At 59.9% G+C, this 224,716-nt stretch carries 216 protein-coding genes, 5 tRNA genes and 1 riboswitch (2 of these 222 only partly in view); of the genes, 112 read left to right on the top strand and 109 right to left on the bottom strand.

Going from position 1 to position 224,716, the window contains the following annotated elements; all coding sequences use genetic code 11:
* Window positions 1-416, bottom strand: the beginning of a protein-coding gene (locus FGF54_RS08070) for a TerC family protein (protein ID WP_142779390.1). It extends 568 nt beyond the left edge of the window; only the first 416 of its 984 coding nucleotides appear in the window; it begins with the start codon at window positions 414-416; the stop codon falls past the left edge of the window.
* Between the two features lie 452 nt (window positions 417-868).
* On the opposite strand from FGF54_RS08070, the gene rpsD reads away from it, so the two are divergent.
* The 5 genes from rpsD (at window position 869) to FGF54_RS08045 (ending at window position 5,186) form a co-directional block, all read left to right on the top strand.
* Window positions 869-1,486 (top strand): 30S ribosomal protein S4, encoded by a 618-nt coding sequence (gene rpsD / locus FGF54_RS08065; protein ID WP_003520423.1) that lies wholly within the window; start codon window positions 869-871, stop codon window positions 1,484-1,486.
* A 68-nt stretch (window positions 1,487-1,554) separates the two neighbouring features.
* Window positions 1,555-2,484, top strand: coding sequence for a glutaminase (locus FGF54_RS08060; protein ID WP_003520424.1), 930 nt, complete (start codon window positions 1,555-1,557; stop codon window positions 2,482-2,484).
* Between the two features lie 61 nt (window positions 2,485-2,545).
* A complete protein-coding gene (ttcA, locus tag FGF54_RS08055) occupies window positions 2,546-3,487 on the top strand; it encodes a tRNA 2-thiocytidine(32) synthetase TtcA (RefSeq protein ID WP_168208034.1) in 942 nt (313 codons plus the stop codon).
* A gap of 16 nt (window positions 3,488-3,503) precedes the next feature.
* Window positions 3,504-4,331, top strand: coding sequence for an inositol monophosphatase family protein (locus FGF54_RS08050; RefSeq protein WP_035263086.1), 828 nt, complete (start codon window positions 3,504-3,506; stop codon window positions 4,329-4,331).
* A gap of 30 nt (window positions 4,332-4,361) precedes the next feature.
* The gene (locus FGF54_RS08045) at window positions 4,362-5,186 is read left to right on the top strand and encodes an inositol monophosphatase family protein (RefSeq protein ID WP_142779389.1); all 825 of its coding nucleotides are present in this window, start codon (window positions 4,362-4,364) and stop codon (window positions 5,184-5,186) included.
* A gap of 229 nt (window positions 5,187-5,415) precedes the next feature.
* Here FGF54_RS08045 and FGF54_RS08040 read toward each other — a convergent pair whose 3' ends face one another.
* The 4 genes from FGF54_RS08040 to FGF54_RS08025 all read right to left on the bottom strand — a co-directional run bounded on the left by FGF54_RS08040 (window position 5,416) and on the right by FGF54_RS08025 (window position 7,911).
* Window positions 5,416-6,624, bottom strand: a complete 1,209-nt coding sequence (locus FGF54_RS08040; RefSeq protein ID WP_142780179.1) for a multidrug effflux MFS transporter — start codon at window positions 6,622-6,624, stop codon at window positions 5,416-5,418.
* 137 nt (window positions 6,625-6,761) lie between these two features.
* Window positions 6,762-7,097, bottom strand: a complete 336-nt coding sequence (gene grxD, locus FGF54_RS08035; RefSeq protein WP_003520429.1) for a Grx4 family monothiol glutaredoxin — start codon at window positions 7,095-7,097, stop codon at window positions 6,762-6,764.
* A 137-nt stretch (window positions 7,098-7,234) separates the two neighbouring features.
* The gene (locus FGF54_RS08030; protein ID WP_142779388.1) at window positions 7,235-7,666 is read right to left on the bottom strand and encodes a hypothetical protein; all 432 of its coding nucleotides are present in this window, start codon (window positions 7,664-7,666) and stop codon (window positions 7,235-7,237) included.
* The gene (locus FGF54_RS08025) at window positions 7,663-7,911 is read right to left on the bottom strand and encodes a hypothetical protein (RefSeq protein WP_142779387.1); all 249 of its coding nucleotides are present in this window, start codon (window positions 7,909-7,911) and stop codon (window positions 7,663-7,665) included. The genes FGF54_RS08030 and FGF54_RS08025 overlap by 4 nt, the downstream gene beginning before the upstream one ends.
* Before the next feature lie 211 nt (window positions 7,912-8,122).
* On the opposite strand from FGF54_RS08025, the gene FGF54_RS08020 reads away from it, so the two are divergent.
* Window positions 8,123-9,271: a hypothetical protein gene (locus FGF54_RS08020; RefSeq protein ID WP_142779386.1), complete on the top strand. Its 1,149-nt coding sequence runs from the start codon at window positions 8,123-8,125 to the stop codon at window positions 9,269-9,271.
* 141 nt (window positions 9,272-9,412) lie between these two features.
* Here the strand turns inward: FGF54_RS08020 and FGF54_RS08015 are convergent, their stop codons facing one another.
* From FGF54_RS08015 to FGF54_RS08005, 3 genes are all read right to left on the bottom strand, one after another.
* A complete protein-coding gene (locus FGF54_RS08015; RefSeq protein ID WP_003507909.1) occupies window positions 9,413-9,646 on the bottom strand; it encodes a BolA/IbaG family iron-sulfur metabolism protein in 234 nt (77 codons plus the stop codon).
* A gap of 16 nt (window positions 9,647-9,662) precedes the next feature.
* The gene (gene purL / locus FGF54_RS08010; protein ID WP_142779385.1) at window positions 9,663-11,897 is read right to left on the bottom strand and encodes a phosphoribosylformylglycinamidine synthase subunit PurL; all 2,235 of its coding nucleotides are present in this window, start codon (window positions 11,895-11,897) and stop codon (window positions 9,663-9,665) included.
* 154 nt (window positions 11,898-12,051) lie between these two features.
* Window positions 12,052-13,470: a PLP-dependent aminotransferase family protein gene (locus FGF54_RS08005; protein WP_142779384.1), complete on the bottom strand. Its 1,419-nt coding sequence runs from the start codon at window positions 13,468-13,470 to the stop codon at window positions 12,052-12,054.
* 93 nt (window positions 13,471-13,563) lie between these two features.
* On the opposite strand from FGF54_RS08005, the gene FGF54_RS08000 reads away from it, so the two are divergent.
* A complete protein-coding gene (locus FGF54_RS08000; protein WP_142779383.1) occupies window positions 13,564-13,869 on the top strand; it encodes a DUF1127 domain-containing protein in 306 nt (101 codons plus the stop codon).
* 450 nt (window positions 13,870-14,319) lie between these two features.
* Here FGF54_RS08000 and FGF54_RS07995 read toward each other — a convergent pair whose 3' ends face one another.
* The 14 genes from FGF54_RS07995 to FGF54_RS07930 all read right to left on the bottom strand — a co-directional run bounded on the left by FGF54_RS07995 (window position 14,320) and on the right by FGF54_RS07930 (window position 26,958).
* Window positions 14,320-14,724 carry a hypothetical protein gene (locus tag FGF54_RS07995; protein WP_065655218.1) on the bottom strand — a complete coding sequence of 135 codons (405 nt, stop codon included), beginning with the start codon at window positions 14,722-14,724 and terminating at the stop codon, window positions 14,320-14,322.
* Between the two features lie 79 nt (window positions 14,725-14,803).
* The gene (gene purQ, locus FGF54_RS07990; protein ID WP_137410602.1) at window positions 14,804-15,475 is read right to left on the bottom strand and encodes a phosphoribosylformylglycinamidine synthase subunit PurQ; all 672 of its coding nucleotides are present in this window, start codon (window positions 15,473-15,475) and stop codon (window positions 14,804-14,806) included.
* Between the two features lie 19 nt (window positions 15,476-15,494).
* Window positions 15,495-15,737 (bottom strand): phosphoribosylformylglycinamidine synthase subunit PurS, encoded by a 243-nt coding sequence (gene purS / locus FGF54_RS07985; RefSeq protein ID WP_003507918.1) that lies wholly within the window; start codon window positions 15,735-15,737, stop codon window positions 15,495-15,497.
* 56 nt (window positions 15,738-15,793) lie between these two features.
* Window positions 15,794-16,558, bottom strand: coding sequence for a phosphoribosylaminoimidazolesuccinocarboxamide synthase (purC, locus tag FGF54_RS07980; protein ID WP_003520440.1), 765 nt, complete (start codon window positions 16,556-16,558; stop codon window positions 15,794-15,796).
* Between the two features lie 203 nt (window positions 16,559-16,761).
* Window positions 16,762-17,325 carry an alpha/beta hydrolase gene (locus FGF54_RS07975; protein ID WP_080816746.1) on the bottom strand — a complete coding sequence of 188 codons (564 nt, stop codon included), beginning with the start codon at window positions 17,323-17,325 and terminating at the stop codon, window positions 16,762-16,764.
* 81 nt (window positions 17,326-17,406) lie between these two features.
* Window positions 17,407-18,714 (bottom strand): adenylosuccinate lyase, encoded by a 1,308-nt coding sequence (gene purB, locus FGF54_RS07970; RefSeq protein ID WP_020810926.1) that lies wholly within the window; start codon window positions 18,712-18,714, stop codon window positions 17,407-17,409.
* Between the two features lie 60 nt (window positions 18,715-18,774).
* Window positions 18,775-19,302 (bottom strand): hypothetical protein, encoded by a 528-nt coding sequence (locus FGF54_RS07965; protein WP_078052783.1) that lies wholly within the window; start codon window positions 19,300-19,302, stop codon window positions 18,775-18,777.
* A gap of 44 nt (window positions 19,303-19,346) precedes the next feature.
* The gene (gene rpe, locus FGF54_RS07960; protein ID WP_003520447.1) at window positions 19,347-20,024 is read right to left on the bottom strand and encodes a ribulose-phosphate 3-epimerase; all 678 of its coding nucleotides are present in this window, start codon (window positions 20,022-20,024) and stop codon (window positions 19,347-19,349) included.
* A gap of 132 nt (window positions 20,025-20,156) precedes the next feature.
* Entirely contained in the window at window positions 20,157-21,338 is a 1,182-nt protein-coding gene (locus FGF54_RS07955; RefSeq protein WP_168208033.1) for a branched-chain amino acid ABC transporter substrate-binding protein, read from the bottom strand.
* Window positions 21,339-22,110: 772 nt separating this feature from the next.
* Entirely contained in the window at window positions 22,111-22,536 is a 426-nt protein-coding gene (locus tag FGF54_RS07950; protein ID WP_059760349.1) for an NUDIX domain-containing protein, read from the bottom strand.
* 8 nt (window positions 22,537-22,544) lie between these two features.
* Window positions 22,545-24,041 carry a DEAD/DEAH box helicase gene (locus FGF54_RS07945; RefSeq protein ID WP_003520451.1) on the bottom strand — a complete coding sequence of 499 codons (1,497 nt, stop codon included), beginning with the start codon at window positions 24,039-24,041 and terminating at the stop codon, window positions 22,545-22,547.
* A 219-nt stretch (window positions 24,042-24,260) separates the two neighbouring features.
* Window positions 24,261-25,559 carry a M23 family metallopeptidase gene (locus tag FGF54_RS07940; RefSeq protein ID WP_142779382.1) on the bottom strand — a complete coding sequence of 433 codons (1,299 nt, stop codon included), beginning with the start codon at window positions 25,557-25,559 and terminating at the stop codon, window positions 24,261-24,263.
* Between the two features lie 92 nt (window positions 25,560-25,651).
* Window positions 25,652-26,476 carry a ferritin-like domain-containing protein gene (locus FGF54_RS07935; RefSeq protein WP_003522668.1) on the bottom strand — a complete coding sequence of 275 codons (825 nt, stop codon included), beginning with the start codon at window positions 26,474-26,476 and terminating at the stop codon, window positions 25,652-25,654.
* 14 nt (window positions 26,477-26,490) lie between these two features.
* On the bottom strand, window positions 26,491-26,958 hold the full coding sequence (locus FGF54_RS07930; protein ID WP_020810868.1) for a peroxiredoxin: 468 nt from the start codon (window positions 26,956-26,958) through the stop codon (window positions 26,491-26,493).
* A 233-nt stretch (window positions 26,959-27,191) separates the two neighbouring features.
* Between FGF54_RS07930 and FGF54_RS07925 the strand changes: the two genes are divergently transcribed.
* Window positions 27,192-30,575, top strand: coding sequence for a DUF3971 domain-containing protein (locus FGF54_RS07925; RefSeq protein ID WP_142779381.1), 3,384 nt, complete (start codon window positions 27,192-27,194; stop codon window positions 30,573-30,575).
* Between the two features lie 239 nt (window positions 30,576-30,814).
* Here FGF54_RS07925 and tyrS read toward each other — a convergent pair whose 3' ends face one another.
* Entirely contained in the window at window positions 30,815-32,068 is a 1,254-nt protein-coding gene (gene tyrS, locus FGF54_RS07920; RefSeq protein WP_059760342.1) for a tyrosine--tRNA ligase, read from the bottom strand.
* A gap of 148 nt (window positions 32,069-32,216) precedes the next feature.
* Between tyrS and FGF54_RS07915 the strand changes: the two genes are divergently transcribed.
* Window positions 32,217-33,341 (top strand): anhydro-N-acetylmuramic acid kinase, encoded by a 1,125-nt coding sequence (locus tag FGF54_RS07915; RefSeq protein ID WP_142779380.1) that lies wholly within the window; start codon window positions 32,217-32,219, stop codon window positions 33,339-33,341.
* A 239-nt stretch (window positions 33,342-33,580) separates the two neighbouring features.
* Here the strand turns inward: FGF54_RS07915 and FGF54_RS07905 are convergent, their stop codons facing one another.
* Window positions 33,581-34,258, bottom strand: coding sequence for an alpha/beta hydrolase (locus tag FGF54_RS07905; RefSeq protein WP_035263309.1), 678 nt, complete (start codon window positions 34,256-34,258; stop codon window positions 33,581-33,583).
* Window positions 34,259-34,469: 211 nt separating this feature from the next.
* Between FGF54_RS07905 and FGF54_RS07900 the strand changes: the two genes are divergently transcribed.
* The 7 genes from FGF54_RS07900 to sufA all read left to right on the top strand — a co-directional run bounded on the left by FGF54_RS07900 (window position 34,470) and on the right by sufA (window position 41,590).
* On the top strand, window positions 34,470-35,639 hold the full coding sequence (locus tag FGF54_RS07900) for a cysteine desulfurase family protein (protein WP_142779379.1): 1,170 nt from the start codon (window positions 34,470-34,472) through the stop codon (window positions 35,637-35,639).
* Window positions 35,640-35,836: 197 nt separating this feature from the next.
* Entirely contained in the window at window positions 35,837-37,306 is a 1,470-nt protein-coding gene (gene sufB, locus FGF54_RS07895) for a Fe-S cluster assembly protein SufB (RefSeq protein WP_003522660.1), read from the top strand.
* 72 nt (window positions 37,307-37,378) lie between these two features.
* Window positions 37,379-38,134 carry a Fe-S cluster assembly ATPase SufC gene (gene sufC / locus FGF54_RS07890; protein WP_003522658.1) on the top strand — a complete coding sequence of 252 codons (756 nt, stop codon included), beginning with the start codon at window positions 37,379-37,381 and terminating at the stop codon, window positions 38,132-38,134.
* Between the two features lie 23 nt (window positions 38,135-38,157).
* A complete protein-coding gene (sufD, locus tag FGF54_RS07885; RefSeq protein WP_142779378.1) occupies window positions 38,158-39,429 on the top strand; it encodes a Fe-S cluster assembly protein SufD in 1,272 nt (423 codons plus the stop codon).
* A complete protein-coding gene (locus tag FGF54_RS07880) occupies window positions 39,422-40,672 on the top strand; it encodes a cysteine desulfurase (RefSeq protein WP_142779377.1) in 1,251 nt (416 codons plus the stop codon). The genes sufD and FGF54_RS07880 overlap by 8 nt, the downstream gene beginning before the upstream one ends.
* Before the next feature lie 38 nt (window positions 40,673-40,710).
* Window positions 40,711-41,094 (top strand): SUF system Fe-S cluster assembly protein, encoded by a 384-nt coding sequence (locus FGF54_RS07875; RefSeq protein WP_003522655.1) that lies wholly within the window; start codon window positions 40,711-40,713, stop codon window positions 41,092-41,094.
* A 106-nt stretch (window positions 41,095-41,200) separates the two neighbouring features.
* Window positions 41,201-41,590 carry a Fe-S cluster assembly scaffold SufA gene (gene sufA / locus FGF54_RS07870; RefSeq protein ID WP_003495415.1) on the top strand — a complete coding sequence of 130 codons (390 nt, stop codon included), beginning with the start codon at window positions 41,201-41,203 and terminating at the stop codon, window positions 41,588-41,590.
* Between the two features lie 20 nt (window positions 41,591-41,610).
* On the opposite strand, the gene FGF54_RS07865 is transcribed toward sufA, so the two are convergent.
* Window positions 41,611-41,892, bottom strand: a complete 282-nt coding sequence (locus tag FGF54_RS07865) for a hypothetical protein (RefSeq protein WP_142779376.1) — start codon at window positions 41,890-41,892, stop codon at window positions 41,611-41,613.
* Window positions 41,893-42,067: 175 nt separating this feature from the next.
* On the opposite strand from FGF54_RS07865, the gene FGF54_RS07860 reads away from it, so the two are divergent.
* Both FGF54_RS07860 and FGF54_RS07855 read left to right on the top strand, forming a co-directional pair.
* Window positions 42,068-42,301, top strand: a complete 234-nt coding sequence (locus FGF54_RS07860; protein ID WP_142779375.1) for a hypothetical protein — start codon at window positions 42,068-42,070, stop codon at window positions 42,299-42,301.
* Window positions 42,270-42,797, top strand: coding sequence for a DUF6714 family protein (locus tag FGF54_RS07855; RefSeq protein WP_142779374.1), 528 nt, complete (start codon window positions 42,270-42,272; stop codon window positions 42,795-42,797). Before FGF54_RS07860 ends, FGF54_RS07855 begins: the two co-directional genes overlap by 32 nt.
* A 68-nt stretch (window positions 42,798-42,865) precedes the next feature.
* On the opposite strand, the gene FGF54_RS07850 is transcribed toward FGF54_RS07855, so the two are convergent.
* Genes FGF54_RS07850 through FGF54_RS07840 form a run of 3 tightly spaced genes read right to left on the bottom strand, consistent with a single transcriptional unit; the run spans window position 42,866 to window position 46,099 of the window.
* A complete protein-coding gene (locus tag FGF54_RS07850) occupies window positions 42,866-44,074 on the bottom strand; it encodes an ABC transporter permease (RefSeq protein WP_020809905.1) in 1,209 nt (402 codons plus the stop codon).
* Window positions 44,064-44,783 (bottom strand): ABC transporter ATP-binding protein, encoded by a 720-nt coding sequence (locus tag FGF54_RS07845; protein ID WP_142779373.1) that lies wholly within the window; start codon window positions 44,781-44,783, stop codon window positions 44,064-44,066. Before FGF54_RS07845 ends, FGF54_RS07850 begins: the two co-directional genes overlap by 11 nt.
* A gap of 14 nt (window positions 44,784-44,797) precedes the next feature.
* On the bottom strand, window positions 44,798-46,099 hold the full coding sequence (locus FGF54_RS07840; protein ID WP_142779372.1) for an efflux RND transporter periplasmic adaptor subunit: 1,302 nt from the start codon (window positions 46,097-46,099) through the stop codon (window positions 44,798-44,800).
* A gap of 237 nt (window positions 46,100-46,336) precedes the next feature.
* Here FGF54_RS07840 and FGF54_RS07835 point away from each other — a divergent pair, with 237 nt between their 5' ends.
* Window positions 46,337-46,492: a hypothetical protein gene (locus FGF54_RS07835; protein WP_142779371.1), complete on the top strand. Its 156-nt coding sequence runs from the start codon at window positions 46,337-46,339 to the stop codon at window positions 46,490-46,492.
* A 366-nt stretch (window positions 46,493-46,858) separates the two neighbouring features.
* On the top strand, window positions 46,859-47,320 hold the full coding sequence (locus FGF54_RS07830; protein WP_246666935.1) for a hypothetical protein: 462 nt from the start codon (window positions 46,859-46,861) through the stop codon (window positions 47,318-47,320).
* Window positions 47,321-47,596: 276 nt separating this feature from the next.
* Here the strand turns inward: FGF54_RS07830 and FGF54_RS07825 are convergent, their stop codons facing one another.
* From FGF54_RS07825 to FGF54_RS07810, 5 genes are read right to left on the bottom strand one after another with little or no spacing between them, the layout of a single operon-like run.
* Complete coding sequence (locus FGF54_RS07825; protein WP_142779369.1) at window positions 47,597-49,441, bottom strand: TniQ family protein; 1,845 nt, start codon at window positions 49,439-49,441, stop codon at window positions 47,597-47,599.
* On the bottom strand, window positions 49,441-50,430 hold the full coding sequence (locus FGF54_RS07820; RefSeq protein WP_142779368.1) for an ATP-binding protein: 990 nt from the start codon (window positions 50,428-50,430) through the stop codon (window positions 49,441-49,443). The genes FGF54_RS07825 and FGF54_RS07820 overlap by 1 nt, the downstream gene beginning before the upstream one ends.
* Before the next feature lie 2 nt (window positions 50,431-50,432).
* Entirely contained in the window at window positions 50,433-51,725 is a 1,293-nt protein-coding gene (locus FGF54_RS27500) for a Mu transposase C-terminal domain-containing protein (RefSeq protein ID WP_246666934.1), read from the bottom strand.
* Entirely contained in the window at window positions 51,722-52,657 is a 936-nt protein-coding gene (locus tag FGF54_RS27495) for a hypothetical protein (protein WP_246666933.1), read from the bottom strand. The genes FGF54_RS27500 and FGF54_RS27495 overlap by 4 nt, the downstream gene beginning before the upstream one ends.
* 47 nt (window positions 52,658-52,704) lie before the next feature.
* A complete protein-coding gene (locus FGF54_RS07810) occupies window positions 52,705-53,310 on the bottom strand; it encodes a hypothetical protein (protein WP_246666932.1) in 606 nt (201 codons plus the stop codon).
* A gap of 648 nt (window positions 53,311-53,958) precedes the next feature.
* On the opposite strand from FGF54_RS07810, the gene FGF54_RS07805 reads away from it, so the two are divergent.
* The 5 genes from FGF54_RS07805 to FGF54_RS07785 all read left to right on the top strand — a co-directional run bounded on the left by FGF54_RS07805 (window position 53,959) and on the right by FGF54_RS07785 (window position 59,794).
* Window positions 53,959-54,915 (top strand): ABC-three component system protein, encoded by a 957-nt coding sequence (locus FGF54_RS07805; RefSeq protein WP_142779366.1) that lies wholly within the window; start codon window positions 53,959-53,961, stop codon window positions 54,913-54,915.
* Window positions 54,899-55,150 (top strand): ABC-three component system middle component 6, encoded by a 252-nt coding sequence (locus FGF54_RS07800; protein ID WP_142779365.1) that lies wholly within the window; start codon window positions 54,899-54,901, stop codon window positions 55,148-55,150. The genes FGF54_RS07805 and FGF54_RS07800 overlap by 17 nt, the downstream gene beginning before the upstream one ends.
* Entirely contained in the window at window positions 55,147-56,907 is a 1,761-nt protein-coding gene (locus FGF54_RS07795) for a DUF2326 domain-containing protein (RefSeq protein ID WP_246666931.1), read from the top strand. Before FGF54_RS07800 ends, FGF54_RS07795 begins: the two co-directional genes overlap by 4 nt.
* Before the next feature lie 251 nt (window positions 56,908-57,158).
* Window positions 57,159-57,776 carry a hypothetical protein gene (locus tag FGF54_RS07790; RefSeq protein WP_142779364.1) on the top strand — a complete coding sequence of 206 codons (618 nt, stop codon included), beginning with the start codon at window positions 57,159-57,161 and terminating at the stop codon, window positions 57,774-57,776.
* A 44-nt stretch (window positions 57,777-57,820) separates the two neighbouring features.
* A complete protein-coding gene (locus FGF54_RS07785) occupies window positions 57,821-59,794 on the top strand; it encodes an AAA family ATPase (RefSeq protein ID WP_142779363.1) in 1,974 nt (657 codons plus the stop codon).
* Here the strand turns inward: FGF54_RS07785 and FGF54_RS07780 are convergent.
* The gene (locus FGF54_RS07780) at window positions 59,750-60,325 is read right to left on the bottom strand and encodes a type II toxin-antitoxin system VapC family toxin (RefSeq protein WP_142779362.1); all 576 of its coding nucleotides are present in this window, start codon (window positions 60,323-60,325) and stop codon (window positions 59,750-59,752) included. The genes FGF54_RS07785 and FGF54_RS07780 overlap by 45 nt on opposite strands.
* Window positions 60,326-60,765: 440 nt before the next feature.
* On the opposite strand from FGF54_RS07780, the gene FGF54_RS07775 reads away from it, so the two are divergent.
* Entirely contained in the window at window positions 60,766-61,674 is a 909-nt protein-coding gene (locus FGF54_RS07775; RefSeq protein ID WP_142779361.1) for a three-Cys-motif partner protein TcmP, read from the top strand.
* Here the strand turns inward: FGF54_RS07775 and FGF54_RS07770 are convergent.
* Window positions 61,635-62,384, bottom strand: a complete 750-nt coding sequence (locus tag FGF54_RS07770) for a DUF5131 family protein (RefSeq protein WP_142779360.1) — start codon at window positions 62,382-62,384, stop codon at window positions 61,635-61,637. The genes FGF54_RS07775 and FGF54_RS07770 overlap by 40 nt on opposite strands.
* A gap of 414 nt (window positions 62,385-62,798) precedes the next feature.
* Here FGF54_RS07770 and FGF54_RS07765 point away from each other — a divergent pair, with 414 nt between their 5' ends.
* Together FGF54_RS07765 and FGF54_RS07760 are read left to right on the top strand one after the other, a co-directional pair.
* Entirely contained in the window at window positions 62,799-64,334 is a 1,536-nt protein-coding gene (locus FGF54_RS07765) for an AAA family ATPase (RefSeq protein WP_210247412.1), read from the top strand.
* A 53-nt stretch (window positions 64,335-64,387) separates the two neighbouring features.
* A complete protein-coding gene (locus FGF54_RS07760; RefSeq protein ID WP_142779359.1) occupies window positions 64,388-65,212 on the top strand; it encodes an HNH endonuclease in 825 nt (274 codons plus the stop codon).
* A gap of 456 nt (window positions 65,213-65,668) precedes the next feature.
* Here the strand turns inward: FGF54_RS07760 and FGF54_RS07755 are convergent.
* Window positions 65,669-65,745 (bottom strand) — tRNA-Arg (locus tag FGF54_RS07755).
* A 48-nt stretch (window positions 65,746-65,793) separates the two neighbouring features.
* Complete coding sequence (locus FGF54_RS07750; RefSeq protein ID WP_003507982.1) at window positions 65,794-66,099, bottom strand: ETC complex I subunit; 306 nt, start codon at window positions 66,097-66,099, stop codon at window positions 65,794-65,796.
* Between the two features lie 266 nt (window positions 66,100-66,365).
* Here FGF54_RS07750 and FGF54_RS07745 point away from each other — a divergent pair.
* Window positions 66,366-66,442: transfer RNA gene (locus FGF54_RS07745), tRNA-Pro, on the top strand.
* A 53-nt stretch (window positions 66,443-66,495) separates the two neighbouring features.
* Here FGF54_RS07745 and FGF54_RS07740 read toward each other — a convergent pair.
* Together FGF54_RS07740 and FGF54_RS07730 are read right to left on the bottom strand one after the other, a co-directional pair.
* Window positions 66,496-67,638 (bottom strand): ceramide glucosyltransferase, encoded by a 1,143-nt coding sequence (locus FGF54_RS07740; RefSeq protein ID WP_142779358.1) that lies wholly within the window; start codon window positions 67,636-67,638, stop codon window positions 66,496-66,498.
* 213 nt (window positions 67,639-67,851) lie between these two features.
* Window positions 67,852-68,121 carry a DUF982 domain-containing protein gene (locus FGF54_RS07730; protein ID WP_035262940.1) on the bottom strand — a complete coding sequence of 90 codons (270 nt, stop codon included), beginning with the start codon at window positions 68,119-68,121 and terminating at the stop codon, window positions 67,852-67,854.
* A 213-nt stretch (window positions 68,122-68,334) separates the two neighbouring features.
* On the opposite strand from FGF54_RS07730, the gene FGF54_RS07725 reads away from it, so the two are divergent.
* On the top strand, window positions 68,335-68,583 hold the full coding sequence (locus tag FGF54_RS07725) for a BON domain-containing protein (protein ID WP_003522642.1): 249 nt from the start codon (window positions 68,335-68,337) through the stop codon (window positions 68,581-68,583).
* 60 nt (window positions 68,584-68,643) lie between these two features.
* On the opposite strand, the gene FGF54_RS07720 is transcribed toward FGF54_RS07725, so the two are convergent.
* On the bottom strand, window positions 68,644-69,126 hold the full coding sequence (locus tag FGF54_RS07720; protein WP_003522641.1) for a DUF192 domain-containing protein: 483 nt from the start codon (window positions 69,124-69,126) through the stop codon (window positions 68,644-68,646).
* Window positions 69,126-69,704, bottom strand: a complete 579-nt coding sequence (locus FGF54_RS07715; RefSeq protein ID WP_004442353.1) for a cold-shock protein — start codon at window positions 69,702-69,704, stop codon at window positions 69,126-69,128. Before FGF54_RS07715 ends, FGF54_RS07720 begins: the two co-directional genes overlap by 1 nt.
* Window positions 69,705-69,896: 192 nt before the next feature.
* Between FGF54_RS07715 and FGF54_RS07710 the strand changes: the two genes are divergently transcribed.
* On the top strand, window positions 69,897-70,337 hold the full coding sequence (locus FGF54_RS07710; RefSeq protein ID WP_059760310.1) for a VOC family protein: 441 nt from the start codon (window positions 69,897-69,899) through the stop codon (window positions 70,335-70,337).
* Between the two features lie 156 nt (window positions 70,338-70,493).
* Window positions 70,494-71,768 carry a YcbK family protein gene (locus tag FGF54_RS07700; protein ID WP_168208032.1) on the top strand — a complete coding sequence of 425 codons (1,275 nt, stop codon included), beginning with the start codon at window positions 70,494-70,496 and terminating at the stop codon, window positions 71,766-71,768.
* Between the two features lie 284 nt (window positions 71,769-72,052).
* On the opposite strand, the gene FGF54_RS07695 is transcribed toward FGF54_RS07700, so the two are convergent.
* Window positions 72,053-72,128 (bottom strand) — tRNA-Lys (locus FGF54_RS07695).
* A 282-nt stretch (window positions 72,129-72,410) separates the two neighbouring features.
* Between FGF54_RS07695 and FGF54_RS07690 the strand changes: the two genes are divergently transcribed.
* A complete protein-coding gene (locus FGF54_RS07690; protein ID WP_003523449.1) occupies window positions 72,411-73,157 on the top strand; it encodes a cytochrome c biogenesis CcdA family protein in 747 nt (248 codons plus the stop codon).
* Between the two features lie 34 nt (window positions 73,158-73,191).
* Window positions 73,192-74,130, top strand: coding sequence for an AEC family transporter (locus tag FGF54_RS07685; protein WP_065655176.1), 939 nt, complete (start codon window positions 73,192-73,194; stop codon window positions 74,128-74,130).
* On the opposite strand, the gene FGF54_RS07680 is transcribed toward FGF54_RS07685, so the two are convergent.
* Window positions 74,114-75,322, bottom strand: coding sequence for a UbiH/UbiF family hydroxylase (locus tag FGF54_RS07680; RefSeq protein WP_142779356.1), 1,209 nt, complete (start codon window positions 75,320-75,322; stop codon window positions 74,114-74,116). The genes FGF54_RS07685 and FGF54_RS07680 overlap by 17 nt on opposite strands.
* A 209-nt stretch (window positions 75,323-75,531) precedes the next feature.
* On the opposite strand from FGF54_RS07680, the gene pcsA reads away from it, so the two are divergent.
* The 12 genes from pcsA (at window position 75,532) to FGF54_RS07620 (ending at window position 87,431) form a co-directional block, all read left to right on the top strand.
* Complete coding sequence (pcsA, locus tag FGF54_RS07675; protein WP_035263562.1) at window positions 75,532-76,257, top strand: phosphatidylcholine synthase; 726 nt, start codon at window positions 75,532-75,534, stop codon at window positions 76,255-76,257.
* Between the two features lie 211 nt (window positions 76,258-76,468).
* A complete protein-coding gene (locus tag FGF54_RS07670; protein ID WP_020810305.1) occupies window positions 76,469-78,025 on the top strand; it encodes an ABC transporter ATP-binding protein in 1,557 nt (518 codons plus the stop codon).
* On the top strand, window positions 78,015-79,106 hold the full coding sequence (locus FGF54_RS07665) for an ABC transporter permease (protein ID WP_137453092.1): 1,092 nt from the start codon (window positions 78,015-78,017) through the stop codon (window positions 79,104-79,106). The genes FGF54_RS07670 and FGF54_RS07665 overlap by 11 nt, the downstream gene beginning before the upstream one ends.
* Window positions 79,106-80,026, top strand: coding sequence for an ABC transporter permease (locus FGF54_RS07660; RefSeq protein ID WP_003523440.1), 921 nt, complete (start codon window positions 79,106-79,108; stop codon window positions 80,024-80,026). Before FGF54_RS07665 ends, FGF54_RS07660 begins: the two co-directional genes overlap by 1 nt.
* 35 nt (window positions 80,027-80,061) lie before the next feature.
* Window positions 80,062-81,135, top strand: a complete 1,074-nt coding sequence (locus FGF54_RS07655) for a BMP family ABC transporter substrate-binding protein (RefSeq protein WP_003523439.1) — start codon at window positions 80,062-80,064, stop codon at window positions 81,133-81,135.
* A 211-nt stretch (window positions 81,136-81,346) separates the two neighbouring features.
* The gene (locus FGF54_RS07650; protein WP_031233913.1) at window positions 81,347-82,084 is read left to right on the top strand and encodes a FadR/GntR family transcriptional regulator; all 738 of its coding nucleotides are present in this window, start codon (window positions 81,347-81,349) and stop codon (window positions 82,082-82,084) included.
* A 223-nt stretch (window positions 82,085-82,307) separates the two neighbouring features.
* The gene (gene glmU / locus FGF54_RS07645) at window positions 82,308-83,669 is read left to right on the top strand and encodes a bifunctional UDP-N-acetylglucosamine diphosphorylase/glucosamine-1-phosphate N-acetyltransferase GlmU (protein ID WP_142779355.1); all 1,362 of its coding nucleotides are present in this window, start codon (window positions 82,308-82,310) and stop codon (window positions 83,667-83,669) included.
* A gap of 102 nt (window positions 83,670-83,771) precedes the next feature.
* The gene (glmS, locus tag FGF54_RS07640; protein WP_142779354.1) at window positions 83,772-85,598 is read left to right on the top strand and encodes a glutamine--fructose-6-phosphate transaminase (isomerizing); all 1,827 of its coding nucleotides are present in this window, start codon (window positions 83,772-83,774) and stop codon (window positions 85,596-85,598) included.
* The gene (locus FGF54_RS07635; protein ID WP_142779353.1) at window positions 85,595-86,098 is read left to right on the top strand and encodes a GNAT family N-acetyltransferase; all 504 of its coding nucleotides are present in this window, start codon (window positions 85,595-85,597) and stop codon (window positions 86,096-86,098) included. Before glmS ends, FGF54_RS07635 begins: the two co-directional genes overlap by 4 nt.
* A 13-nt stretch (window positions 86,099-86,111) precedes the next feature.
* Window positions 86,112-86,780 (top strand): DUF502 domain-containing protein, encoded by a 669-nt coding sequence (locus FGF54_RS07630; RefSeq protein WP_020012801.1) that lies wholly within the window; start codon window positions 86,112-86,114, stop codon window positions 86,778-86,780.
* 118 nt (window positions 86,781-86,898) lie between these two features.
* Window positions 86,899-87,144, top strand: a complete 246-nt coding sequence (locus FGF54_RS07625) for a CopG family ribbon-helix-helix protein (RefSeq protein WP_125146564.1) — start codon at window positions 86,899-86,901, stop codon at window positions 87,142-87,144.
* A complete protein-coding gene (locus FGF54_RS07620) occupies window positions 87,141-87,431 on the top strand; it encodes a type II toxin-antitoxin system RelE/ParE family toxin (RefSeq protein WP_142779352.1) in 291 nt (96 codons plus the stop codon). The genes FGF54_RS07625 and FGF54_RS07620 overlap by 4 nt, the downstream gene beginning before the upstream one ends.
* Before the next feature lie 24 nt (window positions 87,432-87,455).
* Here the strand turns inward: FGF54_RS07620 and FGF54_RS07615 are convergent, their stop codons facing one another.
* Complete coding sequence (locus FGF54_RS07615) at window positions 87,456-87,728, bottom strand: hypothetical protein (protein WP_142779351.1); 273 nt, start codon at window positions 87,726-87,728, stop codon at window positions 87,456-87,458.
* 12 nt (window positions 87,729-87,740) lie between these two features.
* Window positions 87,741-89,846 (bottom strand): ATP-dependent DNA helicase RecG, encoded by a 2,106-nt coding sequence (gene recG, locus FGF54_RS07610; RefSeq protein WP_142779350.1) that lies wholly within the window; start codon window positions 89,844-89,846, stop codon window positions 87,741-87,743.
* A gap of 189 nt (window positions 89,847-90,035) precedes the next feature.
* Between recG and FGF54_RS07605 the strand changes: the two genes are divergently transcribed.
* The 3 genes from FGF54_RS07605 to FGF54_RS07590 all read left to right on the top strand — a co-directional run bounded on the left by FGF54_RS07605 (window position 90,036) and on the right by FGF54_RS07590 (window position 94,587).
* Window positions 90,036-90,347 (top strand): succinate dehydrogenase assembly factor 2, encoded by a 312-nt coding sequence (locus tag FGF54_RS07605; protein ID WP_065115898.1) that lies wholly within the window; start codon window positions 90,036-90,038, stop codon window positions 90,345-90,347.
* Window positions 90,348-90,351: 4 nt separating this feature from the next.
* Window positions 90,352-93,849, top strand: a complete 3,498-nt coding sequence (gene mfd / locus FGF54_RS07600) for a transcription-repair coupling factor (protein ID WP_142779349.1) — start codon at window positions 90,352-90,354, stop codon at window positions 93,847-93,849.
* Between the two features lie 393 nt (window positions 93,850-94,242).
* Window positions 94,243-94,587 carry a hypothetical protein gene (locus tag FGF54_RS07590; protein ID WP_065660851.1) on the top strand — a complete coding sequence of 115 codons (345 nt, stop codon included), beginning with the start codon at window positions 94,243-94,245 and terminating at the stop codon, window positions 94,585-94,587.
* Between the two features lie 58 nt (window positions 94,588-94,645).
* Here FGF54_RS07590 and FGF54_RS07585 read toward each other — a convergent pair whose 3' ends face one another.
* From FGF54_RS07585 to FGF54_RS07575, 3 genes are read right to left on the bottom strand one after another with little or no spacing between them, the layout of a single operon-like run.
* Entirely contained in the window at window positions 94,646-95,578 is a 933-nt protein-coding gene (locus FGF54_RS07585) for a DMT family transporter (protein ID WP_142779347.1), read from the bottom strand.
* Window positions 95,579-95,629: 51 nt separating this feature from the next.
* Window positions 95,630-96,298, bottom strand: coding sequence for a DsbA family oxidoreductase (locus tag FGF54_RS07580; RefSeq protein ID WP_142779346.1), 669 nt, complete (start codon window positions 96,296-96,298; stop codon window positions 95,630-95,632).
* Between the two features lie 45 nt (window positions 96,299-96,343).
* Complete coding sequence (locus FGF54_RS07575; protein WP_142779345.1) at window positions 96,344-98,191, bottom strand: extracellular solute-binding protein; 1,848 nt, start codon at window positions 98,189-98,191, stop codon at window positions 96,344-96,346.
* A 307-nt stretch (window positions 98,192-98,498) separates the two neighbouring features.
* Between FGF54_RS07575 and FGF54_RS07570 the strand changes: the two genes are divergently transcribed.
* On the top strand, window positions 98,499-99,155 hold the full coding sequence (locus FGF54_RS07570) for an invasion associated locus B family protein (RefSeq protein ID WP_003523420.1): 657 nt from the start codon (window positions 98,499-98,501) through the stop codon (window positions 99,153-99,155).
* Between the two features lie 92 nt (window positions 99,156-99,247).
* Here the strand turns inward: FGF54_RS07570 and hspQ are convergent, their stop codons facing one another.
* The 4 genes from hspQ to FGF54_RS07550 all read right to left on the bottom strand — a co-directional run bounded on the left by hspQ (window position 99,248) and on the right by FGF54_RS07550 (window position 102,501).
* The gene (hspQ, locus tag FGF54_RS07565) at window positions 99,248-99,577 is read right to left on the bottom strand and encodes a heat shock protein HspQ (RefSeq protein ID WP_003523419.1); all 330 of its coding nucleotides are present in this window, start codon (window positions 99,575-99,577) and stop codon (window positions 99,248-99,250) included.
* 88 nt (window positions 99,578-99,665) lie between these two features.
* The gene (locus FGF54_RS07560) at window positions 99,666-100,586 is read right to left on the bottom strand and encodes a DMT family transporter (protein WP_142779344.1); all 921 of its coding nucleotides are present in this window, start codon (window positions 100,584-100,586) and stop codon (window positions 99,666-99,668) included.
* Between the two features lie 95 nt (window positions 100,587-100,681).
* Complete coding sequence (gene glnA, locus FGF54_RS07555) at window positions 100,682-102,091, bottom strand: type I glutamate--ammonia ligase (RefSeq protein WP_003523416.1); 1,410 nt, start codon at window positions 102,089-102,091, stop codon at window positions 100,682-100,684.
* 71 nt (window positions 102,092-102,162) lie between these two features.
* Window positions 102,163-102,501, bottom strand: coding sequence for a P-II family nitrogen regulator (locus tag FGF54_RS07550; protein ID WP_003515720.1), 339 nt, complete (start codon window positions 102,499-102,501; stop codon window positions 102,163-102,165).
* A 358-nt stretch (window positions 102,502-102,859) separates the two neighbouring features.
* Between FGF54_RS07550 and FGF54_RS07540 the strand changes: the two genes are divergently transcribed.
* Window positions 102,860-104,332, top strand: a complete 1,473-nt coding sequence (locus tag FGF54_RS07540) for an NAD(P)H-hydrate dehydratase (protein WP_142779342.1) — start codon at window positions 102,860-102,862, stop codon at window positions 104,330-104,332.
* Window positions 104,333-104,592: 260 nt separating this feature from the next.
* On the opposite strand, the gene FGF54_RS07535 is transcribed toward FGF54_RS07540, so the two are convergent.
* Together FGF54_RS07535 and FGF54_RS07530 are read right to left on the bottom strand one after the other, a co-directional pair.
* Window positions 104,593-105,633 (bottom strand): GlxA family transcriptional regulator, encoded by a 1,041-nt coding sequence (locus FGF54_RS07535; RefSeq protein WP_003523414.1) that lies wholly within the window; start codon window positions 105,631-105,633, stop codon window positions 104,593-104,595.
* A 271-nt stretch (window positions 105,634-105,904) separates the two neighbouring features.
* On the bottom strand, window positions 105,905-106,123 hold the full coding sequence (locus FGF54_RS07530; RefSeq protein WP_059760262.1) for a hypothetical protein: 219 nt from the start codon (window positions 106,121-106,123) through the stop codon (window positions 105,905-105,907).
* A 126-nt stretch (window positions 106,124-106,249) separates the two neighbouring features.
* Between FGF54_RS07530 and FGF54_RS07525 the strand changes: the two genes are divergently transcribed.
* Window positions 106,250-107,188, top strand: coding sequence for a LysR family transcriptional regulator (locus FGF54_RS07525; protein WP_020810641.1), 939 nt, complete (start codon window positions 106,250-106,252; stop codon window positions 107,186-107,188).
* A 54-nt stretch (window positions 107,189-107,242) separates the two neighbouring features.
* Here FGF54_RS07525 and FGF54_RS07520 read toward each other — a convergent pair whose 3' ends face one another.
* Together FGF54_RS07520 and FGF54_RS07515 are read right to left on the bottom strand one after the other, a co-directional pair.
* The gene (locus tag FGF54_RS07520) at window positions 107,243-108,163 is read right to left on the bottom strand and encodes a methylenetetrahydrofolate reductase (RefSeq protein ID WP_142779341.1); all 921 of its coding nucleotides are present in this window, start codon (window positions 108,161-108,163) and stop codon (window positions 107,243-107,245) included.
* A 90-nt stretch (window positions 108,164-108,253) separates the two neighbouring features.
* Window positions 108,254-109,030 (bottom strand): formyl transferase, encoded by a 777-nt coding sequence (locus FGF54_RS07515; protein WP_142780175.1) that lies wholly within the window; start codon window positions 109,028-109,030, stop codon window positions 108,254-108,256.
* 192 nt (window positions 109,031-109,222) lie between these two features.
* Between FGF54_RS07515 and FGF54_RS07510 the strand changes: the two genes are divergently transcribed.
* Window positions 109,223-109,384 (top strand): entericidin A/B family lipoprotein, encoded by a 162-nt coding sequence (locus FGF54_RS07510; protein WP_004442283.1) that lies wholly within the window; start codon window positions 109,223-109,225, stop codon window positions 109,382-109,384.
* A 106-nt stretch (window positions 109,385-109,490) separates the two neighbouring features.
* Window positions 109,491-110,255 (top strand): phosphodiester glycosidase family protein, encoded by a 765-nt coding sequence (locus FGF54_RS07505; protein WP_142779340.1) that lies wholly within the window; start codon window positions 109,491-109,493, stop codon window positions 110,253-110,255.
* A gap of 9 nt (window positions 110,256-110,264) precedes the next feature.
* Here FGF54_RS07505 and FGF54_RS07500 read toward each other — a convergent pair whose 3' ends face one another.
* Together FGF54_RS07500 and FGF54_RS27180 are read right to left on the bottom strand one after the other, a co-directional pair.
* Entirely contained in the window at window positions 110,265-110,615 is a 351-nt protein-coding gene (locus tag FGF54_RS07500; protein ID WP_142779339.1) for a hypothetical protein, read from the bottom strand.
* Between the two features lie 391 nt (window positions 110,616-111,006).
* Window positions 111,007-111,273 (bottom strand): hypothetical protein, encoded by a 267-nt coding sequence (locus FGF54_RS27180; protein WP_162935857.1) that lies wholly within the window; start codon window positions 111,271-111,273, stop codon window positions 111,007-111,009.
* On the opposite strand from FGF54_RS27180, the gene FGF54_RS07490 reads away from it, so the two are divergent.
* Window positions 111,272-112,675 carry an L-serine ammonia-lyase gene (locus FGF54_RS07490; protein ID WP_142779338.1) on the top strand — a complete coding sequence of 468 codons (1,404 nt, stop codon included), beginning with the start codon at window positions 111,272-111,274 and terminating at the stop codon, window positions 112,673-112,675. The two genes, FGF54_RS27180 and FGF54_RS07490, sit on opposite strands and share 2 nt — an antisense overlap.
* A gap of 65 nt (window positions 112,676-112,740) precedes the next feature.
* Window positions 112,741-113,175: a DUF1489 family protein gene (locus tag FGF54_RS07485; protein WP_142779337.1), complete on the top strand. Its 435-nt coding sequence runs from the start codon at window positions 112,741-112,743 to the stop codon at window positions 113,173-113,175.
* Between the two features lie 82 nt (window positions 113,176-113,257).
* On the opposite strand, the gene FGF54_RS07480 is transcribed toward FGF54_RS07485, so the two are convergent.
* From FGF54_RS07480 to FGF54_RS07465, 3 genes are all read right to left on the bottom strand, one after another.
* Window positions 113,258-113,866, bottom strand: a complete 609-nt coding sequence (locus tag FGF54_RS07480; protein WP_035260634.1) for a transglutaminase-like cysteine peptidase — start codon at window positions 113,864-113,866, stop codon at window positions 113,258-113,260.
* Between the two features lie 714 nt (window positions 113,867-114,580).
* Complete coding sequence (locus tag FGF54_RS07470; protein WP_003508056.1) at window positions 114,581-115,198, bottom strand: PilZ domain-containing protein; 618 nt, start codon at window positions 115,196-115,198, stop codon at window positions 114,581-114,583.
* A 183-nt stretch (window positions 115,199-115,381) separates the two neighbouring features.
* Window positions 115,382-115,939 carry a PAS domain-containing protein gene (locus FGF54_RS07465; RefSeq protein ID WP_003523401.1) on the bottom strand — a complete coding sequence of 186 codons (558 nt, stop codon included), beginning with the start codon at window positions 115,937-115,939 and terminating at the stop codon, window positions 115,382-115,384.
* A gap of 354 nt (window positions 115,940-116,293) precedes the next feature.
* Here FGF54_RS07465 and FGF54_RS07460 point away from each other — a divergent pair, with 354 nt between their 5' ends.
* A complete protein-coding gene (locus FGF54_RS07460) occupies window positions 116,294-117,031 on the top strand; it encodes a rhomboid family intramembrane serine protease (protein ID WP_142779336.1) in 738 nt (245 codons plus the stop codon).
* Between the two features lie 154 nt (window positions 117,032-117,185).
* Window positions 117,186-117,620, top strand: coding sequence for a CBS domain-containing protein (locus FGF54_RS07455; protein ID WP_065655148.1), 435 nt, complete (start codon window positions 117,186-117,188; stop codon window positions 117,618-117,620).
* A 52-nt stretch (window positions 117,621-117,672) separates the two neighbouring features.
* Here FGF54_RS07455 and FGF54_RS07450 read toward each other — a convergent pair whose 3' ends face one another.
* From FGF54_RS07450 to folE, 4 genes are all read right to left on the bottom strand, one after another.
* The gene (locus tag FGF54_RS07450; RefSeq protein WP_142779335.1) at window positions 117,673-118,002 is read right to left on the bottom strand and encodes a hypothetical protein; all 330 of its coding nucleotides are present in this window, start codon (window positions 118,000-118,002) and stop codon (window positions 117,673-117,675) included.
* Window positions 118,003-118,056: 54 nt separating this feature from the next.
* The gene (locus FGF54_RS07445) at window positions 118,057-118,998 is read right to left on the bottom strand and encodes a patatin-like phospholipase family protein (RefSeq protein ID WP_142779334.1); all 942 of its coding nucleotides are present in this window, start codon (window positions 118,996-118,998) and stop codon (window positions 118,057-118,059) included.
* Between the two features lie 94 nt (window positions 118,999-119,092).
* Window positions 119,093-119,545 carry a phosphoribosyl-AMP cyclohydrolase gene (hisI, locus tag FGF54_RS07440; protein WP_142779333.1) on the bottom strand — a complete coding sequence of 151 codons (453 nt, stop codon included), beginning with the start codon at window positions 119,543-119,545 and terminating at the stop codon, window positions 119,093-119,095.
* 126 nt (window positions 119,546-119,671) lie between these two features.
* A complete protein-coding gene (gene folE, locus FGF54_RS07435) occupies window positions 119,672-120,298 on the bottom strand; it encodes a GTP cyclohydrolase I FolE (protein WP_003495569.1) in 627 nt (208 codons plus the stop codon).
* Between the two features lie 282 nt (window positions 120,299-120,580).
* Here folE and FGF54_RS07430 point away from each other — a divergent pair, with 282 nt between their 5' ends.
* From FGF54_RS07430 to thrS, 4 genes are all read left to right on the top strand, one after another.
* Window positions 120,581-121,027 carry an iron-sulfur cluster assembly scaffold protein gene (locus FGF54_RS07430; RefSeq protein ID WP_003523393.1) on the top strand — a complete coding sequence of 149 codons (447 nt, stop codon included), beginning with the start codon at window positions 120,581-120,583 and terminating at the stop codon, window positions 121,025-121,027.
* A gap of 3 nt (window positions 121,028-121,030) precedes the next feature.
* A complete protein-coding gene (gene yidD, locus FGF54_RS07425; RefSeq protein WP_003523392.1) occupies window positions 121,031-121,390 on the top strand; it encodes a membrane protein insertion efficiency factor YidD in 360 nt (119 codons plus the stop codon).
* Window positions 121,387-121,911, top strand: a complete 525-nt coding sequence (locus FGF54_RS07420; RefSeq protein WP_142779332.1) for a DUF1697 domain-containing protein — start codon at window positions 121,387-121,389, stop codon at window positions 121,909-121,911. Before yidD ends, FGF54_RS07420 begins: the two co-directional genes overlap by 4 nt.
* A 125-nt stretch (window positions 121,912-122,036) precedes the next feature.
* A complete protein-coding gene (gene thrS / locus FGF54_RS07415) occupies window positions 122,037-124,040 on the top strand; it encodes a threonine--tRNA ligase (protein WP_142779331.1) in 2,004 nt (667 codons plus the stop codon).
* A gap of 240 nt (window positions 124,041-124,280) precedes the next feature.
* Here thrS and FGF54_RS07410 read toward each other — a convergent pair whose 3' ends face one another.
* On the bottom strand, window positions 124,281-125,261 hold the full coding sequence (locus FGF54_RS07410) for a hypothetical protein (RefSeq protein WP_080851763.1): 981 nt from the start codon (window positions 125,259-125,261) through the stop codon (window positions 124,281-124,283).
* 110 nt (window positions 125,262-125,371) lie between these two features.
* Here FGF54_RS07410 and FGF54_RS07405 point away from each other — a divergent pair, with 110 nt between their 5' ends.
* The 3 genes from FGF54_RS07405 to FGF54_RS07395 all read left to right on the top strand — a co-directional run bounded on the left by FGF54_RS07405 (window position 125,372) and on the right by FGF54_RS07395 (window position 127,830).
* On the top strand, window positions 125,372-125,953 hold the full coding sequence (locus FGF54_RS07405) for a nitroreductase (RefSeq protein WP_059760236.1): 582 nt from the start codon (window positions 125,372-125,374) through the stop codon (window positions 125,951-125,953).
* Window positions 125,953-126,570, top strand: coding sequence for a flavin reductase family protein (locus FGF54_RS07400; protein WP_065655140.1), 618 nt, complete (start codon window positions 125,953-125,955; stop codon window positions 126,568-126,570). The genes FGF54_RS07405 and FGF54_RS07400 overlap by 1 nt, the downstream gene beginning before the upstream one ends.
* A 69-nt stretch (window positions 126,571-126,639) precedes the next feature.
* Window positions 126,640-127,830 carry a DUF2336 domain-containing protein gene (locus tag FGF54_RS07395; RefSeq protein ID WP_142779330.1) on the top strand — a complete coding sequence of 397 codons (1,191 nt, stop codon included), beginning with the start codon at window positions 126,640-126,642 and terminating at the stop codon, window positions 127,828-127,830.
* A gap of 167 nt (window positions 127,831-127,997) precedes the next feature.
* Here FGF54_RS07395 and FGF54_RS07385 read toward each other — a convergent pair whose 3' ends face one another.
* Complete coding sequence (locus FGF54_RS07385) at window positions 127,998-128,417, bottom strand: hypothetical protein (protein ID WP_142779328.1); 420 nt, start codon at window positions 128,415-128,417, stop codon at window positions 127,998-128,000.
* Between the two features lie 106 nt (window positions 128,418-128,523).
* Between FGF54_RS07385 and FGF54_RS07380 the strand changes: the two genes are divergently transcribed.
* Window positions 128,524-128,979, top strand: coding sequence for a GNAT family N-acetyltransferase (locus tag FGF54_RS07380; protein ID WP_020808948.1), 456 nt, complete (start codon window positions 128,524-128,526; stop codon window positions 128,977-128,979).
* A gap of 181 nt (window positions 128,980-129,160) precedes the next feature.
* On the opposite strand, the gene FGF54_RS07375 is transcribed toward FGF54_RS07380, so the two are convergent.
* Complete coding sequence (locus FGF54_RS07375; RefSeq protein ID WP_065656017.1) at window positions 129,161-130,399, bottom strand: AI-2E family transporter; 1,239 nt, start codon at window positions 130,397-130,399, stop codon at window positions 129,161-129,163.
* Window positions 130,400-130,628: 229 nt separating this feature from the next.
* Between FGF54_RS07375 and FGF54_RS07370 the strand changes: the two genes are divergently transcribed.
* Window positions 130,629-132,362 carry an ABC transporter ATP-binding protein gene (locus tag FGF54_RS07370; protein WP_142779327.1) on the top strand — a complete coding sequence of 578 codons (1,734 nt, stop codon included), beginning with the start codon at window positions 130,629-130,631 and terminating at the stop codon, window positions 132,360-132,362.
* Between the two features lie 24 nt (window positions 132,363-132,386).
* Here FGF54_RS07370 and FGF54_RS07365 read toward each other — a convergent pair whose 3' ends face one another.
* The gene (locus FGF54_RS07365; protein WP_003523379.1) at window positions 132,387-132,614 is read right to left on the bottom strand and encodes a hypothetical protein; all 228 of its coding nucleotides are present in this window, start codon (window positions 132,612-132,614) and stop codon (window positions 132,387-132,389) included.
* Window positions 132,615-132,748: 134 nt separating this feature from the next.
* A complete protein-coding gene (locus FGF54_RS07360; protein WP_142779326.1) occupies window positions 132,749-133,114 on the bottom strand; it encodes a VOC family protein in 366 nt (121 codons plus the stop codon).
* A 320-nt stretch (window positions 133,115-133,434) separates the two neighbouring features.
* Here FGF54_RS07360 and FGF54_RS07355 point away from each other — a divergent pair, with 320 nt between their 5' ends.
* On the top strand, window positions 133,435-134,760 hold the full coding sequence (locus FGF54_RS07355; protein ID WP_142779325.1) for an Nramp family divalent metal transporter: 1,326 nt from the start codon (window positions 133,435-133,437) through the stop codon (window positions 134,758-134,760).
* A gap of 6 nt (window positions 134,761-134,766) precedes the next feature.
* On the opposite strand, the gene FGF54_RS07350 is transcribed toward FGF54_RS07355, so the two are convergent.
* From FGF54_RS07350 to FGF54_RS07315, 7 genes are all read right to left on the bottom strand, one after another.
* Window positions 134,767-135,099: a DNA-binding transcriptional regulator gene (locus FGF54_RS07350; protein ID WP_020808952.1), complete on the bottom strand. Its 333-nt coding sequence runs from the start codon at window positions 135,097-135,099 to the stop codon at window positions 134,767-134,769.
* Window positions 135,089-135,367: a BrnT family toxin gene (locus tag FGF54_RS07345; RefSeq protein ID WP_142779324.1), complete on the bottom strand. Its 279-nt coding sequence runs from the start codon at window positions 135,365-135,367 to the stop codon at window positions 135,089-135,091. The genes FGF54_RS07350 and FGF54_RS07345 overlap by 11 nt, the downstream gene beginning before the upstream one ends.
* A 114-nt stretch (window positions 135,368-135,481) precedes the next feature.
* Window positions 135,482-139,300 (bottom strand): vitamin B12-dependent ribonucleotide reductase, encoded by a 3,819-nt coding sequence (locus FGF54_RS07340; RefSeq protein WP_142779323.1) that lies wholly within the window; start codon window positions 139,298-139,300, stop codon window positions 135,482-135,484.
* Window positions 139,290-139,421: a hypothetical protein gene (locus tag FGF54_RS27720; RefSeq protein ID WP_256366669.1), complete on the bottom strand. Its 132-nt coding sequence runs from the start codon at window positions 139,419-139,421 to the stop codon at window positions 139,290-139,292. Before FGF54_RS27720 ends, FGF54_RS07340 begins: the two co-directional genes overlap by 11 nt.
* Before the next feature lie 554 nt (window positions 139,422-139,975).
* Window positions 139,976-140,473, bottom strand: a complete 498-nt coding sequence (gene gpt, locus FGF54_RS07325; protein ID WP_003523375.1) for a xanthine phosphoribosyltransferase — start codon at window positions 140,471-140,473, stop codon at window positions 139,976-139,978.
* 110 nt (window positions 140,474-140,583) lie between these two features.
* Window positions 140,584-141,429 carry a universal stress protein gene (locus tag FGF54_RS07320; RefSeq protein WP_142779320.1) on the bottom strand — a complete coding sequence of 282 codons (846 nt, stop codon included), beginning with the start codon at window positions 141,427-141,429 and terminating at the stop codon, window positions 140,584-140,586.
* A 221-nt stretch (window positions 141,430-141,650) separates the two neighbouring features.
* Window positions 141,651-142,442 carry a competence/damage-inducible protein A gene (locus tag FGF54_RS07315; RefSeq protein WP_003523372.1) on the bottom strand — a complete coding sequence of 264 codons (792 nt, stop codon included), beginning with the start codon at window positions 142,440-142,442 and terminating at the stop codon, window positions 141,651-141,653.
* Between the two features lie 278 nt (window positions 142,443-142,720).
* Here FGF54_RS07315 and wrbA point away from each other — a divergent pair, with 278 nt between their 5' ends.
* Window positions 142,721-143,320 carry an NAD(P)H:quinone oxidoreductase type IV gene (gene wrbA, locus FGF54_RS07310; protein ID WP_003509751.1) on the top strand — a complete coding sequence of 200 codons (600 nt, stop codon included), beginning with the start codon at window positions 142,721-142,723 and terminating at the stop codon, window positions 143,318-143,320.
* Between the two features lie 512 nt (window positions 143,321-143,832).
* Here wrbA and FGF54_RS07300 read toward each other — a convergent pair.
* Both FGF54_RS07300 and FGF54_RS07295 read right to left on the bottom strand, forming a co-directional pair.
* Window positions 143,833-144,078: a DUF982 domain-containing protein gene (locus tag FGF54_RS07300; RefSeq protein WP_003523370.1), complete on the bottom strand. Its 246-nt coding sequence runs from the start codon at window positions 144,076-144,078 to the stop codon at window positions 143,833-143,835.
* Between the two features lie 94 nt (window positions 144,079-144,172).
* Window positions 144,173-144,478, bottom strand: coding sequence for a hypothetical protein (locus FGF54_RS07295; RefSeq protein WP_142779319.1), 306 nt, complete (start codon window positions 144,476-144,478; stop codon window positions 144,173-144,175).
* A 707-nt stretch (window positions 144,479-145,185) separates the two neighbouring features.
* Here FGF54_RS07295 and FGF54_RS07285 point away from each other — a divergent pair.
* From FGF54_RS07285 to exoR, 9 genes are all read left to right on the top strand, one after another.
* Window positions 145,186-145,338, top strand: coding sequence for a DUF3309 family protein (locus FGF54_RS07285; RefSeq protein WP_003495626.1), 153 nt, complete (start codon window positions 145,186-145,188; stop codon window positions 145,336-145,338).
* Between the two features lie 239 nt (window positions 145,339-145,577).
* Window positions 145,578-145,651, top strand: a tRNA-Cys gene (locus FGF54_RS07280).
* Between the two features lie 179 nt (window positions 145,652-145,830).
* Window positions 145,831-146,583 (top strand): DUF3800 domain-containing protein, encoded by a 753-nt coding sequence (locus FGF54_RS07275; protein ID WP_142779318.1) that lies wholly within the window; start codon window positions 145,831-145,833, stop codon window positions 146,581-146,583.
* Between the two features lie 371 nt (window positions 146,584-146,954).
* A complete protein-coding gene (locus FGF54_RS07270; RefSeq protein ID WP_035263968.1) occupies window positions 146,955-147,626 on the top strand; it encodes a protein-L-isoaspartate O-methyltransferase in 672 nt (223 codons plus the stop codon).
* Window positions 147,627-148,016: 390 nt separating this feature from the next.
* Window positions 148,017-149,024 carry a cell division protein PopZ gene (popZ, locus tag FGF54_RS07265; RefSeq protein WP_142779317.1) on the top strand — a complete coding sequence of 336 codons (1,008 nt, stop codon included), beginning with the start codon at window positions 148,017-148,019 and terminating at the stop codon, window positions 149,022-149,024.
* A 219-nt stretch (window positions 149,025-149,243) separates the two neighbouring features.
* Window positions 149,244-152,087 carry a valine--tRNA ligase gene (locus FGF54_RS07260; protein ID WP_142779316.1) on the top strand — a complete coding sequence of 948 codons (2,844 nt, stop codon included), beginning with the start codon at window positions 149,244-149,246 and terminating at the stop codon, window positions 152,085-152,087.
* Window positions 152,088-152,548: 461 nt separating this feature from the next.
* Window positions 152,549-153,838: an outer membrane protein transport protein gene (locus tag FGF54_RS07255; protein ID WP_035263977.1), complete on the top strand. Its 1,290-nt coding sequence runs from the start codon at window positions 152,549-152,551 to the stop codon at window positions 153,836-153,838.
* 268 nt (window positions 153,839-154,106) lie between these two features.
* Window positions 154,107-154,409 (top strand): hypothetical protein, encoded by a 303-nt coding sequence (locus tag FGF54_RS07250; RefSeq protein WP_223215637.1) that lies wholly within the window; start codon window positions 154,107-154,109, stop codon window positions 154,407-154,409.
* Window positions 154,403-155,197, top strand: coding sequence for an exopolysaccharide production regulator ExoR (exoR, locus tag FGF54_RS07245; RefSeq protein ID WP_142779315.1), 795 nt, complete (start codon window positions 154,403-154,405; stop codon window positions 155,195-155,197). The genes FGF54_RS07250 and exoR overlap by 7 nt, the downstream gene beginning before the upstream one ends.
* Before the next feature lie 42 nt (window positions 155,198-155,239).
* Here the strand turns inward: exoR and xth are convergent, their stop codons facing one another.
* Both xth and erpA read right to left on the bottom strand, forming a co-directional pair.
* Entirely contained in the window at window positions 155,240-156,037 is a 798-nt protein-coding gene (gene xth, locus FGF54_RS07240; RefSeq protein ID WP_142779314.1) for an exodeoxyribonuclease III, read from the bottom strand.
* Window positions 156,038-156,348: 311 nt separating this feature from the next.
* The gene (erpA, locus tag FGF54_RS07230; RefSeq protein WP_020811519.1) at window positions 156,349-156,681 is read right to left on the bottom strand and encodes an iron-sulfur cluster insertion protein ErpA; all 333 of its coding nucleotides are present in this window, start codon (window positions 156,679-156,681) and stop codon (window positions 156,349-156,351) included.
* 215 nt (window positions 156,682-156,896) lie between these two features.
* Here erpA and FGF54_RS07225 point away from each other — a divergent pair, with 215 nt between their 5' ends.
* The 13 genes from FGF54_RS07225 (at window position 156,897) to FGF54_RS07165 (ending at window position 172,928) form a co-directional block, all read left to right on the top strand.
* Window positions 156,897-158,114 carry a deoxyguanosinetriphosphate triphosphohydrolase gene (locus FGF54_RS07225; RefSeq protein WP_031234129.1) on the top strand — a complete coding sequence of 406 codons (1,218 nt, stop codon included), beginning with the start codon at window positions 156,897-156,899 and terminating at the stop codon, window positions 158,112-158,114.
* Window positions 158,115-158,189: 75 nt separating this feature from the next.
* Window positions 158,190-159,947 (top strand): arginine--tRNA ligase, encoded by a 1,758-nt coding sequence (gene argS / locus FGF54_RS07220; protein ID WP_003522720.1) that lies wholly within the window; start codon window positions 158,190-158,192, stop codon window positions 159,945-159,947.
* 66 nt (window positions 159,948-160,013) lie between these two features.
* Window positions 160,014-163,043 (top strand): SPOR domain-containing protein, encoded by a 3,030-nt coding sequence (locus FGF54_RS07215; protein ID WP_142779312.1) that lies wholly within the window; start codon window positions 160,014-160,016, stop codon window positions 163,041-163,043.
* 254 nt (window positions 163,044-163,297) lie between these two features.
* The gene (gene nagZ / locus FGF54_RS07210; RefSeq protein WP_142779311.1) at window positions 163,298-164,314 is read left to right on the top strand and encodes a beta-N-acetylhexosaminidase; all 1,017 of its coding nucleotides are present in this window, start codon (window positions 163,298-163,300) and stop codon (window positions 164,312-164,314) included.
* Between the two features lie 58 nt (window positions 164,315-164,372).
* A complete protein-coding gene (locus FGF54_RS07205) occupies window positions 164,373-165,221 on the top strand; it encodes a ScpA family protein (RefSeq protein ID WP_003522723.1) in 849 nt (282 codons plus the stop codon).
* Complete coding sequence (gene scpB / locus FGF54_RS07200; RefSeq protein WP_142779310.1) at window positions 165,211-165,945, top strand: SMC-Scp complex subunit ScpB; 735 nt, start codon at window positions 165,211-165,213, stop codon at window positions 165,943-165,945. Before FGF54_RS07205 ends, scpB begins: the two co-directional genes overlap by 11 nt.
* A 128-nt stretch (window positions 165,946-166,073) precedes the next feature.
* Complete coding sequence (locus FGF54_RS07195) at window positions 166,074-166,280, top strand: twin-arginine translocase TatA/TatE family subunit (protein WP_003509722.1); 207 nt, start codon at window positions 166,074-166,076, stop codon at window positions 166,278-166,280.
* A 157-nt stretch (window positions 166,281-166,437) separates the two neighbouring features.
* The gene (tatB, locus tag FGF54_RS07190) at window positions 166,438-167,205 is read left to right on the top strand and encodes a Sec-independent protein translocase protein TatB (RefSeq protein WP_142779309.1); all 768 of its coding nucleotides are present in this window, start codon (window positions 166,438-166,440) and stop codon (window positions 167,203-167,205) included.
* Entirely contained in the window at window positions 167,202-168,005 is an 804-nt protein-coding gene (gene tatC, locus FGF54_RS07185) for a twin-arginine translocase subunit TatC (RefSeq protein ID WP_003522727.1), read from the top strand. The genes tatB and tatC overlap by 4 nt, the downstream gene beginning before the upstream one ends.
* Window positions 168,006-168,106: 101 nt before the next feature.
* The gene (gene serS / locus FGF54_RS07180) at window positions 168,107-169,390 is read left to right on the top strand and encodes a serine--tRNA ligase (protein ID WP_059760200.1); all 1,284 of its coding nucleotides are present in this window, start codon (window positions 168,107-168,109) and stop codon (window positions 169,388-169,390) included.
* 206 nt (window positions 169,391-169,596) lie between these two features.
* Entirely contained in the window at window positions 169,597-170,367 is a 771-nt protein-coding gene (surE, locus tag FGF54_RS07175) for a 5'/3'-nucleotidase SurE (RefSeq protein WP_003522730.1), read from the top strand.
* Window positions 170,364-171,017: a protein-L-isoaspartate(D-aspartate) O-methyltransferase gene (locus FGF54_RS07170; protein ID WP_003522731.1), complete on the top strand. Its 654-nt coding sequence runs from the start codon at window positions 170,364-170,366 to the stop codon at window positions 171,015-171,017. The genes surE and FGF54_RS07170 overlap by 4 nt, the downstream gene beginning before the upstream one ends.
* Before the next feature lie 345 nt (window positions 171,018-171,362).
* Window positions 171,363-172,928: a LysM peptidoglycan-binding domain-containing M23 family metallopeptidase gene (locus tag FGF54_RS07165; RefSeq protein WP_168208031.1), complete on the top strand. Its 1,566-nt coding sequence runs from the start codon at window positions 171,363-171,365 to the stop codon at window positions 172,926-172,928.
* A gap of 294 nt (window positions 172,929-173,222) precedes the next feature.
* Here the strand turns inward: FGF54_RS07165 and mobB are convergent, their stop codons facing one another.
* From mobB to moaA, 5 genes are all read right to left on the bottom strand, one after another.
* On the bottom strand, window positions 173,223-173,738 hold the full coding sequence (gene mobB, locus FGF54_RS07155; RefSeq protein WP_078053078.1) for a molybdopterin-guanine dinucleotide biosynthesis protein B: 516 nt from the start codon (window positions 173,736-173,738) through the stop codon (window positions 173,223-173,225).
* Window positions 173,735-174,361 (bottom strand): molybdenum cofactor guanylyltransferase MobA, encoded by a 627-nt coding sequence (mobA, locus tag FGF54_RS07150; protein ID WP_142779306.1) that lies wholly within the window; start codon window positions 174,359-174,361, stop codon window positions 173,735-173,737. Before mobA ends, mobB begins: the two co-directional genes overlap by 4 nt.
* On the bottom strand, window positions 174,358-175,557 hold the full coding sequence (locus FGF54_RS07145; RefSeq protein WP_020809125.1) for a multidrug effflux MFS transporter: 1,200 nt from the start codon (window positions 175,555-175,557) through the stop codon (window positions 174,358-174,360). Before FGF54_RS07145 ends, mobA begins: the two co-directional genes overlap by 4 nt.
* Window position 175,558: 1 nt before the next feature.
* Window positions 175,559-176,527 (bottom strand): DMT family transporter, encoded by a 969-nt coding sequence (locus FGF54_RS07140; protein WP_142779305.1) that lies wholly within the window; start codon window positions 176,525-176,527, stop codon window positions 175,559-175,561.
* Window positions 176,528-176,687: 160 nt separating this feature from the next.
* The gene (moaA, locus tag FGF54_RS07135; RefSeq protein WP_142779304.1) at window positions 176,688-177,737 is read right to left on the bottom strand and encodes a GTP 3',8-cyclase MoaA; all 1,050 of its coding nucleotides are present in this window, start codon (window positions 177,735-177,737) and stop codon (window positions 176,688-176,690) included.
* 132 nt (window positions 177,738-177,869) lie between these two features.
* Here moaA and FGF54_RS07130 point away from each other — a divergent pair, with 132 nt between their 5' ends.
* The 3 genes from FGF54_RS07130 to FGF54_RS07120 all read left to right on the top strand — a co-directional run bounded on the left by FGF54_RS07130 (window position 177,870) and on the right by FGF54_RS07120 (window position 180,991).
* Window positions 177,870-178,238: a gamma-butyrobetaine hydroxylase-like domain-containing protein gene (locus FGF54_RS07130; RefSeq protein WP_142779303.1), complete on the top strand. Its 369-nt coding sequence runs from the start codon at window positions 177,870-177,872 to the stop codon at window positions 178,236-178,238.
* Between the two features lie 278 nt (window positions 178,239-178,516).
* Window positions 178,517-180,328 carry a monovalent cation:proton antiporter-2 (CPA2) family protein gene (locus tag FGF54_RS07125; protein ID WP_142779302.1) on the top strand — a complete coding sequence of 604 codons (1,812 nt, stop codon included), beginning with the start codon at window positions 178,517-178,519 and terminating at the stop codon, window positions 180,326-180,328.
* A gap of 54 nt (window positions 180,329-180,382) precedes the next feature.
* Window positions 180,383-180,991, top strand: coding sequence for a pyridoxamine 5'-phosphate oxidase family protein (locus tag FGF54_RS07120; protein WP_080816895.1), 609 nt, complete (start codon window positions 180,383-180,385; stop codon window positions 180,989-180,991).
* Window positions 180,992-181,217: 226 nt separating this feature from the next.
* Here FGF54_RS07120 and FGF54_RS07115 read toward each other — a convergent pair whose 3' ends face one another.
* The 8 genes from FGF54_RS07115 to FGF54_RS07080 all read right to left on the bottom strand — a co-directional run bounded on the left by FGF54_RS07115 (window position 181,218) and on the right by FGF54_RS07080 (window position 188,895).
* Window positions 181,218-182,288, bottom strand: coding sequence for a GGDEF domain-containing protein (locus FGF54_RS07115; RefSeq protein WP_020809132.1), 1,071 nt, complete (start codon window positions 182,286-182,288; stop codon window positions 181,218-181,220).
* A 511-nt stretch (window positions 182,289-182,799) separates the two neighbouring features.
* Window positions 182,800-184,017: a gephyrin-like molybdotransferase Glp gene (glp, locus tag FGF54_RS07110; protein ID WP_142779301.1), complete on the bottom strand. Its 1,218-nt coding sequence runs from the start codon at window positions 184,015-184,017 to the stop codon at window positions 182,800-182,802.
* Window positions 184,018-184,509: a cyclic pyranopterin monophosphate synthase MoaC gene (gene moaC / locus FGF54_RS07105; RefSeq protein WP_142779300.1), complete on the bottom strand. Its 492-nt coding sequence runs from the start codon at window positions 184,507-184,509 to the stop codon at window positions 184,018-184,020.
* Between the two features lie 7 nt (window positions 184,510-184,516).
* Window positions 184,517-185,332: an indole-3-glycerol phosphate synthase TrpC gene (trpC, locus tag FGF54_RS07100; protein WP_142779299.1), complete on the bottom strand. Its 816-nt coding sequence runs from the start codon at window positions 185,330-185,332 to the stop codon at window positions 184,517-184,519.
* A 10-nt stretch (window positions 185,333-185,342) separates the two neighbouring features.
* On the bottom strand, window positions 185,343-186,362 hold the full coding sequence (gene trpD, locus FGF54_RS07095; protein ID WP_142779298.1) for an anthranilate phosphoribosyltransferase: 1,020 nt from the start codon (window positions 186,360-186,362) through the stop codon (window positions 185,343-185,345).
* A 16-nt stretch (window positions 186,363-186,378) separates the two neighbouring features.
* Window positions 186,379-188,238: a peptidylprolyl isomerase gene (locus FGF54_RS07090; protein ID WP_246666971.1), complete on the bottom strand. Its 1,860-nt coding sequence runs from the start codon at window positions 188,236-188,238 to the stop codon at window positions 186,379-186,381.
* 302 nt (window positions 188,239-188,540) lie between these two features.
* Window positions 188,541-188,675 (bottom strand): hypothetical protein, encoded by a 135-nt coding sequence (locus FGF54_RS27715; RefSeq protein ID WP_003522748.1) that lies wholly within the window; start codon window positions 188,673-188,675, stop codon window positions 188,541-188,543.
* 40 nt (window positions 188,676-188,715) lie between these two features.
* Complete coding sequence (locus FGF54_RS07080; RefSeq protein WP_003522749.1) at window positions 188,716-188,895, bottom strand: hypothetical protein; 180 nt, start codon at window positions 188,893-188,895, stop codon at window positions 188,716-188,718.
* A 436-nt stretch (window positions 188,896-189,331) separates the two neighbouring features.
* On the opposite strand from FGF54_RS07080, the gene coaD reads away from it, so the two are divergent.
* From coaD to FGF54_RS07045, 6 genes are all read left to right on the top strand, one after another.
* A complete protein-coding gene (gene coaD / locus FGF54_RS07070; RefSeq protein WP_020810243.1) occupies window positions 189,332-189,826 on the top strand; it encodes a pantetheine-phosphate adenylyltransferase in 495 nt (164 codons plus the stop codon).
* A gap of 29 nt (window positions 189,827-189,855) precedes the next feature.
* Window positions 189,856-190,425 (top strand): peptidylprolyl isomerase, encoded by a 570-nt coding sequence (locus FGF54_RS07065; RefSeq protein ID WP_142779296.1) that lies wholly within the window; start codon window positions 189,856-189,858, stop codon window positions 190,423-190,425.
* Window positions 190,426-190,462: 37 nt separating this feature from the next.
* Window positions 190,463-190,972 (top strand): peptidylprolyl isomerase, encoded by a 510-nt coding sequence (locus tag FGF54_RS07060; RefSeq protein WP_020810245.1) that lies wholly within the window; start codon window positions 190,463-190,465, stop codon window positions 190,970-190,972.
* A 316-nt stretch (window positions 190,973-191,288) separates the two neighbouring features.
* A complete protein-coding gene (gene queA / locus FGF54_RS07055; RefSeq protein ID WP_142779295.1) occupies window positions 191,289-192,371 on the top strand; it encodes a tRNA preQ1(34) S-adenosylmethionine ribosyltransferase-isomerase QueA in 1,083 nt (360 codons plus the stop codon).
* Window positions 192,371-193,501, top strand: coding sequence for a tRNA guanosine(34) transglycosylase Tgt (gene tgt / locus FGF54_RS07050; protein ID WP_080856425.1), 1,131 nt, complete (start codon window positions 192,371-192,373; stop codon window positions 193,499-193,501). Before queA ends, tgt begins: the two co-directional genes overlap by 1 nt.
* 37 nt (window positions 193,502-193,538) lie before the next feature.
* Window positions 193,539-194,696, top strand: a complete 1,158-nt coding sequence (locus FGF54_RS07045; RefSeq protein ID WP_142779294.1) for an aminodeoxychorismate synthase component I — start codon at window positions 193,539-193,541, stop codon at window positions 194,694-194,696.
* 119 nt (window positions 194,697-194,815) lie between these two features.
* On the opposite strand, the gene FGF54_RS07040 is transcribed toward FGF54_RS07045, so the two are convergent.
* From FGF54_RS07040 to FGF54_RS07020, 5 genes are all read right to left on the bottom strand, one after another.
* Window positions 194,816-196,093 (bottom strand): type III PLP-dependent enzyme, encoded by a 1,278-nt coding sequence (locus FGF54_RS07040; protein WP_168208030.1) that lies wholly within the window; start codon window positions 196,091-196,093, stop codon window positions 194,816-194,818.
* Window positions 196,077-197,609 carry an AMP-binding protein gene (locus tag FGF54_RS07035; protein WP_142779293.1) on the bottom strand — a complete coding sequence of 511 codons (1,533 nt, stop codon included), beginning with the start codon at window positions 197,607-197,609 and terminating at the stop codon, window positions 196,077-196,079. Before FGF54_RS07035 ends, FGF54_RS07040 begins: the two co-directional genes overlap by 17 nt.
* Window positions 197,606-197,869 carry an acyl carrier protein gene (locus FGF54_RS07030; RefSeq protein WP_020810249.1) on the bottom strand — a complete coding sequence of 88 codons (264 nt, stop codon included), beginning with the start codon at window positions 197,867-197,869 and terminating at the stop codon, window positions 197,606-197,608. The genes FGF54_RS07035 and FGF54_RS07030 overlap by 4 nt, the downstream gene beginning before the upstream one ends.
* A 105-nt stretch (window positions 197,870-197,974) precedes the next feature.
* Window positions 197,975-198,715 carry a hypothetical protein gene (locus tag FGF54_RS07025; protein WP_168208029.1) on the bottom strand — a complete coding sequence of 247 codons (741 nt, stop codon included), beginning with the start codon at window positions 198,713-198,715 and terminating at the stop codon, window positions 197,975-197,977.
* Window positions 198,716-199,002: 287 nt separating this feature from the next.
* Complete coding sequence (locus FGF54_RS07020) at window positions 199,003-200,130, bottom strand: S-(hydroxymethyl)glutathione dehydrogenase/class III alcohol dehydrogenase (RefSeq protein ID WP_003525152.1); 1,128 nt, start codon at window positions 200,128-200,130, stop codon at window positions 199,003-199,005.
* 332 nt (window positions 200,131-200,462) lie between these two features.
* Here FGF54_RS07020 and FGF54_RS27490 point away from each other — a divergent pair, with 332 nt between their 5' ends.
* Genes FGF54_RS27490 through FGF54_RS07005 form a run of 4 tightly spaced genes read left to right on the top strand, consistent with a single transcriptional unit; the run spans window position 200,463 to window position 202,941 of the window.
* Complete coding sequence (locus tag FGF54_RS27490; protein WP_246666970.1) at window positions 200,463-200,699, top strand: hypothetical protein; 237 nt, start codon at window positions 200,463-200,465, stop codon at window positions 200,697-200,699.
* Complete coding sequence (locus FGF54_RS07015) at window positions 200,647-201,774, top strand: pilus assembly protein (RefSeq protein ID WP_246666969.1); 1,128 nt, start codon at window positions 200,647-200,649, stop codon at window positions 201,772-201,774. The genes FGF54_RS27490 and FGF54_RS07015 overlap by 53 nt, the downstream gene beginning before the upstream one ends.
* A gap of 1 nt (window position 201,775) precedes the next feature.
* On the top strand, window positions 201,776-202,342 hold the full coding sequence (locus tag FGF54_RS07010; RefSeq protein ID WP_142780173.1) for a TadE/TadG family type IV pilus assembly protein: 567 nt from the start codon (window positions 201,776-201,778) through the stop codon (window positions 202,340-202,342).
* Window positions 202,339-202,941, top strand: coding sequence for a TadE/TadG family type IV pilus assembly protein (locus FGF54_RS07005; protein ID WP_142779290.1), 603 nt, complete (start codon window positions 202,339-202,341; stop codon window positions 202,939-202,941). Before FGF54_RS07010 ends, FGF54_RS07005 begins: the two co-directional genes overlap by 4 nt.
* Window positions 202,942-202,947: 6 nt before the next feature.
* Here FGF54_RS07005 and trmFO read toward each other — a convergent pair whose 3' ends face one another.
* The 3 genes from trmFO to FGF54_RS06990 all read right to left on the bottom strand — a co-directional run bounded on the left by trmFO (window position 202,948) and on the right by FGF54_RS06990 (window position 205,767).
* Window positions 202,948-204,390: a methylenetetrahydrofolate--tRNA-(uracil(54)-C(5))-methyltransferase (FADH(2)-oxidizing) TrmFO gene (gene trmFO, locus FGF54_RS07000; RefSeq protein WP_168208028.1), complete on the bottom strand. Its 1,443-nt coding sequence runs from the start codon at window positions 204,388-204,390 to the stop codon at window positions 202,948-202,950.
* 606 nt (window positions 204,391-204,996) lie between these two features.
* A complete protein-coding gene (locus tag FGF54_RS06995) occupies window positions 204,997-205,140 on the bottom strand; it encodes a DUF1127 domain-containing protein (protein ID WP_003495735.1) in 144 nt (47 codons plus the stop codon).
* 480 nt (window positions 205,141-205,620) lie between these two features.
* Entirely contained in the window at window positions 205,621-205,767 is a 147-nt protein-coding gene (locus FGF54_RS06990; protein ID WP_004433052.1) for a DUF1127 domain-containing protein, read from the bottom strand.
* Window positions 205,768-206,431: 664 nt separating this feature from the next.
* Here FGF54_RS06990 and FGF54_RS06980 point away from each other — a divergent pair.
* The 4 genes from FGF54_RS06980 to FGF54_RS06965 all read left to right on the top strand — a co-directional run bounded on the left by FGF54_RS06980 (window position 206,432) and on the right by FGF54_RS06965 (window position 209,887).
* Window positions 206,432-206,514 (top strand) — tRNA-Leu (locus FGF54_RS06980).
* A gap of 239 nt (window positions 206,515-206,753) precedes the next feature.
* Window positions 206,754-208,232, top strand: a complete 1,479-nt coding sequence (tig, locus tag FGF54_RS06975) for a trigger factor (protein WP_142779288.1) — start codon at window positions 206,754-206,756, stop codon at window positions 208,230-208,232.
* Between the two features lie 213 nt (window positions 208,233-208,445).
* Window positions 208,446-208,973 (top strand): AAA family ATPase, encoded by a 528-nt coding sequence (locus FGF54_RS06970; protein ID WP_142779287.1) that lies wholly within the window; start codon window positions 208,446-208,448, stop codon window positions 208,971-208,973.
* Between the two features lie 263 nt (window positions 208,974-209,236).
* Window positions 209,237-209,887, top strand: coding sequence for a hypothetical protein (locus FGF54_RS06965; RefSeq protein ID WP_142779286.1), 651 nt, complete (start codon window positions 209,237-209,239; stop codon window positions 209,885-209,887).
* Window positions 209,888-210,133: 246 nt separating this feature from the next.
* On the opposite strand, the gene sthA is transcribed toward FGF54_RS06965, so the two are convergent.
* The 3 genes from sthA to FGF54_RS06950 all read right to left on the bottom strand — a co-directional run bounded on the left by sthA (window position 210,134) and on the right by FGF54_RS06950 (window position 214,881).
* Entirely contained in the window at window positions 210,134-211,537 is a 1,404-nt protein-coding gene (sthA, locus tag FGF54_RS06960; protein WP_142779285.1) for a Si-specific NAD(P)(+) transhydrogenase, read from the bottom strand.
* A gap of 753 nt (window positions 211,538-212,290) precedes the next feature.
* The gene (locus FGF54_RS06955) at window positions 212,291-212,824 is read right to left on the bottom strand and encodes a DUF1003 domain-containing protein (protein ID WP_142779284.1); all 534 of its coding nucleotides are present in this window, start codon (window positions 212,822-212,824) and stop codon (window positions 212,291-212,293) included.
* 116 nt (window positions 212,825-212,940) lie between these two features.
* Entirely contained in the window at window positions 212,941-214,881 is a 1,941-nt protein-coding gene (locus tag FGF54_RS06950; protein ID WP_168208027.1) for an LTA synthase family protein, read from the bottom strand.
* 222 nt (window positions 214,882-215,103) lie between these two features.
* On the opposite strand from FGF54_RS06950, the gene FGF54_RS06945 reads away from it, so the two are divergent.
* Window positions 215,104-216,783 carry an NAD+ synthase gene (locus tag FGF54_RS06945; protein ID WP_142779283.1) on the top strand — a complete coding sequence of 560 codons (1,680 nt, stop codon included), beginning with the start codon at window positions 215,104-215,106 and terminating at the stop codon, window positions 216,781-216,783.
* 253 nt (window positions 216,784-217,036) lie between these two features.
* On the opposite strand, the gene FGF54_RS06940 is transcribed toward FGF54_RS06945, so the two are convergent.
* Window positions 217,037-217,414, bottom strand: coding sequence for a glyoxalase superfamily protein (locus FGF54_RS06940; protein ID WP_142779282.1), 378 nt, complete (start codon window positions 217,412-217,414; stop codon window positions 217,037-217,039).
* 188 nt (window positions 217,415-217,602) lie between these two features.
* On the opposite strand from FGF54_RS06940, the gene FGF54_RS06935 reads away from it, so the two are divergent.
* Window positions 217,603-218,433, top strand: coding sequence for a TolB family protein (locus FGF54_RS06935; protein ID WP_142779281.1), 831 nt, complete (start codon window positions 217,603-217,605; stop codon window positions 218,431-218,433).
* 64 nt (window positions 218,434-218,497) lie between these two features.
* A riboswitch (cobalamin riboswitch) is annotated at window positions 218,498-218,679 on the top strand.
* A gap of 76 nt (window positions 218,680-218,755) precedes the next feature.
* Window positions 218,756-219,472 (top strand): 5,6-dimethylbenzimidazole synthase, encoded by a 717-nt coding sequence (gene bluB / locus FGF54_RS06930; RefSeq protein ID WP_059760139.1) that lies wholly within the window; start codon window positions 218,756-218,758, stop codon window positions 219,470-219,472.
* Between the two features lie 205 nt (window positions 219,473-219,677).
* On the opposite strand, the gene FGF54_RS06925 is transcribed toward bluB, so the two are convergent.
* Both FGF54_RS06925 and FGF54_RS06920 read right to left on the bottom strand, forming a co-directional pair.
* On the bottom strand, window positions 219,678-220,793 hold the full coding sequence (locus FGF54_RS06925) for a DUF2865 domain-containing protein (protein WP_168208026.1): 1,116 nt from the start codon (window positions 220,791-220,793) through the stop codon (window positions 219,678-219,680).
* Window positions 220,794-220,929: 136 nt separating this feature from the next.
* Entirely contained in the window at window positions 220,930-223,245 is a 2,316-nt protein-coding gene (locus FGF54_RS06920; protein ID WP_078053050.1) for an NADP-dependent malic enzyme, read from the bottom strand.
* A 228-nt stretch (window positions 223,246-223,473) separates the two neighbouring features.
* Between FGF54_RS06920 and FGF54_RS06915 the strand changes: the two genes are divergently transcribed.
* Window positions 223,474-224,313 carry a UDP-2,3-diacylglucosamine diphosphatase gene (locus FGF54_RS06915; protein ID WP_168208025.1) on the top strand — a complete coding sequence of 280 codons (840 nt, stop codon included), beginning with the start codon at window positions 223,474-223,476 and terminating at the stop codon, window positions 224,311-224,313.
* Between the two features lie 288 nt (window positions 224,314-224,601).
* Here the strand turns inward: FGF54_RS06915 and dgcA are convergent, their stop codons facing one another.
* Window positions 224,602-224,716, bottom strand: partial view of an N-acetyl-D-Glu racemase DgcA gene (gene dgcA, locus FGF54_RS06910; RefSeq protein ID WP_142779279.1) — the 3' end only. 869 nt of this gene lie beyond the right edge of the window; 115 of the gene's 984 nt are visible here — the last part of the coding sequence; its start codon lies beyond the right edge, outside the window; its stop codon occupies window positions 224,602-224,604.

Here is a 224,716-nt window from a genome sequence, read left to right as displayed (position 1 = left end):
CAGTGGAAGTTTTCGACGATGGCCGCGCCGCCGGCGATCATGATGCCGCGCAGGACGATGACGCCGAGGATGCCCCAGAGCAGCACGCGGTGCTGATATTGGCGGGGAATGGCGAAATAGGAGAAGATCATGGCGATGATGAAGATATTATCCATCGCCAGGCTTTTTTCGACCACGAAGCCGGTGACATATTCCATCGCCGACTGTTCGCCGGACTGATACCAGATCCAGCCGCCGAAGGCCAAGCCGATGGCGATATAAAAGCCGGACATCAGCAGGCTTTCACGAACGCCGATTTCCTTGGAGTTCTTGTGCAGCACGCCGAGATCGAGCGCGAGCAGGCCAAGGACGAGAGAAATGAAGACAGCCCACATCCATGTGGGGGTGCCGAGAAAATCCGTCAGGAGAAATTCCATCAGTCAACCTTTAGCCGGACGAGGTTGGCTTTGCGGATGGGGAACGTGCGTGAAGAATATACGTGGGCCCCAACCTAAAGAAACTCGACATCACGTGTTGTCCGGTAACACGCCAGAGGGGCCCGAGTTCTGATCACGATGGAGAGATAGGGGAGCCTTCAGGCTTTTCAAGGGCAGGATCGAGAAAAAAAGCGGCAGGCGTTGTTTGACAAATTTGTAAAACGTGTTTAGAAGCCGCCCCAACGCCGGGCAGTGATGTCCGGTGTGTTTTGTTGACTGCCTTGCAGTGTAATAGCTGACGTTCGGCGGTCAATATCACCGACATGTCCCGTGGTTTCTCCATTTGCATGTGAGAAGCCTGTCAGAGGCCCTGAAACGGGCTTCAGAGGAGGGCGTGTTTCCTTGAACCGGTTTGGCAACAGACCGGCATAACCTTTTGAGAAGGAAATACGATGAGCAAGCGCGAATCGGCTAAGTATAAAATTGACCGCCGCATGGGCGAAAACATCTGGGGCCGTCCGAAGTCCCCGGTAAACCGCCGCGAATACGGCCCGGGCCAGCACGGCCAGCGCCGCAAGGGCAAGATGAGCGACTTCGGCACGCAGCTGCGCGCCAAGCAGAAGCTCAAGGGCTACTACGGCGAACTGCGCGAAAAGCAGTTCCGCGCAACCTTCGACGAAGCAAACCGTCGCAAGGGTGACACTTCCGAAAACCTCATCGGCCTGCTCGAGTCGCGTCTGGATGCCATCGTCTACCGCGCCAAGTTCGTTCCGACCGTTTTCGCTTCGCGCCAGTTCATCAACCATGGCCACGTCACGGTTAACGGCGTTCGCGTCAACATCGGTTCTTACCGCTGCAAGCCGGGCGACGTTATCGAAGTTCGCCAGAAGTCCAAGCAGCTCGTAACCGTTCTGGAAGCCGTTCAGCTCGCTGAGCGCGACGTTCCGGACTACATCGAAGTTGACCACAACAAGATGGTTGCCACCTACGCTCGCGTTCCGGCTCTCTCCGACGTTCCGTACCCGGTCGTCATGGAACCGCATCTGGTCGTCGAATTCTACTCGCGTTAATCGACGCGTTTCAGTATTCAGGAAGCCGCCCTTCGGGGCGGCTTTTTTGTTTGCGGGGAAGGCTTTGCATGCAGGACATTCAGGCGATCGTCGATTCCATTTACGACAGCATGGCGCCGAGGCTCGGCGAGGGGAAGGTTGCGGATTACATTCCCGAACTTGCCAAGGTCGATCCCAACCAGTTCGGCATCGCCATCACCACTGTCGACGGAACCACCTATACGGCCGGCAATGCGCTCACGCCATTTTCGATCCAGAGCATCTCCAAGGTCTTCATGCTGACGCTGGCGCTTGGCAAGGCGGGGGAAACGGTGTGGAACCGGGTTGGGCGCGAACCTTCAGGGTCTTCCTTCAACTCCATCGTCCAGCTGGAGCATGAGCACGGAATCCCGCGCAATCCTTTCGTCAATGCCGGTGCTATCGTCGTGACCGATATCGTGCTTGCCGGCCACCAGCCGCGTGAGGCTATCGGCGAGCTTCTGCGTTTCGTGCGTTACCTCGCCGATGACGATACAATCAGCATTGACGACACCGTGGCGAAATCCGAGCAGGCGACGGGGTTCCGCAATTTCGCGCTTGCCAATTTCATGCGGTCCTTCGGCAATCTGCACCACCCCGTGGAATATACGCTCGGCGTTTATTTCCACCAGTGCGCGCTTTCCATGACCTGCGCTCAGCTTTCCCGCGCTGGCCTTTTCCTCGCCAATCGCGGCCGTAACCCGCTGACGGGGCATACGGTCGTGTCGGACCGGCGGGCGCGGCGTATCAATGCGCTGATGCTGACCTGCGGCCATTATGACGGATCGGGCGATTTCGCCTATCATGTCGGCCTGCCGGGCAAGAGCGGTGTGGGCGGCGGCATCATGGCGGTGGCGCCGGGTAACGCGTCCATCGCCGTCTGGTCGCCGGGTCTCAACAAGGTCGGCAACTCGGCGCTCGGGTCACAGGCGCTGGAAATGCTGGCGACGAAAACAGGCTGGTCCGTATTCGGGGCTTGATATTGCCGGCGGATGGGGGCATTGCCTGCATTAAGAACGGCAGTCGTGCCGGAGCGAGCTGATGATGAACATTCTCACCAAGATCGATGATTTTGCAGATCAGGCCGGGGCCGACCAGATCGGGGTGGATCAGGACGCGTCCGAGGAAAACGGCAGCTCGCATCCCCTGTTCGACAATGCGCCACGGTCGGTTTCCTTCAACAAGCTGCGCAAGCGGCTGTTGCGCAATGTGCGCCAGGCCTTCACCGATTTCGGTATGCTGAAAGGCCAGAAGCGCTGGCTGGTCGGCCTTTCCGGCGGCAAGGACAGCTATGGGCTGCTGGCTCTGCTGCTCGATCTTAAATGGCGCGGCCTTTTGCCGGTGGAACTGGTTGCCTGCAATCTGGATCAGGGCCAGCCGAATTTTCCAAAGCACGTGTTGCCGGAGTATCTGGCGAAGATCGGCGTGCCCCATCGCATCGAATATCGCGACACCTATTCCGTGGTGAAGGAAAAGGTGCCGTTCGGCGGCACTTACTGTTCGCTCTGTTCGCGGCTCAGGCGTGGCAATCTCTACCGTATCGCGCGGGAGGAGGGTTGCGACGCCCTGCTGCTCGGCCATCACCGCGAGGATATTCTCGAGACCTTTTTCATGAACTTCTTCCATGGCGGCCGGCTGGCCGGTATGCCGGCGAAGCTTTTGAATGATGAGGGTGACCTGATGGTCATGCGCCCGCTTGCCTATTGCGCCGAGGAAGATATGGCGAAATTCGCGGCGGCGATGGAATTCCCGATCATTCCCTGCGATCTCTGCGGCTCGCAGGACGGGCTTCAGCGCAATGCGATGAAGGAGATGCTGGCCGACATAGAAAGGCGTATGCCCGGCCGCAAGGATGTGATGCTGAGGGCGCTTGCCCATGTCAATCCGTCGCATCTGCTCGATCCGAAGCTTTTTGATTTTTCGGCGCTTTCTGTCACCGGGGCGTCACCTGAAGAGCGTAGGGAGGCCAACTCCCCCTTATGAAGAAGTGCCCCGCCCGATGACACTTTCCGACAAAGATATCGACTTCCTCGTTTCCACCGTTGCCGCTGCCGGCGCGAATGAAATTCTTCCCCGCTTCCGAAACCTGAGCGCCGGTGCGATCTCCGAAAAGACCTCGGCCGTCGATCTGGTCACCGAGGCCGATGTTCTGGCGGAAAAGGCGATAACAGCTGCTCTCCTTCAGCGATTTCCGAAGGCCCATATCGTTGGCGAAGAGGCCTATGAGGCGGACCAATCCGTCATTCCCGCACTTGCCGATGCGCCGCTTGCCTTCGTGATCGACCCCATCGACGGCACTTTCAATTACGCTTCCGGTTTTCCCGCTTTCGGCACGCTGCTTGCGGTCACCGTCAAGGGCGAGACGGTGGCGGGCATCATCCACGATCCGGTGATGGGCGATACCATCGTTGCCCTGAAAGGCGAGGGCGCGTTTCTCAACCGCAGGAACGGTTCGCAGGCGAAGCTCAGGGTTGCCGATCCCGCGCCATTATCCGACATGGTCGGCATCTTTTCCTGGGGCCACAGCCATCAGGATCGCCGGCCGGTGATTGCCGCCAATATGGCGAAGATCAAGATGGCGCTGTCGCTCAACTGCTCGGCACATGAATATTGGCTCGCCTCGGCCGGCAAGCTGCATTTCATCGGCCATGAAAAGCTGATGCCGTGGGATCATCTCGCCGGCGTGCTCATTCATCAGGAGGCGGGTGGTTACACGGCCCGTTTCGACAATACGCCCTATCGGCCGGGGCAGACGGAGGGCGGCATCCTGTCCGCTCCCGACAAGGAAAGCTGGAAGATGCTGCGACGGGAAATCGTCGCTTTATAGTCGTTACGCTCAGAAAGAAGGATATCGCCCATGGCTCTCGAACTCGACATCGCCTCTCTTGCCAATGCGCTTCAGGAGGCGGCGGCAGTGGAAATCCTGCCGCGGTTCCGCAATCTGGGCGAGGGCGATGTGCGGATCAAGACCGAGGCGATCGATCTCGTCACCGAGGCCGACGAGGCCGCCGAGCGGCTGATCCGCGCCCGTGTGCAGGAAATCATGCCTGATGCACTGTTCATCGGCGAAGAGGCGGTGGCGGCGGATGCCTCGCTGCTCGGCAAGCTTGCCGATGCCGATCTTGCCGTGGTGGTCGATCCCATCGACGGCACCTATAATTTCGCTTCCGGCCTGCCGCTTTTCGGCGTGATGATGAGCGTCATCTCCAAGGGCGAGACCGTTGCCGGCCTGATCTTCGATCCGATGGGCAATGACTGGGCGATTGCCGAAAAGGGTTCCGGCGCGTGGCTTTGCAGCGCCGACGGTTCGCAGACGCAGATGTCGGTCGTGCCGGCCCCGGAATTGTCGCAGATGGTCGGCATCGCCAATACCGGCTATTTCGACGTGGAGACACGGCGCAAGATCCTGACGAACCTCGCCGATGTGCGGCTCTTCACCAGCTATCGCTGCGCGGCGCATGAATATCGCCTGTTCTGCGGCGGCCACATGCATTTCCTGATGTATAACAAGCTGATGCCCTGGGACCATCTGGCCGGCACGCTGCTGTCGCAGGAAGCGGGCGCCTATGCGGCACGTCTCGACGGCTCGCCCTATCTGCCGAGCCATTTGGATGGAGGGCTGCTGCTCGCGCCGGATCAGGAGACGTGGGAACTGCTGCGGGAGAAGATTTTTACGGTTTGAGGTGGTGTTGTGTAAGGGACAGGGCGGAAAGGCTTTTGCCCGTCATGCCGGGCTTGATCCGGCATCCAGTAGCCGCGCGTCTGCGTGGCGGAAGACTCTTCTCAGCCCAAAGACTTGGGCTGGCTGGAGCCCGGATCAAGTCCGGGGTGACGAAATGCGTATGACGTGAACCAATCAATAAAAAGGGCGCGGAACAGAATTCCGCGCCCTTTCATTTTTCCATCGTCCCTCAGCGGGTCGGCTTGTTATGCGCCTGAAACAGCACGCCCTTTTCGCCGATCAGCACGAAGATGAGGCCGACGATGGAGACGGCGAAGAAGCCCGCCACCATGGGCAGCGCCGTGCCGTCGAAAGACTGGCCGATGGCCGCGCCGATCAGCGAGCCGCCGACGGTTCCCATGAAGCCCATGACGGACGATGCGGTGCCGGCGACGTGGCCGAGCGGCTCCATGGCCAGCGAGTTGAAGTTCGAACCGATCCAGCCGAACTGGAACATGGCGAGCGCAAAGAACACGATGAAGATGGCGAAGGGCATCGGTTCCGGCCCCAGCACCTGCACCAGCAGCCAGACGAAGGTGATGGCGATGAAACCAAGCAGCGAGCCGTGCGACAGCTTGCGCATGCCGAACCGGCCGACAAGCCTTGCATTGACGAAGGACGAGAAGGCCATGAACAGCGCCACGCCCGCAAAGGCCGCCGCAAACCATGCGCCGAGCCCGTAAATGCCCTTATAGACCTGTTCGACCGAGTTGATGAAGCCGAACAGGGCCCCGAAGATGAAGGTGCTGGAGAGCGTATAGCAGAGCGCGATACGGTTGGTGAGCACGATCTTGAAACCGCCGAGGATGGAGCTTGCGGTCAAGGGGCGGATATCGTCCGGATGCAGGGTTTCGGGCAGGCGGAAATACATCCAGGCCGTTACCACGGCGGCAATGGCGGCCATGAAAGCGAAGATCAGGTGCCAGTCACCGAAAAACAGCACGATCTGGCCGGTGCCGGGCGCAATGACCGGCACGACCATGAAGACCATCATGATCAGCGACATGACTTCCGCCATCTGCCGTCCGCCATAGATATCGCGCACGATGGAGACCGTGATGACACGCGTGGCCGCAGAACCGATGCCCTGAATGAAGCGCAGCGCCAGCAGCCCTGAGAAGGACGGTACGAAGACCACGGCGATGGCTGAAACGATGTAGATGGCAAGCCCGACGAACATCGGCTTGCGGCGTCCGAAACGGTCCGAAATCGGTCCGTACAGAAGCTGGGCGATGCCGAAGCCGAGAAGATAGGCGGAAATCACATATTGGCGGTGGTTTTCGTTCTCGACGCCCAGAGAGGCGCCGATTTCCTGAAGACCGGGCAGCATGATGTCGATTGCGAGCGCGTTCAGCGCCATCAGCATCGCGGCAAGCGCGATGAATTCCGTGCGCCCCATCGAGCCTGCGCGCGAAGCGGTGGATTGTGAAAGATTTGTCACAGGATTGCCCCAAAAAGAACGGCAAAGGCGTTGCATGAAGCAACGCCTGGCATAAATTTCTGACAATCAGGGTGGGCCGGATGAACCGGCCGAAATCAGGCCGCGCCGCGGACGCTGATACCCTGTTCTTGGAAGTGGTTTTGAAGTTCGCCGGACTGGAACATCTCTCTTACGATGTCACAGCCGCCGACGAATTCGCCCTTGACGTAGAGCTGCGGGATGGTCGGCCAGTTGGAGTAGTCCTTGATGCCCTGGCGGATATCTGCATCGGCAAGCACGTTGATGCCCTTGTAGTCGACGCCGAGATAATCGAGGATCTGTACCACCTGGCCGGAAAAACCGCACTGCGGAAATTGCGGGGTGCCCTTCATGAAAAGAACGATATCGTTGCTCTTCACTTCGCTGTCGATCATGTCGTGAATGCCGCTCATAGGCTTATTCCTTTCACATGCGGTTCAAGGCCGCTGCTTTCTGTTTGTTCCTAGATAACATGTCGTGGCGCGATTTCCACCCGGAAAGCGTAAAAAACTGCGGGTGTGGCATCGCTGATTGCGGGTCGAAACTCCGGCTACCAGCGCGTCGTTCTCTTCGGGTAAGAAAAGTCGAGAACGATTTTTCCTATCCGCTCCCACCGTCTGAAGACTGATTGTATCAATACACCTGTTTCGCCTTCCCAAATATCGAATTCGCGAGTGTTATCGAACGTTATGGCTCGCCTGCCGCTCGGCAACGAGCAATCGTCCTCACAGTCAATCTCCATTTCGCTATAGAAACTGTTCACTTCAATATCGAGAATTAACTTTGGACTTTTCTGGTCCACCAGGCGGCAGGTGTTGCCGGTTTTGCAGAAGGCTGTGCCGGATATCCGATCAGCACCATCAAGCTCCACGACGAAGCCGATCTTGATCTCTTTGCTGCTCTTAACCTCTGCGGCACCTTGTAACGGCCCCGAAATCGCCAGTAGTAAAAAGGCGGGAAGCAGGGGGAGGCGATACATCATCGATATCGTTGTCTGCTGCGGGCAGCGGCTGTGCGCCTTTTGCTCACCTGCTTCTTGGCTGGCTTGGGTTTGACGGCGGCGTTGATCGCGGCTTCCAGAACCGAGCCGACGATGCCGCCGGCAAGCGAGCCGATGCTTTTCGTCCGGCGCGCGCGGCGCGTCTTGCGGATACCGGTCTTGGTGAGGATTTCAGACAGCGCGCCCTTGACGACGCCGTTGAGTACTTGATCGACGATGCCAGACAAATTTCCCTCACCGATAAATAAATCACATTTCCGTCGCGATTTTTACTATACGTGCATCGCCCGCTGTATCAAGCGATCCTTTCGGGTGTCTCTAGCGCGGTTTTGCTTTTCTCCGAAACGCAAAAGCGCACTATCTCTTTGTTTTTACGCATTGTCTTAACGTAAAAGCGATTGCGCTTTTACTGGAAATGCTCCGGCCGAAGGTTCATGCATGCCAGCCGTCAAGTCACGACTTGTTCTTTATTTCCCCGGTTTCGATCCGCTCGATGCGGCCGCCCATCATCTGCGTTACCAGCGGGCGGCGGCGCTGGCCGGCAAGACATGGGATGTCGATTATGCCGTGGGGCCGCTGGAGAATGCGCCCGGGGGCGAGGTTTTCACGGTTGAGGCCTCGGCGGGCGACTGGCGGACGCGCTCCGACATTTTCGTTTACGACCATAATGCGGTGATATCGCAATTGCGGGATGCGCCCGTCTGGCGGCAGATCTGGCTCGGTTTCAAGGCCGGAGCCGGCATCATCGCCGAGGGCGGCGCGGCGCGTTACTTCCGCCACGCCTGGCGTTTTGGCCTGTTCTTCATCTTTCCGTTCCTGCTGATGCTTGTCGGCGGTGCGCTTGCGGCGGCTATTGCCCTGTCGCCCTTAATTTTCGCCTTACCTCTCTGGCTCTTGGCGATCAGCCTTCCCGTCGCCGCGCTGTTTTTCGTGAAGGCCTTCCTGCCGTTTGCGGAGCGGTTTCACACCCTGCATCTTTATGCCGACTGGCGGTTCGCGCTCGCGGTCGGCCGCGATGAGCCGCTTGCCCGTGACTGGATCGAGGAGAGGGCAGCACTCGTTCTGACGGCGCTGGAGCAGCCCGCGGACGAGGTTCTGGTGGTGTCCCACAGCATGGGCGCCAGCCTTGCGCTCGCCGTGATCGGCCGTGTGCTGGAACTGAAGCCGGATGCGCTGGATGGCCGGAAACTGTCCTTTGCGACCTTGGGCGGCGCGGCGCTGCAATGTGCGTTCCTGTCGAGCGCCGACCGGCTTCGCCAAAGCGTCGGTTCGATTGCTCGTCACCCGGAGGTGACATGGTTCGATATCCAATGCCTGACCGATCCGATTCATCTTTACCGGTGCAATACCGTGGGCCTGACCGGTCACAGGGATGCGCCGCAGCCGAAGATCGTACCGATCCGTTTCAAGCATTCGCTCTCGCCGGATCGTTATAAGAAGAACAAGCGCAACTTCCTGCGCATGCACCGGCAATATGTGCTGGGGCCGGACCGCAGATCCGGTTACGATTTTACCCTGCTGACGGCGGGGCCTTTGCCTGCCGCCTCCTTCGCCGCTCTGGATTCGCAGACGCCGCCCGCCTTGTAAGCGGCACCAACCCATTCGGCCGGACATGAAAAAGGCCCGCGTGAGAGTATCACGCGGGCCTTGATTTATTCCGTAGGTTTCACGCTCTGCCGCAGGCGGGACAGAGACGGTCTGTTGCCGGAACCGCTTTCACGGGCGCAATCATTCGGGAGCCGAGGTCTGCAGGGCAAGGGCATGCAGCACGCCGCCCATATTGCCCTTCAGCGCGTCATAGACCATCTGGTGCTGTTGCACGCGGGTCTTGCCCTTGAATGCTTCCGCAACGACTTCCGCCGCGTAATGATCGCCATCACCGGCCAGATCGCGGATCGTGACCTTTGCCCCGGGAATTCCCGCCTTAATCATGTCTTCAATGTCGCCGGGTTTCATGGGCATGGTGTTTCTCCTTAATTCATTCTGCGGCGAGCAAAGTTTCGCCGTCCATGAATTGAGGGAACCACGATTCATAGGCCAAGTGCAATTCTTTAATCTCGACAGCCCGCGCCGTGCCCAGCTTTACGGTGGAACCGCCGGTAACGCCGATGACCGGGCAGGAAACGCCCGCCGCCTTCGCCGCTGTCTGCACCTCATCGAGATCGGCCTTTTTGACCGTCAGAACGTAACGGCCCTGATCTTCGCCATAGAAGGTGAGGACCGGGTTGTGGCCTTCGACCGCGTCGATGGTCGCGCCGATGCCCGACGAAATCGCCATTTCGGCGACTGCAAGTGCCAGACCACCCGAGGAGCAATCGTGAACGGCGGTGGCAAGACCGTCGGTGATGAGGCTGCGGACGAAATCGCCGTTGTTCTTTTCAGCGGCCAGATCGACATGCGGCGCCGGGCCATCGATGCGGCCATGAATGTCACGCATGTAAACCGACTGGGCGATATGCGTGCCGAGGCCGGCAGGGGCGCCGACGAGCAGCACCACTTCGTCAGCGGCGGCGAAACGGATGCGCGCCATGCGGCCCCAGTCCTTCAGCAGGCCAACGCCGCCGATGGTGGGGGTGGGCAGGATCGCCTGACCGTTGGTCTCGTTATAGAGCGAGACGTTGCCGGAAACGATGGGGAATTCCAGCACGCGGCAGGCTTCGCCGATGCCCTTGATGGCATGGACCAGCTGGCTCATGATCTCGGGCTTTTCCGGGTTGCCGAAATTGAGGTTGTCGGTGGCCGCCAGCGGCAGAGCGCCGGTTGCGGTGATGTTGCGCCAGCATTCGGCCACGGCCTGCTTGCCGCCTTCGAAGGGATCGGCCTCGACATAACGCGGTGTGACGTCGGAGGAGAAGGCGAGCGCCTTTTTGTCATGGCCTTCGACGCGCACCACGCCGGCATCGCCGCCGGGAAGCTGCAGCGAATTGCCCTGGATCAGCGTGTCATACTGTTCGTAGACCCAGCGGCGCGAGGAATTGTTGGCCGAACCGACCAGCGATACCAGCGCATCGGCGATATCGGCGGCGGGCACGTCGTTTTCCGAAAGCGGTGCCGGCACCTTGGCGGGTGTCCATGGGCGGTCATATTCGGGAGCCTGATCGCCCAGTTCCTTGATCGGCAGGTTGGCGACTTCCTCGCCATTGTGCAGCACGCGGAAGCGCAGGTCGTCGGTGGTCTTGCCGACAATCGCAAAATCCAGACCCCACTTGACGAAGATCGCCTTGGCGACTTCTTCCTTGGAGGGCTCGAGAACCATGAGCATGCGCTCCTGGCTTTCCGAGAGCATCATTTCGTAAGCCGTCATGCGCTCTTCGCGCACCGGTACGGCGTTCAAGTCAAGCTCGATGCCGAGATCGCCCTTGGCGCCCATTTCAACTGCCGAGCAGGTGAGGCCGGCCGCACCCATGTCCTGAATGGCTATGACCGCGCCGGTCTTCATCAGCTCAAGGCAGGCTTCCAGCAGGCACTTTTCGGTGAAGGGGTCGCCGACCTGAACGGTCGGGCGCTTTTCTTCGATGGATTCGTCAAATTCGGCGGACGCCATGGTCGCGCCGCCGACGCCGTCGCGGCCGGTCTTCGCACCGAGATAAACGACCGGCAGGCCGACGCCCTTGGCTTCGGACAGGAAGATCGCGTTGGACTTGGCAAGACCGGCGGCAAAGGCGTTAACGAGGATGTTGCCGTTATAACGCGGATCGAATTCCACTTCGCCGCCGACGGTCGGCACGCCGAAGGAATTGCCGTAACCGCCGACACCGGCGACGACGCCGGCCACGAGGTGACGGGTCTTCGGATGGTCAGGCGCACCGAAGCGCAGGGCGTTCATCGCGGCGATCGGGCGGGCGCCCATGGTGAAGACGTCGCGCAGGATGCCGCCGACGCCGGTTGCCGCACCCTGATAGGGCTCGATATAGGACGGGTGGTTGTGGCTCTCCATCTTGAAGACGACGCAGTCGCCATCGTCGATATCGACCACGCCGGCGTTCTCGCCGGGACCCTGAATGACGCGCGGACCCTTGGTCGGCAGGGTCTTCAGCCACTTCTTTGAGGACTTGTAGGAGCAGTGCTCGTTCCACATGGCCGAGAAGATGCCAAGCTCGGTAAAGCTCGGCTCCCGTCCGATCAGGTCGAGGATACGCTGGTATTCGTCGGGCTTCAGCCCGTGGGATGCAACGAGTTCCGGGGTGATCTTGATGGAGTTTGGAATCGACATAGGTCTCACGCGGTTCGAGCCGAGGAAAGTTTCCGGTTCTTTAGCGCAAGAGGCTCCATGGCGCGACAGGAAAATGCGCCGCTTTGCCGGCTAATTGGCGGTTTATGCGGTTATTCACCCGTTGCGGGCGGTGCCCGCAACGCTGCGACCCGTATCACGCCACGCTTTCATAGCCGGCGGAGCCGTTATCCAGCAGGTGGCGGAGGATGCCGAAGGCATGGGTCAGTTCCTCGCGGGTGGAAGGCCCGGAAAAGCTGATGCGGACGCGGTGGAAAACCTTGTCCGTCCGTCCGGCCTTGAACTCGTCCTCGTCGTCGATCAGCACGCCTTCCTTCATCGCCGCATTGCGGAAGGTGCCGGAAAGCCATGGTTCGGGCAGTCTCAGCCACAGGAAGGCGATGTCGGGCAGCGAATTGAAGTCCAGCCCGGTAAAGACGCGCCGGGCAATCGCCTCGCGCTCATTCAGTTCGGCGATGCAATCCTTGCGGATATCGTGGGCGTCGCCGCTATTGACGAGGCGCGCATTCAGTTCGGCCAGCATGAAGGGCAGGCCGCCCGTCATCATCGAGTGGGAAATACGGATGCGCGAGGAATATTGCGCGGGGCAGGCGACCCAGCCGCCGCGCACGCCGGCGGCGACGGATTTCGACAGGCCGCCGACGACGAAGGTAATGTCGGGCGCAAATTCGGCGATCAGCGGGATCGCATCGCGCGTCATCGCGCCATAAAGATTGTCCTCGACGATCCACACACCGTAGCGACGGGCGATATCGGCAATCGCGCGGCGTCGCTCTTCCGGCAGGGTGGCGCAGGTCGGGTTCTGGCCGGCCGACATCAGGAAGATCATCTTGGGATGCTGCTGGGCGCAGACGCGTTCGAAATCGTCAGGGACAATGCCGTTCTCATCCGCTTCCACCAGCGTCACCCGCCGGCCTGCAAGGGCGGCGCTGCGGCTGATGTGGGAATAGGTGACGGGTTCGAAGACGATGCGGTCGCCCGGCGCGGTCATCGCGGACATCACGCTCATCACCGCAGCATGGGCGCCAAGCGTCGAAACGATGTTTTCCGGCTTCGGCGACCAGCCGTTCTGGGAAAGCCAGCGAACGCCCGCCATGCACCAGTTGTCGGGAAAAGAGCGGGCATAGTTGGTAATGTCCTGGGGATGCTCTCTGGTCACCGCCTCGATGTGCCTGGCGATCAGCACGCTCTGGCCGACATCCGGCGCAGCGGTGGTGTTCAACCGGAATTCGGCGCTGGTGTCGACGGCATGGCGCGTGCTGCCGAAGGCGGCCGTTGCCGACTCCATGGGCAATGACGGGGCAGGGGTCTTGCGCTCATTGACATAGGTGCCGCGTCCGACCTCACCGCTGACGAGCCCGCGCTCGTGGATGAGCGCATAGGCCCGGCTGATTGTGCCGATTGTCACACCGAGATCGTAAGCAAGATTGCGCTGCGGCGGCAGTTTCGAGCCGGCCTGTAGGGTGCCGTCGGAAATCGCGCCTTCGATACTGTCGGCGAGGCGCAGGTAAATCGGGCCGTCGCCCTCGGTAATGTCGGGAAGCCAATTTGTCATGGTGACAATTTATGCATTGTATCTGTCCTGAAGTCAATTGTATTTATTGTCTGCATTGAATGAGGCTAAACGCACGGAGACAATAGGTGCAATATGCGCAAGATGGATCAATACCTTTCGACAGCGGATACACTCTATCCTGATGGCTACGAACGGGAACGCGTGTTCCGCGATGCCGGCGACATGGTCGCACCGGCGCCCTTTCCGGCCAAGATCGCCCGCACGCTTATTGGTCGCCTGATTGCGGGCGTATCCTCATGGCAGCGGAAACGTCAGGGGCGCTTCGCCCTGCGGGAGCTTTCGGACGATCTGCTAGACGATATCGGCGTTACGCGGGATGAAGCCTTGAGGGAGGCGGCAAAATCCCGGCTCTTCTCCTGGCCGCCGCGGCCCCTTTGATTTTTTGTCGGAGAGCGGCGCCTTCTTTCCCCGGCGCCAAGCAGCCATTCGGCAACCCGCCACGCCAATCCCAACTGGCGCTGGCGGGTTTTTTAAATGGCTATCACGGTAAACGACACAATGTGGTTCCTGTATCACTGCACGCCCATTTCCGTCATTCCGGCCTCGAGCCGGAATCCAGCCGACGCGTGTCCACGCGGCGAAAAGACTCCTTTCAGCCCAAAGACTTGGGCTGGCTGGATTCCGGCTCGAGGCCGGAATGACGGATGTGGGGAACATTGCAAACCACGGCAAACGCCGCAGCTGCCGCATCAAATTACATTTCTGTCGTGTACCATGATTGGCTATACGCGGGTATTCCGGCAACCGGTAAAAACAATTTCCCGTCATCCTCGGGACAGCAGTGTGACAAGACCGAGGATGACGTCTTTGATGTAGACGTATGCTAGATCAGCAGCCTTTGCCGCCGTTCGCCCAGCGCTTGACGTCGGTTGCGATGCGGCCGGAAAGGGCTTCGTTCATCACGGGGCCGAAAGCATCGAGCTTTGCCGGGTTGCCTTCTGCCTGAACCACCAGCATGGGGCGCGATTCCGGGCTGTTGCGCGGCACGAGCAGGATGCGCGGACGGCCGGAGAAGGAGTTGAGTTCCGGCGCCAGGCGATAGGCCTTGAACGCCGCGTCGCCCGATTTGAACCAGCAGGCATTCGCGCCAAGCGCGATCCGTTCCATGGTCGGCAGGGCCGCGCGGGAGACGGAGGAGGAAGGCTGCGGTTTCGGCTGGCAGGCAGCGAGTGCGGCGGCAGCGAGGATCAGTCCGGTGGCTTTATAGGCATCGTATCGAAGAATGCGGGGCATCAGGTCATCCAGAAGAAGAGCCGAAACATAGCCGGAAGCCGGCATCAAAAAAGGCGGGCTTGAAACCCGCCTTGGTCTATCAGGCTGCGATGACGCCAAGCGCCGAAGCGAAGAGGCCGCGGCCGTCATTGCCGCCATGGGCGGCTTCGATCAGGTTTTCCGGGTGTGGCATCATGCCGAGAACGTTGCCCTTGGTGTTGATGACGCCTGCAATGTCGTTCAGCGAGCCGTTGGGATTGGTGCCCTCGGCATAACGGAACACCACCTGGCCGTTGCCTTCAACCGACTTCAGCTCATCCGCATCAAGGAAGTAGTTGCCGTCGTGATGGGCGACGGGGCAGCGCAGGATCTGGCCCTTGTCGTAAGCGCGGGTGAAGTCCGTGTCGTTATTGGCGACTTCGAGCTTCACTTCGCGGCAGACGAATTTCAGCGAGGCGTTGCGCATCAGCGCGCCCGGCAGCATGCCCGCCTCGACCAGAATCTGGAAGCCGTTGCAGACGCCGAGAACCTTGACGCCCTTTTCGGCCTTTTCGCGAATGGCCTGCATGACCGGCATGCGGGCGGCGATGGCGCCGCAGCGCAGATAGTCGCCATAGGAGAAGCCGCCGGGAATGACGATCAGATCGACATCGGGAATGTCCGTTTCCGTCTGCCAGATGGTGACGGGCGCCTGACCGGAGATTTTCGTCAGAGCCGCGATCATGTCGCGGTCGCGGTTGAGGCCGGGAAGTTGGACGACAGCGGATTTCATGGACGGCGGCTCCTGGGCTTCAGAGGATGGCGATTGCGTAGTTTTCGATGACCGTGTTGGCCAGCAGCTTTTCGCACATTGCCTTCAGGTCGGTCTCGGCCTTGGCCTTGTCGGCGCCTTCCAGCTCCAGGTCGAAGACCTTGCCCTGACGGACATGGCCGACGCCACCGAAACCGAGGCTGCCGAGCGCGCCTTCGATTGCCTTGCCCTGCGGATCGAGAACGCCGTTCTTCAGCGTAACAGTCACCCGTGCCTTGATCACCTGATCTTCTCCTGATTTTACCCTTGCGGTGTCGATATTATTTCACGAGGCCGATATTACTTCACGAGGACAGGGCCGGTGCCGCGGATCGGTTCGTTTTCATTGATGATGCCGAGACGGCGCGCGACTTCGGAATAGGCTTCGAGAAGCCCACCCATGTCGCGGCGGAACAGGTCCTTGTCCATCTTTTTCTGAGTTTCGATGTCCCACAGGCGGCAGCTATCGGGCGAAATCTCGTCGGCGAGGATGATGCGCATCATGTCGCCTTCGAAAAGGCGGCCGCATTCGATCTTGAAATCGACGAGCTGGATGCCGACACCGAGGAACAGGCCGGACAGGAAGTCGTTGACGCGGATGGCGAGCGCCATGATGTCGTCAAGCTCGGCGGGGTTGGCCCAGCCGAAAGCCGTGATGTGCTCTTCGGAGACCATCGGGTCTTCCAGCTCATCCGACTTGTAATAGAATTCGATGATGGAGCGCGGCAGAACCACGCCTTCTTCGATGCCGAGGCGCTTCGACAGCGAGCCGGCAGCGACATTGCGCACGACGACTTCGAGCGGGATCATCTCCACTTCCTTGATCAACTGCTCGCGCATGTTGAGGCGGCGGATGAAGTGCGTGGGAATGCCGATCTTGTTCAGATGCGTGAAGACGTATTCGCAGATACGGTTGTTCAGCACGCCCTTGCCGTCAATGACTTCATGCTTCTTCTTGTTGAAGGCGGTCGCATCGTCCTTGAAGAACTGGATAAGCGTGCCTGGCTCCGGACCCTCGTAGAGGATCTTGGCCTTGCCTTCGTAAATACGGCGGCGACGGTTCATAATTGCAGGTCTCTTGGTTGACGCCGATTCTGGTGGCGTTGCGTTTGGTCTTTGAAGCGGTCCCATAAAGGAAAAGAGTGCATTCTACAATGCGGCTCGCATATTTCCCTTCAATTCTTGTGACAGGCTGGCGAAACCGCTGGGCCCTGAAATGAGGCTTCCGGGGCCGATCGAAGGGGAGGCGGTCCGCAGGGCCGGCGCCGTTAGGGCTCGACAGCCTTCAGGCGGCTCAAAAACTGCGCGAAGACCATACCGCCTTCCGGCCACGGACCATGGCCTGACTCGGTGTTGATATGGCCGGACATGCCGGCGTCGATCAAAAGCGAGCCCCAGGCGGCGGCAATGTCATCGGCATGTTCATAAGAGCCGAAAGGATCGTTGCGGCTGGCGATGGTGATCGCCGGGAAAGGTAGCGGATCGCGCGGGTAAGGCCCGAACGTCATCAGATGCTTCGGCCGGATATCGGGATTGGCGACATCGGGCGGCGCGACGAGCAGCGCGCCGGACACCTTCTTGCCGATTTCCGGCAAGGCATGGATGACGGTCGGCACACCGAGCGAATGGGCGACGAGGACGATGGGTCTGGTGGAGGCATTGACCTCTTCCACCAGCCGGGCGACCCAGTCTTCCTTCACGGGTTTGGACCATTCGGCCTGCTCGACGCGGCGGGCGGTGGAAAGCTTGCGCTCCCAGCGGCTCTGCCAGTGGTCGGGGCCGGAATTGGTATAACCGGGGACGATCAGGATATCTGCTTCTGAAACTTTCATGCGCCCATATCTGTGTTGTGATGCCGCCGCGATCAAGGTCGCGGCGGCATTAACTTCAAGGTCTCAAACTCAGTTCAAGTCTCAGGCGTTTCCGAAGACGCGGGTGAAGATCGTGTCGACATGCTTGGTGTGGTAGCCGAGGTCGAACTTTTCGCGGATCACCTCTTCGGGAAGTGCGGCGCGCACTTCCTCGTCACCCAGCAGCTCCTCAAGGAAATCGGCGCCCTGTTCCCAGACCTTCATGGCGTTGCGCTGTACCAGACGGTAGGCGTCTTCACGCGATACGCCGGCCTGCGTCAGCGCCAGGAGAACGCGCTGCGAATGCACGAGGCCGCGGAACTTGTTCATGTTCTTCAGCATGTTGTCCGGATAGATCACGAGCTTTTCGATGACACCGGCCAGGCGGTTCAGCGCGAAATCGAGAGTGACAGTGGTATCGGGACCGATGGCGCGCTCGACGGAGGAGTGGCTGATATCGCGCTCGTGCCACAGCGCCACGTTTTCCATGGCCGGAACCACCGACATGCGCACCAGACGGGCAAGGCCGGTCAGGTTTTCGGTCAGAACCGGGTTGCGCTTGTGCGGCATGGCGGACGAGCCCTTCTGGCCCGGCGAGAAGAATTCTTCCGCTTCCAGAACCTCGGTGCGCTGCATGTGGCGGATTTCGATGGCGACGTTTTCAATCGACGAGGCGATGACGCCGAGGGTTGCGAAGAACATGGCGTGGCGGTCACGCGGGATGACCTGCGTGGAGACCGGCTCGGGGATGAGACCGAGCTTGGCACAGACATGTTCTTCGACGCGCGGGTCGATATTGGCGAAGGTGCCGACGGCGCCGGAGATCGCACCCGTGGCGATTTCCGCACGGGCATTAACGAGGCGCTCACGGTTGCGGTGCATCTCGGCATAGAAGCGGGCAAAGGTCAGGCCCATGGTGGTCGGCTCGGCATGGATGCCGTGGCTGCGGCCGATGCGCACCGTGTTCTTGTGTTCGAAGGCGCGGGTCTTCAGCGCCGCCAGCACCCGGTCCATGTCGGCGAGCAGCAAATCGGCGGCGCGTACGAGCTGGATGTTGAGCGTGGTATCGAGCACGTCCGACGAGGTCATGCCCTGATGCACGAAACGGCTGTCGGGACCGACAAATTCGGCAAGATGGGTGAGGAAGGCGATGACGTCATGCTTGGTGACGGCTTCGATCTCATCGATGCGGGCGACGTCGAAGGTGGCGCTGCCGCCCTTTTCCCAGATGGTCTGGGCAGCGGACTTCGGGATAACGCCGAGTTCGGCAAGTGCGTCACAGGCATATGCCTCGATCTCGAACCAGATGCGGAACTTTGTTTCCGGCGACCAGATGGCGACCATTTCCGGCCGGGAATAACGAGGGATCATGGCAATGACTTTCTTTGTGGAGGAAATTTGCTGCCCGTTTAGCAAAGTGTTCCGGTAATCTCAATCTATCAAGCTACATGCCTCTGTTGCTCGTTGCGCACGTCGGCAGAGGATCGCGCCCGCAGGCAGGAGCGGAACGATGGCAAAGGGAAAATATAAGCCAGGGCCGAGAATGCAGAACTGGTAAATCGCGCCGAGCGATGTGAAGAGCTGCTGGAAAAACCAGATGCGGGAGAATGCCGGCGCGTGCCATTGCGCATAAAAAATACGGTATTCGAAAGCGAAAAACGCCGCCGCAACTGCCAGCGTGAAAAAAGCGATGGCAAGACAGGCCGCCACGAAACGCAGCGGCAGGGCGGCTGAAGCAGGGAGAAGGTGCAGCGCCGCCATGGCCAGCAGCCAGCCGAAGAGGCCGCCCGCGAAGAAAAGCATGATTATGTCGGCGGCATGGTCGGTTTCCAGCCGGTTCCTGACATAGAGGCCGATAGCGGCGGCGGCGCTGGAACAGACGGCCCAGACAAGCGCGCCGAGCAGCGGAAACAGCGCTGCCGAAGCCGTGTCACGGAAACCCCGCCTGTCGCTTTCCATGCCGATCCCCCAACGCCTTGCCGTGCGCCCTTCGGCGGCGGCGGTTATGTCCGCGCGGCTTCCGCTGCGTGGCGCAGTTGCGCGACCGTCTTGCGGTAGTCGGCGACGCCGTCGCCCTTGAAGATGGCCGAGCCGGCCACCAGCGCATTTGCACCGGCGGCAACGATCGCGCCTGCGGTTTCCGCCGTCACGCCGCCATCCACTTCGAGTTCGATCGGCCGGTCGCCGATCATGGCCTTTGCCGCGCGGATCTTGTCCAGCATGGCCGGAATGAACTTCTGCCCGCCAAAACCGGGGTTGACGCTCATGATCAGGACGAGGTCGACATCATCAAGAACGTTTTCGATGACCGAAAGCGGTGTTGCGGGGTTGAGCGTCACGCCGGCCTTTCTGCCGAGCCCGCGGATCGTCTGCAGCGAGCGGTGCAGGTGAGGCCCGGCTTCGGCATGCACGGTGATGCTGTCGCAGCCCGCCTTGGCGAAGGCTTCGAGGTACGGGTCGACGGGTGCGATCATCAGATGGCAGTCGAAGAAGGCCATGCTGTGCGGCCGCAGCGCCTTGATGACATCCGGCCCGAAGGAGATGTTGGGGACGAAATGGCCATCCATCACATCGAGATGAATCCAGTCCGCGCCCGCTTCCGTGACATCGGCGACTTCCTGTCCGAGCTTGGCGAAATCGGCAGCCAGAATGGACGGGGCTATGCGGATGGGCAGGGACATGGGGCAAACTCCTCTCGACGCGTTGCGTAAGCTGCCTTTAACACCAAGTATCGGGGTTTGAAACGGCTGGCGGCGCGGTTGCGGACGGTTTTCAGCTACGTTTCCTCGAATTTTCGGCGGCGCGGGTTTCGCCTATTGTCTTTCGGCCTTGTCCGCCGGTTCGAAGCGCTGGCCGTTCCACCGCTGCAGGCGATAGGGATTGTCCGAAAGGTCATGCGTCGGGCTGAAGCCGAGGTCGCCGAGCACGGTTTTGAAAACGGTGCCGCCCGCCAGTATCTCCGGCGCGGGTTTCGACTGCGCCTGCGTGGCTTCCGCAAGGGCGGCGGTAAGTTCCGCCGCCGCATAGGCCGGCAGGACGTAACCTTCCGGCTCGATGCCGGCGCCGCGCAGTTCGCCAGCAACCGCCTGGGCCGATGGCAGGGTATCATAGGCCGGGCGGGTGACCGCCAGCACATTCGCGGCCAAGGGGACCGGATTGTTGGCCGCATTCATGGCATCGCCGCCCATGACGGTGAGGGGAATGTTCTCCGACCCGGCATCTCTGGCAATGATGGCGACGTCGTTGCGTTCCGCGCCCACGAAGACATGGGAAATGCCGGTGCGCGCCAGCCGGCGCACCAGCGCCACCTGCTGTTCCTGGTTGGGACGCATCGTATCGGCAAGGGTGGGCTTCAGGCCGTTTTCCTCGAGCGACGAGCGGATGCGGTCGACCAGTTCGCGGCTGTAGATCGTGCCGTCATCCACAAGTCCGATGGAATGTCCCTTCCAGTCGCGCAGGATGATCTCCGCGATCCTGTCCGATTCGGCCCTGTCTGACGGGGCGAGGCGAAAGAGCGGCCAGCCGTATTTCAGGGCGTCTTCCATCAGGATCGGCGCGCGGCTGGAAAGCGTGATGGCGGGAATGGCGGCCGCTTTCAGCGGCGGCAGGACATCCTGAAGCGTTTCGGTGCACAAGAAACCGATTGCGGCGCTGACCTTGGCGGCCACGAGGCCATCAGCAATGGCGCCGCCGCTGCCATCTTCGCAGCTTTCATGGATTTCGACGACATCCAGCCCGAGCTTCGCCGCCGCCGCCTTCGCACCCTGCCGTACCTGCTGCCCCAGAAGTTCGTAAGGGCCGCTCTGGGGCGCAACGATGCCAATCGATGCCGCGCTTGCTGAGCCCGCAAGGGCAAAACCGGCGATGATCGTTAGCAGGCGAAGTGAAAGCATGATGTGATAGAAATCCTGTTGTCCCGGCTTGATGTTTATCGGCAACAACCGGTTTTCCAAAGGAAAAATCGCCGATGTTCCATCATATTCGCATATCGCCATCCGCGGGACGGCGGATTTGCTCTGAAGTTGTCCGATTCGAGAGGGCGGGTCGTCGTCGCAGCTTGTAGTTGTTGCTGTTCGATATAATTGCGCACCATGTTTTTATTGAAGGATTATTTTTGCCGACGAGCAATTCGCTCCCGCGCCGGATGGGTGGGGAAGTATTTCACATCATTGTCGCGGCGGGCGTTACTTCATAAATCCATTACATGTGGCGCGTATAAGCACAGTTTAGAAAAAGTCGGTCTGCGATTCTGCTTTTTAAAGTGCAGCACAAAAAGATGCACATTTTATTTTCATATTTGTAATTTATTGATATATAACGTAAATATATAAACCTTCCCATCGTTCACCTCTTTTTCGCCATGTTTTTTTCGCATTTGCGAGAAGATTTGCTTGACGGAAAGTAAATGATTAGCTTAGATGTAACTGTTTCAGGGGACGACTGAAATTGGCTGTAATAGGCCTCGGAAAGTGTTCCGAATATAAGCACTGCCAGACTATATTGGGTTTCATATTCTATTTTTTTCATTACGTATAAACCGCTTCGGGAAACTGGGGCGGTTTTTTACGTGGAGCTAATTTAAGCAATTTAAAATTGAATTAGGAAACTCCTGCGCAAAGACGTTCTTTCATTTTTGAATTTATGGAAAAGATATCGCGCGGAGGGAGCGAGGCCGGCTCCGACGTACACATCAACATAACTGCTTGAAAATGCCCGTTGACGGCCATTATCGCCCGCGAGCGAGTTCGGTCGGGCGCCTGTGCGGCTTTATTTCAGGGCGGCCAGAGCGTCCCTGGCAAAGGCGGAGATGGGTTCGGGAAGCTTATCCGGATCGAACCAGCCGATGGCGGAAAGCTTGTCGGGTTCGGTCAGTGCCGGCTCACCCTGCGCATCGCGGGTGACGAAGATCAGCGAAACCCAATGGTGGCGATCTTCCGTATCGATGAATTCGCTATGGCAGAGAAATTCGACGGTGCCGATCTTGAGCCCGGTTTCCTCTTCGGCCTCGCGGCGTGCTGCGGCGAGGGAAGTTTCAAGGTGATCGACCTTGCCGCCCGGAATGCTCCAGTATCCGGCTTCCGGCGCCTTCAGGCGCCGGCATAAAAGCACGCGGCCATCACGCATGATGGCGAGGCCGACGCCGACACCCGGAAAATCGAGACCTGGCCTGGCGGTCGGCGTCACGCTGTCCATTCCCGCGGTCAGGCCTTGGCGTTGGCCACGATCAGCATGAAAGCGGGGATGTCGTCGCCGAAACCAACCGGTGTCGGGCCATCGTCGTGGTCGCGATAATGGCGGCGGCGGTCGCGGTTGTCGTCATTGGCGTGCAGCGGATTGCGGCTGTTGCGGTCGGAATTGCGCGGGGTCTTTTCCTGCTTGCGTTCTGCTTTCACCTTGTCGTCTCCATGAGCCGCGATGTCCGTGTCCGCAGCGGATTGTGCACCCTGATTGATGTTTTCGACCGGCGCTGCGTCGCGACGGTTGCGGTCGCGGCCCCTGCCGCCCCGTTCCTTGCCCCGGCGGCCGGAATTGCTTTCAAAGCTTTCCATCGGCGCGGGAAGGGTGGAGAGGTCACCGTTCTGCCACTCGATCTTTTCGCCGATCAGCTTTTCGATCGCGTCGAGATACTTCGTGTCGCTTCTGGTGACGATGGTGAAGGCCTTGCCCGAGCGGCCGGCACGACCGGTACGGCCGATGCGGTGGACATAGTCTTCCGAATGAATGGGAATATCGAAGTTGAAGACGTGGCTGACATCGGGGATGTCCAGGCCGCGTGCGGCAACGTCGGAGGCGACGAGCAGCTTCAGATTGCCGTCCTTGAAGTTCTGCAGCATCGTGGTGCGCGAACGCTGGTCCATGTCGCCATGCAGCGCGCCGACGGAAAAACCGTGACGGTCGAGCGAGCGGAACAGGTCTGCCACATCCTTCTTGCGGTTGCAGAAGATGATGGCGTTCTTCAGTTCGGCTTCTTCGGCGCGGACGAGATCGCGCAGCACGGCGCGCTTTTCATAGTCCTTGTTGTGCGCGGCGACGATGCGCTGGGCAACGGTCTTTGCCGTGGAGGAGGGCTTGGCGACCTCGACACGGACGGGGTTCTGCAGGAACCGGTCGGCCAGCTTCTGGATTTCAGGCGGCATGGTGGCCGAGAAGAACAGCGTCTGCCGGGTAAACGGGATCATCTTGGCGATGCGCTCGATATCGGGAATGAAGCCCATGTCCAGCATACGGTCGGCTTCGTCGATGACGAGGATTTCCACGCCGGTCATCAAAAGCTTGCCGCGCTCGCAATGGTCGAGAAGGCGGCCGGGGGTGCAGATCAGCACATCGGCGCCGCGCTCAAGCTTGCGGTCCTGGTCTTCGAAGGAAACGCCGCCGATGAGAAGGGCGACGTTCAGCTTGTGATTCTTGCCGTATTTCTCGAAGTTCTCCGCCACCTGCGCTGCCAGCTCACGGGTTGGCTCGAGGATCAGCGTGCGCGGCATTCTGGCGCGGGCGCGGCCCTTTTCGAGCAGGGTGAGCATCGGCAGAACGAAGGACGCGGTTTTGCCCGTGCCGGTCTGTGCGATACCGCAGATATCACGCTTTTCCAGCGCCGGCGGAATGGCGCCAGCCTGAATGGGTGTCGGCGTCGTGTAGCCGGCATCTGCAATAGCGGAAAGAACTTTTTGGCTCAGGCCAAGATCAGAGAATGTTGTCAAAGGAAGAACTTTTTCCGTTCTGGTTCGGTAAGAACACCTGCGTGCCGCGACGGCACTTGCAAAGACTTGGCGCGGGGATATGCCCAAATTGCCGGAAAGTCAAGGAAACAACGGGAAAAGCGCGCGAAACAGCGGGGTTCGGGCGGGGCATCTGGGCCTTTGGTGCAAATTTCAGCGATTTATCGTAAAAAGCGCAAAAAAAGCATTAAAATCGGGCTGCTATTTTAAATAGGTTTTGAGTTCCGTTCCGGCGATCAGGAACCGCATCGGATCGACCGGCGTATCGTTGCGGCGCACCTCGTAATGCACATGCGGACCGGTGGAGCGACCGGTGCTGCCGGCGCGGCCGATGACGTCGCCGGCCTCGACCCTGTCGCCGGCTTTCACCAGAATGGCGGAGAGATGCCCGAATCGCGTCGACACGCCCTGGCCGTGATCGATCTCGACCATATTGCCGTAGCCGCCGGAATTTTCCGCGACCGTCACCTTGCCCGCGCCGGTGGATTTGACGTCAGCCCCGGTTTCGGCGCGAAAATCGATGCCGGTATGAAGGGCCGGGCGGCCGAGAAACGGATCCATCCGGTTGCCGAATCGGCTGGTGATCGCCCGACCGGGGGCCGGGTTGCCGAAGGGCAGGTTGGTCGCGGTTTCCTTGACGATGTCGAGCCGGTTCAGCGCATTGTCGAGATTGGTGAGCGACAGGTTGAAAGGATCGGTGTCACCGCGCTGGGGATCGGCATAGGGGCCGCCTATGTCGTCGTTGCCGTTCTCTTCGATTTTCAGGCCCGCCTGCCGGATGATGTCCTGCATCGCATTCGCCTTGTCCTCGGCGTCGCTGGTCAGTCTGGCGATGCGCGATATCTGCTGGCGTTCGATATCCTTCAGCGACAGGGTCACCTTGGAAAACACCCGGTCGGCCCGGTCGGATGGCGTTTCGCCGGCTTCGGGTACATAGGCGGCGCGTCTGTCCGATGTGGCGGGCTTTTCCGCCTGCGGCTTGCGTGGCGTCATCAGCTTTTCAATGGCCGAAAGGCCGCCGGAGAGGTCGGCGCGTTTTTCCGGCGCCATGGCGTTCGAAAGAGACGAGGGCCCGGCCGGGGAGGCGGCGATGCCGGAGTTCTCGGCGCGCTCCAGCAATTCGCTCATACGGCCGTGCCGCGAAGTCAGCGCCGCCTGCTGTTCCAGCAGCTTTTCCACTTTCTTTTCAACGACCTGCTGATCGAGCAACTGCCGGGAGGTGACACGGTCCACCTGGGCTCTCAGCGCTGCGATGCGGTCTTCATAGTCGTTCTGCATGCGGGTCTGGCGGGCCATGGTCGCGCCGATCAGGTCGTCACGCAAAATGAGATAGCCTGTGGCTCCGAGATAACCGAGCGAGAAAAGGCCGATCGTGCAGCCGGCAAGCGCCGCCATCCACGGACGGATGGTCATGTGCCGCACCCTGTCGCCGCGCGCGAGAATGAGCACGTGCGGCTCACGCTTTTTGCCGAATACCCGGTTTTCCGCCGTATCAGTCACAATCTCTCTCCGGACTGGCCGATTTCTTAAGGGAAATCATAATTCGTTAAGGTTAACGAAGTTTTGCCGGAGAGGCCTTTCGGCGGTGTCGGCTATTGGCTGACGGATGTGAGCGAGCGATAAAAGGAAGGCGTCAGGCCGGCCTCGGCGCGGGCAATGTCGTTGAAGGGCGGTTTCAAAGGGCCGCGGAAATTGGCGCGCACCAGTTGCCTGAAGGTTGCGGCCGGGTCCTTCTTTTCACGCGCGCACAGGAACCGGAACCATTTCGCGCCGATGGCGACATGGCCCTTTTCGTCATTATAGATGACATCGAGAACGGCAGCGCTTTCAAGATCGCCGGTCTCGCGCATCTTCGCCTGCAGGGAAGGGGTGACGTCCAGTCCGCGCGCTTCCAGGATGAGCGGGACGACTGCGAGCCGTGCGGTGAGATCGTTGCGGGTGGAATGCGCGGCCTGCCAGAGCCCGTCATGGGCCGGCAGATCGCCATAGTCCGCGCCGAGGCTTCTCAGCCTGTCCCGCACCAGCCGGAAATGTTTCGCCTCCTCGAAGGCGACCTGCATCCAGCCATCGAAAAAGGAATGCGGCACCGGCTCGCTGGCATAACGGGCGACGATATCGAGCGCGAGATCGACGGCGTTGAGTTCGATATGGGCTATGGCGTGCAGCAGCGCGATGCGGCCCTTGATGCTGTGTAGGGAGCGGCGTTCCACGGCGGTCGGCGGCACGAGTTCCGGCTTCTCGGGCCTGCCCGGCCGCTCAGGCAGCGGTGGGTCGAGCGGCGAGCGCAGCGACAGGCGGCGCTCGAACCAGCGTGTCGCCGTTTCCTGCGCGAGCGCGGTCTTTCTGTCGAGATCGGCGCTCACGATGGCATCCGTCGCGCCGCCTCGCAGCGAGATGATTTTGAACGGGGGCGTCACGACGGGTTGGTCCCTCAGAGCTTCTTCACAGCCTCGAGAACGGCCTGGGCATGGCCCGCGACCTTCACCTTGTTCCAGATTTCCGCGATTTTTCCATCCGGGGCCACGAGGACGGTCGTGCGTTCGACGCCCATGTATTTTTTTCCATACATGCTTTTTTCCTTCCAGACGCCATAGGCTTCCAGAACCTTCCTCTCCTCGTCGGAAGCGAGCATGACGGAAAGCGAATGTTTTGCCGCAAACTTGTCGTGGCTTTTAACGCTGTCGGGCGAAATGCCGATGACGACGGCGTTGGCTGCCTCGAATTCGCCGCCCAGCGCGCTGAAGTCGATGGCTTCTGCGGTGCAGCCGGAAGTATCGTCCTTCGGATAGAAATAGAGGATGACGGCCTTGCCTTGCAGTTTGGACAATGTCACCGTCCCTTCACCGTTGCGGGGCAAAGTAAAATCGGGAGCCGGGCCGCCAATCGTCAAGTCTGTCATAATCTACCTTTCTTTCGCCGGGATGTTGAGGAAAAGTCGCCACATTCGATATATAGCGAAACCGCGCGTCGTCCAGATCACTATTTAGATTTCAGGTCGAACGATCTTAAATCTCAATCGTTATCCGGGCTAAAGAATTAAAGCGGGATTCCGGACGAAAACCGCTTACACTTTTCGCCATCCCGCTTCGGTGTTGCGGCGAAACAAAGCTATTCAAGGGCAAACACGGGCGTATGGCTGAAGTCAGGGGTGAAAAGGTCAAGTTCGGCAGACGCGATATCATTGCGCTGCACGATCTTCCTTCGGCGCAGGCCGAAGATCCCATCATCGTGCATTGCCCGGCACCGCGCTCCATGGTGCGTGCCTTCATCAAGATTTTCGCAGCGCTTTTCGTGCTGGCCTTCCTGTCCATTGGCGGCATCATTCTTTCCGTCGAGACAGGATCGATCGACGCGACGCTTTCCAGCCAGGCGCAGCAGGCGCTGGAAAGGGCGCTCGGCCCCCATTACAGCGCGCGGATCGGTTCTTCGGCGATCAGGTTTTCCACCGGGCTGCGCCTTGCGCTGGTGGCGGAGGACGTGGATATCATCGAGAAGGAATCCGGCCAGCATATGAGCCGGGCGCGGGCAATCGGCATGGCGCTCGATCCGCTTGCGCTTCTTACCGGCCGCGTCTCGGTGGAGAGCCTCGAGGCCGACGGGATGGAGCTCGATACGGCGCTTTTGCCCAAGGGTAACGGGTTCGATCTCGCCAGCGTCAAGCTCGACGCCGTGCCGCAGCAATTGCAGGAGGCCTTCGGGCAGCTGGACAAGCTCGCTCAGGCTTTTCTGAGCAGCGGAACCGAGGAAATCGATATTTCCAGCGTTTCGGTTCACCTGCCGCCTGGAGAGTTGGGCAAGCCGCGCACCGTCGAAGTGCGTGAACTGTCGCTGACGCCCGATCAGCAGGGCGGATATTCGCTCGATGGAGAAACGCTGTTTAACGGTGAAATTGCCAGCGTGTCGCTGCAGACTTCGGGATCGGGTGGCCGGATAGACGGTTTTGAAGCCCGCATCGACGGTTTCGATATCGGCCCGTTTCTTGAGAAATACGATCCCGACGGAAATCTCCATGAAGGCCTGAACGTCAAGACGGGTATCAATATTGTCGCTCGGCGCGCCATGGAAGGGCAGGAGCCACAGCTGGAGATTGCGCTCGGCCTCGGCAATGGAACGCTGATGATCGGCGGTGAGTCCCAGACCTTTACGGCTGGCAACGTCCATGCACGTTATGACTTTGCCAAAAGCACCCTTGTCATCGACAATTCGCGGCTGGAGCTCGGGCGGACAATTCTTCCGGTCGCCGGTGAAATCAGCGATACGGAAGAAGGTTTCGGCCTTTCGCTGCGGATCGACAACGCCGTTGCTTCGTCCGAAGCTTCGGGCGAGGCCCCGGTTCCTTTCAGCCTGAAGGCCGACGGGCATTTTACGGCGGCGACGAAGCAGCTCGACGTTCCCTCGCTTTATGTGACAGGCCCGCTCGGAGACATGGCGGGATCGCTGAAAATCCGGTTCGGCCAGGGGTCGCCGGAAATCAGCTTCGGCGGGCAGATTCCGAAGATGGAGGCCACGGCGGTCAAGCAGCTCTGGCCGTTCTGGATGGCGCACAAGCCGCGCGACTGGGTGGTGTCCAATCTCTACGGCGGCACCGTCACCAATGGCTCAATCGCGATCTTCATCCCGCAGGGACGGATGTGCGGCCCCGGCTGCCCGCTGGTGCTCGGCGAAAGCGAAATGCAGATCCGTTTCGATATCGACGATACGCGTCTCAATACCACCGGCGACATTCCGCCGTTGCGCGATGTCGACGCGCATTTCGATCTCGTCGGCGGCAAGATGGCCGTCGATATCAAGCGGGGGACATCCTATTTCCCGTCGAACCGGTCGCTTGCGCTGGAAAACAGCCGTTTTCTCATTTCCGCTGTTTACGACAAGCCGCTGCTCGGAAATCTCGAACTGAACGTTTCGGGCTCGGCCGATGCCGTGGCCGAGCTTGCGGCGCTCAAACCCATCAATGCGCTCAAGAATACGCAGTTCAAGCCGGAGGATTTCACCGGCGATGTCAAGGCCCATGCTAACCTGACCGTTGGCCTGCTTTCCAGCCATAACCCGCCTCCGCCGGTGTGGACGGCCGATCTCGATCTGAAGAACCTGTCCCTGACCAAGCCCTTTGCGGGCCACAAGGTAACTGCGCTCGACGGTTTCATGACGCTGGACGACCGCCAGCTCAAACTGGAGGGCAGGGGCCGCGTGGACGACGTCCCGATGGACATCGTGATGACGGAGCCGGTGAGTAAGAACAGCGATATCGCGCCGACGCTGTCGCTGAAGGCAAGCCTGAACGAAACGCAGGTTGCCAAGCTCGCTCCGGAACTTTCCACGGTCCTCGGCGGCACGACGGTGATTGAAATCGACGGCGCCGACCCGAAACGCCAGGATATCCGGCTCGATCTGACCAAGGCGTCGATCATTCTGCCGGGGCTCGGCTGGAGCAAGGGTATCGGCATTCCCGCCAGCGCCACCTTCACCATGGAAATGGGAGACGGGCGCACGACGATCAGCGACTTCTCGCTCGACGGCGACGGCTTCGGCGCTGCCGGCGATATCGCCTTCAGCAAGAACGGGCTGATTTCAGCCGATCTCAGCCGCGTGCAGCTTTCGCCCTCCGATAATTACGCCGTTTCGGTCGCCGCTTCGAAGAACGGCTATATCATCAACGCATCGGGGAAATCCGCCGATGTCAGGCCTTTCCTCTCGAAGCTTCGCAGCTCTTCCGGCAGCGGCGACGGCACGTCGCGTTCGCAGCCATCCCTTGCCATCAAGACGCAATTCGACAAGGTCTATGGGTTCAACGATGAAATCCTTGCCAATGTCAGTTCCGATGTCAGCGTGCGGGACGGCAAGGTCCGCTCGATCGATTTCCGAGGCGTCACCGGTAACGGCCAGGCGGTGGTGGCGCAGACCGTCAATCGCGGGGCGACGGGAACCGTGACGCTGACCAGCAGCGACGCGGGGTCGCTCGCCCGTTTCGCCAATATCTACAGCCGTATTCGCGGCGGCCTTCTCAACCTCGCACTGACGACCTCCAATGGCAGCGACTGGAGCGGATCGCTCGACCTGCGCAATTTTGCCGTCGTCAACGAAGCCAAGCTGCAGGACATCGTCGCCACGCCGACGGGTGAGGATGGCAGGAGCCTCAACAATGCGGTGCGCCGCAATATCGATGTCAGCTCGGAAAAATTCCAGCGCGGCTTTGCCCGGCTGGTTTATGTCAACGGTTCGGTGGCGGTGGAAAACGGCGTCGTGCGCGGCGAGCAGATCGGCGCGACCTTCCAGGGGCTGCTGAAGGACCAGAGCGGCCGCATGGACATGACCGGCACCTTCATGCCCGCCTATGGCCTGAACCGGCTGTTCGGCGAGCTGCCCTTCATCGGCATCTTCCTCGGCAACGGCCGCGACCGGGGCTTGCTCGGCATTACCTTCAAGCTCTCCGGCCAGACGGACCAGCCGAAGCTGACGATCAATCCGCTGTCGTTGATCGCGCCGGGCGTCTTCCGGCAGATTTTCGAATTTCAGTGAATGGAGCGTCGCAAAGCTTGGCGCAAGCGGCTGTTTGGCGAGAACGGGTGCACCCGCACTCCGTCACCCCGGACCTGATCCGGGGTCCAGTGCGATCAAGTCCTTGATCGCGCGCGAGCCCTTTTACGGCGCAGACGCGCCGTGGCTGGATGCCGGATCTAGTCCGGCATGACGGAAGTGGGGGTATCGGCGCATCGAGGACCGCTTTCGCAGTCCTCGACACGATGTTTTTGTAAGTCTTACGCCGGGCGAACCAGAACGTGCTTCTTCTTGCCGACCGACAACTTGATGACGCCGTCGCCGGTGATTTCACCGGAACCGACCGTCTGGCGCTCATCCGAAACGCCGATGTCGTTGATCTTTACCGCACCGCCCTGAACGTGGCGGCGGGCCTCGCCGTTCGAGCCGGCGAGACCGGCACGGACGATGAGCGAGAGAACGCCGAGGCCGGCATCGAGTTCGGATGTCGGAACCTCGATGGAGGGCAGGTTTTCGGCGAGCGCACCTTCTTCGAAAGTCTTGCGCGCCGTCTCGGCCGCTTCTTCCGCAGCCGCGCGGCCATGCAGGATCGCGGTCACTTCGGTTGCGAGGATTTTCTTCGCCTCGTTGATCTCCGATCCGCCAAGGGCGGCGATACGGGCGATCTCATCCATCGGCAGCGTGGTGAAGAGTTTCGCAAAGCGAACGACGTCCGCATCTTCCGTGTTGCGCCAGTATTGCCAGAAATCATAGACCGGCAGCAGGTCCTTGTTCAGCCATACTGCGCCGGAAGCTGACTTGCCCATTTTCGCACCGGAAGAGGTGGTGAGCAGCGGCGAGGTCAGCGCGTAGAGCTGCGGCGTCCCCATGCGGTGACCGAGATCGATGCCGTTGATGATGTTGCCCCACTGGTCGGAACCGCCCATCTGCAGGCGGCAGCCGGTGCGCTGGTTCAGCTCCACGAAATCGTAGGCCTGCAGGATCATGTAGTTGAATTCGAGGAAGGACAGTGACTGCTCGCGGTCGAGGCGCGTTTTCACGCTGTCGAAAGACAGCATGCGGTTGACCGAGAAATGGCGGCCGACATCGCGCAGGAATTCGAGGTAGTTCAGCCCGCGCAGCCAGTCGGCATTGTTGATCATCAGCGCCGGATTGTTGGCGCGGTCGTAATCGAGGTAGTTGGCGAAGACATGCTTGAGCGAGGTGATGTTGTCCTCGATCATGTCGATCGTCATCAGCTTGCGGGCCTCTTCCTTGAAGGAGGGATCGCCGACCATGCCGGTGCCGCCGCCCATCAGCGAGATCGGCTGGTGGCCGGTCTTCTGCATCCAGTGCAGCATCATGATCTGGGTGAGATGGCCGACATGCAAACTCGAGGCCGTCGGGTCATAGCCGATATAGGCGGTCACGGTTTCCTTGGCGAACAGTTCGTCGAGACCTGCCTCATCGGAGATCTGGTGAATGAAGCCGCGCTCATCGAGCGTGCGGAGGAAATCGGACTTGAACCTGGACATAACCTTTTACTTTCTGGTTTGATCTTTGCGGCCATCGAAAACCAATGACCGTCGCGGCTTTATCATTGTTTTTTGAAATGTGCACCCGTTTCGGCCATGAATGTCGGGATTCACTTCATGATGATTCGTGATTGCAGGGGAGCGGCAGGTGGGCGAGGTCAAAACGGCAATCGGGCTGATGAGCGGCACATCGATGGACGGCATCGATATCGCCCTTTTGCGCACGGATGGCGAAAGCGTGGTGCGGCATGGGCCGAGCGGATATTTCCCCTATGATCCGGGCCTGCGCGCCATCTGGCAGAAGGCATTGGTCACGGCCAAAGCCATTCGGGAACGACACGAACGTCCCGGCGACCTAGTGGAGGCCGAGCGCAAGCTGACGCTTGCCCATGCGGCGGCGGTCAAATCCTTCCTCCATCGTCACCGGCTCCAGCCCGGCGATATCGATGTGATCGGTTTTCATGGCCAGACGGTGCTGCACCGGCCGGATGAGGCGCTGACCGTGCAGATCGGCGACGGCGCGCTTCTGGCCTCCGAAACCGGCATCGATGTGGTTTACGACATGCGCGCCAATGACATGGTGCATGGCGGGCAGGGTGCGCCGCTCATTCCCGCCTATCACATGGCGCTTTCCGCCAATCTGCCTGATGGGTTCGAAACACCGGCCGTCTTCGTCAATATCGGCGGCATCTCCAATCTCACCTATATCGGTGAGGCGGGGCGGCTTGCCGCTTTCGACAGCGGGCCGGGCAATATGCTGATCGACCAGTGGATCGAGGCGCATACGGGGAAAGCCTTCGACAAGGGCGGTCGGACGGCGGCTGGCGGCAGCGTCGTCGCGTCGCTGGTGGCGCGTTATATGGAAAGCCCGTTTTTTTCAGCCAATATCCGCCGGTCGCTGGACCGCAGCGATTTCGTGCCGCCGAAAAAAGGGGAAGTCTCGCTGGCGGATGGGGCGCGGACGCTGGCGCATCTGACGGGGGCGGCGATTCTGAAGTCGGCGAGCTATTTGCCCGAAGCGGCGAAGACCTATGTCGTTTGTGGCGGCGGTCGATTGAACCCGGTGATAATGGCGGAGTTTGCGGACCTTGCAGGAAAGTCGGGTGCGCGGGTGATTGCGGCGGAAGAGGCGGGCTTCGATGGCGGGGCGATGGAGGCGGAGGCCTGGGCCTATCTGGCGGTGCGTTCGCTGAAGGGTTTGCCGCTGACCTATCCCGGGACGACGGGGGTGAAGGAGCCGGTGACGGGTGGGGTTTTGGTGCGATCACGTTAGACGGCGGAGGGTGCGGTTTACCCCCCTCTGCCCTGCCGGGCATCTCCCCCTCAAGGGGGGAGATCGAATCGGGGCGACCTATCGGCCACCTTGAACGTAGCAGTTCGGGCGAGGAGCAGGCGTCTAGCTGATCTCCCCCCCTTGAGGGGGAGATGCCCGGCAGGGCAGAGGGGGGGTAAACCGCACCCGCCGGCGATCATTGTAGAAAAATCGAGCCGCCCGCCAAGAGGCGCAGCCAATCACCGAATGCGCTTGGCCGCCGGTTCCGGCACCAGTTCGCCGTTGAGGCGGCGGTCGAGATAGTCCTCGCATTCGCCCATCAGGTCGTCCACCTTGCCGTTGAAGAAGTGGTTGGCGCCGGGAACGGTGCGGTGGGTGATGAGGATGCCCTTCTGGGTCTTCAGCTTCTCCACCAGGCCGTTCACATCCTTCTCAGGCGCGACCTTGTCGGAATCGCCGTTGATGATGAGGCCCGACGACGGGCAGGGGGCGAGGAAGGAGAAGTCGTAGGTATTGGGCTGCGGCGCAATCGACATGAAGCCTTCGATTTCCGGGCGGCGCATCAGAAGCTGCATGCCGATCCAGGCGCCGAAGGAGTAACCCGCGACCCAGCAGCTTTTCGAATCGGGATGCAGGCTCTGCACCCAGTCGAGCGCGGAAGCGGCATCGGAAAGCTCCCCGGCGCCATGGTCGAATTCGCCCTGGCTGCGGCCAATGGAGCGGAAATTGAACCGGAGCGTCGTGAAGCCGCGCTTCTGGAAAAGATAAAAGAGCTGATAGACGATCTGGTTGTTCATCGTGCCGCCAAACTGTGGGTGCGGATGAAGGATGATCGCGATCGGCGCGCTCTTTTCCTTGGAGGGTTGATAACGGCCTTCGAGGCGACCCGCAGGGCCGTTAAAGATGACTTCGGGCATTGGTACTCCGGTCGTGTTTTTTCATTCTCCAACCGCATTCTTCCGATGAGAAGACTTGACGAACTGTGTCATCTTTTCTAGAACGCAGTTTAGAATAATTCGAAACTTTGCGTGTGCTTAAGCACTCGGGTGGTGTCATAAGACAAGCGCAACTGTAATTTCAAGAAAAATGCGTTTTTGCGCATTGAAGATTGGATAAAGCCTCATCGCCATGACTGGTTTGACGCGCACATATATGGACTGGAACGCCACGGCGCCGCTTTTGCCCGCCGTGCGCGATGTTCTCGTCTCCGCGCTCGATCTTGCCGGCAATCCGTCTTCCGTACACCGGGAAGGGCGTGCCGCCCGCGCCGCCGTTGAGGGCGCCCGCCGCGAGGTTGCGGCACTTGTTGGCGCTGAGGCTGCCCACGTCACCTTTACCAGCGGCGCGACGGAAGCCGCCAATCTGGTGCTGACACCGGATTTCAGGATGGGGCGCGCTCCCGTGCGCTATGGCCATCTTTATGTTTCAGCCATCGAGCATCCTGCCTTTCGCGAAGGCGGACGGTTCGGCAAGGCTGACGTTACGGAAATTCCCGTTACGTCAATGGGCGTCATCGATCTTGCGGCACTTCAGACGCTTCTGTCTTCGCATGATGCTTCCGTCGGCCTACCGATGGTTGCCTGCATGCTGGTGAACAATGAGACCGGCATCCTCCAGCCGGTGGCGGAAGCGGCGCGGCTTGTGCATGCGGCAGGCGGATTGATGGTGGTCGACGCCGTGCAGGCGGCAGGTCGTGTCCCGCTCGATATCAATGCGCTCGATGCCGATTTCCTTGTTGTCTCCTCCCACAAGCTCGGTGGCCCCAAGGGTGCTGGCGCGCTGGTCTCGCGCGGCGAGGTGATGATGCCGAAGCCGCTGATCCACGGCGGCGGGCAGGAAAAGGGGCATCGTTCCGGCACGGAAAATACCCTGTCGGTTATCGGTTTCGGTGCTGCTGCCGCTGTTGCTGCCAGGAATTTCGAGATTGAAGCGGCGCGTCTTGCCGCTCTGCGGGCGCGGCTGGAAGACGGCATGCGGGCGAGCGCCCCGGATGTGATCATCCACGGCGAGGACGTTGCCCGCGTCGGTAATACCACGTTTTTCACCCTGCCGGGCCTGAAGGCGGAAACGGGGCAGATCGCTTTCGATATCGAAGGCATTGCGCTGTCGGCCGGTTCGGCCTGCTCATCCGGCAAGGTGGGGGAAAGCCATGTGCTGACGGCTATGGGGCGTGATCCCAAGCTCGGCGCACTCAGGATTTCCCTTGGCCATGCGACGGACGAAGCGGATATTGAACGGACGCTTGCGGCGTTTGCGAAAATTGCCGGGCGGCGCAGGCTTTCCGGTCAGGCCGCTTAAAATGCGGCAAAGAATTGCGGAATAGCAATTTTCCGCTTGCCGGGATGTGTGAAAAGCGCCATCCCGCACTTACATGGGTATAAGCTCCGCCCCGCTTAACGGCGCGGTGATATTGCCCGAAGATGGATAAGGCGGATTTCCGCCTTGATACGTTGACAAGCCACCGGACCTTGGCTCCGGCGAGATTGGAGAACGACATGGCAGCGGTTCAGGAAACGATCGATCAGGTCCGCCAGATCGATGTGGACCAGTATAAATATGGCTTCGAAACCAATATCGAAGTCGACAAGGCCCCCAAGGGCCTTTCGGAAGAGGTGATCCGTTTCATCTCAGCCAAGAAGCAGGAGCCGGAATGGATGCTGGAATGGCGTCTTGAGGCTTACAAGCGCTGGCTGACGATGGAAGAGCCGACCTGGGCGCGCGTCAGCTACCCCAAGATCGACTTCAACGATCTCTATTATTATGCCGCGCCGAAGACCGCGCCCGGCCCGAAGTCGCTCGATGAAGTCGACCCGGAGCTTTTGAAGGTCTATGAGAAGCTCGGCATTCCGCTGAAGGAACAGGAAATCCTCGCCGGCGTCGAAAAGCGCCCGGTCGCCGTGGATGCCGTGTTCGACAGCGTCTCGGTCGTCACCACCTTCAAGGCGGAACTGGCGAAAGCCGGCGTCATCTTCATGTCGATTTCGGAAGCCGTGCGCGAGCATCCGGAACTGGTGAAGAAATATCTGGGCTCTGTCGTTCCGACGACGGACAATTTCTACGCGACGCTGAACTCGGCCGTCTTCACCGACGGTTCCTTCGTCTTCGTGCCGAAGGGCGTGCGGTGCCCGATGGAGCTTTCCACCTATTTCCGCATCAACGAGAAGAACACCGGCCAGTTCGAGCGCACGCTGATCATCGCCGAAGAGGGCGCCTACGTCTCCTATCTGGAAGGCTGCACCGCTCCCCAGCGCGACGAGAACCAGCTTCACGCCGCCGTTGTCGAACTGGTGGCGCTTGATGATGCCGAAATCAAATATTCCACCGTCCAGAACTGGTATCCGGGCGACAAGGAAGGCAAGGGCGGTATCTACAACTTCGTGACCAAGCGTGGCGATTGCCGCGGCAACCGTTCGAAGATTTCGTGGACGCAGGTGGAAACCGGCTCGGCGATTACCTGGAAATACCCGTCCTGCATTCTGCGCGGCGATGACAGCCGTGGCGAGTTCTATTCGATTGCGGTCTCCAACGGCCATCAGCAGATCGATAGCGGCACCAAGATGATCCATCTCGGCAAGAACACGTCGAGCCGCATCATCGCCAAGGGCATCGCCGCCGGCTTTTCGGAAAACGTCTATCGCGGCCAGGTTTCGGCCCACCGCAAGGCGACCAACACGCGCAACTTCACGCAGTGCGACTCGCTGCTGATCGGCGACAAGTGCGGCGCGCATACGGTGCCCTATATCGAGGCGAAGAACTCCTCCGCGCATTTCGAGCACGAGGCGACGACGTCGAAGATTTCCGAAGACCAGCTGTTCTATTGCCTGCAGCGCGGCATTCCCGAGGAAGCGGCGATCGCACTGATCGTCAACGGTTTCGTGAAGGAAGTCATTCAGGAGCTGCCGATGGAATTTGCCGTGGAAGCGCAGAAGCTGATCGGCATTTCGCTGGAAGGCTCGGTCGGCTGATCGTCACCCAAACACGCATTTGAGTGCGCGATGTTCGCGCACCTTCGCTCACACAATTCTTAGGATACATCCATGCTTGAAATCATCGACCTGCACGCAAAGATCGCCGATACCGAAACCGAGATCATCAAGGGTCTCAACCTGAAGGTTGCCGCTGGTGAGGTTGCGGCCATCATGGGGCCGAACGGTTCCGGCAAGTCGACGCTGTCCTACATCCTGTCGGGCCGCGAAGATTATGAAGTCACCTCCGGTGACATTCTCTATAACGGCGAAAGCATTCTGGAACTGGACGCCGCCGAGCGTGCCGCCAAGGGCATTTTCCTTGCCTTCCAGTACCCGGTCGAAATTCCCGGCGTTGCCACCATGCAGTTCCTGAAGGTCGCTATGAACGAGCAGCGCAAGGCGCGCGGCGAGTCCGAGTTGACGACGCCGGACTTCATCCGCCGCGTCAAGGAAGCGGCCGGCGATCTGAAGATCGACATGGAGATGCTGAAGCGTCCGCTGAACGTCGGCTTCTCCGGCGGTGAGAAGAAGCGCGCTGAAATCCTGCAGATGGCGCTTCTGGAGCCGAAGCTCTGCGTTCTCGACGAAACCGATAGCGGTCTCGACATCGACGCGCTGAAGATCGTGGCTGATGGCGTCAATGCGCTGAAGTCGCCAGATCGCGCCACCGTCGTCATCACCCACTATCAGCGCCTGCTCGATTACATCGTGCCTGACAGCGTTCACGTTCTCTACAAGGGCAAGATCATCCGCTCGGGTGACAAGGCGCTGGCGCTGGAACTGGAAAACAACGGTTACGCCGACATCATCGGTGAAGCGGCCTGATCGAAGGCCAGGAGGTGATGTCCATGAACATTCAAGCTACCAACCGGCTGACGCCAGCGGAAACCGCGCTGGTCGACGCTTACACCGCCAAGTTCAGCGAATTGCCGGGCGACGGCGCTGTTGTTGCCGCGCGTGACGTGCTGTTCGACGATCTGAAGACCGGCGGTCTTCCGACGCGCCGCATCGAGGCGTGGCACTATACCGATCTGAAAAGCCTGCTGCGCGCCGTTCCGGAAGACCGGCCCGCGCCTGTTATCGAGAAGCTGGCGCCGACGGTTGCCGGCTCGCTGGTTGCCTATCTGCAGCATGGCACGGCCGATATCGGCAAGATCGAGGACGTCCGTGTTTCGCGCTTTGCCGAAAGCCTGCTCGATGGTTCCGCTGCCGCTGGCCTTGCTGAAGCCAGCAAGGATGACGCGATTGGCCGCATCAATGGCAGCTTCGTGCGCGATGGTCTGGTGCTCGAGATCCCGGCCGATGCCGAGATCGAGAAGCCGATCGAATTGCAGGCGATCCATGGTGCAGGCCAGGTTCACAGCCGCTTCCCGGTCCGTTTCGGCAAGGGTTCCAAGGCGACCGTCATCGAGCGTCACCTTTCGGTGACTTCGGATGCGGCCTTCGTTTCTTCGGTCAGCGACATCGTTGTCGAGGATGGCGCGGAAGTGACCTGGATCATCCTGCAGCAACAGGGTGCGGCCGATATCCATCTTGGCCAGCTGCGCATGAAAATCGGCGCGGATGCCAAGATTCGCCTGTTCATTGTCAATGCCGGCGGCAAGCTGGTGCGTCAGGAACTGCGCATGGACGTGGAAGGTGAGGGCACTGACCTCATCGTTCGCGGCGTTAACCTTCTGGGCGGCGAAACCCATACCGACGTGACGATGGTTCTCGGCCACAACGTGCCGAACACGACCTCGACGGAAGTGTTCCGCAACGTGGTGTTCGACCGTGCAAAGGGCATTTTCCAGGGCATGATCCGGGTGGCGCCCGATGCCCAGAAGACCGATGCGAAGATGGCGTGCAATACGCTTCTGATGTCCGACGATGGCGAGTTCTCGGCAAAGCCCGAACTGGAAATCTTCGCCGATGACGTTCAGTGCGGCCATGGCGCGACGGTTGCCGATATCAGCGACAATCATCTCTATTACCTGATGGCGCGCGGCGTGCCGCGGGCGAAGGCACGGGCGATGCTCGTCAACGCCTTTGTCGCCGAGATCGTCGAGGAACTGGAAGAAGAAAATCTGGTAGAGGCGCTGGAGACGATCATCTCCGGCTGGCTGGAACATCATGCCTGAGAGCGAACGCGCCGCATTGGCGGCCCCTTATGACATCGAAGCCGTGCGCCGGGATTTCCCGATCCTGTCGCGCGAGGTCTATGGCAAGCCGCTGGTCTATTTCGACAACGGCGCGTCCGCTCAAAAACCGCAGGTGGTGATCGACGCCGTTTCGCATGCTTATGCGAACGAATATGCCAATGTGCATCGCGGCCTGCATTTCCTCTCCAATGCCGCAACCGACGCCTATGAGGCGGCGCGCGAAAAGGTGCGCCGTTTCCTGAATGCCGGTTCGGTGGACGAGATCGTCTTCACCAAATCCTCCACCGAGGCGATCAATACGGTTGCCTATGGTTACGGCATGCCCAAGATCGGCGAGGGCGACGAGATCGTCATTTCGATCATGGAGCATCATTCCAACATCGTGCCGTGGCACTTCATCCGCGAGCGGCAGGGTGCGAAGCTCGTCTGGGTACCTGTTGATGATGACGGCGCGTTCCACGTCGAGGCTTTCGAAAAGAGCCTGACGGAGCGCACCAAGCTTGTCGCCATCACCCATATGTCCAATGCGCTCGGCACCATCGTGCCGGTCAAGGAAATCTGCCGCATTGCGCATGAGCGCGGCATTCCGGTGTTGATCGATGGTTCGCAGGGCGCGGTTCACATGCCGGTCGATGTGCGCGATATCGATTGCGACTGGTATGTGATGACCGGTCACAAGCTTTACGGTCCCTCGGGCATCGGCGTGCTTTATGGCAAGGCTGACCGCTTGCGCGAGATGCGGCCGTTCCAGGGCGGCGGGGAGATGATCCTCGACGTTACCGAAGACAATGTGACCTATAACGAGCCACCGCACCGTTTCGAAGCCGGCACGCCGCCCATCGTGCAGGCCATTGGCCTCGGTTACGCGCTTGATTACATGGACAATCTCGGCCGTGCCGCGATTGCCGCGCATGAGGCCGATCTTGCCGCTTATGCCGCGGAGCGGTTGCGAGAGATCAATTCGCTGCGCATCATCGGCAATGCGCCTGACAAGGGCGGCATCTTCTCCTTCGAGCTTGAGGGCATTCACGCCCATGATGTCTCGATGGTAATCGACCGGCGCGGCGTTGCGGTACGTGCGGGCACCCATTGCGCCATGCCGCTCTTGAAACGCTTCGGCGTCACCTCCACATGCCGGGCATCGTTCGGCCTTTACAATACCCACGCCGAAGTAGACTCTCTTGTTGAAGCGCTGGAATATGCGCGCAAATTTTTCGCCTGATATCGGGATTCTAGAGATCAGGATTGAGGTTTAAGACCATGACTGCCGAAGCCACTGCAAAGACCCAGGATGCGACCGAAGCTCAGGAAAAGGTTTCGACCATTCCGCCGGATGAGCTGGCACGCCTCAGCGACGATGTGATTGCGGCGCTGAAGACCGTCTACGATCCGGAAATTCCGGCCGATATTTTCGAACTCGGTCTCGTCTACAAGATCGACATCGAGGATGACCGGATGGTCAAGATCGTCATGACGCTGACGGCGCCCGGTTGCCCGGTGGCCGGTGAAATGCCGGGCTGGGTGGAAAATGCCGTGGGCGCCGTCGAGGGTGTTTCCGGTGTCGTGGTCGAAATGACCTTCGACCCGCCGTGGACGCCGGACCGCATGTCGGAAGAAGCACAGGTCGCTGTCGGCTGGTATTGACGTGATTTTGACGGGTGTCATCCCTTGATGACACTCTCAGGCGCTATTAGATTGAAATCCATAAGCATCGAGCCTTGAACTCGATTGTCGAAGGAGAAATGAGCCCATGGGCTTTGCGATCATGACCATGACCGGGGCTGCTGCCTCCCGCGTTAAAGCAATCGTTGAAAATTCCGGACCGGATGCCAGGGGCGTGCGCGTCGGCATCAAGAAGGGCGGCTGCGCGGGCATGGAATATACCATCGACCTCGTGACCGAGCCGGATGCGAAGGACGATCTGGTCGAATTCGAAGGCGCAAAGGTCTGGGTTCAGCCTTCCGCCGTGCTTTATCTGCTCGGCACCCAGATGGATTTCGAAGTGACCAAGATGCGCTCCGGTTTCACCTTCAACAATCCGAACCAGACATCCGCCTGCGGCTGCGGTGAATCGGTTGAGCTGAAGCCGGCCGATCTGGCGGCGCTGGCGAAGCAGCGTGAGGCAGAGGCCAACGTTTGATTGGCCGCACTGCATTCCGGTCAGCGGGATGATTGCTGTTTCAGGGTATCGATAAAATCCGCCAGCGAATGAATCGATGGCGTCGTTATCAACAGCGGCTCGAGAGCCGCAGCGATCTTCCCGCAATCCTCCCCGGCAAGTGACCGAAGGCTTGAGCTGACTTTGTTATAGTCGGGCGTCCCGCGTGACGCGAGGGAGCGATTGATCACAAACAGCTCCGTCTGTCCGTCAATCCGTTCGACGAAGAGGGCGAGCGAACCGCCGTCTGCGGCAGCGGCGCTGTCCGATACCGATTTGAACATCCAAACTCCATCCGGTAAACTCGAGGGCGAGCCTATCCGATTGACGCCCTGACGCAAGATCAGCAAGGATATTGGATATTCTGCGAGGTTTGGCGGGAGGTGCGGAACCGCCTGCCGCCCATGCTGGAAGGCATTTCGGACCGCCGGCGGGATTGATCGTGGGGAGTGAACCGGCATGGACATCAGTAGCGCCTCGATTGATATCTGGACGATAGGGCTGATCGTCGCCAGCGTCGTGGCTGGCCTGACGCTGATTGCCGGTATTGTTTGCCTTGCGTTTTACTGGGAAGAGATAAAGGGATCTGCGGCATCCAGGGGTGACGCGTTGAATAGTCCCCCGCTCGAACGGACCGAGGGTGGAGACTGGCCGACAGTGCATGGTGACGGGAGTGGGGGAGCCCATCATTGAACAGGCAGACGATTTGATGAGGTCGCGACCCGATAATATTGCGAATGCGAAAGCCGCGGTGCGGGAGGCATTCGCGGGTGTTACCCTGGGTGGGGGCGTCGGCCTCGCCGAGGCGCAGGCGCTTGACGATTATGCGAGCCATGACGTCCGCGCCGCATGTCGTGCTGGCGATGAGAAGAATGATTGGGCCGCGATCCCGCTGAAGGACCTCAACAGACATTCCGGCAGCCCCGCCTTCCTTGATGCTGAAGGAATGCGATTTCATTTGCCCGCCTATATGATCGCCGATCTCGATGGCGACTACAGGCACGAATTCGCCACCTATCTGCGCGGATGCCAGGAGAAATTTTCCTTACTGACCCCTTTGCAACGGAATGCCGTGGAAATGTATCTCCGCGCCATCAGTGAGAAGGAAAACCTGCCGTCCTGTCAGGACGACATAGAGCGCGCGCTCGAAGAGTGGGTGGATAGTGCACGCTACCCGGTGAGCGATTAAAAGCGGATCGGGTCAATCCCCGGCAAGAGGTTGTTACATAACGCCGGTTGCGGTTTGAACGCCGGCTTTCATTCATGCCGCAAGGCTTCTATCGGGCTCAGGCTCGCCGCCCTCCGTGCCGGGAAATAGCCGAAAATCACCCCGATGGCCGCCGAAAAGGCGAAGGCGAGGAAGATGATCGACGGGCTGGTGACGAAGGGCACGTTGAGATAACCGACGACGGCATAAGCGAGGCCAAGGCCGGTGAGGATGCCGACAAGGCCGCCGAAGGCCGACAGCATGACGGCTTCCACCAGAAACTGCGTCAGCACCTGTTTTTCCAGTGCGCCGATGGCGAGACGAATGCCGATCTCGCGGGTGCGTTCCGTCACAGACACCAGCATGATGTTCATGATGCCGATACCGCCGACCAGCAGGCTGACGGCGGCGACGGCACCCAGAAGACCGGTGAGCAACGTCGTCGTGCCGGTCATGGCCGAGGCGATCTGCGTCATGTCGTTGACGGTGAAATCATCCTCGCGGCCGATGCCGATGCGGCGGCGTTCGCGCAGCAGGTTCTGCAGGTCACTTTGCACCTTGGCTGTCGAAACGCCATCCTGTGCAGAGACCATGATCGAGGAAATGGTGGTGGTGCCGCCGATGCGCCGCTGATGGATTTTCAGCGGCATGATGACCGTGTCATCCTGATCGTCGCCTAGGCCGGACTGGCCTTTCCTGCCCAGCACACCGATGACGGGGCAGGAGATGTTGCTGACGCGGATCGTCTGCCCCACCGGGTTTTCCGCGCCGAACAGTTCCTGCCGCACCGTTTCGCCGATGATGCAGCCGATCTGGCCGCCGCGATCTTCGGCGGGCTGGAAATCGCGACCGAGCGCGATGGTCCAGTCCTGCGCGATCAGATAGTCGTTGGTGGTGCCGATGACGCTTGTCTGGTGGTTCTTGCCGCCGAAAATGACGGTTGCGGCGGAGCTGCGGTTCTGCGGTGCGACGGCGCGGATGCCTGATATCTGGTTGCGGATGGCCTCGACATCGCGGTCATCGAAGCGCTTGGCTTCGGTGCTGGCCCTTCCGGGGCCGAACTGGCCGGGGCGAACGAACAGCATGTTGGTGCCGAGCCGCGAAAGCTCCGATTTCACCTGTTCGGTCGTGCCGTTGCCGATGGTGACCATGGCGATGACGGCGGCCACGCCGATGACGACGCCGAGCACGGTGAGGAAGGAGCGCAGGAGGTTGCGGCTGATGGCGCGCAGCGCAAGACGCGACGTTTCAAAGAACATCGGCGGTCTCCTTTTTGTCCGTCGCACTGTCGGAGGCGAGGTGGCCATCGACGAAACGCAGGAGGCGTCCGGCATGGGCGGCGATATCTTCTTCATGGGTGACCATGACCACCGTTATGCCCCTGTCGCGGTTGAGCGCGGTAATCAGTTCCATGATTTCGATGCTGGTCTTCGTATCGAGATTGCCGGTCGGCTCGTCGGCCAGAAGCAGGGCAGGGCGGGTGACGATGGCGCGGGCAATGGCCACGCGCTGCTGCTGGCCGCCGGAAAGCTCCTGCGTGGTGTGGTCCTCGCGGCCTTTCAGGCCCACCTGCGCCAGCGCCTCCATGGCGCGCGCCCGCCGTTCCGAGGCCTTCATGCCGCGATAGATCAGCGGCAGCTCGACATTTTCCACCGCCGAGGTACGCGAGAGAAGGTTGAAACCCTGAAACACGAAACCCAGCATGTGCCGGCGCAGCAGCGTCAGATGCTCATTATCGAAGCCGCTGGTCGGCACGCCCTGGAACAGATATTCGCCTGATGTCGGCACATCCAGACAGCCAATGATATTCATCGAGGTGGATTTGCCGGAGCCGGACGGCCCCATGATGGCGACGAATTCCTTCTCATGAATGGAGAGGCTGACGCCATCGAGCGCGCGGATGGTCGCTTCGCCGCGGCCATATTGCTTGACGACATCGCGGAATTCGATGAGCGGCGGCTTTTGCATGGGCTTGTCCTCCGTCAGCCGGCGTTGCGGGCCGTGGCGTCGGTAATCACCTGATCGTCGGCTTTCAACTCGCCCGATTTTACCACGGTATGCTGGCCGTCGGTGGAGCCGGTTTCGATGGCGACGGAGACTGGCGTGTTGTTGCGCAGCACCCAGACCGTTCTTTTGCCGGCCGCAGCCGCCTGACCGGCATCGCGGTTCTGCGAGCGGCCCATGCGGGGCGGGCGGAACAGGCTCATCAACCCGCCGCCACGGGAGGCGGATTCGCGCGGCGGCGTATAACGAAGCGCGGAATTCGGCACCAGCAGCGTATCCTTGATCTCTTCGACGATGATATTGGCGGTCGCCGTCATGCCGGGGCGCAGCAGCAGCTCTTCATTGTCGACGGTCAATATGCCTTTATAGGTGACCACATTCGACACGGTCTCGGAAGCGAAACGCACGGTCTCGATCTCGGCCGGGAAACTGCGGTCAGGATAGGCATCGACATTAAACGTGGCCTTCTGCCCTGTCTCGACCTTGCCGACATCGGCCTCATCCACGGACACCTGCAATTCCATATGGCGCAGATCGCCGGCGATGGTGAACAGCACCGGCGCATTGAGCGAGGAGGCGACGGTGGCGCCGGGATCGACGCTGCGGGTGAGGATGACGCCATCGATGGGCGAGACGATCTTGGCCTTGCCGAGATTGACCTCGGCAAGCCTCAGATCCGCTTCCGCCGAAAGCACGGTCGCCTCGTTGACTTCGAGCGTCGCGGCAGCCGCATCATGGGTGAACTGCGCGGCGTCCAGATCCTGCTGGCTGGAGACCCGGTTCTGCACCAGCGATTTCAGGCGCTCCATGGAGGTTTTGGCCGAACCGAGATCGGCGCGGGCCTTCAGCACATTGGCCTTGGCGGAGGCAAGCTTGGCGCGGGCGCTCTGCACATCGGCTTCGAGCTTGTTGGTATCCAGCTCCGCCAATACGTCTCCCGCCTTGACCGGGCTATTATAGGTGACGTTGACCTTGCGCACGGTGCCGGACAGTTCGCTCGATATATCGACCTGATCCGTCGGCTGAACCGAGCCGGTAGAGGTGACGATGACCGAGAGATCGCCCTGACGCGCCGCTTCCGTGGTATAGCTATAGGCGACACCTGCCGCACGTGACTGGTAATAATAACCGAGGCCCCCGCCAATCAGCACAATGGCTGCTGCGGCATAAAGATACCGACGCGACTTTTTCTTGCGGCCGTTTCTGTTCGTTCCCAGAATCTCGCGCAGATCGGGCTGGCTGTTTTCGGTATCGCTGCCACTCGTATTGGCGTCATTCATTCTCGTCACCCGCAAAGTTCAAAATACCACAGAGGGTTGTCACCGCTCTCCGGTTTGTCCGTCCATCTGTCGCCGTTGTATTCCTCTGATTGTGGGAAGTGACATAGCTTGCCCCAAGGGTGAAGTGAAAACTTGGTAATATTTATGATAGTTCTGGTCTGCTAGAGATAAATCCGGGAAGATCGATGCCATAAACGCGGCTGATCTCTCAGCAGCGATAGTCAGGACGAAGATAGAATGAACGACAATGTGGTGAAGTTCCGCAAACCGGTGCCGCCGAAAAAACCGCGCGAACCGCTGGGGCCGAAAGCGAAGAAGGCGCTGACGATTGTGGCCGTCATCGCGTTTTTCGTGGCGGTGTGGGGGTATTTCACGTTGATGGGGCAGGGGTAGGCACGTCTTTCGAGAGCGCATGAACCGCGAATCTGCACGACCGGAAGCGCAGTCACCTCCTGCATCTGGGCGCTTTGCGACAATTGATGCCGCCAGTTATCTTCGGTCATTGAATAGAGCCGCCTCAGCACGGTCATTTAATCTTGATCGATTCCACGGTATTGTTCGGCATAGCAGTAGCGCCACGGTCGGGGGAACAAAATGGGGCGGGCGGTTTGGGCTATCGCAGTGGGAGTTTTGGTAAGTCTCGGCGCGTTTATGGTGCTTAGCCTGTTAGGCGTTGGGGTTGGCTGGTGGTTCTTAGACGCAATTGCCCCAACCGTATCCGGTGTGACCAAAAACACGAATACGGGAGAATGGGGGCGAATGCTTCTCTTGCCGTTGTCCATGACCGTGGGCATCGTCTGCGGAGCTCTCGTCTTTGACCCAGGTATGTCTAGCAAGACAGAGGCGATCGTGGTTTCGATCGTGTTTTTTCTTCTCGTATCTGTCTCCGGAATAAACTTCTGGACGAATGACAGCCTGATAAACGTGAACGCTCAGTTGGTGATCGACGTTTTCTTGAGCATTTCTGCTCTGGCCGTCATCATCCTGCTGCTTCGGTGGGAACCAACGCGTCCGACGACGCTGGCTGTCCAGAGAGTTGCGCTATTTCTGATAACTGTCTTTGGGTTCGTCTTACCACTATTTTACGGAACAAGCCTGTTGCTGCAGGGAATGGGTTTCGAAGGTGAGCTGAAAACGATCTCCGATTTTATCGGCTTCATCTCCGCCGCATTGGGACTGGCTGTGGCAGCCGCGCCAAATCTGTTAGCGAAGCGTAGCTGATCCTCACCCTTGCGACAGGTGTCGGATCCCCTCATGAGGGGCTGATTGCAAACCGAATGAGTCCAGAGGTGCCAGACGCTAAGTTTTGGAGTCCTTGCTGATTACGCGGTCTTGGTTTGTCCATTTTGCAAATAGACCCATTGAATTCACATGGGAATTTTTTGACCTTCCAAACAGATGCGGGCATTCCGCTGCGTTTGATTTGGGCACATTTCCAGATAGGCCGCAAAAAAGCCCGCCGGAGCGGGCTTCAAAGCGTCAAAATGTAAAACTTCGCTAGAGACGAATGCCAGCCTGGATCAGGTCCGACCTTCTGTAGAAACGGGCGATGAATCCTTCGGGTTCGAAGATCGGCGAAAGGCCGGCGTCCTCCAATTCAACCTTGATTGCGGCCCTGTAACCTTGGCGAGATTTGGCGATCTCCGTCAGGGAAGCATGCGCCGCATGGAACTCTGCCAGGGACTGCCGCTCAATGAACTTCACAACATGCCCCGTTTCCCGGCGGACGGTCCGCTGACGGAGGTAACCACGCTTGATGAGGTCCGCGACCGTGATGGTCGTTGTGCCGAGCGCGAGTTCAGCCTCCTTGAGCCTCATTAGTTCGTCGTCGCCTCCCGCCAGGGGGGTGCCTTTTTTCTGCTCTTTTCGGGCCTCGGCAGACGCTGGGGTCGGTGAAGCAATATGGACCCGTTCGAAGATTGGTCCGTCGCCGGAAACGATGAACGCCTCGACACCTCCGTCCAAGACCATTTCCACAAGTCGGTTGAACGGCTGACGAAATGCAGGAGCCGCTGAAGCAAGCGGCACCAAACCCTCCGTGAATGGTACAACGGTCGATTTGCTCTCGAGAGATTGAACCAGAGCTTCCAACGCCCTCATCTCGATTCTTACGAAGGCTCGCTCGCCTTCGGCCCGCTTCTCGACTTGCGTGAGGACACCGACGCTCAAAAGCCCGTGTACCATTTCTTCGCTGACACCCAACACGTCTCCTGCCTCCCTGCTATTCAGCGTGTCGCGCGCCGCTTCCAGGATCGGCCGCAAGGCGGCAGCATCGAAGTATGTGGAGGCGTCAGAGAGGCCGTCACGAAAGTCAGGGTCGTTTGCCTTCATCAAGGCCCTGATCCGATCGTGGGTAAGACCGTACTCGGCGTGAGCAGAGCTCACACTGTGGAAGTGCCGCGTTTTGACGGGCTTGAAGATGGTCTGCCCCTCGCCGAACGGCATGTTGCGCTCGAGGATATCCTGCATGAGATCGATCACAGGCCCATACGCTTCCTTGACGAGGTTGCGGCGCAGCCACTTCACCATCGGCCCGAGAACCAACTCGACATACTGCGTTTTCGGGCGCTTATCATTGATGACTTTCCCGATGACGCGACGGATTTCACCTTCGCCCGCTACTGCGAGATTGAATCCCCATTCGCGAAGGTCGGTCTCGTCGTGCATCCACGCCTTGATGTCGTGAAGGACCAGGAAGTCACCGAGATATCGAGAGAGCTCGGCAGCGACGTGCGCGTCGAGCGCGTTGAGGAGGCCATCCCCGCCATCCAGGAATACCCGGTCTCGCAGATACGAATCCAGCCGAGGCTGGCGGCTCGGCACAGAACCCGCCGCGGCGTCCTCGATCAATCCGAGATTGGCATTCACGAACTGCGGGAAGTCGTGAACGTCGCCGGCGGCGTCCACTGCCACTTCCGTCAGTCGGCAGCCGTGAACCGAGCATCCTTCGATCCCGCGAATGGTCCACCACGCACGGCGATAGGCGCGGGACGCCAAACGTCCCTCCTCTCTTTTTCGGTCTTCCAGCACGCATTGGGCGCAGAAACGATGCCTTCGGCCCAGCCGCATGTCCTTGCTGAGGGTTGCGCAGCCCATCTGCCAGGTGCCGCCCGCCCCAGACGCCCTCGTCGCCAGTTTCCCTAGCGTAGCGACTGGCACCGCAGCCCACTCGTTGACCAGCGACAGGGCATCCGTCTCGCCATGAACGATGGCATTGGCCGTGGTACCCGTATGCGCGAGAAAGTCCCGCAGCGACGGGTATCCGTTGGCGGTAGCAAGACGAGCGACCAGATCGATCGCCGCCTCGTCGTCATGATGGAGAAGCGTTACGGGTAGAACCATTACTTGCCTCCCTTGCCAGCGGTAGCCAAGTCGGCCAGCGCGTTGCCGGGATCGATTTCGCTCCAGCGCGCGGCGGTGAACACGTTATCGCTCGGAAGGCAACCACTGTCACGCTGGTAGTTGTGGGCGAAGGCGCGGCGATCCACAGTACCCTTTCCCTTATGCATGACGAGGAAGCACGCCGCCTGAACTGCCTCGATGATCTTCCCGTAGCACCCGCTGTTGGCGGCGCACAGGCGGCCGAGGAAGTCGTCGGTGCGGAGCTCATCGGTTAGGTTAAGTCCGCACTTGCCTTCCACGATGTCGGCCAATACCTGCGCGATGCTGGCCTTGTCGCCGGGCAGGCTCAGAGGAATGAAGCGCATGACCATCGAACGGTTGGCCAACTGCTGATCCCCCGTAAGCAGTTCCGCGAGTTCCGGCATTCCGGAATAGATCGTGTGCAACGGCCAGTCCTCGATCTGCATCAGGCTCTTGAGGCGATCCTGGAGGTCGAGGATCGCGCGGCTGCTGCTGTGGCGCAGCAAGTGCTGGGCTTCGTCCACGTGAAGATAGATGATCCCGCGCTCGCGCAACTGGGCCTTCACGGTCGCGAAGAGCTGGCCCTCCGTCATCTTGGCCTTCGACGGCACTCCGATCGCATCCAGGATCGCCATGGCGAAGTCTTTCGTCGTGCACGGCTTCGGTGCCTCGATGCTCAGCAGCGGACGGACAGTCTCGCCGAACTCGTTCTTCCACGGTTGGAATTCGGGGATACGGCTGAAGTGATGGCGCAATGCGAAGGACTTACCGCTGCCCGAGGCCCCGATGAGGAACAACGCACGCCGGCGCGATCCCACGCCACGGCAGCAAGCCTCCACGTTCTCGACCAGGTCGCGCAGCATCGTTCCCAACCGCGTGTCGCGTGCGTGTTCGATGTAGCCGCTGTAGACTTCAGCCTTCTTGTCGGCGATCGCGTCGAAAGCGATGACGTTCGTAGCGTTTTCCATACTCAGTACTCCTCGTAGTAGTTGTCAGTGGTTTCGGTGGGTGTGGGCGTCTCGGTCGGCGTCTGGTCAACGGCGGCGGCACGCTTCTTCTTCCGCGCATCGCGTTCGCGTTCGACGTGGAATTCGGGGATCAGACGGGAATCGGATACCGATCCCTCGCGGAGAGGGTCCGCGGGAAGCGCGAAGGCTTGCGTCAGGGTCGGCGTGTCCGCCGCCTTCACGGCGACCCACGCGCCGAACAGTTCAGCCTCGAGGGCCTCATAGTGTTCGGCCGTCATGTTGCGCGGGGTAAGGTTCGCACGCAGCGCCGCTGCCCTGCCGCTCTCGGCGAGACGGTTGATGGTACGGTACATCGCCGCCAGACCTGCCTCCGCCTCCGCGGCGTGTTGCGTCCGCAGGTCAGCGCGGGCGACAATCCACTCGGCCAGCGTCAGGTTGCGCGCGATACCGACCTTGTTCTCGACGACGAACCAGCCCTTGTCGCCGCGAACCGCAATGTGTTCGAGGTTTTCGGGATCAACCTTGATCTCGAACTCCATCTGTCCGAACTTGGTGCGCTGACGATGCAGTTCCTCGTTGGCGTACGGGATGCCCATGAATGGGATGCCGTATTGTCCGATGCGGCGTTTGAACTTCGTACCGAAGACATGCAGCATGAATTCGGGGTCTTGGCTCGGGAACTCGATGTCATGTTCCTGGGTCGCCCTGACCCAGGCGTTATGCGGAGACGCCCCACCAAGGCCACTGTGCGGCTTGTTGTGGTAGATGTCGCAGATTGCCAGGGTGAAGAGCTGGATCATCTCGTCGACCTGCAGGCTGATCCGATGTTCCGGATTGTAGTCACCCTTCTCGGCGATCGACCCGAACGTTCTGCCGTCGAAGAACGACGCGATCAGCGGCCCGATGGAGTGGAACAGGCTCTCGATGAAGGGACGAGCTTTAGGATTGCCCGCCTGGGGCCGGTTAAAGGTGATCTTCGCCGCGCGCATGATGCCTTCGACAAGCGCGTTGGCGAATTCCTTGCCATTGTCGCTGAAGATGTTGCGCGGCTGGACCATTCCAATCCACGGCGTCTCCGCCCCGACGAAGTCAGAAATGTGCCGCTTCTCGGACATGATCATACGGATGGCCGCCGCTGCCGAAACGGCGTTCGGGTTGACGCTCGCCCTGAACGCAAGAATGTAGCGCGTGGCAACATCAATTGCCGCCACGAACCAGATGCGCTTACCGACCACCGCCTCTTTATACGATGGCGGAAGGATGTCCCACATCCCGGTTTCAACGAACAGGGTCATGAGATCGACGTTCCAGAAGTCGATCTCATGCGCTCGCCGACGAACAACGCGGGGATGCCTCCTCTCTTCGACATCCCGAAGCGCTTGAGCGCCGAGGCACGACCGTGGCGGCCGTCCCATTTGTCGAACTCGTCGAACTTGGAGATCATCGTCTCGAACTTGTGACGCGTGACCTTCAGGAGCGGTGTGGCGCGCTCTGCGTTCACCTTCTCCAGTGCGGCCAGATAGTCACGGTAGACCTTAGCCATCGTGGGCTTGCGGTCCGTCATGTAGTTGAGGGCTTGCTTGTGGGCGAATGCCGTTGAATCCGCGTCAACCTTGCGAAGGTGCAGGCCAGGACCATGATGGCGGTGGACGATCCCGAGGACTTCGCCGCCGCAGGCGTGATAACGCTTGTAGTCGCGCCGGAACGTCTTCACCGACGGCGTCGGAAAGGTCTTTACTTCGACCATCGCGTCGGCGCGGACGTCAGCGTCCTCGTCATCGAGACCTAGCATCTCGGCGATGATTTCCCTGCGCCAGGCTCTGAGCTTCGCCTCGAACTTCTCCTTCGACCATCGCGGCTTTTTGCCGAGCGTCAGCCATTCTGCATCGAAACGCTTGATGAGCTTCTCACGAAACAGCGCGAGATCGCGGCGCTTACCGACAACGTCTGAGAACGTGTTGTCGCCGAAAATCGCGCGCAGACGCTGGTTTTCAGGATCGTTGTAGCCATAGCGGATTTTGGCGGCTCCGCCGACGAGTTTCGAATAGACCTCGCCATGCACCAAGAAGCGTTCGTCGCTGGCGTTCGCCTCGTTGCTAAAGGTCCACCCCTCGGCGTCTCGTTTCTTGGGTTTCCAGTTGACGTCGCTTTCGGTGAAGCGGTCCGCATGGCGCATCCGGACGATGGCGTGGTGGAAGAGGCTCGGCTTGTGGAAGTCAGTCAGCATCGCAGGCTCCTTGTAGGGCGATCGGAAGTCGGGGTGATGGGTTGGGGTTATCGGCGGACCATCAGCATGGTCAGATCGTCGATCCGGCCGGGTGTCTCCGTCAGAAGGACACACTCATCGATCAGCAACAGGAGCGCCGTGCGACGAGCCGCCCGGTTCTCGCCCCCACGGAGAAGTTCACCGAAGCGAAAGGGGCCATGAAACTTCTGGACGGCTTCAAAAGCTCGGTCGTATTCGGCGTCGACACGCATTCGACGGGCGCGCAGGATGCGTTCGGCGTTTTCATAAGCACCGTATGTCGCCTCCCGTTCGGTCATGAGACGGATGTCGTGAACCGCGCCAGGCGTCGTCGAGCCGTTCCGGTTCTTCCGGAGGAAGCCTTCCGCCTTGATACGCTTCAGCAGGTCCGCCATTGCATCCGACTTGCGGGCGTGTTTCACCGCGACGGCTACAATCTCGCCGTCGTTGAAAACCACGCAGAAGTCACAGATATGCTCTCGCCACACTCCGTCGGCATCGCGATACAGCAGCACCGGGAATTGCGAGTAGATGGCCTTCACGTCCTTGCGGAGCTGGATGACCTTAGAAACCCGGCGCTCGAGGTCGCTCTCGTGATAGACGACCGTTTCCTTGAAGATTGAGAAACCGCGCAAAGTCTTGGCGTGCGTAGCCGGAGGCTTTCGCACGGCGCGTTCGGCTACCGGTTCGTTCCAGAACTTGGTTTCAGTCGTCGTTCCGACGATGATGCCGCGTTATACCAGAGTCCCCGGAATCGGACGTGCCGTTCTCCGCCTTGCGGTTGGCATAACTGAAGGTGCAAGGCTGGATTGGAGGCATGCTCAGGAAGCCGAGACCTGCCTTATGAAGCGCGATATGTTTGGAAACCTGACGTGCAAAATGCATGAAGCCCTCCTTAGGCTCGAACACGATGACGACATACGGTGCTTCCAGACGGGATGATCCGTCCGAATGATCACTTTGTTCGTATGCCTATCTCGTTCATGCCTGGCTCCTTAGGTCAGTTATTTCCCAATACCGATTTTTTCGGCGTTGCATAGAGTATCAGAGCCGGATTGGGGCATTTTGTGCCCCGGATTGGTGCACATCGTTGATCTTGGTTAATGGGAGCCTGCAAATCTCTTATAGGGACTTGTCGGCAACGTTCACCGATTTCCTCCGACAAGGCAGAAGCTGCCGCGTCCAGCTCTTATTCGACCTTGTTTCACCTCGATAACGATGTGCAAACCATTCCCTGACAACCTATGGTCACAGTTAGGGATGGCGATTCGGGGTCTTGGATTATGGAGGTAGATAAGGGCGGATACTGGGAATTCCTACTCGGTGCAAAGCTTAGGATGACCCACGGCGACGGATTTCAAGCGCTGTTCAATGATTTCATGCTACGAGTGCACGGGGATGGTTTCACCCCTGTCAAACCCCACGGCTCACAGGGTGACGGGGGCATGGACGGTGCACTCGGGAACGATGTATTCCAGTGTTATGGTGCTGAAAACGGTCATGTGATCAATGCCGCCCGGGTCTGCAAAAAAATGACCGCAGACTTCAATCGCGCGTGTGAGACCACGCCTTCGATGGAGAGATGGTTTTTCGCGCACAATCTGGTTGATGGCGTTTCTCGGCCGCTAGTAGACTCTCTTGAGCAGATCAAGACGCGTGCGGCAAAGATCAACGTTGAAGCCGGGTTCTTCGGCTTGCATAGCTTTCGGCAACTGCTGAAGAAAATGACCGAGGAGGATCGCGCTGCGGTTCTCGGTGTACGTGCTCAAGATGATTTGATGCTGGCCCGCCTTCCTGCTGCGGTTAACAACCTCATTTCGGCGTTGATGGAGGAAATCAAGCCGATTATGGAGACCTACACGAGTCGTTCCCGGGTGCCACGAGATAAGCTCACGCTGAACAACATCTCCAGACATTGGACGTATCAGTTTGAATATTTTCTGATGTTCTCCCCAATTTCGAGAGCGGTCATGCGTCGCCTCGGCGGAGAAAAGCAAAGTTTGTTGCTCCCTTCTTTTTTTCGTCTCCGGTACGAAGAATTGAAGCATGAGGGGATGACATCGAGTCAAATTCTAAACACGATGAAAGCATTGTTGGCCGGAAACGTCAGAAATCTCGACGACGATCTGAGGGAGTTTGCCGCTATGACAATTCTCGCGGACCTTTTTGAATCGTGCGTCATTTTTGAAGAAACTCGGCAGGAAGCCAATCAGGACGAAATTTATGATCTTGCCGACTAAATACCTTACCGCCGATCGCTCACTGATCGTTGTCGGAGCCGAGATCATCAAAGTCCTTACCGAAACGCCGCGATCAGTCAGTGAGGTTTGGGAACGCGTCACCGCGTCGAGAACACCTAATGCCGCGCCCCTGACGTATGATTGGTTTTTGCTCGCCATAACCCTCCTGTATGCTATCGGCACGCTCGATATGCGCAACGGACTTCTGGCGATTGTGTCCGGGGCCAAGCAATGATTATCGCTCTAGGCAGTTCGATCGAGGGGTTCAAAACTCTCAATTTTCACAAGGGCCTGAACATCCTCCTCGCCGAGCAGGAGACAAATTCGGAAGAGACTAAGACCCGCAACAGTTCGGGGAAATCCAGCGTCTTAGAACTGATCCATTTTCTCCTCGGCGGCTCAATCCGCAACTCCGTGGTCAAGGCCCAAGCACTGCACGAACACTCGTTCTGGGGCGAGTTTGACATCAATGGGATAACATTTCGCGTCGAACGGCGAGTTTCCGATCCCAAGAGCGTTCAGGTAGTTGCAAGTGACATGCGCGGTCTGGTCTACGAGGGCGATCTACTGGGTAATGCGACGGCAACAAATCAAGCATGGTGTGACTGGTTGGGTCATATCGTTTTCGGACTCCCCGCGAACACTGTCGGCACTCCTTTCAACCTGCCGCACGCCCCTACCTTCCGATCGATGTTTCCATACTTTGCCCGGCGTCGCGACGACATTGGCTTTCAATATCCCGAAAAATTCGCCGCCAAAAACCAGACCGATGGCAGTGCGCAGATTGCTCTCTCCTATCTACTCGGCCTGGATTGGCTTCTCGCCCGGGATTTTGAACTGGAGCGCGGGGAAAAGCGCGATCTGGCTGCTCAGAGGAAGAGGATAAAGGCGCGACGTTCCGAAAATTTGGACACGTCATCGGCAATCCAATCAGCGATGACACTTGCAGCGCACGAAGCCGAAGTCCAACGAGCGCGGATTGCCTCCTTCCAGGTTGCGGAACATTACGAGGAAATGATCGCGGAGGCATCGCAAGCCAAAAACTTGCTCGAAAAGCTTAGTGTCGAAGCTGCCTCGCTCAAGAGTTCGCTGGATTTTATCGAGGAGAGTCTTGAAGCGGAAAAACCCGGGGATGGCGAGGCAATCGCGGCGTTGTACCGAGCGGTAGGCACGGAACTGCCAGGTAGTGTGGTGAAGTCTTTCGAGGACATAGCCGACTTCCATCAGTCGGTGGCGGACAATCGGCGCTTCCACCTTTCCTCTCAGTTGGATGCGATCCGCCGCCGCATCTCCGCGGTAACGGTTGAGATGAATACTGCCCGTGCGCGCAGGGATGAAATCCTTCGCGACCTCAAGGGAAAGGGAGCGTTCAGCGATCTGGCTGCCATGCAGAAGGTAGCCGCCGAGAAGTCCGAAAAACATGCTCGGCTTCAGACCCAATACGAAGAGGCTCTTGAGGTCGAGGCGGGTCGCGCAGCAAGGAAAATCCAGGAGAGCAACCTTCTAGCCCGCCTGCAGAATGACCTGCGAACCCGTGAGGCGACCGTAAGCGCCATGGTGCTTGCCGTGATGGAAGCAAAGAAGGCTCTATACGCCGACAGAGGCGCGTCCTTTGAGGTTCAGGCTACTGTGAACGGGCCGCACTTCAGGGTGAATATCGACGGTTCCCGCAGTGGCGGTATCGCCAACATGGAAATCTTCTGCTTCGATTACGCGCTCTATAAACTGACAACGGCACGCCTCGGCGGTCCAGGCTTCCTCATCCACGACAGCCACCTCTTCGATCCTGTAGATAGTAGGCAGATCGCCACCGCCATCCAACTTGGGTCTGGTCTCGTTGACGATGTCGGTGGACAGTACATTGTTATGCTGAACACCGACATGTTTGATCGCCTGCCTTTCGACGATGACTTTGACGTAAAGTCAAAAATCATGAACGTTAGGCTGGATGATACTGATCGCGGCGGATTGTTCGGATTTCGGTTCAAATAGGTATGCCTCGTGTTCGGGGCAGGCACGCTTGTAAATGATTGCGTTTGGCCGGAGGCGTGAACCTTCTTCCCAAGAGCGACTAGGATATTGTTTGACATTTTCACCTAAGTCATTGTTAGAAGTTGACATTGCCAAATTTGTTCTCTAATTGTTCTCGCATGAAAAATCTTACCCGCCTCATACGAATAGGTTGATCTCCGCTTGCCGTGTTCCCCACGGCGACGATCAACCATTTTTGTCGAGGTCTCCGAATGGGTATCGCACAGCGCGCGAAGATGCTTCGCGCAAACCGTAATTCAGCTTCCATCCGAACATTCCATCCAGCGGCTACTGTCAAATGTGATGGTCCACCAGTCTTCCGATCACAGGCGGCGCGTGATGCTGCATGTCTGTTCGACTTCAACCCATCGATCACGTCATGGAACTGCATGCCGCTCTCGCTCGATTATGGTGTTGGTGTCCATGTCCCTGATTTTGGTATCCTAGACGATGATGGCGGGCGCTTGTTAGTCGATGCGTCCGACAGGGTGATGCCGGTCGACGTAGGCAGGATCGAGGCCGCAGCCCAAAATCATGGCGTCAGATATCGACGCCTGGTCACCGATGAAGTCTACGATGGTCCGCGTCTTCAGAATGCCAAAGACCTGCTTAGGTATGGCGGTACGGTTCTAGCGCTCGGTGACCGTTTGCGGTTACTCGCCGTCTTGGAAGAGCACGGCAATCTGACGATTGCCGAATGCCTGACAGTTTTTACCGAAACCAAGCCAGTTGCCGGACTGGCCCAGATGATCTTGCGCGGTTTCGTCGAAGTCGATCTCGATACGGAATTACTCGGCCCCGAGACAATGGTGCGGCGGATACGGACCTGACCGCCCGTAATCGTCATCATCATTCCCAGTGTTCCGAGGCATACATGCAGTCTTATAGCGATAACCTGATCGCCAATCGCGATCCGTTCCAGAGCTCGAAATACGAGCTTACCCTGCCGACTCATCTAGCCATCATCGCAATGTCGAGGTCGATCCGCCAGTTCCTGAAAAGGCGATCGTCGTTCGTGGCAGCTTTCGTCATGCCGCCGAAGGCAGACATCCATGCCCACAAGATGGCCGCCAAATGGTTGCTTGAGGGGACCGTTCCGGTTGGTGGCGAGCATGGCAACAACTACGTTCTCGTCATCGGCGAAGAGACTGAACTTGCCGACGATTTCCAGGCGTTCAGAAAACTGCGAGAGCTCAAGCGAGCGATCATTCTCCTTCAAGACGAAGACCTTCTGTCTGACGAGGTCCGCATCGTCGCTGATATCGTGGTCTCTTTGGCCCCACCGACTCCGAACGATTATCGGATCGCGGCGCAGCGGATGAGGCTCGGGACTATCACGAGTTCCGATGCCGATTTTTTGGCGAAGCAATCTCCCAAACGGGTCGAACTCGGTTGGCGGCGCGGACGATCCGTGGCTGCGAGCATCGGACGTCTCCGTCGGTATCCTCATATCGAGGAAGGAAAGCGTCCCTCTGACCCCTCGTCGACGGGGCCGACCTTGCACGACCTATCCGGATACGGTGAGGCTAAAGCCTGGGGCCTCGAACTTGCCGAAGACCTGGCCGCATGGAAAGCGGGTGACCTTGGGTGGGACGCCGTCGATCGCGGCGTCCTGCTTTCGGGTCCTCCGGGGTCGGGCAAGACGTCCTATGCGGCAGCTCTGGCAAGAACCTGTAACGTTCCCCTGATCCTCGGGTCGGCAGCTAGATGGCAGGCGACGGGTCACCTCGGCGATATGCTGAAGGCAATGCGCAAGGCATTTGCCGAGGCTGCGCGGCAGGCACCGTCGATCCTTCTGATTGATGAATTCGATAGTTTCACCAGCCGCGACGACAGAACAGGCAGTAGCAACGACAACTACCATCGACAGGTGATCAACGCCCTTCTGGAGCTTTTGGACGGCGCACAGTCACACGAGGGCGTTATCGTGATCGGTGCGACGAACAACCCGGAGATTATCGATCCGGCGCTTCTTCGGGCAGGCCGCCTGGAACGCCATTTCGCCATTCCTCTTCCGGATGAAGCGGCACGCAATGACATTTACCGTTTCTACCTCCGAGGAGACCTTGCCAACGAAGCGCTAGACGACGTGGTGTCGGCAAGCGACGGCTGGTCTGGTGCCGACATCGAACGGTGTGTCCGTGACGCCCGTCGCTACGCGCGACGCGCGAAACGACAGATGGTTCTTACTGATCTCATCGCGGCATTGCCGCCCGTTGTGCCGATCCCGATGGCGGTACTGCGCTGCGTCGCTGCCCACGAACTCGGACATGCTATTCTGGGTGTTCTTCTTGAGGCCGATCCGTTAGTGTCGGTCTCGATCGAGAAAGCCATTCAGACTGATAGCCGATCACGATCCCTGGGTTACACGGCGTTCGAGGAGCGGCTGTTCAGTCGAAAGACTTCGACGTATTTCCGAAACAAGATCGCCACGCTTCTGGGTGGTATCGCAGCCGAAGAAGTGTTGTTCGGGGAATTCGGTAGTGGTGCTGGTGGCGATCCATCGGCCGACCTCAATCGGGCAACTGATCTGGCGACGATGATGGAAACGAGGTGGGGTCTTGGGAAAACGCTGTCTGTCGAACCTGGCGACAGTCCACGTGAATTGTCGGCATTCCGTCACCGCCGGAAGGCTCTCAGCAAATCAGTCGAGGCAACATTGCAGGCGGAGTTTCGGCGGGCGAAATCCCTGCTCGAAGAACATAGGGATGCCCTTCTTAATCTTCATGCCGGTCTTTTGCGGGAGGGCAGTTTGGCCGCCGCGGTGGTCAGAGCTGCCGTAGAAAGGAGCGAGAGCTTCGGTCTACCTCATAAAGCCAAAACCGCTGGATACGAACTCGGGCAATGAAGGTGGCGTCATTCCGTAATCGTTGTTGGATATCACAGCGTGGCATGGAACGTGCCAATGAACTTCAACGGGGTGAAAAACGCCTGGCAACGGGAAGTACCTGTCGATCAGGATGAAATCTTTCACGTTGAACGACGCGATCGGCATCTGATGGGTGATCGACAGAGCCGCGAACAGGAGATCGTGTCCGATCTTATCCTTCTTCTGCTCTGGACTTGGCACATATAGATGTCGGAGGGGTCCGACGGTGGTCATTTCGGCATAGAGATTGGCGGCTTTAGCTGTGAGTTCGGCGAACTGGAAGTTCACGGAGAGGATGTCATCAATCCAGTTGTGGAGTCGTTGCGCTTTTTGTGGATCGTGCTTCAAGGCCAGATGGGCACCCCGCCTCAACTCTGCTATAGCGGGGAACGAGATGGCGAGTGAATCTGCTCCCATGGCTTTCATCCAGGCACGCAACCCTGGCGGAGGTCGTTGCAAACCGGCATTGCTCAGGATGTTCGTATCCAGCAAAAAAATGGGGCCTGCCATTTCGAAACCCTCGGACGTAAACAGAATCACCAAAGGTCGTAACCGGCATGTGCCGGTTTTCCGTAAACGTCGAAGTATAGAAGTCGTAATTCGAAAATTGGAGAGACGGTGACGATGTCACGAACCTGGACGATCGATGAAGCATCTGCCGACCTGCCGAGCCTTCTGGAAGCGGCACGCACGTCGTCGCAATACATCATTGTCCCCGATGGCAAGTTCGAGGTTTCGTTCAGACAAACAGGGCGGAAATCCCTAGACGATATCTTGGATAAGGAAGGGCCGTTGAAGTCACGGGATATCGACGGTCTATAGTACAGGATGACTATAGCGCCGTAATGGTGGGGTAGTCTCGTGAAGAGCTAGGTTCCGTCATCCTCTGAACATTGACTAAGCATGATCATTCGCGAAATCTATGTCTAATATCGCGAAGGTGATTCTTGATGTCGAGGAACGATTTGAGCGGAACTAAGCATTATTTTGGAAGTTCCGAGACAGAGCGGAAACTGGACTGTCTTCGGCGATATCTCGAAGCATATTCGATCGCTCTTCAAAACAAGAAATTTTATCGTCTCTATATCGATGCTTTTGCAGGTACTGGGAGCCGGACTGAAACACGAGCTGTTCTGCCGTTTATGGGTGATGGAGAGCCATCTGTTATCGAAGTCACGACCCCTGGAAGTGCCCGTATCGCCCTTGAGACAAAACCGGGATTCCACCATGTGGTCTTAATCGAGAAAGACCCCGTGAAAATTGATGCTCTCAATAGCGTGCTTAGTGAGTACCCGGGAAACAGGGCGTGGGTTCGAGCAGGAGACGCCAATCAAATTGTTCAGAGAATTTGTGGACGATTTCAAGACGAGAAGAGGCTCCGAGGTGTAATCTTTCTCGACCCTTACGGCATGGAAGTCGCTTGGGAAACAGTCGAAGCAATTGCGAACACGGAAGCGTTGGACTGTTGGTACTTTTTTCCGCTGTCGGGATTGTACCGCAATGCCCCTAAGGATGCCGACCGATTTGATGATGGAAAAATCACAGCTCTGAACCGCGTTTTTGGTACGGACGCCTGGCGAAAGGACTGGTATGAGGTCGGCCCTCAAACAGATATGTTCGGTAGACTCGATGAAAGACGAATTGTGACCGTGGATCGCATCGAGGAATGGGTGAGGCTTCGGCTGAAAAGCGTATTCAAGGGCGACGTTTTGAGGCCTATGCGTTTACACCATCCAAATGGTGCACCAATGGCGTCTCTTTTCTTCGCAATCTCCAACCCAAATAGGGCAGCGGTGAAATTGGCAACTGATATTGCGGCTCATATTCTAAAGCTGGGCATTTCATCCCAGGTTCGTTGACGGTAAATGCGACCAGCCGCCTTTTTATTTTTCCCGCCCCATTGTTTGAAGAAGAACGCGGTACTTGCTGCCCCGCACATGGAAAAAATTTCATCTATCCATTTCGGGTCCATAGGCCGCGCTTGGGGCCCGGATTCTCCACCGACAATAGCCCAGTGAATCCCCTGCAGGTCACCGCCGGATACTGATCCGATCAAGGGTTCAAAGGACACAAACTTAATACGGGCAGGCACTCGGCGGAGATCATCAATGCGGTGTAAAACTCGATTGTCTTCTACACTCGTACCAAGCCAGACGTTGGGGAGAACATCAAAATCCTCATTCAAAACGGCAGCCATTCGGTCTGGACGCTTCGTCAATATTTGGAAAGTGTGCCGCTTGGAACGCGCCATCGCATCCCAGACCTTACGAATGAAGGCGACTGGGACGTCCGGATGAAATAGATCAGACATTGAATTTACAAAAACATTGCGTGGGCGCGCCCAAGTCTCGGGTATCAAAAGAGCTGACTCATCCAGATACAAATCGCCTGTCCATTTCGCGCGACCGCCACTTTTGCGCGTTAGACCTTTGTACTTCTCCAGACCCATTGCCTCGAGACGAGCCGCCATTCGCATTGCGTAGCAGTTCGTACAGCCAGCACTCATGATCGAGCATCCAGCCACGGGATTCCAAGTTGCGTCAGTCCACTCGATTGATGTGTCGGCCATGCGCTCCATCCGATTTTGCGAAACTGTTTAAACTAAAGTGGTTGAGAGACAGTTTAGCAGCTTGGTAGCCATTATTCCCTGCAAAGCAGACAAGAAGATGTTCTGCCTCCAATAGACCGCTCGCTTTATCGACGGTGGGGATCCAAGACATTGGGCTGCCCTGAACGACGATGCTCGCCGATATTTTGTTAAGGTCATTGTCACCCAATTTCCAACAAATCACTTCGTCAATTCGACATTGTTCAAGCGTTCCGGTTTGCAACATTAGCAAGATACTAAGGCTTCAACGAAGCGATACCGGCCAAGTCTGTTGAGGTCGAATTCCGGTTCGAGAACCTTGAAATTTAGCGGTACTACCGACTTGGATTTGCCGCAGAGGTTGTGATACGAGTTACCTAAACAGGGGGGCGTACTGTGTATTTCACCGTAATCTCGAGAGCTTCAGACGTTCCATCTCAAGGTGTGAACCAAGCCTTCCTTCGAATTGATCATTGGAATGACTATAGTTTTGTAACGATGTTCGATGTCACGTTGTTTGACGAACACGGAATCGCGCATGAACTTGGTGCTGTAAAAATTGGATTTGCTGGACAGACGACCTCCCAAAGCACCTATAGTACACTTCCCTCGCAGTTCTCTTCCTTGAGTGAAGCATATTTCTCCCTTGGAACGGACGTCGAATACTACCGAGTGTTGAGCGAGAAGGTCTCAGATGTCTGTCGGACCGCTTATTTGAGTCAGCTCAACGACATCGCGCGCGATGATCAAGCTATGGCTAGAGCGGAGAAGGAGGAGGTATTAAGGGTATCGCTTCTTCGGTACACGGGCATATCTGCCGTCAACGCGCAGTTTAAGCGTGTGTTGCACGGACATGCGCCTCTAAGCAGTTTCGACTTCGTATACCAACGTCCGCAAACCGATAAGTACGCGGCGGTCAACATCGATTTCAAAGTACATGCGAATTCGAGACCTAGCACGAACATTCATGCCGTGATTGGCCGTAATGGGGTCGGGAAGACCACACTTCTAAACGACATGATAATCTCGATTATGGGCGGCCGTGGTGCGCTTGGTGGTTTCCGGCAAGCTGATCCCTTCGGGATGCACGACCCAATCGGTCGCGACTTCTTCTCAAATCTCGTTTCGGTGTCATTCAGCGCTTTCGACCCTTTTGAGCCACCTCAGGATCGTGAGAACACTGATCTGGGAACTCGATACTCCTACATCGGGTTAAAGGATCAGAAACGACCGGAGACGCTGAAGACCATTCCTGCGCTTCGGCTGGAGTGCCTAAAGTCGTTGGGGGAGTGCTTTGCCGATCCCAGAAAACGACAACGGTGGCTCGCGGCGATCTTGACCTTAGGGTCAGATGAAAATTTTGCTCAGATGGCTCTTTGGGAACTGACATCAATGCCCGACGGGCAATGGCAACTACAGGCGAATTGGTTCGTCGAGCGCATGAGCGCAGGCCATGCGATTGTGCTGCTCACGATCACAAAGCTCGTTGCTCGGGTGGACGAAAAAACCCTTGTTCTACTGGATGAGCCAGAAAGCCACCTCCATCCACCATTACTATCCGCGTTCACGCGAGCGCTCAGCGAGCTACTCCATAGCCGCAATGGAGTAGCCATAATAGCGACCCACTCCCCAGTGGTCCTACAGGAAGTGCCGAGTTCGTGCGTGACGATCATTACTCGCTCGCGCCTGTCTCTGTCCTCAATCCGTCCGCCAATAGAAACTTTCGGTGAAAACGTCGGAGTTTTGACGCGCGAGGTTTTTGGCCTCGAGGTCTCCAAATCCGGCTTTCACACAGTGCTTCAAGCGGAGGTCGACCGCGGGGAAAGTTATGAAGATGTTGTCGCGAACTATTCTGGTCAGCTCGGGATGGAAGCCAAGGGAATTTTGAGAGCGATGGAACTCAACGCCAAGGACGGCGAACGCCAGCAATGAGAAGGATAGCTGCACCTCACCATGTCGCCCTGGAGGTTTTCGAGTCTTGCATCGTGGAAGCTCGCGTCGCGGTAAACCAACAAAAGTACCGTGACAATCAGCAGCATATCGTTTCTGCGATTGGGGACTATGGAGCAGCTTCCCAAGCATTCACCTGGTGCGGATTGCCACGCGTGCCTCGCGGAAATGAAGGTCAAATTGTTGCGGGGACTCTCTCAAAGAAAGACATGACCGATCTGTACTCTATTGCGATGGTCTCGTCTTCCGGAGAAGCCCGACGAGTTTACGACGAGATCATGGTCCGGGCAAACGGCAGATGTCCATTTTGTGGGGGAATCGGCCAAACGTCTACCTTGGATCATTTTCTCCCTAAAGCCAATTTCCCGTTGTTCTCAGTACTTCCATCGAATTTGGTTCCATGCTGTAAAGACTGCAACACGGGCAAGAGCAGCTCATTCGGAACGCAGGCCCACGAGCAGCCGCTCCACCCCTATTTTGATGCTGCCAAATTTTTCGAGCAACGTTGGGTTCATGGACAGCTTCATAGAAGTGACCCTGTCTCTATATCGTATTTCGCAGCCCCGCCGGAGGACTGGACGCCTTTAGAACGGGCGAGAGCCTTCGCCCATTTCGTCGACTACAAGCTCGCTGGCCGATTTGGAATTCAAGCGGGAGCGGAACTCGCTAAAGTCGTTGATCAACGGAAACGAAGTCTCCGCCGCCTTCAGGCTGCGGATTTTCGGGACTACCTGATGGACGGAGCAACGACAAACTCTTCCGACCTCAATGGGTGGAACAGGACTCTATATGCCACGCTAGCAGCCACGGCGTGGTTCTGCGAAGCTGACTTCAATGACCCTTCATCTTATCTGCCTTGATACTGATCCAATGCAGTTGACGTGGTTCCCGCAAGGTAAGTCGGAATTCATGTGATGCCTAACCCGACGGGCTTATCTAGTGTCCGCGTTGTCCATTCTCACGTAGATATGGTCGCAGGTCAGGTTCGCGGTAAGAAAAATTCCGGTGAGAGTAGACCCATCTCGGGACCAGGTGCATGCTCTTTTTCCGAGGGTGGACAGAGCCACCGCGGGCCCAATGCCTCACCAAAGATAATACGTTTGGCCTGATAAAGCAGCAAGCTCGAGAGCGCCTGCATCTACATAAAGCAAAACGGTAACGACTGCTCAAGGCGGAATTATTCAGTCGGAAAATCTACGGGATTGAAAATGCCCAAATCAAACACAGCAAAACGCCCCGATCAGTCAGCGCAGGGACAAACCAAACCCGCGAAATCACTTGCGATAATCCGGACGTATCTGGCGTTGCAGAAAAGATGGCGACCCCTGCAGGACTCGAACCTGCGACCTACTGCTTAGAAGGCAGTTGCTCTATCCAGTTGAGCTAAGGGGCCGTCATGCCGGGCAATCGATACTCCGGCAAAAACTTTGATCGTCGTGTTTCAGTGCGTCCAGGGCTGGGTGCGGTTGAAACGGAAATTGTCGGTGTAGGAAACCACCTTGCGGGTCGCTTCCTTCGGCTGGATGACGCGGTATTCGATGCCCTTGCGCTGGGCATAGGCTTCGGCCTGTTCCTGCGTCTCGAATGTCAGCTTGAGCTGCTGCTTCATGTCGGAACTGGAGGTGTAGCCCATGATTGGATCGATCTTGCGCGGAACCTCGGCGTCGAATTCCAGAACCCAGACATTGGTTTTCGCCTTGCCGGATTGCATGGCGGTTTTTGCAGGGCGGTAAATCTTCGCAGACATGTCGAAACTGCTCCGGTTGGACAGCGGGGCGAAACGCCCCGAATTATTCATCACGTACCTGAATAGAATAACCAAATCGTGTCAGGAACGTTGAATTTGAAATGGACTGACTTCAGGTGAGAGTCAAGACGATTATCCCCTTGCCGTCCGATCGCGCGCTGCCGTTTCGAGGTTACGTTTTGCTCATCGGGGCCGTTGCTGAACAAAGATGAATTTCCCTGTTGCGGACTGCGGGTGAACCGTGTATTCCCCAGCCATCGCCTCGGCGGAGTGTAGCGCAGTCTGGTAGCGCATCTGGTTTGGGACCAGAGGGTCGGGAGTTCGAATCTCTCCACTCCGACCATTTTAAAGCAAAACATCAGCTTTCCGGCGTAACTTCTTCCAAATAGCCGTGATTTATTCCGCGGACGGACCGGCCAGGGTGCTCTCCGCCGTGCCGATCGTCATGACATTGCCGCGCCATGCCACCGCGCTGCCGATCCAGCTTCGCGCCCAGACGATGGGCATGATCACGTCCCGGGCGATCATTGCCGGCAGCGTATGGAGCGATATCGGCCAGCGGTTAAGGGCCGCGAGCGCAAGTTCCGGCACGTACATGAGGGCGAGGACGGCAAAGGCGGTTGCGGCGAGGTTTACATCCATCATGGCGGCGGCGGCGAGCGCAAAGAGAAGCGGGGGAAGCGCGCCGGTGAGGATTTCCGGCGCGAAATATTGCGGGAAGGTCACGCGTCGCAGCCGCGCCCAGCGGGTCTGGCGCGACCATATCTCGCCGGCATGGCGCTGGCCGAGCGGCTGTTCGAAGGGGGCGCAGACCAGATGCACCTTGCGGCCGGCGCTTCGCACCAGCTTCGTCGAGGCGGCGTCTTCTGCGATTTCAGCAGCCAGCGCGCGAATACCGCCATTGTCTTCCAGAAACGGCTTGTTCCACAACATCGACTTGCCCTGTGCGAAACCCATGCCGATGGCTTCCGCCGCATATTGCCAGCGGCCCTGCGAGCCGTTGAGGAAGGCGCATTCCACATGCGCCCAGAAACCCGTAGGCCGGGAGCCGAGCGGCGGCGAGCAGACGAGCCCGCTATCCTGCCGCCAGGCCGACATCATGGTCGCAATATAGGATTTCGGCATCAACACGTTCGAATCGGCCAGAATCACCCATTCATGCCGGGCGGCCCGCCAGCCCTTGACGCAATTGTTCAGTTTCGGATTGGCGCTGATGCGGTCATCGCCAATGAGCAATTGCATGGAAACCGAGGGGAAGGCGGCTTGCGCTTTGCGAACTTCCTCGATCACCGGATCGAATTCATCGGCGACGCAGAACAGCAACTCATAATCGGGCCAGTTGAGTTCGAAGGCGCGCGACAGCGTCAGGGGCGTGAAGTTCTCCACGCCGCGCAGCGGTACCACGAGCGAGACAGGCGGCTTTTGCCGGACGAGATCGTTTTCCGCGTCCCGTCTCGTCAGTCGCCAGCCGGCCAGAACGATGCCGAGAAGATTGAAGCCGAGGAGCAGAATTGCGCAAAGGGCAAAGACAGTTTCCATGCTGGCCAGTTCCACTCCCAAGCTTTTGGCGGTCTGCGCGCCAATCGATTCCATGGAATTCGTCTCTGCCGATTATAACGTTTGCGTGACAGTTACATGTCATCATCGGCCGGTGTGCAGGCTGCGCCGTGTATGGAAGCGTCGCAGAAGCCACGCGCAAAAGAAAAAGCCCTCCGCACGGAAGGGCCCAATCGTCATGACGGTCGATGAATTTTAGTGGACGTTCAGGATATGGGCATGACTGCTTGCGACGAGAAACGATTCCCGTGCTTTCTCGATGTCGCATCTGCCAGCGATGGCATCGAGGCAGTTCCTGCGCGCCTCTTCATATTCCGGCCCGTGTTCCTCGGGCCAACGGTACATCAGCATGTCCAGCGCCACCAGCGGGCTGTAGATTTCCACGGCGACGCACAGCGGCAGGTGGATCGCCACCGGCTTCATCCACGAGGCGTGGTGACACGGCTCCGTTCTGTTAATCAGCATGTCATTCTCCTCCCTGTTTTACCTGCCTTGAAGGTCTTTCATTCTCCCATGCGCGAAATGCCCGCCTCACGAAATGGTTCCCGATCACCTAAAATGTGATCGATCAGGGGGTTCCAATTTTCCAAGATGAATGGAAGATGAACAAATAGATGAACCGGAGATGAACAAAACCGCCCTCAGGGCGTTGTTATGTCCATAAGAAGGAGAACGCATATGTTCAATTTGTCAGGCATTCAGGAAAGCTTCTTCGGAGACCGCATGGCCGGCGTATGCCAGGCAATCACGTCGGCTCTGGCCTTCGAATCGGGTCTCGAGAAGTCGCGCATTTCCGCAACCGTCGAAAATGATGTGATCTATCTGGAAGGCACGGCCGATTCGGTCGAGGCGATCGACATTGCCATCAACCTTGCCGCTTCCATTTCCAATTGCCGGATTTTGAGCCATATCGAGCCGGTCTACTGAATATTGCGCCAGCCGGGCGAAAGCTCGTCCGGCTCATTCAGACGCAATAACGCGGCAACGTCATTTCCGGTTGCCGATTTGCGCGCTGCGAACCATATCGCCCGGCTTGATGCCATAGCGTTTCGCAGTGCCGCCATTCAGTTCAAGCACAAATTTTACTGGCCCGCGGGAGCTGATGATCGCTTCCGAATGCGGAACCGCGTTTTCGTGAATATGGGTAATACGGCCGTCACGGCCAATGAAAAGCATGTCGAGCGGAATAAGCGTGTTCCGCATCCACATGGCGACGTCACGCGGCTCACCGAAGTCGAACAGCATGCCGTTTTCAAGCGGCATGCTCTTGCGGAACATCAGGCCCTGTTCGCGCTGGGCGTTGTTCAGCGCCAGTTCGGCAGTGAAATCGTGGTTCTTTCCCCCGGCGGTTTCAATTTGCAGCGGTTCGGAGGTGAATGTCTGCTGTTGCTGGGCCTGGGCGGCGGCGGCCAGCGTGAAAAAAAGAAGCGCCATAACGGCGCTTTTCACCATATGGGGCAGGGCGGACATCAATGCGACATCCCGATGGAAACCGGGTTGTCGGGGTGGATTTCCGCCGCCATCAGGCCCTTGTCGCCATCGCCGTAACGCACCAGCACCACCTGGCCGGGGCGAAGCTCCGTCAGGCCGAAACGGCGCAGGGTTTCCATATGCACGAAAATGTCTTCCGTTCCTTCGCCGCGCGTCAGGAAGCCGAAACCCTTTGTGCGGTTGAACCATTTGACGATGGCGCGCTCAAGCCCGCTCGAAGGCGTTACCTGCACATGGGTGCGCACCGGCGGCAGCTGCGAGGGGTGAACGGCGGTCGACTGGTCCATGGACAGGATGCGGAATGCCTGGAAACCGCGGTCGCGCCGCTGGATGAGGGCGACGATGCGCGTACCTTCAAGAATTGTCTGGTAACCGTCGCGGCGCAGGCAGGAGACGTGCAGCAGCACATCCTGCGTGCCGTTGTCGGGCACGATGAAGCCGAAACCCTTGGCGACATCGAACCACTTCACGACGCCGGTAATTTCGGTCAGGTCCACGGCATCGCCCGAAAGGTCCTCGACATCGACTATCGTTTTCGATGACATCCTATCAGCCATATCCTGCCAACCCCTCGATTACGCGCCATACACCGGTCAACTGATTCCTGTGCGCCAGATTAACATCTTGGTAACGGTTTCACGCAAGCCCTAGTTTTTGATTTACGCAGCTGCTTTTATGTCGCCGTCCTTGTCCGGGGCTTGCCATCGTGCGTTTAACGGCTTCGGACCCGTGTAATGGAGAGGAAGAAAATGCGGTATCTGCACACAATGGTTCGCGTCAAAGACCTTGGCGAATCACTGAAATTCTATGGCGACCTGCTGGGTCTTGAGGAAATACGCCGAATCGAGAACGAAAAAGGCCGATTCACTCTGGTGTTTCTTGCGGCGCGTGATGACATTGCTGCGGCGAAGGAAAACAAGGCGCCGTGCCTCGAACTCACCTATAACTGGGATACCGAGGATTATACCGGCGGCCGCAACTTCGGCCATCTGGCTTACGAGGTCGACAATATCTACGATTTCTGTGCCCGGCTTCAGCAGAACGGCATCGTCATCAACCGGCCGCCGCGTGACGGACACATGGCCTTCGTGCGCTCGCCGGATGGTATTTCCTTCGAAATTCTGCAGAAGGGCGAAAGCCTCGCACCAGCCGAACCGTGGATATCTATGCAGAATACCGGTTCCTGGTAGGGATTTTCCGGTGAGCAGCGGCGTTTTCGGGTGCTCTTGCCTTGTCCCGAGGGGATGAGGCATAGTCCGCGAATCGAAACGGCCAGTCCCGTTTTGGGGAAGCACACGCGCCCGTTCCCGTGCTGCTGTTGGAAATGCAAGATACGGAGGCCACCCATGAAAACTGTCGAGAGCGCGAAAGGACGTCTGGTCCGTCAGCGTCTCGTCATCGCGGTTTCGCTGCTCGGGCTTTCCGGATGCGTTTCGGCGGTGACCGACGATGAGATGGCGGCGGCGACCAAAAAGCCGGAGATTTCCGCACAACAGAAGCCGCAGACCGCCGCTTCAACTGCTGCGGCTGGCGCGCAACAGGGACATTATGTGGATCCGGCCGTGGCATCGGCGGCCGGAGCGGCCGCGCCAGCCCAGCCGCAGGCATCGGGCGGCCCGGTGCAGGCCTATGGCACCGCTCCCGATATCGGCGGATTGACGACGCAGCCAACGGCGATCTCCGCAGGGACGACAAGCATTTATTCCACCGCATCCGCAGTAGCAGCGCCCGTCGGTGCCGCAGGGGCGCTGGGCACGGCCGCCGCTGCGGGCGCTTCTTCCCAGAGAATCGTTCCGGCCGTCAGCAGCGTCTATTCGGCGCCGGTGCAGGCGGCGCAGCCGCAACCGGTGGCAGCGCCGGCTCAGGTCCCGCCAGCCGCACAGGTGCCGGCGGAACAGCACAGCGAAAATCGTCAGCCGGTTCCCGTACCCGTGCCGCAATCGGCATCGGAACAGCTCGCGGCTGTTGCCGCGCAACCAGCCAAGGACGCCAGGGCGGCGGGCGAGGGGCAGGAAAGCGAGGGTAAGGGCGTAACGCTTGCGGCATTTTTCGCCGGTGCGGCCAAAAAGCGCCTGCCGAAAATGATTGAAAGCGGCACGGCCGGCAATACGCAGGTCGCCGCATTGCCCGGCGTTTCGGACGGGACGATGGGCATCGCCCTTTCCGGCCGCTCAATGATGTCCGACGAATTCGACGACGCCCATCTCGATGAAGAGGATGACCAGCCGACCGGCCTGATGAAGCTCGCGTCGCTCTCCGGCCTCACCCGCGTCGCTCCGAACGGGCTTTTCCTGCAGACGGACCGTGTCGAAGTCGGCTGTTTCAAGCCGGAACTGGTGCGGATGATCAAGGATGTGGAGCGCCACTATAACAGCCCGGCGATCGTCACCTCGGGCTATCGTCCGCCGAAGGGCATAAGGCAGGGCTCCAAGCACTACACCTGCGATGCCGCCGACATCCAGATCAAGGGCGTCTCCAAATGGGAGCTTGCCACCTATCTGCGTTCCCTGCCGGAACGCGGTGGCGTCGGCACCTATTGCCACACCGAATCGGTCCATATGGACACGGGCGAGCCAAGAGACTGGAACTGGCGCTGCCGCCGTACTGCCGCGCGCAAATGATCTCCTGATTGGATTTGCGGGAATATTAAATCCCATGATTTCCGGGGCTGAGACTTCGGCCTGAGGAACTATCCCGATCGATTGAAACGACTGCCCGGTCATGCCGGGATGCTGGCGCGTGAGCCGGTGATCCTTATCGCGACGGCTGTTCTAAAACCCGGGTTTGCGGCGGATATCGCTATTTTACCCTCGAGGACTGCGGGCGAATCTTTTCAATTCCTGCCGGAGTTCGGTCGCCTTCAGTGCTAACTCTTTGTGAAATATCAGAAAATTGTATTTGAAGGTGGTGAGAGCGCAGGGATTCGAACCCTGGACCTACTGATTAAAAGTCAGTTGCTCTACCGGCTGAGCTACGCTCTCCCGTGTCGGGGCTTGGCTGCCCTTCGGAAGTGCGCGGAACATAGGTAGAGCGATCCGTTCGGTCAACCCAAAAAAAGCGGTTTCGACAATCAATCCGGTTTTTTTTGTCGCACCCCCGAAAAGGTGATTGGAGAGAGGGGGCGGCTGGGGATAAAACCGGCTTAAGACATGTCGGACGAACGGGTGAAATCCTTTTGCAGCAATGACATGCACGAAAATGAAGCGTGAAGTGCCGGCGAAGCTCGAGAATCGCGGCGGCTTTGCGGAATGCGGAGTTCTTTCTTGTCGATTGCCGATATTTCCCTGTTCAGCGCGCTTCTGGCCGGCGCTCTTTCGTTTCTGTCGCCCTGCGTTCTGCCGCTGGTGCCGCCTTATCTCTGTTATATGGCGGGTGTCTCGGTCGAGCAGTTCAGGACGGAAGATACCGCGCCGCGGCCGGAGATTCGCAGGGCCGTGCTGTTTTCGGCCTTCTTCTTCACGCTCGGTTTCGCCACGGTCTTCGTGGCGCTGGGGGCAGGCGCCTCGACGATCGGCACGCTTCTGCGCCAGAATCTCGATATTCTCGCCAAGATCGGCGGTTTCATCATCATTCTGATGGGCCTGAATTTCCTCGGCGTGTTCCGCATTGGCCTGTTTTCGCGCGAGGCGCGGTTTCAGGGGGCGGGCAAGCCTGCCACGCTGTCCGGGGCCTATGTCATGGGTCTTGCATTTGCCTTCGGCTGGACGCCCTGCATTGGCCCGGTTCTGGGGGCTATTCTCGGCGTCGCCGCCGCGCGCGATACGGTTGGCGACGGTGCGGCGCTGCTTGCGGTCTATTCTCTTGGCCTTGCGGTGCCGTTCTGGATCGCGGCGGCGTTTTCCGGCTCCTTCATGCGTTTCCTCGTCCGCTTCCGCCGCCATCTCGGCCTCGTGGAAAAGCTGCTCGGCGTATTGCTGGTGCTGACGGGTCTCGCTTTCATGTCCGGTTTTATCACCAATGTGGCGATCTGGTTCCAGGAGACCTTTCCGATCCTGATGCAAATCGGCTAAGCCTCCCGCTGGAGTTGCTTGCGGGGGAAACATAGTGACGGATATCGTCGGATTGCTGTTACCGTTTTTCGGCCTGATCTTCATCGGCTACGGGGCGGCGCGCATCACGAAGCAGCCGGTCGAGGCGATGGGCTGGCTGAACACCTTCATCATCTATGCGGCGCTTCCGGCGCTGTTTTTCAAGCTGGTGTCGAAAACGCCGGTGGAAGAACTGGCGCGGATGGATTTCGTCGCGGCCAGTCTCGCCTGCACCTATGGTATTTTCTTGGCTGTGTTCCTGATCGGCCGGTTCGTGCGGAAAAACAGCCTTGCCGAAACCACGATCCAGAGTTTCGCGGCAAGCTACGGCAATATCGGCTATATGGGGCCGGGGCTTGCGCTTCTGGCGCTTGGCGAAAAGGCGGCGGTGCCGGTGGCGCTGATAGTCTGTCTGGAAAATGCCGCCCACTTCATCGTCGCCCCGGCGATGATGGCGGTTGCGGGCGGAGACAAGCGCTCTCCGGCAAGACTTGCGCTGGACGTGGCGCGCAAGGTCATCACCCACCCCTTCATCGTCTCCGTCATCGCCGGCTTTCTCGCCGCCTCGCTGTCATGGCAGCCGCCGGAAGCGGTGCAGCGGCTGGTGGATTATCTGGCGCAATCGGCGGCGCCCTGCGCATTGTTTGCCATGGGCGTGACGCTGGCGCTTCGGCCGATGAAACGGGTGCCGGTGGAAATCAGCTATATCGTGCCGGCAAAGCTGATCCTGCATCCGCTCGCCGCTTATCTCGTGCTCTCGTCGCTCGGGCGGTTCGAGCCGGTGTGGATCTATTCGGCCGTGCTTTTGGCCGCGCTGCCGACCGCGACGAATGTTTTCGTCATCGGCCAGCAATATCACGTCTGGCAGGAGCGGGCGTCGGCAACGATCCTGATCTCGACGGTGCTGTCGGTCCTCACGCTGACCGGCGTGGTGTATTTCATCCAGCCTTTTTGAAGCTGCCGAACAGCAGCGAGGGTAGGGCCTTCAGCCCACGGCCTGGTTCGATGCCCTCGCGCATGACCATGCTTCTAAGCGTGCCGATGCCGGAAAGCACGTCCAGGCCCGCCGCGCGCGCCATCTGCACCGGCAGGAGATCGGAAAGCAGGGAGCGGTTCAGGAGATCGACGCTCAGCGTGCGGCTATACACATCCGCCCGCCGCCTGCGGTCGAAGCTGCTGCCGGCATCGGCCGCAATCGGCCGGTCGGAGACGGCGCTCAGCAATTCCGTCAGCGCGATGATGTCGCGCAGGCTGAGGTTCAACCCCTGCGCGCCGATGGGCGGAAAACCATGTGCGGCCTCGCCGATCAGGGCGACGCGGCCCTTGCCGAAGCGATGCGCCGTCATGGAAGAGAGCGGCCATGCCTGCACACTGTCCTCGACGGTGACGGCTCCCAGCATGGATTGCATGCGCTCCTCGACCCGGAGGCTAAGCGCTTCCAGCGGCAGCGCCGTCAATTCCTCCGCCTGTTGCGGGGTGACGACCCAGACGAGGCTGGAGCGGTTGCCGGGCAGGGGAACCTGCGTGAAAGGGCCGGTGGGTGTGTGGAATTCCGTCGAGACATTGCCATGCGACCGGCTGTGGCCGAAGTTCAAAACAATGGCCGTCTGCGGATAGGACCAGGATTTGACGCCGATGCCGGCCGCATCCCGCACCATCGATTTGCGGCCATCCGCACCGATGAGGAAATCGGCGGAGAGCGTTTCCCCGTCCGCAAGCGTCACCGTCACGCGCTCGTTGCCGATGTCGATTGTCTCGGCGGACGTGTCGAGGCGGGTAATATTGTGTTCCTGCCCGACCGCTTCGCTCAGAACGCCGAGCAAAGCCTCGTTGGGGATGTTCCAGCCAAAGGCGTCCAGACCGATTTCGGACGAACGGAACTGCACGGTGGGTGCACGCAGCAGGCGGTCGGTGCCGTCGATGATCTGCATGGTGGAAAGGCGTGCGGCCGAAGGCGCGATGCGCGACCACAGGCCGAGACGGTCCATGAAGCGGATGGACTGGTCCATCAGCGCCGTGGTGCGCTGGTCCTTCCTGTCGCTCGAAGGTGCAATGAGCGCCACGTGGCGGCCCGCCCGCGCCAGCGCGATGGCCGCGATCTGGCCCGCAAGTCCCGCACCGGTGATGGCGATATCGAAGTGTCTCATGGTCCTGATCCGTTGTTATTTCCAAAGCATCATAAAGGCTTTGGTCGGGTAAATCCACTTCGGTCCCGGAACATCCGGTTGCGAAGATTCGTTGGTTGTGCCGCGATATTAGTCTTAGGATAAGCGGATTGAGCCGGTTGCAAAGCGTGGTGAATGGCCGCATACCGGAATGGACAGGCGGATGAAAAAACGGGGCACAGACGCTGACTATGAAAATTTTCAACTATAAGCGTGTTCCCTACGCGGAAATCCGCGCCTTTTCCGTCCATATGCTCACGGCCTCCGGTTCGTTCCTGGCTTTTCTCGGCGTGGTCGCCGCAGCCGAACACCGCTTCGTCGACATGTTCTGGTGGCTGGGGCTTGCGCTTCTGGTGGATGGCATCGACGGTCCGATCGCCCGCAAGGTCAGGGTGAAGGAAGTGCTGCCCAACTGGTCCGGCGATACGCTCGATAATATCATCGACTATGTTACCTATGTGCTGCTGCCCGCCTTTGCGCTTTATCAGAAAGGCATGATCGGCGAGCCGCTGTCCTTCGTGGCCGCCGGCATGATCGTGGTGTCGAGCGCGATTTATTACGCCGATATGGGCATGAAGACGGACGAATATTTCTTCTCCGGCTTTCCGGTGGTGTGGAACATGGTGGTGTTCACCCTGTTCGTCATGGACGCCAGCGCCACCACGGCGATGATCGTCGTTACCGTTTCGGTGTTTTTGACATTCCTGCCGATCAACTTCCTGCATCCGGTGCGGGTGAAGCGATTGCGGCCGCTCAATCTCGCCGTGGTCTTCATCTGGTGCGCGCTTGGCGGTTATTCGCTGCTGATGCATTTCGAAACCCCGACCTGGGCCGTGATCGGCTTTGTGGCAAGCGGCATCTATCTTTATTGCATCGGTGGAATATTGCAGTTTTTCCCCTCGCTCGGCGCGAAATAAGAAAAGGGTAAAGCCGTTTATTGCTTGTGCAAATTGCATTTAAGCGGCTTCTTTTTCAGTTGTGCGCAGCAGCAAAACCGTTATCAATAAGTTCTGATCGCGTATCATTGCATACTTTTTGGTGCGGGATTGGGAACAATGACCGCAACCGTTTGAAACGCCTCGAAGAAGGCATGACGGTTGGTGAGAGAGGGAACTCGTGACTGGAACTTTGGCGCCGGAGGCCGTGCCTCTCCTGTCCGTTCGCAAGCTGACCAAGCTGTTCGGCAATTTCGCCGCCTGCAACGGCATCGATCTCGATATTGCGCCGGGCGAAATCCATGCGCTTCTGGGGGAAAACGGCGCGGGCAAATCCACGCTCGTCAAGATGCTGTTCGGCGTTCTCGCACCGACCGAGGGCGATATTATCTGGCAGGGCCAGCCGGTTTCCGTAGGCTCACCCAGTGAGGCTCGCCGGCTTGGCATCGGCATGGTCTTCCAGCATTTTTCGCTGTTCGAGGCGCTGACGGTCGCTGAGAACATCGCCCTGTCGCTCGATCCGAAAATTTCATTGAAGGAAATCGCCGGGCAAGCGGAAACGCTGTCGCGCGCCTACGGTCTGCCGCTCGATCCCAATGCGCATGTGGCCGATCTTTCGGTCGGCGAGCGACAGCGCATCGAAATCGTCCGAGCGCTTCTACAGAATCCGCGCCTCATCATTCTCGACGAGCCGACCTCGGTGCTGACGCCGCAGGAGGCCGACAAGCTGTTCGAGACGCTGGAGAAGCTGAAGGCTGAAGGCCGTTCTGTGCTTTATATCAGCCATCGTCTCGAAGAGGTGCAGCGTATCTGCGACCGCGCCACCGTTCTGCGCCACGGCAAGGTGACGGGCGCCTGCGATCCGCGCAGGGAAACGCCGGCATCGCTGGCGCGCATGATGGTCGGCAGCGATGTCGCAAGCGTTTCGCGGGCCACGGGCGAGGCGCTGGGTGCGCCGCAGATCGAGGTCATGGGGCTTTCGGTCGCGCCGCGCACGCCTTTTGCCGTGGCGCTGAAATCGATTTCCATGACCGTGCGCGCCGGCGAGGTGCTGGCGATTGCCGGCGTTGCCGGGAACGGGCAGGGCGAGCTGTTCGATGCGCTTTCGGGCGAATATCCGGTCTATAATAACGATGCGATCCATCTGCGCGGCAAGCCGGTCGGCCGTATCGGCATCAATGGTCGCCGGCTGATGGGTGCGGGTTTCGTGCCGGAGGAGCGCCATGGTCATGCCGCTGTTCCCGGCATGAGCCTTTCCGATAATCTGTTGCTGGCGCGGGCGCGTTCCGACCGGAAGGCGTTTCTGACCGGCGGTTTCCTGCGCATAGTGCGTGGTTCCGCCATTAAGGCGGCGGCGCGGCGCATTTCGGAAACCATGGATGTGCGCAAAAGCGGGGCAGATCCGCTGGCTGGGTCGCTGTCGGGCGGCAACCTGCAGAAATTCATCGTCGGGCGCGAGCTTGACCGCCAGCCTGCCGTGCTGGTGGTCAATCAGCCGACCTGGGGCGTGGATGCGGGTGCGGCGAGCCGCATTCGCCAGGCGCTTGTCGATCTTGCCAAAGCGGGCTCGGCGGTCATCGTCATCAGCCAGGATCTCGATGAAATCTTCGAAGTCGCCACCAATATCGCTGTCATTTCCGACGGCAAGCTGTCAGAGACCCATCCCGTGGAAGACATGACGCTTGAAAAGATCGGCCTGCTGATGGGCGGCATCCACACACATTCGGGAGCCGCCCAGCATGCGCATTGAGCTTGAAAAACGGGCAGGGGTCTCGAGGCTATTCACGCTGCTTTCGCCGCTTCTGGCGCTCACGCTGACGCTGCTCGTCGGCGCCATCATGTTCGCCATGCTCGGCAAGAACCCGCTGGACGCGCTTTACGCCTTTTTCGTCGAGCCGCTGCTGGAAGTCTGGTCGCTGCACGAGCTGGCGATCAAGGCCGCGCCGCTGATCCTGATCGGCGTCGGCCTGTCGATCTGTTATCGCTCCAATAACTGGAACATCGGCGCGGAGGGGCAGTTCACCATCGGCGCGATCACCGGCTCCATCCTGCCGGTGCTTTATCCCGACTGGCATTCGCCGCTGCTTTTGCCTTTGATGCTGGTGATGGGCGCCGTGGGCGGCGCGCTTTATGCGGGTATTCCCGCACTTTTGAAGACGAAGTTCAACACCAACGAAATCCTCGTCAGCCTGATGCTGGTCTATGTCGCGCAGCTTTTCCTCGACTGGCTGACGCGCGGCATCTGGCGCGATCCGGGCGGTTACAACTTCCCGCAGACCAAGCCCTTCAACGACAGCGCCGTTTTGCCGGAAATGCTGGCCTCGGGCCGCGCGCATTGGGGTTTCGTTTTCGCCATCGTTGCGGCCATCGCGCTGTGGTTCATGATGCGCTACATGCTGAAAGGCTTTGAGGTTACCGTGCTCGGCCAGTCGGCGCGGGCAGGGCGTTTTGCCGGTTTTTCCTCCAGCCGCATGGTGTGGTTTTCGCTGCTGCTTTCCGGCGCGCTGGCGGGGCTTGCGGGCATATCGGAGGCTTCCGGCTCCATCGGCCATCTCCAGCCCAGCATTTCGCCGGGTTACGGCTTTACCGCCATCATCGTCGCCTTTCTCGGTCGTCTCAATCCGCTCGGCATCATCCTTTCCGGGCTGGTGCTGGCGCTGACCTATCTCGGCGGCGAGGCGGCGCAGCTTTCCATTGGCGTCTCCGACAAGGTGACGCGCGTGTTTCAGGGGCTGATGCTGTTCTTCGTGCTCTCCTGCGATACGCTGATCTTCTATCGCATCAGGGTGGTCTTTTCCGGCAAGGCGCATCGTAAAGAAGGAGCGGCATGATGGATATGCTTCAGGCCATTCTCCTCACCGTCATCACCGCCGCCACGCCGCTCGTCATCGCCGCTTCCGGCGAGCTGGTGACGGAGCGCTCCGGCGTCCTCAATCTCGGTGTCGAGGGCATGATGATCATGGGTGCGGTCTGCGCTTTCGCGGCCGCGCATATGACCGGGTCTCCCTATCTCGGCATTCTGGCCGGCATTGCCTCGGGTGCGGTTTTCTCGCTGCTCTTCGGTTTCCTGACGCTGACGCTCGTTGCCAATCAGGTGGCGACGGGCCTTGCGCTCACCATTCTCGGCCTCGGCGTCTCGGGCATGCTGGGTGAAAGTTTCGTCGGCCTGCCGGGTGTGAAACTGCAGCCCATCGTCTTTCCGCTGCTGTCGGACATTCCCTTCTTCGGTCCGCTGCTGTTCCGGCAGGATTTGATCTTCTACCTCTCCATCGCGCTTGTCGCCGGCATCGGCTGGTTTCTGTTCAAGAGCCGCACGGGCCTCAAAATCCGCGCCATCGGCGACAGTCACGCTTCGGCCCATGCGCTCGGCATCAATGTCATCCGCACCCGTTATCTCGCCGTCATGTTCGGCGGCGCCTGCGCGGGGCTTGCCGGTGCGCAGCTCTCGCTGGTCTATACGCCGCAATGGGTGGAAAACATGTCGGCCGGGCGCGGCTGGATTGCGCTGGCGCTCGTCGTCTTCGCCTCCTGGCGCCCATGGCGGGTGCTGGCGGGCGGTTACCTGTTCGGCGCCGTCACCATCGGCCAATTGCACGCGCAGGCTTTCGGCATCGGCGTGCCGTCGCAATTGCTTTCGGCGCTGCCCTATCTCGCAACTATTGTCGTGCTGGTCATCATCTCGCATAATCGCCGCACGACCTTGATCAATACACCGGCGTCGCTTGGCAAATCCTTCGTGCCGGACAGGTGAAGCATTCTCACGTCTCCAAACCAACAGGGGTAAAAATGAAAAAACTGGTCATAGCACTCGCCGCTTCGGTTGCGGCTCTCGGCGGCGTCGTTTCCTCGGCGGAAGCCGCCGACGCCAAGAAGGTCTGCTTTATCTATGTCGGTTCAAAGACCGATGGCGGCTGGACGCAGGCGCATGATATCGGCCGTCAGGAACTGCAGGCGCATTTCGGCGACAAGATCGAAACGCCTTTCCTCGAAAGCGTTCCGGAAGGCCCGGATGCCGAGCGCGCCATCGAGCGCATGGCCCGCTCGGGCTGCGAACTGGTGTTCACCACCTCCTTCGGCTTCATGGATGCGACCGTGAAGGTCGCCCAGAAGTTCCCCAAGGTGAAGTTCGAACACGCCACCGGCTTCAAGACCGCCGAAAACGTCGCGACCTACAATTCGCGCTTCTATGAAGGCCGCTACATTCAGGGCCAGATCGCCGCGAAGATGTCGCAGAAGGGTCTCGCCGGTTACATCGCCTCCTTCCCGATCCCGGAAGTGGTGATGGGCATCGACGCCTTCGTGCTCGGCGCGCAGTCCGTCAATCCCGATTTCAAGGTCAAGGTCGTCTGGGCCAACACCTGGTTCGACCCCGGCAAGGAAGCCGATGCCGCCAAGGCGCTGATCGACCAGGGCGTCGACATTCTGACCCAGCACACCGACACCACCGCGCCGATGCAGGTTGCGGCCGAACGCGGCATCAAGGCTTTCGGTCAGGCGTCCGACATGATCGCGGCCGGTCCGAAGACGCAGCTTACCGCCATCAAGGACACCTGGGGCGCCTATTACATCAAGCGCACGCAGGCTCTTCTCGATGGCACCTGGAAGTCCGAATCCGTCTGGGACGGCCTGAAGGACGGCATCCTGACCATGGCGCCCTATACCAACATGCCTGATGACGTGAAGAAGATGGCCGAGGATACCGAAGCCAAGATCAAGTCGGGCGAGCTGCACCCCTTCACCGGCCCGGTGAAGAAGCAGGACGGTTCGGAATGGCTGAAGGCGGGTGAAAAGGCCGAGGACGGTGTTCTGCTCGGCCTCAACTTCTACGTCGCCGGCGTGGACGACAAGCTGCCGCAATAACGGGACTTTCCATTCCCGCCGATAACAGGCCGCGCATGAAATTCATGTGCGGCCTTTGTTATTTTCATATGTTTTACGCCGTGGACGAAGTTTGCCTTTGCTTTTCAGGCGACTTGATGTTTTTCACTATATTCTGACTTGAGATATACACGTCTGGCGCGATTTTTAAGATCGCCAACCGAACGGAAGGACATGGCACTTGCAGCGCGGAATGCTCGATGCGGCTATCGGTTTTCGAAAGCTGCGGACAAATCATGCACAGGTCGTTCACAAGCTCGGTCTCGATATCGTGTCCGGCACCTTCAAGACGGGCGATATCCTGCCGGGCGATGCCGAGCTGATGGAGCGGCTGAAAGTGTCACGCACAGTGCTGCGCGAAGCGATGAAGACGCTGACCGCCAAGGGCATGATTTCCCCCAAGGCGCGTATCGGCACCCGGGTGACGGAGCGCGAAAGCTGGAACATGTTCGACAGCGAAGTGCTGCTCTGGCATTTCGAGGCGGGGGTCAGCGACGAGTTTCTGCTGCATCTTTACGATATCCGTCAGGCCTTCGAGCCCTATGGTGCGGGGCTTGCCGCGACGCGGGCAAAGGACGCGGATATCGCCAAGCTCGCCGCTTACGCCAACGAGATGGGCAATACCGCCTATTCCAAGGAAAAGCGCGCGCTTGCGGATATGAATTTCCATGTCCTCATCACTGAAATGTCCGGCAATCCGTTCATGCGCACCGTCGGTTCGCTGATAAAGGCGGCTCTGGTGGGCATTTTCCGGATGAGCAACCCGGAAACCGATCCCAATGAGATTTCCGACGTCTCCGCGTCCCACCTGCGGCTCGTGGAGGCGTTTCGCCTGCGCGATGAGGCCGCAGCGCGCCGCGAGATGGAAAGGCTGATCGAAAACGGCCGCCAGCAGGTGCTGGAATTCACTGCCCGCAACCCCCGGCGATAAATCAAACCGCGGGAGCGGGATGCGATCCCGTTCCAATCACGTTTGATGAAAATCGGTGCGGAAATTTGGTGCAGATTTGCATGGTTTCTTAAGTGGGCCGCCGTTATAGCAATTCCGGAATGAAATTACCGATGCGCCCGTTCGTTTTGCCGGACGGCGTGAAGTCAAACATATGCCGCCGTCCTGGCCGCCCTGCGGCCGGTGACTGGGTGTTGGAGGTCTTATGGAGCGCAGCTCTCTAGCCGTTATTCTCGCAGCGGGCGACAGCACGCGCATGAAATCGTCGAAATCCAAGGTGCTGCATCCGGTCGCCGGGCGTCCGATGATCAGCCATGTGGTTGAGGCGGTGGCTGGATCTGGCGTCGGCACGGTGGCGCTGGTGGTCGGGCGCGATGCCGACAATGTCGCTGCTGCCGCAAGCATGAAGGGTCTTCAGGTCGAAGCTTTCCTGCAGACGGAACGCAAGGGCACCGGCCATGCGGTTCTTGCCGCACGCGCAGCCATCGAGCGAGGTTTCGACGATCTCATCGTCGCCTATGGCGATGTCCCGCTCATCACGTCTGCAACGCTCGACCGGGCGCGTGAGGCGATTGCCGCCGGCGCCGATGTCGCCGTCATCGGTTTCCATACCGACCGCCCGACCGGTTACGGCCGGCTTCTGGTCAAGGATGGCGAACTTGTCGCTATCCGCGAGGAGAAGGACGCGACCGATGCGGAGCGTAAGGTTACCTGGTGCAATAGCGGATTGATGGCCATCAACGGCCGCAACGCGCTGGACCTGCTCGACCGGATCGGCAACAGCAATGTGAAGGGCGAATATTATCTGACCGACGTGGTCGAGATCGCACGTTCCCTCGGTCGCCGCGCCGTCGCCATCGATGCGCCCGAAACGGAACTGGTCGGCTGCAACAACCGCGCCGAACTGGCCTTTATCGAGAAGCTCTGGCAGGAGCGCCGCCGCCACGAACTGATGGTGGACGGCGTTTCGATGATTGCGCCCGAAACCGTTTTCCTCTCGTATGACACGAAGATCGGTCAGGACGTTTTGATCGAACCGAATGTCGTCATCGGTCCCGGCGTCACCATCGAGCCGGGCGCCGTCATCCATGCGTTTTCACATCTGGAAGGGGCGCATGTCGCCGAAGGTGCGGCCGTTGGTCCTTATGCGCGGCTGCGTCCGGGCGCGAACCTGCACGCTAACGCCAAGGTGGGCAATTTCTGCGAGGTCAAGAAGGCGGAGATCGGCGAGGGCGCCAAGGTCAATCATCTGACCTATATCGGCGATGCATTCATCGGCGCGGGCAGCAATATCGGCGCTGGCACCATCACCTGTAATTACGACGGCTACAACAAGGCCGAGACGCGGATCGGTGCGAACAGTTTTATTGGTTCGAACTCGTCGCTGGTCGCTCCTGTCACCATTGGAGAGGGGGCCTATATCGCCTCCGGCAGCGTGATTACCGATGACGTGCCGGCCGATGCGCTGGCGTTCGGGCGCGCGCGGCAGGAGATGAAGCCGGGCCGGGCGACCGTTGTGCGCGAGCGGGCGAAGGCGCTGAAGGAAGCGAAGAAAAAGTCGTCCTGACGGACGTTACCAAACGATACCGAAAGTGACCGGCGCCATAATTGCGGATTGTTCGGGAACGGTTAGTAGTTTCGGCGAAGAGATCGCCGTCTGGAGAAATATATGTGCGGAATTGTCGGAATTGTCGGAACCCAGCCCGTTGCTGAACGGCTTGTCGATGCGCTGAAGCGTCTCGAATATCGCGGTTACGATTCGGCTGGTGTCGCCACCATCGACAATGGCGCGATGGACCGTCGCCGGGCGGAAGGAAAGCTCTTCAACCTGGAGAAGAGACTTTCGGAAGAGCCGCTGCCGGGCGTGGTCGGCATCGCTCACACCCGCTGGGCGACCCATGGCGTTCCGAACGAAACCAATGCCCATCCGCATTTCGTCGACGGCGTCGCCGTCGTCCATAATGGCATCATCGAAAACTTCGCCGAACTGCGCGAAGAGCTGACCGCCGCAGGCGCGAGCTTCACCACCCAGACCGATACCGAAGTGGTCGCTCAGCTTCTGGCGAAATATACCCGCGAGGGTCTCGGCCATCGCGAGGCGATGCTGAAGATGCTGAACCGCGTGACGGGCGCCTATGCGCTGGTCGTCATGTTCAAGGACGATCCCGGCACGCTGCTTTCGGCGCGTTCCGGCCCGCCGCTTGCCGTCGGTTACGGTCGAGGCGAAATGTTCCTCGGGTCCGACGCCATCGCGCTGTCGCCCTTCACCAACGAGATCACCTATCTGGTGGATGGCGACTGCGCCATCGTGACCCGTCAGGGTGCGGAAATCATCGATTTCTCCGGCAAGCCGGTGAAGCGCGAGCGTCAAATCTCGCAGGCGACGGCCTATGTGGTCGACAAGGGCAACCATCGCCACTTCATGGAAAAGGAAATCTACGAGCAGCCGGAAGTCATTTCCCATGCGCTCAGCCATTATGTGGATTTCGCTTCCAAGACCGTGAAGCCGGCCGACACGGCCATCGATTTCGCCAAGCTTTCCGGCCTTGCCATTTCCGCCTGCGGCACGGCCTATCTGTCCGGCCTGATCGGCAAATATTGGTTCGAGCGTTATGCGCGTCTACCGGTGGAAATCGATGTCGCCTCGGAATTCCGTTACCGCGAAATCCCGCTCGTTCCCACGCAGGCCGCACTGTTCATTTCGCAATCGGGTGAAACCGCCGATACGCTGGCGGCCCTGCGTTATTGCCAGCAGGAGGGGCTGAAGATCGGCGCGGTGGTCAACACGCGTGAATCCACCATGGCGCGCGAATCCGATGCGATCTTTCCGATCCTTGCCGGTCCGGAAATCGGCGTCGCCTCCACAAAGGCCTTCACCTGCCAGCTTGCCGTGCTCGCTTCGCTTGCCGTTGCCGCCGGAAAAGCGCGCGGTACGGTCACGCCCCAGCAGGAAACCGAACTGGTTCGCCATCTGACCGAGATGCCGCGCATCATGAGCAAGGTTCTCAACAGCATCCAGCCGCAGATCGAAGCGCTGTCGCGCGATCTGTCGCGTTTCAAGGACGTGCTTTATCTCGGCCGCGGCACCAGCTTCCCGCTGGCGCTGGAAGGCGCGCTGAAGCTCAAGGAAATCTCCTATATCCACGCCGAGGGTTATGCCGCCGGCGAGCTGAAGCATGGGCCTATCGCGCTGATCGACGAGAACATGCCGGTCATCGTCATCGCGCCGCATGATCGTTTCTTCGAGAAGACCGTTTCGAATATGCAGGAGGTCGCCGCGCGCGGCGGCCGCATCATCTTCATCACCGATGAGAAGGGGGCCGCCGCTTCCAAGCTCGACACCATGGCGACGATCACGCTGCCCAATGTCGACGAGCTTATTGCGCCGATGGTCTTCTCGCTGCCGATCCAGCTGCTCGCCTATCACACCGCCGTCTTCATGGGCACGGATGTGGACCAGCCGCGCAATCTGGCGAAATCGGTAACGGTGGAATGATCATCCGGCCGGAGCGCCAGGGCGATGAAGAGGCGATTGCTCGCGTTACGGAAGATGCTTTCCGTAACGTCGATTACAGCGACAAGACGGAACATCTGATCGTCGAGCGGTTGCGCAGGGCGGGCGCGCTCACCGTTTCACTGGTTGCCGAGGACAGCGAAGGCATCATCGGCCATGTCGGTTTTTCGCCTGTGACGCTCACCAGCGGCGAGACCGGCTGGTTCTGCCTCGCGCCGCTTTCCGTGACACCGGAACGGCAGGGGCAGGGCGTCGGTTCAAAGCTGGTGCGGGACGGGCTTGCCGTTCTGGAGCGTCTGAATGCTTCCGGCGCGGTTGTCGCGGGCGATCCGGACTACTATGGCCGCTTCGGTTTTCGCCATGTCGAAGGGGTGAATGCGCAAGGGATTCCTGACGAATATTTCACAGTTCTTCGCTTGCATGGTGGAACTCCATCCGGCATTGTCGGTTTTCATCCGGGTTTCGATGGCGACAACGCTTAACTCCGAACGGTAAATGACCGATATTCCAGTCAAAATTTCATTCGCAGCCCGGCTGCGCAATAGTTTCCTCACGGGCGTTCTGATCCTCGCGCCCGTCACCATCACCATGTGGCTGGTGTGGAGCTTCCTGCAATGGGCCGATAGCTGGGTGAAGCCCTATATTCCGGCCCGTTACGATCCCGAGCAATATTTCGATGTGGCTATTCCCGGTTTCGGCCTGCTGATCGCCGTCATCGGCATCACCCTCATCGGCTTTCTCGGCAATAACCTCATCGGCAAATGGATTTTCGGTGTCGGCGAATCCATCCTCAACCGCATGCCGCTGGTGCGGCCGATCTACAAGAGCATCAAGCAGCTGTTCGAATCCGTCCTGAAGGAGCATTCGAACTCCTTCAAGAAGGTCGGCCTGATCGAGTTTCCGTCATCCGGCACCTGGGCGATGGTGTTCGTCGCCTCCGAGGCCAAGGGCGAGCTTGCCCATCGTTTCAATGAAATGGGCCAGCAGATGGTCGCCGTCTTCCTGCCGCCGACACCGGTGCCGACAGCCGGTTTTCTGCTGTTCGTGCCGAAAGACAAGATCGTGATGCTGGACATGACGCCGGAAGATGCGGCAAAGCTCTTGATATCCGGTGGTCTGGTGGCCCCGGATTTCACGCCGCCGAAGATGATTGCGCCGGTTTGAACGCATTCGCAAGACGCTAGATTCCTTCCTCCATTCTCGCGGAGTGATGTAAAGCCATACGGTTGACGAACCAATGTGGTTCACCAATAATCACCGTGAACCAAGAAGGGTTGCGATCATGACTGCATTCACTGTGCGTCTGCCTGATGAGGTTGCCGACAAACTCGACCAATTGGCGGAAAAACTTGATCGGTCGCGATCCTACATGGCGGCGCGGGCGATTGAGGACTTTGTTGCCCGCGAGGAGTGGCAGCTTGCCGAGATCGAGGCGGGTGTGGCGGAAGCCGATCGCGGCGAGTTCGGGACACCTGAGGATCTCGCAAACATTGTCGGGAAATATGTAAAATCCGCCCGGCCGTCATGAATGACCGGCGAATTCGTTGGACCTTACGGGCGCTGCGACGGCTCGATGAAATTGGTGTGCATATCGAAAAGGATAATCCAGCGGCTGCGGCCCGAGTGATTTCCCGCATTGTTTCAGCGGTTGATATGTTGGTGGAGCAGCGAGCCATGGGGCGGGTCGGACGCATCAGAGGAACGCGGGAAGCCGTGCTTTCCGACATTTCCTACATCATTGCCTATCGCGTGGGCGGGGATATCGAAATTCTGACGATCATCCACACATCGCAGCGGTGGCCTTCGGCGCTTTAGCCAAACAGTCGCCGGCTTTCATGGTCAATCCTCATCATCCAGATCGTCCACTTCCGTGCCGGTGGTCGTGGCGTGGAATACGGGAACGAAAAGCCGCATATAGACCAGCCGCACGCTCCAGCCTTCTTCCAGCGCCTGGCTCCAGGCCTTCTTGCGGCCGGGCTTCTTGAACGCCTTGCCGATTGCCTTTTTCGCGCTCTTCGCAAATGTCTCCGGTTGCAGAATATTCTGCGGCGAGCAGAGCGCGTAGCCCTTGCGGAAAGCGGGTGGCGGGCGGCGCGGGTCGATCATGTTCATGGGCGTTCACTTTCAGCCGGCGTGGAGGAAGCGGATCGCTTCGTCGCGGCGGTGCAAATAGAGCAGGGTGCGCAGCGCATTGCCGCGCGGGCCTGTCAGTTCGGGGTCGCGCTCAATGACGTAAGCTGCGTCCTTGCGGGCGATTTCCAGAAGGTCGGCATGGGCCTCGAGGCTGGCGATGCGGAAGCCCGGCGTGCCGGACTGGCGGGTGCCGAGCAGCTCGCCTTCGCCGCGCAGCTTCAAATCCTCCTCGGCGATCAGGAAGCCATCCTCGCTGTCGCGCAGGATGGAAAGCCGGGCGCGGCCGTTTTCGCTGAGTGGGCCTTTATAGAGCAGGATGCAGGTGGAGGCCTCGTCGCCGCGGCCCACACGGCCGCGCAGCTGGTGAAGCTGGGCGAGGCCGAAACGTTCGGCGTGTTCGATGACCATGATGGTTGCATCCGGCACGTCGACGCCGACTTCCACCACCGTCGTCGCTACCAGCAACCGGGCTTCGCCGTTCTTGAAGGCCAGCATGGCGGCATCCTTGTCCGGGCCGCTCATGCGTCCATGGATGAGGCCGATATTGGCGCCGAGCATCTGCGAGAGAACCGCATGCCGTTCTTCCGCCGACATCAGGTCGGATTCTTCCGTTTCCTCCACCAGCGGGCAGATCCAGTAGGCCTTCTTGCCATCCTTCAGTGCCGCGCGCAGCCGCTCTACGATATCGCCGATCCGCTCAGTGGGGATCGTCACGGTCTGGATGGGTTTGCGGCCGGCCGGTTTTTCGGTGAGCTTGGAGACATCCATATCGCCGAAGGCGGCCAGAACCAATGTGCGCGGAATAGGCGTGGCGGTCATGACCAGCATATGCGGCGTGATGCCCTTCGCAGTGAGGCGCAGGCGCTGGTGCACGCCGAAACGGTGCTGCTCATCGACCACTGCCAGCACGAGGTTTTTATAGCTGACGCTGTCCTGAAACAGTGCATGGGTGCCGATGACGATCTGCGCTTCGCCGGAGGCCACGCGCTCCTCGATCTCGCGGCGCTCCTTGCCCTTGGTGCGGCCGGTCAGCACTTCGACGGTGATGCCCGCCGCCTGAGCGAGTTTGGATATGGTGGCGTAATGCTGGCGGGCGAGGATTTCGGTCGGGGCCATCAGCACCGCCTGTCCGCCGGCCTCCACCGCCGTTGCCATGGCCATCAGCGCCACCAGCGTCTTGCCCGCACCGACATCGCCCTGCAGCAGTCGCAACATGCGGTCTTCGCCGGCCATGTCGGTCAGGATATCTTTCACCGCAGCGCTCTGGCTTGCCGTCAGCGAGAAGGGCAGTTGCGACAGGATTTTTGCGGCGACATCACCCTTGGCGCGGATCGGCTGGCCCGCCACCTTGCGCAGCCGCTGGCGCACCAGCGCCAGTGAGAGCTGCCCGGCGAGGAATTCGTCATAGGCGAGCCGTCTGCGCGCCGGGGCTTGTGGTTCTATATCGGCGCTGTCGCGCGGGTCATGCAGCTCGCGGAAGCTTGAGGCGACATCACCGAAGCCCTGCCGGGTCTTGAGCGTCTCATCGATCCATTCCGGAAAGACCGGCAGCTTTGAAAGCCCGCCTTCGATTGCCTTGCGCAGCACCTTGGCAGACAGCCCGGCGGTCATGGGATAAACGGCTTCTACCAAAGGCAGGTTTTCCGCCTCGGAAAGCTTCACCATGAAATCCGGATGCACCATGGAGGCGCGGCCGTTGAACCAGTCCACCTTGCCGCTGACGAGAACCTCTTCATCGACAGGCAGGGCCTTGGACAGCCAGTCGCCCTTGGCGCGGAAGAAGGTCAGCGCCAGTTCGCCGGTCTCGTCATGCAGGAAGACGCGATAGGGCGCATTACGGTTTCCCGGCGGTGGCGGCTGGTGGCGGTCGATACATCCCTGAATGGTGACAATGGCGCCGGGGCTGGCCAGCGCAATGCCGGGGCGGTTGCGGCGGTCGATAACGTTGGATGGCGCGTGGAAGAGCAGGTCGATGACGCGCGTGTCGTCGGCGCTTTCCCGGCTCAAAAGCTTGGCCAGAAGATCGGCAAGCTTCGGCCCCACACCGGCGAGGGTGGAGACGGAGGCAAACAGCGGATCGAGAATGGCCGGACGCATGGGTCAGCAAAATCGGGGAAGGGGGCGGCTTATGCAAGACTTCACTGGTCACAAAGGCGGGTTATCACCGGCAGATTTTCACCGCCGTGGCATTATTTCGATAAAAACCGGTTCCCAAGCGTTCGCCTCCTGTTCTATAGGAGGTCGCAGTCAACATCCTGTTGAATAGCCAACCGAAAGGTGAATGCGATGACTGGACTGGTGCGCACGAGTGCCGACCTCGATCCGAGACGCCGGCGGATTCTTTACCGCTGCTGGCATCGGGGCATTCGCGAGATGGATCTGGTGCTCGGGCAATTCGCGGAAGACAATATTGCCGGGCTTTCCGACGATCAGCTGGATGAGCTTGAGATCATCATGGCGGAAGAGGATAACGACCTCGTCAAGATGGTGACGGGCGCGCTTGCCATACCGGAAAAATTCCAGACCCCGCTGTTCGAGAAGATCGCCTCTTACCGTCCCGATTTCGATCTCGTCACCACTGACACCCTGAAAGCCTGAGAATATGATAGCCGGATTCGATGCAAAGCTGGTGTCGTCGGCCGATACGCCGCTGACCATCGGAAACGTGCCTTCCGGCATGGAAGCCCTTTTGCTTGCCGATATGGCGCGGGCCGGCACGTCGGTCGCCTATGTGATGTCGGACGGCCAGCGGGTCGCCGATCTCGAGCAGATCCTCGGTTTTGTCGCACCTGACATTCCGGTGATGACGCTGCCCGCCTGGGACTGCCTGCCCTATGACCGCGTGTCACCGAGCGCCGACACCTCGGCGCGCCGGCTGGCTGCGCTCTCCGGTCTGATCGCCCATGCGAAGAAACCGCATCCGGCCATCGTGCTGGTCACCGTCAACGCCATGCTGCAGAAGATGGCGCCGCGCGACATTATCGAGAGCCTCGGCTTTTCGGCCAAACCCGGCAACCAGATCCGCATGGAAGAGATTGCCGCGCGGCTGGAGCGCAACGGTTTCGACCGGGTGGCGACGGTGCGTGAAGTGGGCGAATTTGCCGTGCGCGGCGGCATTCTCGACGTCTTCGTGCCGGGCACGGAAGAGCCGGTGCGGCTCGATTTCTTCGGCGATACGCTGGAAAGCATCCGCACCTTCGATCCGGCCAGCCAGCGCACCATCGGACAGGCGCGCTCGCTCGATCTGAACCCGATGAGCGAAGTGACGCTGACGCCGGATACGATCAGCCGTTTCCGCAAGAATTACCTGTCGCTGTTCGGCGCGGCGACGCGAGACGATGCGCTTTATCAGGCCGTCTCCGAAGGTCGCCGTTATGCCGGCATGGAACACTGGCTGCCACTGTTTTACGAGCAGCTGGAGACTGCCTTCGATTATCTGAAGGATTTCCGCATCGTCACCGACCATACGGCGCGGGAGGCGGCGAAAGAACGCTCCAAGCTGGTGCTCGATTATTACGATGCGCGCCGCAGTTCCGGCGAAACCAAGGGCTCGACGCAGGGCGCGCCCTATAAGCCGGTTTCGCCCGGCCAGCTTTATCTCGACGGCAAGAGCTTCGATGCCGCACTGGCTGCCGTTAACGCCGTGCGCCTGACGCCTTTCAACGAGCAGGACAGCGAAGGCCGCCCTGTCGCGACGCTCGACGCCCATGTCGGTCCGCGCTGGGCACGCCCGCCGACCGAGGGCGAGAGCGAAGAGCGGGTCAATGTTTTCGATCTGGCGGTGAAGCACATTGCCGAACGCCGCGCCAAGGGCTGGAAGGTGCTGATTACCGGCTGGTCGGAAGGTTCGCTCGACCGGCTATTGCAGGTGCTGAACGAGCACGGGCTTGAGAAGATCAAGCCGGTCACCTCGCTGAAAGAGGTGGAGAAGCTCGGCAAGGGTGAGGCGGCCTCGGCGGTTCTGAGCCTTGAGGCGGGGTTCGAAACCGGGACGCTGGCCGTTATCGGCGAGCAGGATATTCTCGGCGACCGCATGGTGCGCCGCTCCAAGCGCCGCAAGCGCGGCGCGGATTTCATCTCGGAAGTGGCGGGGCTGGATGAGGGCTCGCTGGTCGTCCATGCCGAACATGGCATCGGCCGCTTCGTCGGCCTGCGGACAATAGAAGCGGCGGGTGCGCCACGCGCCTGCCTGGAACTGCATTATGCCGATGACGCCAAGCTGTTCCTGCCGGTTGAAAACATCGATCTTCTGTCGCGTTACGGTTCGGATGCGGCGGAAGCGCAGCTGGACAAGCTGGGCGGCGGCGCATGGCAGATGCGCAAGGCCAAGCTCAAGAAGCGCCTGCTGGACATGGCAGACGAGCTTATCCGCATCGCGGCTGCGCGCCTGGTGCGCCATGCGCCGGTGCTGACTGCGCCGGATGGGCTTTACGACGAATTCGCCGCCCGTTTCCCCTATGACGAGACGGAAGACCAGCTGAACGCGATTGAGTCCATCCGCGAGGATCTCGGCGCCGGCCGGCCGATGGATCGGCTCATCTGCGGCGATGTCGGTTTCGGCAAGACCGAGGTGGCGTTGCGCGCCGCGTTCCTTGCCGCCATGAACGGCGTGCAGGTGGCTGTGGTGGTGCCGACCACGCTGCTTTCCCGCCAACATTTCCGCACCTTCTCGGAACGTTTCCGTGGGTTGCCGATCCGGGTGCAGCAGGCTTCGCGCCTTGTCGGCTCCAAGGAATTGACGCTGACGAAAAAGGAAGTGGCCGATGGCAAGACGGATATCGTCGTCGGGACCCATGCGCTGCTCGGCGCGGGCATCAGCTTCGCCAATCTCGGCCTGCTGATCATCGACGAAGAGCAGCATTTCGGCGTTAAGCACAAGGAGCGCCTGAAGGAGCTGAAGAGCGACGTGCATGTGCTGACGCTCTCTGCGACGCCCATTCCGCGCACCTTGCAGCTTGCCATGACGGGCGTGCGGGAACTGTCGCTCATCACCACGCCGCCGGTGGACCGCATGGCGGTTCGCACCTTCATTTCGCCCTTCGATCCGCTGGTGATCCGCGAAACGCTGATGCGCGAACATTATCGCGGCGGCCAGAGCTTCTATGTCTGCCCGCGCCTTGCCGATCTTGCTGACATTCACGCCTTCCTGCAATCGGATGTGCCGGAACTGAAGGTGGCGGTGGCGCATGGGCAGATGCCGGCGGGCGAACTGGAAGACATCATGAATGCCTTTTATGACGGCAAATATGATGTGCTGCTGTCGACCACCATTGTCGAATCCGGCCTCGACGTGCCAACCGCCAATACGCTGATCGTGCACCGCGCCGATATGTTCGGCCTTGCCCAGCTTTACCAGCTGCGCGGTCGTGTCGGCCGTTCCAAGGTGCGCGCTTTCGCGCTCTTCACCCTGCCGGTCAACAAGGTGCTGACGACGATGGCTGAGCGGCGGCTGAAGGTGCTGCAATCGCTCGATACGCTGGGCGCCGGCTTCCAGCTGGCCAGCCACGACCTCGATATTCGCGGCGCGGGCAATCTGCTCGGCGAGGAACAGTCCGGCCATATCAAGGAAGTCGGCTTCGAGCTTTACCAGCAGATGCTGGAAGAGGCGGTGGCCGAAGTGAAGGGTGACGAGCAGGTGCAGGATAGCGGCTGGTCGCCGCAAATCTCGGTCGGCACCTCTGTCATGATTCCGGAGGATTATGTTCCGGATCTGCATCTGCGCATGGGGCTTTATCGCCGTCTCGGCGAGCTTGCCGATATCAGCGAGATCGATGGTTTCGGCGCGGAAATGATCGACCGTTTCGGCCCGTTGCCGAAAGAGGTGCAGCATCTCCTCAAGATCGTCTACATCAAGTCGCTCTGCCGCATCGCCAATGTCGAGAAGGTGGATGCCGGGCCGAAGGGCGTGGTCGTGCAGTTCCGCAACAAGGAATTCCCCAATCCGGCAGCGTTGGTCGCTTATATCGGCAAGCAGGGCTCGATGGCGAAAATCCGCCCCGATCACAGCCTGTTCCTGACACGCGATCTGCCGACGCCGGAAAAGCGGCTGACGGGCGCGGCGATGATCATGACACAGCTTGCCGAACTGGCGCGGTCCTAAAACTTCGGGAGGTCGTCGACCCAAAGCAGACCGAGGCGCGTGGGGCTTACCCCCCTCTGTCCTGCCGGACATCTCCCCCTCAAGGGGGGAGATCGATCTGTGGCAAGGTCTCGCCCATCTGGAAGCTTGAAAATGAAGCGACAAAAGGGCCTCTTGCCGATCTCCCCCTTTGAGGGGGAGATGCCCGGCAGGGCAGAGGGGGGTAAAGCCCCACCCACCCTCGGCTTGCTAACAAATGGCCAATCCTCGAAAAACCCAACCCGCAAGGCTCAGCAAAAATTACGCCGATGTAACGAAACGGACATGCGCTGGTAGTCTTCACGGGCGTAGTCTCAGCTCCATACCCGGTGCGGCGGATCGGTAGATGCCGCCGGGTGATGAAGGAGCAGGACGATGTGGACCAACATCAACAGGTTTGCCACCGCTGGTCTGGTTGCCTTGACAATTGCGGGCACCACAATTGCCACCACCAGCCAGGCGGAAGCGCGCAATAATTTCGGCCGCGGCCTTGCCGCCGGCATTGCCGGCACGATCATTGGCGGAGCGCTGATTGCGGGTGCAAGACATCCCGGCTACGCTTATGGCCCCGCATATTACGCGCCCGCCTACGGTCCACCCGTTTATGCCGCACCGGCCTATGGCCCGCCGGTTGTTTACCAGCCGGCCTACCCGCGCTGCCACGTGGCGTGGAGGCAGAACGCCTGGGGCGATATGTATCGGGTCAGGGTTTGTGATTGATCGAATGCCATGCCGGCGACGCGAATACGCGTTGCCGGTTCTTCGCATTCGTTAGGCTTCAGCGCCCGTCTTCCGGCGTGATGCCGACGGCCACGTTCTGGTCGGTGGCGGCGATCGAAGCGGGCAGCGGCACTTTTCTCTGTTTCTCGCGGATCAGCGTCAGCAGGCCGGAACCGACGATGAGGGCGATGCCGACCAGCATCCATCCGTCGATACGGTCGCCGAAAATCAGATAACCGAACAGGATGGCCCAGAGCATCTGGCTATATTGCGTTGGGCCGATCATGGCGGCGGGCGCATAACGGGCAGCATACATGACCAGTACGTTGCCAAGAGCGCCGAGCAAGCCATATCCCGCCAGCAGCAGCCATTGCTCGCCGGCTGGCATGACAAAAGTCGGCACCATGGCGATGCCGCTTATGGTGAGACAGCCGAGCACACCGGCCCCATAAAGTGAGACGTTCTTTTCCGACGGTCCCATGGCGCGGAAGATGACGATGCTGAGCGCACCGCTGAAGCCACCGATGATGGCGCCGAGGTGGCCGACGCCGAGTTCGCGGAAGCCCGGCCGCAGGATGACCAGCACGCCGAGGAAACCGATGATGACGGCCGACCAGCGCTTGATGCCCACCTGTTCCTTCAGGAACACCACCGACATGATGGTGACGAAGGAAGGGAGCAGGAAGATCAGCGCGAAGGCTTCCGCCATGGAAAGATGGGTGAAAGCGGTCACGCTGCCCACCGCGCCGGTGCCGGCGGCAAAAAAGCGGATGATCCACAAAGGCCGGTTCGTCGTCTTCACCACATCCACCCAGCGATCATTGCGCTTGCGGATGAAGGGAAGGGCGACGAGGCCGAAAAGGGCGCCGAAGAAGGCCGATTCGATGGGTGAAATCTGGCCTTCTATGAGTTTAACGCTTGCATCGCTCCAGGCGTAGGCAGCGAAGGCGGCAAAGGCAAGCAGAATGCCTTTCAGGGTCTGGTCGGACACGGAAACACCGGCGAAAAATCGAGTTGATGAAAACCGCCGGTGGTTTGACCGTCAGTTCATCGATCTATGCTCGTCCGCCTTGATTTTTGCAATATCCCGCAGTGCAGCAATCAATACATCGGGCGTTTGTGCACCGCTTATGGCGTATTTCTGGTCGATGATGAAGAAGGGCACGCCGGCGACGCCCATTTGCTGCGCCGCATCGATTTCGGCGATGACGGTGTCCTTGTCGGCGTCGGAGGCGAGAAGCCGCGCCACGACCTTGGCGTCCATGCCGGATTTTTCGGCCACATCGGTCAGCACCGCGTGATCGCCGATGTTGCGCCCTTCCTCGAAATTGGCCTTGAACAGGGCGGTGACGACCTTTTCCTGAACGTCGCGGCCTTCGGAATGCGCCCAGAGCGACAGCCGATGGGCGTCGAGCGTGTTCGGGCCGATCTTGATCGCATCGAAATCATAATTGATGCCGACTTCCTTGCCGAGCTGTACAAGCGTGGCATGCGCCTGTTCGAGGCGTTCCTTGCCGAGTTTTTCCTCGAGAGCGGCTTTCTGGTCGACGCCTTCTGGCGGGTAATCCGGGTTGAGGCGGTAAGGACGCCAGTTCACGTCGACGCTGATTTCGTCCTGCACCTCGGCAATGGCGAGATCGAGCCTTGCCTTGCCGAGATAACACCACGGGCAGACCATATCCGATACGACGTCGACAACGATGCGTTCCATGGTTTTATCTTCCCTTTTCTCTGCCGGGGATGGGTGCGGTGCGGTTTATTGCGCCCGCGCATCCCACCAAGTCTGTTTCTGATTGCCGGATATCGGCGTCATATCCGGGCGGTCGATATATTTCCAGCGGGCCACCCATTGCGCGCCGATATAATAGAGCGGAATGACATAGTGGCCGGCAACGAGAAGGCGGTCGTAACCGCGCACCGCCGCCTGAAAATCCTCCGTCGACCTTGCCTGCAGCAGGGCCTCGATCATGCGGTCTATATCGGGATTTGCAGCGCCCGCATAGTTGAAGCTGCCCTGCGCATCCCGCGAGAGCGAACTCCAGCGGTTGAGCTGTTCCATCCCCGGTGAGAGCGAGGAGGGCAGGGAGCGGATGATCATATCATAGTCGAAGCTGTTCGAGCGGGCCTGATATTGTCCGTCATCGACCGAGCGGATGCCCATGGCGACGCCGATCAGGTTGAGCGAGCGCTGATAGGCAAGCGCGATGCGCTCCTGCGCCGGGTTCTGCGTCATGATTTCGAAGGCAAGCTGACGGCCGTTGACGTCGGACATCCTGCCGTTCTTGATGCTGTAGCCAGCCTCTTTCAGCTTGTCGACGGCCATTTTCAGAACTTTGCGGTCCGCGCCAGTGCTGTCGGTGGTCGGCATGGCATAGGTTCCCGCCAGCAGTTCCGGCGGCATGGTTTTCGCCGCGTCGCCAAGCAGGGCAAGCTCGCGCTCGTCTGCGGCGTTGCCATAGGCGCCGAGCGGGGAGTTCTGCCAGTAACTCTGTGTGCGCTTGAAGGAGCCGCCGAGGATGTTTTTGTTCATCCATTCGAAATCGAGCGCATAGGACAGGCCCTCGCGCACCTTTTCGTCGGCGAAGACGACGCGGCGGGTGTTGAAAACGAGACCGAACATGCCGGTGGGCAGGCGCGGCTGGAAGACGTCCTTGACGATATCGCCGCGATGGACGGCCGGGAAATTGTAAGCCTGTCCCCAGTGGGAGGTATCGGAAGTGCCGTTGATGGCGTCGCCTTCAGGATAAATGTCGATATCGCCCTTCTTGAAGGCTTCGAACATGGTGGTGACCTGAAGGAAATAGGTGACGCTGATCTCGTCGTAATTGTCGAAGCCGACCTTGCCGGGAATATCCTTGCCCCAATAATCCGGGTTCCGCTCCCAGATGATTCGTTCGCCCGGCCGCAGGGTTTTGATTCGGTATGGACCCGAGCCGACGACAGCGCCGAGGCCCGCCTGCTCGAATTTTTCCGGATCGATCGCATGTTTCGGCAGGATCGGGGTGGAGGAGGCGAGAATGAGCGGCGTTTCGCGGTTCGCTCTGTCATTGAAGGTGAAACGCACGCTGCGATCGCCGATTTTTTCCAGCTTCGCCACGCCGTCCAGACGGGTGTTGAAGGGTGGGCGGCCTTTTTCCTTCAGGAGGTTGAAGGTGAAGATGACGTCATCTGCGGTCACCGGCTCGCCGTCGGACCATTTTGCCTTCGGGTTGAGGTTGAACTGGACGAAGCTGCGCTCCTCATCCCACTCCGCGGTTTCGGCGAGCAGGCCGTAAAGGCTGAAAGGCTCGTCGCTGGAGCGCAGCATCAGCGGTTCGTAAAGAAGATTGCCGAATTCCGGGTCCCAGACGCCGCGTGCGGTGGTGCGCATTCCCTTGAGAACGAAGGGATTGAGGCTGTCGAAGGTGCCGACGACGCCATAAGAGATTCGGCCGCCTTTCTTCACGTCCGGATTGACGTAAGGGAAGTGGCGGAAATCTGCCGGCATGGCAGGCGTGCCATGCATGGAAATGCCGTGAAGCGGCTGTGCCAGGGCGGTTCCGGCGGGAAGCAGGGATGATCCCAGAAGGAACAATGCGGGGATGAAGGCCGCAAGGTTGCGCATGTCACTATCCTGTCTCAACGGTCAGTCCGATATGTGGACCTGACCGGTTTATCGTCATGATTCTGGCAGATATGTAGCACACGGACATTGCATGACCCATGCAACGGCGGGAAATCTTGGGTCAGCTCAAGAAAAAGTTAAAGAAGTGCTGGATATCGCCGCGATCGGCATGTAACAGGGGGACCGGAAGAGACGGGTCACGCATTTGCCTCATTTAAACGACAGTTGAACGGGCAGAAGGATACCGCCATCGGCGAACAGGATCTTGCGGTTCTGTTCTGGCAGACATTCAGGAGACGGAACTCTTATGATGCACAAGGCAAACACATTCACCCGGACGGCTCTGTCCGCTCTGGTCCTTTCTCTCGGCGCAATGTCCGCTCCGGCCATCTCGCAGGCGCAGGATGCCGCGCCCGCCGCTCAGGGCGCTGGCGCTCCGCCGCTCGGCTGGTTCAAGACCTGCTCCAAGCAGGAAGACAACGATGTCTGCGTCGTGCAGAACGTGGTTCTTGCCCAGAACGGTCAGATGATCACCGCCGTCGGCCTCATCACCGTTGAAGGCAAGGTCAACCGCAAGCTGCTGCAGGTCTCCGTTCCGACCGCGCGTCTCGTTCCTCCGGGCGTGATGATGCAGATCGACGGCGGCAAGGGCCAGAAGCTCGACTACGCCGTTTGCCTTCCCGACAAGTGCACGGCCGAAGTTCCGCTGACGGACGCCATGATCGCTTCCCTGAAGAAGGGTAGCGAGGTGGTCTTCACCTCCATCAACTTCCGCCGCGCTCCGAACCCCATCAAGATCGCGCTCTCCGGCTTCACCGGCGCCTATGACGGCCCGGCGATCACCCAGTCGCAGCTCGCCGAAAGCCAGCGCAGCCTGCAGGAAGGCATGCAGAAGAAGGCTGAAGAGGCCCGCAAGAAGCTGGAAGCTGCACAGGATGCTGCCAAGGGCGCGCCGAAGCCCTGATCGCAGAGTAAGCTCCAAAAGCAGGAAAACCGGTCTGGCGACAGACCGGTTTTTTTATGCCCTTGGGAGGGAGGGGAGAAATTTGGCGGGCGTCAATGCGCCGTCGACATTTTCGGGCGCCATTCGCCGTTCGGCGCCTTGTCGAAGATGCGGCCGATATTGGGGTTTCGGAGCGGCGTCTCGTTTTCGTCGTGGACGAGGTTCTGTTCGGAAACATAGGCGACATATTCCGTCTCCTCGTTTTCGGCCAGAAGATGATAGAAGGGCTGGTCGCGATCCGGCCTGATTTCCGCAGGGATGGCGTTCCACCATTCCTCGGTATTGGCATATTCCGGGTCCACGTCGATCACCACACCGCGGAACGGAAACACCTTGTGGCGGACGATTTCGCCAAGCGTGAATTTTGCGTTTCTTTGTTTCATGGCATGTACTTCCTTTCCCAATACTAGTTGGTATCGGAATGCGAAATATCAAGACCTAGCGGTTTTGGCGCCGGTCTGCCGTCCGCGTTCAGCGCCTTCTGCCGATGGGCGCGGTGGCGATGATGACGCCACCGGTGACCAGCACGATGCCGATGGCGTGATAGGTCTCGAAAGTCTCCCCCAGGAACGGCGTTGCCATGAGGATCGAGACCGGCGGCATCATGTAAAGCGTGATGCCAGCGGTGGCGGGCCCGAAGACGCGCACCGTATGGGTGAAGCAATAAAAGGCCAATAGTGAGGCGAACAGGATGATGCCGCCGATCTTGGCCCATGCCATTGGCGTTGCGGGCAACATGCCGCCCTGCGCCAGTTCCAGCGCCGCCGGCGGCAGAAGCACGAGCGCGCCGGAAAAGGCGATCAGGCCGAAAAGGCTGAAAGAGGCCATCTGCCGTGCGGCGGGATCGCGCAGCAGCAGCGAATAGACCGCAAAGGCGATGGCCGCCGTCAGGATCGCGAAATCGCCAATGTTGAAATTCAGGTGCCAGAGAGCGGACATATCGCCCTTGAGCACGATGGCCGCCACGCCGGCAAAGGCGATGACCATGCCCGCCACTTCCAGCTTCCGGATCGGGCGGCCCTGGAAGACGCGCTGGAACAGGATGATGAACAGCGAGGACGTGGTGTAGATCAGCGTGCCGTTGGCGGCCGTCGTCATGGTCAGCCCCCAATAGACCACGCCGCCGCAGATGCCCATGCCGAGAATGCCGAGGACGAGCCAGAGCAGCGTCTTCCGCCGCACGAAGGCAAGGCAGTTGCGCCAGTCGGCGATCATGAAGGGGGCGATGATGAGGGTCGAGCCGATCCAGCGGATGAAGGCGGCGATGAAAGGCGAGACTTCGCCGACGACGCCACGGCCGAAAATGACATTACTGGAGAAAAAGAACGGCACCGCCAGAAAGATGAGCCAGTCCGAAAGGCGGGTTTGCTGAGAGGCTGGCTTGTTCGACATTGTTCGCGATATGGCTGGGCTTCAAAAGAAAACGGCGGCCTCCTGGGAAGCCGCCGCGATGGAAAGGGACGCCCTGAGAGCGTCCCGAATGCCGATCAGGCCGAGTAGTACATGTCGAATTCGACCGGATGCGGGGTCATTTCGAAACGCATGACTTCCTGCATCTTCAGCTCGATGAACGAGTCGATCTGGTCGTCGTCGAACACGCCGCCGGCGGTCAGGAACTTGCGGTCCTTGTCGAGGCTTTCCAGCGCTTCGCGCAGCGAGCCGCAGACGGTCGGGATCTTCTTCAGTTCCTTCGCAGGAAGGTCGTAAAGGTCCTTGTCCATCGGCTTGCCGGGGTGGATCTTGTTCTTGATGCCGTCGAGGCCGGCCATGAGCATGGCCGCAAAACCGAGATAGGGGTTCTGGGTCGGGTCCGGGAAGCGGACTTCGACGCGCTTTGCCTTCGGGTTGGAGCCGAAGGGAATACGGCACGAGGCGGAACGGTTGCGCGCGGAGTAGGCGAGCAGAACCGGCGCTTCATAACCCGGCACCAGACGCTTGTAGGAGTTGGTGGTGGGGTTGGTGAAGGCGTTGATGGCCTTGGCGTGCTTGATGATGCCGCCGATGTAATAGAGGCAGGTCTCGGAAAGGCCGGCATATTCGTCACCTGCGAAGGTCGGCTTGCCGCCCTTCCAGATCGACTGGTGAACGTGCATGCCCGAGCCGTTGTCGCCGAAGATCGGCTTCGGCATGAAGGTTGCCGTCTTGCCATAGGCATTGGCGACCTGGTGCACGACGTACTTGTAGATCTGCATCTTGTCGGCGCTGGAGACCAGCGTGTCGAACTTCACACCCAGCTCGTGCTGTGCGGCGGCCACTTCGTGGTGGTGCTTTTCGACGACCACGCCCATTTCGGCCAGAACCGTCAGCATTTCGGAGCGCATGTCCTGCAGGCTGTCGATCGGCGGAACCGGGAAATAACCGCCCTTGACGCGCGGACGGTGGCCGAGGTTACCGGTCTCGTAATCCGTGTCGTCGTTGGACGGCAGTTCGGACGAATCCAGCTTGAAGCCGGTGTTGTAGGGATCGGCCTTGTACTTCACGTCGTCGAAGACGAAGAATTCCGGCTCCGGGCCAACGAAAACGGTGTCGCCGATACCCGACGCCTTGAGGTAGGCTTCGGCCTTCTTGGCGGTGCCGCGCGGGTCGCGGTTATAGGCTTCGCCCGAGACCGGGTCGAGGATGTCGCAAAGGACGACCAGGGTGGACTGGGCGAAGAACGGGTCGATATGGGCGGTGGCCGGATCGGGCATCAGCACCATGTCGGACTCGTTGATGGCCTTCCAGCCGGCGATCGAGGAGCCGTCGAACATGACGCCATCGGCGAACATGTCTTCGTCCACACAGACAACATCCATGGTGACGTGCTGCAGCTTGCCCTTGGGGTCGGTAAAGCGCAGGTCCACGAACTTGATGTCGTTATCCTTGATCTGCTTCAAGATATCGTTTGCGGTCGTCATTTAAACGTTTTCCTTGAGTGTGATGATGACGAGGTGAAAACCCAAGCCTCCCCGGCTCGGGACGTTCTTGATTATATGGCGTCCACGCCTGTTTCACCGGTACGGATGCGGATGACTTCCTCGACATTGGAAACGAAAATCTTTCCGTCGCCGATACGTCCTGTCTGCGCCGCATTGCGGATCGCCTCGATGACGGCTTCCGCATTCTCATCCGCCAATACGACTTCGACTTTCACTTTCGGCAAAAAGTCCACGACGTACTCCGCTCCGCGGTAGAGTTCCGTGTGGCCCTTCTGACGACCAAAGCCTTTTGCTTCCGTGACCGTGATTCCCTGAAGTCCGACTTCCTGAAGGGCTTCCTTCACTTCATCGAGCTTGAAAGGCTTAATGATCGCTTCGATCTTTTTCATGAGAAAATATCTCTCCGCTTCTCCCGTTAAAGCAGGTAACTCCCGCTCTGCCACAAGAATGCACGTATTGTGCCAGATCGGAAGCGGGCTTGAAGAAAAAACTTCGATCCCCCGGCTTTCCGACACAAAATGTATTCGCTTTTTGCGCTTTTCCAGCCAATTTCTCGCGGAAACCCGAAAAATCCATCAGCATTTCTGTGAATTTGTATTATTTTAGTTTTTTTGAATATTTGGAAAGGCGCGAACGGAGGAACGGCTGTTTGTTTATATTTTATGCATTTGTCTATTATTTAGACATGGCTATTTGCTTATTTTTGTATCGATTGCCTTTCCGGCGTTTTGAAGGGATGATCGGGACATGAAATCCCCGCACCTCTTCCTGATCGACCCTGTTGCCATGGCCCGCATCGATGCGGCGGCCGGGCAATCCGGCATTCCTCTTTATGACCTGATGGAGCGGGCGGGGCAGGCGGTTGCGGCCTCAGCGCTGCGTCACTATCCGCAGGCGCAGCGTTTCGTCGTGCTCTGCGGCGGCGGCAACAATGGCGGCGATGGTTATGTGGCGGCGCGGGCGCTTTTACAGAGCGGGGCGGTCGTCGCGGTTCATCATCTCGGCGATGTCGGCGCGCTCAGGGGCGATGCGCGGACGGCATTCGAGCGGAGCGGCGCGGCGCCGCTGCCGCTTGACGGCTATGCGCCTCTTGCCGGCGACGTGGTGATCGATGCGGTGTTCGGGGCCGGATTGTCCCGCGATGTTCCGCAGGAACTCATACGGGTGATCGAGGCGGTCACGCGGGCGAAGGTGCCGGTTCTCGCCGTCGACCTGCCCTCGGGCCTCTGCGGCAGGCGGGGCGTGCCTCTCGGCGCTTCGTTCAGGGCCGAGCGGACGGTGACCTTCATGGCGCGCAAGCCGGGTCATCTGCTGATGCCGGGGCGGGAGCTTTGTGGAACGCTCGAGGTGTTCGATATCGGCATTCCGTCCCGTATCCTTGATGCCCATGCGGGATCGGTTGCGGAAAATAGCCCGCTGATCTGGCGGGATGCCTTGCCTCATGCCGATATGGAAACCCATAAATTCCGTCGCGGGCATCTGACCGTCTTTTCCGGCCCGGCCCATGCGACGGGCGCAAGCCGCATGACCGCGCTTTCGGCACTGAAGGCGGGGGCGGGGATCGTCACCATCGCTGCGCCGAGGCAAGCGCTCGACGTGCTCTCCGTCACGCTGACGGCGGTGATGAACGCGCCGGTGGACGATGCCGACGATCTACGGTCGTGGCTGGACGATGGGCGTCATGGCACTTTCGTTCTCGGCCCGGGTTTCGGCGATCTCGAAAAGGCGCGGCAATTCGTATCCCTGCTTGGAGACAGGGCTGTGGTGCTGGATGCCGATGCAATCACGGCTTTCAGGGATCATAAGGAGGCCCTGTTTGCGCGTGTCACGTCAGGCACGGGCAAATTCGTGCTGACGCCGCATGAGGGCGAGTTTGCACGACTGTTTCCCGATCTTGCCGCCGACAGGATGCTGAGCAAGATCGAGAAGGCGCAGGTCGCCTCGGCGCGCAGTGGTGCTGTACTGGTCTACAAGGGCGCGGATACGGTGATTGCCGCGCCGGATGGCCGGGCGCTGGTCAACACCAATGCTCCCGCGAGCCTTGCGACGGCTGGGTCAGGCGATGTGCTGGCCGGTATCATCGGCGCGCTGCTGGCGCAGGGCACGCCTGTCTTCGAGGCGGCTGCGGCCGGTGTTTGGCTGCATGGCGAGGCCGCCCATAGGGCAGGCGACGGTTTGACGGCGGAGGACCTTGCTCATGCGGTTCGGCCGTTTGGGTGACTTGGTCTGATTGTGTTGGGGCAGTCCTGTGGACCGGGTCTTTGCTGGCCGCTCGCTGAACCTGCGATTTTACCACAGTTTTATCATCCGCACTCCGTCACCCCGGGCTTCGGGATCCAGCGCGATCACGTCCTTGATCTCAAGAGACTCTTCTCACGGCGCAGACGCGCCGTGGCTGGATTCCGGATCTAGTCCGGCATGACGGAGGAGAGGTTTGTCCTTGAAGCAAGTCCGTCGCGTTTGCGGCATTCAGCCCGCATTCAATGCGCAGCCTTGCCTGCCTGGCTCGCCGTCGCCATCCGCGAGGCGCTGATAAGGAGTTTGCGTTCGGCGCGCTCCTGCTGCGGCGTGCGATTGTAGATTTCGCGATAACACTTGGAAAAATGCGAGGCGGAGACGAAACCGCAGGCGACGGCGACTTCGACCACCGGCATGGCCGATTGCACCAGCAGGTGGCGGGCGCGGTCGAGGCGGATTTCGAGATAATAGCGGGCGGGCGAGCGGCCCATTTCCTGGCGGAAGAGGCGTTCCACCTGCCGGCGCGACAGATCGGCGGCGTCGGCGATGTCGAGCAGCGACAGCGGTTCGGCCAGATTGCCTTCCATCAATTCGATGATCGACAGAACCTTGCTGTTCTGCACGCCGAGGCGCGCACGCAGCGGCAGGCGCTGGCGGTCATTGGGGCTGCGCACCCGGTCGGTCAATTGCTGTTCGCAGACGCGGTTGACGAGATTTTCGCCGAAATCCTGGCCGATCAGGCTCAGCATCATGTCGAGCGAGGCCGTGCCGCCGGCGCAGGTATAGATGTTGCTGTCGACTTCGAAGAGGTCGGCATAGACTTCCACCTGCGGGAAGGCCTCGGAAAAACCGGGCAGGTTTTCCCAGTGGATCGCGCAGCGCTTGCCGTTCAAAAGGCCCGCCTGTGCGAGAATATGGGCGGCGGTACAGAGGCTGCCGATGGCGATGCCGCGATTATAGGCTTCGCGCAGCCAGGCATTGACGGATTTGTTGATGTGTTGATCCACATCGATGCCCGAACAGATGATCGCCATTTCAGGGCGGTTTTCGCCGCTGACATAGCGCCGCTCATCGGCAAGACAGGTGTCGGGCTCAAGACAGATGCCGCTTGACGACATGACCTTCTGGCCATCGAGCGAGGAGAGGCGCCACTCATAGGCCTGATAGCCCAACATTCGGTTGGCGATGCGAAGCGTTTCAACCGCTGCGGCGAATGGCAGCATGGTAAATTGCGGAATGAGAAAAAAGACGATTGAGCGCTTCTTCTGGGAGTTTCTGCTCATTTGCCCGTGCTCCGTTGCGAATACGCAATTCCTCCCTTGGAATTGGTCTTCTGGATGTCCTGTTTACGACATCTTTAACGAAAAATACGCCGTGGAATCGGGGCTGTCAAAAAATAGCTTTTGAAATATGCAAATTTTGCGACAAGCCTTTAAAAAAGGCGGTGTGTCGCATGTAAAACAGGCAGGCTATTTTGCGCCCTTGTCCTTCCATTCGAAGGACGGGCAGGGATGGCTCGCACGTCCAGAAACGTTGCGAGCCACCGGTTGAATGTCATCTGCGGATGACGTTTATGCGGCTGTTGTCCGTCGTCGGCCATCCGATATCCTTCAATGTTTCAGGCGGCAATGCTTCCAGTGCGCGAAGCATTTTTTCGCGGCGCCATGCGGCGTAACGGGCGGCAACATGGTCGGACAGGCGATGAAGCCAGCCGCTGGATGACGGACGGTGCGAGGAACGGTTCGCCACGGGGAGATAATGTATCATGGTCATGTCTTGATCCTTTCCTGAACCACGATCCTGTTTGCGACTTCGGTATGCGCTTGCCGACGAGGCTAAATCCGCCCCGTCAATCGATGTCCCGGATGGTGCGCGCTTGTTGACATTCAATCAAACGAAATGATATCCATCTATAAATCAAAATATTTGAAGGTGCGTGCCATGACCGTGACTTTCCGCCAACCGCTGCCGTTGCTGGATAACGACATATTGAGAACCTTCGTCGCCATCGCGGAAACGGGAAATTTCTCCACCGCCGCAGAAGTGGTGTTCAGAACGCCCTCTGCGGTTTCCATGCAGATCAAGAAGCTTGAAGAGCAGTTGAAAACGACGCTTTTCCTGCGCGATGCCCGTTCGGTGACATTGACGGCGCATGGGGAGACGCTTCTGACCTATGCGCGGCGCATGATTGCGCTGTCCAACGAGGCCGTGTCGCGTTTCGTTATGCCCGAGCTTTCCGGCGTCGTCCGTCTCGGTGCACCGGAGGATATTGGCGAGCGTGGCCTGCTGCCGGGCATTCTCAAGCGTTTTGCCGAGGCTTTCCCCGGCATCATGATCGACGTCACCATCGATTCCAGCTCCAATCTTTATAAGCGCATGGATGAGCAAAGGCTCGATCTCGCCCTCGTCAACTGTGCCTCCCATCCCCTTCGGGATACGGGCGAGGTGCTGATGCGCGAGCGTCTCGTCTGGGCGGGCGCAAAATGCGGCACCGCCTATCTGCGCGACCCGCTGCCAATCTCCATCTGGGAGGAGGGCTGCATCTGGCGCTCGGAAGCGATCCATTCGCTGGAAAAGCGCGGCCGCAATTTCCGCGTGGCCTATCTCAGCGGCCATACCATGGCGCAGCGCGCGGCGATTGCCGCCGATCTCGCCATCGCGCCGCTGCCGCGATCCTATGTGCAGAACGACATGGTGATTCTGGGCGACAAGGAGGGCCTGCCGGAACTCGGCTGTTTCGATATCCGCCTGATTATGGGTGACAAGGCGTCCCGCCCTGTTCTTGCCGTGGCTGAAAGCATTCGAAACGCTTTTGTCGAAGTCGCCAAGGCGGCCTGAGGTCTTGGAGGTGCGCGGCGGCCGTGGCCCGTCGCGCCGTTAGAATCGCGGTTTTTAGCCCGCCATCGAATCCGGCGATGCCGAACGGTCCGCTGCGCCGGTTTGCCAGCTTCCGCGCTTGACCAGCCAGTCGGCCGAATTCTGCAATCCGCCGAAGGGGAAGACGTGAATTTGCCGGATCGGCCCTTGCGGATTGGCCTGCCAGTGCCGCTCGATGGGTCCGACGATGCTTTCCGGCGAATGGCCCTTGGCAAGCGTCGTCAGCGAAAGCGCGTTCTTCTTGAGATAGGCGATGGAATTGCCGACGCCGCAAAGCGCGGCATATTTCAAGAGCGTCGTGATCTTGGCCGGGCCGGAAACGCCGATATGCACCGGAAGCTCGATGCCTGACGCCGCAAGTCCTTCCGCCCAGGCGATGAAACGCGCGGGATCGAAACCGAACTGGGTGACGATGCGCATTGCGGCATCGCTTCTTTCCGCAAAATCGCGTTTCAGCCTGAGTGCGGCCATCGCCGCTTCGTCGTTGAAATCGGGGCTGCCTTCCGGGTGGCCGGCGATGGCGATCTGCCTTATGCCGCAACGGTCGAAAATGCCTGACGACAGCATGTCCATGCTGGATGCGAAGGGACCGGCCGGCCGGTCGACGCCGCCGCCGACAACCAGAACATCGGTTACGCCCGCTTCTCCGGCAAGCCGTTTTACCTGTTCCTCAAACGCTGCGCGGGAGGGGATGCGCCGCGCTGCAAGATGCGGCACCGGCTCGTAACCGAGGTCGCGCAAATGTCCTGCGGCTTCAACGAGCCTTTCCTGCGAGGCCGCTCCAGTGTCGGTGAGATAGACGCGCACACCCTGTGGAAAGAGACCGGCAAGGTCAGTCGAACCAAGCACCTGCGCGGGCGAGGCTTCGATGGAGGCGGGAATGATGGAAGCGGCGGAAATATCGGGCAATTTGTGCGTGATCCTTTTTATTATCATGCACCTATTTTGCGGCGAAGTCTGTGCCTGTTGCGGCAAGACAGGCTTGCATCTGCGACGAAGCTCGGCCCCAATCCCTGACGCGCGGTCTCACCAGATCCGTTTCGTCAGGCCATTCCATAGCCATGTCCAGATGGTCGGCGGGAAGCGCAGTATCGATTTGCCGGGTGAGGGCGGCTGCGGCGCAAGGCTGCCGGAAAGGGCGTCCTCGATGGCGCTGACGGCGATATCCACCGAAGCGGCGGTCAAAAGCAGCGGATAGGTGGCAATCGTGTCGGAAGGGGATGGTTTCAGCCGCTTCTCGTAGAGCGTGGCGCCGGTATCCACGCCCTTGTCGACCAGATGCACGGTCGCGCCGAAATTGCCGCGGTCTTTTTCCACCAGCGCCCAGTAACCGCCCATCTGCCCGCGATAGGCGGGGTTGATGCCGGCATGGAAATTGATGACCGGGCATTGCAGGGCCTGAAGCGTGGTCGGTGTCAGCAGGCGGCAGGAAATGGTGAAGATCGCTGCCGGTTTCAGCAGATTGGCGGCCTTGCGGCATTCCTCATCGTTGAGCGAGGCGAATTGGGTGACGGGAAGGCTGTGGTGAAGATCGGGAGAAAGGCCGTGTTCGGCGATGATCGCATCGCTTCTGCGAACCGTGAAGCGTTTGCCGAGCCGCGAGGCGATCATCGTCGCCATCTGGCCCGCAGCGACAATCCAGCCGAGCCGGCGCGCGCGCCGCCTGAGAATGACCGATTTGCTTTCCGGCTGCTCCATGAAAACATGGATGTCGGGAAATCGGGCCGCCAGCGCATTGATCATGACATTGGGGTTCACCCCGCCCGCCGTCATCACCAGAAGCCGATTGTTGATGTCAGTCATATCACCCACGGGATTTTCCTAAGCCATGATCCAGACGCCGAGTTTCACGCGTGAACTTCAAAACCATGTTAATTTTCATCGACAGGATTTTTTGAAATGCCGCTGGAACGGATTTTTGGGACTCACGTTATTGTGACGCATATTACATCGGTACTTGCCTTTGGACGGCAAGTCATAGGGGAGTAGTTTCACATGATCACACGCATTCTTTCGACCGTTTTCGTGGCTTTGTTGACCGTTGTCACCCTGAGCTCCTGCGGTAACACCATTCGCGGCATGGGTCGTGACACGGCGAACGCCGTCGACGCGACGCAGGATGCAGGCCGAAGTGTGGACCGCGCCGCCCGTCGCTGACGACATCTCCCCTTAAAGGTCCGGCGTCATCCTGAAACACGGGTGACGCCTTTTCTTTGACCGAATTTTCCTGCGAATGTGCCCCGACGAGAATCACGGGGCGGGCATGAACGGATCGATGAAAAGACTGGCGAAACTGCTGTTGCCTTTGCTGTTGCCGTTTTCGGCTCAGGCCGGCGGGCAGGCGGATTTCTGCAGGATCATGGACCATGCGGGCGGTCGTTATACGGTCTGCAGTTTCGATCCGGCAAAAAGCACCATCCGGATTTACGACCGCGATCATGTCTCCGGTGAGGGATACGGTTCGTTTGCCGCTCTCTCGTCGGCGCTGTGGCGGCAGCACATGTTCAGCGTCTTTGCCATGAATGGCGGCATGTACCATTCGGACTATTCCCCCGTCGGGCTCTTTATCGAAAATGGCATCGAACGCTCGCCGATCAGCACCGGCGGCGGCTGGGGCAATTTTCATCTTCTGCCCAATGGCGTGTTTTATCTGAAGGGGGCCGCGGCCGGCGTGCTGGAAACGCAGGCCTATCTGGCAGCGGATCCCAAGCCGGACTTCGCCACGCAATCCGGGCCGATGCTCGTCATCGATGGCAAGCTGCATCCGCGCTTTCTGCCCGATAGCGACAGCCTGAAGCGACGCAACGGCGTCGGCGTTTCCCGCGATGGCATGGTGCATTTCGCCATTTCGGAAAATACCGTGCGCTTTTACGATTTCGCCACGCTGTTCAGGGATGTTCTGGACGCGCCGAATGCGCTCTATCTCGACGGCACCATATCCAGCGTCGATATTCCCGCAATGAAAAGGCGGGACTCGCTGTTTCTGATGGGGCCGATCATCGCCGTTGTCGACAGGGTGCCGGATTAGCCTGAACGATCAGATCGGCGCCTTGGGATAGGCTTTTTCGAGACCGGCCGATGCCGTCAGTCCCTTGCGGAAGGCGAGATAGGCGGGGTGCTGGCTCGCCCTTGCGGTTTCCGCGATGCGAATCTGCAGCCGGGCAGGGGCATTGCCGCCAAGCCATTCGCCGGTTGTTTCCAGCTTCAGGCTGTTGAGGAAGCGGGCATTGGTCTGCTGGTCGAGATAAAGATTGAGGCCTGCCAGCAGGTTTTCGTCCTGCAGGGCGTTTTCCATCAACAGCAGCACCCAGGCTTTATCCTCGCTTGCAAGCGAAGTGAGCTTCGATGCGACCGTTTCGCGATCAGGGAAGGAGGATGCCTGCTGCATGGGGTGACTCGCATCGTTGCCGTTGCCATCGTCGATAAAGCACAGGTTACGCCCTTTCAAGGCGCAGTATTTCAGCGCGGGAAGTTCGACCGTAACGTGCCGGCGACCGGGGTTTTCAACAGGCGTTTGTGCATAAGCTTTAAATAACGGTTACACTTTAGTCCAAATTGCGGCGATCGCCAAAATGGCGCTTATACGGGCCCCACGCTAACGCCTTGTTTTTTCACATACCTATGCACGGGGCGAATGGCAGCCTGTCAAAAACGCCTTCATTTAGCCGCTTTTTGCATTTGCCTTCGCCGCCGGATTTTAATAAATGCTTGCCTCAACGGGCCGGGTCTTGAAGATCCCCCGGAGAGTGAATAGCTGGAGTAATCATGGAAGAAACCGCTCAGAAATCCTGCTGGGGCGTCACCTTGCGCGCACTTGCAGGCTTTGCCGCTTTTCTCGCATTGACGTACATTTTTGGCAGCCCATAAGCATCTCTCCTGAATGACGGGTTTTGAAACGGCGCGGTTTTCCTTTGGAAACCGTGCTGTTTTCGTTTGAAGGCAATTATGTCGCAGCTGCGCAAACCGCTGACGCTCTTTTGTGGCGATCCGTTTCGGCTTTGGATATGATGGTGGTGGAATCCATTCTTATTCAAGGCGAACTTCATGTTTCTTTCGGTCTTTGACGTCTTCAAGATCGGTATCGGTCCTTCGAGCTCCCATACGATGGGGCCGATGACGGCAGCCAACCGCTTTCTGGCGCTGATCCTCAGCGATGAGTGGCCGCGGCCGGCCGGCGCGGCGGTTGCGCAGCTGAAGGTCAGCCTGCATGGCTCGCTCGCCTTTACCGGCATCGGCCACGGTACCGGGCGTGCCGTCATTCTCGGCCTCACCGGCGAACGGCCGGATATCGTCGATCCCGATGCGATGGACGCCATCATCGAAACGGTGGAAAAGGCCGGCACCGTGACGCCGCCCGGCCATCCGTCCTATGCGTTCCGCCCGGCCGAAGATCTGGTCTTCGACAAGAAGAACCCGCTGCCCGGCCATGCCAACGGCATGACCTTTTCGGCCTTCGACAATCAGGGCAGGCTCCTCATCAAGCGCATCTATTATTCCGTCGGCGGCGGTTTCGTCGTGACCGATACGGAGCTGGAGGCGATCAAGCAGCGCGGCAAGACCATCGATAACGGCCCGCGCGTGCCTTATCCCTTCGCCACCGCGCGGGAAATGCTGGATATGGCGGCCCGTTCCGGCCGCACCATCGCCCAGATGAAGCGCGCCAACGAGGAGACGGTGGTTTCCCGCGAGGAGCTGAACGAACGTCTCGACCAAATTTGGGAAGCGATGAACGGCTGCATCGAGCGCGGGCTGAAAGTGGACGGCATCATGCCTGGCGGCCTGAAGGTGCGCCGCCGCGCCCGCTCCATTTACGAGAAGCTGAATGCGGAATGGCGCAGCAACCGGCTGAACCCCGTCATGGCCAATGACTGGCTGAGCGTTTACGCCATGGCCGTGAACGAGGAAAATGCCGCCGGCGGCCGCGTGGTGACCGCGCCGACCAACGGTGCGGCAGGCGTTGTTCCTGCCACCGTCAGATATTTCCGGCATTTCCATGAGGATGCGAGCGTCGATGACGTGCGCGACTTTCTGCTGACGGCGGCCGCCATCGGCGGCATCATCAAGCACAATGCTTCGATTTCAGGCGCGGAAGTGGGCTGTCAGGGCGAGGTGGGCTCGGCTTCCGCCATGGCGGCGGCAGGCCTTGCCGCGGTCATGGGCGGATCGCCGGAACAGGTGGAAAATGCCGCCGAGATCGCGCTCGAGCATCATCTCGGCATGACCTGCGATCCGATTGCCGGGCTTGTGCAGGTGCCGTGCATCGAACGTAATGCCATGGGCGCGGTGAAAGCGGTGACGGCGGCCTCGCTGGCGCTGAAGGGCGACGGCCAGCATTTCGTGCCGCTGGATGCCTGTATCGAGACCATGCGCCAGACCGGCAACGATATGAGCGAGAAATACAAGGAAACCTCCACCGGCGGCCTTGCCGTGAACGTTGTGGAGTGCTGAGCGGGCAGGGCGTCAGGCAGGGTTGCCATGCTTGACGCCCGCCGCAAAAAGGCATTGATAGAACCATGCCTCTACATCTCATCAAACTTTGCGTCGGCGCGGGTTCAATCCAGGACTTGAGAGACTGGGTCGCGCATCGCGCTCTGACCGCAATTGCCGCGGGCTTTGAGCCGCACAGCGTCCACACCACCCGCATGATCCCGAAACGTGTCGAGGAATTGCTCGAGGGCGGTTCGCTCTACTGGGTCATCAAGGGGCAGGTGCAGGCGCGGCAGAAACTTCTCGATATCCGCTCCTTCAAGGGCGAAGACGGTATCTCCCGCTGCGATCTCATTCTCGGCCCGGAGGTTATCGAAACCTCACCTGCGCCGAAACGCCCGTTTCAGGGCTGGCGTTACCTGAAGGACGACGAGGCGCCCCGCGATCTCGGCGGCGGCACGGGCGGCGAGGATATGCCTTCCGATCTCAGGCGGGAACTGGCGGAGCTTGGGCTGCTCTGACGCTTAACGGATTTGAACATGAAAAAGCCGGCATCCTTGCGGAGCCGGCTTTTTCATTTGGGGAGACGGGTCGGTCGTGCGGTCAGTTGATGCCGCCGACCGCATTGGTGGCGCGGCCATCCTGAATTTTGACCCAGCGGCCGGGATTGGCGGTGTCCTGGCGCTTCAGGTAGGTATATTCGGTTTCCGACCAGTTCATGACCTTGTTGCGCATGTTGTCGAGAACGAAATCGCCACGATCGGTGCGGACGGTCAGAACGGCGTGGCCTTCGCCATTCGGCTGCAGAACCACGGTGATCAACAGGTTGGAAGCGGAGAAGCCCTTGTTCATCAGCATCTTGCGCTTCAGGAGCACGAAGTCTTCGCAATCGCCGACCGTGGTGGGATAGGCCCAGCGTTCTTCGACGCCATAGATTTCCATGTCGGTCATCGGCGTGATGGTGGTGTTGACGGTGTAGTTGACGTCGAGCATCGTCTTCCAGCGCTCTTCGGTCAGCTTCATCGGGCCGTTGTCCAGCGAGGTCGGCTGGCATTCGCTCTGATAGGTCTGGCAGAATTCATAGTGGCCGATCGGCGGGTTGGCCTTGCCGATGACGCGCATGACGGCGGCCGGCGAGGCGCTTGCCTGATGCGCGAAGGCGCTGACGATGAATGCGATCAGAGTGAAAACGAAACGGTTGTTCTTGTTCATTGCTTGTCTCCCCGTGGTGAGGAGACATTCGCAGGTATATTTTGACCCGGCGGAAATTTGCGAAGCGCAATTTGAGCTTAAATTTCAGCAAATTAGCCGTTGTTTTGAACTGTATTCGAACTAGTTTTTATGCGTGTTTGAAGCAAATTTTATTACAATTTTACGCATCCTGGCTTTAGGCTTTTGGTAGCCATCTAGACCGCTGTATTGACAGCGGTTTTCGGCGTCCTGCGGTTTCCGTGGTCGCGCACGGCCGGTTGGCGGCGCGTGGCTAAGAGGTGGATTTCCCGTTTTGGGATGGCTGTTTCAGGTTGATACAGGCCGGAAAAAGCGACAAAAAAACTTCAAAAAAACTGCATTTTTTCTGGAAAAAAGTTTTGCGGAGCGGTTTTCGCGCCGTGGATGAGCTAGCCAATGGCGCAACATGTTCCGCCGCGCTCATCCTTTTTACCGACTATGGTGGGTCCGGGCTGGTCTGCCGCATGCCGTAGGCGTCAGGGCGTGAAAATGGAAGTTCGGTAGCGAGAAATGGAGAATGAGGCGCCTGACGCCAGGAGCGGCTGGTGAACCCGATATGGCCGAAGACGGAGCATTGACTGCCAAGGCGCCGTCCGGGAATCTTCGCAATTATGCGATTGGGCGAGCGCAAAACGCGCCAAAAATGCCGCACGCATTCTTACGGGCGCAAAACCTGTCGTGTTCGGGTGGAACTACTTAGAGAAATTCGATCAGTGCGTCGGGCGATTGGACGCGGTCGAATTCGACGGCGACGCCTTCCATGAAGTGGCGCACGATCTTGCCGCTCATGTTCTTGCCGAGCTGGACCCGGCTTCCGAGCGGCGGCCGGTTTTCGATCTCGATTGCCGCGCCCGACAGGGAAAGGTCGATCAGCCGGCAGGCGACGAGCACGCCGTCTTCCAGAACGAGCTGGGCTCTCGCATTGCGCGGCGTCAGGCGGTCGTGGCGACGGTCTTCCGGCAGGCCGAGCAATTGACGCTTGGCGATCCAGGCGAGCTGCGCGGCGAGTTTTTCCCGCTTGCGCTCCGGCGCGTTGATGGCGATGAGGAAGCCCGATGCGGTGAGCGATGTCACCGTGCCTTCGATCCGGCCGATATGCTGGAGATAGGCGATGACGCGGTCACCGTGGCGGGCAATGCCCGAGCAGGTGAACTGCGCCCTTTCGGCGGTCATCTCGGTCGCAGTGCAATCATATTCTTCATGGTCGGGCAACATCAGGCGGCCGGTGAAGGACACACGGACGGCGTCGTCGAGATGAGCTTCCTCAACCGGACGCAGGATTTGGGCGGTGTTGACCGAGCGGGACGAAAACATGGGCAGCGCAATTGTAATGAATGATGACGGTAAGTTTCTACCCTGCGCGAGTTAACAGACTGTATTGTTTAATCTCTACAATTTTTCTGATCGGCAATATCGTTACAGTTCTGACGTATTTTTTTGAGATTCCGGTGCTGCCGGACCTCTCCTGGAGGGGCGGGGAGCGTTGGAACAGGTCCGTCAGCAGCTTTCGGCGCGCGGTGTATCCTCGGCCCCTTTGTTTACCGGATACGCTGCCGGCGCGATGTCCAGGCGCAGCAGGCGGCTGCTTTGCATGGACAGGCACTGGATGGGCGCGGCGAATTCGTGTCGCGGCCGCTCCGCAAGCAGCGCTCCGAGCAGCCTTGGGGCGGCGTCGGGATCGGTGCGCAGCGGCAGGAGAAGCATTTCGAATGCCAGCGGTGCCGCGCCATAGCTGTCCTCTGCCTCGACATCGAAGACCACGGGCAACTGGTGGTGCAGGATGCCGCGCGCGACTCGGCAGGGGAAAACGGCATTTGCCGGCTGCCATAATTCCGAAAACGGGCGATCCCGCAATTCCCGGCCGAACAGATCGCAAAGACGAGTACCGGCAAGGCGGAAGAACGGGGTGTTCTCTCCCTTGTCCGTGAGGATAAAAAGATCGCCAAGGTGATGTTTCAGCTTTGCGGGATCGATGTCCTCGCGTCGCGGGGCCGATCGCTTGCCGCGCAGTTCATCCCAATAGGCATATATGTCCAGTCCGGCCATGCTCTTCATAGCATCTCTCCATGTTCGTTTTTGGGACATCATGTCCATCCGAACGTCTGTATCTGGAGGTGTAGCGATTTTCGTGCCAAGTGGATTTATTAAGGTTAACAAAGGGTTGATGTTGAATGGCGGCGGCGGTCGTGGCATCGAAGCGGCCATGTCGGGGAACGCTCCGTCAGCACAATTCGATGGCGTCGCCTGTTATTTTAAGGCGAGCCCGCAAGCCGGACCGCCCGCGGCCCGGCGCCCTTGCCGATTGCGGTTTGGGCGTCGACCGCTTCGAAGGCGGGACGGCTTTTTTTTCGTTCGGGCTTCCTATATTGCTCGGGGAACGCAAAATTCGACCAAGACAGGGATGGGATCATGTCCTACGGGGACGGCGAACAGCCGCCGGTTTCGGAAACACCGGAGCCGAAAGACGACACGAACAATCCCGTCTTCAACCTGCCATCGCTGCTGGTGGGCATCCTGGCCGCGCTGATCGTCGCTTATGTGGTTCCCGCCTATCTTCTGTCGGAGGAAGGCAATGGCTGGTTCATCTTCACCTTCGGCTTCATTCCGCTGCGTTATGCGGTGCCGTTTTCCCAGCAGGGGCTGGAATGGCTCTGGACGCCGGTGACCTATTCTTTCCTGCATGGCGGCATCGAGCACATTCTCTTTAACGGATTGTGGCTGATGGCCTTCGGCGCGCCGGTTCTGCGCCGGATCGGAACAGTGCGCTTCGTGCTGTTATGGTGCATTTCCGCCGCCGTTTCCGCCTTCGGCCATGCGGCGCTGAACTGGGGCGATGTGACCGTGCTGATCGGGGCGTCGGGTGTCGTTTCGGCGTTGATGGGGGCGGCCTGCCGCTTCGCTTTCCCTGCGCGCGGTGGATATAGCGCCTCCTTCGGGCATCTGATGCCGCGGCAGAGCATTCTTGGGGCGCTTTCCAGCCGCACCGTGCTGATCTTCACGCTGATGTGGCTGTTCGGCAATGTGCTGATTGCGGTCGGCGTGCCGCTGTTCGGCGATGTCGGCGGTGAAATCGCCTGGGATGCGCACGTCTTCGGCTTTCTGCTCGGCTTCCTGTTCTTCGGGCTTTTCGATCGACGACTGGCCTGAGCCGATCACGCTCCTTGTCGGCCGTGGCGCAAATTTGCTTTCGCGCGTCCCATCCGGGATTGCATTCATGCGGACCTCAGCGCACGATATCCCATGATTTGCAACCGCCGGGGGAGACCGCGGCGCTGCGTATCGCTGAAAAGAGGAGGAAGGCATGCCAACATTCGTAAAGGATCTTCTCGACCGCAAGGGCCGGGACGTCGTGACTGTCAATCCTGAGGTCAGCATCGGTGAGGCGGCGGGAACGCTGCACGCGCATAAGATCGGTTCCGTCGTCGTGACCGACGCCGATGGCGTCGTTCTCGGCATCTTCACCGAGCGCGATCTCGTAAAGGCCGTGGCGGGCCAGGGTGCCGCTTCCCTCCAGCAATCCGTGTCGGTGGCCATGACCAAGAATGTCATCCGCTGTCATCACAATTCCACCACCGATGAGCTGATGGAAATCATGACGGGCGGGCGCTTCAGGCATGTGCCGGTTGAAGAGAACGGCCGCCTTGCCGGCATCATTTCCATCGGTGACGTGGTGAAGGCGCGGATTGGCGAGATCGAAGCCGAAGCGGAGCACATCAAGGCCTATATTGCCGGATGATCTTGCGTCCCGGCGTCAGACAGCTGGAAAAGCTTCAGTCTCGGGCCGGGACTCATACATCGCCTTCCGTCACGTATCGCCATTGAAGAAAGTCGGCTATTTTGGTGGATATGTCCACGTAGAAGTCTCGCTGAGGACAATCGGCGCAGACAATTTCAACCCGATTGAACTGTGAAATGAATTTGCCGCTGCTTGACCAGTTGCCATCGGCCGTTCCTTTCACAATGGTGATGTCAATCCAGGGCTGACCCTCCGCCGACGCAAAGCTGACATCGTTAGTCCGTTTGAGTTCAGGTTGTTCTTCCAGAAACCCGACCAATCGATTCGTGTCGCACAGTGTGTTTTCGTCGGTCGGGGGCAGGACTGAGATATACCAATACATGGTCTCACCACGGCTGGGCGTTTCATCTATCCGTTTCGTGCTTAAAGCAGGGCGCTAGCGCCGGAACGCCTGCTGCATGCGCTCAAGCTCCGGAATGCGGGAGCGCGTTTCCTCATATCCCCGGTCGATGGCTTCGCTGGCGCGATGGAATTCCGAGAGGCCGATATCGTTGATGCGGGGGTGAAGCATGAGGTCGGGCGGATCGCCCGCCAGGCGCGAGCGTGAAATCCTGTCCTGAATGATGTTGAAAGCCTGCACCATGACGCCCGGCAGGCCGGGACGCGGCGGGCTTTCCACCGCCGGTGCGACGCCGCCATGCGATGGCGAGGCGGCGTGCTTGACCACGGCGGAGCGGCCGAAGAGGTCGTAATTCAGATTGACGGCGACGACCAGCGCCTGCTCATAGGCCCGGCAGACCGAAACCGGCACGGGGTTGACGAGCGCGCCGTCGATCAGGGTGCGGCCGTTGCACTGCACGGGTTCGAAAATGCCCGGCAGCGCATAGGAAGAGCGCAGCGCGGTGACGAGATCGCCCTGGTGAATCCAGACCTCGTGGCCGGTGCGCAGTTCCGTCGCGACCGCGATGAAGGGATGGTCGAGGTTTTCGACGCGCAGGCCTTCCAGATGTTCCTGCATGCGCTTGGTCAGCCGCATGCCGCCGAAGAGCCCGCCGCCGCCGATGGTAAGATCGAGCAGGCCGGCAATGCGGCGCATCGTCAGCGAGCGGGCGAATTCTTCCAGCTCATCGAGCTTGCCGGCGAGATAACAACCGCCGACTAGCGCCCCGATAGAGGTGCCGGCGATCATGCCGATCTTCACCCCGGCCTCATCCAGCGCCCGCAGGACGCCGATATGGGCCCAGCCGCGGGCAGCCCCGCCGCCAAGGGCGAGCGCTATCCGGTGTTTGTCGACGATCTGGGTGACGGGCGGCTCATTGCCGGTGGCTTCGGGATTTCCAGCCGCAAGTTGATTGTGACGATTTCCCCATCCCAACATGACCGCACTCCCTGCCAGTTCCGTCAGGCTCCGTCCTATCCCCGGAACCCGCTATATTGGTAGCAAATTGGTGCGGCCGATGGAAGGTGGCCGTTCAAGTTGCGGAATAGGTGGTCGCCGGATCGAAATGGCGGGTATCGTCGGTGATCTTCGTCACCGCCTGGCCGTCGGAGAGTTCGACCGTGCGATAAAAACAGGAGCGGCGACCGGTGTGGCAGGTCGCGTCATGGCCGGCGACGGAGACCTTCAGCCACACGGCGTCCTGATCGCAATCGGTGCGGAATTCCTTCACCGTCTGCAGATTGCCCGACGTTTCGCCCTTCTTCCAGATATTGTCGCGCGAACGGCTGTAGTAGTGGGCGATGCCGGTCTCCAGCGTCAGCGACAGGGCTTCCGCATTCATATGGGCGACCATCAGCAACTCGCCGTCACGCGCATCGGTGACAACGGCGGTGACGAGGCCGTGCGCATCGAATTTCGGCGAAAAAAGACCTGCGTTTTCGAGCACTTCCTTATCCGCAGGGGCGGATGGAAAGGGAATGGACATGGTAACCCCGGAAAATCAACTGGCGGAACGATGGGAGCGGCGGATAAACGGATCTGCTTCCGCCACTCTGAATTTTCTTGCGCATCGGATTTTCCGAAAACCGCGTTACGGCCTTCGGTCCGGCGCTTAGCGGTTCCGCACCATGGTCATGAAGCGCACCTGTTCGGCCGGATCGTTCTTGAACGTGCCGGTGAAGCTGGTGGTCAGTGTCGTCGACCCCTGCTTGTTTACGCCGCGCATGGACATGCACATATGTTCGGCGTCGATCATGACGGCCACGCCGCGCGGCTTCAGCGTTTCCTCGATGGATCTGGCGATCTGCGCGGTCATGTTTTCCTGCGTCTGCAGGCGGCGGCCGAAGATTTCGACGACGCGGGCGATCTTCGACAGGCCGAGCACGCGGCCCGCCGGAAGATAGGCGACATGCGCCTTGCCGACGATCGGCACCATATGGTGTTCGCAATGGGAGAAGAAGGGGATGTCGCGCACCAGCACCACATCGTCATAACCGCCGACTTCCTCGAAGGTCGTGCCGAGCACGTCCTGAACGTTCAGCTCATAACCGGCAAAAAGCTCGCGATAGGCCTTGGCGACGCGCTTCGGCGTATCCAGAAGTCCTTCGCGGGCGGGATTTTCTCCTGCCCAGCGCAGAAGAACGCGCACTGCTTCTTCCGCTTCGGCCTGGCTTGGGCGAGCTTCTGCCACGTCGGGTTTTGCGCCAGCGCCGGGGAAATTCTTCACGATCGCATCCATTCCGTCTCTCCCGATGCGGGTAAAGGCCGCACCTGAATTCGTTTTTCATCGCGAACTCTTGTTCGCAGTTGCTGCTATCTGGTTGTTTTACAGCATTTTGGCAAGACCGATGCTGTTATTTCGGTATCGGAGCCGTTAATTTCATCACGGCTTGATGTCCAGAAAGCTCGTTAGCATATAATGAGAATGGAGGGCAGGAAAGCTTCACTGCGACAAACGCTGTGTTTGAAAAATTTGACCTGTCCTGTTTTTGGGCAATCTCGAGCGCGCCGGGCACCGACGATGGACGATATCTACAATAATCGCATTCTGGATTTTGCCGGGAATATTCCGCTCATCGGCGTTCTTGAGGATGCCGACGCCAGCGCCGAGAAACACTCCCGGCTGTGCGGCTCCAAGCTCAAGGTCTATCTGAAGGTCGAAGGCGGCATCGTGACGGCGTTTTCGCATGAGGTTCGCGCCTGCGCGCTCGGCCAGGCCTCCGCCTCCATCATGGCGCACCACATCATCGGGGCTTCCAGCGGCGAAATCCGGCAGGCGCGGGAAGACATGCTCGCCATGCTGAAACAGGACGGTGAGGGGCCGACGGGTCGTTTCGAGGATATGCGGGTGCTTCAGCCCGTCCGCGATTTCAAGGCCCGCCATGCCTCCACCATGCTGACCTTCGAAGCGGTGGTCGATGCGCTCGACCAGATCGAAGGGCGGCCGGCTCTCAACGCCGCGGGTTAGGCGATGTGCGGCGAACCGGGCTGCCGGCACCAGCAGACGGCGGAAAAAGCGGGCCGATCCCGCAACTGGACGGGCAGCTTCGCCAAGACGCCGGGGCGGCTTCTGGGCGTCGGTTTCATCCGGCTTTATCAGCTGACGCTTTCCGGCTTCATCGGAAATTCCTGCCGCCATATCCCCACCTGTTCCGAATATGGCTATGAAGCCATTGCCCGACACGGGCTGTGGGCCGGCGGATGGATGACGCTGTTTCGCGTCGCGCGCTGCGGGCCGGGCGGCACCAGCGGCCTGGACCCGGTGCCGGAAGTGCTCGATGGCCGCAGGCGCTGGTGGATGCCGTGGCGTTACTGGAGCCTGCATCGATGAATGACTATGTGGCGCTGCTGCACAGCATCGTGCTCGGCGCGGGCAAGCGGCTCGTCATGGCCGATCTGCGGGCAATGGCGGAAGAGCTGGGATTTGCCGAATGCAGAACGCTGGTCGCGACTGGAAATCTGGTTTTTCGCGCCGGGGCGGCACCTGTTCGTGAGATTGAGGACAGGCTGGAGCGCGCCTTCGAAGACCGCTTCGGCAAACATGTCGATATTCTCGTTCGTTCGGGGAGCGACTGGCTAAAACTGGCGGCGGACAATCCCTTTGCCCAGGGCAATCCGCCGGATGTCTGCGTTCGGGTGATGCGCGCGCCGCTGGACAACGGCGTCCTTGAATTGCTGGAGAAATACCGTGAGAGGGAAAAGATCGCGCTTGCTGGCGGCGATCTATGGATCGATTTTTGCGGCAAGCCGAGCGAGAGCAGGCTGCTGTCCGTGCTGACCACCAAAAGGCTCGGTATCGGTACGACCCGCAACGCCAATACGGTCAATGGTCTCGCGCAAATGCTTCGCTGAGCGATCCTTCGCCTTTGACTGCAATGGCAAAAGTCTTTATCAGCCTGCCTGTCCGCTTGTCGCGGGCAAATCATTATTCCAACACCACCCGCATTCGTTGGCGGGACTGGACAGGAGATTAGACAATGTCTGAAGCTGTTTCCCTTACATTTCCCGATGGATCCGTGCGCAGCTACCCCGCCGGTACGACCGGCCGCGAGGTCGCCGAATCCATCTCCAAATCGCTCGCCAAGAAGGCTGTCGCCATTGCGCTTGACGGCACCGTGCGCGATTTGTCCGAGACCATCACCGATGGCAAAATCGAGATCGTCACGCGTGAAGACGGCCGTGCGCTGGAGCTCATCCGCCACGATGCCGCTCACGTCATGGCCGAAGCCGTGCAGGAGCTTTGGCCCGGCACGCAGGTGACGATCGGCCCGGTGATCGAGAACGGCTTCTATTACGACTTCGCCAAGAACGAACCTTTCACGCCGGAAGATCTGCCGAAGATCGAAAAGCGCATGAAGGAAATCATTCTGCGCAACAAGCCGTTTACCCGCGAGGTCTGGTCGCGCGAGAAGGCCAGGCAAGTCTTCGCCGCCAAGGGCGAGAACTACAAGGTCGAGCTGGTCGACGCCATTCCGGAAGGTCAGGACCTGAAGATCTATTATCAGGGTGACTGGTTCGATCTCTGCCGTGGTCCGCATATGGCCTCCACGGGGCAGATCGGCACGGCCTTCAAGCTGATGAAGGTGGCTGGCGCCTATTGGCGCGGTGACAGCAACAATGCGATGCTGTCGCGCATCTACGGCACCGCCTGGGCGACGCAGGAAGAGCTGGACAATTATCTGCATGTGCTGGCCGAAGCCGAAAAGCGCGACCACCGCCGCCTCGGCCGCGAAATGGACCTGTTCCATTTCCAGGAAGAAGGCCCGGGCGTCGTGTTCTGGCACGGCAAGGGCTGGCGCATGTTCCAGACGTTGACGGCCTATATGCGCCGCCGGCTCGCCAATACCTATCAGGAAGTCAATGCGCCGCAGGTTCTGGACAAGTCGCTGTGGGAAACCTCCGGTCACTGGGGCTGGTATCAGGAAAACATGTTCGCGGTGAAATCCGCCCATGCCTTCACCCATCCCGATGACGAGGAAGCCGATCAGCGCGTCTTCGCCTTGAAACCGATGAACTGCCCGGGTCACGTTCAGATCTTCAAGCATGGCTTGAAGTCTTACCGCGAAATGCCCGTCCGCCTTGCGGAATTCGGCACCGTGCATCGTTATGAGGCTTCGGGCGCTCTGCACGGCCTGATGCGCGTTCGCGGCTTCACGCAGGACGATGCGCATGTCTTCTGCACGGAAGAGCAGATGGCGGCGGAATGCCTGCGCATCAACGACCTGATCCTCTCGGTCTACGAGGATTTCGGTTTCAGCGAAGTCGTCGTCAAGCTCTCCACGCGTCCGGAAAAGCGCGTCGGCTCCGACGATCTGTGGGATCGCGCCGAAAGCGTGATGATGGATGTTCTGAAGACCATCGAGGAACAGTCCGAAGGCCGCATCAAGACCGGCATCCTGCCGGGCGAGGGCGCGTTCTACGGGCCGAAGTTCGAATATACGCTGAAGGACGCCATCGGCCGTGAATGGCAGTGCGGCACGACGCAGGTGGACTTCAACCTGCCGGAACGTTTCGGCGCCTTCTATATCGACCAGAACTCCGAAAAGACGCAGCCGGTGATGATCCATCGCGCCATCTGCGGCTCCATGGAGCGCTTCCTCGGCATCCTCATCGAGAACTTCGCCGGCCATATGCCGCTGTGGTTCGCGCCGCTTCAGGTGGTCGTCGCGACGATCACCTCGGATGCGGATGATTACGGCCGTGAGGTTGCCGAAGCGCTGCGCGAGGCTGGCATGGCGGTCGAGACCGATTTCCGCAACGAGAAGATCAACTACAAGATCCGCGAGCATTCGGTGACCAAGGTTCCGGTCATCATCGTCTGCGGCCGCAAGGAAGCGGAAGAGCGCACGGTCAACATCCGCCGTCTCGGTTCGCAGAACCAGACGCCGATGTCGCTGGAAGATGCGATTACGAGCCTTGTGGACGAGGCGACGCCGCCGGATGTGAAACGCAAGCTCGCGGCGAAGAAGCAGGTTGCCTGATAATACTTACGGCCCCTTCGGGGGCCGTTTTGTTTGTGGGGATGTGCTGGCAGAAGGCGGGGCATCCGCACTCCGTCACCCCGGACTAGATCCGGGGTCCAGTGCGATCAAGTCCTTGATCGCAAAAGACTCATTCCTCACGGCGCAGACGCGCCGTGGCTGGATGCCGGATCAAGTCCGGCATGACGGAGGAGAGGTTTTTGGGGCATGCCGCTGGCCTCGCGATTAGTTCAATCGAACCTACTCGAAATCCCCGGTCATATCTTCCGGCGCCTGATCCTTCATCAGGACTTCCACATCCGAATCCCGTCCTGACGTGACCTTGAAATTACGCTGGAAAACCTTGTCCTTGTTGCGGGCGATGGCGGTATATTCGCCTTCCGCCAACACCATGGTCGAAAAGGCGCTGACGCTTTCGTTCACCACGTCGCCGCCGCCGTTCAACACCGACCAGGCCGTATCGGCAATGGCTTCGCCGCCTTCTTCGGAGACGAGCTTGAGGGTGATCTGAGCGGCCTGATGCTGGAGCGTCGCTTCCGTCAGCTTGCCGGCTTCCACCTGGATGTCGGCGCGCACCACCGCATTGACGTTGCCATATTCGGAAACCACGTGATAGGTGCCGGCATTCAGGCGCACGATGGTGTTGGGCTTGATATCGGCCATGACGAGGCCGCGCTCGCCATCGGGGCGGGCGTCTGACGAATAGACGGAAAATTTGAGCTGGTTGCCGGAAATCTGCTTGTCGGAGCCCGCAACCGCATTCAGCACGAAGCCGCCGGCATCGAGAATCAGTACCTGTTTCTGCACATTGCCGGAGGTCGGGACATTGAGTTTCTTGGTGACGCCCGCACGGCCGAAGGCGACGTTGACGAAATATTCGCCCGGCACCAGATGGAATTCCGCCGAGCCGCCTTCCGAACTTGCCAGCATCGGCAACTTGCCGTCCGCGCCGGGAATGGGGCTGAAGACGCGCCAGGACAGGCCTTCCTTCACCGCTTCGCCTTCGCTGGTCAGCTTGGCTTCCATGCTGATATCGCGGGCGGTGCTTTCCGGGGCGTTGGGTGCGGAAGGGGCGGTGAAAGCGTTCAGCTTCGGCATTTTCGGCGTACCGCCGAGCTGCTTGAAGTCTTTGAAGGCGTCCTGTGAAAAAGCGGCTTGCGATAAAAGACCAAGCACGGCACATGCAATTGTCAGACGTGCCGCGATTTTGATTGCCGACATTTTCGATACCGATTGACTTCTTGATTTTCCCGGATCACTTCAAAACCAATGCCGTGGCTATTTCAAGGCCCATGTTTTTGCGATGACAGCAGAATGGAAGATTTTTGATCATGACAAATGATATCAAGCTCCTCGATTATCTCAAGGTTCGCCGTTCCACACCGGCCTTGCAACTTGCCGAGCCGGGGCCTTCGAAGGGGCAGATCGAGGACATCCTGCGCCTTGCCGTGCGTGTGCCTGACCATGGCAAGCTCGCCCCCTGGCGCTTCGTCGTCTATCGCGGCGAGGAGCGTGTGCGTCTCGGTGAGACGGCGCTGAGGATCGCGCTTGAAAAGAACCCGGAACTGGACCTGCAGCAGCAGGAAGCGGAACGCACGCGTTTCACCCGCGCGCCCGTCGTTATCGCCGTCATTAGCACCGCAAAGCCGCATTTCAAGATTCCGGAATGGGAACAGGTCATGTCCGCCGGTGCTGTGTGCCTCAACCTCATCTTCGCTGCCAATGCCAGCGGTTTTGCAGCGAACTGGCTGACCGAATGGTTTGCTTTCGATTCCGCATTTCTCGCGGAAATCGAGGTCGGCGCGGAAGAGAAGGTGGCCGGGTTCATTCATATCGGCTCGACGACATTCCCGCCGGTGGAGCGGCCGCGGCCGGAGCTTGCCGATGTCGTCACCTGGGTCGGGGATGTTTGATGTTCTACACCACGGACACCAACCAGCATGGCCTGCCGCATGATCCGTTCAAGGCCATCGTCGCACCGCGTCCGATCGGCTGGATCGGCTCGAAGGGCAGGGATGGTTCCCTCAACCTCTCGCCCTATTCCTTCTTCAATGCGATTTCAGACCGGCCAAAGCTTGTGATGTTCTCCTCCAGCGGCAGGAAGGACAGTCTGCGCAATGTCGAGGAAACCGGCGTCTTTACCGCCAATCTCGTCAGCCGCCATCTGGTGGACCGGATGAATGCGTCTTCGGCACCCGTCGGTTATGATGTCGATGAGTTCGCCCTTGCCGGCCTCACCGCCGTCGACGGGCGGGTGGTGGATGCGCCTTTCGTCGGCGAGGCACTGGCGGTTCTGGAGTGCCGCGTGACCCAGATACAGCAGCTTAAGGACGTTGACGGCCAGCCGGCGGATTCGTGGATGGTGATCGGACAGGTTATGGCGATCCATATCGATGAAACCATCATTCGCGACGGGCGCATCGATATGGGGCTGTCGCGACCCGTGGCGCGCATGGGCTATATGGATTACTGCGATGGCGGCAGTGATGTATTCCAGCTGCAGCGCCCCTCTACTGCGCCGTCAATATAGTCCTTGTTCGGCTACGGTTAATTTTTATGGTGAACCAAACGTAAACCATTTGCGCCTAGAGTTTTATACATGGTGGCGGCGATGATGCCGCCATCCATTGTTGCGAATGTTTTCGAGGCTCAGGTGATCGTACAGGCATTTCTTCGCTGGTCTGAAAAGGCTGGATCGACCGAGCGGGCGAAAGCCGCCAATGCTCTCGGCCGTGCCTATCTTCAGTCCGACATGGCGCGCGAGAACCGCGATGCCGCCTATATGGCGATGACCTATCTGCTCGACGATCCTTCGCCGCGTGTGCGACTGGCGCTTGCCGAAGCGCTGGCGGATGCCCATGACGCACCGCGCGCCATCCTCGTTTCACTCGCCGAAGACCAGCCGGAAATCGCCTGCACCGTCATTGCCCGCTCACCGGTTCTCGGCGAGGCCGATCTGGTCGATCTCGCCGGGCGTGGAGAAAGCCTGACGCGCGCGCTCATCGCCGCAAGGCCGGGCCTGCCGCGCGGTGTCTGCGCAGCGCTTGCCGAAGTCGGCGACCTGCCGGAAACCATCATCCTGCTCGAAAACGACGATGCTTTCATCACGCCGTTTTCGCTCAGGCGCATCGCCGAGCGCCATGGCTCGGACGCCGATATTCGCGACCTCCTGCTTCGCCGCGAGGCGCTGCCCGCCGATGCGCGTCACCTGTTGATGGGCCGCATCAGCGAAGCTCTGGCGGGTTCCGCGCTGGTTCACGCGATGATCGCGCAAAACCGCGCCGACAATCTTTTCCGCGAGGCGGAGGATTCCGCCACCATCCTCATCGCCGCCGGCGTTTCCGCGCCGGAACTGCCGGCGCTGGTGGAGCATCTGCGCCATCGGCTGGAACTGACGCCGGCGCTGCTGATCCACGCCGTCTGTTCGGGTCGGCTGGAATTCTTCACGGCGGCCATGGTCAATCTCTCCGGTCTCGATGACCGCAAGGTGCGCGCCATTCTGGCGACGGGGCGGCCGCATGCCTTGAAGGCGCTGTTCCAGTCGGTCGGTCTTTTCGGCGATGTTGTCGACGTCTTCATCGAGGCGACGCTGATGTGGCGCCGTGCCGCCCGCTCGCAGCTCTCTGATGTGGCGGCCTCCGTCTCGGCGGAACTGCTGGCCCATTTCCGTGACGTCAACGGTTCCGAAACGCTGTTCGAACTGCTGCATGCCGTGCGCAAGCTCGCCATCGCCGAAGAGCGGCAGAAGGCGCGGTATTATGCGGAAGCGCTGACGGTCGAGGCGGCGTGAGGCCCGGGTTTCCGCGGGTGCATCCTCTCACCCTCATTCCTGTGCTTGTCACAGGGATCCAGCCAGCCCAAGTCCTTGGGCTGAAAAGACTCCTTCCGCCGCGCGGACGCGCGTCGACTGGATTCCTGTGACAAGCACAGGAATGAGGGAAGATCGGTTCCCAGCAATCACTTATCGAACCGTTTGGCGATCCACGAATAGCTGTTTTCAACCATCCTCACCGGCGTTCCCAAAAGATGCTTTATGCCTTCGGTGGAAGGCAGGATACGGCTGACGCGGCTGATTGCCTGTCTGGTGAGGCTTTCCTCTTCCTTCGGCGTAACAGCCGCCGTTGCCTGCGGTGCAGTGGCCGGTGCCGAGGCGGGAGGTTGCGCGCCGGCCGTCTGCGGGGTCTGTTCGCCCGGTGTCTGGCATACGGCCACCACCACGGGGTAAGGCGCGTTGGCGTAACGCTCCAGCTCTTTTTCCGACACGGCGTCGCACAGTTCGATACTCGTCCAGCGCTGCTGCGAGGTGGCGAGGTAATGGCAATCGGTGGCGCTGTCGTCGCAGCCAAGGAAGGTCATGAGAACGAGGGCTGTTTTCATGGTGTCTGTTGCCTCTGTCGGGATTTATGCTCTAGAAACTCATCTATCCCGATTGCAGTGACATTACGACGAAATACGCATTTTTATAGAGAAGGCAGGCATCGCATTGGCCACCGAAATCAAGCTTGAAACACCCCGGCAGGATGCGGTTCTGCGCCTCATCGACCTTTCCAACGCCTATATGGCCTCGCTTTACCCCGCCGAGAGCAACCATCTGGTCGATATCGGTGCGCTCGAGCAGGACAATGTCTCGTTTTTCGTGGCCCGGCACGATGGCCGCGTCGTCGGCTGCGGCGCGCTGGTGGAGGCGGGGGACGGCACGGCGGAGGTGAAGCGCATGTTCGTCGATCCCGAGGCGCGGGGATTGCGGATCGGCAAGCTGATCATGGATACGCTTGTCGCGCGCGGCGCTGAGCTTGGCCTTTCCGCCATCCGTCTCGAAACCGGCATCAGCCAGCCGGAGGCGATCGGCCTTTACCGTAAGGCGGGGTTTGTGGAGATCGAGGCCTTTGCGCCTTATAAGCCGGATCCGCTCAGCCTGTTCATGGAGAAGGTGCTCTAAGCCTACGGCGCGAGTTTGCCGTATCCTGCACGTCATCCTCGGCCCTGCGCCGAGGATCTAATCACGTATCGTAGATCAATCGGTGGCAGATGCTCGGGACAGGCCCGAGCATGACGGATGCGCGGTTTAAGGACTATCTATAGGCACCAGCGTCGAGGCGTGTGCCCGTAGGCTTCACAAATCAAAACGCCGCTTTTCGAAACGCCGTCGTTTCTTCGCTATTGTCTTCGAGCGCGGCAACCTCATCAACGGCGTTTTCCTGCGTGGGCGGTGGGGGCGGAACCTCGGCGCTGGCGGCGGCGGAGATTTCCACCTCACGCACCCATTCGCGCCAGATCGCGACCAGGAGCGCCATCAGCACCGGGCCGATGAAGAGGCCGAGGAAGCCCATGGTCTTGACGCCGCCGACGAGGCCGAAAAAGGTGGGCAGGAAGGGCAGCTTGATCGGGCCGCCGACGAGTTTCGGGCGAATGGTCTTGTCGACGATGAAGAGTTCCACCGAACCCCAGACGAACAGCGCCAGCCCGTGGGCGGGCGAGCCGCTGGCGACCAGATAGATCGACACCAGCGTAAAGGAGAGCGGCGCACCGCCCGGAATGAGCGCCATGACGCCGGTGAGCACGCCGAGCGTGACGGGCGAGGGTACGCCGGCGATCCAGTAAGCGATGCCGAGGATGATGCCTTCGCCGATGGCGATCAACGTCATGCCTGTGACGGTGGAGCTGATGGTGGCGGGCACGACGCGGGAAATGCGTTCCCACCGCGTCGGCAGGATGCGTTCGCCGACCAGATCGACCTGTCGGGTGAAGCCCGCGCCGTTACGGTAGACGAAGAACAGCGCGATCAGCATGAACAGCAGGGTCAGCACCAGGTGGAACGCGCCGTTGCCGGCGGCGAGGATCGCCCGGTAGATATTGCCGATATTAGCGCCGCTGACGAGCTGGATAAGTTCGCCGATGGCGCCCGGCGTGCCGATATATTTCACCCATTGTTCGCCGAGCCAGGGGCCGACGGCGGGCAGGGCGGCGATCCAGTCCGGCACGGGGGCGCCCGTCTTGTTGACATGCACCGCCCAGCCGAACCATTCGCGGATTTCGCTTGCCGTATAGGAGGCGGCGATGAAAATCGGCACCACGAGGAAGGCGAGGATGAGGATGATGGCGATGGTGGCGCCGAGCGTGGTGTTGCCGCCCACCTGCCGCAGAAGCCGGGTATAAACCGGCCAGCTGGCGAAACCGATGACGAGAGCGGCGAGAACGGGGACAAGAAAGCCGTGGAAGAAATAAATGCCGGCAAGGGCGACGAGAACGAGAAGCCAGCGCGCAGCCGAGATGGGCGGGATCAGGGCGATCCGCGTCGGGCTGGCGGGACCAAGCCATCTCGGTTCGCCACTGGGCTTACGGCTGTCAATGTTACTCACGGCAGGCTCTTTCTCGCATTCTCCCCGAAGGGTGCATTCACTCTGTCACACCGATACATATAAGTGCAATATAATCGGATCACATTACCGTTGTGTGTTTATTGCTGAACCTATTGAACGATTTTGGTAAAAATAGAACATCGGTCTTGGCGCGCGCATCGAAATATGAGAATTGAACTCCGTTTTTCTTGCGGCGTAAGGTTGCCGCGCCCGATCTCCAGGTCATGCCATGCTCCGCCGTTTCTTCGCCTATTATCGCCCCTATCGCGGTCTGTTCATTCTCGATTTTTCCTGCGCGGTGTTGTCGGGCGTGCTCGAACTCGGTTTTCCGATGGCGGTGAAGGCCTTTGTGGATGTGCTGCTGCCGGGCGGTGAATGGGCCATCATCCTTGCCGCCTCCGTGGGGCTGCTGGTAATCTATGTGCTGAATACCGGGCTGATGGCGACAGTCACCTATTGGGGGCACATGCTCGGCATCAATATCGAGACCGACATGCGGCGTCTGGCCTTCGATCATCTGCAGAAGCTCTCCTTCCGTTATTTCGACAACCAGAAGACCGGCCATCTGGTCGGGCGGCTGACCAAGGATCTGGAAGAGATCGGCGAGGTGGCCCACCACGGCCCGGAAGACCTGTTCATCGCCATCATGACCTTCATCGGCGCTTTCCTCTTGATGCTTTCGGTCAATGTGCCGCTGGCGCTCATCACCGCCGCCGTCGTGCCCGTTACCGCCTGGGTGACCAGCCGTTACGGCGGCCGCATGACGCAGAATTTTCGCGCGCTTTACGGCCGGGTAGGGGATTTCAACGCCCGTATCGAAGAAAATGTCGGCGGCATGCGGGTCGTGCAGGCCTTCGCCAATGAGGATCACGAGCGGGCGCTGTTCGAGAAGGACAATCAGAAATACCGCCGCACCAAGCTCGACGCCTACAAGATCATGGCGGCCAGCACCTCGCTCAGCTATATGAGCATGCGCCTGACGCAGATGATCGTAATGATCTGCGGCGCCTGGTTCGTGCTGACGGACAGCCTGACCGAAGGCGGTTTCGTCGGCTTCCTGCTGCTGGTGGGCGTGTTTTTCCGTCCGGTGGAAAAGATCAATTCGGTCATCGAGACCTATCCGAAGGGCATTGCCGGTTTCCGCCGCTTCACCGAACTGCTGGACACCGCGCCCGATATCGTCGATGCGCCGGATGCGGTGGAAGCGCCGCTGCTGCGCGGCAATATTGAATATCGCCATGTCGGTTTCGGTTATGCCGAGGGCAAGACGGTTCTTACCAATATCGACCTGAAGATCAGCGCCGGCGAGACGGTGGCCTTTGTCGGTCCTTCGGGGGCGGGCAAGACGACGCTCTGCTCGCTTTTGCCGCGTTTTTACGACGTCACCAGCGGCGCGATCACCATTGACGGCATCGATATCCGCAAGATGAAGCTTGCTTCGCTGCGCAACCAGATCGGCATCGTGCAGCAGGATGTCTTCCTGTTCGGCGGCACGATCCGCGAAAATATAGAATATGGCCGGCTCGGCGCTTCGGATGCGGACATCATGGATGCGGCGCGGCGCGCCCGTCTCGATGGCGTCATCGAAGCCATGCCGCTCGGGCTCGATACCGTCATCGGCGAGCGCGGCGTCAAGCTGTCCGGCGGCCAGAAACAGCGTCTCGCCATTGCCCGCATGTTCCTGAAGAACCCGCCGATCCTCATTCTCGATGAGGCGACCTCGGCGCTCGACACGGAAACCGAACGCGCCATCCAGCAATCGCTGACGGAGCTTGCCAAAGGCCGCACCACGCTCGTCATCGCCCACCGGCTGGCGACGATCCGCGACGCCTCGCGCATCGTGGTGGTGGACCAGACCGGCATTGCCGAAACCGGCGCCCATGCCGAACTCCTGGCCGCCAAGGGCCATTACAGCCGGTTGCACGAGGCGCAGTTCAGCGGGCATCTTGCAGGCCTGAGCTGATAAGCGGCGCGTTGGCGCCGCAACCTATCCGCCGTTTTCGGCTGCCTGTTCCTCCACGATGCCGGGGTTGGGCTCCGGCTTGCCGGGATGGCTGGTGACAAGATAACCCATGGCGACCGCGGCGGCGACGATGAACAGCAGCACGATGCCGCTGATCGTCATCAGCCAGTCGCGCGGCTTTCTGTGCGCCATGATGTATTTCGGCCATCGGCTCGGATGGTTCACCAGGCTGAATTTGTGGCCCTGTCGCATGAACTTTCCCGAATATCGTTGCTTCGTGAAAGATAAACGCAGGCATGCGCGCGGCTGTTCCCGGATGGCGGGGCAGGGGCGATGACAAGGCCGTGAGGCCCGTCGCCCTGACCGGCCGCAGGGAGCGCTTTTTATCAGGCGGATTGAACCGCGATACGATTTCCCTCGCTATCGGAAATTTCGGCGACAAAGAGGTTTTCATTGACCGGGGTCTTTGGAAACAGAAGCTCGCTGCCATTGGCGAGAGCTTTGGCGAGGACATCGTCAATGTCCTTGACGCCCAGATAGATGATTGCCCCGTCCTGCGTGGGAACGTAAGCCTCGCCCTGGGCAAGCGCGCCGCTGGCCCCATCCTTTCCCTCCTCGAAGGGGAAAAAGGCCATTTTGTTGTCGTGGATTGTCACAACCTCTCCGAAGTCCACATCGAAAACCGCGCTATAGAAACGGATCGCTCTCTCAAGATCGATGACCGGAATTTCGACATGGGTAATGAGATTCACGGCAAATCCTCCTGAAACATTCGCTGAAAGTCTATCGGGCGTGTGTGTGCATATCACGACATCCCGTGTGCCTGCGGCGGAGCCGATAAGGCCATGCGGCGGCTGGAAAGTCAGCCGCTTTCGTGCGGCATACACGGTTTTGAACGGGTTAATATCTTGCCGGTTCGACGCGCCATGCACTGCATTCCCGCTTGCCGGCCAGCGATGGCCAATTTGCCGCACCGTCACGCAGCCATAAAAGCCCGCTTGTCAGCCGGGAGTCTTTATGCGAATGATTTGCAATTGCACCAATTCAACCTCCCAATTCGAAAGTTCGGAAAATGGACAAGCCAGTCTTTGGATGGCGACGGAACGGCGACGATCTCTCGTTGTCCGACGTTCACAGCTCGATCCGGGTCAAACCGAATGCCGGCACGTTTCGCCGGGCGATGGCCTTTTTCGGTCCCGGCTATCTCGTTGCGGTCGGTTACATGGATCCCGGAAACTGGGCGACGTCGCTCGCCGGCGGCTCCAGATTCGGCTACACGCTGCTCACCGTCGCGCTGGTCTCGAACATCATGGCGATCGTGCTGCAATCGCTCTGCGCCCGTCTTGCGATTGCCTCCGGCCGCGATCTCGCCCAGGCCTGTCGCGATGCCTATCCGAAACCCGTGGCGATGGTGCTGTGGCTGCTGGCCGAAATCGCCATCATCGCCACCGATATCGCCGAGGTGATCGGCACGGCCATCGGCCTCAACCTCATTTTCGGCATTCCGCTCGAACTTGGCGTTCTCATCACCGCGCTCGATGTATTCCTGATCCTTTATCTGCAAAAGCTCGGCTTCCGCTGGGTGGAGGCGCTGGTCATCACCCTGCTTGGCGTCATCGCCGTGTGTTTCGCCATTCAGGTGGCGCTCGCCGACCCCGACTGGGGGCAGGTGATTCTCGGTTTCGCGCCGACGACGGAGATCGTCACCAATCCGGACATGCTGTATCTGGCGCTCGGCATTCTCGGCGCCACCGTCATGCCGCATAATCTCTATCTGCATTCGGGCATCGTGCAGACCCGCGAAATCGGTGAGACGATTGCCGAAAAACGCGAGGCGCTGAAATTCGCGACGCTCGATTCCACCATCGCGCTGATGTTCGCGCTCCTCATCAACGCCTCGATCCTCATTCTGGCGGCAGCGACCTTCAACAAGGCGGGGCAGACGACCGTTGCCGAACTCGGCGAAGCCCATAATCTGCTGGCACCGCTGCTCGGCCTTGCCATTGCGCCGACGCTGTTCGGCGTGGCGCTCCTCTGCTGCGGCATCAATTCCACCGTCACGGCAACGCTTGCCGGCCAGATCGTGATGGAAGGTTTCCTCAAGATGCGGCTCGCCCCCTGGCTACGCCGCCTCATCACCCGCGCCATCGCCATCGTCCCCGCCGCCAGCGTCACCATCTTCTATGGCGATAGCGGCACGGCGGAACTGCTGATCCTGACGCAGGTGGTGCTCAGCCTGCAACTCTCCTTCGCCGTTTTCCCGCTCGTGATGTTCACCGCCGATAAGGCCAAGATGGGCGAGCTGCGCTCACCGCTCTGGCTCTCGGCCTTCGCCTGGCTGATCGCGGTGGTGATTGCGGTGCTGAATGTGAAGTTGCTGGTGGATTTTATGGGCTAAGGTGGGTCAGGCCGCGCCTTTACGAAGGGCGGCCGCCGTTCCCTCCGGATCGACGGCGATGACCTTTAGATAGGCGCGGGCCGGTTGATCCGGCTCGCTTCGACCCTGTTCCCAATCACGCAAGGTGCCGAGCGGAATATGATAACGCACGGAAAACTCTTCCTGCGTCAGCTTCAGAGCCCGGCGGATGATCTTGATGCGGGGCATTCTGGGCGCTGCGGCGAGCTGTTCGGCGGAAAGCGGTAGATTATCAGGGTCGGCCAGCGCATTGGCCTCTGCTTCCTCGTCGGTCATGGCGTGAAGACGGACCCAGTCGGTTTGATCGGTTTTACCAGCCATTGTCGTCATATTCCTTGCGCTCTGCGCGTGTCGCCTTTCGTGCGGAGATGATGCGGATCGTTTCGCTTCGTTCGGTATAGATCACGGCCAGAACCAATCCGTTGCCCAACCCCACTATACGCCGTCGGACTTCACCGTAATTCGCTGAACGATCCTCGATATCCACGGCAAACGGATCGTCAAAAACCCTGCGGGCGGTTTCAAAACTGACGCCATGTTTGGCGAGATTGGCTGACGCCTTATGCGCATTCCATTCGAAATATAACATTCTGAACTACGGGTTTCCAGTAGTTGCAATAAATAAAACATCAAAACAATAAGGGCTCTTTCATATCTGAAAGAGCCCTCAAGACTAATCATTTTTTGGTGCCTAAGCTAACGCTTAGCTGCACCCACTCGTAGCCCCACAAGTATCGCACTTCTCGCAAGTGCCGTTCCGCACCATCGTGAAGTTCTGGCATTCCGAGCACATGTTGCCGGTATAGCCTTGAGCAATCGAGCGCATGCGGCGTTCGTTTTCCACCTTCTTGGCTTCCGTCTTGGCCGATGCCGCGTCGGCGGCGGCCTTGTCGGAGAAGAGGGCGGTTGCCGTCTGCTGGGCTTCCTGGACGACGTCGTCGATCACTTCCTCGGCGATTTCTTCGGCCAGTTCCCTGGCGCGCTCTTCATAGTCCCGCTTGAAGGAGACGATTTCTGAGGTCGCGATGGAGACGGTCGGTTCCAGCTTGCGGGCGGCGGAGCCGGCAAAGGAGGTGACGTTGGCTGAAGCGCGGGCAGGGGCTGCCGTTGCCGAACCCTTCGGCTCGGAAGACGAACGTTCGCCGCCATTGCTGGAAACCAGCGTCGGCTTGTAACCGCGGGTCCAGCCGGTGGAAACGAGGTTGGTCTTGCCTTCCTGGATACCCTTGCCGAGCGCCGTGTTGGAGAAGTCCGACGTATCGACGTGGGCCAGATCGTGGCGGCCGAGATAGGAGACGGCGAGTTCGCGGAACACGTAGTCGAGGATCGACGTAGCGTTCTTGATCGCGTCGTTGCCCTGCACCATGCCGGCCGGTTCGAACTTGGTGAAGGTGAAGGCCTCCACATATTCTTCCAGCGGCACGCCATATTGCAGGCCGAGCGAAATGGCGATGGCGAAGTTGTTCATCATCGCACGGAAGGCAGCACCTTCCTTGTGCATGTCGATGAAGATTTCGCCGATGCGGCCATCGCCGAATTCGCCGGTGCGCAGATAGACCTTGTGACCGCCGACGGTTGCCTTCTGGGTGTAACCCTGACGGCGGTTCGGCAGCTTTTCACGCTCGCGCGAGACGCGCTCGATGACGCGTTCGACGATCTTTTCGGTGATCGTCACGGCCTGCTGTGCAGCCGGCTGCTGGATCAGCTCTTCGATCAGGTCTTCTTCGTCCTCATCTTCCACCAGCGAAGCGTTGAGCGGCTGGGAAAGCTTGGAACCATCGCGGTAAAGGGCGTTTGCCTTCAGCGCCAGCTTCCAGGAGAGCATGTAGGCTGCGCCGCAATCCTCAACCGTCGCATCGTTCGGCATGTTGATCGTCTTGGAGATCGCACCCGAGATGAAGGGCTGTGCCGCCGCCATCATGCGGATATGGGATTCGACCGAGAGATAACGCTTGCCGATCTTGCCGCAGGGGTTGGCGCAATCGAAGACCGGCAGATGCTCGGCCTTCAGGAACGGTGCGCCTTCCAGTGTCATCGCGCCGCAGACGTGAACGTTTGCCGCTTCGATGTCCTTCTTGCCGAAGCCGAGGTGCTCGAGCAGGTTGAAGCTCATGTCGGAGAGCTGCTCGTCGGAAACTTTCAGCGTTTCCTTGAGGAAGTCGGCGCCGAGCGTCCACTGGTTGAAGACGAACTTGATGTCGAAGGCGCTCTTCAGCGCGCCATTGACGGCTTCGATCTTCTCATCGGTGAAGCCCTTGGCCTTCAGCGTGGAAGGGTTGATGCCGGGCGCCTGGTTGAGGTTGCCGTGGCCGACGGCATAGGCTTCGATCTCGGCGATCTGGCTTTCGGAGTAACCGAGCGAACGCAGCGCATCCGGAACGGCGCGGTTGATGATCTTGAAGTAACCGCCGCCGGCGAGCTTCTTGAACTTCACCAGCGCGAAGTCGGGCTCGATGCCGGTCGTGTCGCAATCCATCACGAGGCCGATCGTGCCGGTCGGCGCGATAACCGTCGTCTGGGCGTTGCGGTAGCCGTGCTGTTCGCCGAGCGTCAGCGCCTTGTCCCAGGCGGCGACGGCATGGGCGATCAGATCCTGATCCGGGCAATCGCCATGGATGAGCGCGACCGGGTTGACCGACAGGCCTTCATAACCTTCCGACTGGCCGTGGGCAGCGCGGCGGTGGTTGCGGATGACGCGCAGCATGTTGTCGCGGTTCGGCGCAAAGCCCGGGAAGGGGCCAAGCTCGCCGGCCATTTCGGCCGAGGTGGCATAGGATACACCGGTCATGATGGCGGTGAGCGCACCGGCAATGGCGCGGCCTTCGGCGCTGTCATAGGGAATGCCCGAGGACATCAGGAGGCCGCCGATATTGGCGTAACCGAGGCCCAGCGTGCGGTACTCATAGGAAAGTTCGGCGATCTGGCGCGACGGGAACTGCGCCATCATGACGGACACTTCGAGCACGACGGTCCAGAGGCGAACGGCATGTTCGTAATCGGCGATATCGATACGCTTCGTCGCCTGATCCTTGAACTGCAAAAGGTTCAGCGAGGCGAGGTTGCAGGCCGTGTCGTCGAGGAACATATATTCCGAGCACGGGTTGGAGGCGCGGATGGGGCCGGCGGCCGGCGAAGTGTGCCAGTCGTTCATGGTGGTGTTGAAGTGCAGGCCGGGGTCTGCCGATGCCCAGGCGGCGTGGGAAATCTTTTCCCAGAGGTCGCGGGCCTTCAGCGTCTTCATGACCTTGCCGTCCTTGCGGGCGGTGAGGTTCCAGTCGCCATCATTTTCGACAGCGCGCAGGAAGTCGTCCTTCAGCGAGACGGAGTTATTGGAGTTCTGGCCGGAAACCGTCAGATAGGCTTCCGAATCCCAATCCGTGTCATAGGTCTTGAACTGGATGTCCTTGTAACCCTGTTCGGCGAACTGGATGACGCGCTTGACGTAGTTTTCCGGGACCATGTCCTTCTTGGCAGCGCGGATTTCGCGCTTCAGGGCAGGGTTCTTGGCCGGGTCGAAGCAATCGCCATTGTCGGCCTCGCAATTGACGCAGGCCTTCATGATCGCCTTCAGGTGCTTGGCGACGATCTTGGAGCCGGTCACGAGAGCGGCAACCTTCTGCTCCTCGTTCACCTTCCAGTCGATATAGGCTTCGATATCCGGATGGTCGGCATCGACAACGACCATCTTCGCTGCACGACGGGTCGTGCCGCCGGACTTGATGGCGCCGGCTGCACGGTCGCCGATCTTGAGGAAGCTCATCAGGCCGGAGGAGCGGCCGCCGCCGGAAAGCTTTTCGCCTTCGCCGCGCAGATAGGAGAAGTTGGAGCCGGTGCCGGAACCGTATTTGAACAGGCGCGCTTCACGCACCCACAGATCCATGATGCCGCCTTCATTGACGAGGTCGTCCTCAACGGACTGGATGAAGCAGGCATGCGGCTGCGGATGTTCGTAAGCGGACTTGGACTTGGTCAGCTTAGCCGTGAAGGGATCGACATAGAAGTGGCCCTGGCCGGGGCCATCGATGCCATAGGCCCAATGCAGGCCGGTGTTGAACCATTGCGGGCTGTTCGGCGCGACGCGCTGGGTGGCGAGCATATAGGCAAGCTCGTCGCGGAAGGCCAGCGCATCTTCTTCGGTGGAGAAATATTTGCCCTTCCAGCCCCAATAGGCCCAGGTGCCGGCCAGACGGTCGAAAACCTGACGCGCATCGGTCTCGGAGCCGAAACGTTCGGCTTCCGGCACATCCTTCAGCGCCCTTTCATCGGGCACGGAGCGCCACAGGAAGGAAGGAACGTCGTTTTCCTCAACCTTTTTCAGGAACTTCGGCACGCCGGCCTTGCGGAAATATTTCTGCGCCAGAACGTCGGTGGCAACCTGGCTGAACTGCGCGGGAACGTCGATATCCGCCAGACGGAACACGATCGATCCATCCGGGTTCTTGATTTCACTGACGGCCTTGCGGAAGTCGATCTCCGCATAAGGCGATTGGCCGGGCTTCGTGAAGCGGCGTTCAATGCGCATGGTTTCTGTCCTCGTCCATTGGGCGCCCGGTACAGGGCGCAAAAATCCGGTCCAGCCGTGCGATGCCTTCGCGCAGCCGGTTGTTGCCGATCTGAAAGGGATGTTCATCCTTGGATGTCATCCCTGTATCTCGTGGCTTATTCGGCTGCAAGCATGTCGTGGAATACTAAATATAGTATCAACAGCTTCCTGCCGCCAGTCCCCGCGTCATGTTTTTGGCGGTTCCGAAAAGGCGCGCAAAAGCCCGCGGCGAACCGCCCCCTCATGGCCGGGACGCCGCTTTGGACATGCGCGCTGAAGATGGAGAGGAACCGGCCTCGTTACTTTCCGGTCCGTTGCCGCCGCAACATAATTGTCACTTTCCTCTCGCGGCACAGATTCGTCAAGCCATAGATTGAAACCCATTTTTAACCACAAGATATTGTGTGGAGTGCCTGTGGAAAACGGGGATAGGAAAAGCTCTTAGAAAAATCAGTGACTTGGCGGGAAAGTTTGAAGCTTGCGCGAGGCTGGTTTCCGCAACGGAAAGGCAAAACCCCGCATTTCCGGGGTGCGGCATAAAGGCGACACTGCGGTTTTTCCGTGTTTTTTAGCTGTCGTCAGAAAGGCGTTTCCCGACAAAAAAACCGCCCCGATGGGGCGGTTTCAAAGCGTCATTTTCCCCTGCGGGGCTGGTCAGCCGCGCGATCCCTTGGCAATCGGCTCCTGATAGGTGAAGCCCATGTCCCAGGGGAAATAAATCCAGGTGTCCTGGCTGACTTCGGTGACGAAGGTGTCGATGGTCGGCACGCCCTTCGGCTTGGCGTAAACACAGGCGAAATGTGCCTTGGGCAGCATTTCACGCACTTCGAGCGCCGTCTTGCCGGTATCGGTCAGGTCGTCCAGCACCAGCACGCCTTCGCCGCCATCCGCTGAAAGTTCCGGGGCGACACCCTTCAGCAGAACCGTTTCGCCCTGATTGACGTAATCATGACGGGTGGCGATGCAGACCGTGTCGATCAGGCGGATATTCAGTTCGCGGGAAATGATCGCCGCCGGCACGAGGCCGCCGCGGGTGATACAGACGATCGCGCGGAACTCCCGCTCAAGGCCGGCAAGACGCCAGGCAAGCGCACGGGCATCGCGGTGGAACTGGTCCCAGGAGACGGGAAAGGCTTTATCGGGAAGGGACATGTCGTCTACCATCTGGTCAAAATTGTCGATGGCTTTGGCTAATAGCCGCAAGACCGGCAAAAAGGCAAGCTTTCCGCACGGTCTTGTGGCTCAATCCACTTCCACCGATTTTAACGCGACAGCAGCGTCAGCGCCGTCATGGAATCGAGCAGGGTACGGGTAACACCGCCGAACAGCAGTTCCCACCAGCGGGAATGACCGTAAGCGCCCATGACAAGAAGGTCGATGCTGTTATCGGACAGCCGGTTTTCGATGGCCGCCTGCGGCGAGACACCGGCGATCTTTTCCTGCGAGGTCACGGTGACGTTGACGCCGTGGCGGGCAAGCGTGGCGGCCAGTTCCGCGCCGGCGAGCCCGGAAGACTGCGTTTCGCTCTCGGCCTGATCGACGGAGAATATCTCGACGCTATCGGCTGCCTTGAGGAAGGGCAGGGCGTCGAACGTGGCGCGGGTCGCCTCGCGCGAGCCGTTCCAGGCGATCAGGACGCGCTTGATCGGTTTCGCAACGGTCAGCACATGCGGCACGAGGAGAACGGGGCGGCCGCTTTCATAGAGGAAACCGTCAATATCCGAACGGCTGTCGGAAAGTGCGGAGGAGTTGCTCTGGCGGGCGACGATGAGATCGGCGCAACGGGCGCTGTCGATGGCCGATGCGGAGGCGTAACCCACAGATGTGACGAAGCTGCGCCATTCATGCGAGATGCCGTTGGCGGCCAGCGTACGCTCGAAGATAGTGCCGACATCGGTGGTTTCCTTATGCGCCACGTCCTGCAGCGCCTGCACGGTGGCGGGATCGGGAATTTCCATCGGCGCGACGAGGGGAACGGCGGCCAGCGTCTCCATATGCAGGCCGATCACATGCGAGGAAAACTGATCGGCAAGGCTTACCACGAATTCGCCAAGCTTTTGCGTGTTCGAAACATTGTCGACCACTGCCAATATCGTCTTGTAACCCATTTCTCTCTCCTCGGTGACATGTCGTTTTCAGATCGTTCTGGCTTTTCTTCGAATCGCCAGAACGATCTAAGTCTCTGTTTTATGCATTGTCCGGACGGAAAAGCTGTTGCGCTTTTCCTGGAAATGCTCAGGGGGAGAGTGGCCGCCTTTACAGGCCGCCACCTTGATTTTGGTCAAAGCTTCCCGGTCTCAAGCCTTTTCTGTCTCAAGCCTTTTCTGCCTTAGGCGGTTGCATCGCCCTTGCTGGCTGCCAGTCTTTTTTCATGGCCGATGGTCTCGATCATGGCCGCAACCGCGTCTGCTGCCGCCTTCAGGACGCCGGCGTCGCGGGCGCGCACCACGATCTCCGTCGAAAAACGCTGCCCGTCATATTTGGGATAGGAGCCGATGCTGGTTTCGGGATGGGCTTTCTGGATGGCCGTCAGCGGCGTGCCGATATCGCCTTCGCCATAGGGCGACCGCACCGCCTGCGACATGACCTTCGCGCCGGTGCGCAGCGTCGGCATGACATTGTCCAGCATGGCCTGAAACACCTGCGGCACGCCAGCCATGACGTAAACATTGCCGATGACGAAGCCGGGGGCGACGGAAACGGGATTGGCGATGTGAGCGGCCCCCCTCGGCATGCGCGCCATGCGCTTGCGCGCCTCGGTGAATTCCATCTCGCGGACGCGATACATGTCACCCAGCAGGCGCAGCGCCTCGGCATCGTGCTCGCAGGGCAGGCCGAACGCCGCAGAGACCGCATCCGCGGTGATGTCGTCATGGGTCGGGCCGATGCCGCCTGACGTGAAGACATAGTCATAGCGGCCGCGCAACGCGTTCAGCGCTTCCACGATCGCTTCCTCCTCATCGGCGACGATGCGCACTTCCTTCAGGTCGATGCCGGACATGGTGAGGACATCCGCGAGGTGGCCGATATTCTTGTCCTTGGTGCGGCCCGAAAGCAGTTCGTCGCCAATGGCAAGCATGGCGGCGGTCACGACGGATTGGGCGGAGGAGGGATTGGACATGGTTGCACTCGTCATCTGTTTCACCCGACGTTAACGCCGCGCCAGCGCGAATGCAAAGCGGTTTTGAAGAAACGCAAAAGGGGGATTGGTTGACGATGGCTGCGAGCGTTCACTCATCGTGAACAGTGCGTATGCCAATCCCCGGCTGGCGGCAGACCGATCCGTCCGCTACCTTTTTGTCATACGCTTTTTACAGGTCAAAGCCGATGATCATTGAGTTTTTAAAGAAGCTTGTCGCCGGTGCGCCGGAAACAGTTCCAGCAAAGGAAACGAAGAGAATGACGAAGGTTCTGGTACTTTATTACTCCTCTTACGGTCATATCGAGAAAATGGCCTATGCCGTTGCCGAGGGCGTGAAGTCCACCGGCGCGGAAGCCGTTGTGAAGCGCGTTCCCGAACTCGTTCCGGAAGAAGTTGCTAAGTCTTCCCATTTCAAGCTGGATCAGCCGGCCCCGGTGGCGACGGTGGACGAATTGGCGGATTACGACGCCATCATCGTCGGCGCCGGCACGCGTTTCGGCACGGTCGCCTCGCAGATGCGCAATTTCTGGGACCAGACCGGCGGCCTGTGGTTCAGCGGCAAGCTGGTCGGCAAGGTCGGTTCGGCCTTCACCTCTTCCGCCACCCAGCATGGCGGCCAGGAATCGACCATTCTCGGCTTCATCCCCACCTTCCTGCACCATGGCATGGCGGTCGTCGGTCTGCCCTATGCTTTCCAGGGCCAGATGGGCGTCGATGAAATCAAGGGCGGCTCGCCCTATGGCGCCTCCACCATCACCGATGGCGACGGCTCGCGCCAGCCTTCCGAAATCGAACTGGAAGCCGCTCGTTATCAGGGCGCGCATGTCGCCAAACTGGCCGCCAAGCTTTCCGCCTGATTGGATGATCTGTTGAAAAAAATGCGGCCCACAAGGCCGCATTTTTTAATGCCGGAACGTCACGTCGCCGGTCCTGTCGAAGAAGAATTTTTGCCGTGGGTCAGATCGGTAGGTTGACCATGAAAAGGCAGCTTGCGACCACGAAGCCGAGCATCGAGATTTCGAGAAAACCGTTCAATCCGTCACGCATTCCAATCCTCCTCCTGTTGGATGAAAAGAGAACGGTCAGAGTTTATCGCGGTTCCATAACGAAAGAATGAAATTCAGGAAATTCTAATGTCCACTCGCCCCGTCTTCCGGCGGAGAGGATTTTCGCGCTTCAGCCGGTGACGACGAAGGCCACCACGAGGTGGCCGAGAAGGCCGATCGCCAGGCAGGAGAGGAGAAAAATGAACAGGGCTTTTTTCATGTTTCCGGAAGCTTCCATCTGTTGCGATCCATCCAACGTCTTATCCTGAAAAGCTGACGCCGCAGGCGGCATTTTTAGTCGACGGCCCGCAGGTGTTCCGCCGTCAGGCCTTGATATCGAGGCCTGCTTCGATTGCGGCTGCGATGAAGGCCTTGCGCGCATCCTCGGGCTTTTTCCTGCCGGCATCGACGGCGGCGCAGATCAGCAGCGCCTTGTCCAGCGCATCGCCGTCTTCAATCGGCCAATCCTCGATCAGCGCCCAGGAGGCCGCCTGCGTGGTGTCGATGCTCGTATAGTCGCCCGGCGTTTCGAACGCGATCAGGACGGGTTTTTGCCAGCGCGTATTCATCGCCTATCCATAGTGGTTGTTGCGCCCGGCTCTAAACCAAGCGGCCAGGATGCGCAATCCCGTTACCGGCCCGTTTCGCGCGGTTGCGGTGCGGTCAGTCGTCGCGCCCGAACAGCCATTCGCGGATGATGCGGCGGTCGATGAGTTCCAGCGAGCGGTCCGGCGCGATGCGGTAGGTTTCCACCGCCCGCGTGCTGCCGTCGATGCGGAATTCATGGGTGAAGGTACTGCCGATCGGCGATTTCGTCAGTTTGGTGCGCGGCTGGCCTCTGTAGATGATGCTGCCGGGGATGGGTTCGACATAGGGCGCGGGGCCGACATAGGCGGCCGGTCCGGCCGTGGTGCATCCGGCAAGCGCTAGTGTAAGCGCGATAGCGGCCGGCGATACGAGCGTTTTCATCCTGTCCTCCGAAGTGCGTCTGGGAAAACGATGTCGAAGCGCGGCGGTTCCCGGCGGGCAGGGGGCCGGAGACGATTTCCCCGACTATTTGCTCTTCGGATTCTGAATGTCGCGCGCGACCCAGCGAAAGAAAAAGTAGACGAGGAGGCCGAAGATGAAAAGCGGGATGAGGTTCGCAAAACCGGACATATGATTCTCGTTTCTCCCTCCCGGTCCGGGGTCTAGCCGGAGTGAAACCGGCAAGGCAAGGGGAACGAGAACACAGTCGGTAAAATATCCGTGTGCCTGCAAAGGAGAATTCGAGAAGCGTGGGGAGGGGCGGGAGAGATCTGGCGCACTGCCAGTGATGCCAGATCTCTCCGTCTCCCGCCAGTTTCAGGGTACGGGGGACTAGCGCTAATATGACGGACAACTGCCGATAGACATAGGCCGAGAAATTACCTCGAATAAATCGCTGCTTTGGTGAAGGCCGGTGAGCGCCAGCCCGCTGCAGCTCTTCAGGGCTTTTTGCGGCGATGTAATTAGCCAGAGAATTATTTCCCGAGACGGAGCAGGCAAGGCCGCATTCCTGAATTTCCGGTGTAACCCGTTGAAACGGAAGATGATGCCTTTCCACCATTGTGCTGCCGACTATACAGGAAAGGGAACTTTTTGCGCGTTTCATCATTCAAACAGGCAGGACACATGCCAATAGTGGAGGGTTACACATGCTCGGCACCATCCTCGTCATCCTGCTCATTCTTTTCCTGATCGGCGCACTGCCAAGCTGGGGTTACCATAATTATGGCTATGGCCCGTCAGGCGGTCTCGGACTGGTTCTGGTGATCGTCCTGATCCTGGTTCTGCTTGGGCGGATTTGACCGGCCGGCACAGGAAATGCAGCATTGCCCGCAACGGCGCAAACGTGCCGGATGCGGGCTTTGTTTCTTCTGAAATATGAGGCAGATACAAAAAGCTTCGGAATCTTAAGCGCTTAGGAGGTCGGCCTTAGCGGTATGCCGGTCCGATCCGAAAAAACACCACATTCGGAACGAACCCTCTTGCGCCCATAATGGATTCGTTCTAAATGCCCGCCATCGCTTGATTGATGAGCGTGTGAGGCCTCGTGGCGGAGTGGTGACGCAGAGGACTGCAAATCCTTGTACCCCGGTTCAATTCCGGGCGAGGCCTCCAAAATCTCACCGAAAAGATATTTAATCCAGATCGCAGGCGCGAAATGCAACGCGATACGATTTGCTGGACTTAGACTAGGCTTTGTTAATGTGCCGGTCGTCTGCACTACAGATACTTGACTTCCTAAACGCGCCGGTCATTTTTGCTAGTGCGATAACGGCGCGCTGACGGGGGGATTGATGCATCTGTGCTTTGTAGATGAAAGCGGCACTCCGCCTTCATCACCAAATCCAGAGCGGCCCTACTTTACGCTCGGCGCAATTATCATAAAAGATGAGGACTGGCGCGATGTCGCAGCTGTTATTCGGGGCTACTGCACGCGAAATAAGATAAAAGGTGAGCTAAAATGGCGATTTTTCTCACCGCACAATTCTTCCTCCGACAATCCTATGCTTGGAAAAAGCGCAGAAGAGCGAAAAAAATTAAGCCTTGAACTCGCGAATATAATTGCAGACTCCCGTGTAACAATTATCGCTTGTGTTACTGATATTGGTGCGGCATTTGAATATGCGTCGGTAACAAACCAGCAGGAGCTATATCATTTCGCTTACAAGCCGCTTTCCGAAAGGTTTCAGTATTTTCTGCAGGACAATAAAAGTCTTGGAATAATAATTGCTGATCATAGAGGCCGCGATAATGATCGACTATTCAGAGCGCATCATGATGCTCTCTTGGCTAAATCTGGAAAGTCAATATCTGGATACAATAGATTGATTGAGGGCCTTCTACTTCAGGATTCATGTCATTCAATCGGCATACAGCTAGCTGATTTTATTTCTGGCGCAATCCATCGTGCCTATTCAACAAAAGACGGTGAACTAGCAAAAATCCTTAAGCGGCGGATTAGAGCGAAACCTGATGGCACGATTCAAGGTCATGGCATTGTCCACCATCCGCGTGACAAGTTCAGAAAAGACCTTGATAGAAAGTAGACGCCGGGCGAGGCCGTAGCCTCGACGCCATAGATGTCAGGCTCCCGAGCGCGTTATATATGTAATTGATTCTCGTTAATATTCAAGAAACGGTTTTCTAATCGTGTAGTGTCAGCCTCGACAAATTATTTCGCGATGGCGGTGCTGAAATGCTAAGTGAATATAAGCAATAATCTATTGTGGTCGCCATTTGTCGAGCCCACGAGAATTTCGACGATTTCGCTTTTTCCCACACATCCGGCTTAGCGCGCTTGAAAGCGTGCGCTTGGGCAATTATGAGATTATCCAAAGGCGAGGGGGAGCCCCTGCCGTTTTGAGCTTTTGGAGCCGAGGCTTCCCGACCGGCATCCGTGAAATTGAGGCGATACGATATGATGGATTTCGAAACCGCACGCGCCAATATGGTCGACAGCCAGTTGCGCACGACCGACGTGACGTCGCATTCCGTGCTGAAGGCGTTTTTGAGCGTGCCGCGCGAGGCATTCGTGCCGGCGGGCGTGCGGCAGATTGCCTATGTGGACGAAGACCTGCAGATCTGTCCCGCCCGCGATGGCCGTCCGGCCCGTTATGTCATGAAGACCTCGCCGCTGGCGAAGCTGCTGCAGCTTTCGGCCGTGTCGAAGGAGGACGTGGTGCTGGAAGTCGGCGGCGGCGCAGGTTATGCGGCTGCCATCCTTTCGCAGCTTGCCGGTTCGGTGGTTTCCCTTGAAAGCGATGAGGCGCTGGCCGCACAGGCGACCGAGACGCTCGCTTCGCTTGGATATGACAATGTCGCGGTCGTGACCGGCGATCTCGAAAAGGGCTATGCGGGCGAGGCGCCCTATGACCTCGTTTTCATCAACGGCTCGGTGGAGGAAGTGCCGGCGGCACTGACCGACCAGCTGCGCGACGGCGGCCGTCTGGTTGTCGTCGTCGGATATGGCGGCGCCGCGAAGGCCACCGTCTATCGCCGCGATGGCAACAGCACATCGGCCGCCACTTTCTTCAATGCTTCGGTCAAGCCGCTGCCGGGTTTTGCCAAGGCGGCCGAATTCGTTTTCTGATCGGCAAACGATCATCTTCTTTTTTGACGCCGGGGTGGAGTTTCCGCCCCGGCGTTTTTATGTTCGGTTTGCCAGCGGAGCGCATCCTTTCGGGCCGTTCTCACAAAGCTGTGCATCATCACGAAACTTGTCGAATCAGTGATTTAGTTCCTCGCTATGCTGACCTAAACTAAGGGTGATTCGGGGTGTGCGTATTTCTGCCCCGCATGATCCTGCGACAGGGACGGCGAAATGCTCAAGCGCTTGGCCGACCATGTTTCAGAGCATCGGTGTGACGATCGATTTCGGTTGTCGAAAACGCGATGTGAAAATTGAACAGGTCAAGGAGCGCTCATCCGGTGTCCGAGGGATGCGGCAAGGGCGTTCGAAGAGTGGAAACCGGGGATTGATATGGCTCAGCCAAGCGTAGCGCGTGAACCGTCCATGGAAGAGATTCTGGCGTCTATCCGCCGGATCATCGAAAGCAACGAGACCGGACCTGCCGGTGCGTTTTCCGGGCAGTTGCCGCCGGTCTATGACGATGAAGACGAGGCTGCGAGCGAAGCGGCCTTCGTAGCGGAGCCCATCAGCCCGCCGGCGCGCGTTCCCCCCGCCGCAAACCAGGCTTTTGGCGCACGGCCTGCGCAGGATTTTTCGCCGATTTCTGAAGGGCCCATGGCTGAACGGCAGGAAAGCTCCGCCGAGAAGACCATGTCCCTTGCCGATGTTGCCGCCCGTGTGCGTGCCGCCGCAGACCGTAACGCCGCCATGGGGCCGCAGGCTTTCGCCGCGCAGGCCCAGCGTGGCGCGGCCGAGACCGCGCCGTCGGCTGCTGCGCCGACCGTATCGCAGCCTTTGTCCGCGCCGTCTTCCGAACGCGCCGCACCGCAGCGCCCGACGGATGTTCGGCCGCTGATGGCGGCTGCGGCCGCCGCGAGCGTGAGCGAGCAGCCGGCATCTGGCGTGAGCGAGCAGCCGGCACCTTTTGCCGCTGAGGATCGCGCCGCTGCTGCCGCCATCGAAAGCGCGTCTTCGGCCGAAAACCGCTTCGATCAGCTTTCGCTGCGCGGGGCGCTCGAAACGCCGCTGACAGCGGAGCGTTTCGATATTGCGGTGCTGGAGCCTGTCGTTGAGAAACGGGCATTCGATCTGGCTGAGCCACAGGCAAAAGACGAGGCGGGTGTCGAGGGCGGTCTGTCGCTCAATCTTCTTTCCGCCGCTGCCGGTGCGCAGATCGCCCGTTCGTTCAGCGAGTTGGCGCAGGTTTTCGACGGCGTCGAGCGGCGCTCGATCGAGGATATGGCCGCCGAAATGCTGCGCCCGATGCTGCAGGACTGGCTGGAAGACAATCTGCCGACGCTCGTGGAGCGTCTGGTGCGCGAGGAAATCGAGCGCGTGGCGCGCGGTTCGCGCCGCTAAGTTCCGCTCCGGCCGCATCTGCGATTGCGGCGGATGCGACGAAACAGGGGCCGCTCCGGCATCGGGGCGGCTTTTTTGTTGAAGATGAAGGTGTTATGGGGTCATAGTCACCCGTGGGTCCGCTCAATGGTTGGCTCGCGGGCGGGTTTCTGTTGACTCTCTCCCGTCCATCCTTATTTAAAAAAATCCACACAAGAACTCTAAAATTCAGGTCAGGAAATGCTCGAAAAGACCTACGATTCCGCATCCGTCGAACCGAAGATCGCCAAAGCCTGGGACGAGGCTAACGCTTTTCGTGCCGGCGCCAACGCCAAGCCGGGCGCGGAAACCTTCACCATCGTCATCCCGCCGCCGAATGTGACCGGCTCCCTGCATATGGGCCACGCGCTCAACAACACGCTGCAGGATATTCTGGTCCGCTTCGAGCGCATGCGCGGCAAGGACGTGCTGTGGCAGCCGGGCATGGACCATGCCGGCATCGCCACGCAGATGGTCGTCGAGCGCAAGCTGATGGAGCAGCAGCTTCCGGGCCGTCGCGAGATGGGCCGCGAGGCTTTCGTGGAGAAAGTCTGGGAATGGAAGGCCGAATCCGGCGGCCTGATCTTCAACCAGCTGAAACGTCTCGGCGCCTCCTGCGACTGGTCGCGTGAGCGCTTCACCATGGATGAGGGGCTTTCCGAGGCCGTCCTCGAGGTCTTCGTCACCCTTTACAAGCAGAACCTGATTTACAAGGACAAGCGCCTCGTCAACTGGGATCCGAAGCTGCAGACTGCGATTTCCGACATGGAAGTCGAACAGATCGAGGTGAAGGGCAACCTTTGGCACTTCCGTTATCCGCTGGAAAAGGGTGTCACCTATCAATACCCGGTCGCTTTCGACGAGGAGGGCAAGCCCACCGAGTTCGAAACGCGCGACTATATCGTCGTCGCCACGACGCGGCCCGAAACCATGCTCGGCGATACCGGCGTTGCGGTGAACCCGAAGGATGAACGGTACAAGGGCATCATCGGCAAGCATGTCATCCTGCCGATCGTCGGCCGCAAAATCCCGATCGTCGCCGATGACTATGCTGACCCGACAGCCGGCACGGGCGCGGTTAAGATCACGCCTGCGCATGACTTCAACGATTTCGAAGTCGGCAAGCGCTGCGGCCTGCGCGCCATCAACATCATGAATATCGACGGCACGATCTCCATCAAGGAGAACGAGGATTTCCTCGAGGGGCTCAGCCATCCCGCGGCGCTGCATGGCGCATGGGATCGTCTGGAAGGACAGGACCGCTTTACCGCCCGCAAGATCATCGTCGAAATCTTCGAGGAAGCCGGCCTGCTCGACAAGATCGAGCCGCACAAGCATGTCGTGCCGCATGGCGACCGTGGCGGCGTGCCGATCGAGCCGCGCCTGACCGACCAGTGGTGGGTGGATAACAAGACGCTCGCCCAGCCGGCGATTGCCTCGGTTCGCGAAGGCCGCACCAATTTCGTGCCGAAGAACTGGGAAAACACCTACTTCCAGTGGATGGAAAACATCCAGCCCTGGTGCATTTCGCGGCAATTGTGGTGGGGTCACCAGATCCCCGCATGGTATGGCCCGGACGGACAGGTCTTCGTCGAGAAGACCGAAGAAGAGGCGCTTCAGGCGGCCATCCAGCACTATATCGCCCATGAAGGTCCGTGGAAGGCCTGGGTCGAGGAAAAGCTTGAGAACTTCAAGCCGGGCGAAATCCTGACCCGCGACGAAGACGTGCTCGACACCTGGTTCTCGTCGGCGCTGTGGCCGTTCTCCACGCTCGGCTGGCCCGAGCAGACACCGGAACTGGCGCGCTATTATCCGACCAACGTGCTGGTGACCGGTTTCGACATCATCCCGTTCTGGGTGGTGCGGATGATGCAGATGGGCCTGCATTTCATGAAGGACGATGCGGGCAACCCGGTCGAGCCTTTCAGCACGGTCTATATCCACGCGCTGGTTCGCGACAAGAACGGCCAGAAGATGTCGAAGTCCAAGGGCAACGTCATCGATCCGCTGGAACTGATCGACGAATATGGTGCGGATGCGCTGCGTTTCACGCTCGCCATCATGGCGGCGCAGGGCCGCGACGTGAAGCTCGATCCGGCGCGTATCGCCGGTTATCGCAACTTCGGCACCAAGCTCTGGAATGCGACCCGTTTTGCCGAGATGAACGGCGTGAAGCGCGATCCGCATTTCCTTGCAGAAACCGCGTCGCTGACCATCAACCGCTGGATCCTGACCGAGCTTGCCAATACGGCGCGCGACGTGACGGCGGCGCTCGAGAACTTCCGTTTCAACGATGCCTCCGGCATTCTCTACCGTTTCGTCTGGAACCAGTTCTGCGACTGGTATCTGGAATTGCTGAAGCCCGTCTTCAGCGGCGAAGACGAAAAGGCCAAGAGGGAATCGCAGGCCTGTGCGGCCTATGTTCTGGACGAGATTTACAAGCTCCTGCACCCCTTCATGCCCTTCATGACGGAAGAGCTGTGGGCGCATACGGCGGGCGAGGGCGAGGAGCGGGATAATCTGCTTTGCCTGACCGACTGGCCGGTGCCGGAATTCCGCGACGATGCCGCGGCGGCCGAAATCAACTGGCTGATCGATCTCGTCTCCGGCATTCGCTCCGCGCGCGCCGAGATGAACGTGCCGCCCGGCGCCACCGCTTCGCTGGTGGTTGTCGGCGCCAATACCTCCACCGAAGCGCGGCTCGACCGCCACGCCGCCGCCATCCGGCGCCTGGCGCGGGCGGATGAAATCCGCGCCGCCGATGTCGCACCGAAGGGCTCCGCGCAGATCATCGTCGGTGAGGCGACGGTGTGCCTGCCGCTTGGCAAGCTCATCGATCTGGCCGCCGAGGAAGCCCGTCTCGAAAAGGCGATCGGCAAGGTGGATGCGGAAATGGAACGCATCGACAAGAAGCTGTCGAACGAAAAATTCGTGGCCAATGCCGATCCGGAAGTGGTTGCCGCCGAGCGCGAGCGCAAGGCGGAGCTGGAAGTGCAGCTTGCAAGCCTGAGAACGGCGCTCATGCGGGTCAGCGAAGCGGGGTAATAGCTGCCTCTGGCTCTTTTATGAAAACAAAACGCCCCGTTCGAAACGGGGCGTTTTTTGTTTCCGCGTAACAATTCGTCTCGATTGATTGCTGCACTGCAATGGCGAATCATGTGCACCCGAAAGAGCGATTATTTCACGCCAGGTCCGGTCAAAAACCTCTGAAACAGCCGAAAAATCCAACAAAAACGGCCTGATAAGCGCGTTTCCTCGGGAAACCCGTGAGTGTGGTTATTTGGCGACAATTCCTGCCTCAAGTGGGAATTTGTTTCATTTTATGTCTGATTGCTTCAATGGGATTAGAAAAATAACCTAAAATGATTATGCAAGGGGATCGACATGAAATTCTTACGTAAAAAATGGAGAAGTGTCGCAGAACTGTGCCAGAGTGCGGCAGATTGTCATTTGCTGCGAAGCGCTTCACTCTTTTGATGATCACATTGCCTTGATTGGGGAGAGAGATGGCAAAAACTGCAATTTTTCGCGGCGCGGTATGTTTCGCAGTCAGCATCGCGGCGGTAACGCCCTCATTGGCTGGCGGCCTTGAGCGTGGCGGTTACAATATCGACCTGCTGTTCGATCCGTCCGATTATGTTCTCGATAGTTCCGCAACCTTCGTCGCGCCGCAGCGCAAGGTGGAGAATGCGCGGGACAATCCGCTGAAAAGCGGTCCTTTGCCTGCGTCCTGGTCCACGAGTGCAGATGATTCCGAAAATTTCTGGTCGACCCGCATCGGTGCCAAGGCGGCAATCGGTGATTTCGGCGACTGCATGTTCGATTACTCGCAACCGTGGGGCGCCCATCTCAATCCCGGCATCTGGCAGGGATCGAGCTACAATATCGAAACCAAGGTCAAGTCGCACAACTACGCTACCACCTGCCGGGTGAAGTTCGATCTTGGCAAAGGCGACTTCTCGATCATCGGCGGCGGTTTCTATCAGGAACTCAGCGGTTATAAATACCGTCAGGTTCTCGGGCCGGCCGTTCTGGGCCTCAATCCAGCCTGGTCCAGCTTCAGCGGCGTTGGCAAACTTGAGATGGAAGGTGACGGCTGGGGCTGGCGCGCCGGCATGGCCTACGAGATTCCCGAGATCGCCTTCCGTGCGAGCCTCGTTTACAACAGCGCCGTTGATCACGACCTGACCGGTTTCGCCGACGTCAGGGCGATCCCGCAGACGCCGCCGTCCATTTCTCCGACGCTTGCGAAATACGGTGGCAAGCTCGTGCCGATCTATGGCTCTGTTTCCATGCCAGACAGTATCGAACTCAAGGTGCAATCTGGTATCGCGCCGGACTGGCTTGCTTTCGGTTCGGTGAAGTGGACGGACTGGAGCCAGATTCAGGTCATTCCTTTCTGCGCGGTCGGCACGTCGCCGTGCGTTCCGAGCGGAGCTGACACGCTCAACACGCTTGACCTGTTTTATCGCGACGGCTGGACGATTTCGGGTGGCGTCGGTCACAAGTTCAACGAACAGTGGAGCGGTGCTGTGAGCCTGACCTGGGATCGCGGTACATCGACTATCATTGGCACCCAGACCGACACCTGGACGCTGGGCACGCAGATCGTCTACTCCCCGAACAAGAACATCGAGTTCAAGATTGCCGGCGCTCTCGGCCTCCTGACCTCCGGTAGCTCGTCCATCAATGGCGGACCGTGCGGTGCAGGCTTCACCTGCGGCAACGAGGCGGGCTACGACTTCGGCAACGACCTCGTCGCAGCCATCTCGACCGGTGTGAAGGTCAAGTTCTGACATCATCCTTCCGTAGATGTTAAAATAAAGGTCCGGTTTACCAACCGGGCCTTTTTTCATGCGCGACTATGATTCCTGCTCGATAAAATTTTCTAGCCCGAAAGTTTTGTGACGATTTGGCAACACTTTTCTGCAAGCGTGTGGGCGCGTTGGAATGTGAGCATATCTGTCCATTTCCCGCCACAAACAAGGTGCTTGGCTTATGTTTAAAGGCGCGGGAATGAAAGAACATGCAGGCGTTTGATGTGGGCCTGCGGAGTTGCAGAAAGTGAAAACGGGTTTGGATTCAGCGTTTAAGCAAGTAATACGGGAATTTCGCCCGGCTTTCTTGTCTGGCGCTGACCGGCGGATGACGGAATGCCGTTATGTTGCCGGAAATTATGCCTATATCTGTCTCACTGGAAAATTAGGGCAATTGCCGCAAAAGACCACCGGTGGTGCGCTGGAAAGTGCTGCCGGAAAGACGCAGTGTGTTCGAAAAATCGCGACCCGGCGGGGTTCGGCTTTGCAGTATTCCGCAAGTATTGGCTATATGCCGGGAAGAGTTGAGAGAAGTTCGCTGAAATGCTGAAATGTGAAGCCAACGTTTTAAAGCCGCTCCTCATGGGCATGTTGCTTGCGTCGCTCGCAATGCCTGCTGCGGCTTTTGACATCAATGCGGGCGTGACCAAGGAATCCGGCCCCTTCGACCTGTTCAAGTTCGGCTTCAAGGCCTACAAGAACGGCAACAAGGGCGAAGCCGTCGAGGCCTATCGCTACGCGGCTGAAAAGGGCCATACCGGCTCGCGCTGGGCGCTTGCCAATATGTATGCCTATGGCGATGGCGTCGCCAAGAACGACTTCGAAGCTTTCAAGATCTACAGCGAAATCGCCAATCAGGGCGTGGAGCCGGGTTCGGAAGATACCGGCTTTTTCGTCAACGCGCTGCTTTCCCTTGCGGATTATTACCGTCACGGCATTCCCGGCAGCCCGGTGAAGATGGACCTGTCGCAGGCCCGCCAGCTTTATTTCCAGGTTGCTTCCACGTTTGGCGTCGCTGAGGCGCAGTTCCGTCTGGCTGAGATGATTCTCGCCGGCGAGGGCGGCCGCGCCGATGTGCAGCAGGCCAAGAAGTGGCTCAACCAGGCCCGCAAGCACGGCCATGCCGGCGCCATGTCGATTTTCGGCAACCTGATCTTCCAGGAAGGCCAGACGACGCAGGGGCTGGCCTTCATGACGGCGGCGCTCGACAAGTGCACGGCAGCGGACTGCACCTGGATACAGAACCTGCAGGAGCAGGCTTTTTCGCTCGCCGGTGAGAACGATCGCCGCGCCGCTATCGCCCTGGCGCAGAACATGCAGTTCAACGATCCGGATTGAGGGTGCTGATAGGGGTGGTTTTATCCACCCGCCAGGCGTGGCTCAGCCGGCCGGACTGAAATCGAAATAACCGCAGACCGGCACATGGTCGGACGGTTTTTCCCAGGCTCGCACATGTTTTTCGATGCTGACGGATTGCAGCCTGTCGGCCGCTTCCGCTGACAGCATCAGATGATCGATGCGGATGCCATTGTTTTTCGGCCATGCCCCGGCCTGATAATCCCAGAAGGAATAAAGTCCTGCTTCATCCGTCGTCGCACGCGCGGCATCGGTGAAACCCAGATTCTCCAGCTTGCGGAAGGCTGCACGGGTCTTCGGCAGGAACAATGCGTCGCCTTCCCACACGCGTGGGTCGTGGCAATCGAAGGGCTCGGGAATGACGTTGTAGTCGCCCGCGAGGATCAGCGGCTCCTCGAGCGCGAGGCGATCTTCGGCAAAATGCCGCAGCCGTTCCATCCAGGCAAGCTTATAGGGATATTTCACCGGATCGTCCGGCGGATTGCCGTTCGGCAGGTAAAGCGAGCAGACGCGGATCGCGCCGCCATCGACGGAAAACACGCCTTCGATGAAACGCGCCTGTTCGTCGGCATCGTCACCCGGCAGGCCGCGATTGACCTCGTCGGGCTTGACCTTCGAGAGCAGCGCGACACCGTTGAAGCCCTTCTGGCCGTGGGTCTCGACGTGATAGCCGAGCGCCTCCAGCTCCAGCCGGGGAAAACCTTCGTCGACGGATTTGATTTCCTGAAGGCAGACGATATCGGGCGATGAATCCTTCAGCCACTGGCAGAGGTTTTCGATACGCGCCTTGACGCCGTTGATGTTCCAGGTGGCAATCTTCATCGGAGTTTCCCTTTTGCGAGGGTACTTTTACCCGATGCAAAAGCGATTGCCACCGTTTTTGGAAATTGATGGTGCGGATGTGGTGGAAAGACGCCGGACGGGCGGGGTCGCTGCGTTTCTCCTCCCTCATTCCTGTGCTTGTCACAGGAATCCAGCCAGCCCAAGTCTTTGGGCTGAAAGGACTCTTCCCGCCGCGCCGACGCGCGTCGACTGGATTCCTGTGACAAGCACAGGAATGAGGAGAGCAGAGAGATGCGAGTTACTTCAAAGCTTGGTGACTGGCGTGCGGATTGCACGCCGGTATTTCCCACTCAAATAGAAAAGCTGGTGCCACAGCCGCAGCTTGCCACCGCATTCGGGTTCTTGATCTGGAAGGACTGGCCGAGCAGATTGTCGACGAAGTCGATTTCGGAGCCGGCCATATAGACGACCGAGAGGCTGTCGATCAGCACCTTGGCGTCGCCGCGGGCAATCACGATGTCGTCATCGGCTTTGTCTTCGGCCAGATCGAACTTGTAGGAGAAGCCCGAGCAGCCGCCGCCTTCCACCGAGACGCGCAGCGCCTGTTTGCCGGCTTCGGCCGCGACGATCTGGGCGATTCGCTTCGCCGCAGCTTCAGAAAGGGTAATGTCGCTGTTTTCCATGTCGTTTCTCCTGCCGGGGTCAAGAACCGGAGAGCAATAATCTCGTTGTCACCATTATAAACCGGTCAAATTAACGGTCTATAGCCTGTGTGAAGACGGTCAACACGGCGATGATGCTTTGCGCTGACCTCTGCGATAGGTATGAAGGGCGAATGAAAAGGTCAATGGCCGAGACCAAAAGGAAGTCCCGGCTGGAGAAGACAACAGGTGGATGCATGATCATAGACCAGCGCGCATTGGGTTTCGGAAGCGGCGAGAGGGCGGTTTTCGCCTCGGATCCATGGACCACGCGCGGGCGTCTTTTTCCCGAAACCGGAAGCCTGACGCGCTCGGAGTTCCAGCGCGACCGGGACCGCATCGTCCACACGACGGCCTTTCGCCGCCTGAAGCATAAGACGCAGGTGTTTATCAGCCCTGACGGCGACCATTATCGCACGCGTCTCACCCACACCATCGAGGTGGCGCAGATCGCCCGGGCGCTCGCTCGCGCGCTGAAGCTCGACGAGGATTTGGCAGAGGGCGTGGCGCTGGTGCATGATTTCGGCCACACACCTTTCGGCCATACCGGCGAGGATGCGCTGGATGCGGTGCTTTTGCCCTATGGCGGCTTCGATCATAACGCCCAGTCGCTGCGCATCGTCACCAAACTGGAGCGCCGTTACGCCGAATATGACGGCATCAACCTGACCTGGGAGACGCTCGAAGGTCTCGTCAAGCACAATGGACCGTTGGTGAATGCGAAGGGCGAGGGGATCAAGGGACCGGTTCCGCTGCCCATCCTCGAATATTGCGAGCTGCAGGATCTGGAAATCGGTAGCTATGCCAGCCTCGAGGCGCAGGTGGCGGCGATTGCCGATGACATCGCCTATAATACCCACGACATCGATGACGGGTTGCGCGCCGGATATCTCACCTTCGAGATGCTGGAGGAGGTGCCATTCCTCGGCGGCCTGATGGCCGAGGTGCGGGCGAAATATCCCGTGCTCGACAAGGAGCGTTTCGCCAATGAGATCATGCGCCGGCAGATTACCCATATGGTGGAAGATGTGATTGGCGTTGCGCAGCAGAATCTCGCCCGTCTGAAGCCGAAGAGTGCGGCGGATATCCGCGCTGCCGATTTCACCGTTGCGACCTTCTCGCCGGAAATGGCCGAGACCGACCGGCAGATCAAGAAACTGCTGTTCGGCCATATCTACCGGCATCCGGAAATCATGCGCATCCGCGCCGGCGCCACACAGATCGTCACCGATCTTTTCCACCGTTATATGGAAACGCCGGCGGAAATGCAGAGCCACTACTGGGTGGACAGCATTTCCGGCATGAGCGTGGCCGCAAAAGCCCGGCATGTGGGCGACTATCTGGCCGGCATGACCGACAGTTATGCACTGCGCGCCCACCAGCGGCTGTTTGACCGCACCCCCGATTTGCGATAGGGCAGCGGGCGATCGCGAAGCCGACCCGGTTAAAAGGCCGGATATAAACAGAAGCCCTTCGCGCAGGTTGGAACGATGAACATTTTTGCCGATTTCGATACCAGGATCAAAAACGCGCTCGAGACCCTCGATCTCGTGAAAGAGAACCGCGAAAAGGTCGATTTCAGTCGAATTACCGTCGAATCCCCGCGCGATCTGAGCCACGGCGATGTCGCAACCAATGCCGCCATGGTGCTGGCGAAGCCGCTCGGCACCAATCCGCGCGCGCTTGCCGAACTCATCGTGCCGGCTCTTCAGGCCGATGGCGATGTGGACAGCGTCAATGTCGCGGGTCCCGGCTTCATCAATCTCAAGGTTTCCGTCGGTTACTGGCAGCGTCTGCTGGCAGACATGATCGGGCAGGGCGTCGATTTCGGCCGTTCCACCATCGGTGCCGGCCAGAAGATCAACGTCGAATATGTTTCCGCCAATCCGACAGGCCCGATGCATGTCGGCCATTGCCGTGGCGCCGTCGTCGGTGACACGCTGGCGAACCTGCTCGCTTTTGCCGGTTACGGCGTTACCAAGGAATATTACATCAACGATGCCGGCTCGCAGATCGATGTGCTGGCCCGTTCGGTGTTCCTGCGTTACCGCGAGGCGCTCGGCGAAGATATCGGCACCATTCCGTCCGGCCTTTATCCCGGCGACTATCTCGTTCCCGTCGGCCAGGCGCTGGCGGATGAATATGGCATCAAGCTGCGCGCCATGCCCGAGGAAAAGTGGATGCCTATCGTCAAGGACAAGGCGATCGACGCGATGATGGCAATGATCCGCGAGGATCTGGCGCTGCTCAACGTCCGGCACGATGTGTTCTTCTCGGAGCGCACGCTGCATGAGGGCAATGGCGGTCCGATCCTCTCGGCCATCAACGATCTCACCTTCAAGGGCCATGTCTACAAGGGCACCCTGCCGCCGCCGAAGGGCGAATTGCCGGAAGACTGGGAAGATCGCGAACAGACGCTGTTCCGCTCGACGGAAGTGGGCGACGACATGGACCGTGCGCTGATGAAGTCGGACGGTTCCTACACCTATTTCGCCGCCGACGTTGCCTATTTCAAGAACAAGTTCGACCGTGGTTTTTCCGAGATGATCTATGTGCTCGGCGCCGACCATGGCGGTTACGTGAAGCGGCTGGAAGCGGTTGCGCGCGCCGTCTCCGAAGGCAAGTCGAAACTGACGGTGCTTCTGTGCCAGCTCGTCAAGCTGTTCCGTGACGGCGAGCCGGTGAAGATGTCGAAGCGCTCCGGCGACTTCGTCACGCTGCGCGATGTTGTCGACGAAGTGGGTCGCGATCCAGTGCGATTCATGATGCTTTATCGGAAGAATTCCGAGCCGCTGGACTTCGATTTCGCGAAAGTGACCGAACAATCGAAGGATAATCCGGTTTTTTACGTGCAATATGCGCATGCCCGCTCCATGTCGATCTTCCGGCAGGCGCAGGAAGCGTTTCCGGGGCTTTCTCCTTCGGCTGAGGAGATGGCGGCCTCTGTTGCTTTGATTAGCGATATCAATGAGTTGCAGCTTGTTGCAAAGCTTGCTGAATATCCGCGCCTGATCGAATCTGCGGCCCTTTCGCACGAGCCGCACCGGCTTGCTTTTTACCTCTACGATCTCGCCAGTTCCTTCCATGGACACTGGAACAAGGGTAAAGACCAGCCGGAATTACGTTTTATTAACGATAAAAACCGAGAATTGAGCATTGCCAGACTTGGGCTGGTGAATGCTGTCGCAAATGTTTTGAGGTCCGGCCTTACGCTTTTAGGAGCGGACGCACCTGCTGAAATGCGATAACATATCACCATTATTTGCTCACAATACGCTGGCAAGAGCTGCAATGCGTAGATGGTGGAACACGTAATGGTCGAAAAAAATGTCGCGTATAACCGGGACGCCCGGTCCGAAGGGTTCGCTGACAACGATCCTCTGGCAGAACTGGCGCGTATCGTCGGCTTCGAAGATCGTCCTTCGCATGCGGGTTCCGAGGCTGCGCCATCGGTGACCCGCCGCGAACCCGAATTCAATCTCGAAGATGAGCTTCTGAGGGAATTCGAGGTTTACGACGCACCGCACGCCGATCCGGTCGTTCTTGATCCGGCAAACGATGTCCGTGCGGGCATCCACCCCAAAGATTTCATGCAGCGTGTCGAATCGGTTTTCGCCCGCCGCGAGCCCGAGCTTGCGCCGGCGGATGAACCCGCGCCGGTGGCCGCATCCACACCGGAGGTGAGGGAAGAGCCGCTTCCAGAAGTCGATCAGGCCTATATTCACAACTATGTCGAAACGACCACGCAGGACATTCGCGCGGATTTCCGCGACGATGCCTCCGCGGTGGCGGAAGTTTTCGATGTGCATTCGCGCCAGTCGCGTCCCGCCGAGCCTATGGTTTACCAGCCCGCCGCCCAGCAGGTGGCATGGGAAGAACCGCAGGCCGCAGAACCCGTAGAGCCGGAATGGCACACGATGCCGGAGCTTCCGGCCGATGTTTCGAGCAACATTCACGCCGATGTTCATTCCTATGCGCCGGAGCCGCAGGCTTTCGATCTCGCCGATGAGGTGGAAATAGCTGTCGCCGAGGAGGCGCCCGCACCGGTTTCCGTGCGTCCGCCATCGCATGGCGGCCGTTCTTCGCTGGAATTTTCCAGCCTGCGGCTGCCGCTCGCCAATTTCGGCGCGCGTAGGGATGTTTCTGCCGCCGATCCGAAGCGGGTCGAGCCGCGTTCCGAACAGCAGCCTGCCGCAGCCCGTATCGAGCCGCAGGTGGAGCCCGCTCCCGCGCCTGCCGTCGTGCAGGCGGAAGAGACCGCGCCGTCCTTTACGCCTCCGCTCGCCGAGACCTTTGCGCCTGCCGCAGAGCCTCTGGCGTTCGAGGCCGCCGGGAAGCCGGCAGCGAAACATCTCTCGCCGATGGACGAGCTGATTTACGACGTCGCGAAATATTCCATTCCCGGTCGCGGCGAAACACCGCTGGTGCAGGACGTTCCCGCTGCGCAGGCCGCGAAGGTGGAGCCGCCCGTGGTTGCCGCCGCGCCGGTGAAGGCAGCGCCGATTGTCGCTGCTGCACCCGCAGCACCCGCTGAAGAACTTGATTTCACGGATTTCGCCGGCTTCAACGACGATGATTTCGAGCTTGCGCTCGACGATCTCGATCTTGATCTGGACCTGTCTGAAATTGCCGAGGCGGAAGTTGCGCCTGCGCCCGCACCGCAGCCCGTTCGTCAGCCGCCAGCCGCTCCGGTTGCCGCTGCTGCCGTTGCGCCGAAGCCGGTGAGGGAACAGCCGGCACCTCAGCCGCGCCCGGCTCCCGTTGCCGTTGTCGCACCCGTGGCCGCTGCTGCGGTTCAGCCGCGTCCGGCCGCCGCAGCACCGCAGCCGGCCGCGCCGCAGACGCTGGAAAGCCTGCCTTTCGATCCTTCGCAGATCGGCGAGACGGAAGAGCATCCGGAAAACATCATCGAGATGGACGTGCCGGAACTGCCGGTCGGGGTTTTCGAACCCAAGCCGACCGCGCGCCGCCACGAGGAAGATCTCGATATCGATACCGAGCTTGCGACGCTGTTTGCGCCTGCGGTTGCCGGCGGTCTCGACCGTCATAAGCACGCGGAAAACCGTGGCGCCGCCCAGGCGCGTCCCGCGCAGGCTCCGGAAGAGGCCGATGAATTCGAACGGGCGCTGGAAGAGGATTTCCGCCGCTCCATGCAGGAAGCTGCGGCTTCCCGTGGCAGCGCCCCGCGCGATGCCGAAAACACCTATGTCGACCATCAGGCGGCCTATCGTGAGGAAGATGAACGCGGCGGTCGCCGCTGGATCATGCCGGTTGCCGCCGCAATCGGTCTGGTGCTGATCGGTGGCGGCGTTTACGCGCTGGTCTCCGGCGGTTCGTCCAGCACCGGTTCCAATGGCGCGCCGGTCATCATCTCCGCCGACAACGATCCGATGAAGGTCGTGCCGGAAAATCCGGGCGGTCGCGTTGTGCCGAACCAGGACAAGGCGGTTTATGACCGCGTGGCCGGCGGCAGCGCTGCCGATCCGAAGCAGCCGGCGCTGATTTCCAGCAACGAGCAGCCGGTGGATGTGGTTCAGCGCACGCTGATCCCCGAACAGTTGCCGCTGGAAGGCGAAAACGACGCGGATATGGAAGCCGCCAGCACGCCGGTTGGTGAAACGGAAGATCCGCGCCTGCTTTCGCCGGAAGAAAAGGCCGCGCAGAGCGAAGGTTCGGCTGCAACCGGCGTTTCGCCGCGCAAGGTCCGCACCATGATCGTCAAGCCTGACGGCACGCTGGTTGCCCAGGAAGTCGAGGTACCGGCAGCCCAGCCGCCGAAGGCCGACAAGGTCGAGGAGCTTGCAGCACCGCAGACCGCAAAGCCGGGTGAGGGCGCTCCCGCCGTCATCGCCGCATCGCGGGTTCCGGTCGCGCCGGAACAGGCTCAGCCGCAGGCAAATACGCCTGCCGCCGCTGCCAAGCCGGCAGCGCAGTCGGCAGCACCGCTTCCTGCGGCGCGTCCGTCCTCGCAGCCCGCCAATGTGGTGGCAACGGTGACCAACCAGGGCAATGTCCGCCCCGCGACAGCTCCGGCGCAGCCGCAGGCCGCGCAGCAGCAGACGGCAGCCGCGACGCCTGCAGCGACCAGCACGCCTTCCGCCGGTGGCTACTACATCCAGATCGCCTCACTGCCGAGCCAGGCGGAAGCCCAGAAGTCCTACCAGAACATGTCGGCCAAGTTCGGCTCGGTCATCGGTGGACGCGGCGTCGACATCAAGGCCGCCGAAATCGCCGGCAAGGGCACGTTCTACCGCGTCCGCATCCCGGCGGGTGACAAGAACGAAGCCGTGGCGCTGTGCGAAAAGTTCCGCTCGGCCGGCGGTAGCTGCCTCGTGGCGCGGTGATAGAGACGCGCCGGGGTAGTACCCCGGCGCTGTTGTCTAACGACAGTGACGGAGCACCTAACCTCCGTCATGCCGGACTTGATCCGGCATCCAGCCACGGCGCGTCTGCGCCGTGAAACGAGTCTTACGCGATCAAGGATCGCGCTGGACCCCGGCTCGGAGGCCGGGGTGACGGACGGTAAACGTCGCCGCCCCGGCATTGGCCGAGGAGCAGGCAAAGTTCTTCCCATCTATTCTGTAACAGGCGTGACACCATGACCGATTGCAAAGCTATGATCCTCGGATGCAGCGGGCTTTCGCTGACTGCCGACGAGATTGCCCTTTACCGCGATGAACAGCCCTGGGGCTTCATCCTGTTCGGGCGCAACATTGGCGAGCCGCAGCAGATTACCGATCTCGTCGCCGCCATGCGCGATGCCGTCGGGCGGCCAGATGCGCCGGTGCTGATCGATCAGGAGGGCGGGCGCGTGCAGCGTATCAAGCCGCCGATCCTGCAGGCCTATCCGAACGCCCGCATTCTCGGCGAAATCTACGAGCGCGATCGGGGCGCCGGCCTGCGCGCCGCCTGGCTGATGTCGCGCCTGCACGCTTTCGACCTGATGAGATTCGGCATCAATGTCGATTGCCTGCCGGTGCTCGATGTGCCGGTGGAAGGCGCCAGCAATGTCATCGGCAACCGCGCCTATGGTTGCACGCCGACCATGGTGGCGGAGATGGGGCAGGCGGCGGCCGACGGCCTGAAGGCGGGCGGGATGTTGCCTGTCATGAAACATATGCCGGGCCATGGCCGCGGCATGGTGGATTCGCACCATGAACTGCCGGTCGTCGATGTGCCGCTCGATGAGCTGGACGCCCATGATTTCGTGCCGTTCCGGGCGCTGAACCGTGAATTGATGGCGATGAGCGCGCATCTGGTGTTCAACGCCGTCGACCGCGAACGGCCGGCGACGACCTCGCCGAAGGTGATCGAGGAAATCATTCGCGGCCGGATCGGATTTGACGGCCTGCTGATGTCCGACGACAGTTCCATGAATGCGCTGAAGGGCACGCTCGGTGAAAGAGCTGCGAATATTGTTGCGGGCGGCTGCGATATAGTCTTGCATTGCAACGGTGTGATGGGTGAAATGCTTCAGGTCGTGAAGGAGGTCCCCGTTCTTTCCGGCCGTTCGCTGGAGCGGGTGCGGGCCGTGGAAGCGGGTTTCCCCGTTGCGGACCCTTCCGACGAAGCGGAACTGAGAGCCGAATTCAACGCCATGTGGGCCGTTTCCTGACAGTCGGGCGGCGGCCCGTTACTCGGGACGACAGGCCGGACGCCCGGCGGATGGAACAATGGCCGCAGACAAGTCTCGCAATTCGACACCGATGGACAAGCTCTGGCAGGATGTGACGCCGGAGCGGCTGACGGGCGAGGCCGGGCTGGTCATCGATGTCGCGGGTTTCGAAGGCCCGCTCGATCTTCTGCTGCATCTTGCCCGCACGCAGAAGGTCGATCTGTCGCGCATTTCGGTGCTGGCGCTCGCCGAACAATATCTGCAATTCGTGGAAAGCGCGCGCCGCGTGCGCATCGAGCTTGCGGCCGATTATCTCGTCATGGCGGCGTGGCTCGCCTTCCTCAAATCCAAACTCCTTATTCCTCAGCAATCGAAGGATGACGGTCCCTCGGGCGAGGAAATGGCCGCGACGCTCGCCTTCCGGCTGAAACGCCTGGAGGCGATGCGCGAGGCGGCGGAACGCCTCGTCAACCGCGCCCAGCTCGGCCGCGATGTTTTTGCCCGTGGCGCGCCGGAGCATATTCCCCATATCAACCGCTCGGCCTATGAGGCGAACCTCTACGATCTCCTGAGCGCCTATGCCAACCTGCGGCAGCGGCAGGCGATTACCCAGGTCACCATTGAAAAACGGCAGGTCTGGTCGCTTGTCGAGGCGCGTGAGCTTCTGACCCATCTCCTCGGCGATGTCGGGGAATGGACCGTGCTCGATCAGTATCTGCTGCAATATGTGCCCGATCCCGCCATGCGGGTGACGGCGATTGCCAGCGCCTTTGCCGCTTCGCTGGAGCTGGTGCGCGAGGGCTCGCTGCAAATCCGGCAGGAGGGCGCTTTCCAGCCCATTTATATGCGTAAGGGTGGACGAGACGACCGTGCGGTGAATGCCGAAAGGACTGACAATGATGAATGACGATGAGACCGCCGAGGCCACCATCGCGGCCGATGGGGCAGAGCCCGAACCCACGGTATTTTCCGAGCGCCAGCTGAAGGAGGCCGAGCGGATCGCCGAGGCCCTGGTCTTTGCCTCGTCCGAGCCGGTTTCCGTGGGGTTCATCGCCGAGCGCCTGCCGCGCGGCATGGATGTCGTCACCATTCTGCAGCATCTCAAGGTTCTTTATGCGGAGCGGGGCGTCAATCTCGTGCAGGTGGGCGGGCAATGGGCCTTCCGCACCGCCGGCGATCTCTCCTTCGTCATCCGCGCGGAGGAAAAGGAGCCGAAGAAGCTGTCGCGCGCGGCGCTGGAAGTTCTTGCTATTATCGCATATCATCAGCCGGTGACACGCGCCGAAATCGAGGAAATCCGCGGCGTGCAGACCTCGCGCGGCACGCTTGACGTGCTGATGGAGGCGGGCTGGGTCAGGTTCCGTGGCCGCAGGCGCACACCCGGCAGGCCGGTGACGATCGGCACCACGGTGGAGTTTCTCGACCATTTCGGCCTTGAGGAATTGCGCGATCTGCCGGGCCTCGAGGAGCTTAAGGGGGCAGGGCTGCTTTCGGGCCGCATTCCCTCCAATTTCGGCGTTCCTCTGCCGATGATGAGCGACGAATTGCGGGAGGACGAAGACCCGATCACGCAGCTCGATCTCGAGGAACTGGGCCTGCTTGCGCCGGGCGGCGGCGATGGCGACGACTGATATCGCCATCCTGTTGGCGGGGCCACGAAAACTTTATGCGCACTCGCTGTCGAAGCGGCGATTTGTCGTTTGAAAAAGCCTTTCAAACGTCTTACATCGTCTGAAAGCGAAATTCAGGAGTTTCAGTTATGGGTTCTTTTAGTGTGTGGCATTGGCTCATCGTGCTGGTGATCGTTCTCGTCCTCTTCGGACGCGGCAAGATCCCGGAATTGATGGGCGATGTCGCAAAGGGCATCAAGAGCTTCAAGAAGGGCATGGCTGACGAAGACCAGACGCCGCCGCCGGCCGATGCCAACACGAAGACCGTCGACCACAAGGCTGACGAGATCAAGTAAGCGGCCTGTCGCCGCTTGGTGTGGGACTGGCGCTAGAGCGCCGTGCGTTCTTTCGGACGCACAAGGACGCTCTACCACTTGTATGTTGCGCATCGTTCCGGTCGAAAATCGATTCCGATTTTTCGGGCCGATGCGCTAGGGTCTCGGGAGCATATTGATGTTAGATATCGGCTGGAGCGAGCTTCTGGTGATTGCGGTCGTGTTGATCGTGGTCGTCGGGCCGAAGGACTTGCCGCCCATGATCCGCGCTTTCGGCAAGACGATGGCCGGCCTTCGCAAGATGGCGGGGGATTTCCGCACCCAGTTCGACGAGGCCCTCAAAGAGGCCGACATGGACGATGTGCGCCAGACCATCTCCGATGTCCGCAATCTCAACCCGACCAATTCGCTGCGCGATGCGATGAACCCGCTTCGCCAGCTTGGCAATGAGATCAAGTCCGATCTGCAGAAGGCGACCACCCCGCCGGACGGCCTGTCTTCCACCCCTGCGCCCGTCACAAGCGAGCCGGTTGCGCCGCTGGTGAGCGTGCCCGAGCCGGAGATGAAGCTGCCGGATGCGCCGCCTGTTGTCGCCGCATCCGCCGCGCCGGTTGCCGCAGCCGTCGCTGCGGAGGAGAAGCCGAAGCGCGCGCGGGCGAAATCGATTGCGACCGTGGAGGCCGAAGCGGTTACCGCCAAGCCCAAACGCGCCGCCCGCAGCAAGGCTGCGGCGGCAGCGCCCGAAACCGCTTCGGCGACGAAAACCGCCGCGAAAACCAGTGAGCCCACCGTTTCGAAGCCCGCTGTTTCCAATCCCACCGTGAAGGCCGTCGCCAAAAAGGCTGCCGTCAGGAAGTCTGCCGCAGACAAGGCGGTCGTGGCCGAGACCAAGCCGGCGAAAACGGCAAAAACCAAGGCCGCAAAGCCCAAAAAGGATGAAGCATGAGCGGGGATATCGAGGACAAGCCGCAGCCGCTCATCGAGCATCTCATGGAGTTGCGCACGCGGCTGATCTGGGCGCTCGGCGCGTTCTTCGTCGCCTTCATCGCCTGTTTCGCCGTTGCCAAGCACCTGTTCAACCTGCTTGTCATTCCTTACAAATGGGCGGTTCTCTGGGCGGGCCTCGATGTCACGAAATCGTCGCTGATCTATACCGCGCCGCAGGAATTCTTCTTCACGCAGATCAAGGTCGCCATGTTCGGCGCGATGGTGATCTCGTTTCCGGTGGTCGCCTCGCAGCTCTATAAATTCGTGGCGCCCGGTCTCTACAAGAACGAACGGGCGGCCTTCCTGCCGTTCCTCATCGCGTCGCCGATCCTTTTCCTCATCGGTGCGGCGCTCGTCTATTTCTTCTTCACGCCCATGGTCATGTGGTTCTTCCTCGCCATGCAGCAATTGCCCGAGGATGGCGAGGTGGCGATTTCGCTGATGCCGAAGGTGTCGGAATATCTCAGCCTCATCATGACGCTGGTTCTCTCCTTCGGTCTGGTGTTCCAGCTGCCTGTCGTCACCACGCTTCTGGCGCGCGTCGGGCTTTTGACCAGCGACTGGCTGCGGGAAAAGCGCAAGTTCGCGATCGTCCTCGCCTTCGTGGTCGCCGCCGTGCTGACGCCGCCGGATCCCATGTCCCAGATCGGTCTTGCGCTGCCTGCGATCATTCTCTACGAGATTTCCATCTACATGGCTCGACTCGTGGAGAGGAAACGTGCGGCGGAATCCAAAAGCACGGAGCTGGAGGAGACCTGACATTCTTGAAGGTCTCGCCGCTCACGACATTTCCTCGCGCCGGGCTCATGCCCGGCGTTTTGCTGTAAAACGCGACGATGCAACAACGGTCTGGAACGACGATGCACGACATTAAATGGATACGCGAAAACCCCGAAGCTTTCGATGCGGCGCTTGCGCGCCGTGGCGCGGAGCCCGCCGCCAGCGGCCTGATCGCGCTGGATGAAAAGCGCCGTTCCGTCATCCAGTCCCTGCAGGACATGCAATCGCGCCGCAACGCCGCCTCCAAGGAAATCGGCGCCGCCATGGCGCAGAAGAACATGGAGCTTGCAGAAAAGCTTAAAGCCGAAGTCGCCGATCTCAAGGACAACATGCCGCGCGCGGAGGAGGAAGACCGTCAGGTCACCGCCGAGCTCAACGATGCCCTGTCGCGCCTGCCCAACATGCCCTTCGACGATGTGCCCGACGGCAATGACGAGCATGACAATGTGGTGGCCCGCGTGGTCGGCCAGAAGCCCGGCTGGAACCATGAGGCCAGGGAACACTTCGATATCGGCGAAGCGCTCGGCTATATGGATTTCGAGCGTGCCGCCAAGCTTTCCGGTGCGCGTTTTACCGTCCTGACCAGCCAGCTCGCGCGTTTGGAACGGGCGCTCGGCCAGTTCATGATCGACCTGCACACCGGCGAGCACGGTTATACCGAAGTGTCTTCGCCGCTGATGGTGCGCGACGAGGCGATGTTCGGCACCGGCCAATTGCCGAAGTTTACCGAGGACCTGTTCAGGACCACGGATGGCCGCTGGCTGATCCCGACAGCGGAAGTGACGCTGACCAATCTCGTCTCCGGCGAAATTCTCGACCAGGAGAAGCTGCCGCTGCGCTTCACGGCGCTGACGCCGTCCTTCCGTTCGGAGGCGGGCTCGGCCGGCCGCGACACGCGCGGCATGCTGCGCCAGCACCAGTTCTGGAAATGCGAACTCGTCTCCATTACCGATGCGGAAAGCGCCGTTGCCGAACACGAGCGCATGACGGCCTGCGCCGAGGAAGTGCTGAAGCGCCTTGGCCTGCATTTCCGCACCATGACGCTCTGCACCGGCGATATGGGCTTCAGCGCCCGCAAGACCTACGATCTGGAAGTGTGGCTGCCCGGCCAGAACACCTATCGCGAAATTTCGTCCTGCTCGGTCTGCGGCGATTTCCAGGCGCGGCGCATGAATGCGCGTTATCGCGGCAAGGACGACAAGGCGACGAAGTTCGTGCACACGCTGAACGGCTCCGGCACGGCTGTCGGCCGCTGCCTGATTGCGGTTCTCGAAAATTATCTGAACGAGGACGGTTCCGTCACAATTCCAGACGTGCTGCTGCCCTATATGGGCGGTCTGAAGCGGATTGAGAAAGCGGCCTGATTGTTCGTCTGCTAAGGGCGCGGCCGTCATTCCGGCCTTGAGCCGGAATCCAGCCAGCCCAAGTCCTTGGGCTGAAAAAGACTCTTCCCGCCGCGCAGACGCGCGTCGACTGGATTCCGGCTCAAGGCCGGAATGACGGTCGTGGGGGTGCTTCTGTGAGAGAAATCATTGTGTCCTCATAGTGGGATACAGCAGCGGAGGAAAACATGCGGATTTTGCTGACGAATGACGACGGTATCCACGCCGAGGGTCTGGCCGTGCTGGAGCGTATCGCCCGCACGCTGTCCGACGATGTCTGGATCGTCGCACCGGAGACCGACCAGAGCGGTCTCGCGCACTCGCTGACCCTGTCCGAACCGCTGCGTCTGCGAAAAGTTTCCGACAAGCATTTCGCGCTGCGCGGCACGCCGACCGATTGCGTCATCATGGGCATTCGCGAAGTGCTGCCGGAAAAGCCGGATCTCGTGCTCTCCGGTGTCAATGCCGGCGCCAACATGGCCGATGACGTGACCTATTCCGGCACCATTGCCGGCGCCATCGAAGGCACGTTGCAGGGCGTGCGCTCCTTTGCGCTCAGCCAGGCCTTCAGCCACGCCGATGGCCGCGTCGTGCCGTGGGAAGTCGCCGAGACCTATGCGCCGGACCTTCTGCGCAAGCTGATGAATGTGGAACTGCCCGATGGCACCTTCCTCAATCTGAATTTCCCCAATTGCGCTCCGAAGGATGTGCAAGGCGTTTCCGTGACCGGGCAGGGCAAGCTCGATTTCGGCCTGACGGTGGAAGAACGTCAGGATGGCCGCGGTTTTCCCTATTACTGGCTGCGCTTCGGCGAACGTCTCGGCACCTTCCGCGAAGGCACCGATATCCACGCTTTGAAACATGGCAAGATTTCCGTCACACCGCTTAAGCTTGACCTGACGGACTACACGGTGAAGGATCGGGTTGCGCAAGCACTTGGATTCGGAGTCGCCGATTGAAATCCGCAATGGTCGAAAAGGAAGGTTTTGCCGCTCTCGTTCTCCGCTTAAGGGGCGAGGGGATTTCCGATCTTGACCTTCTGACGGCGGTCGAGCAGACGCCACGCTCCAAATTCGTGCCGCCGCAATTTGCGGCGGACGCCTATTCCAGCCGCACGATCCCGATCGACTGCGGCGCCTTCATGGAAGGCGCCGACATGGCGGTGAAGATCCTTGCCCGGCTGCAGCTGAAACCCGGCCAGCGCGTGCTGGAAATCGGCACGGGCAGCGGTTTCATGACCGCGATCATTGCGCGCCGGGTGGAGCGCGTCTTTTCGCTGGAGCGTTACAAGACGCTGGTGCAGCAGGCGCAGAACTGTCTGGACGATCTCTCCATTCGCAACGTCGTCATCCGTCAGGCGGATGGCAGCAACGGCTTGGTGGGCGAGGGCACCTTCGACCGCATCGTCTCCACCGCCGCCTTCACCACCATGCCCCGCTTCTTTGCCGAGCAGATCGTTTCGGGCGGCATGATGATCGCGCCGATCATCCTTGAAGACGAGCGTTGCGTGATGACGCGCTTCTCCAAGACCGGCAGCCGCTTCGAGAAGGAAGAGCTGTTCGAGGCGCCTTACCTGCCGCTCAGCACTCATATTGCGCGTCATTTGTGACAAAATGAAAATTTTGGCGACATTCTATTTTTGTCTCCTAATGTTCTGAATTGTCGCAACTAACTGATTTTCAATATCATTATTGTATCAACATGACGCATCCGGTTTTCGTCATGGTTATCGAAGTGTCAAAAAAGCGCTGAACGGCTTAACGTTTTAACGGCGTGGTAACACTAACGCGCTTTAATCATAAACATCGACGCATGGTTTTCCCCACCTCGGGAAATGGGCCTTGCAAGAAGTGAAATTTGTGCCGGATCGGTCTCGATGCGGCGGGTTGGCGTCAGTGTAGATCGAGTCATGCGTATGAGACATTCGTCTAAAATCGGAAAATCAGTCGCAAAAATGTTCGCAGCGGCATTGCTGGCAAGCGTCGCAACGGGCTGTAGCTCGGATGCAACGCGGTTCAGCGGCCTCTTTTCCAGTGGACCGGATCAGATGACCACGGCGTCAATTCCTGCCCGTCAGGGCGGCGGTGCTTACGGGCAGGCCCCGGTTCCGCAGGGCGACATGAATGGCGGTTACGCCTCTGCCGCACCGCAGGGCGGTTATGCCAACCAGAACATGGCGGGCAATTCCTACCCGCAATCGGGTGGTTATGGCGGCGTTCAGCCTTCCACGGCCCGCTCGGCTTCGGCCTCTCCGGTGCAGCGCTCCGAGCTGTCGGCGCCGACGGCGGTGGCAAGCCGCGATCCGTCGAGCCGCAACGAAGCCATGGCCCAGCCTTTCCCGTCCGCTCAGCCCAAGGCCGCGCCGTCTCTTGCTGCGCCCGCCCGGCAGGCTGCCGCTCCCGTCACCGACAATCTGACGACCGCAACCGTTCGTTCCGACAAGAACGGCTGGCATACCGATGGCGCTTCCTCCGTGACCCTGCGTCCCGGCGAAAGCATCGCGACCCTCTCCAACCGCTACGGCGTTCCGGAAAAGGAACTGCTGCGCGTCAACGGTCTGAAGACCGCATCCTCGGCGCAGGCCGGCCAGTCGATCCTCATTCCGAAGTTCGGTCAGGTCCGCAATGCCGCCAAGGACGCGGCCGGCGATATCGCTCTCAACCGCAATGGCGACCAGCCGACACCGCTGCGTAGTCCTGAAGGGAACGTGGCCGTGCTGCCGTCGCAGGCGGCCGCCCGTGACAAGGTTTCCTCCGAGACCGGCAAGCTGACGCCTCCCGGCGGCAAGCCGCTGCCGCCGACCGGTGGCTACAAGGTTCAGGCCGGCGACAGCCTGGCGAAGATCGCCCGCGAAAACGGCGTGTCGGTCGCTGCCCTCAAGGCGGCAAACGGTCTCAGCAACGAAAGCATCCGCGTCGGCCAGACGCTCAATATGCCGGGCGCTTCGACGGATGCCATCAAGACGGCTTCCGTTCCTGCCAAGGAAGCGGCCAAGCCGGTCGAAACCGCATCCGCCAAGCCTGAGCCCTACAAGGCACCGGCTGCTGCCGCGGCTCCGACTGCGCCTGCCACACCGGCCACCGCCAGTGTCAGCGACATCGAGAAAAAGGCCGACATGGCTTCCGTCGCACCGGAATCCACGGGCATCGGCAAATATCGCTGGCCGGTTCGCGGCGCGGTCATCAACAATTTCGGCGACAATGTCGAAGGCAGCCGCAACGATGGCATCAACATCTCCGTTCCCGAGGGCACGCCGATCAAGGCTGCCGAAAACGGCGTGGTCATCTATGCGGGCAACGGCCTGAAGCAGCTCGGCAACACGGTTCTCGTCCGCCATGACGACGGCAAGGTCACCGTTTACGGCAATGCGGCCAATCTCGACGTGCAGCGCGGCCAGAAGGTTCAGCGCGGCCAGACCATCGCCACATCGGGCATGACCGGCAGCGCCAAGCGTCCGCAGGTTCACTTCGAAGTTCGCAAGGATGCGACGCCGGTGAACCCCTCCAGTTTCCTTGAATAGGTATTGCGTCTCAAGGAATGATGAAGCCGGGTGAAGAGCCCGGCTTTTTCATTTTTGGGGTGGGGGATCACGGGAGCTTACGTCGTCGTTGCGGCAGGCGTTGTGGGTTTCGGTTTCATGGCACATCTCCTCCGTCATGCCGGACCTGATCCGGCATCCAGCCGACACGCGTCGGCGCGGCGAGAGGGTCCTTTCAGCCCAAGGACTTGGGCTGGCTGGATACCGGCTCAGGGCCGGTATGACGGAAGTGGGGAGGCGGCCTGGGCGCCGACGCCGCGCCGTTCCGACGCCTGTTTACGCCCTCACTAACCCAACCGTCTTCTCGATGAAATCGGCAATGGCGCCGGTATCGTCGAGATCGAAAACCGGCAGCGCCGTGTCTGTCACCGCATGGTCGGCGGCAATGGCGACGATATGCGGATCGAGCGGCGCAAGCGGTTCGGTCTTGGCGGCCTCCAGCCGGCGTGCTTCGATCTTCGGCACCGGCTCGTATTTATAGCCTTCGATCAGCACCAGATCGCAGGGGGCGAGGCGGGCGAGAATATCCTCGAAGGAGGGTTCCGGTTCGCCGCGCAATTCATGCATGATGGCGAAACGGGTGCCGGAAACGATGGTGACCTCGTGTGCGCCGGCCTGCCGGTGACGCCAGCTATCCGCGCCGACCTTGTCGATATCGAAATCATGATGGGCGTGCTTGATGGTGGAGACGCGGTAGCCGCGTGCCGTCAGCTCGGTGACGATACGGACCGCAAGGCCGGTCTTGCCCGAGTTTTTCCAGCCGGCGATGCCGAAGACCTTTTGTGCCGTCATGATTGCAGGTTCTCCAGATAGCTGCGCGCCAGCGCCAGTTCATCCGGCGTGTTGATGTTGAAGAACGGATCGAGGCTGCCCTTTGCCGTTTCCAGCGGCGGGAAGGCCACGCCGATGGTGACATGCCGGGCGAGATAGGCGCGGATGCGCCGGTTCGCATCGTTCTTCAGCCACGCCTCGAGATCGTCGGCCAGCGCCAGCGGCCACAGCGCAAAAACCGGGTGAAGCTGGCCGCTGGAGGCGGCGATGACGATCGCATTGTCCGACAGGTGTTCGCAAAGCCGCGCCACGAGATCGTCCGGGAAAAACGGGCTGTCGGCGGGCGCCGTCAGAAAGTGGCTCGCCGCATCCCCGCGGTGCTGGAAATGGCGCATGCCGGCCAAAATACCCGCGAGCGGCCCGGCATGGCCGTTCAGCGTATCGGGCAGCAGCGGCAGGCCGAAACTCTCCGCCCAGCCATAGGCCGCGTTGATGGTGACATCTGAGACCTGCGGGGTGATGCGGCTGATGACATGGGAGATAAGGGGCGCATCGCCCAATTGCACCATCGCCTTGTTGCTGCCCATGCGCCGCGAAAGCCCGCCGGCGAGCACGAGACCGGGTATTTCGAAAGGGGCCGTCATTCCCGCTTTTCCTGCAGCCTTACGACATAGGTGGTGAGGAGGGCGACAAGGCCGGTCGCCAGCATCACCAGAAGAAGCGGCCAGGTTCCGTCCTCTCTGGACAGGACCGAGGAGGCGAGCACCGAGAGGGCGGCGCCGCCGCCGATGGTCATCGCGCCGCCGAGGCCGGAGGCGGAGCCGGCCAGATGCGGCTGGACGCTGACCATGCCGGCATTGGCGCTCGGCAGCGTCACGCCGTTGCCGACGCCGATCAAGGCGAGCGGCACGAAAAACGCATAGGCGCTTTCCGCCCCGGCGGAGATCAGCATCATGGTCGTGGCGATGCCCGCAATGGCGATGACATTGCCCGACAGCATCATGCGTGTAATGCCGATTTCGCTGGCATAACGGCCGGAGATGAAGTTGCCGAGCATGTAACCGCTGGCCATGAAGAAGAATTGCAGGCCGAGCATGGCCGGCGCAAGCCCGTAAAGCACGCTGCCGACAAAGGGCGCACCGCCGAGGAAGGAGAAGAACATGCCCGATGAGAAGGTCGAGGTCAGCGCATAACCCCAGAACAGCGGCGAGCGCAGCAGTTCCGGCCAGGCGTGGAACTGCTGCGAAAAGCTCGCCGACTTATTGTGGTTGGTTTCGCCGAGATCGAACCAGGCGAGCACCAGAATGCCGACGCCGAGCAGGGAGAGGAGGGCGAAGCTCGACTGCCAGCCGGAAATGTCGTTAAGCAGGCCGCCAACCGTCGGCCCCACCATCGGCACCACGGACATGCCCATGGTCACGTAGCCGATCATCGAGGCCGCCTGTTCCATCGGCACCATGTCGCGCACGATGGCGCGCGCCAGCACGAAGCCGGAAACGACGGCCGCCTGCGCGACGCGCCCGATCATGAAGACGGTGATATTGGGCGCGAGCATGCAGACGAGCGTTGCGACGATCATGATGGCGATGCTGGCCAGCATGACCGGGCGGCGTCCGAAGAGATCGGAGAGCGGGCCGATGATGAGTTGCAGGCAGGCGGTGGCGGCAAGATAACCCGAAACGGCAAATTGCATCACCGCGTAGTCGGTCTCGAAATAAACCGCCATGGCCGCAAGCGAGGGCAGGAACACATTCATGCACAGCGCCGCGACGCCGGCGATGACGACCAGCGTGATGATGTGGGGCGGGGTGGTCCTGTCCAGAAAACGGCCGCTGTTCATGTCATTCTCCCGCCTCTTCCGTAACGGCAGCTTTCGTTAAGGAAGCCGGCCGTACCGTGGTCGCGGCGGTGGGTGTGGCGGCTGCGCGCTTGGCCATCTGCGAGCGCTTACGCAGGCTTTCGCGGTAGAAGGTATAAAGGCCGGAGCCGATGACGATCATGGCGCCGACGATAGTGTAATTGTCGATCTTTTCGTTGAAGAAGAACACGCCGATCATGAAACCCCAGAGCAGGCCGGTATAACGGAACGGCGCGACGAAGGAGATTTCGCCTGATCGCATCGACAGTATGATCGCCTGATAACCGACGAGCACCAGAATGGCCGAAGCCGCCAGATGCGATACGATCATGAAGTTCATCGGTTGCCAGCCGCCGAAGGGCACGATCAGCAGGCCGCCCACCGCCATGTTGACGAAGGCGGTGATGACGGTGATGGCGAGCGAGGGCACATCGGCATACATTTTCCGGGTCAGCAGATCGCGCGCAGCGGTGACGGCGAGCGATGCGACGACCAGAAGCGCACCCGGCGTGAAGCCTTCCGGGCCGGGCCTGATGATGACGAGCACGCCGATAAAACCGACGATGATCGCCACCCAGCGCCGCCAACCCACGGGTTCGCGCAGGAACAGCGCCGCACCCAGCGTCACCACCAGGGGCAGGGACTGCAATATGGCCGAGGCATTGGAAAATTCGATGAGGCCGAGCGCCGTCAGATAGAGCACGGCCGCCGTCACCTCGCAGAGACAGCGCAGGATGATGATGGGGCGCATGAGGGTTTTCAGCGGCCGGAGCGCGCCGAAATGGCGGGCGGCGATGTAGATCAGCACCACCGTCATGATGCCGCGGACGAACATGATCTGGCCGGTGTTGATATAGGGGGTGACGGATTTCGTCAGGGCGTCATTGGCCGTGAAGCTTGCCATGGCGAGCGCCATCAACAGGGCGCCGCGCGTATTGTCCGTCAATGCCATTCCAAAATATCCCAGACCATGCGCGGTTTTCCCGGCCGCCCTTTCGGGGCGATTTGGGCCGCCCTTCCGGCGTGACCGCGCATTCCTCCATGTAAAGAGACGTGGCACGGCACAGCCGGCATTTCAACCGTTTATATGGGTGGGTGGACGAGAAACAGTTTCAGCCGCCGGTCACGCTCATATGGCGGGAGACGGCAGGCCGGTTGTGGGTGCGGTCGATGATGAAATCATGCCCCTTCGGTTTGCGCAGAAGGGCTTCATCGATGGCGCTGGAAAGATAGGCGTCGCTGTCGGAGGCGCGCAGCGCGGTGCGCAGATCGGCGGCGTCATCCTGGCCCAGGCACATATAAAGCGTGCCGGTGCAGGTGAGGCGGACGCGGTTGCAGCTTTCGCAGAAATTATGCGTCATCGGCGTGATGAAGCCGAGCCGGCCGCCGGTTTCCTTCACCGTCACGTAACGGGCGGGGCCGCCGGTCTGGTAGTCGCTGTCGATGAGCGTGAAGCTCTTTTCCAGATCGGCGCGCAACTGCGAAAGCGGCAGGTAGCGGTCGGTCCGGTCTTCCTCGATCTCGCCCATCGGCATGGTTTCGATCACCGTCAGGTCCATGCCGCGACCGTGGGCGAAACGCATGAGGTCGGGAATTTCGGCGTCGTTGAAGTCCTTCAGCGCCACCGCGTTGAGCTTGACCCTGATACCCGCGGCCTGGGCGGCGTCGAGCCCCTCCATGACGCGGTCGAGATCGCCCCAGCGGGTGATGTGGCGGAATTTGTCGCGGTCGAGCGTATCGAGCGACACGTTGATGCGGCGCACGCCGCAATCGGCGAGTTCTGCGGCGAATTTCGCAAGCTGCGAGCCGTTGGTGGTCAGCGTCAGCTCGGTGAGGGCGCCTGTGCGCACATGCCGGCCGAGGTTTCGCACCAGCGACATGATGTTCTTGCGCACCAGCGGTTCGCCGCCGGTCAGCCTCAGCTTGCGCACGCCGCGCGTTATGAAGACGGAACAGAGCCGGTCGAGTTCTTCGAGCGTCAGAAGGTCCTTTTTCGGCAGGAAGGTCATGTGTTCGGACATGCAATAGGTGCAGCGGAAATCGCAGCGGTCGGTGACGGAAACGCGCAGATAGGTGATGGCGCGGCCGAAAGGGTCCACCATCGGTGTGCTGTTTTCCGTCAGGGTTTTCGCTTTTTCAAGCGAGCCGGAGAAACCGTTCACGTCTCCATCCTCAATGCGCCTTGCGCCGGGCACACACGCCGAATGTGTGCTCTATTAGCTGATGTAGTGGCTTGCCTATCGTGAGGCAAGTCCGTAATTCTGACGCATATGACGAGCTTGCGGAAGTGAAAAATGAGCGATGCCTGGCCGACCGAGCTGCTTGTGTCGAAAGACCGGCGCGAATTGACCGTTTCCTTCGACGATGGAAGCGTTTACCGGCTTCAGGCCGAGATGCTGCGCGTGCTTTCGCCCTCTGCCGAGGTGCAGGGCCATGGGCCGGGACAAAAGGTCACGGTGCCCGGCAAACGCGATGTTGCCATCCGTTCCATGGTCGCCACCGGCAATTATGCGGTTCGCATCGTTTTCGACGATGGCCACGATAGCGGCATCTACACCTGGAAATATCTGAAGGAACTGGGTGAGACCGGCGATGCGCTGTTTGCGGATTATGAGCGGCAGCTCGCCGAAAAGGGCTTGAGCAGGGAGCCGCGATACCGGTAGAGAAAACACCGAGGGAGGCGCCCTCGTGAGAATGATGGCAAAGGGGTTGAAGAACTGGTGCGTTTGGCAACGTTGTTGCATCCGCGCTTCGTCACCCCGGACTTGATCCGGGGTCCAGCGCGATCAAGTCCTTGATCGCGGGAGAGTCCTTTCACGGCGCAGACGCGCGGTGGCTGGATGCCGGATCAAGTCCGGCATGACGGAGGAAATGTTCTTGCGCGTTGCCGATAATCGGACGGGGGCAAAGCTCTTGTCTCACTATTTAAACGGGGTGGCGTGTGGCTGTAGAAGCGAACGGAAATGATCTGGCCCAGGTGGTCGTGTTGCTGGCGGCAGGCGTTGTCGCTGCGCCGATCTTCAAGCGCATCGGCCTCGGTTCGGTGCTCGGCTATCTGGCCGCCGGCCTGGTGATCGGGCCTTACGGTCTCGGTTTTTTCTCCGATTCGCAGGCCATTCTGCATATAGCGGAACTCGGCGTGGTGATGTTCCTGTTCATCATCGGCCTTGAAATGCAGCCGTCGCGGCTGTGGTCGATGCGGCAGGATATTTTCGGGCTGGGTGCGCTGCAGGTGCTGGTCTGCATGGCGGGCCTGACATCGATCGGCGTCGGTCTCGGTTTTCCCGTCATCATGTCCTTCGTCGCCGGCACCGGTTTCGTGCTGACGTCGACGGCGATCGTCATGCAGATGCTGCAGGAACGCAACAGCATGTCGAGCCTGAAAGGCCAGCGCATCATCGCCATCCTGCTGTTCGAGGATCTGGCCATCGTGCCGCTGCTCGCGCTTGTCGCCTTCCTCGGTTCGGGGGGCGAACATGTAACAGCGTCGGAGCGCTTGGCTTCCGTCGGTATCGCGCTTGCCGCCGTCGGTGCGCTCATCCTTGCCGGGCGTTATCTTCTCAACCCGTTCTTTCGGCTGCTCGCGGCTTCCGGCGCGCGGGAGGTGATGACTGCCGCGGCGCTGCTGGTGGTGCTGGGTTCGGCGCTTCTGATGCAGGTGAGCGGCCTTTCCATGGCAATGGGCGCCTTTCTGGCCGGCGTGCTGCTGTCGGAATCCTCCTTCCGCCATCAGCTGGAAGCGGATATCGAGCCGTTTCGCGGCATTCTGCTCGGCCTGTTTTTCCTCGGTGTCGGCATGGCGATCGATCTTGCCGTCATCGCCTCCAACTGGCAACTCGTGGTCATCAGCGTTGCGGGCTACATGCTGCTCAAGGCCTTCCTGATCTATGGCGTGGCGCGGGCGCTCGGCACCACCCGGCGCGAAAGCCTGGAACGGGCGGTGCTGATGGCGCAGGGCGGCGAATTCGCCTTCGTGCTCTATTCGGCCGCCGTCAGCGCCGGCATTCTCGACCGGGAGGCGAACGCCATCCTGACGGCGACCATCATCATCTCCATGGTGCTGACGCCGCTGATGGTCATCCTGCATGACCGGCTGGTGCCGGCGGCGGTTCCCAATACCGACGATCTCGACGTGCCTGAAAATGTCGAGGGCAGCATTCTCCTCATCGGCTTCGGCCGTTTCGGCCAGATCGTCAGCCAGCCGCTGCTGGCGCGGGGCTACACGCTGTCGCTGATCGACAAGGATGCCGACTTTGTGCGTGAAGCGGCGGAATTCGGCTTCAAGGTCTATTATGGCGATGGATCGCGGGCGGAAATCCTGCATGCCGCCGGTGCGGGCACGTCGCGCGCGGTTCTCATCTGCGTCGACGACAAGGAGGCGGCCGTCAGGATCGCGGAGATCGTCAAGCACGAATTCCCGCTGGTTCCGGTTCTCGCCCGTGCTTACGACCGCGGCCACGCCATCGATCTGCTCAAGGCTGGCGTCGATTACCAGATCCGCGAAACGCTGGAATCGGCGCTGAATTTCAGCGAGGAAGTGCTGGGCGCCATGGGTGAGGAGCGGGAAGACGCCGCCCGTCTGGTGGAAGAATTCCGCGACCGCGACGAGGAACGTTTCGCTATGGAAGTCGTCGGCGGCATTTATGCCGGCCGTTCGCTGATCCGTGGCAACGCCCAGCCGGCCGACCTCGTTGCCGCCCGCACCGCGCGCGAGCGGGCCGAGCGGGAAAAGGCGGAAGCCGCAGAGGAATAGGACGCCCCGGTCTTTCGGCGGCGACAGAGGGAATTGGCAGGGATAGGAACGGACATGACGATCATTCGCACGGTTGAGGAATTGAAGGCCATCTATGACAGCACGAGCGAGGCATCGATCGCCAAGGTGACAGCCACGCTGACGGCCGAATACCGGCTGATGATCGAGACTTCGCCCTTCCTGGCGCTGGCGACGGTCGGGCCGGAAGGCATGGACTGTTCGCCGCGCGGCGACAAGGGCGGCGTGGTCCGGGTGGCCGATGAGAGGACCGTGCTTTTGCCGGACTGGCGCGGCAATAACCGCGTGGATTCGCTTCTGAACATCGTGCGCGATCCGCGCGTGGCGCTGATGTTCCTGATACCCGGCTCGAATACGACGATGCGCATCAACGGCCGCGCCGTGGTCTCCGTCGATCCCGACCTGCTGGAAAGCTTCGAGATGGATGGCAAACATCCGCGCACCGTCATCGTGGTGACAATCGATGAAGTCTATTTCCAGTGCGCCCGGGCGCTGATGCGCTCGGAACTGTGGAACCCCGATAATTTCGTCGACCCGGCTTCGCTTCCGACACCCGGTCTTCTGCTCAAGGCGGCCAAGGCGGAATTCGATCAGGAGACCTATGACCGGGAATGGGCGGCGCGGGCGGCGAAGACCATGTGGTGAGGCGCAATAACGACGCGACCATCGGGCCGTTGAGGCAAGCCTTGCAAGGCTTGCGCCCTTGGCGAAAGCGGAGCGTCTCGCTCCGTCACCCCGGACTGGATCCGGGGTCTAGCGCGATCAAGTCCTTGATCGCCAGAGACTCTTTTCACAGCGCAGACGCGCCGTGACTGGATGCCGGATCAAGTCCGGCATGACGGAGGAGATAGTGGCGCACACACCACCATCCTCACGTCCGATAGATCAGCCAGTTCTTGCCGGTATAGTTCTTCTGCATGCCGTCCTCGTAATAGACGGAGCGGTTCCGGCCGGTTTCCTTGGCATGGTAGAGCGCGGTGTCGGCATGGCCGTAAAGCTCGCTGGGGTTGGTGGCCTGTGCGGCGGAAGCGAAGCCGAGGGAGATGGTCACCGTGCCGTAGTCGGCGCCCGATCTCGAATTGCGGAAGGGCGTGCTTTCCAGCGACAGGCGGATGCGCTCGCACATCACCATCACCTCTTCCGGCGTATTGCCGTCCAGAATGATGGCGAATTCCTCGCCGCCGCTTCTGGCGACAAAACCATCCTTGCGGACATTGGCGCGGATGACCGAGGCGACGGTGGCGAGAATCTTGTCGCCGACCGGATGGCCGAAAGTGTCGTTGATCCGCTTGAAATGATCGATATCGAGCAGGACGAGCGTGGTATACTGCAGGCCGATGGAACTGTCATAGACGGATGCCAGCCGGTCGTCGAAGGCGCGCCGGTTGGACAGGCGCGTCAGCGAATCCGTATTGGCGATGCGCTTGTACTCATCCAGCTCCAGACGCACCTGGTGCATCTCCTCGGCATGGCGGTTGACATCGTTGAAGGCCTTTTCGCCGTCGATGATTTTCGAGCCGGTGGCCTCGGCCAGCAGCGAAATCGCATTCCTCAGAATATTGCTGCTGGCGGCATTCTTGTCATCGATGCGCTGGCGCGTTTCGCCGAGAATCCTGTTGTAGTTTTCGATGGAGGATTGTTCGCGCCTCAGCGTGCCCAGAAGGCCCTCCAGTTCGCGCCTGAGCTTCTCATGCGCATCGTCGATGGACCGGGCGGGATTGCCTTCCCCGTAACGTGAGGACAGCTCGTCCAGATCCTCCTGCGTGACCCGATTTCCAAGCGCGGCCAGATCCTTCGTCAGGGCAGGGTTCGAACCGATATAGGCTTCGTAAAAGAGGCTGTAGTTACGCGGGATCGGCGAAACACCCATGCTCCGCATGGCATAGGCAATCTGCCCGGCAATGTCGGGCCCCGTGGTTTTGGGCGTGGATGCCGTGTTCATCAAGAAACTCCAGTGAGTCTGCTTATCGACTATGATTATTATTATGAAGCTCGTTTTGGAAAGCTTAATTTATGGGAAACTAATTTTTGTGCCCGGAAACTTCATTTTCGTCACTTTTTATCTTATTTAATTGATAAATATAAGTAATTTTCATTCTGAAGAATTCCGGAAATTTTTCCCTCTACTATTCGCCTTGGTGACAGCATCGCATTTATTCTGTCAATCCCAATAACGGGATTCGTGTGATTTATTTTGGCACAACAATATGTAGAAATAATTCCGCGGCGGAAAGCCATGGTGGTTTTTGAATTCGTGGAAATCCCGCCTATAGGCGGTTTTTTTTATCATTCGTGTCGGGATACAGGAACGTTACAGTCTTATCTTCCGTTCCCGTTCCCGTGCCATGCGGCACGCGGCGGTGCCGTTTAGTGACGGCGCGGCAACCGTTCGGTAAGGTTCAGGAAGAGCTCAGTTATGCTGCCGGCCCAAGTTTGGCCGTATCGCCTGCGTGTCAGGATCTCAGCCTGATGACCGGGCATTCCGCCCCGGCCGCCGCCGCCGGCGCGTTCGGCGGGCGCACGATCAAGCCGTCGGAATGGGCCAATATCTTCATCATCGATGAATCCTGCTTCGCATGGGCTTCCGCCACCAGCAGGCCGTTTTCGTCCGTGCTGAAACGGGCGCGCAGATAATCCTGCCGATGATCATTCGCTTTCAACGGCGTGGCGGTGCGGGCGGTGGTCGTGCGTTGCAGCGGCGCACGGCGGGCGATGCTGCGGAGCAGCGGTTCGAGGAACAGCAGGCCGCAGACGAGGCTGGCAACCGGGTTTCCGGGCAGGCCCAGAACCTGCATGGCGCCGATGGACCCGACCATCAGCGGTTTCCCCGGACGCATGGCGATGCGCCAGAAATCGAGCTGCATGCCTTCCGCCTTCAAGGCTGCCTGCACGAGGTCAAGGTCGCCGACGGAGGCGCCGCCGAGCGTCACCAGCACATCGACCTTCGCCGCGACCGCCTTGCCGATGGCGGCGCGGATCAGCCTGTCATCATCGGCAATGATACCGAGATCGAGAACCTCGGCACCCGCCTGCCGGGCGAGGGCTGCGACGCCGAAGGTGTTGGAGGCGATGATCTGGGCGGGCTGCGGCGCGCTTCCCGGCGGCAGCAATTCATCGCCGGTGGCGAGGATGGCGATGCGCGGCCTGCGATAGACGGTGAGCGCGGCATGGTTCATAGCCGCGGCGAGCGTCAGGTCGGTGAAGCCGAGCTCACGCCCTGCCGTCAGGGCCGCTTCGCCTTCGGTAAAATCCTGTCCGCGCGGGCGGATATGTCGCCCGGCGGTGACGTCGAAGGCGGTGCGGATTTTTCCGCCCTCCAGCACTTCGGCATCCTCCTGAATGAGAATGGTATCCGCACCCTGCGGCACGGGCGCGCCGGTGAAGATGCGCACGGCCTGGCCTTCACCCACCGTGCCGGTAAAGGCATGGCCGGCGGCGGCCTGACCGATGACGGTGAGGACCGAGCCTATCGCCGCCGCATCGGCGCTGCGCAGCGCATAACCGTCCATGGCCGAGGCATCGAAGGGCGGCTGGGTGAGGCGTGCAATGAGATCGGCCGAGAGAACCCGGCCATCGCATTCGGCGAGCGGCAGGGTTTCGCTTTCGGTCACCGGAACCGCTGCTTCCAGAAGGCGTCTCATGGCCTCATCCACGGGCAGCAGCGGTTTCATTCAAGTCTCCTGTCGCCGGAAATCGCCGGACTTGCCGCCGCTCTTTTCGAGAAGGCGGATATTGACGATTTCCATCGCCTTGTCGACGGCCTTGGCCATGTCGTAGATCGTCAGGCAGGCGATGGATACGGCGGTTAGCGCTTCCATCTCCACGCCGGTCTTGCCGGACAATTTCACCAGCGCTTCGACCCGCAGACCGGGCAGGGCGGCGTCTTCGGCAATGTCCACCGCCACCTTGGTCAGCATCAGCGGATGGCAGAGCGGGATGAGGTTTGCCGTCTGTTTCGCGGCCATGATGCCGGCGAGGCGTGCGGTGCCGATGACATCGCCCTTCTTGGCGTTGCCCTCGCGGATGAGCGCCAGCGTTTCCGGCTTCATCTTCACGAAACCTTCGGCGACGGCGACACGGACGGTCTCGGCCTTGTCGCCGACATCGACCATATGCGCTTCGCCGCCAGCATCGATATGGGTGAGCTTTCCCGCCTCGCTCATCGGTGCATTATTCCGCGGCCAGAATGCCGGATTGGCCGGTCAGAAGGGCTTTGGTGGCCGCCGTCACATCGTCCTTGCGCATCAGGCTCTCGCCGACGAGGAAGGTGCCGATGCCGCTTTTTTCGAGACGCTTACAATCCTCGAAGGTGAATATGCCGCTTTCGCCGACCAGCAGCTTTTCCGCCGGCACGAGGCCTGCGAGCTTCTCGCTGGTTTCGAGGCTGACCTCGAAGGTGCGCAGGTTGCGGTTGTTGATGCCGAGAAGCGGCGAGGCGAGCTTCAGCGCCCGTTCCGTTTCTTCCTCGTCATGCACTTCCACCAGCACATCCATGCCGAGCGCGAAAGCCTCGTCTTCAAGGCGTTTCGCCTCGTCGTCGGAAAGCGAGGCCATGATGAGGAGAATGCAGTCCGCGCCCCAGGCGCGGGCCTCATGCACCTGATAGGTCTCGAACATGAAATCCTTGCGCAGCGCCGGAAGCGAGCAGGCATTGCGGGCGGCGGTCAGGAATTCCGGGGCGCCCTGAAAGCTTGGGCTATCCGTCAGCACCGAAAGACAGGCGGCGCCACCGGCTTCATAGGCGGCGGCCAGCGCCGGCGGATCGAAATCCGGACGGATGAGGCCCTTGGAGGGGCTGGCCTTCTTGATTTCGGCGATCAGGCCGAACTTGCCTTCGGCCTGCTTTGCCCGGAGCGCCCTGTAGAAACCGCGCGGCGCGCTCTGGTCTGCGGCCATGGCCTTCAGGTCGGCCAGCGAAACCTTCGCCTTGGCGGCGGCGATTTCCTCACGCTTGTAAATCTCGATCTTTTTCAGAATGTCGCTCATGATCTCGCTCTCATTCCTGACCCTCGTTGGACACGGCAACCAGACGGTCGAGCGCGGCTGCGGCCTTGCCGCTGTCCAGCGCTTCGCTGACGATCGCCATCGCCTGAGACAGTGTTTCCGCCCTGCCGGCGATAACCAGCGCTGCGGCCGCGTTGCACAGCGACACGTCACGATAGGCGTTGCGCTTGCCGGACAGGACCTCGCGCAGCGCCGCCGCATTGGCAATGCCGTCGCCGCCCTTCAGATCTTCCATGGAAGCGGGCTCGACACCGAAATCCTTCGGCGTCAGGTCGAAGGTGCGGATCTTGCCATTTTCCAGTGCCGCGACATGGGTAACGCCCGTGGTCGTCACCTCGTCCATGCCGTCGCCATGCACGACCCAGATGCTTTCCGAACCCAGATCGCGCAGCACTTCGGCAAGCGGCACCAGCCAGCGCGGCGAAAAGACGCCGAGCAGTTGCCGTTTGGCGCCGGCCGGGTTGGAGAGGGGGCCGAGCAGGTTGAAGATGGTGCGCGTGCCGAGTTCGACGCGGCTTGGACCGACATGGCGCATGGCCGAATGGTGAAGCTGCGCGAACATGAAACCGAGACCCGCCTCGCTGATGCAGCGGGCGATGAGTTCCGGGCCGATATCGAGCTTCACGCCGAGCGCGGAGAGCGCATCCGCCGTGCCGGATTTGGAGCTCAGCGCCCGGTTGCCGTGCTTGGCGACCGGCAGGCCAGTGCCGGCGACGATGATCGAGGCGAGCGTCGAGATATTATAGGTGCCGATGCCGTCACCGCCGGTGCCGACGATATCGATGGCATTGGCGGGGGCCGAAACCGGCAGCATGCGGGAACGCATGGAGGAGACGGCGCCGACGATTTCGTCCACCGTCTCGCCGCGCACGCGCAGCGCCATCAGGAAACCGCCGATCTGCGACGGCGTGGCTTCGCCCGACATCAGAATGTCGAAAGCCGCCCGCGATTCCTCGCGGTTCAGGCTTTCTCCATTGGCGACCTTGGCGATCAGCGGCTTCAGTTCGGCCATCTTGTCGCCCCCCGGGTTAGAAGCCGACCATCGCCTGATCGGCGAGGGCCTGATTGATGGTGACACCATAGTCATTCTGCAGGCGGTTGACCATCTGGTCCAGCATGTCGTCGCCGGCCGCGCGGGCAATGGCGGCGAACTGCTGGTCGTCATTGGCGAGCGCGTCGGCAGGCGCATTGGTGTCGACCGAGGTGACCTTGAAGAGGATGCGGCTGGAACCGTCGGCATCGGCCGCCGTGCCCACCTTGCCCTCCGCGCCGGAGAAGACCGCCGCGATCGTCTGCTGACCGAAAATAGCGTCTTCGCTGTTGCGGCGCAGGCCGGATTTCTGTTCGACGGCAAGGCTCAGTTCACCGGCCACGGCTTCCAGCGTGTCGCCCTTTTCGACGCGCGCCTTCAGTTCCTCGGCCTTGGCGGCGAGCGCGTTGCGTTGCTGCTCCGCCGTCCAGTCGGCCACGACATCGTCGCGAACTTCGGCAAGCGTGCGGTCGCGGGCGGCGATGATCTGGTCGACATCGAACCAGATGTAGCCTTCACGGCCGAGATTGATCGGCAGCGCTTCTGTGCCGGGTTCGGTCTTGAAGACCTCCTGCGCGAGCTGCGGGGAAGGCAGGCCCTGAACCGCATCGCCCTTTTCATCGAGGCCGGAAGCGTCGATGGCGGCGATGGTGACGGGTTTCAGGTTCAGCTGCGTTGCCGCATCGGCGAGCGAAGAACCGCCGGCGCGCAAATCTTCGTAACGGTCGTGAACATTGGTGATTTCTTCCGCAGCGGCGGCGGTGGCGAGGTCCTTGCGGATATCTTCCTTCGCCTCATCCAGCGTGCGGGTCGTTTCCGGCTTGATGCCGGTGACGCGCAGGAGAACCGGGCCGAAGGAACCCTGGACCACCGGCGATACACCGCCATCCTTCTGGATGGCGAAAGCCGCGTCGGCAATCGACTGGTCGGGGATGGTATCCTTGGTGAATTCGCCGAGCGTGACGTCGGAAGCGGTCTTGCCCTGATCCTTCACCACCTGGTCATAGGTGGTGTTGCCGAGGCGAATCTGCTCGGCGGCGGCCTCCGCCATTTCCTTTTCAGGGAAGGTCAGCTGCTCAACCGTGCGACGGCCGGCGGTGCGGAAGCTGTCCTTGTGGCTGTTATAATAGTCGGCGATCTGGGCGTCGGTGACGGCGGCCTGATCGGCGATATCGGACGGCTCAAGCTTCACATAGGTGAACTTGCGGAACTCGGGCGCGCGATATTTCGTCTTGTTGGTTTCGAACCAGGGGGCAAGCACGTCGTCGCCCGGCGCCTTGACCGGCGGAATGACGGCGTTCGAAAGAATGACGTAGTCGACGGCGCGCTGCTCGTTGCGATACTGCTTCAGCGCATCCACCAGCACCTGCGGTGCGGCAAAACCATCCGAGACGGCTTCGACGATCTGGCTGCGGACGGCGACCTTGCTGCGTTCCTTGATATAGTCATCCTCGCGGAAACCGGAATTGCGCAGGCGCTCGCTGAAGAGATTGCGGTCGAACTGGCCGTTGACCGCCTTGAAGGCCGGGTCTTCGGCAATGAGGTTGGCGAGGCGGTTTTCCGAAAGGCCGAGATTCATTCTGGACGCGAGCTCGTCAAGCGCTGCACCGGCCGCAAGCTGGCTGAAGACCTGACGGTCGATGCCGAAGGCCTTGGCCTGCTCGGTCGTCAGCCTTGTGCCGAACTGGCGGCTGAGATCGGAAATCTGGCGCTGATAGGCGAGGCGGAATTCCTCCGGGCTGACCGTCTGGTCGCCCACCGTCATGACGGCGTGGGAATTGGCGGTGACAAGCGATGCGGAAACGCCCCAGATGCCAAAAGAGACAACAAGCAGGAGAAGCAGCAGCTTGGCTGCCATGGTTCGAGAAGCATTTCTCAGGGAATCGAGCATCGTTATGCAAACCTCACAGGAACGTCATCGCGGTCGCCGGCTGTCCGGCCCGCAACGTATCGGCGTTCCTTAAATCAATCCAAACGGAAATTGAAGGGAATTTGCCTTGGAAAAACGGGGTTTTGAAAACGCTTGTGTGATTGGAGGCGGGATTTTCCGCCATCGTCTTCGCCCCATTGCCCCCGCGAGGCGCAAAATAAAACCGCCCGGAAGGTCCAGGCGGTTGAAAAGAATCACTTTTAAGCGGCCGTCTGCCCGGCCCGTCGCGCTCAGAAGGCGCGGTCGCGCCGGATCATCGCCTTGAATTCCTCGTCTTCACGTCGCATCTCGGCGACCACGGAGACCATCGATGTCACGAACATAACGCTGATCAGGGCAAGAAGCATTGTCAGAAATGTGAACATGATATCGTCTCCGGGAGTTTTGAGAAAATTCTCTCCGTTATCAGTAGTAATTCATATACTGATAACGGGCGGTCAGCTGCGGATAGTCCGGGCCCAGCTTTTCAGGCTTCTGTTCATAAAGGCTAAACGTCGTTGCTACCATTGCGATAACCAGTACTGTCCAGGCGGTGCTGATAACGCTGATTTTCGCCGAAGTAGACTGTTTTTCTCTTATAAACATCTGTCCGTTCCTTTGGTTCTTTCTTAACGCGCCATGTCTCGACATGTTCCGCGTCAACCGTAAAAATCGATTAGCATCGCGCCTGTGAAACTTCCTTGAATGGCTCGTTCATCTGGCGTTCAGGAAACTGGCTAAGGCCGTCATTCGAGAAAAATATACTCGGCTGCGAATGAAGCGATGATCGAAAGGACGATCATGAAGGCCAGCATTTTCAATTCTCCGGATGCTTAACGAGTGAGGGGCGTTTCGGTTTCCCGATGCCGTGCATTTAGACAAAATAGCTGTGAAACCGCACTGAACGGCCCATTCATCCGCGGTTCACGCCGCAGCCGCGCTTGTGAGGGGTGGTTATAAAGTCTTGCGCCGCGTGCCTCTCCATGACAAAAGGCGGCACATATGCTGAAGCGTCGAGACGCGCCCACCATCTGAGAGCGATATGACGATTGCCTTTTATCCAGGATCCTTCGATCCGATGACCAACGGACATCTGGATGTGCTTATTCAGGCGCTGAACGTGGCGTCGAAAGTCATCGTTGCGGTCGGCATTCATCCCGGAAAAGCGCCGTTGTTCAGCTTCGAGGAGCGGGCAGGGCTGATAAAGCGGGCGCTTGCCGAACATCTGCCGGGCGAAGCGGCGCGCATGGAAGTCGTCTCTTTCGATAATCTGGTCGTCGATGCCGCCCGAGAGCACGGTGCGCGCCTTCTGCTGCGCGGCCTGCGCGACGGCACCGATCTCGATTATGAAATGCAGATGGCCGGGATGAACCGCCAGATGGCGCCCGATATCCAGACCGTATTCCTGCCCGCCGGCACCTCGTCGCGACCCATTACAGCCACATTGGTCCGGCAGATCGCCGCCATGGGCGGCAATGTCGACGCCTTCGTGCCGAAAGCCGTGCTTGAAGCCCTCAACGCCAAGCTGAAGCGCTGACTTCAGCCCCACATTCTGGAGCCAATCCGATGAAACTCGTTCGATTTGCCTTTGCCGGCGCCATGTTTGCAGGCGCACTCGCCGCCAGCACCTTCGCTTCCGCCGCCGAACTCTTGACCGTGCAGCTGAAGGACGGTCCCGTTGTCATCGAGCTGATGCAGGATGTCGCGCCCAAGCACGTGGCGCAGATCGAGGCGCTGGCCAAGAAGGGCGCTTATGACAATGTCGCCTTCCACCGCGTCATCGACGGCTTCATGGCGCAGACCGGCGACGTGCAATATGGCAACATGGAGAAGGGCTTCAGCGCCCAGCGCGCGGGTACGGGCGGTTCCGACCTGCCGGATATTCCGGCCGAATTCTCCAAGGTTCCGTTCACGCGCGGCGTGGTCGGCATGGCCCGCTCGCAGGATCCGAATTCCGCCAATTCGCAGTTCTTCATCATGTTTGCCGACGGTCCGTTCCTGAACGGCCAATATACCGTGGTCGGCAAGGTCGTGTCCGGCATGGAAGCCGTCGACAAGATCAAGCGCGGCGCCGGCGGCAACGGCGAAGTTTCCAACCCCGACCGGATGATCAAGGTCACCGTCGGCAAAAAGTAAGGTAAGGGCAATGGAGCCCGAACAGAGGAGAATAGTCATGGCCGAGATCAAGGATCCGGAAAACACCATCATCATGGAAACGACGACCGGCAAGGTCGTGATCCAGCTGCTGCCGGAAGTTGCTCCGGGCCACGTCGCCCGCATCAAGGAACTCGTATCGGAAGGCGCTTACGATGGCGTCGTTTTCCACCGCGTCATCGAAGACTTCATGGCCCAGACGGGCGACGTGAAGTTCGGCAAGAAGGGTGCGGAAAGCTTCAACCCGGCCCGCGCCGGCATGGGCGGCTCCGACAAGCCGGACCTGAAGGCCGAATTCTCCGCCATTCCGCACGTGCGCGGCACCTGCTCTATGGCCCGTTCGCAGAACCCGAACTCCGCCAACTCGCAGTTCTTCATCTGCTTCACGGATTCGCCGTGGCTCAACAAGCAGTACACCGTCTGGGGCCAGGTCATCGAAGGCATGGAAGCCATCGACAAGGTCAAGCGCGGCGAGCCGGTGAAGGACCCGGATTCGATCGTTTCCATCAAGCTCGCTTCTGCGGCCTGATTTTCGGAAATTGCAGTTCGACCCGTCTCGCAGTCTATGCGAGGCGGGTTTTGACGTTTATTGACGGTATGTGATTTTAAGGATAGACGCGGCGGTTTTGACGCTTGCCATCCGTCGCGTCGTTCTCTTCTTCCCTCATTCCTGTGCTTGTCACAGGAATCCAGCCAGCCCAAGTCCCTGGGCTGAAAGGACTCCTTCCGCCGCGCAGACGCGCGCCGACTGGATTCCTGTGACAAGCACAGGAATGAGGGGTGCGGATGCGTCGGGCCGCAAAACACCGTGCCGTGTCAAATTGGATTTCTGGAAGACCCTTGCAATGCGTGTAGACTTGTTCGATTTCGATCTGCCCGAGGAGAATATCGCCCTGCGCCCGGCGAACCCGCGCGATAGCGCGCGCCTGTTGGTGGTCGATCCGAATGAGAACCGCATGGAAGACCATCGCGTCTTCGACCTGCCGTCCTTCCTGAAGCCCGGCGATGCGCTTGTCTTCAACGATACCCGCGTCATTCCCGCCCAGCTCGAAGGTGTACGCCTGCGCGAAGGCGCGCCGGAGACGGCGGTTTCGGCCACGCTGCACATGCGCGCCGATCAGTCCCGCTGGAAGGCCTTCGCGCGTCCCGGCAAGCGCATCAAGCAGGGCGACCGCATCCGTTTCGGTTATGAGCGCGACAATGCCTGCGGCCTTGCCCATCTGGAAGCCACCGTCGAGGAGAAGGGCGAGGAGGGCGAGATCACGCTGCTGTTCGACGTCTCCGGCCCGGTGCTGGACGAGGCGATTGCCTCCGTCGGCCATATTCCCCTGCCGCCCTATATCGCCGCGAAACGCCCGGAAGATGCGCAGGACCAGACCGATTACCAGACCATCTACGCCCGCGAAAAGGGTGCCGTTGCCGCCCCCACCGCCGGGCTGCATTTCACGCCCGATCTGTTCGAAGCTCTTGATAAGGTGGGTATCGAGCGGCATTTCGTGACGCTTCACGTTGGGGCAGGCACCTTCCTTCCGGTTAAGTCCGACGATACTGACGATCACAAGATGCATTTCGAGATCGGCCATGTGTCGCGGGAAACCGCCGACCGGCTGAATGCCGTCAAGGCGCGCGGCGGGCGCATCGTTTGCGTCGGCACCACCTCGCTGCGCCTGATCGAAAGTGCGGCCGATGAGAATGGCGTTATCCACCCATGGTCCGATGCCACCGGCATCTTCATCACGCCGGGATATCGCTTCCGCGCGGTCGATATTCTGATGACGAATTTCCACCTGCCGAAATCGACGCTGTTCATGCTGGTTTCGGCTTTCTGCGGTCTCGAAACGATGCGTGACGCTTATAAGCACGCCATCGAAACCGGATACCGCTTCTATTCCTATGGCGATTCCAGCCTGTTGTTCCGGAAAAACTGATGCACGACAAATTCACCTTCACCCTGAAAGCCACGAGCGGCGGCGCACGCCTCGGCGAAGTCGCCATGCCGCGCGGCGTCATCCGCACGCCCGCCTTCATGCCGGTCGGCACGGTCGGCACCGTCAAGGCCATGTATCTCGATCAGGTGCGGGAGCTTGGGGCCGATATCATTCTCGGCAATACCTATCACCTGATGCTGCGGCCCGGTCCGGAGCGTGTTGCCCGCCTTGGCGGCCTGCATGAGCTGATCCGCTGGCCGCACCCGATCCTCACCGATAGCGGCGGTTTTCAGGTGATGTCGCTTTCCGGCCTGCGCAAGCTGGACGAGAAGGGTGTGACCTTCAAGAGCCATGTGGACGGTTCTCTGCACCACATGTCGCCGGAACGCTCCATCGAAATTCAGGGCATGCTAGATTCGGATATCCAGATGCAGCTCGATGAATGCATCGCGTTGCCGGCCGAGCGCAAGGAAATCGAGCGCGCCATGGAAATGTCGCTGCGCTGGGCCGAGCGCTGCCGCGTCGCCTTTGGCGAGCAGCCCGGCAAGGCCATGTTCGGCATCGTGCAGGGCGGTGACCAGCCGGATCTGCGCATCCGCTCCGCCGAAGGGCTGAAGCAGCTCGATCTCAAGGGTTATGCGGTCGGCGGCCTTGCCGTCGGCGAGCCGCAGGATGTGATGCTTGGCATGCTCGATATCACCCTGCCGGTCCTGCCCACCGAAAAGCCGCGTTACCTGATGGGCGTCGGCACGCCCGATGACATCCTGAAATCGGTGGCGCGCGGCATCGACATGTTCGACTGCGTGATGCCGACCCGTTCCGGCCGTCACGGGCTTGCCTTTACCCGTCGCGGCAAGGTCAATATCCGCAATGCCCGCCATGCTGAGGATATGCGCCCGCTTGACGAGCAGTCCAACTGCCCGGCCTCGCGCGATTATTCCCGCGCCTATCTGCACCATCTCACCCGCGCCAATGAGGCGCTGGGCGGCATGCTGCTCTCCTGGCACAATCTTGCCTATTATCAGGAGCTGATGCAGGGTATCCGCAAGTCTATCGAGGAAGGCCGTTTCGCCGATTTTTATGCGGAAACCATCGAAATGTGGGCGCGGGGCGATATAGACCCCATCTGACTCTTCCCGACTTTTTCTCCTGTTTCGGACGCTTTCCTTGGCACACGCGCCTTACGTTCTTTTCCGGGATGATACGACCGGCACGGTGACAGCCTTCACCGAGCCGGAAGAGATCATCGTCGCGGATGAACCGGCGTCGTTTTTTGCTGCGCTGAAGCGCATGGAAGAGCTGCGCCGGGCCGGGAAATACCTCGCCGGCTATATGTCCTACGAAGCGGGTTTCCTGTTCGAGCCGAAGCTTGCGCCTTTCGCGGACGAGCCTCGCAACGTGCCGTTTCTCAATTTCGGCGTCTTTTCCGGCCCGCAGCCGGATGAGGGACCGTTCGCGCGGCCGGCAAATCTGCCGGATGCGGATGCGTTTCTGTCCGATCCCGTGTCCGCATGGACCCTTCAAGACTATTGCCAGCGTTTCGAGCGTCTGCACGACCATCTGCGTCGCGGCGACTGTTACCAGGGCAATCTGACCATGCCGGTCCATGCCCGCTGGAGCGGCGATCCGCTGACGGCCTTCTGGTCGCTGATCGAACGGCAGCCGGTGAAATATGGCGCGCTGGTCGATCTCGGCGGCCCGGTCATCCTGTCGCGCTCGCCGGAACTGTTCTTCTCGGTGGATGGGGAGGGTTTCATCGAAACCCATCCGATGAAGGGAACGACGCCGCGCGGGGCCGATGCGGAAGAAGACCGGGCCATCATCGCGGCGATGCTGGCGGACGAAAAGACGCTCGCCGAAAACCGCATGATCGTCGATCTGCTGCGCAACGATATTTCCCGCATCACCGAAGTCGGCAGCCTTGATGTGCCGCGGCTGTTCGATATCGAGACCTATCCGACCGTGCACCAGATGGTCAGCCATGTGCGGGCGAGACTTCTGCCTGACGTGACGGTGGAAGATATCTTCGCCGCCCTGTTTCCCTGCGGCTCCGTTACCGGCGCGCCGAAAATGTGGGCGATGAAAATCCTGCGCGAGCTGGAGGCTACGCCGCGCGACGCCTATTGCGGCGCAATCGGCTTCATGTCTCCAAGTGGTGAGATGCGGTTCTCCGTGGCGATCCGCACGCTCAGCCTGTTTGACGACGGCCGTGCCGTCTTCAATGTCGGCGGCGGTATCGTGTTCGATTCCGTTGCCGAGGCGGAATATGATGAGTGTCTGCTGAAATCGAAATTCGCGGTGGGGGACAGGTTGCTTCGGGGTTAGTCGCCTCCCTCATTCCTGTGACAGGCACAGGAATGAGGAAGATTGGAGGAAGCTCCGGGGTAAGCAGCCAAATGTGTGCCCTTAGGAAAGCCGGCTACGGTTTTCGCTACCAAACGTCCTCAGCGCCCGATCACCTCAAACACCCCATTCTCCACCAGCACTTCCTTCGCCGCCGCATGGCTCAGAAAACCCGCTGGGCTGGCGCTGGCGCCATAGGCGCCCGATTGCAGGATGGCGAGGAGATCGCCGGCCTTGAGCTTCGGCAGCGCCGCATTGCGGGCGAGCGTATCGAGCGGCGTACAGAGCGGGCCGACGATGGTTGCCGTTTCCTCATGCTCCGCCCGCATCATGGCCGGTGCGACGATGGGGTAGTTGCGCTTGACGATCTGGCCGAGATTGCCGGAGGCGGCCAGGTGATGGTGCATGCCGCCATCCATCACCACGAAGGTGGTGCCGCGCGAGGTCTTTACCGAGTTCACCTCCGCCACATAGACGCCGCCGGGACCGGCGAGGAAACGGCCGGGTTCGACGATGACATGGGCGTCGGTTATCAGCGGATGCGCCTTCAGGAGCGCCTTGAGATCGGCAATGGCGGCGCTGACTTTTTCAAGATCGAGCGGCGTTTCGCCTGCGAAATAGGGAATGCCGAGACCGCCGCCGAGATCGATGGTTTCGAGCGGCCTGCCGAGAATCTCGGCCGTGCGCGCGGCAAGGGATATGCCGTGTCTCCATTGGGAGACAAGCATGTCGGCATCGAGGATCTGCGTGCCGCCGTAAATATGGACGCCGACGAGATCGATATATCGGGCGTCCTTGAAGAGCGTCAGGACATTTTCCAGCTCCTCCTCATCGAAACCGAAGGCTGTGGCCTTGCCGCCCATGCGCATCGCGCCGGCCTGTGCATCCGGCACCGGATTGATGCGGATCGAGGCTTTGACCGGCTTGCCGATTGCCTCGATGCGGGCGATTTCCTCGGCGCTTTCGATGTGGATTTCGCCGATGCCGCCCTCGATCACTTCGCGCAGCTCGGCCATGCCTTTGCCGGGGCCGGCAAAGATGATGTTTTCCGCTGCGACACCGGCCTTGATGGCGGCGCGGTATTCACCGACGGAAGCGATTTCCGCACCCGCACCTTCCTGCCGGAAAAGCGAGACGATGGCGGGCAGGGGATTGGCCTTCACCGAATAATAGATATCGGCAAAACCGCCGAGCGCGGTTTCGAGATCGCGATAGGCGCGGCGCATGGCGGCAGCGTCATAGAGGAAGCAAGGCGTTCCGGTCCCGGCGACAATATCGCGCACGGGAAGTCCGCCGATCATCAGATCGTTCTCGCTTGTGTCGAATAACGCGGCTGCAAAAGCCGGGCCGTGGCTCTGGGGTTTATCCGTTGGCGCCATTGTCTGTCCGTTCGCGCACCAGCGCGCGGTAATCCACCTTGCCATTGGCCGTGACCGGCAGCCGTTCCACCAGTTCGATGGCGCGCGGGATCATGAAGGGGGCTAGCATTTCGGCCGCCTTCTTCAGAGCCGCCGTCACATCTATATTCTGGTTGGCGGCAGTCGCCACGGCATGGACCTTTTCGCCCGCAAAGGGGTCCGGCAGGCCGATGACGGCGACCTGCTGGAAAAGGCCTGTCGACATCAGGCTTTCCTCAACCTCGGTCGGGCTGATGCGATAGCCCGACGATTTGATCATCGCATCGTTGCGGGCGACGAAGCTGAAGAAACCATCCTCGTCCTCCACCGCCAGATCGCCGGAATAACACACGGTCTCGCCGCCCAGCGCCGCCGGAATGAAGGGGTGAGGGCGCAGCACCTTTGCCGTATCCTCCGGCCGGTTCCAGTAACCCAGCGAGACGGTCGGGCCGCGATGCACGAGAATACCGGGCTCACCCGGCTTTGCCCTCTGTCCCTCGGCGGTGACGATGAAGATTTCGCATTCGGGAATGGCCTTGCCGATGGAGGTCGGGCGGCGGTCGATTTCTTCAGGCGGCAGGAAGGTGGAGCGGAAGGCTTCCGTGAGGCCATACATCAGGTAGATTTTCGTATCCGGCAGCTTCTCGCGCAGCGCTTTTACGGTTTCCTGCGGCACGCGCCCGCCGGAATTGGTGATGTAACGCAGATGCGGCAGAGGCGTCTTTGTGAGCGACGGGGCCGCTTTCGTCAGGATGGCCCAGATCGTCGGCACGCCGGCGAGACCCGTGATGGCATGGTCGCGCAGATCGCGGACGATCTCATCGCCCAGCCGGAAGGTGGAGATGATCGTGGCCGCGCCCTGTTCCACCGCCGTCAGCAACTGGTTCAGGCCATAATCGAAGCTGAAGGGCAGGAGGGACAAAATGCGGTCGCTACCGGTGATGTCCAGATAGGTGCGCACGATGCGCGCGCCGGCCAGAAGATTGCGGTGCGACAGCATCACGCCCTTGGGCGATCCGGTGGAGCCGGAGGTATAAAGAATGGCGGCCAGGTCTTCCCCTATTGCCGCTGAAGGCCGGGCGGGTGTGTCGGCGCGGGCCTCTATCTCTTCCGCCAGCAGGACCGTGACGTCGGGAAGGTCTTCCAGTGCCGCTTTCAGCTCATCCATCATCGCGGCGTCGCTGATGACGATTTTTGCGCCGCAATCCTTAACGATATGGCGAATCTGCTGCGCCTTCAGCAATGCGTTCACCGGCACGAAGACGCCGGACGCCATGCTCACGCCAAAGATCGACCAGCATTCCTCGATGCCGCGCGGCAGATAGATGACGACGCGGTCACCGCGTTGCGCTCCGGCTTCCTGCAATGCCGCCGCGCAACGGGCCGCCGCTGCGGAAAATTCGCGATAATTCAGAGATCGGTCCTTGTGGACGAGGGCCTGATCGTCGCTCGCCGCGCGGGCGGTAAGCAGGTGGTGCAGCAGGAAATGGGGTGTCATCTCCTCCGTTCCCTGAGGACGAAGGCAATGAGATCGGCCGGCGTGCCGAGATTTTCAGGCGTGAAATGTTCGTCATCGAGAATGATGCCGAAACCCTCGCCGAGGAAGATCATCAGTTCCAGAAAGCCGAGCGAATCGATCACGCCGCCTTCGAGAAGCAGCGTGTCGGCGGAAAAGGGGGCATAGGCGGGAAAACGGTTGGAGAGATAGGAATAGATGGTATCGGCAACGTCGATTTCACTCTTTTTCGCTGCAAGCATGCTCGTTCTCCGATTTCCCGCGTGTTTCCCAATGACCTGCCCGGAACGGCGCTTTTTCTGTAAAGGCCAAGATTCCGTCAAGTCGCGCACGACTCACTAAAATACCTACGGTGGCAATAACACCAACTCTGAGTATGCTTCGTTAATAAATCGTGGGTTCCATGCGCCTTTTACTTGTATCGGTGCAGATTTATGTGCGGCAAGGCCGCCGGCCTTTCGCTCTGCGCCCGTTGCCGCCATGGTCAGCGCAAGCCGGCCATGGCCGAGAAGGTGGCGGGCAATTGCGGATATGTGCCTTTGCGCGACCTGCCGGTCTTCGCAATGGATGAGGCGCGCAGATGGCAATCTTTTGGTCGTGGTTTTCAGGAAGACCAGCGGGTAATGGCGGTTCTCCGCCTCCATCACAGCCACGATGCAGCCGAGACGGGCGTGGTCCTCCAGCATGTCGCGCATTTCGCCGGAGAGTATTTCCGGTTTTATCTCGCCTGGCGGGCGCAGCCGTGCGCTTGCCGGGCGAAGCGCTGCAAAGGGCAGCGGATAAAAAAGCGTGCAATCGGTCACCGTCGCAAAGCCCAGCCTCTCATTCAGCTTGCAGGCTTCGGGAGAGGGGGTGAGATCGGTGAAGATTTCGTCCTCATTGGAGGATGCCATCTGCAACATGCGCGGGGCGAACCAGCGGCAGGAAGGTTCCACATACCAGCTCGACAGGTTGACGACGATCCTGCCGGTTTCCGGCAGGCGGCTTTTGATCGTCAGCAGCACACCTGCGGCATCGTCGCCCTTCATCAGCAATTGCCCGATAGCGCCGAGTTCGCGCCGCTCGTGATGTTCGCTGACGAGCGACAACCCGCGCGACCAGAAGGCCTCGCTTTTTTCCGGGAAGCCTTTCGCCAGAAGAGCGACGGCGGCGACGCGGTTTCCGTTGTCGATCGGTACGATTTTCAGGGTCGCTCTCCGCAGGTCTGGCGTCGTTCTGGGCGGGGAGGGATTTTCAACTCCACCGCGTAGTATCGGCTTACGACGATAGATTTACCGTCCCGTTAATCGCAATGGCTGCAGCGGGTTGGAGGCGATCACATTTGCATGAATGGCGGGCGGGCGCGGTTTCGCGCGCCCGCCCGCGTCTTGTCCGATCAATAAACCACGACGCCGCGAATGCTTTCGCCCTTGTGCATCAGGTCGAAGCCCTTGTTGATGTCTTCGAGCGGCATGGTGTGGGTGATCATCGGGTCGATCTGGATCTTGCCTTCCATGTACCAGTCGACAATCTTCGGCACATCCGTGCGGCCGCGCGCGCCACCGAAGGCCGTACCCATCCAGTTGCGGCCTGTGACGAGCTGGAACGGGCGCGTGGAGATTTCCTGGCCGGCACCGGCAACGCCGATGATGACCGACTTGCCCCAGCCGCGATGCGAGGCTTCCAGCGCCTGACGCATGACTTTGGTATTGCCGGTGCAATCGAATGTGTAATCCGCGCCGCCGATCAGGTCGCCATTGCGCTTCGTCATGTTGACGAGATAGGGCACGATGTCGTCGCCGACTTCCTTCGGGTTGACGAAATGGGTCATGCCGAACTTCTCGCCCCAGGCCTTGCGGTCGGGGTTGATATCCACGCCGATGATCATGTCCGCGCCGGCAAGGCGCAGGCCCTGCAGCACGTTGAGGCCGATGCCGCCGAGACCGAAGACGATCGCCGTGGAGCCGATCTCGACCTTGGCGGTGTTGATGACCGCACCGATGCCGGTCGTCACGCCGCAGCCGATGTAGCAGACCTTGTCGAAGGGTGCGTCGGGATTGATCTTGGCGAGCGCGATCTCCGGCAGAACCGTATAGTTCGAGAAGGTCGAGCAGCCCATATAGTGATGGATCTTGTCTTTGCCGATGGAGAAGCGCGAGGTGCCGTCCGGCATCACGCCCTGGCCCTGGGTGGCGCGGATGGAGGTACAGAGATTGGTCTTGCGCGAGGTGCAGGAATAGCATTCGCGGCATTCCGGCGTGTAGAGCGGAATGACATGGTCGCCCTTCTTGACCGAGGTGACGCCGGGTCCGACATCGACGACGACGCCCGCGCCCTCATGGCCGAGAATGGCCGGGAACAGGCCTTCCGGATCGGCGCCCGAGAGCGTGAAATCGTCCGTGTGGCAAATGCCGGTCGCCTTGACCTCAACCAGCACTTCGCCGGCGCGCGGGCCTTCGAGTTGAACGGTCATGACCTCAAGCGGCTTTCCGGCCTGAATGGCAACTGCGGCGCGAACGTCCATATCTTATCTCCTGGCATTGTCTTGTGATTGAACAGGGCTGTTTTGCCCGAGCTTGGCTGGAGGGACAAGGGGCGAGCCCAAGTTTGTGTTTTCGGAAGCGGCCGTGAATTGAAACCCCGCACGGCCGTCAAGCGGTCATATGCTCTTATAGGTACTCGCTAATTTATTGATTAATAAATTAAGCATATGAATTTGCTTCATATTTTTAGGTTCCGATTGAGCTTTGATTTACGGTTTGCGTGTTAATTGACCCCTGTATTTACAGTGGTCAAGCGAAGTTGCTCGAAAAGCAGCACCGTCGGCGACCAACGAGCAATTTTAGAGCGACCGGCGTGAGCCGGACATTTTTTAGCGTCGCAGAAAGCCAGGCCTGTCGCTTTTCACAGCGCGCCTTTCCCATGGCGATGAGCGACATGAAACGGTGTTTTGATGACGAGCAGGCGGATAAAAAAAGCGGCATGGAAATGGAGCGTGTTTTCATCGCTCCTCAGGGACCGCGCGGGTACCTTCGCCATCATGACCGCGCTGCTGCTGCCGGTCTTCATCATTTTGCTGGGGCTGCTTTTTGAGGGTGGCAGGGCGCTGGCCTATTACAACCAGTCAAAGCGGGTCATGGCGATGGCATGCGAAAGAGCCACCAAGCCGACACGCACCTACACGTTGCTTGACACTGTCCGGCGCGACAATGTGACCGCGGCCTTCGATGCGATGATTCAATCCACCAGGCAGAAGGTCCTCTCGCGCGACGTGCAAGTGAAATGGACTGAGACAAAAATCAATGCCGAGTTCAGTTACGGGCTGATTTTCTCGGAGATGTTCAATCTCGAGAAGCTGAAATATCGCCTTGCCTACTCTTGCGAGGGCATCCCACCTTATCCCGAGGACGATGCGGTCATCATTGACAATATGTTCGAGAGCAACGCTCTCGGCGTCGAGCGGGTTCTGAAAAACGGCGTTACCAAGGAAACTCCCGGCGGTTGCTGGGGTGTCTATCCCTATTCGGAGATCGGATGGGATGGCGGGACCGGCCCCGGCGTCGAGTTGCAGGACTGGAGCAGCCCCTGCTGCCGCCGCAACCACAATTGGGAGGGCTATCCGGCGGGAATGCAGAGCAAGAAACTCAACGAGGCCCCTACCGCCAACGACAAAGCCTGCACTTTGAAGGAGGTCGATAAGGCAAAGACCACCGACAAGATCGAAATCGACAAGAAGGCGGGCACCGAGCTCTCATTGCCAACCCGTTATGTCATGGAGCTCGACAGCGACTGGGGCCCGCCTAAGCCCGGCAAGAAAAAAAATATCGAAGCCAATAGTTCGATCTACAAGGATGTCGAGCTTCATCCCGGAATATATAAGATCATGGTTTGGTATAATGGGCGCCGGGCCGTCGAGGACGTGGAGAAAACAAACGGAATCAAGATCTCGCTCCAACAGCTCCTTCCTGACCTGAAACCCCAGCAGCGGGTGTGGGAGTTGACCCAGGATAAAAACAGTATTGCCTGGACGCCGAGGGATTACAGTTTCAGGGTCAAGGCCTACTCGATCTATCGGGTGACGATTGAGGCAACCGGCCTGAGCGACAGCTTTGGTGGCATCATCACCGGTTTCCAGCTCATCTACGTGGATCGAATGGAAGAGGGCTGAGATGAAGTCCTTACTTTCCCCGCGTCAGGATAAAAGCCGTGGTGGCCCGAGCAGATGCCGGGTCACGCATGCCAAATGTTATCGGCTGCTCGGCGACCGAAAGGCAGCAACGGCGGTGGAGACGGCTCTGCTGTTGCCGCTGTTTTTTGCGCTGATTTTCGGGACGCTCGAAATCGGCCTGCTGATGCTCTATTATCTTTATCTCTCGTTCGCATCGAATGCGGGTATCGAATATCTCCGCAAGGCGGCGTCGGACGGTAAACCGGCAACCGAGATTGCGTTGCGCAAGGCAATTTCCTCTCGCTTCATTGGCGGGACGGATGAGACCACTCTCAAGATTGCTCTTTTGCCGATTCCCGACGACGATATTGCCGAAGCCAAAGTGCCCATACCGATCGTGAACGATTTTCGCCCGCCCGCCGATACCGCCGGGCAGTACATTCTGGCCATCGGTTACAACTGGAATTTTTTGATGCCGACGACGCGTTTCCTCGTGCCGGACACGGGCGGCATTCATCAGTTGCGCAACATTTCCCTGGCGATCACTGCCGTGCGGGTGACCGAATGAAAAAAACGACATGGTTTTTGCGTCTTGCTGGTTTCGGCCGTTGCCGTTCTGGCGCTGCGGCGGTGGAAATGGGGCTTTTGGCGCCGCTGCTTGTCCTTATGCTTGCAGTGATCATTGAGGTCGGGCGGGGTTGGCTGAGCTATGACCGGTTCATGACGATAGTCGACAATTCAGCGCGCTGGGCGGCAAGATTCCCCGAATTCGAGGAACGGGTGCGCACGGGGGTTCCGAGCTTCGTCGTCCTTTCCGGCAGCGGCATTCTCCAGACGGGCAAACTCGACCTGACGCTGAGAAGCGTCAAACTGGTGGATAAGGTCGCCCGGCTGCAATTTCCCGCCCACAATTTTCTGGGATCTGCCGAAGATGTGCCATGGGAGAAAACCGTGATTGCCAACGGTTTCGTTGCTCAGGAAGCTATCATCGTCGTCTCCGGTCGCTACAGCTATCGGCCGCTGATCTCGGTCCTGGCCGATATCACGCTCAAATTCGAATATGTTGCGGCCGTCAACCCGTTCTTTTCCCAGCGATATCCTTACCAGAGCGGCAAATCGGATTTCGCAAAATGGAACCTCAAGCGCTCGCCGTTCAAAGCAAACTGATCGGCCTCAGACAGCCTCTGTCTCGGCCTGGCTTTCGTCGAGCCACGCCGCACAATCCCGCAACGCCCGCGCTGCAATAAGCTGGCGTTTCATGATCGTCTTGTCCTTGCCGCGAAAACGCTTCACGCCTTCCGGCTTGACGATGGAGCCCGGCGCCAGTTCCGGGAACAGGCCGAAATTGATGTTCATCGGCTGGAAGGAGCGTTTGCCCGGCTCATCATCGGAGGAAAGGTGGCCGCCGGTGATGTGGTTGAGGAGCGAGCCGAGCGCGGTGGTGGCCGGCGGCAGGCTTGGCGCCTCGCCCTTCTGTTCGGCGGCGGCGAAGCGGCCGGCGAGAAGGCCGACGGAGGCGCTTTCCACGTAACCTTCGCAGCCGGTGATCTGGCCGGCGAAACGCAGGTCCGGCCGGGATTTCAGCTTCAGCGAGCGGTCGAGCAGGATCGGGGAATCGATATAGGTGTTGCGGTGCAAGCCGCCGAGGCGGGCGAACTCCGCATTTTCGAGGCCCGGTATCATGCGGAATACATCCGCCTGAACGCCGTATTTCAGCTTGGTCTGGAAACCGACCATGTTGTAGAGCGTGCCGAGCGCATTGTCCTGTCGCAGCTGCACGATGGCATAGGCCTTGACGGTGGGGTTATGGGCGTTGGTCAGTCCCATCGGCTTCATCGGGCCGTGGCGCAGCGTCTCGCGGCCGCGCTCGGCCATGATCTCGATCGGCAGGCAGCCATCGAAATAGGGCGTGCCTTCCCATTCCTTGAAACCCACCGTGTCACCGGCAATCAGCGCGTCGATGAAGGCGTTGTACTGCTCTTCGTTCAGGGGGCAGTTGATGTAATCCTTGCCGGTGCCGCCGGGACCGACCTTGTCGTAACGCGACTGGTACCAGCAGATATCCATATTGATGCTGTCGCGGTGGACGATGGGAGCGATGGCGTCGAAGAAGGCGAGCGCATCCTCACCCGTCTCTGCCTGAATGGCGGCTGCGAGATCCGGCGAGGTCAGCGGGCCGGTGGCGATGATCGAGTTGCCCCATTCCTTCGGCGGCAGGCCATTCACCTCTTCGCGGATGATTGTCACCAGAGGGTGACTTTCCAGCTCTTTCGTCACGGCCTCGGAGAACCCGTCGCGATCGACGGCGAGCGCGCCGCCGGCCGGCACCTGGTGTCTGTCGGCGCAGGCCATGATGAGAGAACCGGCAAGCCGCATTTCAGCGTGGATAACGCCGACCGCATTGGCGGTCGCATCGTCGGAGCGGAAGGAGTTGGAGCAGACCAGTTCCGCCAGCGTATCGCCCTTATGCGCATCCGTGCCGCGCACGCCGCGCATTTCATGCAGGATGACGGGTACACCGCTCTGCGCGATCTGCCACGCGGCTTCCGAACCGGCCAGTCCGCCGCCCACGACATGAATGGGAGAAGTGGTCTTGTCTTGCATGCTGGCGTCCATGGGCGGCCGCGGGGCGAAGGCTCCCGTCCGGCGCTGTCTTTCGAGTGATTGTTCCGCACGGGTCCCGAAGGACGCGGCATTGTTTGCGGATGCACTAGCATGCATGGCCGGGGCAGCCAAATGTTTTTGAGGGTGGGGGATGTGAGAGAGAATGTGGTTTTTATACCCGCGAGTCGCCCGAATGTAATTAGCGATCTCGTTTCCGTCTTGGATGTGTAATTCGCCGTGATGGGCGGCGCGTTTTTGGTCGTGGCCCATCTTCCTCCGTCATTCCGGCCTTGAGCCGGAATCCAGCCCGCCCAAGTCTTTGGGCTGAAAGGACTCTTCCCACGGCGCAGACGCGCCGTGACCGGATGCCGGATCATCCTCGGGCTTGTTCCGGGGACCGGCATGACGGGAGAGGAGCGTAGCGAAACAGCAGCCGACAAGAAGGGGGGCGGTGCCGCATGGCGTGGTGCGCCGGGCCGATGTTCGTCAATCGCCGACTGGCGAGAATTTCCAGTAGATTCTGCCAGAATCAAAAACGGCGCCAGAGGCGCCGCTTTTTTTACCTGTCGCTCAATCGTCGCGCCCTGGAGGTCGGGCAGCGGGACGATCGTTTACGCCTTAGCGGAACGAACGGGCTGCTACGTTACGGATGTCGTAACGGGTCAGGCCGATGTCGCTCAGAGCCTGGTTGGAAAGGCTGCCAAGTTCGTTGATCGTGCGGCGGTAGGAGATCCAGTTCTTTGCGATGCGGATGGGGTTCATGGTCGTTTCCTCAATCTATCTCTGTTGATTTCGTCTGCCGGCTCAGCGTTTCTCTGTGCTCTCGGCTGTTGAGGTTTATATATAGACATTGAGCCATGTTGTGCAGTGCAGAATTTAGGCTACTGCCATGCATTTGTGCAGTATGTCGGCTAAATTTGCGGCTTTGAATATCATCTGAGCAAAATATGAGCGGAAATGCCTGTGTTTCAGGCGGTTTTGACGGGTTTGGCAGCCTTTGCCGGCGCTAAAGGCGCTTTGCCGCGTGAAAAGGCGCGTCGGGAGGGGCTCGGACGCTATCCGGGCGCTGCGCAAATGGTCGGCCATCGATGCATTTTTCATCGGCTGACACTGCGGGCGGCTAAGGCAGTGCCGCTTCGACCCGGAGAGCTGCCCAAAACGAAAAAAGGCCAGAGGCGGGAGCCTCAGGCCTTTTTGGGTAGGTCGTCTCGCATCCGCCGCAAGAAGCGGCGGGGCGTATAATCAGAAGCCGACGGCGGTCTTAGCGACGCGGCGGATGTCCTGACGGCCAATGCCGAGGTCACTCAGTTCGCGGTCGGTCATGCGGCCGAGTTCGGTTACGGTCTGACGATACTTGCGCCAGTTGGTGAGCGAGCGTGCAATGTTCATTTTCATCTTCCTCTTCGTGCTGTTCAGTCTCTGCGGCCAGTCTTGGGAGGCTTTGGTCCGGGGCTGAACTCGATCTCTGTATGACCATGAATATAATCGGTTTAATCAAAACAAAAACAGACAAAGCAAGATGCCACCTATGCACGTATTGCAATGCAAGCCGGTAAAACAGGCCGATTGCGGCGATTCATGCATAATTTGTGACCAATTTGTGTGCTTTTGGTGATCACCAGGGGTTCGGCAGTGCGAAGGTGTGAGGGATGACCGGATAAGGGGCGGGGCAGGGTGCGGAAGCCCCCTCAATTGCTGATCTGAAGCAGGGGCCGGCAATCCGGGAACTGGGCTGCGGCGCGCGCTATATATAATGTCAATGTAGCCGCATAAATATTGCCTGTTTTCTCCTCCTGCCTGCGTGCGATGCGCCGGGCGAGGCGGGTCGGGAAGTCGATGAGAGGCGGATGCGGTGCGGCTTGCCGTTTTCCGCGCCAAATCGCCTCTGTCCGGCTGCTGCGCCCTGTTCCCCGGCGCGGGTGGCGAATAAGCGGAGAGGGCGGCCGGCTCCTGCCACCGGCGCGGGGGATGAGAAAAGTCCGGAGGAAACGAAAGGCGGCGATAAGGCGTGCTTGACCCTTTCTGAACATTGTGACATACCGCCGCCCAACGTGCGGGTATGGCGGAATTGGTAGACGCATTGGTTTTAGGTACCAACGCTTCGGCGTGGGAGTTCGAGTCTCTCTACCCGCACCACAAGCAAGGCATGGCTGCGCCACGCTTGCGCCAGAGTGCATCTTTATAGGATGCGGGGAGCTTCGGGGTTCATTTCTCCCCTTTGGTCTTTTCTCCGGTGCGGGCTAAATGGTGTCCGGCAGGCGCTTGTGTAAAGAAATAAGGGAAGCCACGGCCGGGGAACGATGTTTCCGGCGCAGTGCTCGAAAGTAAACCAACGGCTGTCTGAGCACCGCCGCCATGATGTGAAGGTTAGGAAAATGCAGGTTATCGAAACGCTCGCTGAAGGGCTGAAGCGCGAACTCAAGGTCGTTATTCCGGCCGCCGACATGAAGGCCCGTCTGGACGAGCGCCTGGTTGACGCCAAGGACAAGGTTCGCATCAACGGTTTCCGTCCCGGCAAGGTGCCGATGGGCCACCTGAAGAAGATGTACGGCAAGTCCATCATGGCCGACCTCGTCAACGAGCTGGTTCGTGAAAAGCCGACCGAAATCCTTTCCAGCCGCGGCGAAAAGTCTGCGACGCAGCCGGCCATCTCCATGACCGAAGACGAGCAGGAAGCCGAAAAGATTCTGTCGGCCGAATCCGATTTCGAATTCACCGTTGCCTATGAAATCATTCCGGCCATCGAACTGAAGGCCAATGACGGCATCAAGGTTACCCGCGAAGTCGTTGAAGTCTCCGAAGACGAAATCAACGAGCAGATCCTCAAGATTGCCGAAAGCGCCCGCACCTACGAGACCAAGAAGGGCAAGGCCGCCGATGGCGACCGCGTCACTATGAACTATCTCGGCAAGGTTGACGGCGTTGCCTTCGACGGCGGCGCTGCCGAAGATGCCGAACTGGTTCTCGGTTCCGGCCGCTTCATCCCCGGCTTCGAAGACCAGTTGGTCGGCGTCAAGGCTGGCGATGAAAAGACCATCACCGTGACCTTCCCGGCCGATTACCCGGCTGCGAACCTCGCTGGCAAGGACGCCAACTTCGACATCACCGTCAAGGAAGTCGCTGCTGCCGCTGCTGTTGAAATCAACGACGAACTGGCCACCAAGCTCGGTCTCGAATCGGCTGAAAAGCTGAAGGAAATCGTCAAGGGCCAGATCGAAAGCCAGTACGGCAACATCACCCGCCAGAAGGTCAAGCGTCAGATTCTCGACCAGCTGGACGAGATGTACAAGTTCGACACGCCGGCTGGCCTGGTTGACGCCGAGTTCGACAACATCTGGCGTCAGATCAACACCGATCTTGCCCAGTCCGGCAAGACCTTCGCTGACGAAGACACGACCGAAGAAGAAGCCCGCGAAGAATATCGCAAGCTTGCTGAACGCCGCGTCCGTCTCGGCCTCGTTCTCTCCGAAATCGGCGAAAAGGCCGGCGTTGAAGTGACCGAAGAAGAAATGCAGCGCGCGCTGTTCCAGCAGCTGCAGCAGTTCCCGGGCCAGCAGAAGGAAATCCTCGATTTCTTCCGCAACACCCCCGGCGCTTCCGCTTCGCTGCGCGCTCCGATCTTCGAAGAAAAGGTCATCGACAAGCTGCTCTCCGAAATCTCGGTAACGGACAAGACCGTTTCCAAGGAAGAGCTTCTGGCTGACGACGGCGAAGAAGCAACGGAAACCAAGAAGAAGGCGCCGGCCAAGAAAAAGGCTGCCGCCAAGGCTGACGACGCCGCTGAAGGCGAAGAAGCCGCTCCGAAGAAGAAGGCTCCGGCCAAGAAGAAGGCCGCTGAAGGCGACGCCGAATAATCTTCTTCAGTGCAAGCTGATTGAACAAGGGGCCGTGGCGAAAGCTGCGGCCTTTTCGTTTTGGGCGTCCGGTTTCTGGGCGGTATCGCCCACCCGGTTCGGACTTTTGACATCGTTGCGTTATTCTGGATCGCTATAATTAGAGATCGTGGCGGCAGAACCGAAGGTGTAGACACATCGCCGCGAGGCTGATGAATGTTGAAGGGTCGTGCCATGGGTGTCAGAAACTACTTGATCGAGGGTGTTTCCGGAACCGGTAAAACTTCGGTGGCAACGGAACTCCAGCGGCGTGGCTATCATGTCATCCACGGCGACCGTGAACTTGCCTACAAGGGCGACCCTGAAACCGGCGAACCGGTCGATCTCTCCCCGTTTCAGGGCGATGGGGATATGGTCTACCGTCACCGGCGTCATATTTGGGATGTCGAAAAAGTTCAGGCGCTTGTCACAGATCGGCGTCACGCAAATACGTTCTTCTGCGGCGGCTCAAGGAACTTTCAGCGTTTTATAGAGCTCTTCGATCAGGTTTTCGTTCTCGATGTCGACGTTGCGACCCTGCGAAGACGGCTGACGGAGAGGCCCGAGGACGAGTTCGGTGGAAAACCGGCCGAACGTGAATTTGTCCTGCAACTCCATGCGACGAAAGAAGACCTTCCCGCAGATGCAACGGTCATTGATTCATCAAGGTCCTTGGACATGGTGGTCGATGATATTCTGGTCCGCTGCGTTGACTCAGCTTGAGGAAACTTGCAGCGCGCGGGCTTCCGTACCTTCGTTTCGATCACAATGCAGTGCAGCATGATTTTTTGCTGCATCTGCTCTTGTTCATCTCCCGTTCATCTGGCACCCTGCGCAGCATGATTTGCCCCGGCCGCTGCATGCGGTCGTTCGGGCACTGTGTGCCGCTCTTACGCGGCCTTATCGCTGCCAAACCATTGGCCTTAAGCTTTTACCGTGCCTGCCGGGTTCTCCCGGTGCGCCCTTAATTTGCCAGGGGACAAGATATGTCGCCACGAATGGGTTTTACCCTTCTGTTGTCTCTTTTTACCGCCACTGGTACCGCGGCCCATGCCGATGAGGCCGGGCTGATCTGGAAGCCGGTCAAGAATTCAGACCGTTCCTATACGGCGCGCATCGGCGCGAAACTGCCGGTCGATACGCCCATTCGCGCGGGGCTGGAAATGGGCATGAGCGCTTCCAAAACGGGGCAGGTGGTGGATACACCGGTGCGGGTATGGGGCAATGTCACGCTGCTGGCCGAACAGTTGCCCGGCGTTTCCCTCGCCCGTGATGTCGGCGTCATCTTCAATGCGCTGACGGGATCGAGCAGCGTTTCCGTGACCTCGCAGCAGAAGCGCATCGTCACGCCGGAGCTGGATATCGAGGCGAACCGCAATTTCACCGTGCGTTACGACGGCACGGCGCAGCAATGGAACGGGCTGGATGTGTCGCAGTCGCTGCGCCTTTCTCGGTCCGAAACCGGCACGGCTTTCGTGCTGACGGGGGCGAGCCGCAACAGTTTCAACGAGTTCAGCAGCGGCGTGGCGGTGGAGCAGAAACTGGGCGATCACCTGACTGTGCGGGGGACGCTCGATCAGGGCTATGCGGATCATTTCCGGCCGGGGGTGAGTGCGCGGTATAGTATTCGGTGGTGAGGGGGCGGGCTGGCTGCGCCGGGGTCGTCTCTAGATAAGTGGGGTGCAGATGAATGTCTCTCTTCCGTCATGCCGGACCTGATCCGGCATCCAGCCGCGGCGCGTCTGCGCCGTGAGGTGAGCCTTTTCAGCCCAAGGACTTGGGCTGGCTGGACCCCGGATCAAGTCCGGGGTGACGGGGAGAGGAGGCTACGACCTTACCACAAGCGCCCGCATGGCGTTGTGCCGTCCCGCTGAATACTCCGCTCAATCCTTCCTGATCTCACCCATGCGGTTCCACGCATCGAGTCCCGCAATCTTGTAGGCTTCGGCAAGCGTCGGATAGTTGAACGTATTCTCGACGAAATATTCCACAGTGCCTTTGAGATTCAGCACCGCCTGGCCGATATGCACCAGTTCGGTTGCGCCTTCGCCGACGATGTGGACGCCGAGCAGGCGGCGGGTTTTGAGCGAGAAGATCATCTTCAACAGCCCGCTGTCGAGGCCCATGATGTGGCCGCGCGAGGTTTCGCGGAAATGGGCGATGCCGCATTCATAGGGAATGCCGCGTTCGATGACTTCTTCTTCCGTCAGGCCGCAGGTGGAGATTTCCGGTACGGCATAGATGCCATAGGGGAAGAATTGCGGCGGTTCGCCGGCTGGTGCGCCGACGGCGTGGCGGGCGGCGATGCGGCCCTGTTCCATGGACGTGGAGGCAAGGCTCGGGAAACCGATGATGTCGCCGGCGGCATAGATGTTCGGCACCGAGGTCTGGAAGGTTTCGGGATCGACCTTCAGGCGGCCGCGGCTGTCGGCCTCCAGCCCGCAGGCCGAAAGATTGAGCGTATCGGTGGCGCCGACGCGGCCGGCGGCAAACAGCACCGTCTCGGCCTTCAGCACGCGGCCATTGCCGAGTGAGACGAGGCATTTGCCGCTTTCGTCGCGCTCCACCTTTTCCGCCTTTTGGCCGAAGATCAGTTTCATGTTGCGGTCGCGCAGCTGATAGGTGAAATCCTCGACGATTTCCTTGTCGATGAATTCCAGCATGGTTTCGCGCGGCTCCACCACCGTCACCTGCGTATCGAGCGCGCTGAAAATGGTGGCATATTCGATGCCGATGACGCCGGCGCCGACGACGACCATGGAGCGCGGCAGTTCCTTGATCTCGAGAATCTCGTCCGAATCGAGCACCGCTTCGCCATCGAAGGGAATATGCGGCGGCCGATAGGGGCGGGTGCCGATGGTCAGCAGGATGGAGGTGCCCGTCACGGTCATGATCTCGCCGTCGCTCTTCACCACCTTCATGGTGTTGGCGTCGATGAAGCTCGCCGTGCCGCGAATGTGCTGCACGCGGTTGCGGGCGAACTGGTGTTCCAGCACTTCCACTTCGTGATCCAGCGTGATGAGCAGGCGGCGACGCAGGTCTTCGGCATCGATCTCCTGCTTGACGCGGTAGGCGCGGCCGTAAAAACCGCGCTCGCGCCAGCCGGTGAGGTTGAGCGCCGTCTCGCGCAGGGTCTTCGATGGAATGGTGCCGGTGTGCACGGAAACGCCGCCGACGCGGCTGCCCTTCTCGATGACCAGAACCCTCTTTTCGAGCTTGGCGGCCTGAATGGCGGCCCGTCTTCCCGCCGGACCGCTGCCGACAACAATCAGATCGAACTGGTGCATGAAAAACCCCGGAACAGAATTATTGCGATGACCGGATGTCGCATCCGGCATGGCGTCGCCGCGAAATGGTCGTGATGCCATTTTGACGATGGGGAGTGATTCCCCTTCAGCCTTGCCCGCAAGAGTGCAATGCAACAAACGCCTGCGTCAATCTGTAGCGTAAGAATCTGACGGATTCGTAACTGGGTGTGAGGTTTCAGGAGGTTGTGCGATTCATGGAGGGAGGAGGAGCGTGGGGCTTACCCCCCTCTGCCCTGCCGGGCATCTCCCCCTCAAGGGGGGAGATCGACTCGCGGGCAGGTTTCGCCCATCTCTACATTTGCGAATGAAGTGGTGGTCGCGCCTCCTGCCGATCTCCCCCCTTGAGGGGGAGATGCCCGGCAGGGCAGAGGGGGGTAAGCCCCGCGCACTTCGGTCGACTTTTCCTGAAAACGCCCAAAACCCAACAGCTTCATCCCGCCCGGCGTTGCCGGTCGGATATACTCAGCGTGCGTCGGGCGATTGCCCGGCTGCGCTTCGGTTGAGGTCGGTGTGGGTCGGATGCGTTGCGCAGCCGGGTCTTTCACCATGCCGTATTTCGCAAGCGGCGGTGCACCGCCTTTTGCGAAATGGTCCTTTCCACGAACGTTGCCAGCGTTCCACCACCAGGACCGTCCCTCGGTTTCCGCCACGTCTGGCGTCCACCCGGCGGGACTGCGTTTAATCTAACAGCGCCTCGCGGGGTGGGGAAAAGCGGGGATGAATTTTCCGGCGTCAGTCTTCCCTGCGGGTGACATGGCGGTGAAGTGCCGCAAGGTCCTGACGGAGCGCGGCCAGTTCGGCCAGCACTTTCACATCGATCTTTTCATGCAGGGACAGAACCTCAAGCTCGGCCTTCAGGTTCACCTCGTAGTCCTTGGCGGCCTCGAAACGGTCGCGGGCGGCCTGGCGGTTCTGCGACATCATGATGATTGGCGCCTGAATGGCCGCCAGCATGGAAAGCAGCAGGTTGAGGAAGATGAAGGGGTAGGGATCGAAGGCGCCGGTCGTCAGGATGATGGTGTTGATGACAGCCCAGAAGATCAGGAAAAAGCAGAAACCGAGGATGAAACCCCAGGAGCCGCCGACCTTGGCGATATTGTCGGCCAGTCTGTCGCCGAAACTCGCGCCAGCGGAAAATTCCGCATTGGTGTCGCTCGAAACCAGCTTCTTTTGGTGCGACAGTTCCAGAATGCGCCGCTCCACTTCGCCGATTTCGCGAGAGGAACGCTTAAAATGCGAAACGATATAGTCGGAGATATCTGACACGGTGTGTCTCCGGTTCTGATGGGGCGATGCGGATGTTTCCCGAGATAAACCCGCATGGCGGTGGAATTCAAACGATTTCCACCGCCATGCGGTTCAGGCGTCCCCGCCGAAAAACATCAGACCGATGGCGCGCCCTCGTGCAGCCAGTTGAAACCGGGGAAGAAGCGTTCGCGGCCATATTGCTGGCCGAACATCATGTCGAATTGCAGCAGGCGGTAATCGCGCACCACGTCGGGAACGGCATTGGGTGCGATCGACCAGTCGGGCAGGGCCTTGCCGTCGGTCGTCACCAGCATATGCCGGTCGATGACGGAAAAGGCCTGCTGCACGTCGCCAAGCGTGCCGGTATAGAAGGGATCGGAGAAGCCCGCCGTCTTCAGCACGTGATAGGGCAAAAGCGCCGGGCTGATGGTTCCGATATTCTTGCGCACGCCCTTTTTGGAAGACCACACGACGAGCGGCGTCTCATGTTCCTTCTTCATCACCTCCAGCGGCGCGCGGCGGCTGGCAACCATGCCCGGCATGTAGCCGCTTTCCACGAATGTCTGGCCGAGCGGCGGCAGGTGATCGCCGAACAGGACGATGATGGTTTCACGGTCGCGCTTCTTCGCCCAGCGCATCAGTTTCAGCAGCGCTTCGTCAGCTTCCGCCACCCCTTGCGAATAGGTGGCCAGCGCCTGCGAGGCTGAGGCGGAGAGATCGCCTTCGATGCCGATGGTGTTTTCGGCGTAACGGGTCGCCTCGTAGGGACCGTGTCCCTGAAGGGTGACGGCGAAGAGGAAGAGCGGGTTCTGCGCCTTTTCGGCCGTCGCCATGATCTCGTCCATCAGCGCATCGTCGGAGGCGAAATTGCCGCGTTTTTCCATGGCCGGCAGCGTCTCTTCGGAGCGGAATTCCTCGAAGCCGAAATTCCTGTAGACCTGCTTGCGGTTCCAGAACCATTCCTGGAAGGGGTGCATGGCGATGGCGGAATAACCTTCGCCACGGAAGAAGCTGGCGAGCGAGGGCACGGGGCGGCGGATATATTGCTGATAGGGAATGCTGCCATAGGGCAGGAAGGCGTTGGAAAAGCCGGTCAGCGCCTCGAATTCCACATTCGCCGTCATGCCGCCGAATTCCGGGGAAAAGACGTTGCCGGACTGTTTGGCGCGGATCGTCGGCATGGGGTCGGCGGAGAGCTTCACATTTTCCAGCCGCGTCGGATCCCACAGCGATTCGCTCATCAGCATGATGACATCGGGGTAATCGCCCTTGTTGGCGGCGAAGGCGGCGGGCTCGGAGGTCAGGTCGGCAATGGTGTTTTCGCCGTAACCCTGCGGCGCCGAGACATTGGCCATCGGAATATTGAAGGCGAAGGCCATCAGGAAGCCGTTATGGCGGTAATTTTCCCGCTGGTCCCACATCATGGGAATGATGTTGAGGCGATCGCGCACCCAGGAATAATGCGAATAGTCCATCAGCGAAGCGAGACCCGCAAGAAGCGGCAGCGTCAGCGCGAGACCAGCGGCGCGTTCGCGCCAGCTCAAGCCCGGTGAGTGGCGGCGCGCCAGCAGCCAGAGACCCGTAAGTGCCGCAATCGTGGCGCAGATGCCGAGGGCGACGAGGGCTGCCGTCATCGGCTGGGCCTTCAGCATGGTCGGCAAAAGCTCGAGGATCTGCCGGCCGAACAGCAGGTCGGATGGATAAAGCGGATCAGAAAGATAGGTCTGTTTCTGTGCCGAAATCAGCCCCGTCAGCGCGCAGAGCGGCGCAAGCGCGATCAGCGACAGGTAACGCCTGCCAAGAAGGGCATCCAGCGCCACGAGAAGGGCGAGCACGGCGGCAATGGTGGTCATGCCGGGGCGGGCGGAGGAGGTGAGGAAAGCGCCGACATCCGTGAGCGAGCCGCGGGCGATCCACTCCAGCGCCACGACCAGCACGACGGACGCGACCGTCAGATTGGCAAGCGGATAGGCGATGCCCGAAAGCTTGGAAAGGCTCCTTGTCCATGCAGGCGAAAAGACGAAACCAGCCTTTTCGGAAGCCGTTGTTTTTGGCGCCGAATCTCTCAAACCCATACTCCGGTATTGCAGGCGGCACGACCGATCCGGGGAGGTGAATCGGGTGTCGCAAAAGTGTCATGTAACTGTCACATAAGCGCGATGAACGCGACATGAACTTTGAAGAGTCTGGCCGGCGCGGCGATAACCTTAGCGTGAACGCGCGCCTGCCATGCGTAACGGGCGTCGCCATGCAATTGCCGCGTTGCGGAGCGGCCACGGGCGCGGTATTGAAAAGCCATGAGCGACAGACACGATATCCAGAACCATCTCCGGATTGCCGTCGGGCAGTTCAATCCCACCGTTGGCGACGTGGCGGGCAATCTCGCCAAGGCGCGCGAGGCAAGGGCCGATGCGGCGACGCAGGGCGCCGATCTTCTGCTTCTGACGGAGCTGTTCATATCCGGCTATCCGCCGGAAGATCTGGTGCTGAAACCGGCTTTCCTGAAAGCATGCCTGAAAGCCGTGGAAGAGCTGGCGGCGGAAACCGCCGATGGCGGGCCGGGCGTCGTCATCGGTTTTCCGCGACAGGGTGAGACGGGCAGGCACAATTCGGTGGCGCTTCTGGATGGCGGCAAGATCATCGCGCTGCGCGACAAGATCGACCTGCCCAATTACGGCGAATTCGACGAAAAACGCGTTTTCTCCGAGGGCTCGATTTCCGGTCCCTATAATTTCCGCGGGGTCAGGATCGGTATTCCGATCTGCGAGGAAATCTGGAACGACATGGGTGTCTGCGAGACACTCGCCGAAAGCGGGGCGGAAATCCTGCTGGTGCCGAACGGTTCGCCCTATTATCGCGGCAAGCTGGATGTGCGCCATCAGGTGGCGCTGCGGCAGGTTATCGAAAGCGGCCTGCCGCTCGTCTTCGCCAACCAGCTGGGCGGGCAGGATGAGCTGGTGTTCGACGGCGCAAGCTTCGGCTTCAATGCCGACAAGACGCTTGCTTTCCAGATGAGTCAGTTCGAGGCCACACTTGCCGTCACCGACTGGAAACGCACGGCAGACGGCTGGCATTGCGACAGCGGACCTTTCTCGAAGATTCCCGAAGGCGAGGAGGCGGATTACCGCGCCTGCATGCTGGGCTTCCGCGATTACGTCAACAAGAACGGCTTCAAAAGCGTGGTTCTCGGCCTTTCCGGCGGCATCGATTCGGCGATCTGCGCCGCCCTTGCCGTCGATGCGCTGGGTGAGGAGCGGGTGCGCTGCATCATGCTGCCTTACCGCTATACATCGGAAGAATCGCTGAAGGACGCGGCCGATTGCGCGAAAGCGCTGGGCTGCCGTTACGATATCGTGCCGATCGTCGAGCCGGTGGAGGGTTTCCTCTCGGCGCTTTCCGATCTCTTCGAAGGCACGGAAGAGGGCATTACCGAGGAAAACCTGCAGAGCCGCACGCGCGGCACCATTTTGATGGCCGTCTCGAACAAGTTCGGCTCCATGGTGGTGACGACGGGCAACAAGTCGGAAATGTCGGTGGGTTACGCCACGCTTTATGGCGACATGAATGGCGGTTTCAACCCCATCAAGGACCTCTACAAGATGCAGGTCTATGCCATTTCCAGCTGGCGCAACGCCCATGTGCCGCCGGGCGCGCTCGGCCCTTCCGGCGAGGTGATCCCCGCCAATATCATTTCCAAGGCCCCGTCGGCCGAATTGCGCCCCAACCAGACCGACCAGGATTCGTTGCCGCCCTATCCGGTGCTGGACGATATTCTGGAATGCCTCGTCGAGAAGGAAATGTCGGTCGAGGAAATTCTGGCTCGCGGCCATGATGTGGCGACGGTGCACCGGGTGGAGCATCTGCTTTATCTCGCCGAATACAAGCGCCGGCAATCGGCGCCGGGTGTGAAGATCACCAAGAAGAACTTTGGGCGTGACCGGCGTTACCCGATCACCAACCGGTTCCGGGATCGGTGATTGAAGGAAGACGCTGATAGCGGATGTTTTGCCCGGCGTTGCCGTGTGTTTCTTCTCCCCGACGGGGAGAAGGTGGCCCGAAGGGTCGGATGAGGGGGCAACATTGCCCTAACTCACTGCCCTTGCCCCCTCATCCCGCTGCCGCGGACTTCTCCCCGGCGGGGAGAAGAAACAAGGGGCATGCGCTCGTTCCACAACAAGCCTTCGTGTTTAAGCAAGCGGCGCGGAGAAAACCCCGCGCCGCCCACTCATCTCAAATAACCTGCCCCACATCGATGCGGTTGCCATCCGGGTCTTCAAACACAAAGGCACGCAGGCCGTAATCCTTATCCTGCAGGCCCTTGATGATGCGCAAGCCCTGGCTCTTGCAGAGGGCGTGCAACGCATCGACATTGCTCACCATCATATGTGCAACGTTGAAGGGTGCCGCCTTGTGGCTGGGCTGCAATGTCAGGTGCAGCTCGGCATTGCCCTGTTTGAGGATCATGAAGCCGACAGGGGTGCCGTTTTCGAAGGTCTTTTCGAAGCCCAGCACGCCAACGTAAAAATCATGGGCCTTTTCGATGTTTTTGACAGGAAGCATTGCGGCGATCCGCCCGAAGCGGATGCCGTGATCGGCGATGGTATTCATCGCGGAACCTCGGATCTGGGAGAAACGGCAAAGGTCACGGACGGTGCCGGAGCGCTGGCGTTTTTTCCGGTTTGAATTTGCAGGACGGTGCCTGCCGCCCTAGGATCATAATCGAGGCGATGGCGGATGCAAACGGAATGTCTGCACCGGGCGCTTTGAACGAGACACGGACACGCCCGGGAGGCAGAATGCGCAGCTCCATCGAAATCTTCAACATCCGCACCCGGCAGATGCGGGCGGTGTGGCAGACGCCTGATCTTTTTGAAGCGCCGAACTGGTCGCCGGATGGAAAATATCTGCTGCTGAACAGCGAAGGGCTGCTTTACCGCCTGTCCCTTGCCGGTGATATTTCGCCGGAAAAGGTCGATACCGGCTTTGCGACGCTCTGCAACAACGACCACGGCATATCGCCTGACGGTTCGCTCTACGCCATTTCCGACAAGGTGGAATTCGGCAAGAGCGCCATTTATCTTCTGCCATCGGCGGGCGGCGCGCCAAGGCTGATGACGAAGAACCTGCCTTCCTATTGGCACGGCTGGTCGCCGGATGGGAAAGGTTTTGCCTATTGCGGCATTCGCGATCAGGTCTTCGATATCTATTCGATGGATATAACAAGCGGCGTCGAGACGCGGCTGACCCATGGCGAAGGCCGCAATGACGGGCCGGATTATTCGCCGGACGGTGAGTGGATCTATTTCAATTCCAGCCGCACCGGGCGGATGCAGATCTGGCGCGTGCGGGTGGATGGCTCCGCCGTCGAGCGCATCACCGACAGCCCCTATGGCGACTGGTTTCCGCACCCGTCTCCGAGGGGAGACAAGGTGGTGTTCGTTTCCTATGACGGCGACGTTTTCGATCATCCGCGCGATCTCGATGTGCGGGTGCGGCTGATGGACATGGATGGCGGCAATGCCGAGACGCTGTTCGAACTTTTCGGCGGGCAGGGCACGATGAATTCGCCCAACTGGTCACCGGATGGGGATGAGTTCGCTTATGTCAGGTATTTCCCGGTGGAATGATGGGGGTGAGGCAGGCCACATTGCCGCACCACCGGCAGGATGCTTGCATTCGCAAACTTTTTTGCCCATAGCTTGCCTGTCAGGTGCCTGCCCTTGCGGCGGGAGAATCGGGAATCCGGTGAAAGACCGGAACGTGCCCAGCGCTGTGAGGCGGACGTTCTTTTTTAAGCCACTGAAGCAATTCGGGAAGGCGAAAAGGGCGGATGAAGCCAAGTCAGAAGACCGGCCTGACGGGATAGACCGAACCGCGCGGACGGCGGCAGGTTGTTGTCGAGGCGGGGTGCGCATTTGCGCCCGGTCTTCGCATTGTTGGGGATAAACGATGCCAGCCGATTCGTCCGTAAGCAATCCGCCCGGCGCCAGTTCGTTCGATCACGCGCTCTCGCCCGCCCGCCCGTTTTCCTGTGAGGAACGCGAGGCGATTTACCGCGCCATCGAGACCCGTCGTGACGTGCGCGACCAGTTCCTGCCGGACCCGCTGCCGGACGATCTGGTGGAGCGTCTTTTGAAGGCGGCCCATTCCGCGCCCTCGGTCGGTTTCATGCAGCCGTGGAATTTCACCCTCGTCACCGATGGCGCGATCCGTCAGGCGGCCTTCGTGGCCTTCAGCCGCGCCAATGAGGAGGCGGCGGCGATGTTTACGGGCGAGCAGCAGGCGCTTTATCGCAGTCTCAAGCTCGAAGGCATCCGCAAGGCGCCGCTCAGCATCTGCGTCACCTGCGATCCGACGCGCGGCGGCAAGGTGGTGCTGGGCCGCACCCATAATCCGCGCACGGATGTCTATTCCACCGTCTGCGCCATCCAGAATCTCTGGCTCGCGGCGCGCGCCGAAGGCATCGGCGTCGGCTGGGTCAGCATTTTCCACGATAGCGACATTCGCACCATTCTCGATATTCCCGATCATATCGAAATCGTCGCCTGGCTCTGCCTCGGCCGTGTCGATGCGCTCTATAACGAGCCGGAACTGGCGGTGAAGGGCTGGCGACAGCGCGTGCCGCTGGAGGAACTGGTGTTCCGTAACCGCTGGGGCGGGGTGTAGAAGCGGAGGCCTGTGAATCAGGCGGGACTTTGCTGCATGTTTCTTCTCCCCACCGGGGAGAAGGTGGCCCGAAGGGTCGGATGAGGGGGCTAGCTCTCCGAATATCGCTGACGCCGTCCCCTTATCCCGCTGCCGCGGACTTCTCCCCCTTAGGGAGAAGAAGCAAGGCGCGCGCGCTCGCCCCACTACGAGCGCGGAAGAGATTTCACTGCTGCGGCTGTATACCCTTCAATGCCGGGTTCTTCAGGTCGATCCGGCCTGTCTGGTCGGGCAGGAATTTCGGGCCTATGACGCGGACGCGGCTATCGTTCGGGTCATAGTCGCGTTCGGGAACGGGCTGTTCCGGCGGCTTGGCGGCCTGTTGCTGTTCGGTGGGTTTCTCAGCCTTGTCACCTTGCGGTGATGGAATGGTGGTGATGCCGGAATAGGGTTTTTCGGGCTGCGGCCGGGCGGCCTCTTCCTGCTTTTGCATTTCCTTGTGATAGGCGGCCATGTTGCAGGCACAGCCCGGCGCTTTTGCCGTGGCGTTCCTGTAAGCGAAGGCGGTTGGCAGGTCCCTGTAGGGTTTGCCTGTTTCTGCAGACACCATATCGGCGGTTTCCTGATCTGTCATGGAGTGGAAATAAAGCTCCGTCTCGGTCCCCGGACACATCTTTTCGCACTGCTCCGCCTGGGCGCGGAAATCAAGCGGCGAGGCATTGGACGCGATGGGGAAAAACGAGCCGTCGCAGGTGCGCACGCAGAGTGTGCGAAGCCCACCCTCGGCGGCGGCGTTGGGGTAGGGCGAAAGCCCCGCCTGTCCCGGCTCGTCGTCGTTCTGCGGGCCATTCTGCCGAAAGGCGTCGGGATAACGCGTCACGTCCGGAGGCGGAGGCAATTGTGTTTCCGTTTGTGGCATGGTGTTGCAGCCATTGGCATCGAGGGCGGCGAGGATGCGCTGACGCCTGATGTCGCCGTCGTTGTCACGCGCGGCCGCCATGGCGTCGTCGCGGTCACGGATGATGGCGTCGCGCTCGCTTTCTGCTTCCGCCAGCGCATCGCCGATTTCGGCGCAGATACCGGCATTGGGATTGCCATAGACGATGACGCTGCCGGATGAGCAGCCATAGCCGCGCAGATCGTTCCTGATCTTGCGGATTACGATGTTCTGGCGGGCGAGCGCGTTGGCATAACGGCGCACCTCTGACGTGTTGCCGATGACGCGTGGTGGTTCGCGCAATTGCGCATAAAGCGTATCGCAGACCTGATCCGCGAAGGCGGCGGCCGGGGCGAGGAAAATAAGGGGAAGCAGAAGGCCGATGATGCGGCTGCGGCGGGTCAATTGTTCGATCCGTTCGATGTCCCCGGCTGGTGGCAGGGGCGTTATACTTCACGACATCCGTGTTTCGGGAAGATAACATAAGCTGTTGCCGCAATGCGGCAACAGCCTGTTCAAAATTGCGTTAATGCGGCCTCTATCACACCGAAGGGTGCGAAGCCTGCACCACGGCAAACGCCGCCATGTTGACGACGCCGCGCGAGGTGACGCTGGGCGACAGGATATGGGCAGGCAGGGCCGTGCCGAGCAGGATGGGGCCGACATGAAGGCCTTCCGTCAAGGTGCGGGTGACGCCGAGCGTGATGTTGGCGGCATCGAGGTTCGGGAAGACCAGAAGGTTCGCTTCGCCGGTCAGCACGCTGTTCGGCATGGCGCGCTTGCGCAGCGCTTCCGAAAGGGCCGAACCGCCCTGCATTTCACCGTCCACTTCCAGTTCCGGTGCGGCTTCCTGCACGATCTTCAGGGCACGGCGCATCTTGCGGGCGCTTTCGGAATCGCGCGAGCCGAAATTGGAATGGCTGGCGAGGGCGATCTTCGGCGTGATGCCGAAGCGGCGGATTTCCTTGGCCGCGAGAATGGCCATTTCCGCCACTTCCTCGGAGGTCGGGTCGTAATTCACGAAAGTATCGGTGAGGAACAGCGCACCCTGCTGGGTGATGAGCAGGCTGAGGCCCGCGAAGGAACGCACGCCTTCCTGCTTGCCGATGATCTGGTTGACGTCGCGCAGATGGCGGTCGTAACGGCCTTCGAGACCGCAGATCAGCGCATCCGCTTCGCCGCGCTTCACCGACAGTGCGCCGATGACGGTCGTGTTGGTGCGCACGATGGTGCGGGCTGCTTCCGGGTTGATGCCGACGCGGCCGACAAGGGCGAAATAGTCATCGACATAGTCGCGGTAGCGCGGATCGTCTTCCGGATTGACCACGGCGAAATCCGTATGCGGGCGGATGCGCAGGCCGAAGCGCTTCAGGCGCGTTTCGATGATCTGCGGGCGGCCGATGAGGATCGGGATGCCGGTGCCTTCTTCCAAAAGCACCTGGGCGGCGCGCAGCACGCGCTCGTCTTCGCCTTCGGCAAAGATGATGCGCTTCTTTTCGGCGGCTTTCGCGGCATTGAAGACCGGCTTCATGATGAAGCCGGAGCGCCAGACGAAACGGTTCAGCTGGTCGAGATAGGCTTCGAAATCGGTGATCGGCCGGGCGGCGACGCCGCTTGCGGCCGCAGCGCGGGCAACGGCTGGCGCAATGCGCAGGATGAGGCGCGGATCGAAGGGCGATGGGATGAGGTAGTTCGGGCCGAAGACCGGCGTTTCGCCGCTATAGGCCTTTGCGGCCACTTCGGAGACTTCCTCACGCGCGAGTTCGGCGATGGCCTGCACGGCGGCCATCTTCATTTCCTCGTTGATCGTGGTTGCGCCGCAATCCAGCGCGCCGCGGAAGATATAGGGGAAGCAGAGAACGTTGTTGACCTGGTTCGGGAAATCCGAACGGCCGGTGCAGATCATCGCATCCGGACGGGCCGCACGCGCCGCCTCCGGCATGATTTCCGGATTGGGGTTGGCAAGTGCGAGGATCAGCGGGTTTTCCGCCATGCGCTCCAGCAGTTCCGGCTTCAGGACGCCGGCGGCGGAAAGGCCGAGGAAGACATCCGCGCCGTCGATGGTTTCGGAGAGAACGCGCTTGTCGGTTTTCTGGGCGTAAACTTCCTTCCACTCGTCCATCAGCGTGTTGCGGCCGTCATAAACGAGGCCTTCAATGTCGTGGACCCAGATGTTTTCTTTCTTCGCGCCCATCGAGACGAGCAGGTTGAGGCAGGCAAGGGCTGCCGCGCCGGCGCCCGAGGCGACGATCTTGACGCTCGAGAGCGATTTTCCGGCGAGTTCCAGTGCGTTGGTGACGGCGGCGGCGACGATGATTGCGGTGCCGTGCTGGTCATCGTGGAAGACCGGGATATTCATCTTTTCGCGCAGCTGACGTTCCACCTCGAAACATTCCGGCGCCTTGATGTCCTCAAGGTTGATGCCGCCGAAGGTGGGCTCCAGCGCTGCGATGGTGGAGACCATGTCGTTGATGCCGGGCGCATCGATTTCGATATCGAAGACGTCAATGCCGGCGAATTTCTTGAAGAGAACGGCCTTGCCTTCCATCACCGGCTTGGAAGCGAGCGGGCCGATATTGCCGAGGCCGAGCACCGCCGTGCCGTTGGAGATGACGGCGACGAGGTTGGCGCGGGCGGTATATTCCGCCGCCGTTTCCGGATTTTCATGGATGGCGAGGCAGGGGGCGGCAACACCCGGCGAATAGGCCAGCGCCAGATCGCGCTGGTTGCCGAGCGGCTTGGTGGCCTGGATTTCCAGCTTGCCGGGACGCGGATAGCGGTGGAAAAAGAGCGCCTGTTCCTCGATGTCGGCCTTTGCCGTGTTGGCGGGCGTGTTGTTCTTATCGTGAGAGGTCATTCTTCCACCGTCATGTCTGGTTCAATTCCGGACCCCTGAATACAACAAACTTCCCCGTGGTACAGCCGTTATTTGACCGCACCTTATGCAAATGCGGCCATGGCTTATTCGCGTTTTCGTGAAGGCTTTCGTCATATTCCCTATAAAAACCGGCGTCTGTCATGTTGCTGAAACACGAGTCTGGTTCTGAGAGGTAAGAAAGCCGCAGGGACGCAACCGAACAGGGGGATGAAATCCGTGGCCGGTCAAATCGAAACCAGACAGTTCAGAACGCTTTTCATTTCGGATGTTCATCTCGGCTCCAAGGCGGCCAAGACGGATTATCTGCTCGACTTCCTGAAATATCACGAGGCCGAGACGATCATTCTCGTCGGCGACATCGTCGACGGCTGGCGTTTGCGCCGCAGCTGGTACTGGCCGCAGGGCTGCAACGACGTGGTGCAAAAGCTGCTGCGCAAGGCCCGCAAGGGAACGCGCATCGTCTATATTCCCGGCAATCATGACGAATTCCTGCGGGAATTTCCCGGCATGCATTTCGGCGGCATCGAGGTGGCCGAACGCATGATCCATGAGGCCGCTGACGGCAAGAAGTACCTCATCATCCATGGCGACGAGTTCGACGTGGTGGTGCGCAATGCCCGCCTGCTCGCCTATCTCGGCGACTGGGCCTATGACGCGGCGATTGCGCTCAACATCGCCATTGCCGCCGTGCGCCGCCGCATCGGCCTGCCTTACTGGTCGTTTTCGGCCTGGGCCAAGCTGCAGGTCAAGCACGCCGTCAACTTCATCGGCGAATTCCAGCGCGTGGTGGCCGAAGAAGCGCGCCGCAATAATGTCGATGGCGTCATCTGTGGCCACATTCACCATGCTGTCATGGAAGACATGGACGGCATCCGCTACATCAACGCCGGCGACTGGGTGGAAAGCTGCACGGCGATTGCCGAAAATGCCGATGGCAGCTTCGAGCTGATCACCTGGATGCAGACGAGCGACGTTACCGCCGAACAGGCATCGGACGAGATGGAGCCGGTGGATATTCCGGGGCTTATTGGGAAGCACGCGGCCTGAATTGGGGCGTTTGGTTGCAGGCTCACCTGTAAACGAAGTGTTTGGCAAAAATTGTGGCATCCGCATACCGTCATCCCGGCCCTGAGCCGCGATCCAGTGCGATCAAGTCTTTGATCGCGTAAGACCTATTTCTCACGGCGCACACGCCGTGGCTGGATGCCGGATCAGGTCCGGCATGACGGAGGTGAGGCTTTAGAGCCTTCTCAGTAACCTTCCGGTTAGGCACCGGAGAGATGGTGCGAATGCAGCCTCTCGACGCCAACCCAGTGCGGACCCTTAGCGAGAGTTCTACCCCCACAATTCCCGCCGTGCCGGATAAACCAGCGAACCCTCATAAACCAGACCAGGCTCACGATCCTCGGCCAGCAGCAGCGGCCCGTCGAGATCGGCAAAGGCAGCGCCC

This window comes from Agrobacterium sp. T29 (assembly GCF_006970545.1).
Lineage (GTDB): Bacteria > Pseudomonadota > Alphaproteobacteria > Rhizobiales > Rhizobiaceae > Agrobacterium > Agrobacterium leguminum.
This window is presented reverse-complemented; position numbering and strand designations above follow the sequence as displayed.

What these genes read in the sequence shown, in the direction of transcription:
- rpsD (WP_003520423.1), top strand. Translation starts at nt 869, where the DNA reads ATGAGCAAGCGCGAATCGGCTAAGTATAAAATTGACCGCCGCATGGGC.
- FGF54_RS08060 (WP_003520424.1), top strand. Translation starts at nt 1,555, where the DNA reads ATGCAGGACATTCAGGCGATCGTCGATTCCATTTACGACAGCATGGCG.
- ttcA (WP_168208034.1), top strand. Translation starts at nt 2,546, where the DNA reads ATGATGAACATTCTCACCAAGATCGATGATTTTGCAGATCAGGCCGGG.
- FGF54_RS08050 (WP_035263086.1), top strand. Translation starts at nt 3,504, where the DNA reads ATGACACTTTCCGACAAAGATATCGACTTCCTCGTTTCCACCGTTGCC.
- FGF54_RS08045 (WP_142779389.1), top strand. Translation starts at nt 4,362, where the DNA reads ATGGCTCTCGAACTCGACATCGCCTCTCTTGCCAATGCGCTTCAGGAG.
- FGF54_RS08040 (WP_142780179.1), bottom strand. Translation starts at nt 6,624, where the DNA reads ATGGGGCGCACGGAATTCATCGCGCTTGCCGCGATGCTGATGGCGCTG.
- grxD (WP_003520429.1), bottom strand. Translation starts at nt 7,097, where the DNA reads ATGAGCGGCATTCACGACATGATCGACAGCGAAGTGAAGAGCAACGAT.
- FGF54_RS08030 (WP_142779388.1), bottom strand. Translation starts at nt 7,666, where the DNA reads ATGATGTATCGCCTCCCCCTGCTTCCCGCCTTTTTACTACTGGCGATT.
- FGF54_RS08020 (WP_142779386.1), top strand. Translation starts at nt 8,123, where the DNA reads ATGCCAGCCGTCAAGTCACGACTTGTTCTTTATTTCCCCGGTTTCGAT.
- FGF54_RS08015 (WP_003507909.1), bottom strand. Translation starts at nt 9,646, where the DNA reads ATGCCCATGAAACCCGGCGACATTGAAGACATGATTAAGGCGGGAATT.
- purL (WP_142779385.1), bottom strand. Translation starts at nt 11,897, where the DNA reads ATGTCGATTCCAAACTCCATCAAGATCACCCCGGAACTCGTTGCATCC.
- FGF54_RS08005 (WP_142779384.1), bottom strand. Translation starts at nt 13,470, where the DNA reads ATGACAAATTGGCTTCCCGACATTACCGAGGGCGACGGCCCGATTTAC.
- FGF54_RS08000 (WP_142779383.1), top strand. Translation starts at nt 13,564, where the DNA reads ATGCGCAAGATGGATCAATACCTTTCGACAGCGGATACACTCTATCCT.
- FGF54_RS07995 (WP_065655218.1), bottom strand. Translation starts at nt 14,724, where the DNA reads ATGCCCCGCATTCTTCGATACGATGCCTATAAAGCCACCGGACTGATC.
- purQ (WP_137410602.1), bottom strand. Translation starts at nt 15,475, where the DNA reads ATGAAATCCGCTGTCGTCCAACTTCCCGGCCTCAACCGCGACCGCGAC.
- purC (WP_003520440.1), bottom strand. Translation starts at nt 16,558, where the DNA reads ATGAACCGTCGCCGCCGTATTTACGAAGGCAAGGCCAAGATCCTCTAC.
- FGF54_RS07975 (WP_080816746.1), bottom strand. Translation starts at nt 17,325, where the DNA reads ATGAAAGTTTCAGAAGCAGATATCCTGATCGTCCCCGGTTATACCAAT.
- purB (WP_020810926.1), bottom strand. Translation starts at nt 18,714, where the DNA reads ATGATCCCTCGTTATTCCCGGCCGGAAATGGTCGCCATCTGGTCGCCG.
- FGF54_RS07965 (WP_078052783.1), bottom strand. Translation starts at nt 19,302, where the DNA reads ATGGAAAGCGACAGGCGGGGTTTCCGTGACACGGCTTCGGCAGCGCTG.
- rpe (WP_003520447.1), bottom strand. Translation starts at nt 20,024, where the DNA reads ATGTCCCTGCCCATCCGCATAGCCCCGTCCATTCTGGCTGCCGATTTC.
- FGF54_RS07955 (WP_168208033.1), bottom strand. Translation starts at nt 21,338, where the DNA reads ATGGCGATATGCGAATATGATGGAACATCGGCGATTTTTCCTTTGGAA.
- FGF54_RS07950 (WP_059760349.1), bottom strand. Translation starts at nt 22,536, where the DNA reads ATGGACAGCGTGACGCCGACCGCCAGGCCAGGTCTCGATTTTCCGGGT.
- FGF54_RS07930 (WP_020810868.1), bottom strand. Translation starts at nt 26,958, where the DNA reads ATGACAGACTTGACGATTGGCGGCCCGGCTCCCGATTTTACTTTGCCC.
- FGF54_RS07925 (WP_142779381.1), top strand. Translation starts at nt 27,192, where the DNA reads ATGGCTGAAGTCAGGGGTGAAAAGGTCAAGTTCGGCAGACGCGATATC.
- tyrS (WP_059760342.1), bottom strand. Translation starts at nt 32,068, where the DNA reads ATGTCCAGGTTCAAGTCCGATTTCCTCCGCACGCTCGATGAGCGCGGC.
- FGF54_RS07905 (WP_035263309.1), bottom strand. Translation starts at nt 34,258, where the DNA reads ATGCCCGAAGTCATCTTTAACGGCCCTGCGGGTCGCCTCGAAGGCCGT.
- FGF54_RS07900 (WP_142779379.1), top strand. Translation starts at nt 34,470, where the DNA reads ATGACTGGTTTGACGCGCACATATATGGACTGGAACGCCACGGCGCCG.
- sufB (WP_003522660.1), top strand. Translation starts at nt 35,837, where the DNA reads ATGGCAGCGGTTCAGGAAACGATCGATCAGGTCCGCCAGATCGATGTG.
- sufC (WP_003522658.1), top strand. Translation starts at nt 37,379, where the DNA reads ATGCTTGAAATCATCGACCTGCACGCAAAGATCGCCGATACCGAAACC.
- sufD (WP_142779378.1), top strand. Translation starts at nt 38,158, where the DNA reads ATGAACATTCAAGCTACCAACCGGCTGACGCCAGCGGAAACCGCGCTG.
- FGF54_RS07880 (WP_142779377.1), top strand. Translation starts at nt 39,422, where the DNA reads ATGCCTGAGAGCGAACGCGCCGCATTGGCGGCCCCTTATGACATCGAA.
- FGF54_RS07875 (WP_003522655.1), top strand. Translation starts at nt 40,711, where the DNA reads ATGACTGCCGAAGCCACTGCAAAGACCCAGGATGCGACCGAAGCTCAG.
- sufA (WP_003495415.1), top strand. Translation starts at nt 41,201, where the DNA reads ATGGGCTTTGCGATCATGACCATGACCGGGGCTGCTGCCTCCCGCGTT.
- FGF54_RS07865 (WP_142779376.1), bottom strand. Translation starts at nt 41,892, where the DNA reads ATGTTCAAATCGGTATCGGACAGCGCCGCTGCCGCAGACGGCGGTTCG.
- FGF54_RS07860 (WP_142779375.1), top strand. Translation starts at nt 42,068, where the DNA reads ATGGACATCAGTAGCGCCTCGATTGATATCTGGACGATAGGGCTGATC.
- FGF54_RS07855 (WP_142779374.1), top strand. Translation starts at nt 42,270, where the DNA reads ATGGTGACGGGAGTGGGGGAGCCCATCATTGAACAGGCAGACGATTTG.
- FGF54_RS07850 (WP_020809905.1), bottom strand. Translation starts at nt 44,074, where the DNA reads ATGTTCTTTGAAACGTCGCGTCTTGCGCTGCGCGCCATCAGCCGCAAC.
- FGF54_RS07845 (WP_142779373.1), bottom strand. Translation starts at nt 44,783, where the DNA reads ATGCAAAAGCCGCCGCTCATCGAATTCCGCGATGTCGTCAAGCAATAT.
- FGF54_RS07840 (WP_142779372.1), bottom strand. Translation starts at nt 46,099, where the DNA reads ATGAATGACGCCAATACGAGTGGCAGCGATACCGAAAACAGCCAGCCC.
- FGF54_RS07835 (WP_142779371.1), top strand. Translation starts at nt 46,337, where the DNA reads ATGAACGACAATGTGGTGAAGTTCCGCAAACCGGTGCCGCCGAAAAAA.
- FGF54_RS07830 (WP_246666935.1), top strand. Translation starts at nt 46,859, where the DNA reads ATGCTTCTCTTGCCGTTGTCCATGACCGTGGGCATCGTCTGCGGAGCT.
- FGF54_RS07825 (WP_142779369.1), bottom strand. Translation starts at nt 49,441, where the DNA reads ATGGTTCTACCCGTAACGCTTCTCCATCATGACGACGAGGCGGCGATC.
- FGF54_RS07820 (WP_142779368.1), bottom strand. Translation starts at nt 50,430, where the DNA reads ATGGAAAACGCTACGAACGTCATCGCTTTCGACGCGATCGCCGACAAG.
- FGF54_RS27500 (WP_246666934.1), bottom strand. Translation starts at nt 51,725, where the DNA reads ATGACCCTGTTCGTTGAAACCGGGATGTGGGACATCCTTCCGCCATCG.
- FGF54_RS27495 (WP_246666933.1), bottom strand. Translation starts at nt 52,657, where the DNA reads ATGCTGACTGACTTCCACAAGCCGAGCCTCTTCCACCACGCCATCGTC.
- FGF54_RS07805 (WP_142779366.1), top strand. Translation starts at nt 53,959, where the DNA reads ATGGAGGTAGATAAGGGCGGATACTGGGAATTCCTACTCGGTGCAAAG.
- FGF54_RS07800 (WP_142779365.1), top strand. Translation starts at nt 54,899, where the DNA reads ATGATCTTGCCGACTAAATACCTTACCGCCGATCGCTCACTGATCGTT.
- FGF54_RS07795 (WP_246666931.1), top strand. Translation starts at nt 55,147, where the DNA reads ATGATTATCGCTCTAGGCAGTTCGATCGAGGGGTTCAAAACTCTCAAT.
- FGF54_RS07790 (WP_142779364.1), top strand. Translation starts at nt 57,159, where the DNA reads ATGGGTATCGCACAGCGCGCGAAGATGCTTCGCGCAAACCGTAATTCA.
- FGF54_RS07785 (WP_142779363.1), top strand. Translation starts at nt 57,821, where the DNA reads ATGCAGTCTTATAGCGATAACCTGATCGCCAATCGCGATCCGTTCCAG.
- FGF54_RS07780 (WP_142779362.1), bottom strand. Translation starts at nt 60,325, where the DNA reads ATGGCAGGCCCCATTTTTTTGCTGGATACGAACATCCTGAGCAATGCC.
- FGF54_RS07775 (WP_142779361.1), top strand. Translation starts at nt 60,766, where the DNA reads ATGTCGAGGAACGATTTGAGCGGAACTAAGCATTATTTTGGAAGTTCC.
- FGF54_RS07770 (WP_142779360.1), bottom strand. Translation starts at nt 62,384, where the DNA reads ATGGCCGACACATCAATCGAGTGGACTGACGCAACTTGGAATCCCGTG.
- FGF54_RS07750 (WP_003507982.1), bottom strand. Translation starts at nt 66,099, where the DNA reads ATGTCTGCGAAGATTTACCGCCCTGCAAAAACCGCCATGCAATCCGGC.
- FGF54_RS07740 (WP_142779358.1), bottom strand. Translation starts at nt 67,638, where the DNA reads ATGGAAACTGTCTTTGCCCTTTGCGCAATTCTGCTCCTCGGCTTCAAT.
- FGF54_RS07730 (WP_035262940.1), bottom strand. Translation starts at nt 68,121, where the DNA reads ATGCTGATTAACAGAACGGAGCCGTGTCACCACGCCTCGTGGATGAAG.
- FGF54_RS07725 (WP_003522642.1), top strand. Translation starts at nt 68,335, where the DNA reads ATGTTCAATTTGTCAGGCATTCAGGAAAGCTTCTTCGGAGACCGCATG.
- FGF54_RS07720 (WP_003522641.1), bottom strand. Translation starts at nt 69,126, where the DNA reads ATGTCCGCCCTGCCCCATATGGTGAAAAGCGCCGTTATGGCGCTTCTT.
- FGF54_RS07715 (WP_004442353.1), bottom strand. Translation starts at nt 69,704, where the DNA reads ATGGCTGATAGGATGTCATCGAAAACGATAGTCGATGTCGAGGACCTT.
- FGF54_RS07710 (WP_059760310.1), top strand. Translation starts at nt 69,897, where the DNA reads ATGCGGTATCTGCACACAATGGTTCGCGTCAAAGACCTTGGCGAATCA.
- FGF54_RS07700 (WP_168208032.1), top strand. Translation starts at nt 70,494, where the DNA reads ATGAAAACTGTCGAGAGCGCGAAAGGACGTCTGGTCCGTCAGCGTCTC.
- FGF54_RS07680 (WP_142779356.1), bottom strand. Translation starts at nt 75,322, where the DNA reads ATGAGACACTTCGATATCGCCATCACCGGTGCGGGACTTGCGGGCCAG.
- pcsA (WP_035263562.1), top strand. Translation starts at nt 75,532, where the DNA reads ATGAAAATTTTCAACTATAAGCGTGTTCCCTACGCGGAAATCCGCGCC.
- FGF54_RS07665 (WP_137453092.1), top strand. Translation starts at nt 78,015, where the DNA reads ATGCGCATTGAGCTTGAAAAACGGGCAGGGGTCTCGAGGCTATTCACG.
- FGF54_RS07660 (WP_003523440.1), top strand. Translation starts at nt 79,106, where the DNA reads ATGGATATGCTTCAGGCCATTCTCCTCACCGTCATCACCGCCGCCACG.
- FGF54_RS07655 (WP_003523439.1), top strand. Translation starts at nt 80,062, where the DNA reads ATGAAAAAACTGGTCATAGCACTCGCCGCTTCGGTTGCGGCTCTCGGC.
- FGF54_RS07650 (WP_031233913.1), top strand. Translation starts at nt 81,347, where the DNA reads ATGCTCGATGCGGCTATCGGTTTTCGAAAGCTGCGGACAAATCATGCA.
- glmU (WP_142779355.1), top strand. Translation starts at nt 82,308, where the DNA reads ATGGAGCGCAGCTCTCTAGCCGTTATTCTCGCAGCGGGCGACAGCACG.
- glmS (WP_142779354.1), top strand. Translation starts at nt 83,772, where the DNA reads ATGTGCGGAATTGTCGGAATTGTCGGAACCCAGCCCGTTGCTGAACGG.
- FGF54_RS07635 (WP_142779353.1), top strand. Translation starts at nt 85,595, where the DNA reads ATGATCATCCGGCCGGAGCGCCAGGGCGATGAAGAGGCGATTGCTCGC.
- FGF54_RS07630 (WP_020012801.1), top strand. Translation starts at nt 86,112, where the DNA reads ATGACCGATATTCCAGTCAAAATTTCATTCGCAGCCCGGCTGCGCAAT.
- FGF54_RS07625 (WP_125146564.1), top strand. Translation starts at nt 86,899, where the DNA reads ATGACTGCATTCACTGTGCGTCTGCCTGATGAGGTTGCCGACAAACTC.
- FGF54_RS07620 (WP_142779352.1), top strand. Translation starts at nt 87,141, where the DNA reads ATGAATGACCGGCGAATTCGTTGGACCTTACGGGCGCTGCGACGGCTC.
- FGF54_RS07615 (WP_142779351.1), bottom strand. Translation starts at nt 87,728, where the DNA reads ATGAACATGATCGACCCGCGCCGCCCGCCACCCGCTTTCCGCAAGGGC.
- recG (WP_142779350.1), bottom strand. Translation starts at nt 89,846, where the DNA reads ATGCGTCCGGCCATTCTCGATCCGCTGTTTGCCTCCGTCTCCACCCTC.
- FGF54_RS07605 (WP_065115898.1), top strand. Translation starts at nt 90,036, where the DNA reads ATGACTGGACTGGTGCGCACGAGTGCCGACCTCGATCCGAGACGCCGG.
- mfd (WP_142779349.1), top strand. Translation starts at nt 90,352, where the DNA reads ATGATAGCCGGATTCGATGCAAAGCTGGTGTCGTCGGCCGATACGCCG.
- FGF54_RS07590 (WP_065660851.1), top strand. Translation starts at nt 94,243, where the DNA reads ATGTGGACCAACATCAACAGGTTTGCCACCGCTGGTCTGGTTGCCTTG.
- FGF54_RS07580 (WP_142779346.1), bottom strand. Translation starts at nt 96,298, where the DNA reads ATGGAACGCATCGTTGTCGACGTCGTATCGGATATGGTCTGCCCGTGG.
- FGF54_RS07575 (WP_142779345.1), bottom strand. Translation starts at nt 98,191, where the DNA reads ATGCGCAACCTTGCGGCCTTCATCCCCGCATTGTTCCTTCTGGGATCA.
- FGF54_RS07570 (WP_003523420.1), top strand. Translation starts at nt 98,499, where the DNA reads ATGATGCACAAGGCAAACACATTCACCCGGACGGCTCTGTCCGCTCTG.
- hspQ (WP_003523419.1), bottom strand. Translation starts at nt 99,577, where the DNA reads ATGAAACAAAGAAACGCAAAATTCACGCTTGGCGAAATCGTCCGCCAC.
- FGF54_RS07560 (WP_142779344.1), bottom strand. Translation starts at nt 100,586, where the DNA reads ATGTCGAACAAGCCAGCCTCTCAGCAAACCCGCCTTTCGGACTGGCTC.
- glnA (WP_003523416.1), bottom strand. Translation starts at nt 102,091, where the DNA reads ATGACGACCGCAAACGATATCTTGAAGCAGATCAAGGATAACGACATC.
- FGF54_RS07550 (WP_003515720.1), bottom strand. Translation starts at nt 102,501, where the DNA reads ATGAAAAAGATCGAAGCGATCATTAAGCCTTTCAAGCTCGATGAAGTG.
- FGF54_RS07540 (WP_142779342.1), top strand. Translation starts at nt 102,860, where the DNA reads ATGAAATCCCCGCACCTCTTCCTGATCGACCCTGTTGCCATGGCCCGC.
- FGF54_RS07535 (WP_003523414.1), bottom strand. Translation starts at nt 105,633, where the DNA reads ATGAGCAGAAACTCCCAGAAGAAGCGCTCAATCGTCTTTTTTCTCATT.
- FGF54_RS07530 (WP_059760262.1), bottom strand. Translation starts at nt 106,123, where the DNA reads ATGACCATGATACATTATCTCCCCGTGGCGAACCGTTCCTCGCACCGT.
- FGF54_RS07525 (WP_020810641.1), top strand. Translation starts at nt 106,250, where the DNA reads ATGATATCCATCTATAAATCAAAATATTTGAAGGTGCGTGCCATGACC.
- FGF54_RS07520 (WP_142779341.1), bottom strand. Translation starts at nt 108,163, where the DNA reads ATGATAATAAAAAGGATCACGCACAAATTGCCCGATATTTCCGCCGCT.
- FGF54_RS07515 (WP_142780175.1), bottom strand. Translation starts at nt 109,030, where the DNA reads ATGACTGACATCAACAATCGGCTTCTGGTGATGACGGCGGGCGGGGTG.
- FGF54_RS07510 (WP_004442283.1), top strand. Translation starts at nt 109,223, where the DNA reads ATGATCACACGCATTCTTTCGACCGTTTTCGTGGCTTTGTTGACCGTT.
- FGF54_RS07505 (WP_142779340.1), top strand. Translation starts at nt 109,491, where the DNA reads ATGAACGGATCGATGAAAAGACTGGCGAAACTGCTGTTGCCTTTGCTG.
- FGF54_RS07500 (WP_142779339.1), bottom strand. Translation starts at nt 110,615, where the DNA reads ATGCAGCAGGCATCCTCCTTCCCTGATCGCGAAACGGTCGCATCGAAG.
- FGF54_RS07490 (WP_142779338.1), top strand. Translation starts at nt 111,272, where the DNA reads ATGTTTCTTTCGGTCTTTGACGTCTTCAAGATCGGTATCGGTCCTTCG.
- FGF54_RS27180 (WP_162935857.1), bottom strand. Translation starts at nt 111,273, where the DNA reads ATGAAGTTCGCCTTGAATAAGAATGGATTCCACCACCATCATATCCAA.
- FGF54_RS07485 (WP_142779337.1), top strand. Translation starts at nt 112,741, where the DNA reads ATGCCTCTACATCTCATCAAACTTTGCGTCGGCGCGGGTTCAATCCAG.
- FGF54_RS07480 (WP_035260634.1), bottom strand. Translation starts at nt 113,866, where the DNA reads ATGAACAAGAACAACCGTTTCGTTTTCACTCTGATCGCATTCATCGTC.
- FGF54_RS07470 (WP_003508056.1), bottom strand. Translation starts at nt 115,198, where the DNA reads ATGTTTTCGTCCCGCTCGGTCAACACCGCCCAAATCCTGCGTCCGGTT.
- FGF54_RS07465 (WP_003523401.1), bottom strand. Translation starts at nt 115,939, where the DNA reads ATGAAGAGCATGGCCGGACTGGACATATATGCCTATTGGGATGAACTG.
- FGF54_RS07460 (WP_142779336.1), top strand. Translation starts at nt 116,294, where the DNA reads ATGTCCTACGGGGACGGCGAACAGCCGCCGGTTTCGGAAACACCGGAG.
- FGF54_RS07455 (WP_065655148.1), top strand. Translation starts at nt 117,186, where the DNA reads ATGCCAACATTCGTAAAGGATCTTCTCGACCGCAAGGGCCGGGACGTC.
- FGF54_RS07450 (WP_142779335.1), bottom strand. Translation starts at nt 118,002, where the DNA reads ATGTATTGGTATATCTCAGTCCTGCCCCCGACCGACGAAAACACACTG.
- FGF54_RS07445 (WP_142779334.1), bottom strand. Translation starts at nt 118,998, where the DNA reads ATGTTGGGATGGGGAAATCGTCACAATCAACTTGCGGCTGGAAATCCC.
- hisI (WP_142779333.1), bottom strand. Translation starts at nt 119,545, where the DNA reads ATGTCCATTCCCTTTCCATCCGCCCCTGCGGATAAGGAAGTGCTCGAA.
- folE (WP_003495569.1), bottom strand. Translation starts at nt 120,298, where the DNA reads ATGGATGCGATCGTGAAGAATTTCCCCGGCGCTGGCGCAAAACCCGAC.
- FGF54_RS07430 (WP_003523393.1), top strand. Translation starts at nt 120,581, where the DNA reads ATGGACGATATCTACAATAATCGCATTCTGGATTTTGCCGGGAATATT.
- yidD (WP_003523392.1), top strand. Translation starts at nt 121,031, where the DNA reads ATGTGCGGCGAACCGGGCTGCCGGCACCAGCAGACGGCGGAAAAAGCG.
- FGF54_RS07420 (WP_142779332.1), top strand. Translation starts at nt 121,387, where the DNA reads ATGAATGACTATGTGGCGCTGCTGCACAGCATCGTGCTCGGCGCGGGC.
- thrS (WP_142779331.1), top strand. Translation starts at nt 122,037, where the DNA reads ATGTCTGAAGCTGTTTCCCTTACATTTCCCGATGGATCCGTGCGCAGC.
- FGF54_RS07410 (WP_080851763.1), bottom strand. Translation starts at nt 125,261, where the DNA reads ATGTCGGCAATCAAAATCGCGGCACGTCTGACAATTGCATGTGCCGTG.
- FGF54_RS07405 (WP_059760236.1), top strand. Translation starts at nt 125,372, where the DNA reads ATGACAAATGATATCAAGCTCCTCGATTATCTCAAGGTTCGCCGTTCC.
- FGF54_RS07400 (WP_065655140.1), top strand. Translation starts at nt 125,953, where the DNA reads ATGTTCTACACCACGGACACCAACCAGCATGGCCTGCCGCATGATCCG.
- FGF54_RS07395 (WP_142779330.1), top strand. Translation starts at nt 126,640, where the DNA reads ATGGTGGCGGCGATGATGCCGCCATCCATTGTTGCGAATGTTTTCGAG.
- FGF54_RS07385 (WP_142779328.1), bottom strand. Translation starts at nt 128,417, where the DNA reads ATGAAAACAGCCCTCGTTCTCATGACCTTCCTTGGCTGCGACGACAGC.
- FGF54_RS07370 (WP_142779327.1), top strand. Translation starts at nt 130,629, where the DNA reads ATGCTCCGCCGTTTCTTCGCCTATTATCGCCCCTATCGCGGTCTGTTC.
- FGF54_RS07365 (WP_003523379.1), bottom strand. Translation starts at nt 132,614, where the DNA reads ATGCGACAGGGCCACAAATTCAGCCTGGTGAACCATCCGAGCCGATGG.
- FGF54_RS07355 (WP_142779325.1), top strand. Translation starts at nt 133,435, where the DNA reads ATGGACAAGCCAGTCTTTGGATGGCGACGGAACGGCGACGATCTCTCG.
- FGF54_RS07350 (WP_020808952.1), bottom strand. Translation starts at nt 135,099, where the DNA reads ATGGCTGGTAAAACCGATCAAACCGACTGGGTCCGTCTTCACGCCATG.
- FGF54_RS07345 (WP_142779324.1), bottom strand. Translation starts at nt 135,367, where the DNA reads ATGTTATATTTCGAATGGAATGCGCATAAGGCGTCAGCCAATCTCGCC.
- FGF54_RS07340 (WP_142779323.1), bottom strand. Translation starts at nt 139,300, where the DNA reads ATGCGCATTGAACGCCGCTTCACGAAGCCCGGCCAATCGCCTTATGCG.
- FGF54_RS27720 (WP_256366669.1), bottom strand. Translation starts at nt 139,421, where the DNA reads ATGACATCCAAGGATGAACATCCCTTTCAGATCGGCAACAACCGGCTG.
- gpt (WP_003523375.1), bottom strand. Translation starts at nt 140,473, where the DNA reads ATGTCCCTTCCCGATAAAGCCTTTCCCGTCTCCTGGGACCAGTTCCAC.
- FGF54_RS07320 (WP_142779320.1), bottom strand. Translation starts at nt 141,429, where the DNA reads ATGGGTTACAAGACGATATTGGCAGTGGTCGACAATGTTTCGAACACG.
- FGF54_RS07315 (WP_003523372.1), bottom strand. Translation starts at nt 142,442, where the DNA reads ATGTCCAATCCCTCCTCCGCCCAATCCGTCGTGACCGCCGCCATGCTT.
- wrbA (WP_003509751.1), top strand. Translation starts at nt 142,721, where the DNA reads ATGACGAAGGTTCTGGTACTTTATTACTCCTCTTACGGTCATATCGAG.
- FGF54_RS07300 (WP_003523370.1), bottom strand. Translation starts at nt 144,078, where the DNA reads ATGAATACGCGCTGGCAAAAACCCGTCCTGATCGCGTTCGAAACGCCG.
- FGF54_RS07295 (WP_142779319.1), bottom strand. Translation starts at nt 144,478, where the DNA reads ATGAAAACGCTCGTATCGCCGGCCGCTATCGCGCTTACACTAGCGCTT.
- FGF54_RS07285 (WP_003495626.1), top strand. Translation starts at nt 145,186, where the DNA reads ATGCTCGGCACCATCCTCGTCATCCTGCTCATTCTTTTCCTGATCGGC.
- FGF54_RS07275 (WP_142779318.1), top strand. Translation starts at nt 145,831, where the DNA reads ATGCATCTGTGCTTTGTAGATGAAAGCGGCACTCCGCCTTCATCACCA.
- FGF54_RS07270 (WP_035263968.1), top strand. Translation starts at nt 146,955, where the DNA reads ATGATGGATTTCGAAACCGCACGCGCCAATATGGTCGACAGCCAGTTG.
- popZ (WP_142779317.1), top strand. Translation starts at nt 148,017, where the DNA reads ATGGCTCAGCCAAGCGTAGCGCGTGAACCGTCCATGGAAGAGATTCTG.
- FGF54_RS07260 (WP_142779316.1), top strand. Translation starts at nt 149,244, where the DNA reads ATGCTCGAAAAGACCTACGATTCCGCATCCGTCGAACCGAAGATCGCC.
- FGF54_RS07255 (WP_035263977.1), top strand. Translation starts at nt 152,549, where the DNA reads ATGGCAAAAACTGCAATTTTTCGCGGCGCGGTATGTTTCGCAGTCAGC.
- exoR (WP_142779315.1), top strand. Translation starts at nt 154,403, where the DNA reads ATGCTGAAATGTGAAGCCAACGTTTTAAAGCCGCTCCTCATGGGCATG.
- xth (WP_142779314.1), bottom strand. Translation starts at nt 156,037, where the DNA reads ATGAAGATTGCCACCTGGAACATCAACGGCGTCAAGGCGCGTATCGAA.
- erpA (WP_020811519.1), bottom strand. Translation starts at nt 156,681, where the DNA reads ATGGAAAACAGCGACATTACCCTTTCTGAAGCTGCGGCGAAGCGAATC.
- FGF54_RS07225 (WP_031234129.1), top strand. Translation starts at nt 156,897, where the DNA reads ATGATCATAGACCAGCGCGCATTGGGTTTCGGAAGCGGCGAGAGGGCG.
- argS (WP_003522720.1), top strand. Translation starts at nt 158,190, where the DNA reads ATGAACATTTTTGCCGATTTCGATACCAGGATCAAAAACGCGCTCGAG.
- FGF54_RS07215 (WP_142779312.1), top strand. Translation starts at nt 160,014, where the DNA reads ATGGTCGAAAAAAATGTCGCGTATAACCGGGACGCCCGGTCCGAAGGG.
- nagZ (WP_142779311.1), top strand. Translation starts at nt 163,298, where the DNA reads ATGACCGATTGCAAAGCTATGATCCTCGGATGCAGCGGGCTTTCGCTG.
- FGF54_RS07205 (WP_003522723.1), top strand. Translation starts at nt 164,373, where the DNA reads ATGGCCGCAGACAAGTCTCGCAATTCGACACCGATGGACAAGCTCTGG.
- scpB (WP_142779310.1), top strand. Translation starts at nt 165,211, where the DNA reads ATGATGAATGACGATGAGACCGCCGAGGCCACCATCGCGGCCGATGGG.
- FGF54_RS07195 (WP_003509722.1), top strand. Translation starts at nt 166,074, where the DNA reads ATGGGTTCTTTTAGTGTGTGGCATTGGCTCATCGTGCTGGTGATCGTT.
- tatB (WP_142779309.1), top strand. Translation starts at nt 166,438, where the DNA reads ATGTTAGATATCGGCTGGAGCGAGCTTCTGGTGATTGCGGTCGTGTTG.
- tatC (WP_003522727.1), top strand. Translation starts at nt 167,202, where the DNA reads ATGAGCGGGGATATCGAGGACAAGCCGCAGCCGCTCATCGAGCATCTC.
- serS (WP_059760200.1), top strand. Translation starts at nt 168,107, where the DNA reads ATGCACGACATTAAATGGATACGCGAAAACCCCGAAGCTTTCGATGCG.
- surE (WP_003522730.1), top strand. Translation starts at nt 169,597, where the DNA reads ATGCGGATTTTGCTGACGAATGACGACGGTATCCACGCCGAGGGTCTG.
- FGF54_RS07165 (WP_168208031.1), top strand. Translation starts at nt 171,363, where the DNA reads ATGTTCGCAGCGGCATTGCTGGCAAGCGTCGCAACGGGCTGTAGCTCG.
- mobB (WP_078053078.1), bottom strand. Translation starts at nt 173,738, where the DNA reads ATGACGGCACAAAAGGTCTTCGGCATCGCCGGCTGGAAAAACTCGGGC.
- mobA (WP_142779306.1), bottom strand. Translation starts at nt 174,361, where the DNA reads ATGACGGCCCCTTTCGAAATACCCGGTCTCGTGCTCGCCGGCGGGCTT.
- FGF54_RS07145 (WP_020809125.1), bottom strand. Translation starts at nt 175,557, where the DNA reads ATGAACAGCGGCCGTTTTCTGGACAGGACCACCCCGCCCCACATCATC.
- FGF54_RS07140 (WP_142779305.1), bottom strand. Translation starts at nt 176,527, where the DNA reads ATGGCATTGACGGACAATACGCGCGGCGCCCTGTTGATGGCGCTCGCC.
- FGF54_RS07130 (WP_142779303.1), top strand. Translation starts at nt 177,870, where the DNA reads ATGAGCGATGCCTGGCCGACCGAGCTGCTTGTGTCGAAAGACCGGCGC.
- FGF54_RS07120 (WP_080816895.1), top strand. Translation starts at nt 180,383, where the DNA reads ATGACGATCATTCGCACGGTTGAGGAATTGAAGGCCATCTATGACAGC.
- FGF54_RS07115 (WP_020809132.1), bottom strand. Translation starts at nt 182,288, where the DNA reads ATGAACACGGCATCCACGCCCAAAACCACGGGGCCCGACATTGCCGGG.
- glp (WP_142779301.1), bottom strand. Translation starts at nt 184,017, where the DNA reads ATGAAACCGCTGCTGCCCGTGGATGAGGCCATGAGACGCCTTCTGGAA.
- moaC (WP_142779300.1), bottom strand. Translation starts at nt 184,509, where the DNA reads ATGAGCGAGGCGGGAAAGCTCACCCATATCGATGCTGGCGGCGAAGCG.
- trpC (WP_142779299.1), bottom strand. Translation starts at nt 185,332, where the DNA reads ATGAGCGACATTCTGAAAAAGATCGAGATTTACAAGCGTGAGGAAATC.
- trpD (WP_142779298.1), bottom strand. Translation starts at nt 186,362, where the DNA reads ATGGCCGAACTGAAGCCGCTGATCGCCAAGGTCGCCAATGGAGAAAGC.
- FGF54_RS07090 (WP_246666971.1), bottom strand. Translation starts at nt 188,238, where the DNA reads ATGGCAGCCAAGCTGCTGCTTCTCCTGCTTGTTGTCTCTTTTGGCATC.
- FGF54_RS27715 (WP_003522748.1), bottom strand. Translation starts at nt 188,675, where the DNA reads ATGTTCACATTTCTGACAATGCTTCTTGCCCTGATCAGCGTTATGTTC.
- FGF54_RS07080 (WP_003522749.1), bottom strand. Translation starts at nt 188,895, where the DNA reads ATGTTTATAAGAGAAAAACAGTCTACTTCGGCGAAAATCAGCGTTATC.
- coaD (WP_020810243.1), top strand. Translation starts at nt 189,332, where the DNA reads ATGACGATTGCCTTTTATCCAGGATCCTTCGATCCGATGACCAACGGA.
- FGF54_RS07065 (WP_142779296.1), top strand. Translation starts at nt 189,856, where the DNA reads ATGAAACTCGTTCGATTTGCCTTTGCCGGCGCCATGTTTGCAGGCGCA.
- FGF54_RS07060 (WP_020810245.1), top strand. Translation starts at nt 190,463, where the DNA reads ATGGCCGAGATCAAGGATCCGGAAAACACCATCATCATGGAAACGACG.
- queA (WP_142779295.1), top strand. Translation starts at nt 191,289, where the DNA reads ATGCGTGTAGACTTGTTCGATTTCGATCTGCCCGAGGAGAATATCGCC.
- tgt (WP_080856425.1), top strand. Translation starts at nt 192,371, where the DNA reads ATGCACGACAAATTCACCTTCACCCTGAAAGCCACGAGCGGCGGCGCA.
- FGF54_RS07040 (WP_168208030.1), bottom strand. Translation starts at nt 196,093, where the DNA reads ATGGCGCCAACGGATAAACCCCAGAGCCACGGCCCGGCTTTTGCAGCC.
- FGF54_RS07035 (WP_142779293.1), bottom strand. Translation starts at nt 197,609, where the DNA reads ATGACACCCCATTTCCTGCTGCACCACCTGCTTACCGCCCGCGCGGCG.
- FGF54_RS07030 (WP_020810249.1), bottom strand. Translation starts at nt 197,869, where the DNA reads ATGCTTGCAGCGAAAAAGAGTGAAATCGACGTTGCCGATACCATCTAT.
- FGF54_RS07020 (WP_003525152.1), bottom strand. Translation starts at nt 200,130, where the DNA reads ATGGACGTTCGCGCCGCAGTTGCCATTCAGGCCGGAAAGCCGCTTGAG.
- FGF54_RS07015 (WP_246666969.1), top strand. Translation starts at nt 200,647, where the DNA reads ATGACCGCGCTGCTGCTGCCGGTCTTCATCATTTTGCTGGGGCTGCTT.
- FGF54_RS07010 (WP_142780173.1), top strand. Translation starts at nt 201,776, where the DNA reads ATGAAGTCCTTACTTTCCCCGCGTCAGGATAAAAGCCGTGGTGGCCCG.
- FGF54_RS07005 (WP_142779290.1), top strand. Translation starts at nt 202,339, where the DNA reads ATGAAAAAAACGACATGGTTTTTGCGTCTTGCTGGTTTCGGCCGTTGC.
- trmFO (WP_168208028.1), bottom strand. Translation starts at nt 204,390, where the DNA reads ATGGACGCCAGCATGCAAGACAAGACCACTTCTCCCATTCATGTCGTG.
- FGF54_RS06995 (WP_003495735.1), bottom strand. Translation starts at nt 205,140, where the DNA reads ATGAACCCCATCCGCATCGCAAAGAACTGGATCTCCTACCGCCGCACG.
- FGF54_RS06990 (WP_004433052.1), bottom strand. Translation starts at nt 205,767, where the DNA reads ATGAACATTGCACGCTCGCTCACCAACTGGCGCAAGTATCGTCAGACC.
- tig (WP_142779288.1), top strand. Translation starts at nt 206,754, where the DNA reads ATGCAGGTTATCGAAACGCTCGCTGAAGGGCTGAAGCGCGAACTCAAG.
- FGF54_RS06970 (WP_142779287.1), top strand. Translation starts at nt 208,446, where the DNA reads ATGGGTGTCAGAAACTACTTGATCGAGGGTGTTTCCGGAACCGGTAAA.
- FGF54_RS06965 (WP_142779286.1), top strand. Translation starts at nt 209,237, where the DNA reads ATGTCGCCACGAATGGGTTTTACCCTTCTGTTGTCTCTTTTTACCGCC.
- sthA (WP_142779285.1), bottom strand. Translation starts at nt 211,537, where the DNA reads ATGCACCAGTTCGATCTGATTGTTGTCGGCAGCGGTCCGGCGGGAAGA.
- FGF54_RS06950 (WP_168208027.1), bottom strand. Translation starts at nt 214,881, where the DNA reads ATGGGTTTGAGAGATTCGGCGCCAAAAACAACGGCTTCCGAAAAGGCT.
- FGF54_RS06945 (WP_142779283.1), top strand. Translation starts at nt 215,104, where the DNA reads ATGAGCGACAGACACGATATCCAGAACCATCTCCGGATTGCCGTCGGG.
- FGF54_RS06940 (WP_142779282.1), bottom strand. Translation starts at nt 217,414, where the DNA reads ATGAATACCATCGCCGATCACGGCATCCGCTTCGGGCGGATCGCCGCA.
- FGF54_RS06935 (WP_142779281.1), top strand. Translation starts at nt 217,603, where the DNA reads ATGCGCAGCTCCATCGAAATCTTCAACATCCGCACCCGGCAGATGCGG.
- bluB (WP_059760139.1), top strand. Translation starts at nt 218,756, where the DNA reads ATGCCAGCCGATTCGTCCGTAAGCAATCCGCCCGGCGCCAGTTCGTTC.
- FGF54_RS06920 (WP_078053050.1), bottom strand. Translation starts at nt 223,245, where the DNA reads ATGACCTCTCACGATAAGAACAACACGCCCGCCAACACGGCAAAGGCC.
- FGF54_RS06915 (WP_168208025.1), top strand. Translation starts at nt 223,474, where the DNA reads ATGAAATCCGTGGCCGGTCAAATCGAAACCAGACAGTTCAGAACGCTT.